The 230686-nt window shown below is 42.5% G+C and carries 211 protein-coding genes and 8 pseudogenes; 99 read left to right on the top strand and 120 right to left on the bottom strand.

Annotated features, from left to right (window positions below; translation table 11 throughout):
- Positions 1-4: 4 nt before the first annotated feature.
- The 7 genes from V6W81_RS14345 (at position 5) to V6W81_RS14375 (ending at position 8210) form a co-directional block, all read left to right on the top strand.
- The gene (locus V6W81_RS14345; RefSeq protein WP_056691527.1) at positions 5-754 is read left to right on the top strand and encodes an SDR family NAD(P)-dependent oxidoreductase; all 750 of its coding nucleotides are present in this window, start codon (positions 5-7) and stop codon (positions 752-754) included.
- A gap of 204 nt (positions 755-958) precedes the next feature.
- Positions 959-2656: a hypothetical protein gene (locus V6W81_RS14350; RefSeq protein ID WP_338543868.1), complete on the top strand. Its 1698-nt coding sequence runs from the start codon at positions 959-961 to the stop codon at positions 2654-2656.
- Between the two features lie 160 nt (positions 2657-2816).
- The gene (locus V6W81_RS14355) at positions 2817-3239 is read left to right on the top strand and encodes a cell wall hydrolase (protein ID WP_145047678.1); all 423 of its coding nucleotides are present in this window, start codon (positions 2817-2819) and stop codon (positions 3237-3239) included.
- A gap of 25 nt (positions 3240-3264) precedes the next feature.
- Complete coding sequence (gerQ, locus tag V6W81_RS14360; RefSeq protein WP_145047679.1) at positions 3265-3756, top strand: spore coat protein GerQ; 492 nt, start codon at positions 3265-3267, stop codon at positions 3754-3756.
- A 396-nt stretch (positions 3757-4152) separates the two neighbouring features.
- Entirely contained in the window at positions 4153-5724 is a 1572-nt protein-coding gene (locus tag V6W81_RS14365; protein WP_338543869.1) for a sigma-70 family RNA polymerase sigma factor, read from the top strand.
- A gap of 434 nt (positions 5725-6158) precedes the next feature.
- Positions 6159-7475, top strand: a complete 1317-nt coding sequence (locus tag V6W81_RS14370; RefSeq protein ID WP_338543870.1) for a hemolysin family protein — start codon at positions 6159-6161, stop codon at positions 7473-7475.
- A gap of 240 nt (positions 7476-7715) precedes the next feature.
- Positions 7716-8210 (top strand): hypothetical protein, encoded by a 495-nt coding sequence (locus tag V6W81_RS14375; protein WP_338543871.1) that lies wholly within the window; start codon positions 7716-7718, stop codon positions 8208-8210.
- Positions 8211-8222: 12 nt separating this feature from the next.
- On the opposite strand, the gene V6W81_RS14380 is transcribed toward V6W81_RS14375, so the two are convergent.
- From V6W81_RS14380 to V6W81_RS14395, 4 genes are all read right to left on the bottom strand, one after another.
- Entirely contained in the window at positions 8223-9197 is a 975-nt protein-coding gene (locus V6W81_RS14380) for a hypothetical protein (protein WP_338543872.1), read from the bottom strand.
- Positions 9175-9765 (bottom strand): RNA polymerase sigma factor, encoded by a 591-nt coding sequence (locus V6W81_RS14385; RefSeq protein WP_145047684.1) that lies wholly within the window; start codon positions 9763-9765, stop codon positions 9175-9177. Before V6W81_RS14385 ends, V6W81_RS14380 begins: the two co-directional genes overlap by 23 nt.
- 209 nt (positions 9766-9974) lie before the next feature.
- Positions 9975-11207 (bottom strand): aminopeptidase, encoded by a 1233-nt coding sequence (locus V6W81_RS14390; RefSeq protein ID WP_338543873.1) that lies wholly within the window; start codon positions 11205-11207, stop codon positions 9975-9977.
- Between the two features lie 136 nt (positions 11208-11343).
- The gene (locus V6W81_RS14395) at positions 11344-12576 is read right to left on the bottom strand and encodes an aminopeptidase (RefSeq protein WP_307216770.1); all 1233 of its coding nucleotides are present in this window, start codon (positions 12574-12576) and stop codon (positions 11344-11346) included.
- A gap of 217 nt (positions 12577-12793) precedes the next feature.
- On the opposite strand from V6W81_RS14395, the gene V6W81_RS14400 reads away from it, so the two are divergent.
- The 31 genes from V6W81_RS14400 (at position 12794) to V6W81_RS14550 (ending at position 52593) form a co-directional block, all read left to right on the top strand.
- Positions 12794-13060, top strand: a complete 267-nt coding sequence (locus V6W81_RS14400) for a hypothetical protein (RefSeq protein WP_186380910.1) — start codon at positions 12794-12796, stop codon at positions 13058-13060.
- 198 nt (positions 13061-13258) lie between these two features.
- Positions 13259-14068 (top strand): MBL fold metallo-hydrolase, encoded by an 810-nt coding sequence (locus tag V6W81_RS14405; protein WP_338543874.1) that lies wholly within the window; start codon positions 13259-13261, stop codon positions 14066-14068.
- A gap of 195 nt (positions 14069-14263) precedes the next feature.
- Complete coding sequence (locus tag V6W81_RS14410) at positions 14264-15274, top strand: aldose 1-epimerase (protein ID WP_338543875.1); 1011 nt, start codon at positions 14264-14266, stop codon at positions 15272-15274.
- A gap of 134 nt (positions 15275-15408) precedes the next feature.
- Positions 15409-16797, top strand: a complete 1389-nt coding sequence (gene fumC / locus V6W81_RS14415; RefSeq protein ID WP_338543876.1) for a class II fumarate hydratase — start codon at positions 15409-15411, stop codon at positions 16795-16797.
- 196 nt (positions 16798-16993) lie between these two features.
- Positions 16994-19759 (top strand): CHASE3 domain-containing protein, encoded by a 2766-nt coding sequence (locus tag V6W81_RS14420; RefSeq protein WP_338543877.1) that lies wholly within the window; start codon positions 16994-16996, stop codon positions 19757-19759.
- A gap of 266 nt (positions 19760-20025) precedes the next feature.
- Positions 20026-21633, top strand: coding sequence for a PucR family transcriptional regulator (locus tag V6W81_RS14425; protein ID WP_338543878.1), 1608 nt, complete (start codon positions 20026-20028; stop codon positions 21631-21633).
- A gap of 249 nt (positions 21634-21882) precedes the next feature.
- Positions 21883-23397, top strand: a complete 1515-nt coding sequence (gene uraD / locus V6W81_RS14430; RefSeq protein WP_338543879.1) for a 2-oxo-4-hydroxy-4-carboxy-5-ureidoimidazoline decarboxylase — start codon at positions 21883-21885, stop codon at positions 23395-23397.
- Positions 23394-23777 carry a hydroxyisourate hydrolase gene (uraH, locus tag V6W81_RS14435; protein WP_235540308.1) on the top strand — a complete coding sequence of 128 codons (384 nt, stop codon included), beginning with the start codon at positions 23394-23396 and terminating at the stop codon, positions 23775-23777. The genes uraD and uraH overlap by 4 nt, the downstream gene beginning before the upstream one ends.
- Before the next feature lie 104 nt (positions 23778-23881).
- Positions 23882-25198, top strand: a complete 1317-nt coding sequence (locus tag V6W81_RS14440) for a Zn-dependent hydrolase (protein ID WP_338543880.1) — start codon at positions 23882-23884, stop codon at positions 25196-25198.
- A gap of 90 nt (positions 25199-25288) precedes the next feature.
- Positions 25289-26884, top strand: coding sequence for a gamma-glutamyltransferase (gene ggt / locus V6W81_RS14445; protein ID WP_338543881.1), 1596 nt, complete (start codon positions 25289-25291; stop codon positions 26882-26884).
- A 105-nt stretch (positions 26885-26989) separates the two neighbouring features.
- The gene (locus V6W81_RS14450; RefSeq protein WP_338543882.1) at positions 26990-28312 is read left to right on the top strand and encodes a 5'-deoxyadenosine deaminase; all 1323 of its coding nucleotides are present in this window, start codon (positions 26990-26992) and stop codon (positions 28310-28312) included.
- Between the two features lie 80 nt (positions 28313-28392).
- Positions 28393-29544 carry an XdhC family protein gene (locus V6W81_RS14455; protein WP_338543883.1) on the top strand — a complete coding sequence of 384 codons (1152 nt, stop codon included), beginning with the start codon at positions 28393-28395 and terminating at the stop codon, positions 29542-29544.
- Positions 29510-30172 (top strand): nucleotidyltransferase family protein, encoded by a 663-nt coding sequence (locus tag V6W81_RS14460; RefSeq protein WP_338543884.1) that lies wholly within the window; start codon positions 29510-29512, stop codon positions 30170-30172. Before V6W81_RS14455 ends, V6W81_RS14460 begins: the two co-directional genes overlap by 35 nt.
- Before the next feature lie 354 nt (positions 30173-30526).
- Positions 30527-31435, top strand: a complete 909-nt coding sequence (locus V6W81_RS14465) for an FAD binding domain-containing protein (RefSeq protein WP_338543885.1) — start codon at positions 30527-30529, stop codon at positions 31433-31435.
- 34 nt (positions 31436-31469) lie between these two features.
- A complete protein-coding gene (pucD, locus tag V6W81_RS14470; protein WP_338543886.1) occupies positions 31470-33773 on the top strand; it encodes a xanthine dehydrogenase subunit D in 2304 nt (767 codons plus the stop codon).
- Positions 33770-34318 carry a (2Fe-2S)-binding protein gene (locus V6W81_RS14475; protein WP_338543887.1) on the top strand — a complete coding sequence of 183 codons (549 nt, stop codon included), beginning with the start codon at positions 33770-33772 and terminating at the stop codon, positions 34316-34318. The genes pucD and V6W81_RS14475 overlap by 4 nt, the downstream gene beginning before the upstream one ends.
- 1046 nt (positions 34319-35364) lie before the next feature.
- On the top strand, positions 35365-36456 hold the full coding sequence (gene glpX / locus V6W81_RS14480) for a class II fructose-bisphosphatase (protein WP_338543888.1): 1092 nt from the start codon (positions 35365-35367) through the stop codon (positions 36454-36456).
- Between the two features lie 249 nt (positions 36457-36705).
- Positions 36706-37755 (top strand): LacI family DNA-binding transcriptional regulator, encoded by a 1050-nt coding sequence (locus V6W81_RS14485; protein WP_145047701.1) that lies wholly within the window; start codon positions 36706-36708, stop codon positions 37753-37755.
- A gap of 39 nt (positions 37756-37794) precedes the next feature.
- Positions 37795-38967 carry a Gfo/Idh/MocA family protein gene (locus tag V6W81_RS14490; RefSeq protein WP_145047702.1) on the top strand — a complete coding sequence of 391 codons (1173 nt, stop codon included), beginning with the start codon at positions 37795-37797 and terminating at the stop codon, positions 38965-38967.
- A gap of 59 nt (positions 38968-39026) precedes the next feature.
- A complete protein-coding gene (locus V6W81_RS14495; protein ID WP_145047703.1) occupies positions 39027-39752 on the top strand; it encodes a ThuA domain-containing protein in 726 nt (241 codons plus the stop codon).
- Between the two features lie 150 nt (positions 39753-39902).
- Positions 39903-41009, top strand: coding sequence for a Gfo/Idh/MocA family protein (locus tag V6W81_RS14500; RefSeq protein WP_145047704.1), 1107 nt, complete (start codon positions 39903-39905; stop codon positions 41007-41009).
- A gap of 150 nt (positions 41010-41159) precedes the next feature.
- Positions 41160-42143 (top strand): Gfo/Idh/MocA family protein, encoded by a 984-nt coding sequence (locus V6W81_RS14505; RefSeq protein ID WP_310140392.1) that lies wholly within the window; start codon positions 41160-41162, stop codon positions 42141-42143.
- Positions 42144-42162: 19 nt separating this feature from the next.
- Complete coding sequence (locus tag V6W81_RS14510) at positions 42163-43056, top strand: NAD-dependent epimerase/dehydratase family protein (RefSeq protein WP_338543889.1); 894 nt, start codon at positions 42163-42165, stop codon at positions 43054-43056.
- Positions 43057-43146: 90 nt separating this feature from the next.
- Positions 43147-43497, top strand: a complete 351-nt coding sequence (locus V6W81_RS14515) for a hypothetical protein (protein ID WP_145047707.1) — start codon at positions 43147-43149, stop codon at positions 43495-43497.
- Positions 43498-43732: 235 nt separating this feature from the next.
- Positions 43733-44671: a sugar-binding transcriptional regulator gene (locus V6W81_RS14520; protein ID WP_056692531.1), complete on the top strand. Its 939-nt coding sequence runs from the start codon at positions 43733-43735 to the stop codon at positions 44669-44671.
- A gap of 217 nt (positions 44672-44888) precedes the next feature.
- Positions 44889-45563 (top strand): deoxyribose-phosphate aldolase, encoded by a 675-nt coding sequence (gene deoC, locus V6W81_RS14525; RefSeq protein WP_338543890.1) that lies wholly within the window; start codon positions 44889-44891, stop codon positions 45561-45563.
- Positions 45564-45842: 279 nt separating this feature from the next.
- Positions 45843-47033, top strand: coding sequence for a NupC/NupG family nucleoside CNT transporter (locus tag V6W81_RS14530; RefSeq protein WP_056691420.1), 1191 nt, complete (start codon positions 45843-45845; stop codon positions 47031-47033).
- Positions 47034-47062: 29 nt separating this feature from the next.
- Positions 47063-48241 carry a phosphopentomutase gene (deoB, locus tag V6W81_RS14535; protein WP_338543891.1) on the top strand — a complete coding sequence of 393 codons (1179 nt, stop codon included), beginning with the start codon at positions 47063-47065 and terminating at the stop codon, positions 48239-48241.
- A gap of 176 nt (positions 48242-48417) precedes the next feature.
- Complete coding sequence (deoD, locus tag V6W81_RS14540) at positions 48418-49125, top strand: purine-nucleoside phosphorylase (RefSeq protein ID WP_056691414.1); 708 nt, start codon at positions 48418-48420, stop codon at positions 49123-49125.
- Positions 49126-49802: 677 nt separating this feature from the next.
- Positions 49803-51104 (top strand): pyrimidine-nucleoside phosphorylase, encoded by a 1302-nt coding sequence (locus V6W81_RS14545; protein ID WP_338543892.1) that lies wholly within the window; start codon positions 49803-49805, stop codon positions 51102-51104.
- 280 nt (positions 51105-51384) lie between these two features.
- On the top strand, positions 51385-52593 hold the full coding sequence (locus V6W81_RS14550) for a hypothetical protein (RefSeq protein ID WP_338543893.1): 1209 nt from the start codon (positions 51385-51387) through the stop codon (positions 52591-52593).
- A 98-nt stretch (positions 52594-52691) separates the two neighbouring features.
- On the opposite strand, the gene V6W81_RS14555 is transcribed toward V6W81_RS14550, so the two are convergent.
- Both V6W81_RS14555 and V6W81_RS14560 read right to left on the bottom strand, forming a co-directional pair.
- Positions 52692-53675, bottom strand: a complete 984-nt coding sequence (locus V6W81_RS14555; RefSeq protein WP_338543894.1) for a TIGR03943 family putative permease subunit — start codon at positions 53673-53675, stop codon at positions 52692-52694.
- 47 nt (positions 53676-53722) lie between these two features.
- Entirely contained in the window at positions 53723-54763 is a 1041-nt protein-coding gene (locus V6W81_RS14560) for a permease (RefSeq protein ID WP_338543895.1), read from the bottom strand.
- A gap of 270 nt (positions 54764-55033) precedes the next feature.
- Here V6W81_RS14560 and V6W81_RS14565 point away from each other — a divergent pair, with 270 nt between their 5' ends.
- From V6W81_RS14565 to V6W81_RS14595, 7 genes are all read left to right on the top strand, one after another.
- Positions 55034-56239, top strand: coding sequence for a GTP-binding protein (locus tag V6W81_RS14565; protein WP_338543896.1), 1206 nt, complete (start codon positions 55034-55036; stop codon positions 56237-56239).
- A gap of 78 nt (positions 56240-56317) precedes the next feature.
- Positions 56318-56467 (top strand): 50S ribosomal protein L33, encoded by a 150-nt coding sequence (gene rpmG / locus V6W81_RS14570; RefSeq protein WP_036613813.1) that lies wholly within the window; start codon positions 56318-56320, stop codon positions 56465-56467.
- 49 nt (positions 56468-56516) lie between these two features.
- Positions 56517-57224 carry a metal ABC transporter ATP-binding protein gene (locus tag V6W81_RS14575; RefSeq protein WP_056691393.1) on the top strand — a complete coding sequence of 236 codons (708 nt, stop codon included), beginning with the start codon at positions 56517-56519 and terminating at the stop codon, positions 57222-57224.
- Entirely contained in the window at positions 57170-58048 is an 879-nt protein-coding gene (locus V6W81_RS14580) for a metal ABC transporter permease (protein ID WP_338543897.1), read from the top strand. The genes V6W81_RS14575 and V6W81_RS14580 overlap by 55 nt, the downstream gene beginning before the upstream one ends.
- 1 nt (position 58049) lies before the next feature.
- Complete coding sequence (locus V6W81_RS14585; RefSeq protein ID WP_338543898.1) at positions 58050-59222, top strand: metal ABC transporter substrate-binding protein; 1173 nt, start codon at positions 58050-58052, stop codon at positions 59220-59222.
- A gap of 166 nt (positions 59223-59388) precedes the next feature.
- Positions 59389-59958: a hypothetical protein gene (locus V6W81_RS14590; RefSeq protein WP_338543899.1), complete on the top strand. Its 570-nt coding sequence runs from the start codon at positions 59389-59391 to the stop codon at positions 59956-59958.
- Between the two features lie 58 nt (positions 59959-60016).
- Entirely contained in the window at positions 60017-60718 is a 702-nt protein-coding gene (locus V6W81_RS14595) for a M50 family metallopeptidase (protein ID WP_145047717.1), read from the top strand.
- Between the two features lie 66 nt (positions 60719-60784).
- Here V6W81_RS14595 and V6W81_RS14600 read toward each other — a convergent pair whose 3' ends face one another.
- The 4 genes from V6W81_RS14600 to uxuA form a co-directional block, all read right to left on the bottom strand.
- On the bottom strand, positions 60785-61156 hold the full coding sequence (locus V6W81_RS14600) for a DUF4363 family protein (RefSeq protein ID WP_338543900.1): 372 nt from the start codon (positions 61154-61156) through the stop codon (positions 60785-60787).
- Between the two features lie 81 nt (positions 61157-61237).
- Positions 61238-61966, bottom strand: a complete 729-nt coding sequence (locus tag V6W81_RS14605) for a DUF421 domain-containing protein (RefSeq protein ID WP_338543901.1) — start codon at positions 61964-61966, stop codon at positions 61238-61240.
- 261 nt (positions 61967-62227) lie between these two features.
- Entirely contained in the window at positions 62228-63091 is an 864-nt protein-coding gene (locus tag V6W81_RS14610) for an SDR family oxidoreductase (RefSeq protein ID WP_338543902.1), read from the bottom strand.
- Positions 63088-64155, bottom strand: a complete 1068-nt coding sequence (gene uxuA / locus V6W81_RS14615) for a mannonate dehydratase (protein WP_145047721.1) — start codon at positions 64153-64155, stop codon at positions 63088-63090. The genes V6W81_RS14610 and uxuA overlap by 4 nt, the downstream gene beginning before the upstream one ends.
- Positions 64156-64553: 398 nt before the next feature.
- Here uxuA and V6W81_RS14620 point away from each other — a divergent pair, with 398 nt between their 5' ends.
- Positions 64554-64856 carry an ArsR/SmtB family transcription factor gene (locus V6W81_RS14620; protein WP_338543903.1) on the top strand — a complete coding sequence of 101 codons (303 nt, stop codon included), beginning with the start codon at positions 64554-64556 and terminating at the stop codon, positions 64854-64856.
- Positions 64857-65006: 150 nt separating this feature from the next.
- The gene (locus V6W81_RS14625; protein ID WP_338543904.1) at positions 65007-66407 is read left to right on the top strand and encodes an aldehyde dehydrogenase; all 1401 of its coding nucleotides are present in this window, start codon (positions 65007-65009) and stop codon (positions 66405-66407) included.
- Here V6W81_RS14625 and V6W81_RS14630 read toward each other — a convergent pair whose 3' ends face one another.
- Positions 66408-67319, bottom strand: coding sequence for an AraC family transcriptional regulator (locus tag V6W81_RS14630; RefSeq protein WP_338543905.1), 912 nt, complete (start codon positions 67317-67319; stop codon positions 66408-66410).
- 241 nt (positions 67320-67560) lie between these two features.
- Between V6W81_RS14630 and V6W81_RS14635 the strand changes: the two genes are divergently transcribed.
- From V6W81_RS14635 to V6W81_RS14675, 9 genes are all read left to right on the top strand, one after another.
- Positions 67561-69783, top strand: coding sequence for a glycoside hydrolase family 52 protein (locus V6W81_RS14635; protein WP_338543906.1), 2223 nt, complete (start codon positions 67561-67563; stop codon positions 69781-69783).
- Complete coding sequence (locus V6W81_RS14640; protein WP_338543907.1) at positions 69780-71912, top strand: alpha-glucuronidase family glycosyl hydrolase; 2133 nt, start codon at positions 69780-69782, stop codon at positions 71910-71912. Before V6W81_RS14635 ends, V6W81_RS14640 begins: the two co-directional genes overlap by 4 nt.
- A gap of 61 nt (positions 71913-71973) precedes the next feature.
- Positions 71974-73044: an NAD(P)-dependent alcohol dehydrogenase gene (locus V6W81_RS14645; RefSeq protein ID WP_338543908.1), complete on the top strand. Its 1071-nt coding sequence runs from the start codon at positions 71974-71976 to the stop codon at positions 73042-73044.
- 308 nt (positions 73045-73352) lie between these two features.
- Positions 73353-73619: an HPr family phosphocarrier protein gene (locus V6W81_RS14650; protein WP_260985372.1), complete on the top strand. Its 267-nt coding sequence runs from the start codon at positions 73353-73355 to the stop codon at positions 73617-73619.
- 141 nt (positions 73620-73760) lie between these two features.
- The gene (locus V6W81_RS14655; protein ID WP_056691355.1) at positions 73761-74012 is read left to right on the top strand and encodes a type B 50S ribosomal protein L31; all 252 of its coding nucleotides are present in this window, start codon (positions 73761-73763) and stop codon (positions 74010-74012) included.
- Between the two features lie 201 nt (positions 74013-74213).
- Positions 74214-74519 (top strand): Dabb family protein, encoded by a 306-nt coding sequence (locus V6W81_RS14660; protein ID WP_338539516.1) that lies wholly within the window; start codon positions 74214-74216, stop codon positions 74517-74519.
- Between the two features lie 64 nt (positions 74520-74583).
- The gene (locus V6W81_RS14665; protein ID WP_338539517.1) at positions 74584-75348 is read left to right on the top strand and encodes an SDR family NAD(P)-dependent oxidoreductase; all 765 of its coding nucleotides are present in this window, start codon (positions 74584-74586) and stop codon (positions 75346-75348) included.
- A 188-nt stretch (positions 75349-75536) separates the two neighbouring features.
- Positions 75537-77264 (top strand): ubiquinone-dependent pyruvate dehydrogenase, encoded by a 1728-nt coding sequence (gene poxB, locus V6W81_RS14670; RefSeq protein ID WP_145047730.1) that lies wholly within the window; start codon positions 75537-75539, stop codon positions 77262-77264.
- 374 nt (positions 77265-77638) lie between these two features.
- Complete coding sequence (locus V6W81_RS14675) at positions 77639-78394, top strand: SDR family NAD(P)-dependent oxidoreductase (protein WP_338539518.1); 756 nt, start codon at positions 77639-77641, stop codon at positions 78392-78394.
- A gap of 148 nt (positions 78395-78542) precedes the next feature.
- On the opposite strand, the gene V6W81_RS14680 is transcribed toward V6W81_RS14675, so the two are convergent.
- Both V6W81_RS14680 and V6W81_RS14685 read right to left on the bottom strand, forming a co-directional pair.
- The gene (locus V6W81_RS14680) at positions 78543-78908 is read right to left on the bottom strand and encodes a ribosomal protein L7/L12 (RefSeq protein ID WP_338539519.1); all 366 of its coding nucleotides are present in this window, start codon (positions 78906-78908) and stop codon (positions 78543-78545) included.
- Between the two features lie 35 nt (positions 78909-78943).
- Positions 78944-80131 carry a cytochrome P450 family protein gene (locus V6W81_RS14685; protein WP_338539520.1) on the bottom strand — a complete coding sequence of 396 codons (1188 nt, stop codon included), beginning with the start codon at positions 80129-80131 and terminating at the stop codon, positions 78944-78946.
- A 168-nt stretch (positions 80132-80299) separates the two neighbouring features.
- On the opposite strand from V6W81_RS14685, the gene V6W81_RS14690 reads away from it, so the two are divergent.
- The 11 genes from V6W81_RS14690 (at position 80300) to V6W81_RS14740 (ending at position 97448) form a co-directional block, all read left to right on the top strand.
- The gene (locus V6W81_RS14690; protein ID WP_338539521.1) at positions 80300-81277 is read left to right on the top strand and encodes an aldo/keto reductase; all 978 of its coding nucleotides are present in this window, start codon (positions 80300-80302) and stop codon (positions 81275-81277) included.
- Between the two features lie 238 nt (positions 81278-81515).
- Positions 81516-82616, top strand: a complete 1101-nt coding sequence (locus tag V6W81_RS14695; protein ID WP_307216658.1) for an ATP-binding protein — start codon at positions 81516-81518, stop codon at positions 82614-82616.
- Positions 82604-85012, top strand: a complete 2409-nt coding sequence (locus V6W81_RS14700) for a DUF5682 family protein (RefSeq protein ID WP_338539522.1) — start codon at positions 82604-82606, stop codon at positions 85010-85012. Before V6W81_RS14695 ends, V6W81_RS14700 begins: the two co-directional genes overlap by 13 nt.
- Positions 84997-86202 (top strand): VWA domain-containing protein, encoded by a 1206-nt coding sequence (locus V6W81_RS14705; protein ID WP_338539523.1) that lies wholly within the window; start codon positions 84997-84999, stop codon positions 86200-86202. Before V6W81_RS14700 ends, V6W81_RS14705 begins: the two co-directional genes overlap by 16 nt.
- Before the next feature lie 81 nt (positions 86203-86283).
- Positions 86284-89835 (top strand): DUF4132 domain-containing protein, encoded by a 3552-nt coding sequence (locus tag V6W81_RS14710; protein WP_338539524.1) that lies wholly within the window; start codon positions 86284-86286, stop codon positions 89833-89835.
- A gap of 4 nt (positions 89836-89839) precedes the next feature.
- Complete coding sequence (locus V6W81_RS14715) at positions 89840-91615, top strand: hypothetical protein (RefSeq protein ID WP_338539525.1); 1776 nt, start codon at positions 89840-89842, stop codon at positions 91613-91615.
- Positions 91602-91883 carry a hypothetical protein gene (locus V6W81_RS14720; RefSeq protein ID WP_338539526.1) on the top strand — a complete coding sequence of 94 codons (282 nt, stop codon included), beginning with the start codon at positions 91602-91604 and terminating at the stop codon, positions 91881-91883. The genes V6W81_RS14715 and V6W81_RS14720 overlap by 14 nt, the downstream gene beginning before the upstream one ends.
- Positions 91884-92122: 239 nt before the next feature.
- Positions 92123-92665: a sigma-70 family RNA polymerase sigma factor gene (locus V6W81_RS14725; RefSeq protein ID WP_338539527.1), complete on the top strand. Its 543-nt coding sequence runs from the start codon at positions 92123-92125 to the stop codon at positions 92663-92665.
- A 10-nt stretch (positions 92666-92675) separates the two neighbouring features.
- Positions 92676-94094 (top strand): hypothetical protein, encoded by a 1419-nt coding sequence (locus V6W81_RS14730; RefSeq protein ID WP_338539528.1) that lies wholly within the window; start codon positions 92676-92678, stop codon positions 94092-94094.
- 177 nt (positions 94095-94271) lie between these two features.
- A complete protein-coding gene (locus tag V6W81_RS14735; protein WP_338539529.1) occupies positions 94272-96776 on the top strand; it encodes a WG repeat-containing protein in 2505 nt (834 codons plus the stop codon).
- Positions 96777-96908: 132 nt separating this feature from the next.
- Positions 96909-97448, top strand: coding sequence for a hypothetical protein (locus V6W81_RS14740; RefSeq protein WP_338539530.1), 540 nt, complete (start codon positions 96909-96911; stop codon positions 97446-97448).
- A gap of 253 nt (positions 97449-97701) precedes the next feature.
- Here the strand turns inward: V6W81_RS14740 and V6W81_RS14745 are convergent, their stop codons facing one another.
- A complete protein-coding gene (locus V6W81_RS14745; protein ID WP_338539531.1) occupies positions 97702-98157 on the bottom strand; it encodes a CBO0543 family protein in 456 nt (151 codons plus the stop codon).
- A gap of 426 nt (positions 98158-98583) precedes the next feature.
- On the opposite strand from V6W81_RS14745, the gene V6W81_RS14750 reads away from it, so the two are divergent.
- The 4 genes from V6W81_RS14750 to V6W81_RS14765 all read left to right on the top strand — a co-directional run bounded on the left by V6W81_RS14750 (position 98584) and on the right by V6W81_RS14765 (position 102229).
- Positions 98584-99996, top strand: coding sequence for a DKNYY domain-containing protein (locus V6W81_RS14750; protein WP_338539532.1), 1413 nt, complete (start codon positions 98584-98586; stop codon positions 99994-99996).
- Between the two features lie 150 nt (positions 99997-100146).
- Positions 100147-100887, top strand: a complete 741-nt coding sequence (map, locus tag V6W81_RS14755; RefSeq protein ID WP_056691294.1) for a type I methionyl aminopeptidase — start codon at positions 100147-100149, stop codon at positions 100885-100887.
- A gap of 259 nt (positions 100888-101146) precedes the next feature.
- Entirely contained in the window at positions 101147-101767 is a 621-nt protein-coding gene (locus V6W81_RS14760) for an NAD(P)-dependent oxidoreductase (protein ID WP_338539533.1), read from the top strand.
- Positions 101768-101788: 21 nt separating this feature from the next.
- Positions 101789-102229 carry an Imm26 family immunity protein gene (locus V6W81_RS14765; protein WP_338539534.1) on the top strand — a complete coding sequence of 147 codons (441 nt, stop codon included), beginning with the start codon at positions 101789-101791 and terminating at the stop codon, positions 102227-102229.
- A gap of 687 nt (positions 102230-102916) precedes the next feature.
- On the opposite strand, the gene V6W81_RS14770 is transcribed toward V6W81_RS14765, so the two are convergent.
- Genes V6W81_RS14770 through V6W81_RS14785 form a run of 4 tightly spaced genes read right to left on the bottom strand, consistent with a single transcriptional unit; the run spans position 102917 to position 108057 of the window.
- Positions 102917-104404: a hypothetical protein gene (locus tag V6W81_RS14770; RefSeq protein ID WP_338539535.1), complete on the bottom strand. Its 1488-nt coding sequence runs from the start codon at positions 104402-104404 to the stop codon at positions 102917-102919.
- A gap of 3 nt (positions 104405-104407) precedes the next feature.
- Positions 104408-105388: an ATP-binding protein gene (locus tag V6W81_RS14775; protein WP_175395075.1), complete on the bottom strand. Its 981-nt coding sequence runs from the start codon at positions 105386-105388 to the stop codon at positions 104408-104410.
- A gap of 18 nt (positions 105389-105406) precedes the next feature.
- The gene (locus V6W81_RS14780) at positions 105407-107386 is read right to left on the bottom strand and encodes a hypothetical protein (protein WP_338539536.1); all 1980 of its coding nucleotides are present in this window, start codon (positions 107384-107386) and stop codon (positions 105407-105409) included.
- Positions 107386-108057 (bottom strand): TnsA endonuclease N-terminal domain-containing protein, encoded by a 672-nt coding sequence (locus V6W81_RS14785; RefSeq protein ID WP_175395077.1) that lies wholly within the window; start codon positions 108055-108057, stop codon positions 107386-107388. The genes V6W81_RS14780 and V6W81_RS14785 overlap by 1 nt, the downstream gene beginning before the upstream one ends.
- A 132-nt stretch (positions 108058-108189) precedes the next feature.
- Here V6W81_RS14785 and V6W81_RS14790 point away from each other — a divergent pair, with 132 nt between their 5' ends.
- Both V6W81_RS14790 and V6W81_RS14795 read left to right on the top strand, forming a co-directional pair.
- Complete coding sequence (locus tag V6W81_RS14790) at positions 108190-108444, top strand: helix-turn-helix domain-containing protein (RefSeq protein WP_338539537.1); 255 nt, start codon at positions 108190-108192, stop codon at positions 108442-108444.
- A gap of 65 nt (positions 108445-108509) precedes the next feature.
- Positions 108510-109547, top strand: coding sequence for a tyrosine-type recombinase/integrase (locus tag V6W81_RS14795; RefSeq protein WP_338539538.1), 1038 nt, complete (start codon positions 108510-108512; stop codon positions 109545-109547).
- Positions 109548-109618: 71 nt separating this feature from the next.
- Here V6W81_RS14795 and V6W81_RS14800 read toward each other — a convergent pair whose 3' ends face one another.
- Positions 109619-109945, bottom strand: a complete 327-nt coding sequence (locus V6W81_RS14800; protein ID WP_175395080.1) for a hypothetical protein — start codon at positions 109943-109945, stop codon at positions 109619-109621.
- A 130-nt stretch (positions 109946-110075) separates the two neighbouring features.
- On the opposite strand from V6W81_RS14800, the gene V6W81_RS14805 reads away from it, so the two are divergent.
- Entirely contained in the window at positions 110076-110417 is a 342-nt protein-coding gene (locus V6W81_RS14805; RefSeq protein ID WP_179264778.1) for a helix-turn-helix domain-containing protein, read from the top strand.
- Positions 110418-110464: 47 nt separating this feature from the next.
- Here V6W81_RS14805 and V6W81_RS14810 read toward each other — a convergent pair whose 3' ends face one another.
- The 6 genes and pseudogenes from V6W81_RS14810 to V6W81_RS29180 form a co-directional block, all read right to left on the bottom strand.
- A complete protein-coding gene (locus V6W81_RS14810) occupies positions 110465-111304 on the bottom strand; it encodes a hypothetical protein (protein ID WP_338539539.1) in 840 nt (279 codons plus the stop codon).
- Positions 111305-111744: 440 nt separating this feature from the next.
- Positions 111745-111909, bottom strand: coding sequence for a hypothetical protein (locus tag V6W81_RS14815; RefSeq protein WP_338539540.1), 165 nt, complete (start codon positions 111907-111909; stop codon positions 111745-111747).
- 276 nt (positions 111910-112185) lie between these two features.
- Positions 112186-113265, bottom strand: coding sequence for a PIN domain-containing protein (locus V6W81_RS14820; protein WP_338539541.1), 1080 nt, complete (start codon positions 113263-113265; stop codon positions 112186-112188).
- Between the two features lie 800 nt (positions 113266-114065).
- On the bottom strand, positions 114066-116213 hold the full coding sequence (locus V6W81_RS14825; RefSeq protein WP_338544004.1) for a Spaf_1101 family AAA-like ATPase: 2148 nt from the start codon (positions 116211-116213) through the stop codon (positions 114066-114068).
- Between the two features lie 8 nt (positions 116214-116221).
- A complete protein-coding gene (locus V6W81_RS14830; protein ID WP_338539542.1) occupies positions 116222-116608 on the bottom strand; it encodes a hypothetical protein in 387 nt (128 codons plus the stop codon).
- Positions 116609-116954: 346 nt separating this feature from the next.
- Positions 116955-117104, bottom strand: a pseudogene (locus V6W81_RS29180) (hypothetical protein); the annotation flags it as partial.
- A 344-nt stretch (positions 117105-117448) separates the two neighbouring features.
- Here V6W81_RS29180 and V6W81_RS14835 point away from each other — a divergent pair.
- Positions 117449-118534 carry a hypothetical protein gene (locus V6W81_RS14835; protein ID WP_338539543.1) on the top strand — a complete coding sequence of 362 codons (1086 nt, stop codon included), beginning with the start codon at positions 117449-117451 and terminating at the stop codon, positions 118532-118534.
- Positions 118535-118982: 448 nt separating this feature from the next.
- Here V6W81_RS14835 and V6W81_RS14840 read toward each other — a convergent pair whose 3' ends face one another.
- The 26 genes and pseudogenes from V6W81_RS14840 to V6W81_RS14945 form a co-directional block, all read right to left on the bottom strand.
- Entirely contained in the window at positions 118983-119780 is a 798-nt protein-coding gene (locus V6W81_RS14840) for an ABC transporter ATP-binding protein (RefSeq protein WP_338539544.1), read from the bottom strand.
- The gene (locus V6W81_RS14845; protein ID WP_338539545.1) at positions 119773-120594 is read right to left on the bottom strand and encodes an ABC transporter ATP-binding protein; all 822 of its coding nucleotides are present in this window, start codon (positions 120592-120594) and stop codon (positions 119773-119775) included. Before V6W81_RS14845 ends, V6W81_RS14840 begins: the two co-directional genes overlap by 8 nt.
- 7 nt (positions 120595-120601) lie before the next feature.
- Positions 120602-121444 carry a nickel transporter permease gene (gene nikC, locus V6W81_RS14850; RefSeq protein ID WP_338539546.1) on the bottom strand — a complete coding sequence of 281 codons (843 nt, stop codon included), beginning with the start codon at positions 121442-121444 and terminating at the stop codon, positions 120602-120604.
- Positions 121445-121446: 2 nt separating this feature from the next.
- Positions 121447-122382 (bottom strand): nickel ABC transporter permease, encoded by a 936-nt coding sequence (gene nikB / locus V6W81_RS14855; RefSeq protein WP_338539547.1) that lies wholly within the window; start codon positions 122380-122382, stop codon positions 121447-121449.
- Between the two features lie 2 nt (positions 122383-122384).
- A complete protein-coding gene (nikA, locus tag V6W81_RS14860; protein WP_076331791.1) occupies positions 122385-123893 on the bottom strand; it encodes a nickel ABC transporter substrate-binding protein in 1509 nt (502 codons plus the stop codon).
- A gap of 221 nt (positions 123894-124114) precedes the next feature.
- Positions 124115-124819: a class I SAM-dependent methyltransferase gene (locus V6W81_RS14865; protein WP_338539548.1), complete on the bottom strand. Its 705-nt coding sequence runs from the start codon at positions 124817-124819 to the stop codon at positions 124115-124117.
- A gap of 40 nt (positions 124820-124859) precedes the next feature.
- Positions 124860-125708 (bottom strand): DMT family transporter, encoded by an 849-nt coding sequence (locus V6W81_RS14870; RefSeq protein WP_338539549.1) that lies wholly within the window; start codon positions 125706-125708, stop codon positions 124860-124862.
- Positions 125709-125744: 36 nt separating this feature from the next.
- Entirely contained in the window at positions 125745-126536 is a 792-nt protein-coding gene (locus V6W81_RS14875) for an ABC transporter ATP-binding protein (RefSeq protein ID WP_338539550.1), read from the bottom strand.
- A 6-nt stretch (positions 126537-126542) separates the two neighbouring features.
- Positions 126543-127388, bottom strand: a complete 846-nt coding sequence (locus V6W81_RS14880; protein ID WP_338539551.1) for an ABC transporter ATP-binding protein — start codon at positions 127386-127388, stop codon at positions 126543-126545.
- A 31-nt stretch (positions 127389-127419) separates the two neighbouring features.
- Positions 127420-128277, bottom strand: a complete 858-nt coding sequence (nikC, locus tag V6W81_RS14885) for a nickel transporter permease (protein ID WP_076331705.1) — start codon at positions 128275-128277, stop codon at positions 127420-127422.
- Complete coding sequence (gene nikB, locus V6W81_RS14890; RefSeq protein WP_338539552.1) at positions 128274-129218, bottom strand: nickel ABC transporter permease; 945 nt, start codon at positions 129216-129218, stop codon at positions 128274-128276. The genes nikC (V6W81_RS14885) and nikB (V6W81_RS14890) overlap by 4 nt, the downstream gene beginning before the upstream one ends.
- 1 nt (position 129219) lies before the next feature.
- A complete protein-coding gene (gene nikA, locus V6W81_RS14895; RefSeq protein WP_076331707.1) occupies positions 129220-130821 on the bottom strand; it encodes a nickel ABC transporter substrate-binding protein in 1602 nt (533 codons plus the stop codon).
- The gene (locus tag V6W81_RS14900) at positions 130818-132158 is read right to left on the bottom strand and encodes an opine metallophore biosynthesis dehydrogenase (RefSeq protein WP_338539553.1); all 1341 of its coding nucleotides are present in this window, start codon (positions 132156-132158) and stop codon (positions 130818-130820) included. Before V6W81_RS14900 ends, nikA (V6W81_RS14895) begins: the two co-directional genes overlap by 4 nt.
- 14 nt (positions 132159-132172) lie before the next feature.
- On the bottom strand, positions 132173-132979 hold the full coding sequence (locus V6W81_RS14905) for a nicotianamine synthase family protein (RefSeq protein WP_076331709.1): 807 nt from the start codon (positions 132977-132979) through the stop codon (positions 132173-132175).
- A gap of 313 nt (positions 132980-133292) precedes the next feature.
- Positions 133293-133976, bottom strand: coding sequence for an ABC transporter substrate-binding protein (locus V6W81_RS14910; RefSeq protein ID WP_083679519.1), 684 nt, complete (start codon positions 133974-133976; stop codon positions 133293-133295).
- Complete coding sequence (locus V6W81_RS14915) at positions 133942-134334, bottom strand: ABC transporter substrate-binding protein (protein WP_076331711.1); 393 nt, start codon at positions 134332-134334, stop codon at positions 133942-133944. Before V6W81_RS14915 ends, V6W81_RS14910 begins: the two co-directional genes overlap by 35 nt.
- 411 nt (positions 134335-134745) lie before the next feature.
- A pseudogene (locus V6W81_RS29185) lies at positions 134746-134860 on the bottom strand (ABC transporter ATP-binding protein); the annotation flags it as partial.
- Positions 134818-135054, bottom strand: a complete 237-nt coding sequence (locus V6W81_RS29190) for an ABC transporter ATP-binding protein (RefSeq protein ID WP_083679520.1) — start codon at positions 135052-135054, stop codon at positions 134818-134820. The pseudogene V6W81_RS29185 and the gene V6W81_RS29190, both read right to left, overlap by 43 nt.
- Positions 135055-135161: 107 nt before the next feature.
- Positions 135162-135392 carry an iron chelate uptake ABC transporter family permease subunit gene (locus V6W81_RS29195; RefSeq protein ID WP_083679521.1) on the bottom strand — a complete coding sequence of 77 codons (231 nt, stop codon included), beginning with the start codon at positions 135390-135392 and terminating at the stop codon, positions 135162-135164.
- Between the two features lie 60 nt (positions 135393-135452).
- Complete coding sequence (locus V6W81_RS14920) at positions 135453-135662, bottom strand: hypothetical protein (RefSeq protein ID WP_338539554.1); 210 nt, start codon at positions 135660-135662, stop codon at positions 135453-135455.
- A gap of 16 nt (positions 135663-135678) precedes the next feature.
- Positions 135679-135933 (bottom strand): hypothetical protein, encoded by a 255-nt coding sequence (locus V6W81_RS14925; protein ID WP_338539555.1) that lies wholly within the window; start codon positions 135931-135933, stop codon positions 135679-135681.
- A 17-nt stretch (positions 135934-135950) separates the two neighbouring features.
- Positions 135951-136142 (bottom strand): ABC transporter substrate-binding protein, encoded by a 192-nt coding sequence (locus V6W81_RS14930; RefSeq protein ID WP_083679522.1) that lies wholly within the window; start codon positions 136140-136142, stop codon positions 135951-135953.
- A gap of 1350 nt (positions 136143-137492) precedes the next feature.
- A pseudogene (locus tag V6W81_RS29200) lies at positions 137493-137804 on the bottom strand (GerAB/ArcD/ProY family transporter); the annotation flags it as partial.
- A gap of 38 nt (positions 137805-137842) precedes the next feature.
- Positions 137843-139171: an IS3 family transposase gene (locus tag V6W81_RS14935; protein WP_338539556.1), complete on the bottom strand. Its 1329-nt coding sequence runs from the start codon at positions 139169-139171 to the stop codon at positions 137843-137845.
- Positions 139168-140067 carry a GerAB/ArcD/ProY family transporter gene (locus V6W81_RS14940; protein WP_338539557.1) on the bottom strand — a complete coding sequence of 300 codons (900 nt, stop codon included), beginning with the start codon at positions 140065-140067 and terminating at the stop codon, positions 139168-139170. Before V6W81_RS14940 ends, V6W81_RS14935 begins: the two co-directional genes overlap by 4 nt.
- A gap of 271 nt (positions 140068-140338) precedes the next feature.
- Complete coding sequence (locus tag V6W81_RS14945; protein ID WP_076331716.1) at positions 140339-140662, bottom strand: winged helix-turn-helix transcriptional regulator; 324 nt, start codon at positions 140660-140662, stop codon at positions 140339-140341.
- A gap of 144 nt (positions 140663-140806) precedes the next feature.
- Between V6W81_RS14945 and V6W81_RS14950 the strand changes: the two genes are divergently transcribed.
- Positions 140807-141691, top strand: a complete 885-nt coding sequence (locus V6W81_RS14950) for an SDR family oxidoreductase (RefSeq protein WP_338539558.1) — start codon at positions 140807-140809, stop codon at positions 141689-141691.
- Positions 141692-141872: 181 nt separating this feature from the next.
- Here V6W81_RS14950 and V6W81_RS14955 read toward each other — a convergent pair whose 3' ends face one another.
- The 7 genes and pseudogenes from V6W81_RS14955 to V6W81_RS14995 all read right to left on the bottom strand — a co-directional run bounded on the left by V6W81_RS14955 (position 141873) and on the right by V6W81_RS14995 (position 150552).
- On the bottom strand, positions 141873-144401 hold the full coding sequence (locus V6W81_RS14955) for a heavy metal translocating P-type ATPase (protein WP_338539559.1): 2529 nt from the start codon (positions 144399-144401) through the stop codon (positions 141873-141875).
- Positions 144402-144454: 53 nt separating this feature from the next.
- Positions 144455-145123 (bottom strand): response regulator transcription factor, encoded by a 669-nt coding sequence (locus tag V6W81_RS14960; RefSeq protein ID WP_338539560.1) that lies wholly within the window; start codon positions 145121-145123, stop codon positions 144455-144457.
- Positions 145120-145959, bottom strand: coding sequence for a sensor histidine kinase (locus V6W81_RS14965; protein ID WP_338539561.1), 840 nt, complete (start codon positions 145957-145959; stop codon positions 145120-145122). The genes V6W81_RS14960 and V6W81_RS14965 overlap by 4 nt, the downstream gene beginning before the upstream one ends.
- A gap of 41 nt (positions 145960-146000) precedes the next feature.
- Entirely contained in the window at positions 146001-146732 is a 732-nt protein-coding gene (locus tag V6W81_RS14970) for a response regulator transcription factor (protein WP_338539562.1), read from the bottom strand.
- A 423-nt stretch (positions 146733-147155) separates the two neighbouring features.
- Positions 147156-149623: pseudogene (locus V6W81_RS14985) on the bottom strand (FAD-dependent oxidoreductase).
- Positions 149620-149913, bottom strand: a complete 294-nt coding sequence (locus tag V6W81_RS14990; protein ID WP_149847221.1) for an ArsR/SmtB family transcription factor — start codon at positions 149911-149913, stop codon at positions 149620-149622. Before V6W81_RS14990 ends, V6W81_RS14985 begins: the two are co-directional and overlap by 4 nt.
- 198 nt (positions 149914-150111) lie before the next feature.
- On the bottom strand, positions 150112-150552 hold the full coding sequence (locus tag V6W81_RS14995) for an Lrp/AsnC family transcriptional regulator (protein ID WP_338539566.1): 441 nt from the start codon (positions 150550-150552) through the stop codon (positions 150112-150114).
- A 121-nt stretch (positions 150553-150673) separates the two neighbouring features.
- Here V6W81_RS14995 and V6W81_RS15000 point away from each other — a divergent pair, with 121 nt between their 5' ends.
- Entirely contained in the window at positions 150674-151222 is a 549-nt protein-coding gene (locus V6W81_RS15000) for a cysteine hydrolase family protein (protein ID WP_149847165.1), read from the top strand.
- Positions 151223-151399: 177 nt separating this feature from the next.
- Here V6W81_RS15000 and V6W81_RS15005 read toward each other — a convergent pair whose 3' ends face one another.
- The 11 genes from V6W81_RS15005 to ytxJ form a co-directional block, all read right to left on the bottom strand.
- Positions 151400-152830 (bottom strand): 6-phospho-beta-glucosidase, encoded by a 1431-nt coding sequence (locus V6W81_RS15005; RefSeq protein ID WP_338539567.1) that lies wholly within the window; start codon positions 152828-152830, stop codon positions 151400-151402.
- Positions 152831-152872: 42 nt separating this feature from the next.
- Positions 152873-154804: a beta-glucoside-specific PTS transporter subunit IIABC gene (locus V6W81_RS15010; RefSeq protein ID WP_338539568.1), complete on the bottom strand. Its 1932-nt coding sequence runs from the start codon at positions 154802-154804 to the stop codon at positions 152873-152875.
- 106 nt (positions 154805-154910) lie between these two features.
- Positions 154911-155753, bottom strand: coding sequence for a BglG family transcription antiterminator LicT (gene licT / locus V6W81_RS15015; protein WP_338539569.1), 843 nt, complete (start codon positions 155751-155753; stop codon positions 154911-154913).
- Positions 155754-155986: 233 nt separating this feature from the next.
- Positions 155987-156385 (bottom strand): rhodanese-like domain-containing protein, encoded by a 399-nt coding sequence (locus V6W81_RS29205; protein ID WP_430700875.1) that lies wholly within the window; start codon positions 156383-156385, stop codon positions 155987-155989.
- 102 nt (positions 156386-156487) lie between these two features.
- A complete protein-coding gene (locus tag V6W81_RS15020) occupies positions 156488-157051 on the bottom strand; it encodes a TlpA family protein disulfide reductase (RefSeq protein ID WP_338539570.1) in 564 nt (187 codons plus the stop codon).
- Between the two features lie 16 nt (positions 157052-157067).
- The gene (locus V6W81_RS15025) at positions 157068-157772 is read right to left on the bottom strand and encodes a cytochrome c biogenesis CcdA family protein (RefSeq protein ID WP_338544005.1); all 705 of its coding nucleotides are present in this window, start codon (positions 157770-157772) and stop codon (positions 157068-157070) included.
- 51 nt (positions 157773-157823) lie between these two features.
- Positions 157824-158504: a hypothetical protein gene (locus V6W81_RS15030; protein WP_338539571.1), complete on the bottom strand. Its 681-nt coding sequence runs from the start codon at positions 158502-158504 to the stop codon at positions 157824-157826.
- 141 nt (positions 158505-158645) lie between these two features.
- Positions 158646-158987: a thioredoxin family protein gene (locus V6W81_RS15035; RefSeq protein WP_338539572.1), complete on the bottom strand. Its 342-nt coding sequence runs from the start codon at positions 158985-158987 to the stop codon at positions 158646-158648.
- Between the two features lie 40 nt (positions 158988-159027).
- On the bottom strand, positions 159028-159519 hold the full coding sequence (locus V6W81_RS15040; RefSeq protein WP_338539573.1) for an OsmC family protein: 492 nt from the start codon (positions 159517-159519) through the stop codon (positions 159028-159030).
- 36 nt (positions 159520-159555) lie between these two features.
- Complete coding sequence (locus V6W81_RS15045; protein ID WP_338539574.1) at positions 159556-160020, bottom strand: DinB family protein; 465 nt, start codon at positions 160018-160020, stop codon at positions 159556-159558.
- Positions 160021-160063: 43 nt separating this feature from the next.
- Positions 160064-160402, bottom strand: a complete 339-nt coding sequence (gene ytxJ, locus V6W81_RS15050) for a bacillithiol system redox-active protein YtxJ (RefSeq protein ID WP_338539575.1) — start codon at positions 160400-160402, stop codon at positions 160064-160066.
- Between the two features lie 225 nt (positions 160403-160627).
- Between ytxJ and V6W81_RS15055 the strand changes: the two genes are divergently transcribed.
- A complete protein-coding gene (locus tag V6W81_RS15055; protein ID WP_076331733.1) occupies positions 160628-161302 on the top strand; it encodes a GntR family transcriptional regulator in 675 nt (224 codons plus the stop codon).
- 160 nt (positions 161303-161462) lie between these two features.
- Here the strand turns inward: V6W81_RS15055 and V6W81_RS15060 are convergent, their stop codons facing one another.
- The gene (locus tag V6W81_RS15060) at positions 161463-162785 is read right to left on the bottom strand and encodes a 6-phospho-beta-glucosidase (protein ID WP_338539576.1); all 1323 of its coding nucleotides are present in this window, start codon (positions 162783-162785) and stop codon (positions 161463-161465) included.
- A 140-nt stretch (positions 162786-162925) separates the two neighbouring features.
- On the opposite strand from V6W81_RS15060, the gene V6W81_RS15065 reads away from it, so the two are divergent.
- Positions 162926-163891 carry a LacI family DNA-binding transcriptional regulator gene (locus V6W81_RS15065; protein WP_338539577.1) on the top strand — a complete coding sequence of 322 codons (966 nt, stop codon included), beginning with the start codon at positions 162926-162928 and terminating at the stop codon, positions 163889-163891.
- Positions 163892-164143: 252 nt separating this feature from the next.
- Here V6W81_RS15065 and V6W81_RS15070 read toward each other — a convergent pair whose 3' ends face one another.
- The 5 genes from V6W81_RS15070 to V6W81_RS15090 all read right to left on the bottom strand — a co-directional run bounded on the left by V6W81_RS15070 (position 164144) and on the right by V6W81_RS15090 (position 169935).
- On the bottom strand, positions 164144-164992 hold the full coding sequence (locus V6W81_RS15070; protein ID WP_076331736.1) for a BglG family transcription antiterminator: 849 nt from the start codon (positions 164990-164992) through the stop codon (positions 164144-164146).
- Between the two features lie 93 nt (positions 164993-165085).
- Positions 165086-166492, bottom strand: coding sequence for a glycoside hydrolase family 1 protein (locus V6W81_RS15075; RefSeq protein ID WP_237175024.1), 1407 nt, complete (start codon positions 166490-166492; stop codon positions 165086-165088).
- Positions 166493-166509: 17 nt separating this feature from the next.
- Positions 166510-168399: a beta-glucoside-specific PTS transporter subunit IIABC gene (locus V6W81_RS15080; protein ID WP_338539578.1), complete on the bottom strand. Its 1890-nt coding sequence runs from the start codon at positions 168397-168399 to the stop codon at positions 166510-166512.
- Between the two features lie 353 nt (positions 168400-168752).
- Positions 168753-169286, bottom strand: coding sequence for a chromate transporter (locus V6W81_RS15085; protein ID WP_105598987.1), 534 nt, complete (start codon positions 169284-169286; stop codon positions 168753-168755).
- Between the two features lie 13 nt (positions 169287-169299).
- Positions 169300-169935 carry a chromate transporter gene (locus V6W81_RS15090; protein ID WP_338539579.1) on the bottom strand — a complete coding sequence of 212 codons (636 nt, stop codon included), beginning with the start codon at positions 169933-169935 and terminating at the stop codon, positions 169300-169302.
- 277 nt (positions 169936-170212) lie between these two features.
- Between V6W81_RS15090 and V6W81_RS15095 the strand changes: the two genes are divergently transcribed.
- Positions 170213-171400: an ROK family protein gene (locus tag V6W81_RS15095; RefSeq protein ID WP_237175026.1), complete on the top strand. Its 1188-nt coding sequence runs from the start codon at positions 170213-170215 to the stop codon at positions 171398-171400.
- Positions 171401-171874: 474 nt separating this feature from the next.
- On the opposite strand, the gene V6W81_RS15100 is transcribed toward V6W81_RS15095, so the two are convergent.
- The 9 genes and pseudogenes from V6W81_RS15100 to trxB all read right to left on the bottom strand — a co-directional run bounded on the left by V6W81_RS15100 (position 171875) and on the right by trxB (position 178319).
- Positions 171875-172030 carry a fibronectin type III-like domain-contianing protein gene (locus V6W81_RS15100; RefSeq protein WP_105598984.1) on the bottom strand — a complete coding sequence of 52 codons (156 nt, stop codon included), beginning with the start codon at positions 172028-172030 and terminating at the stop codon, positions 171875-171877.
- A 125-nt stretch (positions 172031-172155) separates the two neighbouring features.
- On the bottom strand, positions 172156-173346 hold the full coding sequence (locus V6W81_RS15105; protein ID WP_237175027.1) for a MalY/PatB family protein: 1191 nt from the start codon (positions 173344-173346) through the stop codon (positions 172156-172158).
- 118 nt (positions 173347-173464) lie between these two features.
- Positions 173465-173980, bottom strand: a complete 516-nt coding sequence (locus tag V6W81_RS15110) for an OsmC family protein (RefSeq protein ID WP_237175028.1) — start codon at positions 173978-173980, stop codon at positions 173465-173467.
- Between the two features lie 61 nt (positions 173981-174041).
- Positions 174042-174770 carry a DsbA family oxidoreductase gene (locus V6W81_RS15115; protein ID WP_237175029.1) on the bottom strand — a complete coding sequence of 243 codons (729 nt, stop codon included), beginning with the start codon at positions 174768-174770 and terminating at the stop codon, positions 174042-174044.
- A 25-nt stretch (positions 174771-174795) separates the two neighbouring features.
- Positions 174796-175452 carry a carboxymuconolactone decarboxylase family protein gene (locus tag V6W81_RS15120; protein ID WP_076334293.1) on the bottom strand — a complete coding sequence of 219 codons (657 nt, stop codon included), beginning with the start codon at positions 175450-175452 and terminating at the stop codon, positions 174796-174798.
- A gap of 105 nt (positions 175453-175557) precedes the next feature.
- Positions 175558-176431 (bottom strand): annotated as a pseudogene (locus tag V6W81_RS15125) (12-oxophytodienoate reductase).
- Positions 176432-176513: 82 nt separating this feature from the next.
- Positions 176514-176846: a thioredoxin family protein gene (locus V6W81_RS15130; RefSeq protein ID WP_237175030.1), complete on the bottom strand. Its 333-nt coding sequence runs from the start codon at positions 176844-176846 to the stop codon at positions 176514-176516.
- A gap of 29 nt (positions 176847-176875) precedes the next feature.
- On the bottom strand, positions 176876-177364 hold the full coding sequence (locus V6W81_RS15135) for an OsmC family protein (protein WP_237175031.1): 489 nt from the start codon (positions 177362-177364) through the stop codon (positions 176876-176878).
- Between the two features lie 26 nt (positions 177365-177390).
- A pseudogene (trxB, locus tag V6W81_RS15140) lies at positions 177391-178319 on the bottom strand (thioredoxin-disulfide reductase).
- A 330-nt stretch (positions 178320-178649) separates the two neighbouring features.
- Between trxB and V6W81_RS15145 the strand changes: the two are divergent.
- Positions 178650-179318, top strand: coding sequence for an ArsR/SmtB family transcription factor (locus V6W81_RS15145; RefSeq protein ID WP_076334297.1), 669 nt, complete (start codon positions 178650-178652; stop codon positions 179316-179318).
- Positions 179319-179448: 130 nt separating this feature from the next.
- Here V6W81_RS15145 and V6W81_RS15150 read toward each other — a convergent pair whose 3' ends face one another.
- Positions 179449-180789: a 6-phospho-beta-glucosidase gene (locus tag V6W81_RS15150; protein ID WP_237175032.1), complete on the bottom strand. Its 1341-nt coding sequence runs from the start codon at positions 180787-180789 to the stop codon at positions 179449-179451.
- A 221-nt stretch (positions 180790-181010) separates the two neighbouring features.
- Between V6W81_RS15150 and V6W81_RS15155 the strand changes: the two genes are divergently transcribed.
- A complete protein-coding gene (locus V6W81_RS15155; RefSeq protein ID WP_076334303.1) occupies positions 181011-181082 on the top strand; it encodes a LacI family DNA-binding transcriptional regulator in 72 nt (23 codons plus the stop codon).
- Between the two features lie 422 nt (positions 181083-181504).
- Positions 181505-181753, top strand: a complete 249-nt coding sequence (locus V6W81_RS15160) for a hypothetical protein (protein ID WP_237175033.1) — start codon at positions 181505-181507, stop codon at positions 181751-181753.
- 124 nt (positions 181754-181877) lie between these two features.
- Here V6W81_RS15160 and V6W81_RS15165 read toward each other — a convergent pair whose 3' ends face one another.
- The 12 genes from V6W81_RS15165 to V6W81_RS29215 form a co-directional block, all read right to left on the bottom strand.
- A complete protein-coding gene (locus tag V6W81_RS15165; RefSeq protein WP_237175034.1) occupies positions 181878-182570 on the bottom strand; it encodes a zinc-binding dehydrogenase in 693 nt (230 codons plus the stop codon).
- Between the two features lie 26 nt (positions 182571-182596).
- Entirely contained in the window at positions 182597-182692 is a 96-nt protein-coding gene (locus V6W81_RS15170; protein WP_336886780.1) for a hypothetical protein, read from the bottom strand.
- A 233-nt stretch (positions 182693-182925) separates the two neighbouring features.
- Positions 182926-183255 (bottom strand): thioredoxin family protein, encoded by a 330-nt coding sequence (locus V6W81_RS15175; protein ID WP_237175036.1) that lies wholly within the window; start codon positions 183253-183255, stop codon positions 182926-182928.
- A gap of 21 nt (positions 183256-183276) precedes the next feature.
- Positions 183277-183717, bottom strand: coding sequence for a rhodanese-like domain-containing protein (locus V6W81_RS29210; RefSeq protein WP_423804579.1), 441 nt, complete (start codon positions 183715-183717; stop codon positions 183277-183279).
- The gene (locus V6W81_RS15180; protein ID WP_237175037.1) at positions 183714-184397 is read right to left on the bottom strand and encodes an ArsR/SmtB family transcription factor; all 684 of its coding nucleotides are present in this window, start codon (positions 184395-184397) and stop codon (positions 183714-183716) included. The genes V6W81_RS29210 and V6W81_RS15180 overlap by 4 nt, the downstream gene beginning before the upstream one ends.
- A gap of 131 nt (positions 184398-184528) precedes the next feature.
- A complete protein-coding gene (gene trxA, locus V6W81_RS15185; protein WP_076334302.1) occupies positions 184529-184852 on the bottom strand; it encodes a thioredoxin in 324 nt (107 codons plus the stop codon).
- A 295-nt stretch (positions 184853-185147) separates the two neighbouring features.
- Entirely contained in the window at positions 185148-185561 is a 414-nt protein-coding gene (locus V6W81_RS15190) for a GNAT family N-acetyltransferase (protein ID WP_237175038.1), read from the bottom strand.
- A 308-nt stretch (positions 185562-185869) separates the two neighbouring features.
- Complete coding sequence (locus V6W81_RS15195) at positions 185870-186295, bottom strand: MarR family winged helix-turn-helix transcriptional regulator (RefSeq protein ID WP_237175039.1); 426 nt, start codon at positions 186293-186295, stop codon at positions 185870-185872.
- A 110-nt stretch (positions 186296-186405) separates the two neighbouring features.
- Positions 186406-188088, bottom strand: coding sequence for a dihydrolipoyl dehydrogenase (gene lpdA, locus V6W81_RS15200; protein WP_237175040.1), 1683 nt, complete (start codon positions 188086-188088; stop codon positions 186406-186408).
- Positions 188089-188146: 58 nt separating this feature from the next.
- Positions 188147-188587, bottom strand: coding sequence for an OsmC family protein (locus V6W81_RS15205; RefSeq protein WP_237175041.1), 441 nt, complete (start codon positions 188585-188587; stop codon positions 188147-188149).
- A gap of 272 nt (positions 188588-188859) precedes the next feature.
- Positions 188860-188991 (bottom strand): hypothetical protein, encoded by a 132-nt coding sequence (locus tag V6W81_RS15210; protein ID WP_338539580.1) that lies wholly within the window; start codon positions 188989-188991, stop codon positions 188860-188862.
- Positions 188992-189500: 509 nt separating this feature from the next.
- Entirely contained in the window at positions 189501-189590 is a 90-nt protein-coding gene (locus V6W81_RS29215) for a DsrE/DsrF/DrsH-like family protein (protein WP_076334229.1), read from the bottom strand.
- A 128-nt stretch (positions 189591-189718) separates the two neighbouring features.
- Here V6W81_RS29215 and V6W81_RS15215 point away from each other — a divergent pair, with 128 nt between their 5' ends.
- Both V6W81_RS15215 and V6W81_RS15220 read left to right on the top strand, forming a co-directional pair.
- On the top strand, positions 189719-189994 hold the full coding sequence (locus V6W81_RS15215; RefSeq protein ID WP_237175747.1) for a substrate-binding domain-containing protein: 276 nt from the start codon (positions 189719-189721) through the stop codon (positions 189992-189994).
- Between the two features lie 105 nt (positions 189995-190099).
- Positions 190100-190360, top strand: coding sequence for a hypothetical protein (locus tag V6W81_RS15220; RefSeq protein WP_149847188.1), 261 nt, complete (start codon positions 190100-190102; stop codon positions 190358-190360).
- A 332-nt stretch (positions 190361-190692) separates the two neighbouring features.
- Here V6W81_RS15220 and V6W81_RS15225 read toward each other — a convergent pair whose 3' ends face one another.
- Positions 190693-192045 carry a sensor histidine kinase gene (locus V6W81_RS15225; RefSeq protein ID WP_237175043.1) on the bottom strand — a complete coding sequence of 451 codons (1353 nt, stop codon included), beginning with the start codon at positions 192043-192045 and terminating at the stop codon, positions 190693-190695.
- A 1-nt stretch (position 192046) separates the two neighbouring features.
- Positions 192047-192733, bottom strand: a complete 687-nt coding sequence (locus tag V6W81_RS15230; protein ID WP_076334225.1) for a response regulator transcription factor — start codon at positions 192731-192733, stop codon at positions 192047-192049.
- Between the two features lie 210 nt (positions 192734-192943).
- On the opposite strand from V6W81_RS15230, the gene V6W81_RS15235 reads away from it, so the two are divergent.
- The 4 genes from V6W81_RS15235 to V6W81_RS15250 all read left to right on the top strand — a co-directional run bounded on the left by V6W81_RS15235 (position 192944) and on the right by V6W81_RS15250 (position 195722).
- Positions 192944-193138 (top strand): hypothetical protein, encoded by a 195-nt coding sequence (locus V6W81_RS15235; RefSeq protein WP_272907480.1) that lies wholly within the window; start codon positions 192944-192946, stop codon positions 193136-193138.
- Between the two features lie 28 nt (positions 193139-193166).
- Entirely contained in the window at positions 193167-194204 is a 1038-nt protein-coding gene (locus V6W81_RS15240) for a DJ-1/PfpI family protein (RefSeq protein ID WP_237175044.1), read from the top strand.
- 112 nt (positions 194205-194316) lie between these two features.
- Positions 194317-194955: a DUF2306 domain-containing protein gene (locus V6W81_RS15245; RefSeq protein WP_237175045.1), complete on the top strand. Its 639-nt coding sequence runs from the start codon at positions 194317-194319 to the stop codon at positions 194953-194955.
- Positions 194952-195722 (top strand): DJ-1/PfpI family protein, encoded by a 771-nt coding sequence (locus V6W81_RS15250; protein WP_237175046.1) that lies wholly within the window; start codon positions 194952-194954, stop codon positions 195720-195722. Before V6W81_RS15245 ends, V6W81_RS15250 begins: the two co-directional genes overlap by 4 nt.
- An 828-nt stretch (positions 195723-196550) precedes the next feature.
- On the opposite strand, the gene V6W81_RS15255 is transcribed toward V6W81_RS15250, so the two are convergent.
- The 4 genes from V6W81_RS15255 to V6W81_RS15270 all read right to left on the bottom strand — a co-directional run bounded on the left by V6W81_RS15255 (position 196551) and on the right by V6W81_RS15270 (position 201852).
- Complete coding sequence (locus tag V6W81_RS15255; protein WP_076334221.1) at positions 196551-197333, bottom strand: MBL fold metallo-hydrolase; 783 nt, start codon at positions 197331-197333, stop codon at positions 196551-196553.
- A 202-nt stretch (positions 197334-197535) separates the two neighbouring features.
- Positions 197536-200049, bottom strand: coding sequence for an excinuclease ABC subunit UvrA (locus tag V6W81_RS15260; protein ID WP_237175047.1), 2514 nt, complete (start codon positions 200047-200049; stop codon positions 197536-197538).
- Positions 200050-200115: 66 nt separating this feature from the next.
- On the bottom strand, positions 200116-200529 hold the full coding sequence (locus V6W81_RS15265; RefSeq protein ID WP_237175048.1) for an Lrp/AsnC family transcriptional regulator: 414 nt from the start codon (positions 200527-200529) through the stop codon (positions 200116-200118).
- Positions 200530-200952: 423 nt separating this feature from the next.
- Entirely contained in the window at positions 200953-201852 is a 900-nt protein-coding gene (locus V6W81_RS15270; RefSeq protein ID WP_237175049.1) for an SDR family oxidoreductase, read from the bottom strand.
- A 137-nt stretch (positions 201853-201989) separates the two neighbouring features.
- On the opposite strand from V6W81_RS15270, the gene V6W81_RS15275 reads away from it, so the two are divergent.
- The gene (locus V6W81_RS15275) at positions 201990-202331 is read left to right on the top strand and encodes a winged helix-turn-helix transcriptional regulator (RefSeq protein WP_237175050.1); all 342 of its coding nucleotides are present in this window, start codon (positions 201990-201992) and stop codon (positions 202329-202331) included.
- Between the two features lie 17 nt (positions 202332-202348).
- On the opposite strand, the gene V6W81_RS29220 is transcribed toward V6W81_RS15275, so the two are convergent.
- The 7 genes from V6W81_RS29220 to V6W81_RS15305 form a co-directional block, all read right to left on the bottom strand.
- Entirely contained in the window at positions 202349-202744 is a 396-nt protein-coding gene (locus tag V6W81_RS29220; protein ID WP_430700876.1) for a helix-turn-helix domain-containing protein, read from the bottom strand.
- Positions 202716-203159, bottom strand: coding sequence for a response regulator (locus tag V6W81_RS15280; protein WP_338539581.1), 444 nt, complete (start codon positions 203157-203159; stop codon positions 202716-202718). The genes V6W81_RS29220 and V6W81_RS15280 overlap by 29 nt, the downstream gene beginning before the upstream one ends.
- A complete protein-coding gene (locus V6W81_RS15285) occupies positions 203134-204900 on the bottom strand; it encodes a cache domain-containing sensor histidine kinase (protein WP_338539582.1) in 1767 nt (588 codons plus the stop codon). Before V6W81_RS15285 ends, V6W81_RS15280 begins: the two co-directional genes overlap by 26 nt.
- A 116-nt stretch (positions 204901-205016) precedes the next feature.
- On the bottom strand, positions 205017-206555 hold the full coding sequence (locus tag V6W81_RS15290; RefSeq protein WP_338539583.1) for an extracellular solute-binding protein: 1539 nt from the start codon (positions 206553-206555) through the stop codon (positions 205017-205019).
- Between the two features lie 43 nt (positions 206556-206598).
- Positions 206599-207462, bottom strand: a complete 864-nt coding sequence (locus tag V6W81_RS15295; RefSeq protein WP_430700877.1) for a carbohydrate ABC transporter permease — start codon at positions 207460-207462, stop codon at positions 206599-206601.
- 56 nt (positions 207463-207518) lie between these two features.
- Positions 207519-208469 carry an ABC transporter permease gene (locus V6W81_RS15300; protein ID WP_076222886.1) on the bottom strand — a complete coding sequence of 317 codons (951 nt, stop codon included), beginning with the start codon at positions 208467-208469 and terminating at the stop codon, positions 207519-207521.
- Between the two features lie 126 nt (positions 208470-208595).
- Entirely contained in the window at positions 208596-211307 is a 2712-nt protein-coding gene (locus V6W81_RS15305; protein WP_338539585.1) for a glycosyl hydrolase family 95 catalytic domain-containing protein, read from the bottom strand.
- A gap of 153 nt (positions 211308-211460) precedes the next feature.
- Here V6W81_RS15305 and V6W81_RS15310 point away from each other — a divergent pair, with 153 nt between their 5' ends.
- The gene (locus V6W81_RS15310) at positions 211461-212345 is read left to right on the top strand and encodes an AraC family transcriptional regulator (RefSeq protein ID WP_338539586.1); all 885 of its coding nucleotides are present in this window, start codon (positions 211461-211463) and stop codon (positions 212343-212345) included.
- Positions 212346-212916: 571 nt separating this feature from the next.
- Here V6W81_RS15310 and V6W81_RS15315 read toward each other — a convergent pair.
- On the bottom strand, positions 212917-213213 hold the full coding sequence (locus V6W81_RS15315) for an ArsR/SmtB family transcription factor (protein ID WP_083679762.1): 297 nt from the start codon (positions 213211-213213) through the stop codon (positions 212917-212919).
- A 291-nt stretch (positions 213214-213504) separates the two neighbouring features.
- Here V6W81_RS15315 and V6W81_RS15320 point away from each other — a divergent pair.
- Positions 213505-214049: pseudogene (locus tag V6W81_RS15320) on the top strand (cupin domain-containing protein).
- Positions 214050-215161: 1112 nt separating this feature from the next.
- On the opposite strand, the gene V6W81_RS15325 reads toward V6W81_RS15320, so the two are convergent.
- Positions 215162-215695, bottom strand: coding sequence for a 3'-5' exonuclease (locus V6W81_RS15325; protein WP_338539587.1), 534 nt, complete (start codon positions 215693-215695; stop codon positions 215162-215164).
- A 214-nt stretch (positions 215696-215909) separates the two neighbouring features.
- On the opposite strand from V6W81_RS15325, the gene V6W81_RS15330 reads away from it, so the two are divergent.
- The gene (locus tag V6W81_RS15330; RefSeq protein ID WP_338539588.1) at positions 215910-216059 is read left to right on the top strand and encodes a hypothetical protein; all 150 of its coding nucleotides are present in this window, start codon (positions 215910-215912) and stop codon (positions 216057-216059) included.
- A 388-nt stretch (positions 216060-216447) separates the two neighbouring features.
- Here V6W81_RS15330 and V6W81_RS15335 read toward each other — a convergent pair whose 3' ends face one another.
- Entirely contained in the window at positions 216448-217338 is an 891-nt protein-coding gene (locus V6W81_RS15335) for a serine hydrolase domain-containing protein (RefSeq protein WP_338544006.1), read from the bottom strand.
- A 507-nt stretch (positions 217339-217845) separates the two neighbouring features.
- On the opposite strand from V6W81_RS15335, the gene V6W81_RS15340 reads away from it, so the two are divergent.
- Both V6W81_RS15340 and V6W81_RS15345 read left to right on the top strand, forming a co-directional pair.
- Positions 217846-218115 carry a hypothetical protein gene (locus V6W81_RS15340; RefSeq protein WP_338539589.1) on the top strand — a complete coding sequence of 90 codons (270 nt, stop codon included), beginning with the start codon at positions 217846-217848 and terminating at the stop codon, positions 218113-218115.
- A 525-nt stretch (positions 218116-218640) separates the two neighbouring features.
- A complete protein-coding gene (locus tag V6W81_RS15345) occupies positions 218641-218814 on the top strand; it encodes a tryptophan RNA-binding attenuation protein (RefSeq protein WP_338539590.1) in 174 nt (57 codons plus the stop codon).
- 410 nt (positions 218815-219224) lie between these two features.
- Here V6W81_RS15345 and V6W81_RS15350 read toward each other — a convergent pair whose 3' ends face one another.
- Both V6W81_RS15350 and V6W81_RS15355 read right to left on the bottom strand, forming a co-directional pair.
- Positions 219225-220220 (bottom strand): LacI family DNA-binding transcriptional regulator, encoded by a 996-nt coding sequence (locus V6W81_RS15350; protein ID WP_338539591.1) that lies wholly within the window; start codon positions 220218-220220, stop codon positions 219225-219227.
- A gap of 977 nt (positions 220221-221197) precedes the next feature.
- A complete protein-coding gene (locus V6W81_RS15355; protein WP_338539592.1) occupies positions 221198-221596 on the bottom strand; it encodes a winged helix-turn-helix transcriptional regulator in 399 nt (132 codons plus the stop codon).
- A gap of 134 nt (positions 221597-221730) precedes the next feature.
- On the opposite strand from V6W81_RS15355, the gene V6W81_RS15360 reads away from it, so the two are divergent.
- The 3 genes from V6W81_RS15360 (at position 221731) to V6W81_RS15370 (ending at position 226107) form a co-directional block, all read left to right on the top strand.
- Entirely contained in the window at positions 221731-222765 is a 1035-nt protein-coding gene (locus tag V6W81_RS15360; RefSeq protein ID WP_338539593.1) for a zinc-binding alcohol dehydrogenase family protein, read from the top strand.
- 323 nt (positions 222766-223088) lie between these two features.
- Positions 223089-224468, top strand: a complete 1380-nt coding sequence (locus V6W81_RS15365; protein ID WP_338539594.1) for a PepSY-associated TM helix domain-containing protein — start codon at positions 223089-223091, stop codon at positions 224466-224468.
- A 487-nt stretch (positions 224469-224955) separates the two neighbouring features.
- Entirely contained in the window at positions 224956-226107 is a 1152-nt protein-coding gene (locus tag V6W81_RS15370; RefSeq protein WP_338539595.1) for a glycosyltransferase family 2 protein, read from the top strand.
- Positions 226108-226380: 273 nt separating this feature from the next.
- On the opposite strand, the pseudogene V6W81_RS15375 reads toward V6W81_RS15370, so the two are convergent.
- From V6W81_RS15375 to V6W81_RS15395, 5 genes and pseudogenes are all read right to left on the bottom strand, one after another.
- Positions 226381-226793: pseudogene (locus V6W81_RS15375) on the bottom strand (LysR substrate-binding domain-containing protein); the annotation flags it as partial.
- A gap of 73 nt (positions 226794-226866) precedes the next feature.
- Positions 226867-227640, bottom strand: coding sequence for a hypothetical protein (locus V6W81_RS15380; protein WP_338539596.1), 774 nt, complete (start codon positions 227638-227640; stop codon positions 226867-226869).
- Positions 227641-228045: 405 nt separating this feature from the next.
- The gene (locus tag V6W81_RS15385; protein ID WP_430700878.1) at positions 228046-228141 is read right to left on the bottom strand and encodes a paeninodin family lasso peptide; all 96 of its coding nucleotides are present in this window, start codon (positions 228139-228141) and stop codon (positions 228046-228048) included.
- A gap of 234 nt (positions 228142-228375) precedes the next feature.
- Positions 228376-229092: a class I SAM-dependent methyltransferase gene (locus tag V6W81_RS15390; RefSeq protein ID WP_338539597.1), complete on the bottom strand. Its 717-nt coding sequence runs from the start codon at positions 229090-229092 to the stop codon at positions 228376-228378.
- Between the two features lie 81 nt (positions 229093-229173).
- Entirely contained in the window at positions 229174-229593 is a 420-nt protein-coding gene (locus tag V6W81_RS15395; RefSeq protein WP_338539598.1) for a MerR family transcriptional regulator, read from the bottom strand.
- 176 nt (positions 229594-229769) lie between these two features.
- Between V6W81_RS15395 and V6W81_RS15400 the strand changes: the two genes are divergently transcribed.
- Positions 229770-230651 (top strand): SDR family NAD(P)-dependent oxidoreductase, encoded by an 882-nt coding sequence (locus tag V6W81_RS15400; protein ID WP_338539599.1) that lies wholly within the window; start codon positions 229770-229772, stop codon positions 230649-230651.
- The last annotated feature ends 35 nt before the right edge of the window (positions 230652-230686 follow it).

Raw genomic sequence — 230686 nt, forward strand, 5'->3', positions numbered from 1 at the left:
AGTTATGTCATTCACAGATCAAGTCGTCGTTGTGACAGGAGCTGCTCAGGGGATTGGTCGGAGTGTGGCTGAGGCTTACGCCGTTGCAGGCGCAAAAGTGGTATTGGCGGACTACCAGGAAGCAGAGGGCGCAGCAGCGGCGGCTTCCATACGCAATGAAGGCGGCGAAGCCATCTTTGTTCAGTGTGATGTCCGGAAAGAGGAAGAAATTACGAATCTGATCAACACAACGCTTGAGGAATACGATCAAATTAATATATTGATTAATAATGCAGGCGTCGCTAGATGGAAATCTCCTTACGAACTCACGGTAGATGAATGGGACGATGTGCTTAATACCAATGTAAGAAGCACCTTTCTTGCTAGCCGTGAAGCGGCGAAGCATATGAAGAATAACGAACATGGAGGTGCCATCATCAATATGGCATCGACAAGAGCATCGATGTCTGAGCCCGAGACGGAAGCTTATGCAGCATCCAAAGGAGCTATCGTTGCTCTTACACATGCTATGGCAGTCTCACTTGGTAAAGATCATATTCGGGTCAATTGTATCAGTCCAGGGTGGATTGAAACAGGAAACGTTGATGAATTGAAAAAAGCGGATCATGAGCAGCATCCTGCTGGACGTGTGGGCATTCCTTCGGATATCTCCCGCGCATGTTTATATTTGTCGGATCCGAGCAATACCTTTGTCACAGGGACCAACCTGATTATTGACGGAGGTATGACTCGAAAAATGATATATGAGGACTAAAACCGGGATTTATTCAATCGGGTACGTCCACGTCACGATATAGCACACTTAAGCCCAAGTTAAGCACTTGGGCTTATTTGATTTTAATAACTCGGTTGCTATAATGAATGTGATTTTATAACAATCTACGAATGGAGGGAGTTTATGTTCGGGAAATCATCCCGGAGGCTACTATGGCTCTTATTGCTGATTGGAGGGATCATAATGACTGGCTTTGAATCGACTGCTGAGGCTAGCCCTGATGTTAGAGCTGCCTGGGTGTGGCAGACGAATTCGATCCGTGACGGAGGAGATGAGCTGCTTGCGAATGCAGCTAAACATAAGATTAACAGACTCTATGTAAATGTGAATATGAACCTTTCAACCGAGATATATCGTGAATTTATTGCCAAAGCGACTGAGGCGGGCATTGCTGTGGAAGCGCTCGGAGGTGACCCTTCTTGGGCAATCGAAGGTCGTGAGGATCCTATGCTTCGTTTGGCTTCATGGGTGAGTGAGTATAATCTAACGGTGGAAGCAGCAGAAAGGTTTGACGCGATTCATCTCGATGTTAAGCCTTATGTTCTACCAGCGTGGAATACGAATGCGTCAGCGTTAGTGCAATCTTGGATGAATAATATGACCTTGTTACAGAAACAGGTAGAACAGAATGGAAATATTCAGGTGAATGTGGATTTACCTTTTTGGCTCAATTCTTATACGGTAGCAGGGAAAAGAACGACCGAAGATGCGGATAACGAAACGTTATCGCACTGGTTCATTGAGCGGTTTGATCATATTACTTTGCTTGTATACCGTGATACTGCACAAGGCAATAACGGTATTATTCGCTTGATTGAAAAGGATATGAAGGAAGCAGATGTCCAAGGCGTATCTGTAACTGTTGGGGTGAACACCAAACCAATGCCTGGTGAAGAGTTCACCACATTTGCAGATAAAGGAACAGCCGAGCTTGAAGCCGTAATGAATGAAGTAGCAACTTCGTTTCGTGACCACACGTCTTATGCTGGAGCAGCAGTACATGACATTGTGTATTGGAATCAGTTATCTCCAGAAGATGAACCCGCACCGGAACCTGCTCCAGAGAATCCAGTTAGCCCACCCGACATTCGTGGAACTTACATCTGGGAGGCTTCTCAGGTAACAAACGATGGCGGGGATCATATTCTCGAATTTGCTAGAGAAAAAAATATTAACTTCTTGTATGTCCGCCTTGACCTGGAGCAGCCCTACTCTAGCTACCGATCATTTGTGAAGCGTGCTGCGGCACAAGGGATCGAGATTCATGCTATGGGCGGTCATCCGATCTGGGGGAAAGCCGAGAATCGTCCACGTATTCAACGATTAATTGATTATGTAACGAATTATAACGCTGAAGTTGAAGCTGATGAACAGTTTAAGGGGATTCATCTCGACATTGAGCCTTACACCTTGCCTGAGTGGCAATCAGATCGAGATACGCTGTTAAGTGAGTGGGCAGCCAATATTGCTTATTTCCACGAAGAAACGAAAAGACATGGCGATTTGGAAACGAGTGCAGATTTGGCTATCTGGCTTGATACATTTCCACTGCCAGGCAAGAACGTCTCGGTCAGTGAATTTATGATTGACACATTAGATCATGTGTCACTTATGGCATTCCGTAATTCAGCCGAAGGCTCCAACGGCATCGCGGCTGTTGTTAGTCAGGAGATGGAGATCGCTGATCGTTTAGGCAAGCCGTTAATGATTTCGGTCGAAATGAAGGAGAATTTCGAAGGCAAGCATATTTCCTTTTATGAGGCAGGAGCATCAGAGATGGAACGCCAATTAGCTTTATTACCTAACCTTCTGTCTGACTTCCAAGCTTATCAAGGTAATATTGTACATGCTTATGATTATTGGGTAGAAGCCAAGCCTTAAATAGGCGAGTTATATAGGAAATTCGATCTCCTGGAATCTCACACGTGTTGAGGTTCCGGGCTTTTTTTTGTGAAAATTCGATATGATCTTGTCACCGAATAGGCTCCTGCACAATACGATATACGGTGATGAAGAGCTGATGCAGAGGAGGAAGCAGAACATGGCTGTAATCAAAGCCAACTCAGAAGATGTCAAGCTGCTTGCAAGGCTGTTGAGAGCAGAGGCTGAGGGCGACGGCGAGCAAGGCATGCTGTTAGTCGGTAACGTTGGCGTAAACCGAGTTCTGGTGGATTGCTTGGATTTTCGGGATATCCGGGATATCAATCGCATGGTGTTCCAGAACCCCGGCGGATTCGAGTCTACGCAGAAGGGATACTTTTACCAGCGAGCCAGACAATCCGAGATTCGACTAGCCCAGCGCGTGATTAACGGGGAGCGCATATGGCCAGCCAGCAATTCTCTATGGTTTTTCCGTCCTGTAGGTGATTGTCCGCCAACGTGGTATAACCAGCAAAATACCGGCCGTTTCAAAGCACATTGTTTCTTTAGTCCTACTGGGGAAGACTGTCCAAGTGTCTATTAATAACAATTTTTGGGAGGAATCATCAATGATTAATCAGCCTTATCAACCAACACAGGTATTGGGTCAACAAGCGAATTCACAAGTACAAGGAACATCTTACAAAATCGGTAACGGTGCACCTTCTATGTCTCCAACACCTGGAATGGTGTCACCAAGCTCGACAACTGTTCCTCCGCTCGTGTCCAGTGGTAGCCCGATGACGCCTACAGGAACCGTTGTAACAACGACAGCGCCACAGTTTGAACAATCTTACATCGAGAATATCCTGCGTCTTAATCTGGGAAAATTCGGTACATTCTATATGACGTATGAAGGAAACAAAGAATGGAATGCACGGATCTTCCAAGGTATTATTGAAGCAGCAGGTCGTGACCATATTATCATTAGTGATCCAAAAACAGGCAGACGTATTATGTTGCTGATGGTTAACTTCGACTATGCAACATTTGATGAGCCGCTGTTGTACCAATATCCAGGTGTGATTGGTAACTATCCGCAAGCACCGAGCAGACGTTAGTCCTTAACCTATAGGACGATAAGTAACATACCTAGAACATAGTTCTCCATAGGCTGCTTCTGAGTGTAGCGTAATTCTACATTCCAGAAGCAGCCTTTAATTGACTACATGTCTGAAATCTTGCTCCTGTTCTAAGAAACGTCCTAGGAAAGACATTTCTCCACCTCGGTTGCATTGATCTATACTTAGAATCGGATAAAAGGAGTACAGCGTTACTTTCAACTCGAATGTCTCATCTATTACAGGTTTGAAAAATTTAATTCAATGAAGTAACCTTACGAGCAAGTTGTGGCACTTATAGATAAGACATGAGCATTGGAACAGAAGATGCATCATGTTTCAGACTGACAAACAGAAGATTCAATACGTTCAACATAAGGAAGGAACTGATTAGCAGTGAAATTATGGATTGAAGGGGCTGTGCGCGGTGAGCCTGATGCATACGAGCATCTGGTTAAACAATTCCGAGGGATGGCTCATACGGTAGCATTCCATATACTTAAGGACGAATTTTGGGCTGAAGATGTCGTACAGGAAGCCTTCACCGAGGCGTTCTCGAATCTGAGTCGTTTGGACAAGCCTGAGGCGTTTCCTGGTTGGTTCAAAGTGATTGTAGAGAGACAATGTTACCGCTGGTTGCGACGCAAACGGCACGCCATCATTCCTGTAGAGGAACTCTCGCATATACACAAAGAAGATCAGTCGAATGATCCCGAACAGCTATTGTTGCTGAAGGAACAAAATCGTATGTTGCATGATCTAATTGGGAGTTTACCCTCATCGATGCAACTTGTTGTAGATATGTTTTATTTCAAAGGGTACTCATTGAACGAAATTTCGGACTTTTTAAATGTATCTATCTCGGCGTTGAAAAAAAGATTGTTTGATGCTCGTAAAAAACTTAGACGACACATCCCTGTGGCAGACATAACTTCCGTATTTACCAATCTCTATGAAGGAGGAGAAGGCATGCTTCATATTACCAATGGCGACCATGCAGCAGATCGTATCAGACAGAGTGGAATTCAGGGGGACGTTCTCGTCTGGAGAGAGCTATATCCATTTGGGCCTGTCTCTAGAGACATGGCGGAGCAGAAGGAAAGAAGTAGACGTGTAGCCTACCTAGAACGTGAATTAGGCATCCCTCAGTCCGTATATTTACAGATTGCCGAGCTGGAGCGGAAGCTTCAATCTTTGCATAACGAAAAGGAGATTGTTTTGTGGTTTGAGTATGACCTGTATGATCAAACGATGTTATCGTACCTGCTACACTTTTTCCAAGGACAATCGCTTGGAGATATTACCCTGCATCTGCTATGCATTGGTTCTCATCCCGAGATTGAACATTTCAGAGGGCTTGGACAGCTCACACCCAAACAAATTGGAAGCTTATCGGGAACATGGCATGTCATAGGCGCGGAGGAAATGGAAGCTGGTCGTTTGTTCTGGGAGGCATATACCTCCCAGAACATCCAGGATCATATCGAGTTCTTAACTAAAGACACATCTGCTTATCCCTTTGCACGTACTGCATTTCAGGCTCATTTGTCCCGACTGCCTTCGATCAAGAATGGTTTGGGAATCATCGAACAGACCACCTTAGAGGCGATCAGAGAGGGGATGGATCGTCCTTATCCACTATTCAAGCATGTTGGTGACCAGCTTCATTGGCTTGGGATGGGTGATCTGGAGTATTGGGCTCATCTACGGAGAATGTCATCTGTGCCAAATGCTTTACTATCGGTAACTGGTGCATCGAGATTTCCTGATTTCCAGCAGCATAGTGATGAGTTCCGGGGTGCATTTCTCTCTCTAACTCCCCTCGGAATGCAGGTGTTAGATGAGGAAGTGGATTGGGCAAGCCTTCGAAGAGAAGAAGCTTGGTTCGGTGGGTTAAGAAACGAGGAAGGCAAAGAGCCTCGCTGGCGCTGGGATGTTACATCCAAACGTGTAATTGTATTAGAATAACTGAAGTTGAATGCGCACATCAACCCAACGCAAATACCGCTAGAATACTCAAATAAATAAAGGAGTATCCATCATGTTGACCATGATTGGGATACTTCTTTATTTTTAAGAACTGTGGTGTCCAACTCATGATTGTCTATATCGAAGGTCTGCCTGTACGTACTAATCAAATATGTAAAAGAAATGGCGTTTTCATGTTATTTGTAAAAGAAAAAGCTAGTTTACGTCATTTCAGTGTCATAGGACACGGATTGACTGTGTAGTTTAGAGTTATATAATAAAAGAAGCATATCCTTGTTATTCGACACAATAAGGGCGGAGGTGGAAGTATTGGGAAGTTGAAACTGCATATGAGCGGCAGAATGGCTAATATCCTACATTTTCGAAGGAGGTGGACCTATTTGCCGAAGAATAACGGCGAATAGGATGAACATTTGAGTGACCCCTTACCGAGTATTTTAAACTTAGTATTAATCGGTTTACTTGTATTGATGAATGGTTTCTTCGTATCGGCAGAATTCGCGATGGTCAAAGTTCGCGGTAGCCGCATCGAAGCTTTGGTGGAATCAGGCAACAAAAATGCAATTTATGCTTCCAACATTGTACGTAATCTAGATGCTTATCTATCTGCGTGTCAGTTAGGGATAACGCTAGCTTCACTGGGACTTGGGTGGCTGGGAGAACCGGCAATTGCTCACTTGCTTGAGCCAATGTTTACGGCATTTGGGTTAGGTCCTGTTTATGTGCATGGCGTTTCGATTGCCATTGCTTTTGTTATTATTACGATTTTGCATATTGTACTCGGGGAACTTGCTCCCAAAACGATAGCAATCCGTAAATCGGAGACGGTCACGTTATGGTCTGCGGCACTGCTTACGTTTTTCTACAAATTAATGTATCCCTTTATATGGGCTTTAAATGGAATGGCGAACAGCCTTTTGCGCATGTTCCGGATGGCACCGGCCTCCGAACTGGATGAAGCGCATAGCGAAGATGAAATACGCATTCTAATGAAAGAAAGCAATAAGAGCGGTTTAATTGACAATACTGAATTGGCGCTTGTTGATAATATATTTGATTTTACGGCAACGACCGCCCGTGAAATTATGATTCCGCGGACGGAAATGATCTGTCTGAACGCCAATCAGTCCATGCTGGAGAATCTGGAGATCGCCAGTGAAAGCATGAGAACCCGTTATCCGGTATATAACGGTGACAAGGATCATATCATCGGTTTTATTCACATTAAAGATCTGATGAAATCTCAATTAACCGATACGATTTCCGTCATTCGTCCAATTCTTGCCGTTCCCGAGTCAACACCAATCAGTGACTTGCTCAAACGCATGCAGCGCGGTAAGACACAGATTGCGATTCTGATTGACGAGTATGGAGGAACCTCAGGACTTGTAACGCTTGAGGATATTATGGAAGAGATCGTTGGTGAGATTCAGGACGAATTCGATCAGGAACGTCCTGCGATTGAGCAAGTGGATGAAATGGAGTACTCGATTGACGGGCTTATGCTGATTGAAGAAGTAAGTGAGCGTTTCGGATTAGAGATGGATCGATCGGATTATGATACGATTGGTGGATGGCTATACTCCAGAGTCGAAACAATTCCGCCTGAGGTGGGACAATCGGTAGAGTATGGTGGACATCTCTTCGTCATCCAGGAGACAGAGCACAAACGAATCTCCCGTGTAAATGTGATTAAGTTAGAGATGTTAGTGGAAGAAGAAGGGGCTTGATATAAGCTCTAGAAACAGTGTGCATTTATATGAAAAGTCATCTATCCACAATAATAGAAACCGTACAGTGTTGTCATTCACTGTACGGTTTTTCTTTGGTTAGTATAAGAAGGAGGACTCATACCTCACATGGAGAATTAAAATTGAGTTTTATCTCTTTGAAACGAATGTAAGCTAAACTTCGTACATCAACTATGGATATCCATAGTTATTCATATGATGAAATGGAGGATGAGACAGATGTTGAACAAGCGTTTGAACCCGATCCTTAAAGTAGCACTAGCAGTAGCTCTGACGTTACCTGTATTACTAACCATAACTAACGGAGAACTCCAAGCGGCTTCAGAGAGTACTATTGTCAAACCAGTAGCTTTGACCCCACCGCCACCAGAGATGGAAAGCATGCAGAGTTTGGCTCCATTAACACATATTTATAAAGCAAATGGCGCGGTCGTTCCAGTAGGTGGACTTTCGGTTCATGTGTATACCAATACGGCAACATATAATCAGATGAAATCATTAAAGGTAGACTACCGTCTCGAACGTTGGGACGGATCGACTTGGATCGTGTATCGTTCAGGTACTTCAACGAAAAGTAATACAAACGTGTTAAAGGCCCATTCGGATTGGACAGTGATATCTGGTTATTACTATCGTGTAGTCAGTGTGCATACCGCAATGGACGGATCAGACACCGAGAAGACAACACATATATCTGACACGGTATTGTTCTAGCCAATATGGTGATCAAGGACTGGTCGAAGGAAACCTTTGCTTCTGCAGATCATTTGCAATAGCTAGCATTTCCGCTTTATTAATCGTACCAAACATGCTCACATTAGTTGATCCCATCATCCATTGGAACGTGTTATACGGTGGACCAATTGCTATAAGTGCTTCGCTCCCATCATCCAAACGAACCATATCTGTCTCACGTAACACGGGTGCTGTATCAACTTGACCAGGTCGGATCCACATATAATCAAATTGAATGACTTCTTCTTCGATATCATTCACCCAAGTAGAATAACGTACACGCATATGGTCTGACGCATAGTCTCTGTCATCAGACGAGTTCGGCTGCTCGCTATCTTCCTCACGATCTTCAAGGAGTAGCTCGAACTTCACATGTGTGAATCGTTCAGGAATGGCGTTGGATAAGAGAAAATCGCCAAGAAAACCTGAACGAGCCTGCTCTTCAGTGACTTCAACAGGGCCAAATGTACGGTCGTATTCAACAGGCAGGTCAGCACCCTCAATGATGGTAATTGTAGGAGCATCCTCAATACCTGGTTCAGGTGGTGGAGGAGTTCTGGCCGTTGAAGGATCTTTCCCAACGATCTGTTCCGTACCATCTTTGATGACGATGGATTTCATTCCATTTCCCCAATCTTTTATCGTTTGCACAAAAGGGGATACGGCTTGTGTGCCGGCTGGGACACTAAACAACAGTGCACCTAAGGCAACGGAAGCTGCCACAACACCAGATAACCAGAAGGTTTGTTTTCGTCTTCTGCGTTTACCTATTTTATTAATCTCGGTTTGCACATTAAGCCAGGATTCCTGCATGCTCTTGGTTTGTTCCTTACTAGGGGGAGGGGAAGCTGAAGCAGCCTGTCGGAATGCTTCATCAAAAGCTAAATCGAAGGCATCATCAAAATAGTCATCTTCCAACTCTGCGTATGACTCGTGATCATGCTTATCTAATTTGCCTTTGCTCAATGCTGCCACCCCATTCCTTATGTAGTTGCTTCTTAATGCTTCCCCGAGCGCGGAATAACCGTTGCTTAACAATCTCTTCCGATGTATTCAAAATCTCAGCCATCTCTCGGTAGGAGAGTCCGTCTTTCCATCGCATCTCGATCAGAACACGATATTCAGGTTTGAGTTGGCTGAGGTAAAATTCAATAGATTCCTGCATCATTTGTGTTTCAACTGTGGTTTCGACAGAAGCTGAAGTCTGATTAATCGTCTCCATATCTATAAAAACACTATCCGTATCCAGTTGGTTACGGTTATTTTTATTTTTTCTCAAATAATTAATGGCTGTATTTCGTGTTACGACTTTAAGCCATGCCTTTAGTTTTAATTCACTCTCGAAAAGAGGTTTGTTTTTAATGATTTTGATAAAAGCTTCTTGAATGATGTCTTCAGCAGCGGCACGCTCTTTGATGATATAAACGATGAGGCCATGTACCATATTATAATATTCATAATACACTTCTTCCTGAAGTGCAGGGCTCAAATTATGGAAATCTGAGGCTAAAAGTAATTGGAGCCGATTAGCCATGATGTTCTCCTTTCTGGTGAAGAATCTACAAACATTGGTATCATTTCATTTTACAGCATTATATGGAAGTCTAACAATATCATCGTTTTACATACTGAACGAAAAATATTAAAAAAAGACCGCCTAGTCTAACCATAAATATGGTTGATTAGGCAGTCTTTTATTGTAGTTTTAGCTATAAATGTTGTTGCTAGAATACATGCGTCCTACTAGAACGCCCAGTCACCTTTCAGGAAGATCGCTTCACGTTCACCACTTGTTGTAATGCCGTAGATATCTGTCTCGGGCGAACCCATCATGAAATCTACATGTGTGATACTCGTATTCATACCACGTGCGGCGAGCTCTTCTGGGGACATCTTTTTGCCACCATCGATATTAAAGGCGTATGAACTACCGATTGCAAGATGACAGGATGCATTCTCATCATAGAGTGTTGTGTAATATAAAATGCCGCTTTCGGAGATCGGAGAGTGGTAGGGTACCAGAGCAACTTCACCCAAGTAATGAGACCCTTCGTCCATATTAATCAGACGTTCAAGCGTATCATATCCTTCCTCCGCATGAAAATCAACAATCCGTCCATTTTCGAACGTTAGCGTGAAACGATCAATAATGCTTCCGCCATAGCTTAATGGTTTCGTGCTGGATACTGTACCATTAACGCCGTGTTTTGCTGGAGCTGTGAACACTTCTTCTGTTGGGATATTAGCTACAAAAGGAGTACCTTGTTCATTCACACTTCCTGCCTGAGCCCAAATATGTCCTTCTGGAAGCTCAACGGTTAGATCGGTACCAGGTGAGATAAAGTGAAGTGCACGATACTTTTTGTTATTAAGCGCAACAGCCTTGTGTTCTAAACGCTCGATGTGCTGATCCCAAGCTTGGATAGGATCTTCTAAATCTGCCCGTACGGCAGCGAAGATGGCTTCCCATAGCTGTTCCATCTGCTTAGATGCAGGAAGGTCTGGGAATACTTTAGCAGCCCAGTCAGGGGAAGGGCAGGCTACACCTGTCCAGCTCATTTTATCTGCCTGCTGATATTGACGGTATTTAGCAAGTGCCTGACCATAGGTTCGTTGATGCGTCGAAATACGTTCCGGATCAATTCCTTTCAACAAGTCAGGGCTTGATGACAGAACAGTTAAGAACGCTGCGTTGTTTGCAGCAAGTTCTTCAAGCTCAGCAGCATGCCATTTCGGAGGATCTTGGAATGATTGTTCCGGAGCCATCTCGAATCGTAGCCGATTCACAGTTTCGTCACTGAATTTTACAATGACTTTCTTGGCACCGGCTTCATACCCCTTACGTACCAACAAGCGTACAAATTCAACTGTATCTATCATGGCACTGATCACAAAAATTTGTCCTGGTTGTACGTTTGCTCCTACTTTGACAGCGAGCTCCGCATAACGATCCAGCTTTTGTTCAAATGTTAACATCTAATTGTCTCCTTACTTTAATCGTAGTCATTATCAAGCATTTTTCTAGTCGTACCTAGCATGCCATGTTAAATTTATCGATAAAAACAAAGGAAGAGAGAGGATTATTATCCTCTCTCATGAAATTCGCAGAGATTTAGAATGCCCAGTTTCCGTTCAGGAAGATAGCTTCTTCTGTGCCTTCGGAAGTTACACCGTGAATATTCATTTCTCCAGATCCAATCATAAAGTCCACATGCGTAAGGCTAGAGTTCAAGCCAGCATCAATAAGTTCTTGCTTGGACATCGATTTTCCGCCTTCAAGACAGAATGCATAGGCATTACCGATTGCCAAGTGGTTAGACGCATTCTCATCAAACAGCGTGTTGTAGAACAAAATATTCGTATCGGAGATCGGTGATTGGTGAGGAACGAGTGCAACCTCGCCCAGATAGTGTGCGCCTTCATCCATTTCGACCAGGTTTTTGAGAGCATCATATCCTTGTTCAGCGGTATAATCTACCACTCGGCCGTTTTCAAATGTAAGGGAGAAGCCGTCGATCAGGTTACCGCCATAGCTGAGTGGTTTGGTGCTACGAACAGTACCATTAACCCCTGATTTCAGAGGTGCGGTAAATACTTCTTCCGTAGGCATATTAGCAACGAACACATGGCCTTGTTCATTGACACTGCCGCCAGATACCCACAGATGTCCTTCTGGAAGTTCGATCGTCAAATCTGTGCCTGGAGCTGTGTAGTGAAGCTTTTTATATTTCTTCTGATTAAGCAGATCCGCACGGGAATCAAGGTTGGATAGATGCGTTTTCCATTCAGCGACGGCGTCTTGCTCACCAATGCGAACCGTTTTGAAGATCACATCCCATAATTTGTCCATTTGTTGTGCTTCTGGAACATCCGGGAATACTTTGGCAGCCCATTCTGGTGATGGAACAGCAACGATCGACCAGCTAAACTTGTCGGCCATTTGCAATGCACGGTATTTTTCAAGCGCTTTGGCACGTACTTTCTGGCTAGTCACGATTCGCTCCTGAGCGACACCGTTCAAGAGATCAGGATTCTCGGCGATAACATGAAGAACTGCTGCACCTTCTTCTACAAGCTCAGTCATTTCGCCTGCGAACCACTTAGGTTCGATTGAGAAAGACTCTTCTGGAGCCAGATCATAGTGAAGACGAGTAACAACCTCATCGCTCCAATTCACTTTGACCAGTTTGGCACCTGTGTTATACGCTGCTTTTACGATGAGACGAACAAAATGTGCTGCAGAGATGGGTGCATTCACAACCAGTGTTTGTCCAGGGTGCACGTTAACCCCGACTTTTACGGCCAGTTCCGCATACTGCTGTAGATTGGTTTCAAAATTATTCATGCTATATTCTCCTCCAGTAATCATAGATTGTCGTAGCCCTCGTCGGCTGATACAGCCCTCATCATGTGTATGTAAGGATAATAAAAGCTCCTTCATTGAATAAGGTATACGTTGCTACGATATATATTGTACAATTAACCAATAATAATTACCAAACCAGGTTTACCATAAAATGTGGAGAACCGTTCTAGATGAGAGATTAAAGGAGAGAACGAGAGTGAATATTGAAGTAATTCGCGCTGAAATGCGCCGTGAAGATGAGAAATTGTATGTGGGAAATACGGTTTTTAAGGCTGAAGGAACCCAGTCACAGTATGAGATTACTTTTATGAGCAAAAACGGTAAGGATTGGGATTACAGTCTTCATTTCACCGAGCTGTCCGGGGACGAAGAGGAATTGCTTCGGATGGACGAGCTGCTAGAGAATGATGATGATCTCTACAATCAGTTGCTTGATGCTGCACTGGATGCTTATCCTGCCTAAATGCAATAACTTATGTGATTACATGTTTTGGTTCTATTATGGAATCGCACTGACTATACTAGACGGTGTATGCCTGTTTAAGGGTGTACACCGTTTTATTTTTTTTTGATAATGGAATAGATATGCCAGAAAAGGGAAGTCTACGACAGAAGAATCGAGTATAGAGGGACAATCCGCCTGAATGGGAGGTAACCGTGAATGGCATCTGACAATCTGATTACATCAGGAATGACGGGGCTTGAAGAAGTCGCACACGATATCCTCAGCATGCGAACACTCTTTGTGAATGTGATATTCATCGGTGAACCAGGAAGCAGAAAATGGGTGCTTGTGGACACGGGAATGGCGAAGTTCACTGATCATATTGTTGAAGTAGCAGCAGAGCGATTCACCGGACCGCCATCTGCCATCATTTTGACCCACGGGCATTTCGATCACGTAGGTACCGTCATTGAGCTTGAGCAGTTTTGGGGCGTACCCGTGTATGCACATCCGCTGGAAATTCCCTATTTGACGGGTCTGAAAGACTATCCGCCTGCTGATCCTACTGTTGGTGGTGGGATTATGTCTCGATTGTCCTTTGCTTACCCGAATGAAGCGATTAATCTGGATGATCGGATTTTCAGTTTGCCGGATGATCATTCTGTTCCAGGAGCTCCCGGATGGAAATGGGTGCATACGCCAGGACACACACCAGGGCACATCTCACTGTTCCGGGATCAGGATCGTATCCTTATTGCTGGAGATGCCATTGTCTCTGTGAAACAAGAATCGCTCTGGAGTGTCCTGCTTCAGGACAAACAGTTGCATGGACCACCGGCATACTTTACGACCGATTGGCAGGCAGCTCATCGATCCGTCCAACAGCTTCGACAGCTCGAACCGAACATTGTCGTTACAGGTCATGGGCATTGTCTTACCGGCGAGATGCTAAGTGAATCACTGCGTAAGCTGGATCTTGATTTTGAAGAAACGACAGTACCGGATCATGGGAAATATGTAGATTAAACTCCACAGACAACAAGGATAATAAAATTATAAACGAGTAAGACAGCGGCACTGGATGCTTGCTGTCTTTTTCTATGTTATGGTTCGTTAATTGATGGATGTGTTCTATATCATAGATTGGTATTTTGTGCCCAGTCATGATATATTCGAGCCGTATAGTATAAACCTTAGTATGCACAGGAGGTACATATAACAATGACACATCAGAATCAAGCGGTTGAAGAACAATTTGGCGGTATCCCCGCTGTCTGGCTTCGCTTTAATCAATTTGAAGCGGCAGTTATCCCAAGCGTAGGTGGGAACCTTGTAGCTTATCGGGATACAGAGCAGGGGCATCGCTATTTGCGGGAGCCAGATCTGAACAATATGGATGAATTCCGAGCAGCACCTGCGGTGTACGGTATTCCGATTCTATCTCCGCCCAATCGGTATGAGGATGGACGTTTTCCTTGGGACGGTGAAATCTATCAACTTCCGGTAAATGAACCAGCAACAGGCAATCATCTACATGGTTTTCTACATGATGTGGAATGGAACGTAGAGGGATATGGCGTTAACGAGCTAGAGAGCTATGTTCTGTTGAGTCAGGAAGTGAAAGAGGGACATCCTTTCCATAAGTATCTGCCGTTTACGTTTACGGTGACACTTCGCTACTCATTGAGTCAAGAGGGACTGCAACAACAATTAAAAGTAAGAAATAACGGAACGAAGCGGATGCCTAATTTGTTTGCTTTCCATACAGCGATTAGTGTACCTTTTGATGCAGCGAGTCAACGCTCGGATTATACAGCTAAAATTACGATTGGACAGCGACGTGAGTTGAATGAACGCTCTTTGCCTACAGGTGAATTTCAACCGCTTACACCGGATGAAGAGAAATTGAAGGCAGAAGGTGTGAATCCGTTTTTTGCTGCGATGGACAACCACTACACGGCTGTACCGCAAAATGGACGTAACTATATGGAACTGACGGATCATCGTACGGGTCATAAGCTGGTTTATGATGTAGGCACGTCCTACAAACACTGGATGATCTGGAACAACAATATGGAGGATAACTTCTTCTGCCCCGAACCACAGATGAACCTTGTGAATGCACCGAACGTGAAAGGGGCTTCTGCAGAAGAGATCGGACTCATTGGTCTTGAAACCGGAGAGATCTTCGAGCAGACAAGTCGCTTATATCCAATCCCTGCTCAAAAATAATGCCACGCCCGTTTTGCGGTACGCTTACAATTTTGTCGAAAAGGTGAAAATCTACTCGCAAATCATGTATACTATGACAAGATACACCCACTTTTGAGAAAACCCAGACCATTTTTTTGGAGGAGGAAAAGCAAGTGGAATACCGCATTGAAAGAGATACACTTGGAGAAATGAAAGTACCTGCTGACAGATTATGGGGAGCTCAAACCCAACGTAGTAAAGAGAATTTTCCGATCGGGCGCGAACATATGCCCATGGAAATCATCCGCTCTCTCGCTATTTTGAAGAAAAGCGCTGCGGCGAGTAACCATAAATTAGGTAAGTTGTCTGCTGCCAAATCCGATGCGATCGCATACGCTGCCGATGAGATCATCGCTGGACGAATTGACGATCATTTTCCGCTTGTGGTATGGCAGACGGGTAGTGGTACACAATCCAACATGAATGTGAACGAAGTTATCGCCAATCTCGGTAACCAATTGTTAGAGCAAAAGGGGAAGGAAGAACGTCTTCATCCGAATGACGATGTCAACATGTCCCAGAGCTCGAATGATACGTTCCCAACAGCACTGCATGTCGCAGGTGTACTTGCTGTTGAAGATCAGCTTTTGCCAGCGATCGCTGTACTGAAGAAAACATTGGCGGATAAATCTGAAGCGTTCAAAGATATCATTAAAATTGGACGTACTCACCTTCAGGATGCCACTCCGATTACATTGGGTCAGGAAATTAGCGGATGGGAAGCGATGCTTGCGAAGAGCGAACGCATGATCCGCGAAAGTGTGCAATACATGAAGGAACTTGCGATTGGTGGTACAGCGGTAGGAACGGGAATTAATGCGCATCCGGACTTTGGTGATTTCACTGCCAAAGAGATCGGCAAACATACAGGTAAGGATTTTGTATCCGCGCCGAACAAATTCCATGCGCTCACAAGCCATGATGAGGTCGTTTACGCACACGGTGCAGTAAAAGCGCTTGCAGCTGATCTCATGAAAATTGCCAACGATGTACGCTGGCTCGCGAGTGGTCCGCGTAGTGGGCTGGGTGAAATTAGCATTCCTGAGAACGAGCCAGGCAGCTCCATCATGCCGGGTAAGGTTAATCCTACGCAAAGCGAAGCGTTAACGATGGTGGTTACACAAGTCATGGGTAATGATGCAGCCATCGGATTCGCTGCAAGCCAAGGTAATTTTGAACTTAATGTATTCAAGCCAGTAATCATCTATAATTTCCTTCAATCGGTGCAATTGCTTGCAGACTCCATCATTGCCTTTAATGATAAGTGTGCAGTGGGCATTGAACCTAATCTGGGTCAGATTGAACATAATCTGAACAACTCGCTTATGTTGGTTACTGCACTCAACCCGCATATCGGTTACGAGAATGCAGCCAAAATTGCGAAGCTTGCGCATAAGGAAGGGCTGTCTCTGAAAGAAGCAGCACTGCAAACGGGGTTGCTTACCGAAGAGCAATTTAATCAGTATGTAGACCCAGCGAAGATGATCGCGCCAAAAGCTTAAGGAATGAATATATTTTGAATAGAACGATAAGAAGCGGCCTGTGAGAACAGGTCGTTTTTTTCTTGTGAAGAATAATAGATGATAATGCTTGTCAGCAATGTACGCATGCATATAAAATACATATGCAAGTATAATAGTACGTGTTCAAAAAGTAGCCTATAGTAATTGATTGGTTTATATCATTGGAGGTTAAGTGGTGCTAAAAAGGAGAAGATTCACAATACGCTCCAAAATATTAATAGGTTATCTTGTGGTTGTATTGTTATTTGGAGCGGTTCTGCTAGTTCTGACAGCTCTGATTAACACATTACAGAAAGAAAATGACTTTATCAGCCATCATGACCTGGATGTACACAATTTGACCAACTCTATTGAAAAGGCTGTTCTTGATATGGAGACTGGGCAGCGGGGATTCATGCTTACGGGAAACGAGACATACTTAGAACCTTACATACAAGGTCTCGCCCAATGGAATTCTCATTATGAAGCACTCTATGAATTAGTGAATGACAACCGGTCGCAACAGCTCAGTCTTGAGAATATCAAGACACATATTACCCGGTGGATTGAAGTAGCTGGTGAACCTTCTATTGAACTGAAGAGACAGGGAGATCAGGAGCAGGTACTTGCATTTTTTCAATCCGATCCTGGTAAAACCGAAATAGATCTATTAAGATCACAGCTCACGAACTTCCGAAACACAGAAATTGCTCTGACCGAAGCGAGGGTTACTGACCTGGCAGCCCGCAGCTCAACACTACTGACGGTCATGTACAGCTTGTGGGGAGTAATTGCAATACTGTCCGTTCTAGCGGCAATCGTAATCTCCGGCAATATTGTCAAAACGTTACGTGATGTCAAACAAACCATTAGTGAGATTTACAAAGGCGGAAACCTCACACAACGTATCCCTGTACGCACCAATGATGAGGTTGGTGACCTGGGCGATGAGACGAACAAACTGCTGGACACCGTACAAGAGCAGAATCGAACCAAAGATCGTATTACTGAAATTGCTACGCTGATGCAGAATCCAACAACATTAGAGGGATTATCGCGGCGGTTTCTGAATGAGCTTGCCATGCTGTTAGATATTCCGTATAGCGTCTTATACTACTGGAAAGATAATCGGCTGTTGCGTGTTGCTGCATATGCGGCTGATGGCGACAAAGAACGGTCGCTAGGTAAAGTTTCACTGGCACCTGGCGAGGGGCTTGTAGGACAAAGTGCGAATGAGCAACGAATGCTGCGCTTAAACGATTTGCCGCAAAATTACATTCGTATCTCGTCTGGGCTCGGACATGCACCTGCAACATCTCTTACGGTTATCCCTGTCATCTTCGAAGGAAAAACGATTGCTGTCATTGAACTTGCTTCGATGAAGCCACTACAGGATAGTGAGATTGCGCTACTTAATGAACTGATTGATATATTTGGTGTATCGCTTCATTCGACTGTAACGCGTATGGAACTGCAGCAGCTGTATGATGAGTCGCAGGTACTAAATGAAGAGTTACAGGCACAGTCTGAGAAGCTTCAGGTGCAAACGGAAGAAATGTTATCACAGACGGAGGAGCTTCAGATGCAGACCGAAGAGCTGCACATGCTCAATGAACGTTTAGAGGAACAAAAGGATGTGGCTGAGTCCTCAGCTAGCGAACTGGCTGAAGTCGCCGATCAATTACGCACAAGCTCAGGGTACAAATCCGAGTTTCTGGCCAATATGTCTCATGAACTACGCACTCCGCTCAACAGTATGTTAATACTGTCTGAAATTCTGGCAGAGAACAAAAATCAGCACTTAAATAAAGAAGAGCAGAAATACGCTTCAGTGATTCATGCATCTGGTAAAGACTTGCTTAATCTGATCAATGACATTCTCGATCTATCCAAAGTCGAAGCTGGCGAGATGGAAGTCGATTTCAATGACGTCTATCTGGACAGTTTGCCAGAGATGATGAATCAATATTTCTTAAAAATAGCTGAGCAAAAGGGAATTGATTTCCGTATCCAGTTGCACAGCAATCTCCCGGAAACGATTATCTCTGACGAGATGCGTTTGCATCAGATTCTTAGAAACTTACTCTCGAATGCATTCAAGTTTACGAAACAGGGTGAAGTTGCTCTTACCATTTCCAGAGTGACTTTACCTAGTGCAACGAAGAAGAGCCAAGAAGACGAGGTTATTGCATTCTCGGTTAGTGATACAGGAATCGGTATTGCAGAACATAAGCTGTTACAGATCTTTGATGCGTTCAAGCAGGCGGATGGAGATACAGCGCGGAAGTATGGCGGAACAGGTCTCGGACTTTCCATTTCCCAATCACTAGCGAGTTTGCTGGGAGGTTCCATCTCGGCAACGAGCCGGGAAGGGGAGGGCAGTGTATTTACTTTGTTCCTACCGCTGCATCACGATGAACAAGAAGATGTGTATGATTCCAGACTCTTCACGAACGAGGTGGCTTCAACGATACCTCAGCTTCCGGACACTACATCTTCAAGAGTGCCACACACCTCGTCTGACATATCACCCAATGAGATGTTGTTGACACCTCTAGAAGAGTCACTGCTTCGCGGACGTCAGGTGCTTGTTGTAGACGATGACATTCGCAATGTTTATGCGTTAGCTAACGCGCTGGAACGGTATGATATGCGTGTGATCACTGCTCAGAACGGATACGAATGCCTCGAAATGCTAGAAAGTGGTGAGGCCAAGCCGGACATCATTATGATGGATATTATGATGCCAGAATTGGACGGCTACGAAACGACACGCCAGATTCGGAACAGATTAAATCTAACCAGTCTACCGATCATCGCGTTAACGGCGAAGGCAATGAAAGAGGATCGTGATAAATGTCTTGCTGCAGGAGCATCGGATTACATCAGTAAACCGTTAAATATGAAAGAGGTCATTTCTCGAATGAAATTATGGCTAAGCCATGAGACGCTCGGAATATAGATTATCCTACAAGGTATCGTAATTCATATTAACATCTCTAAACCCATGAACATGGTGTAGCGTATGCTTGCCATCGAGTCATGGGTTTTATTTTTTTAGATGTAAGCTATTTCCAAGATAATGATGTTATAATACTTAACAATCATCGCGGTTATTTATGAAAATATGATCTATAGAAAGTAGGAAACTTCATTAAGACGTATAAAACGAGACTTTAAACTCAATTTATTTAACTTTACTTGTCATATATATGGGAGGTCATGTCCATGCAACTTACGGTGAAAGAAGCTTTGCAGGTATATCCTTTATCTGAGGCGAAATTGGTCGCAGGTGGAGAGGGAACTTCACGGATGATGAAATCTGTCAATGTCATGGACGCTCCAGATATCGCGGATTGGATTAAATCGGGAGAGCTGTTATTTACGACAGCTTTTATTATGAAAGACAATGACACGGATGCGTTGCATCTGATGCGTAGATTGAATGATCGTGGCTGTGCAGGCCTTGGTATTAAGCTTGGTCGTTTCTGGGATTGTATTCCGCAGGGCATTATTGAAGAAGCTGATCGCTTGCGTCTGCCGCTTCTTGAACTCCCATTTCAATTCACATTTTCAGATCAGATGAATGCCTTGTTCAAAGTAGAGCACGAGCGCACGCATCGCTTGCTGCATGAAGTGGTACAGAAGCAAAAGAAGCTAATGCATTTTGCTCTGCAACAGCAACAGCACCGGAACGTATTTGCAGAGCTTGCCACCGTATTAAACTACCCAATTGCTGTCATTGGGTCACGAGGACATGTATTGTACGGCAGTGATGGAATAGCAGGCGATGCCATTGCTCAAGGCTGGCCGTGGAAATCTATTATGCATCGTGTTAAGTGGAACCAAGGTAGCTGTCACCGTGTACCGATCAAGCAAAGCGATGAACAATACGGATTTTTGCTTGTATTTACGGATTCTGCCCTATCACTGCGAGCGGAGGAAGAGTTGTTCCAACAAGCTGCGGATGTACTCGCTTTTTATATGGATATGACGTATCGGGAACATATTAATCCGACAGTACAAGACGAGATGCGTACGTTGCTTACCCAGTACTTGGAACATAAATTGAGTGTTGAGGAATTAACAAAGATGAGTGAGAGCAAGGGTATTCATCTCTTTCAAGGCACATATCAGTGTGTGCTGATTACGCTAGAGCCTTCCGTTTTTGCAGAGGGAAAATTGTTGAAGCAGATTCATCGTGAGCTACAATATAACCCATTAATGCAATTTACGGCTTCACAGCACTTCCAGATTGAAGATGCCATCCTGTCCATCTATACCTGTCCAACAGGTCGGGACTATGGTGAGGAACTATCTAGTTTTCTGCTTAGTCGATTCGCCGATGTGCTTAAAGCGCAAGACGTCAAAGGGGAGTCGTCCCCACGCTTCTGGATTTCCAAAATGAAGCATGAGCCGAAGTCGCTCCGTGAAGCTTACCAGGAGTGTCTGGATACGCGTCAACTGGCGCGTCGATTCGGGATGAAGGATCGAGCCCTTCAATTTGAAATGTTGGAATTCGCCTATGTGTTTCAATATGTACCGGATAACATTATGGAGACATACTGTAACAAAGTATTAGAACCGTTATTAGCACGAGAAGGGGATCCCAATCAGGTCTTGATGAATACACTGGAATCTTTCATTGAAAATGATGGGTTAATCAATGAAGCGGCGAAGCAACTATATGTACACCGTAATACGGTTACCTACCGGATGGAGAAGGTTGGAAGTTTATTGCAGATGGACTTTAAGAAGACAAATGATCTGCTCAAATTAAAGCTGGTATTCACTTTCCGCAAGTTTATTCGGGATAAGACCACGATTAGATCTTGAAGTGAACTGGAATTAAGCTTGTGCAATGTTCCAAAAGGACATTTCTTCACATTATCCACCGTGATCTCATGAGAGATTGCGGTTTCTTTTGTGTTTTCCGACTATGAAGGGGGTGTATTCCGTGCATTATAACCAAATTACAAACTTCATGTTATGTTATATGACAAAATTGCGTCAATATCATTGCTGTGTGATAAGGCGATACGTAAAATGAAGAACAACAATTCACAGTAGACCGGAGGTTATCATATGAGCGAATTCATTAAACTCGTTAACAACTGGTCTATCACACAGTTTGTGCATACGTTTGGCGGTTTGTTTGAGGAATCACCTTGGGTGGCAGAGCTTACTTGGCCAACAAGACCATTCAATTCATTTGAACAGATGATGAAAGTCATGACGAGTATGGTTCTGGTTTCGAACGAGGACGCACAGCTAGAACTGTTGCGTAAACACCCTGATCTTGGAGCTAGAATTCATATGAGTAATCATTCGGTGAATGAACAGTCCGGTGCTGGTCTTGATCATCTAACCGAGGCACAGTACAACGAACTCCGAGAATTAAATCAAGAATATACAAGCCGATTCGGCTTTCCTTTTATATTGGCAGTGAAGGGTCATACAACAGATTCAATTCTGGAAGCGATCCGGCAACGTAATCATCGTCGTCCAGAAGAAGAGTTCCAAACCGCACTCCAAGAGGTTTTCAAAATTGCTTCCATCCGCCTGGAGCAATGGATAGATCAGATGGGAGATGAACAGGCCTTGGTAGTTCGAGCTGCAAAGACGCAGCAACGAACGATGTATTACGGAAAAGGGGACATCTGGATCTATCGTTCCTATGCGAAGCCGTTAACTGGAATACAGGTAATTCCTGAATCTCCTTTTGCCGGAAGGAGTAATATTTTGTTCGGTATGAACGTTAAAGTCGCGATACAAGGGGATCATTTATTACCTTTTTTTGCAGGATCGGATCTTTCCGATTCCCTTACGACCGAAGCTATGAATCAGTTCATTTTAAGGCATGCTTCTGAATACACCGGCGCTACAATGGAGGGGTTTCTCGCGTATGTAAGTGAGCGATTTCTTGTAATCTACCCACAGATAACTAAGATTCAGATGACAGGAGATCAGATTCTATTTGAGGAGACTCCGATTCAAACAGAAGGTGGTTATCAAGTAAGCGACCTGGTATTTCGTTATTCGCAGAATGATCGAGCCACGGCAGCGATTGAAGCACAACATGTTGGTGATCGCGTAGAGCTGAACAATCATTTTAGCGGGATTGCCGATCTTAGGCTTATCAAGGTTGAAGGTAATAGACTAGCAGATCACAGGAATGCAACATTTACAGCATCGTCAAAAGGAACGAATTGTCCGCTTGCTCTCTATCTAAGCGTGAACTGGCGTTACGCAGATCCAAGAGACGGGATACATGATGAACGGGGGCGTTACGTTCCTGCGGAGCAAGTGAGAGATATAGCTGCTACTGCATTCCATGATAGTACATCGACTTCAATTGAGCATCTGCTGTATCAGATTGGACACCGGTTGCTAAGTCGATTTGATCAATTGTGTGAGGTGTCCTTTGAATCCAATAGCCGAACGTGGGAGAACACTGTGAGCGTAATTCAGGAAAGCGAGAGCTCTCCAAGGGGGGCTGTATACACAGAGCCTAACCCTTCATATGGATTTCAGGGATTCTCCATGACACGAGACGATCTGGAGAGCCATCCAATCAACTCCAAGGAAGAAGGTGCATGATGACTACAGCGTCTACGGGACGAATTACAACACATGTGTTAGATACATCCCGAGGCATACCTGCTGATGGGGTTCCAGTTGCACTATATGTCCTAACCTGGGAAGTAGACAGGGAAATTAGAACCAAGATTGCAGAATCCATGACCAACCTTGATGGAAGATTAGACACCCCATTGATCGGAAATGGAGAACTGAGCATAGGAATTTATGAGATTCAGTTTAATGTCGAGAGTTATTATGCGCAGCGACCTTTGGGTGAAATGGCGCAGACGTTATGGGGAGTGGTGCCGATTCGATTCACGGTATCGGATGCGACAAGTCATTATCATATACCATTGTTAATTGCTCCAGGTGGCTACAGTACATACCGAGGAAGCTAAAGTTAACAAAATAGCACCCAACTACAACAAGTGAATAACTGAACCGCTTCCGGCAGTTGACTTCAGCCATAAATGGTTCTCAAACGTGTTACAGAGGAGGTTGAATGATGACAGAATCCGACGTTCAACCACAACCGGGGTCGCCTATACCCTATGTTCCTTTACCTGAACTGGAGCTTGTAGAATTACAAGCAATGCTGGATTGGCTATCCACCTACGGAGCAGATGCACAGGGCAGCGTCACTCGTTTATTGTATGACAACGCTTGGTCTGAAGCACAGCATGCTCTAGCCAAACAGATGGCAGACAAAGGTTTGGTTCCGGCGTTCGATCAGTCAGGCAACTTATATGGAACATTGAGCAGTGAAGGATCAGCATCCTTCGATGAGGATAGAGAAGCTCCCTATCCCATTGTTACTGGCTCTCATATCGATTCAGTCGTTCATGGCGGAAAATATGATGGAGCATACGGTATTGTAGCCGGCATCCTTGCGTTGGAATACTTACACAAGCACTTCGGTAGACCGAAGCGGACACTAAAGGTAGTGTCACTTTGCGAAGAAGAAGGCAGCCGATTTCCCTTTGCATATTGGGGATCAAGGAGCATAACCGGTGTGACAACATTGGAGGAAGTCCAGCACCTGCTTGATCAACAAGGAGTATGCTTCTCCCAAGCGATCTTGGGAGCTGGTTTTGGGCCAGATCGTGGCTTGGAGCCTGCTGTTCAAACCTATGGGGCATTTATTGAGCTCCATATTGAGCAGGGTCAAGTATTGGAACGACACTCCCGTTCGATTGGGATTGTATCCGATATCGTAGGACAGAGAAGATACAACCTTACCGTTATAGGTGAGGCGAACCATGCGGGTACTACACCCATGTTATGGCGTAAAGACGCACTTGCGGGTGCGGCAGACATGATTGTTGCGATTCGAAGGATTGCCCTGCAGACAGGCGAGCCGTTCGTAGCCACGGTCGGTCGCATCGTGGCAGAGCCGGGTGTGGGTAATGTCGTTGCGGCCAAAGCTACATTCTCTCTTGATATTCGACATGTCAGACAAGAGATCTTAGATCGTTGTTGGCAGGATATGTTACAGGCTTTTCGACGTATTGCTGCTGAATACCAGCTTCATTTGGAATGTGAAGAACACCTTTCGGTAACACCAACCCCTATGAATGAGAAGATCCAGCAAGATATCCAAGAGATCTGTGAACGTGAGCAAATTTCTTATCTGCATATGCCTAGTGGGGCAGGACATGATTCGCAGATTTTCCAGCCGGCTTGTCCAACAGCGATGATTTTTGTGCCAAGTCAACAGGGTATTAGTCATAACCCTCGTGAATTTACAACTGAAACGGATCTAATGAATGGTTTTCGGGTACTTGTTTGCTTGCTCTATAAATATGGCTATGAGGATTGAAGGACATATCGTTTTATCGTTTACCATTAGGTAAATCCATATAGACGGAGAGACGGAGCTACATTTTTAGAACGGGAAAGGAGGAGCTGTATGCAGAATCAAATGCCGATATCAAGAGGGAATATGGTGACTTCTCCTCATTACCTGGCAAGCGCAGTGGGAAGCACGATCCTTGGACAGGGAGGAAATGCTTATGATGCAGCAATCTCAGTAAGTGCGGCACTCGGGGTGGTGTATCCACATATGACAGGGCCAGGAGGAGATGCCTTCTTCCTTATGCACGATGGAGCTACGGGAGAGGTTACGGGTTATAACGGAAGTGGTCGCGCTGCCGCAGGGATCAATGCAGCTACTTTCAAATCCATGGGCATGACCTCAATTCCCGTGCGGGGTGTGCTGAGTGCAATTACCGTGCCTGGCATGGTCGATGCTTGGTGGGAAGTCTGGTCACGCTATGGAAGGCTGCCCTGGGCGCAGTTGCTCGAACCGGCCATTCGTTATGCAGAGAAAGGGTGTCCCGTATCACGTGATCTCCGTATATGGCTGGAACGTAACGAAGCATTGATCATGGAGCAGACATCGCTTCGAGCGTCATTCGCTCCATTAGGCACACTTTTGCAAGAAGGGGAGCTATTGGTGCAGCCTGAGTTAGCCTCTTCTTTGCGTATGATTCAAGCCGATGGCCGAGAGAGCTTTTATAGCGGAGAGCTAGCGTCTCGTCTAACATCAGCTATTCGTGAAGATGGTGGCATGCTTGCACCTATTGATTTTGCTAGTCACAAAGGCGAGTGGGTGGAGCCAGTCAGCACGGATTACCGTGGCTATGAAGTACATCAGATGCCTCCCAATTCCCAAGGCTTCTCCCTGTTAATGATGCTAAATATGCTCGAACATGTTGATCTATCTTCAGTACCGCGTACATCACCAGAGTTCTATCACCTTGTGACAGAAGTGGTGAAGAAGGTTTTTCGTGACCGGGATCGATATCTTACAGATCCGGACTTTAGAGACATTCCGCTAGACCGTCTGTTGTCCAAAGGATACGGGCATGAGCTATGGAGTGAGATTCACACGCTCCCACCTGTGGCTCAACCCTTTTTATCTAAAATGATTGGTCAGGATACTGCTTATGCTGCAGTGGTGGATCAGGAAGGGAACGCAGTTTCGTTTATACAAAGTTTATATTTCGATTTTGGCTCTGCTTATGTACCTGGAGATACAGGCATCATTATGCAGAATCGAGGATCTTTTTTCTCGCTGAATTCGCTGGATGCGAACGTACTAGAGCCTGGCAAAAGAACCTTTCATACTCTTATGCCTGGACTCGTCACACATCATGGGAAACCGTATATGCTTCTAGGCACACAAGGAGGAGAGGGGCAGCCACAGACCCAGATATCTATTATTACCGGTGTAATTGACTATGGGTTGACGATTCAAGAGGCGATTAATTTGCCTCGCTGGTTGTATGGCCGAACGTGGGGCGAGAAAAATGATCAGCTGCGCGTGGAAAACCGTTATCACAATGATGTATGCGAGACTCTTACAGCATGGGGACATAAAGTTGAAGTTAGAGCACCCTGGGATGATGTTATGGGACAGTCGCAAGGTATTGTTATTCGTGCAGATGGAATGATCAGTGGCGCTGCAGACCCAAGAGGTGATGGTATGGCTATCGGCTGGTAACACGTCATTTATAGGGCGTGCCTAATGATACGAATGACAGTCGTATGATGAATAGTAACAATGCCATAAATAGAGACGGATCGCGAAATGATGGGGGAGATTACGATGGGAACAATTCTACTAAAAGGCGCACAGTTAGTCACGATGAATGCGGCAGAGGACGTATTCACTGGGGATCTACTAATAGAAGATAACAAAATCAAAGAAATCGCCGTGAATATTAATGTTGAAGCAGATCAAGTCATCGATGTGCGTGGCAAAGTGCTCCTGCCTGGTTTTATTCAGACTCATATTCATCTGTGTCAAACCTTATTTCGCGGACGAGCGGACGATCTGGAATTAATGGATTGGCTACGTCAACGGATCTGGCCGCTTGAAGCAGCACATGATGAGGAATCCGTGTATTATTCGGCAATGCTTGGCTTAGGTGAGTTAATCTCAAGTGGAACTACAACTATTCTGGATATGGAAACGGTACACCATACAGAATCAGCGTTTCAGGCTATGGCTGAGAGTGGAATACGTGTGATCTCAGGTAAGGTCATGATGGATCATGGTGATGAAGTGCCTGAACCTTTACGTGAAAATACTGCTACTTCCTTACAGCAAAGTGTCGATCTGCTGGAAAAATGGAACGGGTTCGGCGGTGGACGGATCCAATATGCATTTTGTCCACGTTTTGTTGTGTCTTGCACTGAGGAATTGCTAATTGAAGTTCGTGACTTATCGAACCAATATCATGTGAAAGTGCATACGCATGCTTCTGAGAATCGCGGAGAAATCGAGCTGGTTGAACACGAGCGTGGTATGCGTAACATCGTGTACCTTGATCATATTGGATTAGCTACTTCTAGACTGGTACTGGCTCATTGTGTGTGGCTCAGTGAAGAAGAGAAGCAGATTATCCGCAAACGCGGTGTCAAAGTCACTCACTGTCCTGGCTCGAATATGAAGCTATCTTCCGGTATTGCGGATATTCCTGATCTCCTGAATCGACAAATTGCGGTAGGGATTGGTGCGGACGGCGCTCCATGCAACAACAATCTGGATATGTTTCAGGAAATGCGCCTAACTGCGCTAATTCAAAAGGTACCACATGGGCCAACCGTCATGGATGCACGGACTGTGCTGCGGATGGCAACGATGGGAGGTGCAGAAGTGCTTGGCATGTCCAAAGAGATTGGAAGCCTTGAGGTTGGCAAAAAAGCAGATATGGTTCTGCTGGATTTGGATGATTTCCATACCTATCCTTCATATGAGACAGACGTGTATTCACGTGTAGTTTACTCAGCGACACGTAGCTGTGTAGAGACCGTTATTATAGACGGAGCTATTGTGCTGAGCCATCGTAAAATCCAAACGATTGATCGGGGCATTGTCCTGCGTGAGTCGGATAAGAGCATTGCCAGATTGATGAAGCGGATCTAACCGAACTAACGGATTCAAAGTGTAGTGAACTATATTCATCTTGGAGCTTAAACGGGTCTACAAGAGAGGTGGAGACGAATATGGAGATGCATGATCTGAGTGCCATTGTAGCGAACTGTACTAACCGCTACGTACTTGCCACAGCGATCAAGGTAGAGGGTCATGCTTATCGTAAACAAGGTGTCTCTATGCTTTTGACCGAAGATGGCAGCATGTATGGTAGCATCAGCCCAGGATGTCTGGAAAGTGATCTACAGGCACGTGTGGAGCGCATTTTAAATACTGGACAGCTGGAGATCGTGGAATATGATATGCGTCCCGAAGATGATCTGTCTTGGGGAGAGACGGTGGGCTGTGGTGGATTGGTAGTTGTACTGCTTGAGCCGGTTCAAGGCAAGCTGTACGCCATGTTAGTGGCGATGAACGAATATTTGCACACGGGCACTCCTGTTGAATTAACGCGTATATTTCAACAGGGGTTCTCCAAGATCAATTATCGACTGAGTCTCATACGCATAGAGGGTGACAAGGGTCATATTGATGAATCGGAACAGATTGCATTAATGGAGCACATTCGAATGAACGAATCTAACCATGCTAAATCTCAGCCTATATCAGTGCTGAATGAAATGGAAGTTGTGCGCAATGAGCGCAAGCCTGAATCAGTCTCAGTGGAAGCTAATCCGTGTGACTTACCCTCTCAATTTACTTCCACTTATTATGCTAAACCCCGCTTAATCGTTATTGGCGCAGGTAATGATGTGCTCCCCGTAGTGAAGCTTGCCCAACTGGCAGGCTTTCGCATCGTGGTTGCTGACTGGAGAGAATCGCTGTGTACTGCTGAACGTTTTCCTGACGTGGCGTTGTGTCTAGGATTTCCACGCGAGATTCTGTCAGCTCTTCAATTCCAGAGAGACGATCACATTCTCTTGATGAGTCATCAATTCCCAAGGGAACGAGAAATGTTGGAGCTCCTGGTAGGCGTGAACTATGCATATCTAGGCATTATGGGCTCGAAGACAAGAACAGAGTGTCTATTAAACGGATTACCGCCATTATCCCATGTTCATTCTCCTGTCGGATTAAGTATCGGAGCAGAAGGACCTGATGAGATTGCTATAAGTATCGCCGCAGAGCTTATTGCCAGTAAACGGAGCGTGGCGGCCTCGCGTCAAAAGGCTAAGAAGGAGGTTGAACATGGGACTGACGGGTATTCTACTTGCAGCAGGTAAAAGCTCTCGCTTGGGTCGGGATAAGTTGTCAGTGGTTATGCCGGACGGGAGGTCTTTGGCTACGTGGTCTCTAGAGGCTGCACTCGGTTCCAAGTTAGAGCGAGTTATATGTGTTGTCAAACCAGAGGATATCTTATCGTGGATCCCAAGACGATGGCTATGTTCAGCATCTTATGCTTATCAACCTGAGGCGAAATTGGTGATCTCTGTCTGTGATGCTTATGCCATGGGCATGGCTCACTCGTTACATTGTGGCATACGAAATGCTGAGCAATATGAGCCAGACGGGTATATGGTGATGCTGGCAGATCAGCCACTTATTGAAACTCAGCAGATTAACGAGATCATAACGACCTTCGAAACAAATAAACAATCCGATTATGTTGCAGCCACAGATTGTGAAGATGGTAAACCACCTGTTGCTTTTCGCTCACATCTGCTTGCTCAACTCTTATCTCTTCGTGGTGATGAGGGAGCAAGGAGAATCATGCGCAACTCCCAATTCACCGGCACATACGTCTCCTTACCTGCTCCTAGCTTCTGGGATGCCGATACGGAAGATGAGTTAGAACGGATCGTGCACTATATGGAGCATCTTCATCCATCACAAGATACACAACTATTATAATTGAGGTACTAGGGAGAGGAATTGACTTCATCTTATCTGACTTTATTCTATCTATTAATAGATCTACCAGTCCAATGGGCTGGTCTATTTGTGTTTTACTATGTCACATTTGGATCGTTCTATCATGCATTGAGCACAATTCTGACTTTTGTTTTATACATTTATCCAAAAGCATGTAAACATAATTGACGTTATAACTGTACTCCAATATGATTTGAACAATTATTCGGATCGTATAGGCAATTCATATGCCTAATATGACACATAATCGGACTAATTAAACGTATCAACGACATATGGGTCATAGCCAACCTCCTGTTAATGGAAGAGAGAGAAAGGAGTGGGATGATGGTCATGCCAGCGTACGGATCAGGCGCGATGCCAACAGTATGGCAGCCCCAGGATTTACATGAACTGAGCGAGCTGAGGAATAGGCTTCAGGGTAGATATTGTTTTACTGCTGGTGGAACGTTACTTCGAACGCAGTGGGAGGGTGGTTTAGTTGCTTCTCCTGAGCACTTGATATGCCTTTCCGAGCTTCCGGGTGTAAGTGACATATATGCTGAAGAGCAGCAGCTGGTGATTGGTGCATTGACTCGTCTGAACAGTTGTGAGGCAGATACGCTGGTGGCACAATTTCCCCTTTTGCAAGAGGCTATTCGCGTGATCGCTGCCCCTTCCATCCGAAATGTGGCAACGTTAGGTGGCAATATTGTATCGGGTGTGGGTGACACGATTACTGCCTTGTTAGTTTACGATGCGCAGTTATGTTGGATGACAGATCGAGGTATGGAAATTCGCAGCTTGGCATCATGGCTAAGCGGAGGACAGGATGGACGTCGGAATCCGGAAGATGTCCTGGTCTCTATTCATCTACCGATGCAAGACAAGGATTCGCTGGAAGTTGATATGGGTCACCACAGTCCACACATGAAGGAGATAAGCTACTATCGCAAACTAGGACGGCGTGAAACCTTTAGCGCCTCTCTGGTGACAGTGTCAATCCATGGTGAAATTGGCGTGGATGGTCGTTGGAAACGGATGGCGATCGCCGCAGGCGGAGGATCGGGTATGGCGATGCGATTGCCACTGTGCGAGCAGCTGCTTCTTGATGAAGTAGCATCGGTAGGGCAAGCAGCGGTTCTTGCATCGATGGTTATGAATGAATTCGTAACATATGGCGATGCATTCGCCTCAGAACGATATCGGAAACAGACTGCTGGAAATTTGCTTGCTGCTGGTCTGTGGGAAGCAATGAATTAATTAGAATGTAACACATCGGGAAGGGGGAGAGAGGATGCTGCTGAATCGAAAGGTTAGTGGAAAACGATGGCATTTGCGCCCAGATGGAATCGGTAAAGTGACAGGACAACTCCAATATTTGACGGATATGACACACCCGGATATGGTCTATGGAAGAGTGCTTCGAAGCGTCTATCCTTATGCACGGATTATTTCAATTGATACGTCCGAAGCTGAAGCTATGGAAGGTGTTCTAGCCGTTCTTACGTCGAAGGACGTGCCTGGCCTGAATCGGTTTGGGATTGCAACTCCAGATCAACCCGTATTCTGTGAGGATGTTGTCCGTTATGTAGGCGATGCGATTGCAGCAGTGGCTGCCATCTCTTCTGAGCGGGCAGCACTTGCTCTGGATGCCATTCGTGTTGAATACGAAGAATTACCTCCATTGGACAGCACGGATGTAGCACTTGCTCCAGGTGCACCTGAACTGCATGAGCATGGACCGGGCAATGTATTACATCGCACCGAAATTAAACGAGGCAAGATAGAGGAAGCTTTTGCAGCCTGTGAGCATGTGGTGAGTGAGACGTACTATACACCTCGCCAGATGCATGCCTATATGGAAACAGAGGGTGGGCTTTTTATCCCTGATGAGTCAGGTAGACTTCATGTGTATGCAGCTACGCAGCACGGGTATAAAGACCGGATGCAGCTCGCGCGAATTATTGGTTGCCTCGAGGAAGATATCCGGGTCGTCTCCTCGCCGATTGGTGGTTCTTTTGGTGGAAAAGATGAATTGAACGTCCAGCCGTATGGCGCGCTCTTAGCTCTTCGTTGTTTGCGTCCTGTGAAGATGCATAATTCGCGGAAAGAATCTGTTCGTGCTGGTCTGAAACGGCATCCGATGAAGATTGAGATGCAAACAGGTATTAGTCGCGAAGGTATCATTCAAGCTCATCGAGTTCGAATTACGGCAGATACGGGTGCGTATGCCACGTTAGGAGCACCCGTGCTTAATTTTGCAACAGAGCATTGTCTTGGTCCTTATTCTATTCCGCATGTTGATGTGGAAGGGGTCTCTGTGTATACCAATAACGGTTTATCTGGTGAATTCCGTGGGTTTGGTGGAAATCAAGCGATCTTTGCAATGGAAGGGCAGATGGATCGTCTGGCTGAAATAATGAGAATGGATCCATGGGAATTCAGAAGACGTAATATGAGGGGGAAATCAGACCCGGGACCACTCAATCAGCGTATTCTCGTAACAGATGGCTTGTCTCAGGTGTGGGAGGCGATGGAACGCTCTGATCTATGGCAAAAATATCAGCAGCCACCGCCCAATTCGTCGCTGCCTCCATGGATCAAACGTGGAGTAGGTGCAGCTCTGGCTATGCATGGCGCGGGGTTAGGCTATGGAATTCCTGATCCCGCGGGAGGGCGCTTATCCTTGAATAAGGATGGCAAGATAGAGGTGGCTTTTAGTTACGAGGAGTTTGGTCAGGGCCTCATTGCTACATTAGAAATTATGCTCTGTGACTTGTTTCAATGCAGTACGTCGGATCTTAGCATCATCATAGGAGATACAGACCGGGTACCACACAGCGGTTCCAGCACTGCATCACGTTCAACCACGATGGCGTGGATGGCTCTGCAACGTTTGCATACACCGTTTCGTTCGAAACTGTTGTCAGTCGCTGCGGCGAGTGTAGGGATTGCAGCAGAAGAACTTGTAACCGGACCTGGAGGGATATGGCGGAAAGGTCAGCTCCAGCCAACCGGAATGCTGGTATCCTATGTGGATCTAGTGCAGCAGGGTGAAGAGGAAGAATGGATTTTCGATACACAATTCGCATATCCAACAACGCCAGATCAGGTCGTAGGTGGACACTATCTATACACGTATGCAGCGGTTGCTGCAGAGGTTGAAGTCAACACATTGACTGGTGAGGCTAAATTGTTGGATACGCACCATGTCGTTGCGGCAGGTCCTGTCATTAATCCCATGGGTTTCATAGGACAGATCGAAGGCGGCAGTGTGATGGCACTCGGGTTTACATTAACTGAGGATGCACTCATGCAGGATAGCCGTTATGTAACAACCAACCTTGATACCTACTTAATCCCAACTATTCGAGATATTCATACTGACTTGAAAGTAGAAGCGATTGAAGATCTACCTGAAGGAGATCCATTTGGACCAAGGGGAATTGGCGAAATCGGATCTGTAGCACTAGCTCCAGCAATAACTGCTGCTATTCAGCAAGCGACAGGTGTATGGGTGAACCGCTTGCCTGTATCACGTGAACAACTGATGAAGCCTGTCGATGTACCGTTACAGGAAGGAGTGCAACCCTCATGAGTAAACCGCTAGCTAACTTCTGGACAGCCGTTATTAATGGGGAAGAGCAGCAGTTACAGATCACTCCAACGACTAGGCTTGTTGATATTCTAAGGACGCATTTGAATCTAACAGGTACAAAAGTATCTTGCGAGGTAGGTCGCTGCGGGGCATGCATGGTTCTAATGGATGGTGACCCGGTAAATTCCTGCTTATTGATGGCTTATCAATGCCAAGGTCGCGAGATCACAACGATTGAAGGACTGAGCGGAAATCAAGAAGGGGATCTGCACCCGATTCAACAAGCATTTGTTGAAGAAGGGGGATTTCAATGTGGTTACTGTACGCCCGGGATGGTGATATCCACCAAAGCATTACTGGATCAACATCCGCAACCAACGCAAGAACAGATCGAAATTGGTCTCTGTGGTAACTTGTGTCGTTGTACTGGATATGGCGGTATCCTTCGTGCCGTAAAGAGCGCAGGGGAGAGCCTGTGTGCAGCGGATAAGATTACGGAAAATACGGAGATGGAACGAAATGATTATGATGTCGTGGATTCTTAGGTTCATAACGTTAAGAAGACCGGGTGCTAGAGTGGAGTTTTCCATAGGGCATCCGGTCTTTTCTGTGGAAAGCTCGTATTAATTAGCTATATAAAAACGAAGCTCCATCTCTAACGAACCCAGTTGGTCTTAATGGCGGCAGAATTTCATTATTAGCATGCTAACGAATCATTGGCACGTATTTGGGCACGAGGATTAGCTCCATTTGGCGGTATTTCTTCATAATAAGCATTCTCAGATTCGTTACCATTTCCATTCATTGTCCTCGAGCCCAATAAGGTCTCTATGATTCGTTAACACCTACGAGTTTCTATATCAGAATGCTTGAGCAATAGCTCGATTGAAAAGGTGAGAACAAGATGCGGGCGCAGCTCCAAGCTCTAAATAAGACATTCATTACATCATTATTAAGATAAATAATTGGTTTTGAAATGAAGCTATCCAAAAAATATCGCAATTGAATCGTATTTTATATACGTAACAAATATTATGTAAACTTATTATTTTCGATATCAGCCATAAGCTGTGTCTATAAGCTTTTAGAAATCCATAGGTGTTTTTAGGGGCTAATTGAGCTGTATTTTGGTCTTAACGATTGAACAAAACGTATTAAGTTATTTCCCTTAAAATTTCTAGAATTAATGATTATATTAATCAATATGACGAAGTTTATAATCGTTTTCGATATGCAACACTAAAATTCATTTTTCTCCTTGCAATTTAAAATATTTTCTTATTTGATCGTTGTTTAACGAACTAGTCACACAGGCATCAAACGATAATATTGATAGCCTGATTAATAATGTAATTATATGGATTAAAAGGAAGTTAAGACAGGCGTTCTTTAAGAAATACAACTCCAGTTCTGCTTCAAAATTGACCTTAAAAATGTAAAAACACCTTCACGATCCGCTTATGGCATGATGAAGCGAAAAGATGAGAAATGCGGCTATTACGCGGTTTTTAGATCATTCTCATATGGATTTGCGATGGATTTAGCAACGCTTTCAATGTATGCTTTTGAAAACTGGAAAGGAAGTGGGAAAATGGAACGCGAACTGGCGTTGGAAATTGTCAGAGTAACAGAATTGGCTGCTTTAGCCTCAGCACCATGGATGGGAAGAGGAGATAAGAACAGCGCAGATGAAGCGGCTACTTTGGCCATGCGCGCCATGTTCGATTCCGTGTCTATTCGCGGCACGGTAGTAATCGGTGAAGGTGAAATGGACGAAGCGCCCATGCTGTATATCGGTGAGGAAGTGGGCAACGCGGAAGGACCTGAGGTAGACGTAGCTGTAGACCCTCTGGAAGGTACAGAAATCGTAGCTAAAGGTCTAAATAATGCTTTATCGGTTATTGCGGTGGCTGGGAAAGGAAACCTGCTCCATGCACCGGATATGTATATGGAGAAGCTAGCTGTTGGCCCTGCTCTCGTTGGCAAGGTCAGCATTGAGGATCCAGTTGAAGTCACTTTGGAAAAGGCCGCGGCCGCCCTGAACAAAAACATTTCGGATTTGACTGTCATGATTCTGGATCGTATCCGTCACGAAAGTACCATCAAAACGCTGCGTAAGGTTGGGGTACGGATCAAATTCCTCAGTGATGGTGACGTTGCAGGTGCAATGGCTCCTGCTTTCCCGGAAGCGGGCATTGATCTGTATGTTGGATCGGGAGGTGCACCAGAAGGTGTGCTGGCTGCTGCTGCATTATCATGCTTAGGTGGTGAAATACAAGGTCGCTTGATGCCGGCCAATGCCGACGAGTTCCAGCGCTGCTTGCAGATGGGAATTGATAACCCCTATAAAGTATTAACGATGCAAGATATGATCGGCACAGAAGATGTTATTTTTGCAGCAACAGGTGTAACACCAGGTGAGATTCTGGGAGGTGTGCGTTATTTAGCGGATGATCGGGCTGAGACGGACTCCATTGTGATGCGGGCCAAAACGAAAACAATCCGTTTCATTCGTTCACAGCATTTCCTGCCGAACAAGGAAGTGTTGCACAAAGTAAGACAGCTACAGTCCATTCCAGAACCGTCTGATCGTATCCCGAGTCATATGAAGACAATGGAGCAGGCGGAGTTTAGCCAATCCTCTGTAGACCATAGTCTAATGACTTCAGCAGAACACGGATGAAGGAAACGCTCGACAAACTAATAGGATTATAGAATAATATGTGCTTTTATTAAATGGACTTCAGAAACTAAATAAGATGGGGATTCTGCCTTGCGCAGATCCTCATTTTTTTGTGTAAAAAGCATTGACAACGTTTACAACCCATGAGAAAATGTACGCGCGTACATAAAATGATGAAATTTTAAACTTATATGTGAATTCCGACATGATGAACGATCATGTTCTATTAATTCAGTTCAGTTAAAGGGGGTGAATGTCGTGGCATCACGTAAAGAAGTGGCTGAGCTTGCGGGTGTCTCTGAGGCTACCGTATCCCGTGTGTTAAATGGAGTTGGGCCAATCAAAGAGGAAACCAAGCGCAAAGTACTTCAAGCTTCTGAGCAACTTGGATACGTTCCGAGTGCACTCGCTCGCAGTTTTGCTAGGAGCAAAAGCGGTAACCTCGGTGTAGTGATGCCTTATGTTCCTAAAGCACATTTGTTCTCTGCCTATTTCTTCTCTGAAATGTTAAGTGGTATTGGGAACAAGGCGCGGGAAAGTGGAATGGATCTGCTCGTTATGTTTCGAACACCGGATGAGGTTATGAATTACACAGATCTGTTTCGTAGGCAGAAGATAGATGCTTGTATCATTCTTGGTGCAAGAGACGATCCGGGAGAACTGTCGGCACTGCAGCAGCTTCATCAGGAAGGGCATCCATTTTGCGTCATGAACCAGCATTTTGCAGGTCAATCCTTCGTGGAAGTGGATGCGGATCATATTGAGGGTAGCCGGCAAGCGATTCGCCATCTGACCGATCAGGGCTACCGCAAGATTGCTTTTCTCAACGGACCAGACAGCTATTCGAACAGTCAAGAACGATTGCAGGGTGTTCAGATGGGGATGCAGGAAGCCCAAATGGAGCTAGATCCCAGCCTGTTACTGGAAGGTAACTACAGTAGACGAAGTGGTCTGGAAGCTGCGGGGCGCATAGCTGATCGCCTACATGAGATTGATGCTGTATTTGCAGCAAACGATCGGATGGCCATCGGGGTAATGCATGGGTTGCGCGAGCGTGGCATACCGGTTGAGGATTTCCCTGCTTTTGTAGGGTACGATGACTCCGATGCCGCCGAAATGGCGGTTCCACCGTTGACCAGTGTGCGGGTTCCGTTTTACGAGATGGGGGAGCTTGCTACTAAGAAACTCATTGATGAGAAGGTAGGAATTCCGCCTACGAATCTTACTCGTCTATCTTCAGACTCCACCAGACATCTATTACCCACCGAGTTAGTTGTTCGTGCTTCATCGATCCGTTAATGGTAGATAATCACTTGAATTCCCAAGGAGGAAATGATCATGTCAAAACATCTTCGTGTAGGAATGGTTGGATACAAATTTATGGGGAAAGCACACAGTAACGCTTATCGAAGCCTACCCATGTTTTTCCCGTCAGCCCCTTTGCAGCCTGAAATGTCCGTCATCTGCGGACGTAACGAGCAAGGTGTTCAGGAGGCCGCTAACCAGTTTGGGTGGTCTGAGAGTGTAACGGATTGGCGTGAGCTGGTAAAGCGAGATGATATCGATCTTATAGACATTAACGCGCCAAGTGATGCACACAAAGAGATTGCAATTGAAGCTGCACGTCAGGGTAAGCATCTATTCTGCGAGAAACCCTTGGCACTATCACTCGCGGATTCCCGTGAGATGCTCCAAGCAGCCGAGGATGCGGGCATTGCTCACATGGTAGGGTTCAATTATCGTTTCTCCCCAGCAGTGCAGTTAGCCAAAGATCTGGTGCAGAGCGGACGCTTGGGTAAAATCTATCACTTCCGTGCATTTTTCCTGCAAGACTGGATTATGGATCCGTCCTTTCCGCTCGTATGGCGATTGCAAAAAGAAGTCGCTGGCTCCGGCTCGCACGGCGATCTCGGCGCACATCTGATCGACCTAGCTCGCTTCCTAGTAGGAGAGTTCAAGGAAGTTATCGGTATGAGCGAGACATTTATCAAAGAACGTCCTCTTGCTTCTGAAATGACGGGATTAAGTGCCAAAGGTAGCACAACCAGTGATGCACCGAAGGGCGAAGTCACCGTCGATGACGCAACACTATTCTTGGCAAGGTTCGCAGATGGAGCACTGGGAAGCTTCGAGGCTACACGTTTTGCAGCCGGTCACCGTAGCACGAATTCCTTTGAAATTAATGGTAGTCTCGGAAGTGTGCGGTTCGACTTTGAACGTATGAATGAATTGGAGGTTTATTTCACCAAAGACGAAGAAGATGTGCAAGGATTCCGCCGTGTACTTGCAACCGATCCAGCGCACAAGTATGCCGAAGCTTGGTGGCCTGCTGGACACACGATTGGATTTGAACATACGTTCACCCATGAGATGTTAGAGCTTGTTACTGCAATATCGGAAGGTCGTCAGCCATCACCTAGTTTCCATGACGGTGTAGCTTGTCAAGCAGTGCTTGAAGCTGTTGAGCGCTCCATTGATGAGCGACGTTGGGTATCCCTTGAAGAGATGTGAGTCTAAGTGCATGTAGGCTAAAACTATAATGATAATTTAGGAAAGCGAGTGATTAAGTGATGAGTAAAGCATTGATCGTATGGGGCGGTTGGGATGGACACGAACCGGAGCAGGTAGCAGCCATTTTTGAACGTATTTTGAAGGAAGAGCAGTTCGAGGTTGAGGTGTCAGATACACTTGAGGCATATGCAGACGCTGAGAAGCTGCTTGGTCTTGATCTGATCGTACCGCTCTGGACAATGGGACAGATTGAACAAGAACTGGTCAACAACGTGTCTGCAGCAGTTCAGAGTGGTGTAGGCTTGGCGGGTCTCCATGGTGGGATGTGTGATGCATTCCGTAATAATGTAGATTGGCAGTTTATGACGGGTGGCCAGTGGGTCGCACATCCAGGTAACGATGGGGTAGAGTACACCATCAATATGAAGCGTGGCTCAAGTCCACTGCTTGACCACATTGAAGATTTTCAAGTAAAAACAGAGCAGTATTATCTTCATGTAGACCCTGCTGTAGAAGTATTAGCAACAACACGTTTTCCTATCGTTAATGGCCCTCACGCCGCAAATGGACCTGTAGACATGCCCGTCGTCTGGACGAAGCGCTGGGGAGCAGGGCGTGTATTCTATAATTCACTTGGACATCATGCCGATATCGTTGAGATGAAGCAGGTAACCGAGATGATGAGAAGTGGCTTCAAATGGACAGCCGCAGGAAAACAGCTTGCGAAGCAAAATAAAGATACGAAGACTGAAGTGTATACAGGTATGGCTGACAACCAAACGTAATTAGATTAAGGGACAATAGTAGACCCACTAACATGCTGGGTTATAACTAACGTGTATCAACCATTTTAAGCGTTTACGTATCAGAATAATCATATAAAAACATAATTTTATGTTGCCACATTTCTGTTCGATGGCGAAAGGAGCCCAAGTATGAGCGTTATGAAAGTTGGCATTATTGGCTGTGGTAAAATCAGCGGCATTTATATGGAGAATTGTCATCGGTTTGACGTGCTTGAACTCGTGGCAGTTGCAGATCTAGATCAGAAGCGAGCTGAGGAACAAGCAGCAGCTTATCAAGTTCCCAAAGTGTATACGGTAGAAGAAATACTGGCAGATCCTGAGATTGAACTGATTATCAACCTGACTATTCCTTCCGTTCATGCGAATGTGTGTCTGCAAGCACTGGAAGCGGGCAAACATGTATATGTGGAGAAACCACTTGCGGTTACTCGTGAAGAAGGTCTTGCCGTACTAGAGACAGCCAAAAGAAAAGGATTGTTGGTGGGCTGTGCACCCGAAACTTTCTTCGGATCAGGTATTCAAACTGCCCTTAAATTAGTTGAAGACGGTGTGATTGGCAAACCTGTTTCAGCAACAGCTTTCATGATGGGCAGAGGTCACGAGCACTGGCATCCGGATCCTGAGTTCTATTATGCATCAGGTGGCGGGCCGATGTTTGATATGGGACCGTACTATCTCACAGCACTGGTGCAACTTCTGGGTCCGATCTCAACTATTGCTGGTATGACGGGTAAAGCAATGAACGAACGGACAATTACGAGTGAGAAAAAGCGAGGACAAACCATTCCTGTTGAGATTCCAACACATGTAACAGGCTTGCTGCAGTTCGAACAGGGCGCCATAGGTACACTCATTACAAGCTTCGATGTGTTTGGGGGCAGTGTGCTGCCTCCAATTGAGATCTATGGAACGCATGGTACATTACAAGTACCTGACCCTAATACCTTCGGAGGTCCGGTTCGTTATAGACTTCTTGGAGAGCAAGAATGGACTGAGGTACCTCTACTGCCAGGATACCAGGAAAACACACGCGGAATTGGTGTCGCGGATATGGCATATGCAGCGCATAGTGGCCGGGCACATCGAGCGAGCGGCGAGCTTGCGTACCATGTTTTAGAAGCCATGTGGGCATTCCATGATTCGTCGGATGACCAGACATTCTATCAAATGAAAAGCACTTGTCAGCGTCCGGCTCCACTGCCGGAGAATCTTCCTCTCTACACGCTTGATCAATAAGTTTACTTATGTTAATAATTACAGCCTGGTGTCCTTGTATAAAGGATTCCAGGCTGTTCCTGTTCGTTGCGGTTAAGCAGGGTGACTTCATTCTGAACGAAATTTAAGCTACAATGGACAATAATATAGAAATGAAAGAGGTAGGTAAGCATGGTACGTTTCGGAGTCGTAGGCACCAACTGGATTACAGAAAGACTACTTGAGGCCGCAGCACAGGTGGAGGGCTTCACACTGACTGCTGTATACTCTCGAAGTGCTGAGAAAGCAGATGCATTTGCAGATCAATATAAGGCTGCACACCGATTCACGAATCTCGAAGAGATGGCAGCGAGTGATGAGATCGATGCCGTATATATCGCAACGCCTAATACATATCATGCGGAGCAGGCTGAGTTGTTTCTGAGAAATAAGAAGCATGTATTGTGCGAGAAACCGCTAGCTGCAAATAGTGAAGAAGTTCGCCGATTAGTGGAGGCTGCTCGTGAATCCGGGGTTCTGTTAATGGAAGCGATGAAATCAACACTAGTACCGGCATTCAAAACGGTTCAGTCGAACCTTCATAAAATTGGACCTGTTCGCAAGTATATCGCAGGATACTCCCAGTACTCTTCACGCTATGACAAGTATAAGGAGGGCATTGTGCTAAATGCATTTAAGCCGGAGCTAGCTAATGGCGCACTTATGGATCTGGGCGTATATTGTCTATATCCATTGATTACGCTGTTTGGTGCCCCTAATCAAGTCCAATCCCAGGCGTATATGTTGGCATCTGGCGTGGATGGTCAAGGGAGTGTTATTCTGAATTATGATGAGATGGACGCGGTTGTAACCTATTCCAAAATCTCTAATTCACATGTGCCTACTGAGATTATGGGTGAACTCGGCAGTATTTTAATTGATAAAATTGGATCGCCCGAACATGCCGAGATTCGATACAATGATGGTACGGTGGAAAAACTAGAAGCAGAGCAAAATTATCCAACGATGTTCTACGAAGTTCAAGAGTTCGTAAACCTCGTTGAAGCGGGTAAACTAGAATCGGAAATGAACACATATGAACGTTCCTATGAAACCATGTTAGTTATGGATCAAATCCGGAAACAAATCGGACTTGTTTTCCCAAATGATAAATAGGTAGAAGGAGGGTTACCGGATGCAAAAGGTATTAATTCTTGGGGGCACACGCTTCTTCGGCAAACGTCTGGTGGATCACTTGCTGTGGGAAGGTAAATCACAGATCACAGTGGCAACTCGGGGCAAAACGCGTGTGGATTTCGGAAGTGAAGTGAACCGGATTAAGATGGATCGGGAAGATCCACAATCTTTGGCAAAGGTTGCTCAAACAGACCAGTGGGATGTGGTGTATGACAATATTTGTTTTTCACCCAATGCTGCCAAATCGGCATGTGAAGCATTCGCTGGTCGAACCAAAAGATATGTTCTAACATCTACACTCTCTGTGTACGGTGATCCTAAACCGGGATTTACAGAGGATGACTTTGATCCATACACTTACCCGCTGCAATATGGGAATCATGAACAGTTTTCTTATGGGGAAGGCAAACGTCTTGCTGAGGCTGTATTTTTCCAAGAAGCCGAGTTTCCGGTTGTTGCCATGCGAATTCCGATTGTGTTAGGGATTGATGATTATACAAGACGACTGCATTTTCATATTGAACATGTGCAAAAGGGAAAACCGATTGGCATGCCGAATCCGGAAGCCGAGATTGGATTCATTAATTCCACGGAAGCGGCTAGATTCCTCGCCTGGCTTGGACATACTTCCATTACTGGGCCGGTTAATGCTGGCTCACAAGGAGCGATTAAATTATCAGAAATGATGAAGCTAATTGAATCCGTAACGGGGATGCAGTCCCAGATTCTATCTGAGACAGGTAAGGAAGATATGTCACCTTTTGGCATAAGTGAATCGTGGACGATGAGTACAGATAAGGCTGAACAAGCAGGTTATACGTTTGAATCATTGATGGACTGGTTTCCTGGTCTCGTTCGTGAAGTGGCTCTGGCTCTACAATCTGAGAGTTAATTACATCCTTCTTTTTTCACCGCCTATTGCATATCCTGAAATACCGAGTATAATACTTGGTAAACAGAAGAAAAGGGGATGCAATAAACGATGAAAACACATGCTGAATTGAACTCGCTTCTTGTTGACGATTATCTGGATCTCCTGAATATGGCTAAGCAATTAGGGGATATGGAATGGGAACAATCCATTCTAGCTGCATTGAAAGAAGAAGTCGAAGCTAATCGCCATCTGGATTCTATGGAAGTAAGACATGATCTATGGATGCAGTTTGAAGATATAAATGAGCAGATGCACGCGTTGTTAATCCAGTTAAAGCATGCAGAGGATGCTGAGGATAAAGAACAGATTATCGAGTCGATCTGGGGACTGAAAGTGGATCGTACTGCGATTACGCGCAAGCTTGAGACGATGAGCAGGTCTAAATCCGGTCAATCATAATCACTTCATTTTCATAATAAAATAAAAATAATATACGTGAGCCCACTTGCTTCCTTCTATGGAGATATGCAAGTGGGCTTTTATATTGATTGAAGTTGTGTAGAAGCATGAAATGGATTACTGAACGGTTATTAGTTGTTCGCTTAGGGTTATTTTGATAATGTATGTATAAGATATACAAGATACGTATGGTTTCTAACGATAACGAAGATGAGTGGGTTGAGCACACATGGGAATAGATCTGGAGAAACAGCGACTAAGTATAGAAGCAGCCAAATTGTATTATCAGTCTGATTATAGCCAACAGGATATTGCGGTCAGGCTCGGTGTATCACGTCCGACCGTATCTCGACTATTGCAGTATGCCAAAGACCGGGGTTATGTCCGGATTGAGATTATGGATCCTTTAGAGGATATCGATATTATTGCTGGGGAATTAAAAGCTAAATATGATCTCGAAACAGCGCTAGTATGTTTCGCACCTCTGAAGAGCGATGATGAAATCCAGAAGCAGATCAGCAAGAGAGCTGCTGATTATCTTCAGGACACTGTTCAAGATGCGGATATTATTGGTGTAACGTGGGGAACAACGATGCATGCTGTCGCTCGCCAGCTTCGTCCTAAACAGGTGAAGGGCGTAGAGGTTGTTCAGTTAAAGGGAGGCGTCAGTCACTCGCATGTGAATACCTATGCAGCTGATATCGTACATCTATTTGCGGAAGCTTTCCATACTGTGCCTCGATATCTGCCCCTACCTGTGATCTTTGATTCTATCGAAGTGAAGAACATGGTGGAAGCTGATCGACATATCGGTAGAATTGTAGAGCTTGGCCGGCAAGCGAATATCGCCATTTTTACGGTGGGCACAGTGAAGGAAGATGCACTTTTGTTCAAACTCGGTTACTTCAGTGAAGAGGAGCAGCAACTGTTGATACATACAGGAGCGGGTGATATTTGCTCTCGTTTCTTTGATAGTGAAGGCCAATTAATCAGTGAAGAGATCAATAGCAGAACAGTAGGTATCGACCTGTCTGAGCTCAAAAATAAGGAGAAATCCATTCTTGTCGCAGGTGGCCAACGCAAAATTGAAGCAATTCATGCCGCACTCCAAGGCCAGTATGCAAACATTCTAGTTACGGATCAGTACACAGCCCAAGCTTTGCTGCGTCTCTAATTGGAAGAGTGACAACATCTGCCATGTTCTCATGGCGGATGTTTTGCTGTGTAGAGCGAAAGCTAAGATGTGCAGTAATTGGGTAAGTACAAGAATTAGTTATAACTCAGTAGTGCTTCATTCGCACATCGTGAACAAAAGTTCAGTTTGATTATTACATATGTTCATGTTAGTGTAGGATATAGAATACATCGTTTATATAAAGGGAGAGATATGAATGACTACACCACAATTAGCTAAAATGATCGACCACACTTTGCTTCGTGCAGACGCTACACAGAGCGAGATGGTTAAACTGACAGAAGAAGCAAAACAATATCAATTTGCATCCGTATGTGTGAATCCAGGTTGGGTTGCTTATGCTGCTGAACAATTAAAAGGTACAGGCGTTGATATCTGTACTGTTATTGGTTTCCCTTTGGGAGCTTCTACTTCTGAAACAAAAGCATTCGAAACGACAGATGCCATTGCTAAAGGTGCAACAGAAGTGGATATGGTCATTAACATTAGCGCATTGAAAGACGATAAAGACGATTACGTTGAGCAAGATATTCGTGCAGTGGTTGAAGCGGCCGCAGGTAAAGCTTTGGTCAAAGTTATTATCGAAACTTGCCTGTTGACTGATGATGAAAAAGTCCGTGCATGTGAAGCAGCTGTAAGAGCTGGAGCTGACTTCGTCAAAACATCAACTGGATTCTCTACTGGTGGAGCAACGCCTGAGGATATCGCTTTGATGCGTCGTACGGTAGGTCCAGATGTAGGCGTGAAGGCGTCGGGTGGTGTTCGTAGCCTCGAAGACATGCAAAAAATGATCGAAGCAGGCGCAACACGAATTGGCGCAAGCTCTGGCGTTAAAATCATGCAAGGTGGACAATCTACTGCTTCGTATTAATCAAAACGGAATCTCATTTCGTTGTATGTTATCTGTATTACAGTTTAACGAAGTGATGTAAACGAATTGAGCTTGTCTTGAATGCCCGCATATCATTGTTTTTACAAGCTTATGCGGGTTAGATGGACAGGACACATAAAATACAGCAATTCATAGTGATGTATTGAAAGCGCTTTATTCTTTTTTCGGAAAATTTATTTCATTTTCATTACAATCCATGAACAGAAACCTTTGAGCTGATTGCACAACTGGCTTAACTACCTTCAAAGGAGAGATTACATGAAATTTCTAATCGCCATACTCGGCTTACTTGTTGTTTTTGGGCTGGCTTATATCGCCAGCAACGGGAAGAAACAGATTCGATACCGACCGCTTGCGGTAATGATTGTTTTACAGATTATACTGGCATACTTCTTGCTAAATACAGCGGCGGGTACGTTTCTCGTCGGTAAATTCTCTACTGCTTTTAAGGCATTGTTGGATTATGCGAATGAGGGAATCGCGTTTGTATTCGGTGACTTAGTAACCATTGGAGCAGATGGTGGAAGTGGTCCGTTCTTTTTGACCGTGCTCATGCCGATTGTGGTCATCTCTGCCTTGATTGGGATATTACAGTATATCCGAATCTTGCCTTTTGTTATAAAATATATTGGTCTGGTATTAAGCAAAATCAACGGAATGGGCAAACTGGAATCATATAACGCGGTTGCTTCGGCTATTCTAGGGCAATCTGAAGTGTTCATATCCGTAAAAAAACAAATTGGGTTACTGCCGAAACATCGGCTGTATACTTTATGTGCCTCAGCGATGTCCACGGTATCGATGTCCATTGTCGGTGCCTATATGACGATGATTGATCCGAAATATGTAGTGACGGCATTAGTGCTCAACTTATTTGGCGGTTTTATCATTGCTTCTATTGTGAACCCTTATCAGGTTACACCGGAAGAAGATATATTGGAGGTTCAGGAAGAGGAGAAGCAATCGTTCTTCGAAATGCTAGGTGAGTACATTCTAGATGGATTCAAGGTAGCCATAGTGGTTGCTGCGATGCTCATCGGTTTTGTCGCGTTAATCGCCTTAATTAATGGTATTTTCAGTGCGGTGCTCGGTATTTCATTCCAGGAACTGCTCGGTTATGTGTTTGCACCCTTTGCCTTTGTTATGGGGATCCCTTGGAAAGAGGCGATTCAAGCGGGAAGTATTATGGCAACGAAAATGGTATCCAATGAATTCGTCGCAATGCTTAGCCTTAGTAGTCAGACAGCATTGTCCGAGAGAACTACCGGAATCGTGTCTGTCTTCCTCGTATCGTTCGCCAATTTCTCTTCCATCGGTATTATTGCCGGTGCGGTTAAAGGACTTCATGAGAAACAAGGTAATGTGGTGGCCCGCTTCGGTCTGAAGCTGCTTTATGGTGCATCGCTTGTCAGCGTGCTGTCTGCGATCATCACTGGACTGTACTTGTAAGCTGGATTATTGGAAGGAGTGCTTCATTCATGTCAACATTCAAAAGAGTACATCTAATCGTTATGGATTCTGTAGGAATCGGCGAAGCGCCGGATGCAGCAGATTTTGATGATTTTGATGTAGATACGTTCGGTCACATTGCACGTGAACGCGGAGGTCTGAAGATGCCACATATGGCGAGTCTTGGACTATCTAACATCAAAGAAATCGAGGGTATTCCTGTAGCGGCTGCGCCTAAAGCGTATTACACCAAAATGCAGGAAGCATCCAAAGGTAAGGATACCATGACAGGTCACTGGGAGATCATGGGCTTGTATATTGATACACCTTTCCGTGTGTTTGAAAATGGGTTCCCGGATGAGCTGATTCAGCGCATTGAAGAAAAAACAGGTCGTAAAGTGATTGGCAACAAACCTGCGAGCGGCACGGAAATTCTGGATGAATTAGGTGCTGAGCATGTTGAAACGGGCGCACTGATCGTATACACGTCGGCAGACTCGGTACTGCAAATTGCAGCGCACGAAGATGTCGTTCCTTTGAAGGAACTGTATGAGATCTGTGAGTTCTGCCGTGAAATCACGCTGGAAGATCCGTACATGCTGGGTCGTATTATTGCACGTCCTTTCGTAGGTGAAGAAGGTGACTGGAAACGGACAGCGAACCGTCATGACTATGCGCTCAAACCATTTGGTCGTACCGTAATGAATGAGTTGAAAGATGGCGGGTTTGATGTTATCGCTCTTGGTAAAATCGCAGATATCTATGATGGTGAGGGTGTAACCAAATCTGTTCGTACCGTCTCTAATATGGATGGAATGGACAAGTTGTCCGAAACGATGGACGAGGAGTTCACGGGTCTGAGCTTCTTGAATCTGGTAGATTTCGATGCGCTATATGGTCACCGTCGTGATCCACAAGGGTATGCACAGGCCCTTGAAGATTATGATGCACGTCTTCCAGAGATCTTTGCAAAAATGACAAACGACGATCTGCTGCTGATTACAGCCGACCATGGTAACGATCCAACATACCGTGGTACAGACCACACGCGTGAATATGTACCATTGCTGGCATACTCCCCACGTTTCAGTGAGGGGAAACAGCTTGACCTACGCAGTACCTTTGCAGACCTTGGTGCAAGCGTAGCGGAGAACTTTGGTGTGAAAATGCCTGAGTATGGTACAAGCTTCTTGAAAGATCTGAAGTAAGTACGTAGAGGTTGCACTAACGGATCTATGAAATGATTCTAACTTGGTCGAGAATTCGACAAACGCATGACTTTGAAGTGCAAACCATGGTCAGGGATCGGGGTAAGGGACAGTTACTCCGGTTCCTCGTCCATTATATAGACGGACGTATATAACACATTGGAGGAGATTATTCTATGAGTACACATATTGGAGCAAAACCTGGAGATATTGCTGAAACGATTCTTTTGCCAGGAGATCCATTGCGCGCAAAATACATTGCTGACACATATCTAGAAGACGTTGTGTGTTACAACGAGGTTCGCGGTATGCTCGGCTTCACAGGTACATATCAAGGGCACCGCATTTCGGTGCAAGGCTCAGGGATGGGGATTCCGTCCTTCGCCATCTATGCGAATGAATTGATTAGCGAATATGGTGTGAAAAACTTGATTCGTGTAGGAACTTGCGGCGGAATGCAGGAACATGTGCGTGTACGTGACGTTATCCTTGCACAAGCAGCATGCACAGATTCCAGTATGAATAAACACGTATTCGGTGGATATGATTTCTCACCAATCGCAACGTTCTCATTGCTCAAAGAAGCATATGACCGTGCTACAGCTAAAGGGATGAAGATTCATGTCGGTAACGTCTTCAGTTCCGATTCTTTCTATCGCGATGATCGTTCCGTAACGGAAAAATTGATGAAACATGGCGTGCTTGGCGTAGAAATGGAAACAACAGCATTGTACACGATTGCTGCCAAGTTTGGTGTTAACGCACTAACGATCCTAACTGTAAGCGACCACTTGCTCACAGGCGAAGAAACCTCAGCAGAAGAGCGCCAAAAAACGTTCAATGACATGATGGTTGTTGCTCTCGACACAGCAATTACTTTGTAAAAGAAATCCATTGCCAGTACGCATACTGCACAACATGTTTACTGTACCAAAAATAATAATTTGATTTTATCAAAACTTTGGTTCGAAGCTCGGAGTGGAGGCAATGGAATCGATTCTGTAGAAGCGAGCGTTCGCCTTTGTCTTCACATTTCAACCTCATAAGAGGTGATTCAAGAAATATGAAGACAACACTGATCGAAAAAACGTTGAACGTTCTATGGTCAGAACGAACTTTGCTCTAAGGTTTACTGTACAAAAAATAATTTGATTTTATCGAAACTTTTGTTTGGAGCACGGAGTGGAGGCAATGGAATCGATTCTGTAGAAGCGAAGCGCTCGCCTTTGTCTTCACATTTCAACCTCATAAGAGGTGATTCAGAGAAATGTGAAGACAACAGCGATCGAAAGAACGATCCATTGCCGGAACGAACTCCGATAAAGGTTTACTGCACTAAAAATAAATTGATTTTATTGAAACTTTTGTTTGGAGCACGGAGTGGAGGCAATGGAATCGATTCTGTAGAAGCGAAGCGTTCGCCTTTGTCTTCACATTTCAACCTCATTAGAGGTGATTCAGAGAAATGTGAAGACAACAGCGATCGAAAGAACGATCCATTGCCGGAACGAACCCCGCACAAAGTGTTCTGTAAAATCAATATACACAAGGAGAGAACATCATGAGAATGGTAGACATTATTGCCAAGAAACGTGACGGAAAAGAATTAACTACAGAAGAGATCGACTTCGTCGTTCAAGGATATACACAAGGAGAGATTCCTGACTATCAAGTTAGTGCATGGGCAATGGCTGTATTTTTTAACGACATGACGGACAAAGAACGTGCTGATCTGACGATGTCGATGGTGAATTCGGGTGAAACGATTGACCTGTCAGCCATTGAAGGCATCAAAGTAGACAAGCACTCCACAGGTGGCGTCGGCGATACAACTACGCTTGTACTGGCGCCGCTCGTAGCAGCGCTTGATGTGCCCGTTGCCAAAATGTCCGGTCGTGGACTTGGTCACACAGGTGGAACGACAGATAAACTTGAATCCGTTGCTGGTTTTCACGTGGAGCTTGACAAAGAAGAGTTCATTCGACTCGTTAACGAGCACAAGGTAGCGGTAATCGGACAAAGTGGTAACCTTACGCCTGCGGATAAGAAGCTATATGCTTTGCGTGACGTAACAGCTACCGTTAACTCCATTCCACTGATCGCAAGCTCCATTATGAGTAAGAAAATCGCTGCAGGTGCGGATGCCATCGTATTGGATGTGAAAACGGGTGCTGGTGCATTCATGAAAACAGCAGAAGATGCCAAAGAACTCGCACATGCGATGGTGAGCATTGGTAACAATGTTGGACGTAAAACGATGGCCGTGATCTCCGACATGTCCCAACCGCTGGGTCTGGCTATTGGTAATGCACTTGAAGTAAAAGAAGCCATTCTTACTTTGCAAGGCAAAGGGCCTAAAGATCTGGAAGAGCTATGTTTGGCACTTGGACGCCAAATGGTATTCCTCGCTGGCAAAGCAGACTCCCTTGAGCAAGCTGAAGAGAAGTTGAAAGAAGTAATCCAGAACGGTAAAGCACTGGAGAAATTCAAACATTTCTTGGCCAATCAAGGCGGAGATGCTTCTGTCGTGGATCATCCAGATCGATTGCCACAAGCTCAATACCTTATTGAAGTACCTGCAGATCAAGACGGTTTCGTATCTGGAATTGTTGCGGATGAGATTGGTACAGCTGCGATGCTGCTTGGTGCGGGTCGTGCAACCAAAGAGTCAGAGATCGATCTTGCTGTTGGTCTGATGCTGAACAAAAAAGTGGGTGACCCTGTCAAAGCAGGCGAATCACTCGTAACGATCCACGCTAATCGTAAAGATGTGGCAGATGTAATCGCGAAGATTAAAGAAAATATTACGATTGCAGATAAAGCGGATGCCCCTGTATTGGTGCATGATATCGTAACCGAATAGTTTAAAACTCATTCAGCCGAGTATGCGTTTGAACCTGTAACCCCCGAATCTATGTATGACATAGGTGCGGGGGTTGTTTCTTTTACAGAATAAGAATTCCTTCATCTGACTTCCGCTATGTAATTTTTATTTACGTAAACATCAGGATTTGAGATAATATTAGAGTTATATTTTACCTTTTAAGGAGGGAAGAAGTAGGCTAGATAACAAGATCCAAATGTTCCTGAGGTTTTAAATGTGTAGAGTTTCATGAAGTACATACGAGTAGGAGGAGTTTACGTTGTTTAGCAAATCTCAGCAAAAGTTTGTTAAAAGATCAAGTATTGTATTAAGTATCATGATTCTATTATTCGCATCAACAGTGCAATTCAAGGCTGAAGCAGCAAGTTCTAATTTTGCCCCAGGGGAACTGGAAGCGGGCGCAATCATGCAATGGGGTGGAACCGTGCTTCTGGCAGCTGCGGAGAATGCAACGAATATAGATCCTAGTATTATGGAGCAGGTGCATCACTTCGGACAACAAGCATGGCAAGATGCCGATGCAACGACGAAATCTGAGATTACGTCTTCCATTGAGGGTTACAATGATTTATGGGGAACGAATAGAAAGTACAGTCTACAATGGTCATCGGATGCCCAAATGTATCTGGTGAACAAATGGAATGAATACTTTGGTGCAGGTGCGCGGATTAATGATGCAAGCCATACAGTAGAAAAGGTAGCTACAATTAATTCAGTTATTGTCCCTTCTTCCGTAAAAACGACCAATCGGCCAGGAGAAACTAAATATGATCTTGGTACGTTTATGAGTGGCGTGACCCACTATGTATATAGTGTACATGCAGACATGTACGGGAAGATACAGTTAAGCACATATCCTCATCGGACGATTTGGCCAAGCGCTCTTACAACACAGGAATTTCCCAATGCATTTGCAGCTTATAGATCAGCAGTCAAAGAATTAGATATAACATCGACTTACCAGACAGTCATGCCTATTTTCGTAGATAACAGCACCGGGCAGAGCATTCAGTATAATCCTTTAGCTGTGCCTAGCAACTTCCCAACCAGAATTACGATTCCTGCTCTGAAAGGAATTGTGAATGGTCAAGGTATAATTACAACACTCGAGAAACCAAACATTGGTCGAGTGGGCAATAGTCTCACAGGAGAGATCGCCATTAGTTACCCTACATACATTGGAGATACAGGTACGTTCACTGATGCGGATACTGTAACTCGTGTACCTTCTGAAGCACCAGTTGATAATGGTGGAAACGGCAGTGGTGATGGAAGCTCTAATGATACGATCACATACTCTCCTCTAGATCTGATTGTATACAAAGCCATGCTGCAATTTATCCAAGAATATCGGGATAATCAATCCAATAGTTTGGATCAGCTTTTGGAGTATATGAAGTTAAACGATTCTGGAAAGCCTGCCAACACGCAAGCCTGGAATGGTTGGTTAAAGAGCTTCTCTCAATAAAGATGTACAGAACAAAACACACTATTAACGTATAGTGTGTTTTTTGCATTTCGTATTTACCGTTCATGTTAACGTTCAAACCTGAAGTGACCGTTCCGTTAATTTCCATTCCGTTTCTCATACGCCAATACAGAATCTGCACTTGTGTAAATGTATGGAGTGGATGGCTCAGACACGGGAGTAACCTGTGTAGCCCGTATCTCAATGGTGTCTTTGCCATCGACTTGGGCAGAACCAATTGTACCGTTAATTTGTACCCAACTATCCGTTGGGAAGGTATTTGCGTTTTCAATGTGAATCATCACGCCAAATGGCGCAGCATCCGCTGGACAGCACATCACAAGGAATCGGCCTAATGCAAAATGAGATTCATGCTCCATACTTTCGTCACGATATACGAATCCCGTTAACGAGATTTCTCTGCCTGCGAATTGACGCTGAAACATGTCGATCGTCCCAAGCGTTTCGGAGAAAACCTCAGGATAGACCTGGATGACCGGCTCTACATATAATTTTTCGGCTAAATCGGCAAATTCTCTACTATACTCATCTGGAGGAATAAATTGAACGTCAGCTGTGGATGCCGTCGTAACCGTTGGCTGTTGTTGGCTCAGATCTTGCACGTTCAGTTTTGCTGCGGCATCAGGCAAAGGCTCCTTTCGCCGAATCTCCGGAGGCGCATAGGTGAGCGACATTCCCTTCTGACTTGCCATAGAGCTACCCAAAGCCTGATCTGGCAGCAAGAAGCCGAATATTAATGGAAGGGCAATTAAGCCGTATACGACCGAACTACGGACATATCCCGCAGGGGGTGGGTGTTCACAATCGCAATGTACCTCACTTCTACTGAAAAGACCATGCCACGCCATAATGATGGCAATAAATAAAAAGGGAATCGGACAGCATAACAGTAGTTTCTGCATCGTGGGTGCCAAGTAATAATGAAGAGAATCCGTTGAATTCAGGTGAAAAATATAGAAAGCAATGCCACCCATCCAACTGGCACGAATTAGACTATGCCATTGGACGTTACTTGACTTCGGGAACATATTTCTCGTCATCATATGACCCGGATTATTCATCTTGTCGTCACCTCTTTTATTGATTGATCCTTCACATACAATCAGGTTCATGCCAGCATATTAATTAACCATGATCCGGCGAAGACAAGTGTAATGATGGCTAGGCTAAGTCCAATAACAAAGCGAGTACGGAAGGTAGAGAGCAGCATTAAAGTACTTTTGAAATCAAGCATTGGGCCGAGTACAAGGAAGGAAACTAACGGACCCAGTGCGAACGTATGTGAGAACGCCGAGGCCACAAAGGCATCGGATGTGGAGCACAAGGATAATACATAGGCAAAGCCCATCATGAAGACATAGGAAGCAACAGGCCCGTTACCAAGGGAGATCAGATCACTTCGGCTAATAAAGGTCTGGATACAGGCAGTAATCAAGGCACCAATCACTAAGTATTTGCTCATATCCACGAACTCGTCCCCAGCATGAATGAAGAAGCTACGCCAATTTTTAACATGATTATGATGATGGGCACTGCCGTGTGCGTGTGAGTGTGGTTGTGCCATCTTAAAACCGGGATGTGTCTTCACATCGGTAATGGCTGCTTTTGGCGTACGGAGCGGGTTCCGATGAACGAACACATATACTAGACCACCCACGGAAGCTGCTACAGCGAATGCAAGCCCCATACGTGCAATTGTAATCTCGGGATGCGAGGGAAAAGCAAGTAACGTAGCTGTAAATACAATGGGGTTGACCACTGGCCCACTCAGAATAAAGGTAACCGCGATATAAGCCGGCATGCCTTTATGCATCAGTCGCCGCACGACAGGGATCATACCGCACTCACAGATGGGAAAGATAATGCCCAATAGACCAGCAACGAGCACTCCGCCAATCGGGTTTTTGGGTGTAAGTTTACGCACCATTTCTTCAGAGACAAACCATTGCATCAGTGAGGATAGTAGTACCCCCATTAGCAGAAAAGGGGCTGCCTCTAAGAAAATACTGACGAAAATGGTTTTCATATTTTGCAAAGCTTCGCTATTCCAAGCAGCTCTCAGATCAGGAGCCAGTGTAATAAGTACAGGAACAAGAAAGGCACATGGGATAAGGAACGTTAAGAGCTTCACATTGGCTGCCATCTTCATTACAAACAGACCTCCACAACTGAGACTTTGCTAGAATATATGCTTGTACGTTCAGGTACATACATCATTTGTTAACTCTAATCAACATTTTTACGATTAATGAAGACGAGATCTCCATAGAGTTGACAAGCTATACACAAATACGTTATATTTCTGTAAGTCCTTAATCGTAATTATTACGATTAACAAAAGGTTCATCAAGGTACACTTCATGGATTAGAAGGATTACGTGTGCAATGTAACGAACCCATTTGATTGGAGGAAGTTGAGATGTCGGATCAAAAAATAAAAGAAAAGGTGCCCGTAACCGTCTTAAGCGGATATTTGGGCGCAGGTAAGACAACGTTGCTCAATCACATACTGCATAATCGCGAAGGCATGCGTGTAGCGGTCATCGTAAATGACCTTAGTGAGGTTAACATCGATGCTGGCTTAATTCGGGATGGCGGTGGATTATCCCGTATAGATGAGAAGCTAGTCGAGATGTCTAATGGCTGCATCTGCTGCACATTGAGGGAGGATCTGCTGAAAGAGGTAGAACGACTTGCACTGGATGGTTCCTTTGACTACATATTGATCGAATCTACGGGCATAGGTGAGCCTGTACCTGTTGCCCAGACGTTTACGTATATTGATGAGGAGCTTGGAATTGATCTCACTCAATTTACTCGTCTGGATACGATGGTAACGGTGGTGGACGCAGCTCAGTTCTGGCGTGACTTTTACTCTAAGGAGACGCTAAAGGATCGTGGACAAGAAGCAGGCGAGGACGACGTGCGTGGAATCGTACATCTCCTAACAGATCAGGTAGAATTCTGTGATGTGCTCATCCTCAACAAATGTGATCTGGCTACGGAGGAAGAGCTGTCTAAGCTTGAAAAAGCACTACATGCGATGCAACCGGAAGCCAAATTGATTCGGACGACACATGGTCAGATCGATCCGCGAGAGATAATGAACACAGGGCGATTTGATTTTGAAAAAGCAAGTCAGTCTGCCGGTTGGATTCGTGAACTGATGAAAGAAGAACATACGCCAGAGACAGAGGAGTATGGCATTCATTCTTTTGTATATCATCGTAAACGCCCATTTCACCCAGAACGCTTACTTCGCTGGATTGCCAAGTGGCCTGAATCGATTGTGCGTTCCAAAGGCTTGATGTGGATGGCTACACGTAACCATATGGCGATCTCTTTCAGTCATGCAGGCACATCGAAGCAGCTCTCGCCAGCAGGAATATGGGTAGGAGCGATGAGCGAAGAAGAGCGGCAATTGCATTTTGGCGACACACTACCAGCAATTCCAGACTGGGATGATGAGTGGGGAGACCGTGTAATCAAACTTGTATTTATCGGCATTGATATGAATCGGGCAGAGATTGAGCGTACGCTCGATGAGACACTTCTAACTGAAGAAGAGATGCATATGAATTGGAGAGAGCTGAAGGATCCTTTTCCACAGTGGAATAGAAGCTAAAGAGTTGACAAAAGAAAAAGCATAGGCTAGTATCATTAAATAGTAAATATTACGATTAGATAAGAGGAGGCAACAACCATGAGAGTCATTGTTACATTAGCCTGCACCGAGTGCGGAGATCGCAACTATACAACCACGAAGAATAAACGTAACCATCCCGAGCGCCTTGAGATGAAGAAGTATTCACCACGTTTGAAGAAGATGACGATTCACCGGGAAACACGATAATTTTTTTTGTCGTTTTTAAATCGTAATAATTACGAAAAGAGGAAGAGACATGATACTATCCTCCATGCGTGATGTCGTATTTGGATATGGTAAAGAGCCTGTCATTGATCAACTGTCATTAGATATTCATGTGGGAGAATTCGTAGGCATCACTGGCCCCAATGGTTCTGCGAAGACAACCATGCTGAAATTGCTGCTAGGGCTGCTTAAGCCCTGGAGCGGTTCGGTACATATGAACATACAGAATATCCGCGGTAAAAAGTTAGAGATTGGTTATGTGCCTCAGCAGGTGGCTTCATTCAATAGCGGTTTCCCCAGCACCGTGATTGAATTGGTCCGATCAGGATGTTATCGCAAGCTTGGATTATTTCGTAGGTTTACCACCGAACAGGAAGCCATTGTGGAGCGTAGTCTTCGCGAAGTAGGCATGTGGGAATACAGGAATACGCGAGTAGGCGAACTGTCCGGAGGACAGAAGCAGCGTATCTGTATTGCAAGAGCTCTGGCAGGACAGCCGCAAGTACTTGTGTTAGATGAGCCGACAACGGGGATGGATCGACGCAGTCGGGAAGGCTTCTATGACTTGATGCGCCACTACGCAGATGTTCACGGTCTGACGATCATTATGGTTACACATGGTCTAGAAGAGATGGGCAACCGATTAGATCGAACGATCACGTTGGAGCGTCAAGAAAGTGAGGAATGGCAGTGTTTGAGTACGAATTCATGCAGCGTGCCTTTTGGGCAGGTGGATTAATTGGCGTCATTGCTCCCATCCTGGGGGTCTACCTCATGCTTCGAAGACAGGTGTTAATGGCTGATACATTATCCCACGTGTCGCTAGCAGGCGTGGCGCTTGGTTCGGTTATGAATCTGAATCCAGTCATCAGTGGCTTCGCCGTTGCGGTCATTGGTGCATTACTGGTTGAACAATTGCGAAGAAGTTATCGAACCTATAGTGAAGTTCCTGTCGCTATTATTATGACATCAGGACTTGCACTTGCCGTTGTTCTTATGAGTTTGAAAACCAATCTGTCCAAAACCTTCAGTTCCTATCTGTTCGGTTCAATTGTTGCCGTCAGTAATATTCAGCTACTGATGATGGTCGTGGTATGTGTTATCGGTTTAGCCTTTTTCATTGTTCTTCGAAGACCACTATACAATTTAACGTTTGATGAAGAGACATCCTCGATCGGTGGCGTTCAGGTTAAAGGGTTATCGTTCGCATTTGCCGTTCTGACAGGAATGACAGTTGCAGCAGCCATGCCTATTGTTGGTGTGTTGCTCGTATCGGCTCTCATTGTGCTGCCAGCAGCACTCGCACTAAGAGTATCACGCAGTTTTGCTACAGCGATTGTTATTGCTGTGGTCACAGGACTTATCGGAATTTTTAGCGGTTTGACAACTTCTTATCATTTGAACACACCACCGGGAGGTACGATTGCACTAATCCTGTTGGTATTTCTGTTGACTGGAATATCAGCGCAAAAGCTGGTTTCACTATATAACCGTAAACGTCACCGCGTAGCAAAAACACAACAAAGAGCCATACTATCTATCCATTCAAAGGAGAATATATAATATGAAATTCAGCAAAACAGCAGCATTTGGACTTTTCTTCAGCCTCGCACTTGTTGTCGCAGGTTGTGGGCAGACGAAATCCGTTTCGGAGCCAGACCCGTCTACAGCTAGTACTCCAGCAGCGACGGAACGTAAATTAAATGTGCAAGTCAGCTTCTATCCTATGTATGAATTCACCAAAAATGTCGCGGGTGACCTGGCAGATGTACATACACTTGTTCCAGCTGGTATGGAGCCTCATGATTGGGAGCCAACACCGCAAGATATGGCTAGCATTGAGAAAGCAGATGTGCTTGTATACAACGGAGCTGGTATGGAGTCTTGGATTGATCAAGTGAAGGACAGTTTGAGCAATGACAAACTGATACAAGTCGAAGCAAGTAAGGGCATCAACCTGCTTGAAGGCGGAGAGCATGACCATGGTGACGCAGAAGCGGAAGACCACGACCACGACCATGATCATGCCAGCGAAGGAACAGCAGAAGAGCATGACCATGGCCACGATCACGACCATGCTGAATCAGCGACGACAGAAGACCATGCTCATGATCATGGAGACGAAGCAGCTACGGAGGATCATGATCACGACCATGCAGACGAAGCAACAGAAGAGCATTCCCATAGCCATAGCCATAGTCATGATCACGGTGGACTTGATCCACACGTATGGTTGTCACCAGCATTAGCGATACAAGAAGTTCGTAACATTGAAGCTGGCTTAACAGAAGCTGCGCCAGAGTATGCTGAACAATTCAAACAAAATGCGGATGCGTACGTCGCTAAACTAGAAACATTGGATACCGATTTCAAGGCAGCTGTCACAGATAGCAAGCGAAAAGACTTTATTACGCAGCATGCTGCTTTTGGCTATCTTGCACAGGAGTATGGATTGCAACAAGTACCTATCGCAGGATTGTCTCCTGAACAGGAACCATCCGCAGCACAGATGGCATCCGTAATCGATTTTGCGAAGGAACATCAGGTAAAAACGATTTTCTTCGAAACGCTCGTTTCTTCTAAAGTATCCGAGACAATTGCAAATGAAGTAGGTGCGAAGACGGCTGTGTTGAATCCAATTGAAGGGTTAACCGAGGATGAACTTGCAGCAGGAATGGACTACATTAGCGTAATGAGACAGAACTTAGAAGCATTGAAGCTCGCGCTCAACGAATAAACATCGGATTTGATGCATTTTAATGAAAGAGGTACAATAATACAATAAGCTGAGGAAGGCACGTGATGTCATTCCTTTGCCGACTGGCGAAGCAGAGAGCACAGGGATGTGCTCTCTTCGTTGTCTAAGGCAACCGGATATGAAGCGGGAGTAGGGGGAACCTTTTATGAGTATGGATCCAGAACTAGATGTAACAGAAGCAACTCTACACCACAATTTAAACGGATCTGATTCCACAGTGACCAGCATGGACACCACAACTCTGGCGAGTGCAGATCAAGAAGAGCTTCTGAGTGACCAGCCTGCTCACCTATGGCGAAGACGTAAGTTAGAATTAATGTCTTGGACAGAGCGTGATAAACACACTGTAATTCCGAAAAGGACGACCCTGTGGAATGGTGTAGAGGTCGATGTCGAGCTTGCTGAGGCACTCACTCTACTTCAGCATGCAGGAATTGCTACGGAATTTTCTTGTGCAGGTGTAAGTCCCTTGGATGAACCTATTGATCACTCACTCTATGCGTATGTTACACTGGTGAAAAGTGAAGCAGCAGATCGGTTCGTCCAATACGCGATACAGAATATGCGTCATAGACTTCTGGTTACATTGGAGACAGGCAGTGGGCGTTATGATCTCTCTTCCTTTTTCATAGGACACAATCGTAGCTTCTGCTGGTGGATGCAGCAATGTGCTGCTCATTTTAATAAGGAAACGAATCACTCTTCTACAACGTAATATAGGGATAAGTCTAATTATGCATCATTTTTCTGTGGTAAGGGAGGTGGGAAGGTACTTGAATAAATGGCTCAAAACAATCCTATTTCTAGTCGTCTCTGTATTTCTCACACGATTTATTCCATTCTCATCTTTATTTCGAAACCTAGATACGATGATTCACGAATTCGGTCATGCGCTGGCAACGTTGTTGTTATCGGGCAAAGTATTACGGATTGAACTGTACGCGGATCATAGTGGAGTCACCTATTCCACGATGCTCACACCAGGGCGATCCATTCTTGTCTCCTTAGCAGGTTATATTTCTGCATCATTGTTCGCTTGGTTGTTGTTCTATCTATATCGGAAAGGACGACACATGTGGGGTCTGGGCATTGTTACAGCTATAGCCCTTGTGTCTCTACTGCTCTATGTAAGAGGAGAGTTTGGGATGCTGTGGCTTACCGGTTTTATTGCCTTAAATGTAGTCATTATGATCTTTGGTGCAAAGATCGTGAAGTTCTATTATCTATTCCTCGCATTCTTAACCTTAGAAGAGTCTGTCTTGAGTGCAATGTATGTCGGATTACTGTCCTGGACACAGCCTTCTAGAGCAGGGGATGCAGCTAATCTCGCACAGCAAACGTTCATGCCTGCGATGTTCTGGGGAACATTATTCGCCTTGTTTGCACTCTGGTGTGCCAAAGGCGCATTAGCGTTATTTTTCCGGAAAGAAAGTAGTAGTGGCCGAACATCGCGTGCTCGTAGTTTAAGTAAGTAAATGACTGAACAAAAATGAAAGGGGCTCCCGTCTTCTGGGAAGTCCTTTTCTGCGTTACATACATATTTAGTCCCCTATATTATCCCACAAGGCATAAAAGTAATAAATCTCCTCCAGGAGTGCCTGATCATCTTGCGCAGCAACGCCACCCTTGATTCGAGCAAGCGTGCCTAAAATATCATAGATGGTTTCACGCTCTACGCTGAACTGGATACGGTTGACGATGTGATCCCACGCGTTCATGGCATACTCTGCTTCGGACTTGGCTTCAGACCATTGCTTGTTCTGTACTTGCTTCTCTAGTGATTGTATCGACGCCAATAAACGATCCTCCGTACCGAAAGGTCTTTTAAGAAAGGATCCAGATGCGAGAATAGCACAGAACAAAATAATTAAGGTAATTGGAACGACATACAGCAACCAGAATCGTGTTTTCATTTAAGTCCTCCTGCGTCGGTATGGACGGAAAGTTCTCTTCGAAAATTTTGAAATGTCTGAAATCAAGAGAGAGACGTTGAATTAGAAAGGGCCTTCGTAATCTCCCATATCTGTTTTCTCGGAGAAATGATCTTGAAAGAGATCGATGTAGAGCTTGTCGTTTGGCAAAATGGCGGCAAAAGCAATATCCTGAATCGTTATTTTTTTCTTTTTTAATTGCTCGGTCAACCAGTTCATATCTTTGTGACGTTCCTTCAGGTTTTGTTTAATAAGAACGCCGTCAATGATTAATTCGGTCATCAACCGGCTTTTGTGTGGGTGCAGATTCATATCTTTCGCTGTTAGTGGTTGATGTTCAGGTTTGAGTACAACTGAGATACTCCCATCTGGTTCAAGGATCGCGTAACTAAGAGTGGTAATATCGAATACATCCTTCTGCCGAAGCATCATGGTCAATTCATCGAACTTAACCCTCATTTTGTTCAGGTTTTGTTCAAGGATTTTGCCATCCTGTATGACCAAAGTGGGATCAGAGTCCAGCAATTTCGTAATGGTACGATTCTTCAGCGTTATATATTGAAAGATAATGGTAACAATCGTAAATATGGTTAGTGCCACAAAATGAATCCATGCCTTCGACGATAAATCTGTCGCAAACGTTCCTGCAATGGAACCTATCGTAATACCGTTAATGTAATCAAAGTAGGTTAAATTGCCCATCTGCTGCTTACCCAGTACTCTGGTATAGATCATCAGCGTCAGAAATGCGATTATGGAACGTACTGCAACGACCCATGTTTCTTCCATCATGTCGTGTTCACCAGCCTTCACTTTATCCAACAATCAGCGGATTGGAATGACCAACAGGTTCGTAGAGAAGTGTCATACCTTTAACACTTTTCTGTGAACTATAACAAGTTTTTCCTGCGTTATTGGATATTATTCGAAATGAAGAAGTGCAGGAACGAAGCATGAAAAATCCGAAGCGGGATGAGCACCCAACTTCGGATTATATGAAGAAAGAATTATTAAATGGGACGGTTTACCGCAAACGAGATGAGTAGAAGAGACCTACACGCCAGCATAAGCCATAAATCCGCCGTCCACTGGAATAACGGTGCCCGTGACGAAGCCAGACTGACGATCATCCGCAAGCCACATCAATGTGCCGAGTAGATCCTCCGGTTTACCGAAACGACGCATTGGTGTATGTGCAATAATTTTGCTAGAACGTTCGGTAGGTGAGCCATCGGGCTGCAATAACAGATTACGGTTCTGTTCTGTGAGGAAGAATCCTGGTGCGATCGCATTTACGCGTATACCAGATTCAGCTAGGTGCACAGCGAGCCATTGTGTGAAGTTGTTAATCGCTGCCTTAGCTGCACTATACGCTGGAACTTTGGTCATAGGCGAAGGGGCACTCATCGACGAAATGTTAATGACGGTTGCCTGCACATCCCGTTCGACCATCTGTCTTGCAAAGATCTGTGTAGGAATAAGTGAGCCGACAAAATTGAGATCCATGACCTGACGGAAACCCTCTACACTAACGTCAAAAAAAGTCGTAACATCCGCTTGATCTAGATCTTCAAGCTTGAAAATCTCGTTCGTCGTATTGGCACTGGCGTTATTGCCACCAGCACCGTTAATCAGAATGTCACAGGGACCCAGCTGTTCAAGCACTGCTGCGGCAGCGGCCTGCACACTATCTGCTTGAGTAACATCACAAGCCACTGCAATCGCAGTACCTCCAGCAGCTTCGATCGAAGCGACGACGGCTTCTCCCTTAGATACCGTACGATTAAGTATAGCTACTTTGGCACCATGACGAGCAAGCTCTTCAGCCATCGAACGACACAACACACCTGCGCCTCCTGTTATGACAGCGACTTTTCCCTCCAATCGAGAGGTGCGTTCAGCGATGAATTCACTCATACTTTTACCCTCCTCTGTAGAGAATCCCACACGCCCCAAAGATACATAATGCCCATCGCACGGTCATAGAGTCCGTATCCGGGTCTGCATTGTTCACCCCATAAATGACGTCCATGATCTGGTCTGGCGTACCCTTCATACCCAATATCATGATAGGCTTCGACGATACCCGCGATATCAACATTGCCGTCTTGACTACGGTGAGAGGTTTCGATGAAGTCCCCGTTGTCATAGACCCTAACATTACGAATATGAGCAAAAGGAATACGATTCTTGAATTCATGGATCATTCCGATGATGTCATTATCTAAATTAGCTCCAAGCGAACCACTGCATAAAGTTACACAGTTGCTTGGGCTATCGTATAGTTCAAGATATCTTCTTACATTATCCTGATTAATTATAATCTTAGGTAGACCAAAGATTGGCCAAGGTGGATCATCCGGGTGAATCGCCATTTTTATGCCTAATTGTTCAGCAGTTGGGATAATCTCCTGCAAGAAATAACGAGCATTTTCCCACATATCATCTTCTGTTACATCTTTATAGGCTTCGAAAAGTCCTGTTAAATACTGCAAGCGTTCAGGTTCCCAGCCTGGCATTGTTAATGAAGAATTTTCCGTAATGTTACGAACGAGCTCCAACGGCTCGATATCAGCAATCCTGCTATTCTCGTAGAAGAGGGCAGTAGAGCCGTCCTCCAATTCCTTATGAAGATCGGTGCGCAGCCAGTCGAAGATGGGCATAAAATTATAACAAATCACCTTAACACCGACCTGGGCTAGCTTTTCCATCGTTTTTTTGTAATTGGTAATGTATTGATCACGGCTTGGTAGTCCTAATTTGATATCTTCATGCACGTTAACACTTTCGACCACGTCCAAATGTAATCCAGCTTGATCTGCAGCAGCTTTGACTGCCAAGATTTTGTCCATCGGCCACTCATCACCTGCCGGCACATCATGCAATGCCCACACAATGCCTTCAACACCCGGAATTTGCCGGATGTGATCCAGCGATACCGTATCATTGCCTTCGCCAAACCAGCGAAAAACCATTTTCATCACGTTCACCTCATCAAGTTTAGTAGAGAAGCATGGTTGCATCATTACGCCAATGTTGTGCGAGCGATAGGGTTAGAGTGATACAACATGCTGTAAAGCAGGTAAGGCGGTGTAACCTTAAATATGTACCTATTTTGAAGCCTGACATGAAGCTGTAGTGGTGCGTTACCCGAAAATCAAATGTTTACTGATCTTCAAGTTTGTTCTACTAACATACTACCATACAAGTATAATATTGTGGAAGCGCTTTATATTGATTTAGTATGATATTACATCGATTTTATTGTGATTTGCTTGAATTTCATTGCAGTTTGTCGAAAGAAGTAGTAATATTCATATATTAAGTTTAAATGTTTAAACCAACGGACTAATGATGAATGAATTATAGAGGTGAAATCATGGGACAACAAGCACTACATATCTTTCAGAATTGCATTCCTTTATTTCAGGTACTCAGTGATAACCACCGACAATCGATCCTGCTCATGCTTAGTGAACGAGGCAAGATGACAGTGAATGAAATCACGGAACAATCCAGCTTGTCACGACCTGCCATTTCTCACCATTTGAAGTTACTGCTTGAAAAAGGGCTGATCTCGGTAGAGCAGAAGGGCACACAACGTTATTACTCTGCATCGCTGCAATCCTCGGTTGCACTGTTGAAAGAACTCGTTACGGCTTTGGAAGAAGAGTGCATATAAGGTTGATTAGAAGAGTACGTTGAATAGGCTAGCTAATACATTCGATTTAGATAAACACAACCTTAAGTAAAGTCCAGTTGGGCTTTATGTGATTAATACGTTCGTCAGTTTAAACGCTTCGTCATTCTAACTTTAAAGGAGCATGATAACATGAGTACCCTACAAGAAATCAGCAGTCATGAAGTTGAAGAGATTTTACAGCACCAGCATGAATTTTTTCGCTCAGGAGCAACACGCTCTGTGGATTATCGAATCGAACAACTAAGCCGCCTTAAACAAGCGATCCAACAATATGAAAGCCAGCTTATTGAAGCACTCTACAAGGATCTAGGTAAGAGCGAGTTCGAATCTTATACCACCGAAGTTGGATTCATGTTGGACAGCATCACACACACGATAAAAAAAGTGAAGAAATGGGTCAAACCGGTCAAAGTAAAAACACAAATGGCCTTGATTGGCTCCAAAAGCTATATTGTCCCTGAACCTTACGGCTCAGTACTGATTATTGGTCCGTTCAATTATCCATTTCAGCTATTGATCGAACCGTTAGTAGGTGCAATTGCAGCAGGCAACACAGCTGTGCTCAAAGCATCGGAGAACACACCAGCGGTATCTTCTGTAGTACGTGAATTGATTGCTTCGATATTTGAGCCTTCATATGTAAAAGTTGTAGAAGGAGCGAAGGACACCACCACAGCTCTTATTAATGCACCATTTGACTATATCTTTTTTACAGGCAGTGTACCTGTAGGTAAGATTGTCATGGAGGCTGCGGCCAAAAACTTAGTTCCTGTTACGTTAGAGCTTGGAGGCAAAAGCCCTGTTATTGTAGATGAACATGCGGATCTGAAAGTGGCGGCACAGCGCATTATGTGGGGAAAATTACTCAATACAGGTCAGACTTGTATAGCGCCGGATTACCTCTTGGTACATGAACGTGTCAAGGATCAATTGATCACAGAAATGAAGCAAGCTATAGAGTCCTTCTACGGTTCTGATATCCAACATAATCGCGATTATGGACGAATCGTAAATAACACGCATTTTAAGCGGTTAACAACCATTATTGAGCGCGATCAGGCTCAGGTTATATATGGTGGACAGTCGGATGAAGATGATCGTTATATCGAGCCAACCCTGATTGATGTAAGTTCATGGGATGCAGCTAGCATGGAAGACGAGATTTTTGGTCCTATTTTGCCGATTATCACGTACAGACACATTGACGAAGCCATTGCGGATATTCTCAAGCGCCCAAAACCACTGGCTCTGTACCTATTCACGACAGACACACAGTTGCAAGACAAGGTCATGTCGGAAGTGTCCTTCGGTGGTGGATGTATTAACGATACCATTACACATGTGGCTAATCCTCAACTGCCATTTGGTGGGGTAGGGAACTCTGGCGTTGGCTCTTATCATGGAAAATTCAGCATTGAGACATTCTCACATTTCAAAAGTGTACTTAAAAAGAGTACAAAGTTGAATCTGCCTATTCTGTATCCACCCTATGCGGGCAAACTCAAAACCATTAAGCGTTTGTTAAAATAATTACTTCTCGTTCGCTCGTTCCAATCTGTATTGAGACGGTGATACACCAGACCAGCGTTTAAATTGACGACTGAAATGAGCAATATCCTTGTAACCAAGCATGGATGAAATTTGCTGGATCGATCGAGTTGAATTTACCAGTAGCAGCTTCGCTTCATGCAGTACCATTTCGGACAAAACAACGCGCGGAGATTGCCCAAACACCTGCTTGAATACCCGATTGCAATGAGAAGAGCTGATCCCCAGTTCTGATGCAATATCATCGATGCCATAGTGAGTATCCGTTTCCCGACCTTGCTTGAACTGTTGGCTAACCAAGCCCTGTAGTCGGTTTCGAATTTGATGAGCGAGCTCAATCTTCTCATAGCTGTCTGTGAATGACTGAGCTACTTCTTGTGAGACAGCCTCCCACAAGTGACCGAATAGTTCAAATACAGCGGATTGAAGCTGCATACGTTGCACCATTGCACTGGGAGTAGGATGAGGGGCAGTGTTCATTAATTTACGAAGTACAGGCTCGATTTTCTGTGTCACTGGGCTATCTGAACTGAACAAAACTTGTTTGATTCGTGCAAGCAGGGAAAGAAACAATTGGTCATCAATATCAAAGTGCATGCAGAAATATGTAAAACCTTGATCATTACGACTTTGGCTGGAATGAATGCTACCTGGAGGAATCAGGAGTAATTCGCCAGCCTTTTGTTGGTAAACGTGACCGTTAACCGTCATCAATTGCTCGCCCTCTGTTACATAATTCAATTCGTATTGAGGATGCTCATGTGCCGGATAATCCCAATCTGCAGCAACACTGCGCAAATGGATCGCAAATAGATTGACCGTCGTCTGTACATCCGGGTAAAAGACTTCATGTACACTTTCTCCTAGAAGTGGAGGCAGATAGGTAGAAGACATATTAACTCTCCTTCAAAAGTTAGAATAGTTGATTCAGAGGTTACTGTCCTAATTGAGCATTTACGCTCTAAGATGGAGAATGAGACTTTAAAGATCATTGTAAGCGCTTTATTGTATTGTACTACATTAGCTCGATTTGGGTAAATATCCGATTGATTTGACCATGGTATCTAATTCCACGCCCATGATAGGATGGGGCTAATGAAAACGTATGCATACCATTTGAGAGGGGTCATGTTTCATGAGCGCATCCAAATCTATTTTTTATAATGCCCATCACTCACCCATTGGAGCTTTTGCTAGTTTCACTTTAGGTTATAAGGGAGCGAAGGGTGGACTCGGACTGGAGCTGGGCAAGCCAGCAGATCAGAATATTTATATTGGTGTTCAGTCTAGGGATGGCGAGACCTATCAAGCCCTTCCTTTTTATGAAGCGACAGAAGACGAGAGTGTCCGATATGACGTGGAGAAGCTGGAAAGTTCAGATGCAGAGCAGGCAGCAGGACAACAGGAAGTTGCGGAATCTACAGCACATTCTGTGCGAGCACAGCAGCCGTTCATTTCGGCTTTTCGAGATGAAGAGATCACACGTAAGTTCACCTCCGGAACAGATACATGGTCCGCAGGAGATCTTACATTCCGCATATACTCACCGGTACGTCCTGTGCCAGAGCCGCTGAAGGGTGAGCGTGAAGCATTAATGGATGCGCTTGTGCCTGCAGTACTGGTTGAAATGACGATTGATAATACGCAGGGACAACAGGCACGCAAAGCGTATTTTGGATATCAAGGCAATGATCCTTATTCAGCAATGAGAATGATTGGTGGCCCAGAAGGCGGCTCTTTGACAGGTGTGGGTCAAGGACGCTTAACCGCGATTATGTCTAAGGATGATGGACTGTGGCCCGCTCTAGGCTTTACATTAGAGAAAATTCTTCAAGAGAAACATGTTGAAAATCTTGCGTTTGGCTTGGGCGGTACGGCTGCATTGTTAATGGAGGTTCCGGCAGGCGAGACACGTACATACCGTTTTGCAGTCTGCTTCTATCGCGGAGGCATTGCTACTTCTGGAATCGATACGACTTATTGGTATACTCGATACTTTGCAAATATTCAGGAAGTAGGGCAGTATGCACTCAATCGGTACGATGAATTGGCATCGTCCTGCGAGGAGGCTGATCATCGTCTGGGAACGGCTTCTCTCTCCGAAGATCAGGCTTTCATGCTTGCTCATTCCATCCATAGTTATTATGCAAGCACACAGCTGCTTGACGCTGACGGTGAACCGTTCTGGATCGTTAACGAAGGGGAATATCGCATGATGAATACACTGGATCTAACGGCAGATCAGTTGTATTTCGAATTGGCTCTTAATCCGTGGACTGTGCGGAACGAGCTGGAATGGTTTGTGAAGCGTTATAGTTACACTGATCATGTTCGTTTTCCAGGTGAAGAGAAAGAATACCCAGGTGGCATTACGTTTACACATGATATTGGAGTAGCGAATGTATTTTCAAGACCCGGACATTCAGCCTACGAGCTTGTGGGCATTGACGACTGTTTCTCGCAGATGAGCCATGAGGAATTAGTGAACTGGCTCTGCTGTGCGACGGTATACATTGAGCAGACGCAGGATCACAGTTTTGTCCAAGACATGTTACCTGTTATTCAAGATTGCTTCCAAAGCATGCTTAACCGAGATCACCCGGAAGAACAGCAACGTAATGGTCTCATGGGGCTGGATAGCACTCGCACCAAAGGCGGAGCAGAGATTACAACCTATGATAGTCTGGACGTATCGCTAGGGCAGTCCCGCAACAATATCTATTTGGCAGGAAAATGCTGGGCTGTTTATGTCGCTCTGGAGAAGCTGTTTGCAACAGAGAAACTTGCTGATCTGTCCCTTCAGGCCGGACGCCAAGCTGATCTTTGTGCAGCCAGTGTGGCAGCACAGTTAACAGAGGCCGGTTACATTCCGGCGGTAATCGCGGAGAACAATGATTCTCGAATTATTCCAGCTATTGAAGGCTTAGTATTCCCGTACTTCACAGGATGTGAAGGTGCGCTTGATGTTAATGGCCGCTTCAGCTCATATCTGCAAGCACTGAGAACGCATTTGAACACGGTTCTAGTACCAGGTACCTGTCTATTTGACGATGGTGGATGGAAGCTTTCATCTACAAGCAACAACTCATGGCTTAGCAAAATCTATTTATCTCAATTCATTACACGAGAGCTTCTAGGAGTTGAGTGGGATGAATCCGGCAAACAAGCCGATGCAGCTCATGTGAACTGGTTATTGCATCCAGAAGAATCCTACTGGTGCTGGAGTGACCAGATTCTATCTGGCGTTGCAGTCGGAAGTAAATATTATCCGCGCGGAGTAACATCTATTTTGTGGCTTCTTGAAGGTAAGGGGCATCAATTAGGACGTATCTACGCAAGTAAGGAGGCTGTACAATGAGTCGATCCATCGTTCAGACGGAATTATCCGGCCCTCAGTATGATGCATGGCTGTCTTACCGTTCAGGTTCATCTACAAGAGGGGGAGTAGCGAAACATGCTCCTTCCTGGATCCGGCACATTATTGTAAATGAAAAGCATGAGGTCTTGTCTACGGCCGTTGCTGAACTTATGCAGGGATTAGAGAATATATACGGTGTAAAACCAGCTGTAAATCAAGCTCAATCCGCTCAAGCGAACTCAGATGCAGCACCAGGGATATGGCTGGGCACTTGGTCTGGTTCATCCTGTGTAGCTGGACAATTCAGTGAAAGTGAACGCACCTCCGTTCAGGGAGAAGGCTACATTATTCGTTTTAATGAGAAGCAAGGTCAATTGGCCATTGGAGCTGAATCCGCTCAAGGCGTCCTTTATGGTACGTTTCATGTTCTGAGAGAGCTTACTCTAACCCCAGAAAGCTCGATTGATGCCGAACCTCTGGAGTCTAGATTACGTTACATTGCAGAACAACCACGTAATTCTCTACGGATGATTAATCAGTGGGATAATGTGGATGGCAGTATTGAGCGAGGTTATGCCGGCGATTCTATCTTCTATGAGAAGGGGGAATTCACTCGTGATCTTGGACGGATACGAGATTATGCACGACTTCTTGCCTCAACCGGGATCAACGCGATCTCCATCAATAATGTGAACGTACATCAACGTGAGTCATTGTTTCTGACTGAACATTTCTTAGGGGATGTGGCTCGCATTGCAGCTGAATTCAGAGCGTATGGCATTCAACTTTTCCTAAGTGTCAATTATGCAAGTCCAATCGAGATCGGTGGGTTGAATACAGCAGATCCTCTTGATGAGCAAGTTCGTGAATGGTGGAATGTGCATACCGCTAAAGTGTATGCTGCCATACCTGACTTTGGGGGTTATTTAGTAAAAGCAGATTCTGAAAATCGACCTGGACCTTTCACCTACAATCGTGATCATGCGGATGGTGCCAATATGCTTGCAGAAGCCCTACGTCCATTCAATGGAGTTGTTATCTGGCGCTGCTTCGTCTATAACTGCAAGCAGGATTGGCGTGATCGTTCAACGGATCGCGCACGTGCAGCTTATGATCATTTCACTCCGCTCGATGGCCGCTTTGCGGATAATGTCATTTTGCAAATCAAAAATGGCCCAATGGACTTCCAGGTTCGTGAAGCAGTATCTCCACTGTTTGGTGCCATGGAGCAGACGAATCAAGTGATTGAGTTTCAGATTACACAGGAATATACGGGTCAGCAGCGTCATCTGTGTTATCTGGTACCACAATGGAAGGACGTCTTGGATTTTGATACGTATGCCAAAGGCGAAGGGTCTGAGATTAAAAACATTGTCGATGGATCGATGTTCAACAGACTTTATAGTGGCTTTGCAGCCGTTTCAAACATCGGTTCAGATGCTTGCTGGACAGGACACCCACTTGCTCAGGCTAACTTATATGGATATGGAAGGCTAGCTTGGAATCCAGAGTTGTCAGCTGAAGAGATCGCTGAGGAATGGATTCGCCTAACGTTTGGACATGACGAAAAGGTGATTCATACCATCTCAGCCATGTTGCTGAGCTCACTGGACATTTATGAGAACTATACGGCACCTCTAGGGGTAGGCTGGATGGTTAACCCTAATCATCATTATGGCCCTAACGTGGATGGATATGAGTATTCCAAATGGGGGACTTATCACTTTGCCGATTGCGAAGGCATCGGTGTGGATCGTACGGTGCGTAGTGGCACGGGGTATACTTCCCAGTATCACCAGCAGAACACGGACAAGTATGAATCCCTTGAACAGTGTCCGGATGAGTTAATATTATTTTTCCATCATGTACCGTATACGCATGTGCTTCACTCCGGCAAAACGGTCATTCAACACATTTATGATACTCACTTTGAAGGAGCAACGCAGGCGGAAGAGCTGGCTAATCAATGGAGAAGCCTTGAAGGCAAGATTGATGCAAGCATATACGACAAGGTTGCTTTATTGCAGGAGGAACAGGCTGAACATGCGAAAGAATGGCGAGACATGATTAATACTTACTTTTATCGTAAGAGTGGCATTGATGATGAACAGGGCAGAACGATTTATTAACGTTAGATAGAACCTATACCTTAGAGATCATTCGTGTATGGACAGAAGAAGGAGGCGCAGCATGAGACAACATTCCATTCCAGAGACAATGAAGGCAGCTGTTATGAAGGAACCAGGTCACATCCACATTGAACAGCAAGCAGTTCCCGTACCTAAGGCAGATGAAGTACTCATTCAAGTCATGGCTGTAGGTGTATGTGGGTCTGACGTACACTATTTCGAGCATGGTCGGATTGGCCGATTCGTTGTGGAAAAGCCGATCATACTAGGTCATGAATGTGCAGGAATCGTGGCAGCCGTGGGTTCTAGCGTGACTAGGCTTAAACATGGAGACCGCGTAGCCGTCGAGCCTGGGGTGACTTGTGGCCGGTGTTCGGCTTGTAAGGAGGGGCGCTATAATTTGTGTCCGGATGTGCAATTCTTGGCGACGCCTCCTGTTGATGGAGCATTTGTTCAGTACATGACGATACGTGAAGATATGGCATTTCCGATCCCAGATCATCTTTCGTTTGAAGAAGCAGCCTTGAACGAACCATTCTCGGTGGGTATTCATGCCGCGCGTCGGAGTAAGCTTGCTCCGGGAACAACGTTAGCCATCATGGGGATGGGGCCTGTAGGTTTAATGGCTGTAGCCGCGGCGAAGTCGTTCGGAGTGGAACGAATTATTGTGACAGACTTAGAAGAAGTTCGACTTGAGGCTGCACGCCGACTCGGAGCTACGCATACGATCAATGTTCGAAATGAAGATGCACTTCCTATCATTCGTGAACTCACGAATGGTCAAGGTGTTGATACAGCGTGGGAAACTGCGGGTAATCCCAAAGCACTACAGACAGCGCTATATTCACTACGGCGCGGAGGGAAGCTTGCCATTGTGGGTTTACCTGCACAAGACGAAATTGCACTGAATGTTCCTTTTATTGCGGATAATGAGGTGGATATATACGGGATATTCCGTTATGCGAATACGTATAGTGCAGGAATTGAATTCCTGAGCTCTGGTCAGCATGACGTGATGACGCTGATTACCGATCGTTATAGCCTGGAGGACACGCAGCAGGCGATGGAACGAGCTTTGCATAACAAAAGCGGAAGTCTTAAAGTGATGGTTTACCCTAATGGAATGCAGTAAAATAACCAATTCTTGATAGGTCATACGAACGAACAGCGATTCTTAGACATTCGCTGCTGTTAAGCCCCATCCTGTGGGGCTTATTTTTTATTTTGCAGTCATAATAAGCTATACAAGCCCATATAAAGTGGTATAATTCTTGGAAGATTTTAATAATTACACGAGAGAATAGAGGACAGAAATCGCATGAAGATGCAACGCGTTCGATTGGAAGCTTTCGATACGAAAGCTACATCGGAATTTTATTTTGTCACCGGAGTAGCACGTGTAATGTTGTTCGAGTTATAGAGCGAAAGGATATGAAGGTTGTGAGAACACATGAATTTACGATTCACACGGATTTTCACCGGGATGATCTGATGTCTGTATCTTCTCAAGCATCACGCTTTGCCTCCGATATTTCAATGTCGTTTCTGGATGCTGATTATGAACGTCGAGTTGATGTCAAAAGCTTGCTCGGGATGGCTCTTCTTCCTATCAGGCAAGGGAGCATTGTCAGATTGCAAACCAGAGGTTGGGATGAACTTGAGGCTCTAGAGTACATGTTAGATGTGCTGGAGAAAAGAAGGAAGTAGCTTTAGAAGAGGTGGAAATGACGCCGAATTGTAATTATTTTTATGTTTGTTCAATTCCTGCTGGTGCTTCTTGCAAAAAAAGAGTATAATAAAATTTAGTTTGATTCTAGGAAGTACCATTTTAAAGGAGTGTAAATAGATATGCCAAAAGCTGATATCCATCCAAAGACACAAATCGTAATTTTCTACGATGCAAGCGCTGATTACAAATTCCTGAGTTCTTCGACTAAATTCTCGAACGAAACAATGGAATGGGAAGATGGTAACACTTACCCAGTAATCCGTGTGGACACTAGCTCCGCATCCCACCCGTTCTTCACTGGTAAACAAAGAAACGTGGACATCGGTGGTCGTGTTGACAAGTTCAACCGTAAATACAACCTCAAAAACTAGTCTGTCCATAGATTGCATGAAAACCTTGAGAATTCGTTCTCAAGGTTTTTTTGTTTCTATTAAGAACTACATGTAGATGTTAGTCATATGTGCGGTCAGACGAACTTTAGACATGATTCTGCATATTTAGGATTGCGCTTACATCACATTCAAGGGTACACTAAGAAACAGAGCAAGATCATATTGAAGGAGGACATTGACATGAGTAGCATTACACATATGGTAACTTTTACACTTTACGTGGGCAAGGATACGCCAGAGGCAGAGAGCTTTTTACAAGAAAGCCAAACGGCATTAGCAGCCATCCCAGGTGTGGAGCAGTTTCAAGTGTTTCGCCAAGTAAGCGAGAAAAATGAATTCGATTACAGCTTTTCGATGGTTTTTGCGAATCAAGCGGCATATGATGCTTACAACAACCATCCGGTTCATGTTCAATATGTAGCTGAACGCTGGGAAAAAGAAGTAAGTCGTTTCCAAGAAATTGATCTAGTCCAACATACAACATAAATCAAAATCATAGTTGTTCAAACGGGATTTTCGAAATCGTTTTCCATAAAGGTAGGTGTTCATATTGAAACAGTTGGATCTCACAGGAAAAACGGCGTTGGTTACTGGAGCAACGGGTCAATTAGGAAGGGTTATTGCACGTACTCTCGCTGATTGTGGTGCGAATATTGCCCTGCATTACATAAATAATGAGGCCAAGGCTCAGGAGCTTCAACGTGAGATTGAGAGCATGGGTAAACAAGCGATTATTGTTCAGGGTGACATCACCAGACCAGAGACGGCTCCCCGGTTGCAAGAACAAATTCAATCTAGCTTAGGTGGAGTAGATATCGTTGTAGCGAATGCTGTCATTCAATATGCATGGACAACGGTATTAGAGCAGGCACCTGAGGATTACCTCGGACAATTCGAGTCTTGTGTGATGCAGAGCGTTTACTTAGCTAAAGCCTTTATTCCTTATATGAAAGAGGTTAAAGGTGGGCGTTTCATAGGCATCAACACCGAATGCGCCATGCAAAACTTCGAGACACAGTCCGCCTATACTGCGGGTAAACGTGGAATGGATGGCTTGTATCGTGTACTGGCAAAAGAGGTCGGTGAATATCAGATCACCGTTAATCAGGTGGCTCCTGGCTGGACGATTAGTGAACGTGATCGTTCTAGTGAACCTGGACATGATGAAGGCTATACGCGTACTGTGCCATTGAAGCGAAGAGGGGAAGACCAAGAAATAGCTAATGCAGTTGCTTTTCTTGCATCTGATCTATCCTCGTTTATTACGGGAGCTTACATACCGGTTAATGGCGGCAATGTGATGCCTGCGATCTAATTAAATAGAGCATTTCGACCTGAAATCTGTTTGTCCTATGACAGACGGATTTTTCTTATTGTATTCAAGTAGATTATATCTATACATACATATAAATTTGATTCGGTATTCAAAACATTGGGGTATAAGAATAGGTATATTCATAACGTGGAAGCCTAACTCAAAATAAGCAATTAAAGGAGATCATCATGAAGAAAACAATCGCAGACGTTCTTGTCGAAGCTCTATTAAATGCCGGCATCAAGCGGATCTATGGCATTGTTGGTGACTCTCTTAATGCTGTACTGGATTCAATTCGTCGTTCGGGTAAAATTGAATGGATTCATGTTCGGCATGAAGAAGTTGCCGCTTTTGCAGCCGGTGCAGATGCCGAGGTTAGCGGTAGTATTGCTGTGTGTGCAGGTAGTAGTGGCCCGGGAAACACACATCTAATCAATGGTTTATATGATTGTCATCGAAACCGCGTACCTGTACTGGCTATCGCTGCCCATATTCCGAGCGACGAGATCGGGAGTGAATACTTTCAGGCTACTCATCCAGAATATCTTTTCCAAGAGTGTAGTCACTATTGTGAAGTCATTACAACAGCCAAACAGATGCCTCGTTCCTTAACGATGGCCATACAGACGGCAGTGGCTCGTTCGGGTGTTTCGGTCGTGGTGTTACCTGGGGATGTTGCGGCTCTTGAAGCGGCAGATCTTCCTGTCCCTGAACATGTATACCATCCAACTAATCCTGTTGTTCATCCTTCTGAGCCTGAACTTATCAAGCTTGCGGAATACCTGAATCAAGACAAAAAAATCACATTGCTGTGCGGAGCCGGTTGTGCCGGTGCTCGTGAACCTCTAATGGAGTTATGCGAACGTCTCCAATCACCCATGGTCATTGCGCTGCGAGGCAAGGAATACCTTGAATATGATAATCCGTACTCTGTAGGATTAACGGGTCTAATCGGATATTCGTCCGGCTACCATGCGATGATGGATTGTGATGTGTTGTTGATGCTGGGGACAGATTTCCCTTATCGTCAATTTTACCCTGAGGATGCAACGGTATTACAGGTCGACATTCAGTCCTCGCATCTTGGACGGCGTACGAAGCTCGACTTCGGTGTCTGTGGTGATGTGAAATCAACGATTGAAGCCTTGCTGCCATATTTAACAAAAGAACATGCTGACAAACACTTGAGGAAAAGTGTTGATCGTTATGTCAAAGTACGTAAAGAACTGGACGAGCTAGCCATCGGCAAACCAGGTAAAACGCCAATCCATCCCCAATACTTAACGAAAATCATTAGTGATGCTGCTGCTGAGAACGCAATATTCACCTGTGATGTAGGCACACCTACGGTGTGGGCTGCTCGATATATTGAAATGAGCCGTAATCGCAGGCTGCTGGGTTCATTTAACCACGGCACAATGGCTAATGCGCTGCCTCAAGCGATTGGTGCTCAAGTTGCAAATCCAGGTAGACAGGTCATCTCACTATCTGGAGATGGTGGTATTGCAATGCTCATGGGCGATCTATTAACGCTGAAGCAGCATAACCTGCCAATTAATGTGGTTGTATTCAACAACGGCGCACTAAGTTTTGTTGAACTGGAGATGAAGGCTGCTGGTTTTCTAGAATCGGGGACAGAACTTGTGAATCCTAACTTTGCTATGGTCGCTCAGGCTATGGGGTTAGAGGGCATCCGAGTGGAAGACCCAGCGGAGCTTGAGGGAGCAGTCGAGCGTGCACTTCAGCATGATGGACCTGTCCTGATTGACGTTGTCGTTAATCGTCAGGAGCTCTCGTTGCCTCCGAAGATTAATATTAAACAGGCTGAAGGATTCACGTTGTGGATGATGAAAGCTGTACTCAATGGTCGAGGCGATGAGCTGATTGAACTAGCTAAGACTAATTTGATACGGTAAGTAAGATAACACGTTCGGAGTTGAGATAATAGCCCTAGCTGAGAGCTAAACAACTGTATTTCTAGAAGCATATTCTTTGATCCACTTACCGCTGTTTGAAGTAATACAGGATAGATTCGTGTGTAAACAAGGGGGTCAGCCATGCCTCGTATGAGGACTGCACTCCTTGTTCAATCACGTTGTATACATCTATATTATCGTGCATCATATTATTTAAAATTGTTTTTATTTTCTAAGTCCTATAAAATAAATGTTGTCAGATAGGATTATGTATCATTTAACCTACATATGTTGCATTTTTTTGTAACTAACTGCTTCATATTGATCTAATGGATCCGACGACGAGAGAATACACACACATGGAGGAGATCAGAATGAGTCATACAGGAAAAGTAGCCATTATCACTGGAGCAGGAAGTGGATTGGGACAGGCAGCCGCATTGAAGCTCGCTGAGAAGGGCGCATCTATTGTGGTAGTTGATCTAGTTGAAGCAACAGGCCAAGGAACAGTTAAACAGATTGAGGCGTTAGGTGGCAAAGCTATTTTTGTTCAAGCCGATGTTAGTAAGGCAGTAGATGTAGAAAACTACGTGAAGAAGACGGTCGAAGAGTTCGGACGTATTGATATGTTCTTTAACAATGCGGGTATTTCTGGACCAGGTGTCAAATTAATCGAACATACCATTGAGCAATTTGATCAAATTATCGATATTAACTTGAGAAGTGTATTTTACGGGTTGAAATACGTGATTACCGAAATGCTCAAAACAGGCGGAGGTGCAATTCTCAACACTGCCTCTACAGCAGGAATTGTAGGCGTTCAAGCCGTTGCTCCTTATGCAGCAACGAAGCATGGTGTTGTAGGATTAACGCGTACAGCTGCAATCGAATATGGCAAAGATAACATTCGTGTTAATGCTATTGCCCCAGGTACGATTGAAACTCCTATGGTTGTTCAGTTTGGTAAGGATAATCCGGAAGTGTTCAAAGCAACCGTTGATAGCATTCCATCCGGACGTTTAGGTAAACCGGAAGAGATTGCGAACTTGGTTGCGTTCCTGCTTGGTGACGAAGCCCCGTATATTAATGGTGCTGTATATCCAATTGATGGTGCCGTAACTGCACAGTAATATCGAATAGTAACCTTATGCGCACTAGGCTAGGCAAACATAATAAAGAAGTATACAAAAAGGCATCTGTCTGAAGACAGTGCCTCTTTGTGTTATCCCCTAGCCGATGTGAAACTTACGTAACTGCTGAGAGATATGCGATTAAATATTAACGATCCAAGGATTCAACATAATCTTTGGCTTCTTTAAGAGATAACCCTCTAGCTTCACGAAGTCGCTTGATGGCTTTAATTTTCTGATCCTTCTGAAGCAGGGAGAGCAGCTCCTGATCTAATTCAGATGGCGGTGTGTCTATTGTCGAAGACGAAGCGGTAACAGACATTGACGAAGCATACTGCTGGGATGAGGATGAGGTTAAAGGAACCGAAGCATTAGACGGCATACGGGCGCCATTCTCCAAACGATCGACATCTCTTTTTAATTCATTCAGCTGTCGCTGTAAGCTTGCCATCCGGACTAGCGAAATTAACATAAATAGCAAAAATACGATAAATATCATTGTGTTCATTTCCATGATGTTGGGCCTCACTTTCAGTTCAAACAATTTGATTAGAGTTGTAACGGAATCTCCTTCACACCGCGGACAATCATCCCAGGTCTCCATTCAAGCTGATCCACGTCAGCTTGAAGTTGAATATTAGGGAATCGACGTAGGAGTGTCATCACAGCGATCTCCCCCTCTAGACGGGCTAGTGGAGCTCCCAGACAGAGATGAATTCCTTTTCCAAAAGCTAAATGTGGACTTTTCTCACGAGTGATGTCGAATACGTCTGCATCTGGAAATTGTTGCTCATCCCGATTAGCAGAGTCCAAAGCAACGATAACCAATTCGCCCTGGCTAATAAGCTGATCTCTGAATTGAATATCTTCCAGCGCCCAGCGCGAAGTGCTAAATTCAACAGGTCCGTTGTAACGGAGCATCTCTTCAATGGCTTGATGAATTAACTCGGGTTGTTCAATGAGAAGATCTCGCTGGCTCGGGTGTTCTAATAAAGCTAAGATACCATTGCCAATCAGATTAACCGTTGTCTCGTGACCAGCAATAATTAGCAGCGCAACAACGCCTAACAGCTCGTTCTCCGTTAATTTTTCGCCAGCTTCCTCCGCAACAACAAGCTGACTGATCAGGTCATTTCCTGGTTCTTTCCGAACCTTGTCAAACCAAGCATTTAGATACTCAATAAACTCTTGGGCATGTTGTTCAAACATTTCGGCGTGCTCAGAACTCGTTGCATCAATGATCGTGTTAGACCACATCCGGAATTTATCCTGATCTTCTAGGGGTACACCGAGAATTTCACTAATCACGATGATAGGTAGCGGAAAAGCATAATCATCAATCAGGTTCATTTGATCCTTGGACTCTATTTGATCCAGTAGATTGTCTGCAATAGTTTGAATATGATCTCTCATTCCTGCAATCCATTTAGGGGTGAACGCTTTCTGCACAAGTCCACGTAAACGGCGATGATCTGGTGGATCGGAGAATAACATATTATTGACAAAAATGCTCTGATTCTCAGATCCATATCGTTTGGCTACGTCCTTACTCAACCGTGAATCTTTCAGTATCTCAACGGCATCCTCATATTGCGTAATGATCCAGCCGAATTCACCACTCGGGAACATTACTTTATAGATCGGATTGTTCTTTCTAAGATTTTCATATACGGGGTAAGGGTTCTGTGTAAATTCTCTGGTGAAAAACTCTGGCTGGGAAGATTCGTTCATATTCAATGGGTAAATCTCCTTTCATCTAAGAGCTTGAAATATGATATTCTTGTTTAAGGAATTACAGGGAACTTTTTGCGGGTTCATACATAAAGTTTGGTTCATGTATATATTCCATATCGAAATGCTGAAACCTGTCTTCAACTATAAATTGTAACGGAGGCGAAGTGTAATATGTCTAATCCTCAATTACCACTGCATCATCATCATATCCCTGCAAGTGCCCTTGTCCTTGGCTGTATGCGGTTTGGAGGCGAGTGGGATGGACTCCCGATTACCGATGATTTAGTCTGCGAGGGACACCGGGCTGTGGAAGCTGCTCTTGAGATTGGCATTAATCATTATGATCTGGCAGATATTTATACACGAGGCAAGGCGGAGCATGTGTTTGGACGTATATTAGCGGAATCAGCAGGCTTAAGGGAACAGATCATCATTCAATCCAAATGCGGCATACGTCTCGTTGGAGATGATGATGGCCCACAACGTTATGATTCATCCGGTTCTCATATCCTCGCCAGTGTGGATGGTATCCTTCAACGTTTGGGTGTCGATTATTTGGATATTTTACTATTACACCGCCCAGACCCGCTTGCACACCCGCAAGAGATTGCGGAAGCCTTAGCTAAGCTTCATCATTCCGGGAAGGTAAGGCACTTCGGTGTTTCCAACATGGGCTCTGAGCAAATTCGTTTACTGCAGTCCTATAGCAACGTTCCTTTTATCGTGAATCAGCTTGAGATGAGTCTAGATAAAATTGGATTTGTCGAGGCTGGCGTCACCGTGAATCGTCCTCAAGCACTACATAATGTGTTCCCTTACGGAACAATGGAGTTCTGCCAATCGGAGCATATACAGCTCCAAGCTTGGGGTGCCCTTGCTCAAGGACGTTTCACAGGAAGAGTCGTTGATGGTCAACGACCCGAGATCGAAGCTACAGCTCAAGTCGTTGAACGTATGGCGAAGGAACGTGGCGTTACATCTGAGGCTATTGTACTTGCCTGGTTAATGAAACACCCTGCGGGTATTCAGCCTATTATCGGCTCGATCCGCCCAGATCGTATCAGAGCCTGCAAGAATGCGGTCCAGACCGAACTAACGCGCTATGAGTGGTATGAGTTATATTCGGCTTCATGTGGACGGCGAATGTAGAACGTAGAAAGAAAGATAGAGAGATTCGTGAGAGCACAGGTTGTTGCCTGTGCTTTTTGGGTTGGATTTAAGTTCATATTTACACTCTTACCTATGTCCATGGACTTATATATCAAGTCTGATATGAAGGACGTTCCAACCATTTTTGCCGTTTTGTACGGTGGTTCAGCGCATGCTGTGATAAAATGCCTAGTATAAGAACATACGATCTGTTTATTCGAGAGGAGATATCTTGACGATGGAGATGCTTAAACCACCCGCCGAGACATTATATGAAACTGAATTACGTGCATTACGAGAAGAAGATACAGGCAAACGTCCCCCGCATTGGTTATTATCTCCTGTGTACGTCAGAGATTTTATTATTGGTAGGGATAAGCCCGCCATATTGAATGGTGAAGAGGTAGCCATCACACGTAAATTTTACGGTAATGACGTACTAATCGAACGAGCAGTCGTCACACTTGCGGGCAACCGAGGATTGATGTTAGTGGGTGAGCCCGGTACAGCGAAGACCATGCTCAGTGAGTTGCTGTCCGCAGCGATTTCAGGAACGAGCTTGAACACCATTCAGGGCACAGCAGGCACTACAGAAGATATGATTAAGTATTCGTGGAATTATGCCATGCTGCTCGATAAAGGTCCTTCAGAAGCTGCTCTTGTACCGTCCCCTCTATATAATGGGATGAAAAAAGGCATTATTACACGTTTTGAAGAGATTACCCGTTGTCCAGCAGAGGCACAAGATAGCTTAATCAGTATTCTCAGTGACAAGGTGATGAGTATCCCCGAGCTGGATGGCGGCGTTTTGTTTGCGCAATCAGGATTCAACGTTATTGCTACCGCCAACATACGGGACAAAGGTGTTAATGAGATGAGCGGTGCATTGAAGCGTCGTTTCAATTTTGAAACGATCAAACCAATCAGCAATGTCAAAATGGAAGCCAAAATAATTGAGTCACAGGCTCGAAGCCTATTATTACATAGTGGTATCGATATTGATATCAATACAGATGTGGTTGAACTGTTAGCCACAACCTTTATGGAGCTTCGTACAGGATTAACGCGGGAAGGATTCAAGCTCGATACACCACAAGCGACAATGAGTACGGCTGAGGCTGTATCGGTCTATGTTCAGAGTGCGATGACATCCTATTATTACGAAGACAAAGATATCGCATTAGATCGGCTTGTTCAAAACATGCTTGGAACGATTGCTAAAGAAAATGAAAAAGATCTTTCGATTCTCAAATCCTATTTCTCTAAAATTGTGAAGGAACGAGCTAGGGAAGAAGGAATCTGGAAGGATTATTATGAGGAGAAAAAATGGATCGGTTAGAAGAAGCTCGGCAAGCAGAGCTTGAACATGTCGAGACGTTATTTGATTCTCAGGTGTACAACCTGAACAATGACACAATCTATTTCCCTATCCGCCATCATAGTCCAGCGTGTTCTTATCATTTGCTACGGTTAATAGAGGAGTACAAGCCAGATACCATCCTCATTGAAGGACCGGAGAGTGGTAATCCTTATCTGGATGTATTAAGTGATGAAGCTACCATTCCACCCATCAGCTTGTATTACACCTATGAGACGGATCAAACGAGAGAAGCCTGTTATTATCCCATGCTGCGATATTCACCCGAATATGTAGCTCTGAAAGAGGCCTCACGGCTTGGCATACCAGCTCAATTCATTGATCTGGATTATCATCATTTCTCGAAGCCGAAAGAGCAAGAGCAACAACACGTATCCGTTCAGGATGAGAGATTGCTCGCAGGATCTGACTTTATTCAACGGTTGTGCCACAAAACGAATTGCCGCAGCTTCGATGAGTTGTGGGAAAAAGTATTCGAGATTGCAGGACTTGAGAAGACCACGCAAGCATTTGTGCAGGAGGTATTTACCTATTGCACTTTATCTCGTATGTGTTATACAGACGAGCAACTGCATCGTACAGGGGATCTCGCAAGAGAGACCCATATGAGACAACGTATACAAGAAGCTAAGCAGGCATTTGACCGCGTACTGGTGATTACAGGAGGATTCCATACCTATGGGCTTGTTATGCCAGATTCGAGTTCAACAAGCTCCGAAAACACTAATTTATCGCATCCTTCTCAAGAGCCGGAGCTAGAACCCGTGCGGAAGCAAATGTATCCGATGGTGTACACATTCGCTGAAGCAGATCGATTAAATGGATATGCAAGCGGGATGCCTTATGTCAATTATTACGAACAGATCTGGAATCACATCCAACGTCATAACCAGTCACCCTATCATGCAACCGCTGTGGAGGTTCTATCTAAACTTACACGCAAGCTACGTGAGAGTCATGAGTATGTTTCTACAAGCGATGCGATTGAAGCTTATAGCATGATTCAGGGACTCGCCTCACTGCGTGGCAAGAGAGAAGGCGGAGTTTACGAGTTAATGGATGGTGCGTTATCCGCCTTTGTAAAGGGTGAGCTTACACTAGCTACAGATAAACCAATACAAGAGCTTCAGCATGTATTGACCGGGGATGTTATCGGTACAGTCGCACCAAACCGTTATAGTATTCCAATTGTTGAAGACTTCAAGAAGCGCTGCGATGGGGCCAAGCTTCAGCTGCGAACGACAGGCCAACACAAGAAAGTGTTAGACCTGTATGCGAAGCCTGAACATCGCAAGCTCAGTCAACTATTTGAATGTACGACGTATCTTGTTCCGGACTTTGCCAAACGTCAGGCAGGGCCGGATTGGATTGCACAGCGTGATATGAATTTAGTTCGGGAGACGTGGGTGTATGCATATTCCTCCAGAGTTGAAGCACGCTTGATCGAAAACTCGCTATATGGTGGAACGATTCAGGAAGCAGCAACACGGAAGATGGAAGAAGCGATGAACAGCATCCCAGATCATCATAGTGGAGAGCTTGCCAAGGCGATGCTGCAAGCCATGCTGATGGGACTACAAGGCACCTCGAAACAATTGGTTGAGAGGGTTCGAAGTGCGCTGAGAACGGATGGTAACTTCCTATCCTTGTGTGCCAGTCTTCGAATACTACACCGCATTCATCAGCATCGCAGACTTCTTGGTCTATTTGAAGATGAGCAATTGCCCGATATGGTGCTCGAAGCATATAACAACGCTGTGGACAAGCTGCTGCATCTCTCTAGAACGAACGCTGATGAGCATGAAGCAATCATTCAAGGATTGAAGCTGCTCGCTATGCTAGCAGAATCCTCGGAGGAACGCTATCTAGATGACACATTCAGAATACATCTGAATGAACTATTAACGGATCATCAGCTTCCTGCTCAATTGGAAGGCGTATGTATTGCCATTTCTTCAGGACTTGGTGATCGCCCAAGACAGGAGATCGCAGAACGAGCGCGTGGATACATCCATGGGGCTCCAGAGCAGATGCGCCAGACTGCACTATATTTGAAAGGTGTATTTGCCGTAGCTCGTGATGCTTTTTTATATGAAGACGAACTGCTGTATGAACTTAATCTTCTTATTGAGCAGCTCCCATTAGATGAATTTATGAGTATGGTACCTGAACTGAGGCTGGCGTTCACCTATTTCACGCCCATGGAGACGGGTCTCATCGCTGACAGAGTCGCAAGTCTGCACCAGGTTCAATCCGAGGAATTAGGACGAGCTCCTGTAGATGAACAGCTACTCCAAGCAGCTAGATCATGGGATGAAGCAATGCGAAAGGAGTTTGACGCATGGAAGCTGACCTGAATAACGAGGTACCGACAAGTGATCAACTAGATAGCGTCAACGACGAATCTAAGGAGATACGGAACACAGCCGAGACCATCAATCGTTGGCGACTCATTCTCGGTGATTCAGCAGAGGTCGGATTGTCTAACAACGCAGCATTTGATTCCGAGAATTTTCAATATCAAGAAGTTGATGAGATTCTAGGTTATTTATATAACCGTGAGTACGGCGAGGAACAGGGCTACCGCAAAACAGGTGGACAAGGCGCTTCGGATCTGACGGTGCCTAAATGGCTTCATAAAGTTCGAGAGCTCTTTCCTAAAACAACGGTGGAGATTTTGGAAAAGCAGGCGCTTGACCGTTATGGCTTAACAGAGCTATTAACCGACAAGAAGCTGTTAGAATCCCTTGAACCAAATATGAATCTGCTCAAGAACATTATGCAGTTTAAAGGTCGTATGAAGGGCGATGTACTCCGTAGTGCCAAAGAGATCGTGCGCACCGTGGTTGAGGAGCTTCGCAGTAAGTTAGAGTCTCAGACCCGAGCCAGTATCCTCGGAAAACGCAGTCGTTACACATCTAGCTCGGTACGCTCTTTGCGTAATCTGAACTTCAAACGAACCATCACCCGAAATTTGAGAAATTATGATAAGAATAAACGAAGATTTGTGATAGATCGTCTCTACTTTGACGGTTCGATACAGAACCATAACAAGTGGGACATTATCATTGGTGTCGATGAGAGTGGAAGTATGATGGACTCCGTGATCTATAGCTCGGTTATGGCTAGTATTTTCTATCGTCTGAATGCACTTCGTACGAAATTATTTATATTTGATACCCAGGTCGTTGATCTGAGTAACCGGCTGGAAGACCCCGTGGACGTTCTCATGAATGTACAGCTCGGTGGGGGAACACATATCGCCAAAGCGTTAAGGTACGGTGAGACGTTAATCGATAACCCTGGCAAAACGATCTATATTCTCGTCAGCGACCTGGAAGAAGGATTCCACATCAATCACATGTATCAAGCGTGTAAAGATATTATTGATGCGGGCTGCAAATTACTCGTGCTCACCGCCCTCGATTTCAATGGAGATTCGGTCTACAACAAACATGCTGCGCAGACACTCACGAATATGGGTGCGCATGTTGCAGCCATCACCCCGAATGAACTTGCAGATTGGATTGGTGAGATTATCACGTAAGGCTGTCTGGATGTTTGAAGGATAACATAGAACCACATAACGTTTGTTGAATGTAAACTCAACCTTAAGGAGGACTAAAATATGATAACAGTTGATCGCGGAGTTGAAGGTTTAGTCGAAAAGTTTGCAGTGATGTGCTCTCAAGATTATTCACTTAGAACAGACCGTAGTGATGAAATTATTGAATATGTCATGGGACGTACGGATAAGTTTCCTGAGATGATGGGGAAATCAAGCCATTATGTCTATTATACGATTGATATGTTAACTAAGCTTGGCAAAAAGGATGACGGAGATGTGTTTTTCCGTGCAGGAGCTATTGTGATGCATTTGGAATCAAGCTACGCTAAGCGAAATTCGTGGCAAACGAGTGCGTTTGAAATATGTATTAGCGCTGCGTTCTCACCGTATGGCTTAGCTGGAAGAAGCTCAAACCCTGATCGCATGGCTCATCTAGTGCAACGACTGAACAAAATCAAGCAATTCGCTGGTGAAGAGGAAATCCATGAAGAATTGAAGGGCAGATTGAAACGTGCACAGTGGCTTCTAAACAACAAGGAGAATCAGGGCAACTATCGGGATATCCTTCAAGCACTGATGTTATTACATCTGTACTCCAAGCTAAGCGACGCTCCCTCGCATGTTGAACAGGTTCAAGAATATAAGCAATCTCTGCCGCCATTATTGCAATATGTGATGGAAGATGATTCGGAGAAGCTGCGGGATGAACTACATACATTAATTGAGCCTGCAATTGTGCGTAATATGCAAGGAAAGCATAACAGCTCTGCCAAAGTGCTGAAGGATGAGCCTATACAGCAAAAGCGCAGTCAGCTTATAGCTGAGTATTATCCGAATACTGAACTTTCTTCCAAAGAACAAGGCTCACATAGTGAGTTTCATCAAACGATGGTGCTGCTCAGCAGTGCTGTGCTGTGCCTGATTAATATTCATGGAGGCAAACAGCGCTTCCTTGATGCGAAGACGGAGACAGGGGCTGTTTTGCTAGATACCATCCAACGTTTACATGAGGTGTACCCCCTCGAAGTTCGCCAGTATTTGCTTGGCTTGGACTCCAGGCCGAAGAATGCTAATGCTCTGCTTGAAGGACTGATTTCCCTGGAGGAGCCTTACCAGTTGATTGAATTGTTACGTGATGAACTCAATGCTTACATGATATCTTGGAACACGCTGCACGCTGCTATTGCGAGTCAACCAGAGCAAGCGGCACGCGCATATGAGATTCTGAAGACTCCTTTTCTCAAGGCCGTTATTCAAAAGATAATGGAAGATAATGGATTAACATTACCTAATCCGGAAGCGACTATGGAGGAAGCTGTGTTCAACGCTCTTCGTCAGCCTTTGGATGGCGGAAGACAGGGACTTGCGATTGCACGGTATTTAAATGGCGAAACGTCACTAGAAGAATATTGGGAAGATCCAAACAGTCGCGGACTGTTCAATCATCTGAATCGGGATCGAAAACGAATTAACAATCTAATTAGCGTTAGCTTTCTGCCACTTGATTCGGAAGCGATGCGCCGGTTCGCCATTTTGACGACTCATCCGGATTGGACGCTGGATATTATCTCGGATATGTATAGCTCTTATGCTTTCAGTGGCGAGAAACTACTGCAACGTTATGGACAAGATCCTGAGGTGAAGCGTGAGCAATTACTTACCAGTCTATTTTCGCTTAATGGAATGACGGACTACAGCTACAAATCGATGCCACAGGATGAATATCGTCGCATCATTCAGCAGAATCTGGATTATGCTATTGCACAATATAAGAAACTGCCTACAGACACTCGGATTTTGATACTGGACATTGCTTTTGAACAACGTGAAGAGCTTCCAAAGCCAAAGCTAGCTGAGGCGATTCGCGCGGGACTACAGGATTCTTCCAAGAAAGCGACGAGTACCGCTTTAGCTGAATTCAACCGCATACCGGATCAGGAATTATATATGTTGATATACCGCTCAGAGAAAAAAGCAGCAATCAAAGAGATGGCTTTATCTGCAATCCGAACACTAGAGAATAGCAAGACATTATACGAGGAGCTGCTAAAGAGCGAGAAATCAGCAGATTGGAAAAACCTGATTCAGATCCTGCAAGAAACTGCAGATCAGAGTCCGGAGTTTGCACATGCTGCGCTTGCTGATCAAGCAGATACCAAAAAACTATCTCGACTCGGTTGGTTGTCGGTGAAAGATTTACCTGCTCTCATTCGCTCTGAGGATAATCAACCGTTAGATGATCGCATCAAGCAGTATGCCCTGGTGCAATCGCTGGAGCATACAACTGCTCCGAATGAACGACTTAATGAACTTCGCGAATATATTAGCGAGGAATCGTTGGCACGATTTGTGAATGAGTTACTGCATGTGTGGATTCAAGATGGCGCTCCTGCCAAAGAGAAGTGGGTGATGTACCTTGCAGCACTCTTTGGTGATATTCAGATTGTGAATATATTGGCTTCTCAGATCAAGGAGTGGACAGAGAATAGCCGTGGTGCCATTGCAGCAGATGCTGTAAAAGTGCTTGCATACCTTAAAGAGCCCTCTGCTCTTATGGCCATCGACAAAATTAAACGTAGTGTGAAGAATCGTCAGGTTAAAGGTGCAGCAGAAGAAGCGTTGCAGCTCGCAGCAGACAATCTTGGGCTCACTTCGGAGCAGCTGGAAGATCGATTGGTGACAACTCTCGGATTCGATGAAAAAGGTACGTTACGGCTAAGTTATGGGGAGCGCTCATTCCTCATCAAGGTGAGCAGTGATCTGCAGGTCGTCGTGCTGAATGAAGAAACAGGTAAATCCGTGAAGAGTCTTCCTGCTCCCGCGCAAAAAGACGATGCTGAGCTCGCCGCTAAATCCAAGGCACGTTTCACACAACTGAAGAAAGAACTCAAATCCATGGTTACTATTCAAGCACAACGACTTGAAGAATCGTTATCCAAGCAACGTTTATGGACTGCAGAGGACTGGAAAGACCTATTCGTTCGCAATGTCATTATGCGTAAATTCGCTGTTGGTCTGATCTGGGGAACGTATGAAAATGGGGAGCTGGTAGACACCTTCCGTTACATGGAAGATGGTACGTTTAATACCGTGGACGAGGATGAATACGAGCTTGCTTCGTCTGCGCGAGTTGGACTTGTACATCCACTTGAGCTTGAGGCTTCCTCATTAGAAGCTTGGAAGACACAACTAGAGGATTATGAGATCAAGCAACCGTTTGAACAGCTTGAACGTGAGGCACATGTCGTTGAAGATGATGATAAAAATAAAGTTGAATATGAGCACTTGCCAGAGGCCGAATTCTCGCCAACTGCTCTGCCAAAAGCATTGGAGAAATACGGATGGATCAAAGGCCCAGCACAGGACGGTGGCTGGTATCATGAATTTTACAAGGAATATGGAGACCTCGTTGCAGAACTACAGTTCAGTGGTACGAGCATCACGTATTATGATGGATTAGAAGAGATTACACTTGAAGGGCTACACTTCTTCAAACCGGAGAATAACAGATCTTATTATTATGGTAACAACAAAGCTATTCCGCTCGGACAAGTATCTGAACGCATATTTAGTGAAACCATCTATGATATTTTGAGAGCAACGGGGCGTTGATCAGGTGAGTTTATTTGAACAGAAGTTCCGGATATTCTCCAATCTATGTACTGAAGATTATTTGATTCGATATGCGAATAAGGGATTATACAAGCGGTCTTTAAAAGAGTTGGACAACGGTGTAACGGTAGATTACACATGGAACGAGACATCCGTCAGTTGTGTGCTAAGTGAAGGCTCCACGTGTACGTTGCAAGATACGCTAGATCAGTGGCAATGTTCATGCCCGTCTGAACAGATCTGCAAGCATGTGTTAATTTCAATCCTCTATTATCAGCGGGAGCATGCATCGACAGATATTAAAAATACGGATGAGCAAGGTGAAGCAGATGTCGTAACCGGTGTAAATGACGCAAATCAACTTGATGAAGTTTATGTAGATCAGGCTTCATCGTCTATGGTCACAGCGTCCCGATTCCGCTGGATGGTTGAATCCAATCTTACAACATTGATTAAATCACTGAGTTCATCAGTCATTGAAGAAGTGCTGTTCCGATTGAGATATCCTGAAGCCATAAAAGTGTTGGAAGACACGCTTCTTACGGTATATCTTGTGAATCAGGACATCGAAGTTTCGTTCACCGAAGAGCCCAGTCTTGCTAAAGCTCTGTGCAAGGTGAAGCAAACGTCTGGAAATATCGCTAAGCTCGAAGCGCTGCTTCGTTACCGGATGCAACAAGGGATAGATGATACCGAATCTCTAAATACCAAGGCATTCGACCTGAAATTCTCATTACAGACGGTTAGGGAATGTCGTGTTATCCTAGCAGAAATGCTCAAGACAGGCTTAGCTCGCCTTCCTGAGTCCTATGTGGCAGCGTTGGAAACGCTAGCGATTACAGCCCATAGTGGTAATTTACCTGATATCGAGCGTAGTTTACGCGGAATTCAGGGGGAGCTACAGTTGTTCTTTAACCGACATGTACGCTTCTCTATGCCCACATTGCTAAGCCGAGTAAGCAAGCTGTATCTTGCACTTCACGTTCTTGAACAGGAAAATGCATCAGCGATTCAACAAAGCCAGCTAATTGGTCGATTCCGCAGTAAATATTATACGGTGCCCGAGCTGCATTTGTATGGAATCGGAGCAGACGCATGGGAGACACGCTCGGGCTTCCGGGGCATCACGTATTATTTCTATGGGTTAGATGATCAGCAGATCTATACGTATAGCGATGTCAGAGCCACTTATTATGATGATCAAGAATTCTCTTATACAGAACATTATGGATCTTACATTCCATGGCTGCCCCAGGTGACGTTTCGTCAGTTTGCAGGAGAAGAAGTGCAATTTCGCGCTGTCAAAGTAAATGAAGAACGTAGGCTATCTTCTGGCGAGGGAGCTAAGCTTACGATACTCCCTCGGACAGAAGTAGAAAATGTGAATGTAGCGTCGCTGGTACAGGAAGCTTCATTGATTCTGAGTCATGATTCACAGGAAGTTAGCTTGTTCTCTGCGCCTAAAGAGCGACTCGCGATGATTCAGGTTTCTCGTATATTGGAGCATCACTTTGAACCAAGCACGCAGGATCTTATGCTTACGATGTTGACAGAAGCAAATGAAGAGCTCGTGCTAACATTACCTTATGCCTCGGATTGGGAAACGACGATTAAACGGCTGGAATCCGGCTATGGCGCAGCAGCTCTAGAGCATTTCTATGCTTTTGTCCGAGTGGAGCAGCAGCAGATTGTCCCAATCAGTTTTCTGAAAGGAAGCACCGTATTCAGTCTTAAGCTGGATCTGGGTTATGGAAGGATGAAGAGACTTGGAAGACTATAGTTACCTCATGCAGAGATTCGAGAGTTGGTCGGAAGAGTTGTTATTGCGAGGTTTATCCCAGTTTAGCACGAGAGATCTGGACGTACTGCAACCACTGGCGGAGGAATCATTGCAGTTGCAGATGACGTTTCTATACGAATTAGTTGGCCATGTGATCCAGGAGGGTCGCCGAGTCGCTCTTGGAGAAGGCGATGAAGATGTATTGTTATTTCATTTTTGTCGTCTGACCCAATATGTACAGCTTAGTAGTAAACAAGACACCCCGTAGAAGGGTAGTGAAGCTTACTTCAGCGATTTAGAGTTTGGTTCATCCGAGCATATATTTATAATCTAAACAAAGAACCTCATACGTTATTAAATGTAGAAGATTTGCAGTCGGCTCTTACCCCTGCAAATCTTTTTTTCATCTGTGTAAGTAAAAGTCGTATTCACATCGAATATAGTAAGGTCAATACATAAGAATATGATGCCATCTCAACAGGACGGGAGAGGAGGGAGTTGGTAGTCGTGAACGAAGAACAGATTAGACATGCAATAGCAAGTGGTGATGCTGATACGATGGAATGGGTGATGAACCATTACGCTGGTTTGTTATGGAAAGTCGCTCATTCCATACTCTATCAGGCATCGACTGAGGAAATTGAAGAATGCGTAGCAGATACTTTTTTTACGTTTTGGCAAAATCCAGATGCATTTCAATCCGGTCGAAGTAGTCTCAAGAATTATCTGGCAACGATCGCCAAACATAAAGCTATAGATCGCTATCGAAAGCTAAACCGTAGATCTGAGCTTACATATGAAGATGAGATTCATGCGCAGCATACAGAAGACTTGCTTGTTCAGCTCATTAGTAAGGAAAACGATATGGAGCTTAAACAATTAATAGAGTCTTTTCCAGAGCCGGAACGAGAGATCATCAAGCGCCGCTTTTACGATGGACAACGACCCCAAGAGATATCGGAAGCATTATCTCTGCACGTCAGGCAAATTCACAATAAGTTATATCGTTCCAGACAGCGATTGAAAGCATGGTGGATCACTAGGAAGTAAAGGAGGCGACATGATGAAAGAATCCAATCAACGGTTGACGGAGCAGAATCTCGCTAACATTAAGCGATTGTTCTATGAAAAAGTAGCGATGAATGAAGCTAAAATGGTTAAACCATCCGCTGTTTCTCAAGATTCCCCTATACCTCTAACACGAGCCAAACCTCGGAGGAGAAGGATGCGTAGAGCAATATCCATCCCTGTTACTGCTGCGCTCTCTTTATGTGTGGTGACGGGTGCTGCTGCTTCTGTCGGAATCATCGATCTATCTTCAGTTCTTCATTTTCTAGGTGGGGAGCGGTTGAGTATTCTAGAGCCGGTGCATCAGGTCAGTGAGGATCAGGGCATCCGAATGGAAGTGATAGGTGCAGCTAGGGACGGAGACACAACGGAAATCTATGTTGCACTCACTGACCTGACAGGGCATCGCATTGACGATACATTGGATATTTATGATTTCAGAGTTTCTGGAGGAAGGGCAAATAACGCACAGGTTGTACATTACGATGAATCGAAGCAAACGGCCATTGTGCGCTTTCTCATTCAAGGAAAAGTTAGCTCACAACGAATTACGGTTCGCATTAATACGATGATGTCAGGGGCAGCCCGTAATGATGAATATCGTGTGCACATGGATTGGGACAAATTGCTGCATGAGAAGAACAGCCTTAGCTATGATGTCCTGGATAGGGAAACTGATTCTATCAGTGGATTCGGCGGTGAAGCTGGTAATGAGTTATGGGAGATCGGCAAGATTCCTGTACTGCATCCAGATGTAACTCAGATTCCTATAACGGGAATGGAGTGGATGCATATTTCGAATATTGGTTTTATTGATGATCAGTTACACATTCAGATTAATCCAGACAATGAGATCGGGGAGTACAATTATGGTCACTTCTACTTTACGAATGAGCAAGGAGAAAAGCTCGATATACCTGAATATTCCATTAGCTATGGACATTATATGAAAGATGGCGTGGGATACGGAGGAGACTATATTGAGTATGTGTATGATCTATCTGCTCAATCCTCAGCCGGTCAATTGAATCAGTTAAACCTTAAAGGAAGCTTCACTAACATCACCGAAGTCTTGAAGGGAAACTGGACAACCACGTTTGACCTCAAAAAGAATGCTTTACTCAAAGTGGGAGCCACCCAGCTTACGGATCCAGACGGTTCACAAGTTCCGATCTCAATTCAAGTCTCCAGCATCGGCGTTACTCTTACAGGAGACAAACTAGAAAAGGTTCCGCTAGATGATCTGCGTATGGAGATTTATCTAAAGGATGGTTCTCGTCTTGCTGCCGACTCCGGTTTTATTAGCCTGGATCAGGATCTCCTTAAGTGGATATCAACTTCAACGATTCCAGTGCAAGATGTAAGTCACCTGCTTATCAATGGACAGAAGGTAGTTTTGCAAGATGAATAAAGAATCTAAATGAGGAAGATTGAATAGAGAAGCATGCGCGGACATATCGCAAGATGATCAAAATTGTATCCATTTTCTATGTAAACGTGGAAGTAAGTTATGGAAGTGAATTTCATGTCATATCCCTATAGATGACGCATACCATTAGGCGAATGCGGTCATAAGGGAGGAACCGAAATGTCTATAAGCGAGCCGCTACTTGTTCAGATTGTCCATCAACATATCCCGGCTGGTGCAACAGTCGTCACAATTGATAAACCGGTGAAGCATCCCGCCATTTATGCTGCTGATCTGACTGGAGATGGCATCCCGGAAATTGCTACAGTCTATCAGTTGAACGGTGAGTTATACTTATTAATTCTGAAATTTTACAACGGGCAATGGATCAAGATGTCGCTAACCAAAGGACTGGGGTATCGGGTTACGTTGCTCACGGCTGCGCCAGTTACATCTACCTCTAGAAATAATCTTATTGTGGGCTGGCAGCTAGGTGCCATCTGGTCGAAACTGGCTGTATACGATTGGACGGATTCTGGACTTAAGGATTTAACCCCGGACGATGTCGTATTTAGCCATGCAGAGATTATTGATATGCCTGGACAGCATGGACGAGATGGCAAAGTAGAAATCGCATTATGGATTCATGATACAGGCGAAGCCTACCGGGTAGATATCATTCGCTGGCAAAATGGCAAGTGGGTATCTGCGCCGGATGTCTATCCCTACTATTTCCCCAAAGTCGTGCAATATTATGAGAAGCTCACGCAGCATTATCCGGACTATATATTCTACTGGAGCTACCTCGCAGACGCACAATATAAAGCAGGCATGTTCCCTGCTGCATTAGCTTCTGTTCAGAAGGCATTAAGCTTCTCAGACCCATATCCGTCCAAAGAAGTACTACTTGCGCTTGAGAAAAGCATTAAACAAGCTATGGAGAGTGGCAGCCATGCGCGGGAGGTCACGTGGTTATATCCCGTTTCCGTTAGAACCGTGCAAGGGACTCGGTGGGGGTATATGGATGAACAAGGGCATGTTCGACTGGAGCCCGTACTAGACGATGCGCGTGATTTCCAGTCAAACGGTCTTGCCGTTGTCGTGCAGAATGGGAAGGCCGGCGTCATTAATTTGAATGGACAATTTGTCGTTCAGCCGCTATACGATAGCATCAATTCGTATGTGGAAGATCGAGCCATCGTTATTGACTCCCAAGGATTCAAAATGATTGATGAGCAAGGTCATGTCTTGACCCGACGTGCTTATCCATTTATTGCAGATTTATCTGAGGGAAGAGCTTTATTTTACGATACGGACAGCAGTTCAGGTGGTGGAACCAGCAAATATGGTTATCTAGATCAATCAGGTCAAGAGGTTATTAAGGCACAGTTCCAGTCAGCCTATGATTTTCAGCAAGGGAAGGCCGTAGTGCAGATTAAGGAGCATGAGTATGCGTTAATTGATCTCAACGGAAATAGACTCGCGACCTATCCTTATCCGTATGTAGGCCCACTAGGAGACGGACTGCTTGCATTTCAGAAGGAGACAGCAGGTAAATATGGTTACATCGATGAACGCGGCAACATTATTATTCAGCCTCAGTTCAGCACAGCACTTCCATTTCATGATGGTCTTGCGATCGTTAACACCTCAGCGGACTACAAATCAAGTTATGGTGTGATTAATCGGCAAGGGCAGTTCGTCATTCAGCCGACCTATAACGATATCCGAGACCTGGGAGAGCAGCGGTTTGCGCTTGGTCAAGCGATTGACTCCGAACAACCTTACATCGGTTCCATGTATGCTATTGCAGATGAAGGTGGAAAGTTACTTTCGCCATTCACATATCGGGAAGTGGGACAGTTTAAACAAGGATTACTTTCTGCGTCAGATGGCAAACGTACCTATTTACTCGATCGCAGCGGTCAGCCTGCTCCAGGATATCCTTACGTAGAAGGCTCAGGAACATTAGAGGTCGTAGCACCGAATCTGATCAAAGCGTATGTCGACCAACGTCTATCTTATGTGAAGCGAAGCGGACAGGTGGTATGGAAACAAAATACGATCGTCCCGCTCCATCCACCGTACCGTGTGCGTGAGGAAAAGTATAAGCCTAACGTAGACTACCTGGTATATTATCCGCAAGTTGAAGGGATGGCAGATCAAGCCGCGCAGCTGGGGGTTAATGCCAAACTAAAAGCTTTATCGCAGGTTAAGCCTATTCCTGCAGATCAGAAGTTAGATTATTCCTATACGGGTGACTTTGAGATTAGCTTCTATAAGCAGCAGTTGCTTCAATTACAGCTTACAGGGTACAACTATCCGTTTGGTGCAGCACATGGCATGCCTACGATGATTTATGCCATTATTAATCTAACGAATGGGCATATGTATGAGCTCAAAGACTTATTTAAGCCAAACAGTGATTATGTCAAAGTTCTAAGTCGAATTGTGGCTGATCAGATTAAGAATGATCCACAATATTCGTATGTGTTTCCGGATACGTATGAGGGGATTAGCCCAGATCAGCCGTTCTTTGTGACAGCAGATGCGCTGCATCTGTATTTTGCTCCATATGAGATTGCACCTTATGCCGCTGGATTCCCAACCTTCACCATTCCGTTTATCCAGATCAAGGATATCATCAATACAGAGGGCGAGTTCTGGAAAGCTTTTCATATGTAAATGCATCGATTTATAGGATACACAAATGAGAATATGTAGAGTAGGAACAAACACCGATGTCCCATTCGCACAGGCAAGTCGTCCACCCAACGCGTAAACTGAAGTAAGTTCAGTGGAGCGAGGTGAAAATGCATGGCTAAACCAAATACAATACGCTTAAAGGCAGAGCGATATAAAGATCGTCCTGTATGTGTGACTCTCCATAATGGTGAAACGTATATCGGCTACATTAAGGATGTGAAACATGAAGGCGTGGTGATTGCCGGGGGAGGCAAGATATCGACTACGGAAGCTTCCATTGGGAAGCCCCAATCCTCTAAGCGCAGCAAAGCTAATCGGAGTCATAGTACGGGGGTTCGTTCTCACAGCGGCCGTAAACGGGTTAACAGCACTCGTAAAACTTCCAACTATACGCGTACTGGTTCGCACGCGCAGGTCTCATCCTTCATGCCAATGATGGGTTCACTATTAGGCGGGTTAGGAGGAGCGACTTCGGCTGGGGGGATGCTGGGCGGAGGTATGCGGCTGTTCGGTATGATTCAACGTTTCGTGCCTGTCGTGAAAATGGGCTACGGCATGATCAAGTCTATTCAGCCATTTATGGGTGCAGTGCAAGGTCTAATGGCGCCACAGCAGCCTAATGCACCTGAAGCTGAGACGGAAGAAGAATAACCCAATATTTAAGCCCCAAGGAAGGAAAACGTAGCCTGAGGGGCTCTCTTCTTTTTAGATACGAATCAACTGGTTCAAGAGGTGCCTGACCTTCCTGAACGATATCTTGACCCGTCAGATCTTTATACATTTCTCTGAACATCTGATTATGTCCACGTTCGTCATTTCGGATGCCTGTAATAATCATAGCCTGGTTCGCATTAGGAGCAGGTTTGATAAGAGCGTCATTAAATAGTTCATCACATTCGTATGGCTAAGTTCTTTCAGGATAAAACAGATGTGCAAACATCCTACAATAGCCATATGCGAGTACAAACGGTAGAACATATGAGCAGAACGTCCAGAAGATATTCCATCCATTAAAATAAACAACGTGTCCCATGGTCTTCGCGATCCATTCAATTAGAGTTAGAGTAGATGCTGCAACAAGGATCGACGGCCAAGGCTTTTTCTTATGCACAACAATAGCATATATCATCAGACAACCTGCCATCGGATAGATGCCTAAGTCCATCGGAAGTGCAGCATAGGATTGGTTCCTCGTGTTGGGTAGAATGTTCCAGAAAAAATTAAACCCCACGCTGTTAATGCATGCTGAAGTTGCGATCCCTAGCGGATAATAAATGAGCAATATTTTTAACTGTCGCCTTAATATCCATCCACCTATAATGACAGGAATAACAAACCCTACGATAAAGTTCCCTAGCATGCCTATCCCCCTATAATCTATGAATCTTTTTAATGATTCCATCTGAAGTGATGAGCTCTTAATTTCGCTTAATTTCCTCTAATAAACGATCTACCTTATCCGTAAGGAGCTTTAATTTTTTGTCGTAATGTTTATACGTGTAGTAACCAATGATGGCTTTAACTACAAAGAAGAGTACTGCGGCGATTACAATTAAAACATAGTTGTGTGCTAGCTGTTTGAGCCAATGATTGATCGCATTGATGGGGTTCGCCTCCCTTGAGAACATCGATGATTTGGTTAAGATGTCCAAAGTTAATTTAAGTCATACATTTCCAAGACATATGGCTCCGGTTCGTTTACTTATCTAACCTATACTGTTTGCCGTACAGTGACTTACAGGTATAAAATGAGAGTATTAACCAGTTTCTTCATGGGAGGTTGAAAATGACGAGCTTGTTTGTAATCGAAGCGAACCGTGTCTTGTTGAACCAAGCAGAGGGGGAGCCTAAGCTGATTAAAGGCGGGATCACCGGTGACAGCTTCTCTGTTATACATAGCTTTTATCGCGGATGGATTCCATTTGGCTATCTACGAGATGTCCAGGGCGTGTGGTGGTTTGATGGCCGCAAGACCAAAGTGACTTTAGTAAGTCGGAGTGCGGAACAATTCCAGGTACTCGACGATGATTACGGGTTGGACGCAATGCATGTTTATCTGGAGGATAAGCTAATCCCCAACTCGGATGCGGCTAGCTTCGAATTACTGCCAGGCTCGCCTTATTTCGCTAAGGACAAGCATCGACTGTATGTGAAGAACGGAGATCGGTTTCATACGTGGGATGATATTGATGTCGAGACCGCTGTGGCTCGGATGGATTACTGTACCGATAAGGATCATGTGCTGCATCTATATCAATCGTTATCCTACGCTAATGGTAGTAAAGATGAGTTGCTTGGTTGGTTACAGGAAGCTCATCCTCATGTTCGAGGGTGGTGGCAACCTGACTATAACGAATCAGAACATGGAGCAGAGCGGATACAAGGCTATTGGTACAAGACAGATCGAGCGGTCTATTATTGTGAGGAAATTGGTGGTTCCGGGAGGAAGGGGACGCGGCTAGTATATAATCTGGTAAGAGGTGCTGATCCTGCATCGTTTGAAGTGTTCGATGATCAATATGCTCGAGATGCAGAAGGGGTCTATTGCACTTGGCGAAAAGCTACGAGAGCTGATCTGCAGACTTTCGAAGCGCTAGGTGGTTTGTTCGGGAGAGATGCGCAGAATATTTTCTATAATGGATATGCTGTTGTAGGAGCCGATCGTGAAACATTTCAATGTTTGTTAACCTCAGGGTCATTGGGGCTTTCGAAAGACAACAATCACGTCTACCATGCACAGTTTGTGCGAACAAGCAGACCGTTTGGTCATCCTGATTATGTGCTCGAACAATTACCTGGCGCTGACGCGAAGAGCTTCACGATCTTGTCAGACAATGGAAGCTGGGCAGTTGATCAAGATCATGTGTATCAGTGGGGAGCCTTAGCTAAGAAGCTTGATCGTGCTAGCTTTACTTTTTTGTTCGATCAAGGGGTAGAGAGCTGGGCTTACGACAAGCATAGGCTATACAATGCTAATGGCCGGCGTACAGTGAAGGGGATCGATGGTCAGACTTTTCAAGCGTTCAATCGTTATTGGGGAAAGGATGAGCACAACGTATTTTGCTTCATCACAGGTGGCATACAGCGGGCGGCGGATGCATCGACGTTCCGAGTGACGGACGAGATCGGGGGAGCGGAGGATGCTTATTTTACCTATGTAATCACAGACGAAGGAACCATTAAAAAGTCAAAAAAATAGCCTCTAATAACACATAACCTTTATAAAAAAGTTGCGAACCATTGCCCCATTCGATATGATTGTTTAATGCGGTATTTGGGTGACATTACCTGAGTTAAGCCAATAACATATAATGATGAAATGATGATAAAAGATAGTGAGGTCTGAATAATGATTGCAAAAACAGAAGAAGATTTTAATGGCTTGAAGGAAATTGGTAAGATCGTAGCGATGATTCGTGATGAATTAGTCCAAAAAACGGTTCCTGGCATTACAACGAAAGAGCTTGATGATCTTGCTGGTGAGCTATTTGAGAAAGAAGGCGCAGTTTCTGCTCCAAAAAGTGAATATGATTTCCCTGGATTTACGTGTATCAGCGTTAATGAAGAAGTAGCTCATGGCATTCCAGGAGAACGTGTAATTCAAGAAGGAGATCTCGTGAACATTGATGTATCTGGCTCGAAAAATGGTTATTTTGCAGATACAGGGATTTCTTTTGTCGTAGGTGAAGGTGATGAAGTACGGACTAAGGTCTGTGAAGTGGCTAAACTGGCATTCGAAGCTGGTCTTAAAAAAGCAAAACCGGGTTCCAAAAAAAGTGGAATCGGCAAAGCTGTATTCCAAACGGCAAGACAACATGACCTAACGGTGATCAAAAACCTTACAGGACACGGTATTGGACGTACAATTCATGAAGCTCCAGACCATATTTATAACTATAACGATACTTCGGATGATGAGCTGCTAAAAGAAGGCATGGTTATTGCATTTGAACCATTTGTCTCTACCTTGGAAGAAGAAGTATTCCAAAAGCAAGATGGTTGGACATTTGCAACAGAGAAAAGTCATGTGGCTCAGATGGAGCATACCATTATCCTCACAAAGCAAGGTCCGATTATTATCACACTGTAATATCTTCAGTAGCTTATGTGCAATGATGTACAGAGTCGATTCCAGTTCAGGAATCGGCTTTTTGCTGTTTGGTTAGTGATAGGGATCGCGCTTTGTATTGTACGTACGTGAATATCCCAGTGTATCTTAGGTAAACTCATAGCATTAGGGCTTACGCTTCATTCTTTACTTTTAGAGTTGATTATTTATAAGTTGCCCAATAGAATCGATAATAGTTGTTTTGTATTAACATCTAGTCAGAATTCAGGAGGTTTAAGTTATGCGCATTTTAATTCTAGGAGCTACTGGACGAGTAGGAAGCCATATCGTTGAACTAGCGCTCAAGGATAGACACCATGTCACTGCATTGGTTCGTAATCTAGATAAGTTGCAAGTTGAGGATCGTAATCTTACTGTCGTTGTAGGTAATGCATTGAATCAAGAAAATCTAGCGCATGCTATAAAAGGAGCAGATGTTGTAATTAGTGCCTTAAATACAGATGGAACTACAACGTTGTCGGAGAGTATGCCATTGCTCATTGAGAGCATGTACAACGAAGGTATACAACGAATCATTACGATTGGAACTGCCGGCATTCTGCAAAGTAGGATCTCTCCAGAGCTTCTCCGTTATCAATCTAGCGAGTCTAAACGGAAGTCAACACGTGCAGCGGAAGAGCATCATCGTGTATATACATTGCTTCAACAATCTACGCTGGATTGGACGATCGTTTGTCCTACATATTTGCCAGACGGAGAACGTATTGGAAAATATCGGGTAGAGCGCGATGTATTGCCTGAAGGCGGCGTTGAAATATCGGTTATGGATACAGCAGAATTCGCTTACAAGCAGATCAAAGATCAATCTTATATTAGGTCTCGTGTGGGTATTTCTTATTGATGCTTTAGAAAGGGGGAAAGAATGATGAAAAGTATAAAACGCAGGAGAATAAAACTTGGAGATGTATATGCCATTGATCTGCCTAACGGCAAAGTTGCTTTTGGCAGAAGGTTCAAGGATGGATGTATAGCTATTTATAGTTACATTGGGAGTTCCTATGAAAATACTCCTCAGGAAGAGAATTATCAATTTGTAGTAGGTGTATACGATGATGTGTTAAAGTCAGGACTGTGGCCTGTCGTTGACCACCGTCCATTTATGAACGAAGAAGAAGCCTGGCCACCGCCAATGTGTGTAATTGACCGATTGTCCGGTGAATATTCGTTGTATCATAAGGGAGAAATGCGACATTCGAGTCAGCAGGAGTGTGAAGCTTTAGAGATCGCTGCTGTGTGGGAAGCGTATCACATTGTGGATAGAATAACAGGCAATGATATGTGGCATAAAAATCCTTTAAGTTAAGATAGTTACGTAGAAGGGAGGTTGCAAATTACTATATAAGAAAGTTGAATAAATACGTATAACATAAGGTGAAATAGAAGAAAGTATATGTATGGAATATAGAATGCCGTTAGCATATTTAACCATACAAAATGAAAAGAATCACGAGGGTTATATATACCGATAGTCACATTTATCCATATATTACGACCAAGATTTCAGATTCAATGGATGCCAATCGATGTTATGAAAAACGATTATGGATTGAAAAAGTAATAATATGGATAAGATCGTTCAAGTTAATTGCAATAAAATACATGAAAGTATTGATCGGTCTAAAAATGGATTAGTAAACTATAGCAAGTTAAAGTGATATGGATGAGTGCGTAAAATGTAAATTGAGATGAACTTATGAAATGACAATTTTAATGTATGGGGAATTGAATTGATGATGATAAGGAATGAATGTATGAATTAATAATCAAGAAGGCACACAGTCACACAGTCTAAGAAATACAAAGATTATAATAATAAATACTTGCTCATTTTCATTTTATTCAATACTGTTTCACAAAACTCGTATTTTGTACATATGTTCCGATCACTTATATCATCATTCCAGGAAACCTTTGTCTTCTCGATCCCGTCTTGTATTTATATGTCGGAGGACAAGAACAAAAACCGTCAATCTTTTCAGATTAACGGTTATCAGAAATTCAATTTTTTTACATATGTTTCGACTGTTTTTTGTAGCATCTTATTCTCATCACTTGGATTGTTCATGATAAGCATTGCAACTTTTTGTGGCATGTACGATATCATCGACTGAATATCGGCTTTAGCACTTTCATGCTGATAAGGACATTCGAATTTATTAAGTATCGATTCATTTTTACTTAGATGATAATACTCAATGCTGCTGGAAGAACTGCTCTCATCAAAATTGTATTTAAAAGCAACACTGGGAAAAGACTGATCTCTCATTTTTTCAATTTCCTGCCAAGATGGTACGCTAATTTCTTTACTCCTCTTCCCTGCAATCTCTAACCAAGTACAGAAGAAATTTTCACTGAACTGCAGAACTAGTTTTTCAAGAATCCAAAAAAGTATCCTTGCATCAAGCCTTTGGAGAATCTTCATTTGATAACTGAAGACCTGATCAGAAAAATACTCCAGAAGATCCCTGATTATTAGTGGTTCAGCATCAGAAATCAAGGTTGTTCTTAAAGAATTATAGCCATAGAAATGTTCCTCTTTTAAAATAGATTTCCTCCAAAAAACATAAGCATAGGCAAAGGGACAAATTTCAGGAAACTCAATTGCTTCATTCGATTTTCTTAGCTCCATTAATTGAGTGATGCAATGTTGATGGTTTTGGAGTGAATCCTGAAATAGTCGCTCTACAACTCGTTGAACAGTACCAGAAATAACTCGCAGTAATTCTTTTTGGAAACGATTAGAGAAATAATCCCCCCTATGTAAGGAGTCGTCTGAATGAAATACTTTTATTTCTTCAGGCGACTCCTTAACTAATCGCTTCAGATTGCAATGTTCTGCATGAATGATCCATTTAGACTGCATATTTGACGTCATCATGCTTGCCTGGTTTGCTTGGAGCCAACGAAGGACATCGGGATTCATTTGATCAGGCGATCTCCATTCGTTCCAACTGGACACATGAAAATTAGAAAAAGCATGTCCACATTTACATTGAAATGCATGTTTTAACTGTCTATTCGACAACAAGAAAGGTATTGCTGACCTACAGCCTGGACAAACATGTTTCAATTTAAGATCATGAAATACACACTCATCGAAAAGCCTGAACTGATGCAACCAAGAATGAAACCCTCCCTCCATACACTGCGAACACCAGTGTAAATCTGGATGAAACCAATGCTCCCAGGAACTATATAATTCAGAAAATGGAGTTATCAACGAATGAATAATTTTATTATTGTGCTCTTGTAAGTTGAAATCCAAGGTTTGATGAAGTCTTTCGACGTTAAAACCATTTAACTGTAATAGTTCTCTTTGGTTATCTCCAATGTGATGTTTAATGTTCTTTACATGAGTACTGCCAAGGACTTTTAGAATCTCGTTCCGATCCGTAAGGTTTACCAAAGCCAATTTTTCAAATACAGACCAGGGCGATTCATATTCATTGATCCATTCTTTCCTCCAAACAACATTCATTTATTAATCACCACTACCTGCTAAAGACATATAAATTTCTGACTCAATGTAGCCACTAAGTTTGATGGATTCTAACCAATCTTGAGATGAAATCCATTCAAGTTGTTCCCCATGAGCTCCGTATATCTTCAGAGCGTTTTCAACAGCATACGTAAAGTACTCCATAGGGATCTCAAGTTTTGAATGAACCCCATGTTCGCTACGAATATTTTGAAATTGTTGATAAATTAAAGCAGCATCTTCCTCCAAGCGATGACCTTTCGCATATCCTTCAGGAAAAAAATATCTAGTGAAGCTCCAATCACTGTTTTCGGGATATGCGGAGATTTCCGATGAATCGTAGCATCGAAGAACAGCTCTGATATCGTCCAAGGAAGTGATACCGAAAAAACGATGCTCATGTGTCATAAAGCGTCCAATGATTTGAGACTTACGTTGTCCTAGAAAGAATGTTCTTCTCGTGAGTAACTCTTCTTGACCTACGCAAATCACAGTCATACTAATTTTCGCACGATCCAGTTGATTGTGGATGTCCATTAACCAAATAAAATGTGATTCTGTTAGGCGATGTGCCTCATCCATAATCAAGATAACCCTTCTTAAGCGAGACAATTCCGCTCTTTCTTTTAGCAAATTGACAATTTGATTCCGCATTTCATCGGCTTGTCTTCTAGCTATAAACGGAAAATCAAAGTCATGGAGAAGATCTGCATAAAATTTCCCTTCGTTGGGAAACTTGTATGAGTTGCTGTTGGCTATAAAGATTGGTATGGGTGCATTCATAAAATGCGGCAGATTCTCCAAAGCAAATTTTAATGCAGTAGTTTTTCCGAGACGTGGCCGACCATAGACAATCATTCCTGGTAAGCGGTTCAGTACAATCTTTTTGAGATTATCCATTAAACGGAGTACCTCTTTGGTTGGGAGTAAATAATGGCCTACTTCAATAGGGTGTGTTCCAACAGGTATCAAGTGATTATCCAATGTTATCTTCTCCTTTTTTTAGTACATTTTTGTCTTGAATTGTTTTAATAAACGCTCATAATTATCCATCTCATTGAGCTTTTCCCTATTCAATTGTTCTTCTCGAACTTTGTCTAATAAATCATTTTGTGCTTTTGCTTCTTCTAATGCTTTTGTTTGTTCTTCTGCTTCAGCTGTTGGCTTTTGTTTACTTACCTCTTTTACTTGAGTAATTTTATTTATTGTTGATTTCTTGGAATTTTCTTTACTCAATAAATAGTCAGTGTACACGAAGATAGGGTCATCCCAAGTCGTGTAATGAATTAGCCTCCGCTGAACTAATGAATTGATTGCACGTCTCGTTTGCAAGGAATGTGGAGTAAGTGACCACCTTCCACTGGCTGTTAAATAACCGAATTCACTGCCGTCGGGTAGAAATGCTTTTATGGTACGCAGATCGTCAACATTTACATGTATAATTAACTCTTGCTTTATTAGATGGGCAGAGTTCGCAAGTTTTTCACTCCGGTACTCTACACCTTCATATTGAATGTAAGGCTTTCTTCCAGTCACTAGAGAGCCTCTTACGGTTCGATTTATTTGGGTTTGCATAAATAACATCTCCGATCGTTTCTCTTCTTCCAGGCGCCTTGGTAATAAACCTCTTAGTTGTATCCTTTTTTCAAGAAGTTCAAGTGGCGTTTGATGATAAATCCCTCCATGAGGTGTGCCATTGTAATTAGAAATCATTACATCCACGAGTTGCAATAAATGTTCGTATGTGATGTTAAGACGAAGAGCGGTCTCTTCAGGATTATTTCTTCTAGGGTCATCCGGACCAGTCCCCGTTGTATTTGGTAACCGATGAAATAAGCTTCCTGCTAAGTTTTTAAAATATCTTTCAATCACTCCTCTTCTCATTGGAAGTGCTACGGGACCAAAGTTCGGTGTACATCCAATTAAATTTGTGAGTCGATCTTGTACCATTTTAGCGTAGTGAGATTTTGCATTATCTAGACACATCACATCCCACACTGCCCACTCTAACTCAGGAAACTTTTCTGATGGAAAACCACCAGGGGGATGGTAATTCAGGCCTGGGATTGTCAATTCTAGCCGTTTATGTGGCATGACAGCATTACGAGCACAGTGCATCACGTCACTTCCCCCATACTCTCTACTTAGTGAAATAGAATATCCTAAAATGTTCCGAGTACTTACATCAATGATGGTAAGAATCCAGAACCGTTCAAGCGTTAAGGTCATAGGATCTCCGTCTGGTGTAACAATATCTACTGTAAAAAAACCATCAATTCGATGAGCATCAAACTGAACTTTCTGATAGGGGAATAGATTTGATAGTGAGTTTTGATCCGCCTCCCCTACTCGGTTTGCTTTTTGAAACGCATCATTACCATGGCGAGATGCAGCCTTTCTAAAGTTTCTCTCAGCTATTTGTTTAATGTAACGTTGTAAAGCCTTATACCCCATCCATTTTGTATTTAAAGGGTAATCAGAGAGAGTTATTCCCTTTTCCCTGCACTGATCAATAAATCGTTTGTGTATGTGCTTTAACTTCATGACAGGTTCCAATGAACGCTTTTTTCTTCCTAAAAAAAGGTCTTCTACCAGGTCTTTAATATCTGGATGCATGTCCATAAAACGATTGAATTCTCCGGTTTTTTGATCTTTATTTCTTTTTTGACCTAATAAATCTAACTCATATTTCTTTATATTTTTTTGTGGAATCAATCCTCGAAAGCCAAAAACAACTCCGTCTTGATCGTACTGAATACATCTTTGAATTAATCTTCTCAGATTTCGAGGTGAAACTCCGGTTGTGTGTTGAATATTATTTAAATCATCCCTCCGGAAATACATTATTACTGCGTTTTTACGCTGCACATACACTGTATGTGCAGATTCAGTGAGAACATTCTCATCTACAGAGGGCCAAAGTTCAGGATTTGCTTGGTCAGGTTCTAATCCATCCTGCTCATATATTCGCGATCTGCTCACTATCTCCGAACCTCCATTTCAAATCCGATAAGTTGATCTTCCATGTTCGCTTTGATATCCCCCTCATAAAGGAGCCATTTTAGGCTTAAAAGTATATCTTCAACAGGAAGATTAGATAGTTCTAACACAACTTCTTTAATTTTTATCCCTTCACGTGAAATAACACCGAGCACTTCGTTTAAATAAACAGGCTTCTTACTATTGACTACTGACATACATAAGGAGGTTCTGTTCTCAACTGAATGTCGGCCCTTTCTTATATCGTCTTCTGTACGAACTACATAATTTTTGTTGTTGATACGACACCATTCTTTTTGTGCTTCGATTTGTCGTAGTGTTCTCGCGTGTTTTGGATGTTTAGATGTCAGTTCCTTGTTGTATTTGACTTCCACAAAAATTTCCGATCCATCTTTTTTTAAAATCCACATATCAAAGATAGAGGTACGGAGTTGGCCGTTTAATACATAGGAGATCTCTAATGGTTGCTCACAATAAGTTATGACTTCAGGATCCGAATCAACCACAACCCAGTGATCGTATTCCAGATCACTATATAGCTCGACAATTCGCTTATCGACTTTATTTCCACGCGGGGTCCAATAATTGTTTCCATATTTTTTGCCTCGTAGAATCTTGATGGGCTGGTACTTCAAGAGTTCCTTTCTATTCATAGCAAGTTACCCCTTTAGATTTGTTTACCTGTATAAACAAAAATTCAAGTTTTTATACACATGCATGTATAAAACTTGCCTTTCTATGAACATACTAAGAAGTAATAGAATGATAGAGGGAGAGAATTCTATATGTCAGAAGAAGAATTTTATAAATGGTTAGGTGAGCGGCTTCGGGATCTTCGCAAATTAAAAAAGCAAACGCAAGAAGAGTTATGTCAGAACTATCATCTTGCTCGTTCTTCCCTTGCCAATATTGAGCGAGGAAGGCATGTGATCAGTGCATACAACTTGTATCTGCTGTTACAAGTTTTGGATGCCCCTCTCGAATCATTGCTGAAAAATCATCTTCAAAACAGTAATTTAACCGACGAAATTTCATCATGAACGTATCAAACCAAGGTGTTTTGGGCACACAACTTGAAAAGAGATCAAGGAAGGTGTCCATGTTTATGAAAGTACAAGAAACCAGAGATTTATCCTCGCTATCCGAGCTGATTGACGAGTTACCTTTGGCCGTAAAATGTTTTATTGAACATAAGCTAGATCATGATCGGTCTCCTTCTTCTTTGTTAGAATATACCCGAGATTTCCGTATTTTTTTTGGTTGGATCGCACCAAATCTGTGGCCGTTCGTTGCTACCGTTAAAGAACTTACCTTAGACATGTTCAATGATATAACGCGTGAACATGTACAAGAATTCGCAGATTACTTGACAACGTCTAGAAATTTGCAATATAAGTCCCTGGTTCGTAAGATTCATTCGTTGCGCTCATTGTTTACCTATCTTCATTTGAGATTTGAGTATAACGAAACTCCTATTTTGAAACGTAATGTTTTCGCTACTTTCATCATGGAAAGACCTAGCAATAATATTGAGGTCGCACGTAAGTTACAGAACAAGGTCCTACGTTTCAATGAAATTCCTGCATTTGTTAAGTTTGTGCAAGAAGGTGTTATAGAACAAAATAATGTACAAGCCCAGTGGTTCCATAACCTGAATCGAGCTCGTGATGTCAGTATTGTTACCTTGCTCTTAGAGTCTGGAGTCATGGTAAGTGATATTGTCAATTTGGATCTGGATGATATTAGCCTTCAGGAAGGCTACATTATCGTGACAAGGCAGCAAGCTAGCGTACGAACGAAACACCGAATTATGTTTGGTTATAATGCAAAAACCTATCTGTACGATTACTTGAAAGTCAGAACTGACACGTATGCTCCTCAATCAGGTGAGCGAGCGTTATTCTTGGCAAAACCTAACGGTGAAACACAAGGCAAACGAATTTCAAAGCGTGCGATTCAAGCTATGGTTAAGAAGTATGCTTCAAAATTTGGTGCCTCAGAAGTTACTGTACGCCAGCTCACCCATTCATTTGGAGTTCAATACGCAGCTACGAATACTGTCCGCAATATGAAACAACAATTGGCCCAACGTAATATTGATTCACTAGAGAAGTACCTTATACTGTCGAGTCTCATTGATTGAAATTTGATTGAATTCCACCTTCCTACGTCTTGTTCTCTTTGAACAAGGCTTTTTTTTATTGTTTACCGTGTTCAGTTAATCTGTTTTGTAATGTTCTTCTTTAGCAGCTTTAGTTGGTTCAATCGATCGTGATAATCATCCACATCCTTTGCGTTTCTCTTTTCTAAGCTCACCCAGGTAGCGACACTTACTTCTTGATATTTTAACGAAATGATCAGAATTGCTTCACGATAGTCTTTGATATGAACGATAGGAATCTTCCACTCTCCTTGTTCTCTAGCCAAATCAAACCATTTCTTTTTTATCACTGCACGATTCGTGTATATTCTGTCGTTAAATAAAATTCCTTGAGCTGTTATGGTAGCAACTCCAACATCTGCTTTTATGTGATTTGTCATCCTCTCAACCTCCTTTATCATTTATGTCCAGATAAATTGATATATATACTTATCATTTTATTAAAATAATCTATATACATTAATGTATCGAAGGTTTCCCATTGTTTAGACTGAATTTAGAGGTGTGGCAATGAACGAACCTGTTTTAAGATTAGTAGGACAACGTGTTCGCGAATTACGGAAAAAACAAGGATATTCGCAGGAAGAATTAGGCGAAATGGCTGGTTTTCACTTCTCCTACATTGGGGGCGTTGAACGTGCCGAGAAAAATATCACCTTGTTAAATCTTCAAAAAATTGCGGATGCTCTTCAAGTCAATGTCCATGAACTCTTTTTTTACAGCAAGTATGTTAAGACTGGCAAAAATGATAAAGAGAAATTGCTAAACGAAATCAATGAGAAGCTTTGGCCTATGAAATCTTCCGATTTAAAAAAGGTTAACCTGCTCTTATCTGAATTTTTCGATAGTTAACACAAAAAAACCGATGTATATCTGACATCGGTTTTTTTGTGTTTCATTTATTCCTTCCAGGCTGCTTCACTTTGTATGTTAATCCAAGAGTATCTATTATTCTGCTGTACTAGTCCCTCCATCATATTACGCTCACCTGTTAATGTTAAAAGCAAATATTTCGTTTGGATGTTCTGAACATGTAGAAGCTCATACACTTGTGATAATGAAAAATATCTTCTAGCTGCATATAATTTTACTTGCTCCATATCAATCTTTCCACTCCGTTGTATCAGATTCTTCCCTCCTAGCCTATATGCAGAATCAGCATCAATGTATGGATTTGGAATTACTAAACTTAGCCTCCCTATAGGTAAGGTTACTTTGTGCTGGTCCATTCGTAGCATCTCCATAGATACGAGATTACGTAAGGATTCCCACTGTTCAACAAAGCTTGAGTAAATCCTTTTATAATGTTTCCATTGATCTAAAAGCCAGTATATGTTGTTTTTTGTGATGTTCTTTCTATACGCACAGAGTTCCTCTTCTCTATGGCCACTATTAGCTCTAATCGGAGAAAATCTTAAGTATTGGTTGCTAGCTGTATAGAATTCTTGAAGTGATAATTTCTCTGACTCATTTAGGTTGTTTAATTTAATTCGGACCACCTTAGATAGAACACCATGATTATCAAATAAGTCAAACAATTGCTGGTTTTTCAAATCGTACTCTTTAGTTGCAATAAATTTGCCAACAACATTTTGTTCTGTCCACTCAAGTCTCTGAAGTCCAAGGGATGATTGATATTCACCAATCGCTTGTCTCAGCAATTGTACTTTTGCACCTGAACTGTGCATTTGCTCATAGTTTGATGATTGAACAAATTGAACGATTTTTTCTATGCTCACTAATCTATTCTCCTTTGCCTCAGCAGATTAGTGAGTGGTATTGACTATTTCTGTATATTTTATTCAAAGTAAAGAGTAGTGAGTATCGGAAGTTGGTCTCAATATATGGATAAATGTGTCTATCTGTATCTATGTTCTTCGTAATTCTTATCATTTCATATGGTTTAATATGCTAACTGTATGAAGATATTTCTGCTATGGAGTACTGCCAGATAACACCCATTAATGAGCAAAACATCCAATCCAAGCTTTTAATCGGACAAAAACAATCATTTTAACTTGTAGAATTCAATTCAACCATGTAATTGTTGTTGCCTTTCACCAAGCTAAATGAGTCCTGAAATTGGGGTGGTCCACACCTGCTTGAACGTTATAATTTCTTTTATCACATATAAAGAATAAAGCCAACATATAAGCGCTGGCTTTTCATTAGAAATCGTTTATTTATCTTTGAGGAATGACGGCGTACCATAGTTTGCCTTTCGCTGGTAAACAACGGTCACTTCGCGATCAGGACCACCATCTGGCGAAGGAGCCATGAGTTTCACTTTTGGGAGGTCGCCAACTCGCTGTTGTTTATTAAACTCTTCATTCGTTTTACTCATTTTAATCCCCCCATAGAGATAATTTAATGTGGTAATCAGTTCTTCTTCTAAAGTAGCAAACTCTTCAATCGAAACCTCTTGCTGACCTCGGATATGAAGATTGACAATTTACCCAAAGGATAACATAATTCATATGCAAATGACACTCTGCCATAATAATCGAATGCCAAATTAAAGAAAAAATACCGACCCCTCAACTTCAAAGGTCGGTTTACCCATTTGGGAGAAGAAAACAATGGTTCTAAATGTATTATATCCACCCAATGTGGTTAGTTACTAGTCAATATAAAATGCTTCATCAGTCTCATAAGTTGAAAAACAATGAGGGCATTGATGCCACCAGACTTGCTGCCAATTTGAATATGTACTACGAGCAACAAACTGGTTTCCATTAATGTTGTATGTCGTATTACATAAGGTGCATTTGAACGCTAGCATTGGAAGTGGTTGAACTTTGAGTATCTCCCCATCAATCTGATTAATGTATTTTGCAAGACTAATATCGAAATTTAAATCGATCTTTTCATTACTAATGAGTTCTTTTAGATTGGAATGAAGTGTATTAGTGCCAGCACCACAAAAATCTGTTGAGTTTGCACTTATAAAAAACGCAGAATGATATTGTTTACCCTTGAGAAACTCTAAATAACTCAGGAAAATAATTGCATCTCTCATACTATTTTTTACGGAAGGATCAGCTTTCTTTTCTTTTTTTTCTGGAGCATCAATTGATCCGAAGAAAGGTGACTCTTTGTTTAAAGCCATTTCAGCTGCTTCAATTTTCACCTTATCTGTTGTTGCGATTGCAAAAGATTGAAATTCCTCAAATACCCTTAGAATTAGCTCTAGGCGTAAACCATATGAATCTGAAATGTATGTATCTTTCGCAGATTCGACCTTCTTAAACCACTGTTCCGCGTGATATGCCGACATATCTAATTTAGAAACTACATCTTTAAATTGGGTAATTTTTGTATCATAGGATTGCATTACTTTGTTAAAGACATTATCATAATTCCTTTTAAACTCTTCTTCTACTTGATCTGAATGAACAAGCTGTACTTTCTTATTTACACATAGTTTAAATAAAGCATTGAGTAGTTTTCCATTATCATTATAATAATTGTTGAGTAAGTAGAGCCAAACATTCGTATCTAAAAGCAGATAGTTAATTTCAGTTATTCTTTCTATTTTGAAATAAACCATTTTATATTCTGGGTTTTCATAACCATGTGGCTTATAAGGAGTACTGAATTCCTCAAAATCCTTTTCCGTATCTGAAAAAAAGCCACTTTTTTGTAGATACTCATCCTTTCCTTGATTCTCCTTCAGTAGTGCATAAAAGTAAGTTTTCATCCTTATGATCAGCTCCCCGTTGTTACTCGAATAAACGCTCTGTTTATGGTTATGATTACCAATATTATAACATAAGAGTTGTATTAGAGTCCTGGTTTAGAGATTCTTCTCCATTTTCTAATACTAACAATAACAAAGAGGGTAATTGGTTTTTAGAATTACAGTGCTAGATTATGGGGAACGAAAAGAGGAAAAGCTGCTGTCCAGATAAAAATAAAGTGAGTAGATTAAAATCATGCACGACATCTCTTGTTGCATTAGGTATTTTGTCTATTGTCTATACCGAAGCAGTCAGTGCGTTTGTTCTCTCCACTTCCCAGATCATCCTCACCCTACTTACTTCTTTCTGATCAGTAGTTCTTAATGTAATTTATTTATAAACTTCATTAAGTTTTATTGCCGCTATCAACCTAATTTAACCATGTAAATGCCTTGGATAACAGTAATATGTTTTTTGGGAGATGGAATGCTCCTACCCTTGCATATGCAGCCTTGAAAACTTCCCCACCATTGTAGTGTTGGACACCAGAAGACGTGAACGTAGTCTTGAACAAAAGCTCTAATCAGTATACGATGACTGTTACTTCTAGAGTTACCCTAATTCAATTGTAAGCCCAACTACTCTACTTGGAGACAACAGCCTCTTTCATTATTTCTTCACTATCCAAATGTTTTGTCTTTTTTACTGATACACGCAAAAAAATCTCCTCCGCTCAACGAGAATAAGTCCATCATACCTGATGTCTTTTTTCTCTTGTCTACTAAGAGGAGATAATACTCACTAGGCTATTTTACGGACATCATTTCTGCAGAACCTTTTCATACATTCCAATTTTATGTTTAAAGGACTCTTCTCCCCCTTCTAGATAATTGATAATGTGCTTAGTGACAACATCATTGTCAGGGTATCCCTTTTTCTCAATCCATCCATTTTTACTATCAGAGTCTAATATGACAACTTGTTCAGCATCTGCATTAGTTACAATTGTAGAACTATGTGTCACAATTATAATTTGGCGATTATTTTTAATTTGTTTAAGACTATTCACTAAATTTTTATAAATATATTGATTATCTAAATTATCCTCGGGCTGATCAATAATCAAAGGTGTATTATCGTTAAAATGTTTTCCATATTCAAAAATGAAAGTTAGGATAGCTACAACCTTCTGACCTAAAGATATCTCATTAATATCCTTCATTATTGGGGCAATCGTTGTTACGATTTCTTTTGAACTGGTATTGAACATAATTGAAAAATCATCAATAACTTCAAAGTAGAGTTGAAAACACTTTATTAGTCTTTCTCTGTCAGATAACAACTTATTACGTATTGTTCGATATATATCTGTTATATCCTTAAGCTCTACATGTTTTCGATTTTGATCAACATCAGAAAAAGTAAGATTTCTATCAACTTGGTAAGAAAGTACTGAAACCTGTCTTTCAATTTCTTTAAACTTATTTTGGAAGAGCAGTGTTAAAAATTTCATGAAGTCCATTTTATTACATACATCCACTATGAAGCGTTCTATTCCACCCCATGTTATTCTATATCCCGAGAGAAACTGACGATTATTGAAATCACCGACTAATATGTCTATATATTTTAATGAATTATCGAGTTTTGGAGAGTAAATAATACTAAAATGGTTTTTATGAATGGAGTTAAATTCCTTTAAGCTGGCTTCAATAGTACCTTTCCGTGCATCCATACTCTTATCGATCAAAGGCAGCTCTGCTTCTAAAAATGTTCTCATTCTTGGTTTGGATAACTTTTCGAATGTTTTTAGAAAGGTATCTCTCTCTTTAAACGGAAGGCCATTGAACACAACTTCTTTAATAAATTCACCAATCTTCCCTTTGTTAATTTGCTCAATAATATTATTGATCGAATAGCTTTTTCTATAAACACCATTTAAAATTTCTTTTTTTTCTTCAACATCATCAATAATTTTGAAATTGACTGCTTCGCCTATCTTATTTACTCGGTATAACTCAATCCAATGATGGCTTAAAACAATTCTTTCACTGTTTACTTCTTCAATGATAGCTTCTTCTTCGAATGGTCTATAATCACTATAAATATGATCCTTTTTTAACTGTGGTATAAACTTCAGAAGGTACTCTTTCTCTAAATATACAAAATGAATGATAATAAGATTATTTCTACTTATAAATTTTAAAACTGATTTCGAATTAGCCTCAAGTGTGAAGACTACCTCAAGAACATTGAGGATCGTACTTTTCCCAGTTCCTCTTCCCCCTATAATACAATTGAGATCGCTAGAAAAATTAATAACAAAAGGTTCGTCTCCGTTTTTTTTCTTTAAGTATCCATGTTTACCTGGATCAATTAACAAACCCTTTATAAATTTATTGGTGCTCGTTGGTTTATCTATGAAAACAGAGAGTTTATGATTTATAAAAGCTTTCTTTAATGATCCAAAACTGGCTATGCTCATTTTTATCCACGTATTTTTCTTACCAATTTCGTTTATCTGATGAGAATCCCCTTCATATATAAAACAAAATTTATCTAATTGTTTCGCAACCCCATATGAGTTTATTATCCTTAATTGATTTTCTTTGTCACTTGAAGTTAGTCCTATAACGTTTAGAGCAATATGATTAAACAAAGTTTTTTTATATAAACTTGTTGTATTCCTTAAGTTACTAGAGTTAATATGCGCTATGTAACTTATGCCTCCGATTTTCTCAATCTTATCAATCATCGAAAGACTTGTTTCATATGTTCCTGATTCTTTGGAAGGGATGTGCTCATCAATTAATTTTTCTACCTTTTTAAACATACATTCCTCAAAAATTCCAACTAAATGAATTTGCTCTGAACATGATATTTCTATTCCTAACAAAAGTTTAATTGGGCTTTTGCCTTCATTAGAGTACTTTATTTCTCTCCTGAAATATTCATTTAATGCAAACAGTAATTTTTTTAACCTTCAATAGTATTATGATCTGTAATTACAGCTACTTCAATATCATTCTCATAAAGTGTATATGCAATTAATTGATACGAAAGATATTCTTTGAAACTACTAAATGGAGTTTTCCGTATACTGTGGTGATATTCAGCACCTTCATATTTACCTAACGCTATTTCAGTCATCATAAAATCCCTAAGCTCCTGAGAAAACATACCATGCTCATATGCAATTTCAACAATTTCTTTCTCAGATAGATGTTTATATGATCTATTAGCTACTAGCCTGTAGTCGTGTGAAGCAGGCGTGTGAATGTGAAATTCACATTTCTTTAAATCACCGTATTTTTGTCGAGACTCTGTCAGCATATGATAAGCTTTTTGTAATGCAATTGTCATAATACACCACCCAGTTGATCAAATAGTTTTATTAACAGAAAATAAGTATAGGATATTCTAGTATTGCTAGAAACCAAAGATTTTCAGTAGTGAGAACTACATAACTTTCAAGTAAAAAGTTTCGAATTTGATATTATCCTAATTGCAGCAGCCTAATGGCGCTTTTTTTATAGATATATTCAGCTAAAGATCGCACCCTCTTGAGATACCTACGGAGGTAAGTACAATTTGGACCTTGTTAAGCGAGATTTTCTAGGTGTTTACTCCATCGTAACCCAAAAAATTGTAACAAGCCCAATAAAGTTAGCATATGATTAGTAACCACGATAATATCTGCATCATAACGTTAAAAAACACCATTCACTTTTCTTAGGTGAATTGCAGTATTTCGTTTATAGGAACCTGATAGAAATGTATCTAAGTGATAATCTTTGAATGTACTGTGTTCGCAAAGATGCTTTCTAACTTTTGTATGCGCATCAATAGCATTAGTTTTGGTGGTGGAACTGGTTCAATTTCGCTTAATAAATCAACAAATTGCTTCTGAGTAATCATATTCTCATCGTCTCCTCTACAGCTTCATTATCTCTTCGGAAAAGCAATGGGTTGTTTACGAAATTAATACTATGTGCGACCTTTTACAACCTTATTGTTCCAACAATAACTATATCATACGTTACTACGTTACGATGCACTATAAGTAATTCCTTTGATATAATAAACTTACTAATTAAAAGGACCTAGAACCTGAGAGAAATATACTTCTATTTTCCTGAGTATATTGTCGAAGTTATTAAAATCTGTGTTCTTCCTATTATATACATAAAGAGAGGGTGCTTCATGAACCAGTGTATCTACTACAAGTACTATAATGAGAAACTTGAGTACTCAAATCAAGAACATGTCATTCCAGCAGGTTTGGGAGGAATTAAGAAATTACCATGTGGGTTTGTTTCAAATGAAGCCAATAATTACTTTTCCTCATTGGAATTACGTGCACTCAGAAATTCTTTGCTTTCAATAAATAGAAATAATTTCGGACCCGGAAAACGAGGGTCATTAAATGTATTGAAAGTGAGAAATCCGGTTGTACATATTTTTACCGCTATCTCTCCTGAGAAAGAACTAGATACTCTTTTAGTTCCATATAGATTAGGATTTATGTTTACTGGAGTTGTTCGGATTTTACCACAAATTTTTATAAAATTTGATGAAACATGGAACATGAAGCGTCCTTTGTATGTTTCTGATAACCTCTCAAAACAACCTGAAGGTACATTAAAAAAGTTCCATTCTTCTTTAAACACTTTTATAAGAAGCACAGATCGAAAGTATATTTTTATAAATCCTCCATCTTCAACTTCATGTAATTTTGTAAGTATTGCTTATCACGAAAATAGATTTTATGTATGCTCCTCAATAAAGAATTTTAATATGGATAACTTTTGTAAGCTAATAACTCTGAGAGCTTTACCAGATATAAATCCATTTCTCCTTAGTTCAGCTTCAAAATATCAATACAACTATATGATTGATGACGTCAAAGACATATCTTTTCCCTTGATTTATATAAAATCAGCGTTCAATGCCCTTAGCCTTTTTAAAGGCCAAGCTTTCATACTTGAAGACATTTTTGATCCGATTCGAAGCAGTATTTGCAACGCGGGAGATTTAGCTTCATATTGGATTAATTGCAAAATGCCATCATGGCTTGTGAATTGGGTGAAAAGTAATGTTCCACCTAAAGCACATTTCATAGTCATTGACGGTTATGATGGAGTAATTGATGCATATGTCAGCTTCTTTAGAGAACCACTTAACTCAACTATTCGTATAACATCAAATTACTCAGGTGAGGCCTTTAGAATCGGACTAATATGTGATTGGGAGTCTAGAAAAGAAGAAATTATTATAAACATTGATTGAAAATACTACTCAAATTACTTAGCCTATGCTGCGTTTATCTTGAGTTATGCGTAGTATAATTGATTCAATATCGTCAGTTTCCGTATATTTAAAAAGTAATTTTTCCGCCATTGTCTTTCTGTACATGAAGTTTTTTTTACTAATTTTATTCTCCTCTTAGATTCAACTTTTCGTCTAATACTAATATATGATGATTGAATAACTCTAGAAACGTGTTTTATTTTAGAAGTACGTGTTACTTAACTTTATAGTAAACATCGCTCCTGCATTCAGAGTAATATGTCGGTAGAGTCTTGAAGTAATTCATAACTGTTGTAGGGTTGCCGTACGGTTAGCAAAAAAAGGCATGATCTTGAATGGAGAAAAAAGCTAACAAATTGTTGAAGTGGTAAATGTATTTCCTTACCTGATATGGTCAAAAATAAATCCGGCTATCATTAGCCGGATTTTATAATTTTCTCCCTCGCTTCGAATATTTGTGAACCAATTGCTGTGTATATGCATGCCTCTCGGATGAAAATAAATCCTCCTTGGCAAAATGGTCTATCATTCGTCCCTCCTGTATCACCATAATTCGATCGGATATACGCTGGATTGTAGCCAGATCATGTGAAATAAATAAACAGGCAAATCCGATGTTTTTTTGCAGTATCATAAGCATCTCGATGATCTGAGCTTGTGTAATCATATCCAGACTGGATGTGGGTTCATCCATGATGATCAGGGATGGGTCACTGCTTATCGCTCTGGCAATAGCGACGCGCTGCTTCTGTCCTCCACTGAGCTCATGGGGATACTGATGCAAGAGATGCGCTGGTAGCTCCACCAGATCCAGCAGCCGTTCGGCACACTTCAGCCTGTCCTGTCTGCAATCCTGGACGATTACAGGTGTTCGTTGCTTGAGGGTGTCCAGCGGTTCCATCACGGAATCAATGATCTGTAGTCTGGGATTGAGACTCGATGCAGGATTTTGAAACACCGCCTGAACTTGACCCTCAAGGGCTTGATAGGCGGAAGCAGTCCGTGGTTGTAACATCTCTCGTCCCTGAAACCACATTTGCCCGGAATCGAACTTCTCCATCAATAAAATGCAGCGTGCCAGTGTACTCTTGCCGCTCCCGCTTTCTCCGATCAGCCCCACACATTCTCCCAGGTCGAGACTGAAAGAAATTCCGTCGATCGCCCTTGTCTGTCCAGCATAGGTCTTGATTAGGTTTTGAACGGTAAACACAGCTTTTTCACTCATGATAGTCTAGTCCACCTCGTTCTGGAACGACGCCAGGTTCAGCATAAGACAGTATGGATTCGGCTGCCAAAAGCTTTTGGGTGTACGGATGTGTGGTTTGTGTCAGCACATCCTCAGCCTTGCCTGATTCCAAGATTCGACCTTCTCGCATAATGACAATCTGATCCGCGCAGCGTCTAGCCAGCTTCAGGTCATGTGTGATGAACAAAATGGAGCAGCCTGTCTTCTCTTGAAGTAGAAGGAGCAGATCAATTATTTCTACCCCTGTAACCCAGTCCAGCGCAGACGTGGGTTCATCTGCAATCAGCAGTTTTGGTTCAAGCAGCATCGCCACTGCAATGGATACCCGCTGCAATTGTCCGCCACTTAGCTGGTACGGATAGCTGACAACAACCCGTTTGGCAGGTAAGGAAACGTCATTCAGAGCTTGCTCGATCCGTTCTTTTCGTTCCTTGGGCCCCCATGTATAATGAACCCTAAGCGTCTCATCCAATTGTTTTCCTATCTGAAGAAACGGGCTAAATACACCTGTATAGTCTTGAAATACATACGCGATTTCTTTGCCACGCAGCCCATTCATCTGTTTCTCGGATAACTCCGATAAAGACTGGTCGTTAAATGTGATTTGTCCAGCCGCATGGCGCACCCCGTTTGGAAGTAAACGACCGATAGACAAACCTGTAAGTGTTTTTCCGCTGCCACTTTCCCCAATGACAGTCAGCCAGTCGCCAGCCTTTACAGACAAATGCATATCGTGAATAAGAATCTTCTCTCCGGCGATAAGTCGGAGTCCTTTTAATTCGAGTAAACTCATCAGCTTCTCACTCCCTGCTTCGTTTGATATCCAGCCTATCGCGCACCCGGTCTCCCAGCATGTTGGACCAGAGCACGACGAGCATAATCGCGAGTCCAGGGACAATCATAAGGTAAGGTGAGCTATGAAAATATGCCCGTCCCTCGTTCAGCATGGCCCCCCATTCTGGTGCAGGAGGCTGTGCCCCCAATCCGATATAGGAGAGCGAGGCAATCATGAGAATGACTTTACCCATATCCAGCGAAGCGATCACAATCACATGAGACAACGCATGGGGTAGTAAATGCTTCCACAAAATCTGATGAGGACGTAATCCACTCAGGCGGGCGATGGTAATATACTCCTGATGTTTCTCCGCGATCACGCTATTTCGAACGATGCGGGAATACGTAATCCATTTGACCGAAACGATGGCAATCATCAGATTGAAGATACCTGGTCCCATCAGCCCACTAAGCACAATGGCAATAATAAAATCCGGAAATGCAAGAAAAGCATCCGATATTCGTTTATAGATTCGATCCAGCCACCCGCCTGCATACCCGGCCATTAATCCTGCGGGAATACCGATGGCGAGTGAACCGAAGAGAACACTTAAACTGGTTCCTACCGTATTCCTTCCCCCGAGCAGCATACGGGATAATAGATCTCGACCAAGATCATCGGTCCCCAGCAGATGATCTATACCTGGGGGCAGAAGTCGTATCGCCAAGTTGACCGCATAGGGATCATGTGGAACCACATAAGGAGCACAGATCAAGGTCAAAACAACGAGTACCAAAATGATGATGTGAACGCTCATTTTTGGTTTTTGCACCGGAGGGGTAAGTCTAAACTTGGTTTTAAGCATGATTATCGTTCCCCCTTCAACCGGATCTCGGGGTTCAGAACGTCATTCAGAAGGTCGACGAGCATGTGGATGATTGTAACGATCAGGCCCATCAGTACCATATAGCCCTGAATAACCGGATAATCACGACTCTGAATGGCATCAACAATGAATTTGCCCATACCGGGATAGGCGAACAGCACTTCAATCACGACCGTTCCCCCAAGCAAGCTTCCGATGCTTACACCAAACATGGTGACAACGGGAGTGAGTGCATGCCTGAAGGCATGTCTAAGGAGCACACTCGAGCCACCTATTCCTCTGGATCGTGCACCCCGAACAAAATCCTGACCCAGACTTTCCAGCAAACTTGAACGAATGAGACGCACGTATACAGCGGCCATGGTTAATCCCAATGTAAGGGATGGAAGCACCAGATGCGCAATGCTCCCCGTCCCCATAGAGGGAAACAGATGTGTTCTCACTGAGAAGCCTTCTATTAAAAGAAGCCCCAGCCAGAAGCTAGGGACTGAGGTGCCCAGTACAGCCAGAAGACGACTGAACCGGTCGATGACGCGATTGGGATATAAGGCGGACAATGTGCCGAGCGGAATGGCTATGACGATCAGCACAAGCAGTGAAGTGCACGTCAACAGCAAGGTTGCCGGCAATTTGTCCAGTAATTCCTCCGTTACCGGACGATTGGTCATATATGAAGTTCCCAAATCGAGTCGGACAAGACGTCCGAGCCACTGCCCGTATTGCACGAGCACAGGATCATTTAACCCCAAAGCCTCACGCTGTTTCTCCATTTGGGAAGAGGACACGGCCACATCATCCGAGCGCAGTATTTCCCTTACCGCATCACCGGGAGCTAATTTTACGAACACAAAGCTAATGAAGGACAGAAGCAAAATAAAGAGAATGAACTCTATACTTCGTTTCAGGAGCTTGTTCATGTCTATTCCACATCCAGTTGATTGGTCAGCATGTAATACTCACTTTTGCTGGTTACCCAATTTTTCACCCGATCTTTATACACAACGAGCGTATTGGGATGAACCAGGTAGGAGTAATAAGTTTCTTCATCAATATGCATCAGGATTTTTTCAATTAATTCATTTCGTTTATCGGTATCCACCATCTGATCCAACTGGTCAATCCATTTGTTCAGCTGCAAATCATTAATTTTGCCGAAATTCAGCGTCCCGTCGGGTTTGAAAGCTACATTGAGGAAGTAACTGGCATCTCCGCGTGGTGCAATTAATGGACTGTATGTGCCCAGGTCCCAGTCATCTTTGGTGAGCAGATAGTCTTCATAATTATCCACAAACTCAATTGTAATCTGGATACCGATTTCCTTCGCTTGTGCTTGCAGTACCTGAGCAAACAGCGGGAATTCCGCCCGTGATGTATACGTTACAAGCTTCAGGCTAAGCGGCTTGCCGTTCTTGCTTACTTTACCCTGTTCCACCTGATAACCAGCCTTTTCAAACCATGCCAGTGCTGCTTCGGTACCTGTCGTTTTGACTTCATAGGAAGGAATAAAGGAGAAACCAGGCATGAATGGTCCTGTTGCGAGCGTAGCCTGTCCACCCATAATCACGTCCTTCAATTCTTCACGATTGACAAGAGCATCAAAGGCTTTTCTCATATATTTGTCCTTGAATTCGGGTTGGTTTGTATTAAAAATAAGCTCGTGTGTGCGCAAGCTTGTGACCGATTCCAAATGAAGAGTGGAGTCACTTTTCATCGTTTCCAGACTTTCAGTTGGCGGGCGATATACAATATCCGCATCTCCCGACATCAGAGCCGAAAGGCGCGCACTCGCATCCTCATTAAAGTTGAATGAGGCACGACTCAGCTTGGCAGCTCCGCCCCAATACTCATCGTAGCGCTCCACCTTGAGTGAGCTTCCCGCTGTGAAGGACGTAACTTTGAAAGGTCCAGTTCCAACAGGTGTTTTGTCCGGGTCAGCCGCATTGACATCCAGAATGGATGCGTTCGGGTGAACAAGCTCGGATGGAAACTGCGGGAAGGGTTGCTCAGTCGTAATATTCAGTGTTTGACCGGATGCACTCATTTCCTTAATGTTCAAAACCTGTTCTACACCCGGATTCACCTTGATCGCCCGTTCAAGAGATTGTTTTACAGCTTCGGCATCCAGGGCCCGTCCATCCTGGAAGGTTACATTCTTCTTAATCTCAAATGTCCAGTGCTGTCCGTCTGTCGTGTCCCACTTCTCAGCCAGCCAGGGCTCGATCTGCAGATCCTCACCCAACTTAACCAAGGTTTCAGTCACTCCAGCTCTCAAAGGGGTATAATCTTGATGTGGATCAATCGTCTGGCTTGCAAAGTTGAACAAAAACGTAACTTCCTTGTCTTTCGTCGCTGCAGGTTGCGTTGTTGCATCCTTCGGCGTACTGGAACAGGCCGAAACGAAAAGCACTGTGCATAAAACCAAAATCATCGTTATTTTTCTCTGTGTCTGCAACGTTGTCTAACCTCCATCGATAAAAGCATCTGATTGAAAAAACAATACGTATTATATCGTACTTGATGGGTATGAATATTCGTAATAGCCCCAATGAGCTATTAAAGCTAAAATTTGTGACAAAAAAAGCTCAAGCCATTGAAATCAATCACTTGAGCCAGGATGATACAACAATATACCCTTTCTATAATCTACCCCTAGAGACCATTTATGCTAGCCTTTGGAGCAACAAACCGGAATATATAGGATTGTTCATAGGCAAACTGCAATTGATCTGCCACTCGTTTATACCACTTCTTACCATGAGACAGATCGACCAATCCAGTTGGCAGCATGCGACGCACGCTCACCTGAAATCCTGCCAGCATGAACGCTTCGGATATGGTATCCAGTGTGTGATCCTGCATAGGAATGGCTGCATTGCCGTTAATGCGATCCCTGATCTCGGGCAAACTGGGGTTGCTACCGTAGTCGGCAAAGGTAGCATAATAAATGCCACCTGGCTTGAGACAGGTTCTGATCTGCAACGCATGTTTATTCAGATCGGGAATCAAATACAACACGGCCAGACTAAAAGCTAAATCAAACCGATGCACAAACTGCTCAGGCTGCCCAGTAGCATAGAACTCCAGCGGCAGATCTCCCCTGCGCTGATTGGCAATTTCAATGGATTGACGTGCCAGATCTGTTCCAACACCTTCCTTGAAAGGCCGGTGAGAGTGTAGAAGCCTCAGGAATCCTCCCTGGTTGCAGCCGAAATCAAGAACACTGCATTGCTCCAGACGCTCTTCCGGTATAAAACCAAGTATTCTCTCCCAGTGTGGGATATGATCATCTTCCATCCCCTGATCTCCTTCTCCAGGGTGGTGCCACCATACATCATACAGCGTTTGTTTGTTCAAGATCATAACCTCCTTCATTTGAAATACGTAGGCCAAACATCTATCGTGTCTTGTTCGCCCCTCTTCGACTTGATAGGGCGATACACCCCGTAACAATGATCACACCTCCAAGCACGGTAAGCATATCCGGAATTTCCTGCCAGAATATAAAGCCGAACATTCCGTTCAATACCAGACCGAAATAGCTGACGACCTGAACCACGATAGCACTTTCATGTGTGAATGCCTGGGTCAGGAACACTTGTCCAAGCAGTGAAACCACACCAATGGCTAGAAGGTACACCGATTGCCTCGGGTCTGGTACGACAAATTGCTGTGACATAAAGGGCAATGCGACCAGCGCTGAGGTAGCCACAAAATAAAATACAATTTCATAGGATGGATGAGTCTTGCTCAAGTAGCGAATGGAGATCCCGGCTGCTGCCGAAAAGACAGCGCTTAATATCCCGACCAGAGCATAGGCAGAATAACTGGCATACTCATGGGGCTTGATCAGAAGTATTGCACCCAGGAAAATCAAGGGCAGTATCGCTATAGTTCTGCGGGAAAGTCGCTCTTTCAGGAAAATAACTGAGAGCACAATGACAAAGACGGGTGACATCTGTGCAAGTATGCTCGCGTCAGTTAATGGAATCTTGGACAAGGTAAAAAAATAGGCAAGCATGTACAACCCGCCGAGTACACCTCTTAATGCCAGCATTGGAATTCCTGTTCGTGAAAAAGAAATCTGTCCGTAACGCATCAATACGAGGATCAGAATAGTTCCAATCAGTCCGCGAAAGAAAGCAATCTCTGCGGGTGGAATCGTCGCACTGATCTCTTTCACAAGAACGTTCATCACACTGAATACCAATGAAGAGAACAACGCTAACCATACACCGTTTTTCATTAGAACCTCTTCCATCATAACTTGTGTAAAGAAAAACTATTGCTCCAGGTCATATACCGCTGAAAGCAGACATTTTGTATAATCATGTCTCTCTGGCTCGCTGATTTGCTCGCTTGCAAACTCATCAACGATTGCCCCATCCTTCATGACGAGGATTCGATTGCTCATCTGTTGAACGGCTGCAATATCATGGGAGATGAACAAGAATGACATCTCCAGATTGGTCTGTAATTGTTTTAACAGCTTGAGAATATTCGCTTGCACGGTAACATCCAGGCTGGAAGTGGGCTCATCACAGATGAGCAACTCTGGCTTGAGGCTGATGCCTCTTGCAATGGCTACCCGCTGGCGTTGTCCTCCGCTCAGTTCATGGGGGTAACGGTCCAGATGTTCCGGTCCCAGTTCCACCATCTCCAGCAGCCTTGCCGATGTTGCACGTCTGTTCTCCCTGACATCCATCAGAAAGGGAGGTTTAACCTCTGGAAAATTGTCCAAAGGCTCCAGTACAGAACGCCAGACAGGCAACCGATCATTCAGGGAGGCATTACTATCCTGAAATACAACCTGAATGTGTTGCCTCATCTTTCGGAGCGTATTCTTTTTCGCCTCTACAAGTGAGGCTCCCAGCAGTCGTATTTCTCCATGATCAGGTTTTTCCAAGGCTAGCAGCAGTCGCGCCAGCGAGCTTTTGCCACTGCCGCTCTCGCCAACTAGCCCCAGACACTCCCCTTTTTGTATGGTGAACGAAACCTGATGAACTGCTCGGACCGCATCCCTACCTCGTCCATAGGTTCTAAGCAGATTTTTAACCAGCAGTAAAGGCTCCATCTTCTGTTACCCCCAAACTTGTGTTTCTTGTGGACTCGTATGCTGCTTGCGAGAGATTATCGGACAAGCCTTGAGCAGCGCTTGCGTATAGGGATGGTGTGGGGCATGCTTAATCTGTTCCCGGCTTCCTATTTCCACAATATGGCCTCTTTGCATGACCGCGATTCGGTGTGAACGCTTAACGACCTGTCTCAAATCATGGGAGATCAGCAAAATTGCGCAACCGACTTCATGCTGAAGCTCCTGCATCAAGTCCATAATGGCTTGTCCAGTGACGACATCAAGCGCTGTAATCGGTTCATCTGCAACCAACAGAGCTGGCTTCAGCATCAAAGCGGCTGCAAGTGCAATCCGCTGCAATTGTCCTCCGCTCAACTGAAACGGATAGCTCCGAAAGGATCGTTCGGCAGGAAGCTTTACACGGTGTAGCCAGTCTAGCGCCATTTCTTTCGCTTCCGCTCGTGTAGCCCGGGTATGTGTACGGATGACTTCCATCAACTGATGGCCGACTTTCATGAACGGTGTGAAGCTGCCGCGATAGTCCTGAAACACGTAACCAATTTCTTTACCTCGCAGCGATTTCACGTACCCTGCCCGTGACTCTAACAAGTTTATCCCTTGGAAAACAATCTGCCCATGGGTAATGGCGAGTGGTTTGGTCAGAAGGCCGGCGATCGCACTGCCTGTAACACTTTTTCCACTTCCACTTTCTCCGACAATCGCCAGTGTTTCCCCGATATGAATATTAAATGAAATATCTTCCGTAATTCTGTGGTTGTGTCCCTGATGGACGGCACTGATCGACAAATGATTTACATCCAGGATGGGTTGCCCTTCCGTTAATTTCCTCAATGCTTTTCCCTCCCATCCACATTAAAACACTTTAACGATTACGTATGTCCAGATGGTCCCGAATGTCGTCGCTGATCAGATTAGAGCTGAATACAACCATCAGAATGCATAACCCAGGGTAAATCATCAGTTGTGGGGCCGCCTGGAAGTACGAGCGTCCTTCATTCAGCATCGCCCCCCACTCCGGAGCAGGAGCCTGCACACCCAGACCGAGAAATGAAAGCATCGATATCAGCAGAATGAAACGGCCTACATCGAGTGCAGCCATGACCGCGAGCGGCGACGCAACCTGTCTTGCCAGATGACGATAAAGAATGATCCACATCCCGCTACCAGCCACAACAGCAGCTTTGACATAATCTTTTTCCTTTTCCAGCAGCACAATACTCCGCACCAATCTTGCATACGTAATCCATTTCACACACGCCACAGCCAGCATGACATGAAGCAGACCTGGACCAAGAAAACCGGCAACAGCAACAGCCAGTAGAAATTCAGGAACTGCACCAATGCCATCGACGGTTCTCATAAGTAACGTATCCAGCTTACCACCCCAAAATCCGGATAACATGCCTATGGGAACACCTATAAGGATGACTGTAGTCAACACTAGAAAGGATGTGCTCATCGTTGTTCGGGTCCCATCTATAATGCGGGACAAAATGCATCTGCCCAGATGGTCAGTACCTAGCGGAAATTCGGCACTGGGTGGAAGTAAACGATCGGACATACGAACCAGCAGAGGATCGTTAGGCAATATCCAGGGTCCAATGAGAGCGATAAGGAGGAAAAACAGAATGATGCCCGCACCGAGCCACAGTAGCGGACTCAATCGAAGACTTTGGCCTCTATGAAATTCCACAAGATTCTCAAGTGATGTCCATTTCACACGTTTCTCCCCCTTCCCGAGCGAATTCGGGGATCGAGCAGACTATAACTAAGATCCACAAGCACATTGGCTGTCACAATGAATACGCCTGTCAGCAGAACATATCCCTGAATAACCGGATAGTTCCGTTGAGTGATCGCTTCCATGACCATACTTCCCAGACCCGGCCAGGCAAAAAGAGTTTCAGTCACGACTGAACCTGCCAGCAGTGCACCCAGACTCATTCCGAAAATCGTAATGACTGGCAGAAGAGCGGCACGAAGTGCATGTCTGGCGATGACCCTCCACTCCGCTATGCCTCTTGCACGAGCGGCGCGCACATATTCCTGCGATAACGCATCCAGCAGTCCCGACCGAAGCAAGCGGATGTACTCGGGGGCCATGACAAACCCCAGTGTAATCGATGGAAGAATGAGATGCCTGACGTTGCCACTGCCCATCGTAGGTAGCCAGTTTAGCTTGAAGGCAAAGGCGTAGATTAACAATAAGCCTAGCCAGAAGCTGGGGATGGAAGCTCCGATCAGTGCGAATAGTCGACTGAGATGATCCGGCCATTTCCCTTTATATTTTGCACCCAATATAGCCAGCGGGACGGATATAAGCAATAACACGACAATCGCACCTGAAGTCAACGATACTGTGGCGGGAAGTCGATCCATCATCAGGTCCCACACAGCCCGGTTATTAACAAATGACTTTCCCAGATCGAGCTGAATCACGCCCTGAAGCCAGAGACCATACTGCTGCACAAGTGGTAAATTCAATCCAAGCTGTTCTCGCACCTGTTCCTGATCCGATTGGGAGACAGCTCCCTCGTTGGCCTTCAATATCGTAAGTACGGGATCACCTGGAGCCAGCTTCATCAGCAGGAAGGTTGCCAGGCTCAGCATTAAAAGTACAAGGATCAGCTGAATGATTCGTGAAAAGGATTGCCGAACCATGTCACTTCACATCCAGTGTATGCGTTACGATATAGAACTCCTCTGCTCCAGGTTTCCAATCGGTTACCCGCTGATTGATCCCCACCAGAATGTTGGGATTGATAATATAGGAATGAGGCAAAGCCTTGTTGATCACTGTCACTGCCTGCTGAGTAATCTCGTTTCGTTTCTCTGTATCACCTGTCTCATTCAGTTCCTTCAGAATGGGCTCCAATCCATCGACTTGAATATTGGCAGGGTTGTAAGAGCCACCCGGAACATATGCGGAATTCAGAAATGAGCCTCCGTCTCCTCTTGGGGAAGTCAAATAACTCGATGTAGACATATCCCAATCGGTATGATCTGCGATGTATACTTCAGGATATTCTACAGAAACAATTTCAATCGTAATACCCGCTTTGGCTGCTTCTGACTGAACTACCTGCGGTATCAGCGGCAGCTCGGGATTCACGCCGGTAAAAGCAATAAGTTTTAATGTCAACGGTTTTCCATCTTTTTGAAATTTCCCATCTGAGCCTTTGGTGTACCCTGCGCTTTCCAATAGCCGGAGTGCACCTGCTTCGTCCAGTTTCTGATACCCTTCTCTATTGCCAAAAGGAAGTGAAGCATTAAATGGACCATTGGCTGGTGAAGCATGACCAAGCATAATATCCTGTACAATCGAATCCCGGTCAATCAGTTTGTCCAGGGCTTCTCGAACACGGTGATCGCTGACGCTTGAACTTGCAGGATTGTAGGTAAAATAATGTGTTCTCAAGCTCGTAACCGAGCTAACGCTGAGCTCGTTGTCAGCTTCGATAGATGTCAGCATCTCTGGAGACAAATGAAATACAATGTCCGCTTGTTTGGACTGAAAAGCGAGCGTTCTGACATTGGCATCAGCATTAAATTTGAATGTAACCTCATTTAACTTGGCCTTGCCATCCCAGTAATCGTCGTTACGCACCAGATGAATTTCGCTGCCCGGTGTGAAGCTGGTAACCTTGAACGGACCGGTTCCTACCGGGGCATTGTTGAATGCCTCTTTGCCCATTTGATTCTCGGCAGCTACACTGATAATACTGGTGGTCGGATGCACCAGTTCTGTAGGAAATGCCGGGTAAGGCTCGATTGTCGTAATTTGAAGTTGCTGTCCGTTCGCCTCCATTGAAGCGATTTTAAGAGCGGCGGCAAGTGCTTTACTGTCGGCAATGCCACGCTCAAACGATGCTTTTACCGCTTGAGCATCCAGTGGTGTTCCATCCTGAAATTGTATGCCTTCCCGAATCGAGAAGACCCATGTGCGATCATCCTTGGTTTCCCAGTCACTTGCGAGCCACGGAGAAATCTTCATATTTTCATCCAGTCGCAACAATGTTTCCGTTACACCAGCACGCAACGTAATCCACGTATTGTGCGGATCCAGCGTATCATTGGGAAGACTATGTATGATTGTAATGTCTTTAGAGACGGATGTAGCAGACGTATTTTCCTCGCTAGATGAACCGGAGGAACGACTAGCCCCGTTGTTCTGACTACATCCGGACAGAAATATGGCCGCGCATAATATCAAGATAAAACCAAAAAAGACTTTACTATGCTGTGATCGAATCCCTGAACTCATGATTTGAATACATCCTCTCTACTCTTTAAGTTTTGCGTTTGCAATTTACGGATAATAATTTTTGCTTCCTCCAAGGTGTCATCCTGGACGAGCTCAGAACGGAATGCATCTGCTCCTTGTTGTTTCATAAATGCTCTTAATTGATGCTCAAAGTTCTGCATGAGCGTTTTGGCTTGAGGCATTGGAATTTGCAAATCTTGTCCAATATGGTATAACAGTTTTAATTTTCTGTAATCTTCATAAGGAACACGAGGAATAACCCATTTCCCTTCCTGATCCAAGCTTACCTGCTGGTAAGGCACAGCTGCGAATGAACGATATTGACCCTGTTCGCCCGGGCTGGAGAATGGATCAATGAGGAGCGAGGCGTACCTGATATACAGCAAGTACTCCTGATGAAGTTCATCAAACTGAACGAATCCCTCGATATCTGATCTGGAGAGTGACTGCTCCTGGACAGGATAGTTGTCATCATTCATAAATTTCAGCAGGTTCATCGGTTCCGCTTCAAACTTCTCAAGCACGCCGGAAATTTCCTTCCACAGCCGGACCATACTGTGGATGGTGGCAGGTGTAATGGGTCCTTCCGGATATAGCTTATACATAGATTTGGTGGAACGAGTTTGTCTGAAGATTTCATTTAACGAAAATGAATCCATAAAAAACGGTGGATGCACATAGGTCGTAATGCTTCTGCTTTCGGCTCCAATTGGATGCGGGGTCTGTTCAGCTTCAATGCCTAAACTGGCGAAAAAGTCTTGAAGGTGGAACAGCGTACGACTATTTGCATGACTGGAACCCATGTAAATTTTACTCTTCAAGCCTTTGACGATAGATTTCAGGAGAGTAGCAGCAGCCGGGTCAAATTTAGTAGCTGCATAGTATGTCGAGAAGCTGATCACTTCTATGCGATCTCTAGCTGCATCGAGATTTTCTTGAACAAGCATGTTCGAGCCTATGCCCGGAGAGATGAGAATGATTCGTTTTACCTCAAGCCTGTAAACCAGCTTTAATTCACGGATGGCATCAACGTAGCTGTGACAGGGAACACACAAAACAATGGTTTGCCAATCATCTTCTATCGTGTCGAATCCTGCATAAAACCTGTCCAGGCGGGCAGTTGCCGAAAGATGTCTGGCACGTTCGACCAGAACCTCTGTGGATACGTGGAATTCGTGCTCTTCAAGCTCCGTTTGAAGTCGCTCTGCGTGTATTCCCTTCCGGTTCGCCACACCGATCCGATGAGACCAACCTTTGGACAGATCCACGGCAACATGAATACCCGCCGGGCCTCCACCAACAATCAATACATTGCCTAGAGCCGATGTTTCTTGCATCTTGTCCAATCTCCTCACCTTCCCTGTATGACACTGTGCTTCGGTTCAATAATCATTGTTTCATAGAAGCCTTTCCCTGCAGAAATCGAAGTTTTTTGCCAATCGTCAGACAATTCCTCTTCAACCGGGTAATTAAAAAGTGATTTCAGTCCATTACCATAGCGCATCAAGATTCGGGTGTCGGGTTGAATTCTTCCTTTGAGATCATTCAAGATATCCAGTTTGTTGCGAACTAGAGAGGCAATGACGATATGAGTTGCTTCACTCACAAAAGACAACTCCTCGATCGCTTTTCCAGAGAAAACAATTCTGTCGGCAAGTCCCCAGGTATCGGCTACTTTTCTCCCCTTTTCAACAGCCTCAGGATCGATATCCAGACATACAATTTCTGCACCCGTTTCATGAGCAATGGTCAATGCGGAGAGAGGAAATGCACCTGAACCAATAAAAAGAACTTTGGAGCGTTGATCAAGTTGGAAATCCCGAAGCTCGCTGCGGACGGATGTGGAGAGTATTTCGATATACTCACTCACATTCAAACGATTCTCAATCGCAAGAGCAGATTGATACTTTTCCATTTCACATAACGCTTGCACAGATGTTTCGCGAAGTTGCGTGCCATATAACTGAATTTCCTCCTGACTTCCCCACGCAAGCCACTGTCTGTCGTTCTCCTCCAACGTCATAAATTGACAAAGCGAATCCAGCTTCAGTTGTAAAAGATCGAAACACTCTTCATGTTCCTTGGCATAGGCATTTAATTGCTTAATCTCGTATTCAAGTGATCTCAAGGAAAGTAAGAAGGCATATTTACTTTTCAATGTATTTCCTCCGTTCTGGATTAGAAACATCATCAATCCCTATTCATTGGAGTATAAACAGAGCTGTAAATAAAACGCTATCATTATGCTGTTTATAGTGTAAATAAAAAGATATTTTTTCCATATAGCTCAATCTAGCTATAGTGATAGTCGTTTTGTGTCTAATTTGTGAGATCAAGGCAGATCGTAATGTTTTCTGACGGATCAACCCATAAATGTCCAGCATGCTGCTCTGTGTCAATACATCCACTCAAATAGAGACACATTTATGATTTTACACAAGTTAAAAAGTCTGCAGCCGCTAATATAACGGTTACGGACTTTCATCAGTACATATTTCTATTTTTTCGCTGAATTTGGCGAATAGACCAGCTGCTTCATATACTCTACTGATTCTGATACTTTCAAGCCGGGATTTGTAACAGACATGAAAGACGGCAAAACATGAAGGCGGTCCGATTTCACCGCTTGCAACGAACTCCAGGCTGGATTGCTCTCCAATTGGGATTCGATCATGCGGTTGCCTATCCTCATCCGTCCCATGAACCACGATGAAGAGGTACTCTGGGTTCAGTTCAACCAGCTTTTCCATACTGAAGGGTACCGAACTTGGCATTTTTCCAGAAGGAAGATTTTCAGCAATGTTCTTCATGTGTAGCGTCTCCGCAATATCCAGCGCGATACTGGACGATTTTTGCATAGATGCAGTGTTCATCATCAGGGTTATGATTGCATAAGAGGGCTTGTTCGCTGATAAATCTGTTGTTAGGGCATCCAGTTTGGCATCCATGTCTGTAATCGCAATTTCAGCCTCCTGTTCTTTGCCGATGATCTGTCCAAACAACTTGGCATTACTGCAAATGTCCTCAAAGGACTTCACCGTCAAAATGGCGAATGGGATGCCAGCATCAGCGAAAGTATCGGACAGATCATTGTGAAAGAGCGTTTGACTGATGACCAGATCAGGTTTTAATTGAAGGACTTCCTCCAGATTGATGCTGTTTAATCAGGCTAACTTGCTTCACATCTGCTGCTTCAGCAGGAATATCCACACCAGCTGATGTTGCTATGCCAAAGGCTTCGCCGCCAACCTGATAGAACAATTCAGTTAATTCGTTGTTCAGAATAACGATGCGTTCAGGTTTTTTCTCCAAGGTGACTGTGGCACCATTCAGATCGTGAAAAGTGAGATAGGGACTGGCAGCTTGATCAGAATCCCCTGTATTTGTCTCATTCTGCTGCTTGTCCCCCGCAGCCGGGCTGGAAGAAACCTGCTCCTGCTGCGCGTCTGTGCCGCAACCAGCGTTCAAGGTAAGTAAGGCCGCAATCCAGATGATAACAATCCATTTTTTCAATGTAAATCTCCCTCTTTTTGTACTCCAGATATGAGGCATAAATCCTATCTTATCGTATATAAAACATATTCCTGAGCAAAGGCTCATTCGAACTATATAGCTGCCCAAAACGTAAACATCCTGTGATCGTTGCCGTTGCTCCATACGTATATGCCCCTTAAAACCTATCGCGAACTAAAAAACAATGATAAACACAAAACCATCTCTGATTTTTATTCAGAGATGGTTTTGTGTTTAGTTATTCGTTGAATAGTTGAAAGTTATAGACAGAGATCGATTCATTTTTAGAAGAAATATCTATTTCAGCATCAACTTTAAAAACATCACGTAACATTTTTGGTGTAATAACATTTTGAGGAGCACCATAGTCATAAAGTTCTCCAGCTTGAAACACTATGATTTGATCTGAGATCATGGCTACCTGATTAATATCATGTAGTACCAAGATGATTGTGATGCCCTGTTCGATATTTAAACGTTTAATTAGTTCAATAATCTCAAGCTGGTGAAGAATGTCCAGGGCTGTCTAACAGTAACCTCGGGATTACTCTCATGTACTTGCATTAAAAAAGCTAATTCTCTGGCAAAAGTTTTTCTGCTCCATGTATTGATATCACTATTCTTAAATAAAACTTCTCCAGCTGTAGTCTGAATCTGCTTTCCAAGCGCTTTTAACAGTGTGCTTTTACCACAGCCATTGGGTCCAAGAATACTGTGGATCTTTCCTGCTTCAAACTGAAGATTTAGAGCCGAATGACCTCATTTTCATGATATCCAAGAGGAAACACCAATAATAAGGGATCAGCCATAGGGTTACGCATAACCCCTTACAATAATGCACCGGAAAGAGCTAAATTTATGCCCACAAACACGGCTACAAGTGTACGTGGCAGTCTAATATTCCATATAATTGTATAGTAGTCAGAATCTGAGTTGCCAAGTAAAACACTTAAAATTGCCCGTACATCTACAGAAACAGCTCCAAAAGCTAAACTGATTATGACGCTAAATATAGCGAAGATCATAAAAAGTCCAATAATGAAGAGTTTCCAGCTCATCCTGTTTTTTTAACTGATTATTCTCAATCATAAATATCTAATTAGATTGACTTGGAGTGATCAAGTCTGCCATATATTTATAGGGTTCGGCAACATCAACACCAGGAGCCATAAAACAAATTTATCTTTTGGAAGAAAATACATTTGGTCATTTGAAATGGCTGAAAGGGAGCTCCAAGCTGGATTTGATTTGAAATTGTTTTCGATCATTTCTTTAGCTTCATCATTCGTTGTGTGGGAAAGAATAAAGAGAAAATCCGGATTGATCATCACCATCTCTTCCATACTAAACGGGATATATCCGTGCAAAAGCTTCGCTGTCTATGGATACTGTAGCATTACGCAGTTTCAACTGATCTGCAATATCTATTGCTATTGTTGAACTTTGTTCAACAATAGCAGTGTCTCCCATAACGGTTAGTATGGCATAAGTAGGCATTTCTTGTTCATCTGGAGTCTGCTCGATAACTTGATTGATCTCTGAGTTCATCTTATTTACAACCTCTTCCGCTTTTGGTTCATTACCTGTAATTTTCCCCATCAAAATCGTATTCTGTTTTATGTTTCAATAGATTGGGTGTTAAGATTTGCTAAAGGGATATTAGCTTCTTTGAAAGTTTCTCTCAATTTACCATGGTCAAAGCGCTGGCCAATCACCAAATCAGGCTTTAACTCTAATACCTTTTCCATATTAACCTCGTGCATAAAACCTACTTTCGGTACTTCTATCGCTTCTTTAGGCGGTTCAATGTTAAAGGGAGTCGGAACACCGACTGCTCTCCTCCAACTTGATAGAAGGAGTGAAGAACTTGCTCATTCAAGATCACAATATTTTGAGGTCATCCTGGAGTGTAACGGTTTCCCCGTCAAAGTTTTTTAAAGTTAGATAAGGTTCAACTGATTCATTCGTTGCAACACTTTCTACTTTTTCTTCTTGTTGTGAAGTACTTTGACAACCACTTACAATTAGGATCATAGTCAAAAAACTGACTTATAAATTCGAATCGGTGCTTCATCATTGATTGTTATCCCCTTTTTAGTAGCTTTTTTTTGAGTTCGCCCACCAAACACTACTTCTGATAAATTAATCCAGATCAGAAATGTTCAAAGTACGCAACAGATTGGTTAAACCCAGTATTTCGAGTGCAACATCTGGTGTAGCTACTCTTCAAATGGTTATTATCTGAATATGAGGACCTCCTCGTTCATAATGAAATACAGACATCCTTATGACCCCCTTTTTTAGGCGTCTCTAGAAATGTAGCATATCGTCCTACACAGTAGTTCTGAATGCCTGATTCATACACTGCAAAGCTTTCTTTCTAAAGTGTTTTTCAAGATGTACACAAATTAAGACACGTTCCCCTCGTGTTGCACAACAAAATTCTATATATAGATAATCATAGCCTCAGCTTTGTAACAGCTGAATGGCTCTGCTGAGCTATTCGAAGAAGACAATAGTTTAAATGTATACAATTCGTGAACCTGGTTCGCTTTAAGCACTACGTTTACTACTTATTCAATTCGCTCGTTTCGTTTTCCAATGCCTGTACTTACACTACTCTAAAAACCCAACATGGTCTTTTTTTAAGGTTATGGGAGAACTATTCTTGCTACGAAATCAAATCTGTAAAACCCTCAACTCCGCCCTGCTCTCCCTCGTTGAATGAGCACAAAAAAATACACCCAGTAAATGTAACTTCTGGGTAGCCTGATACTACAAAAAAAACCTATTTAGTCATAGCCTTGTTAAGTAGACAGCACAAAATTGAATTGATGTTCACGCCACTCAATATGTTGACGGATTTTATCCATTGTTTTATGAACCAAGGCAAGGTCGTTTTGTACAGGTAGATACCAAGCTACAAACAATCTCGTTTTGCATAAATCTTAAATGACACAACAGGTACGCAAATTGTTGTACAGAACGAATATAGGTGATATCTGTAACTAATTTAGTTCGTTATTCTATCCGTCTGAAACTGCTGCTGAAGTCGATTCGGATTCATTACAGAAGCTTGAATTCATTTTCAATATACCTTTTTGGTCGACTCTAAGGTCTTTCTCCAGCGTTATTGAGTAGTTTGTTATAAACAAACTTCACCTTATTCTTGCTCCTTTCCTAATTATATCAATGAGTAAAAGCAGTAATGGTATCACAGCGAACAAAACAGCAGATACATTACCCAATATGTCGCCTAGAACCAAAGCTTGAAATAGACTTTTGGGTAACGTAGATACTAAGTAAATTAAGGGGAGTAACAAGTAATATATAGGTTGGACTTTTCTTAAACGGAATAAGTTCTGGATTCCGATTGATGTGAAATAATACTTAATAGTAAAAGTTGCAAAGATCTGAACGATCCAGAAAATTAAAAGAAGTAACTCAAAACGTTCAAATAATCTGGCCCCCGTGTCAAGGACACTAAAAAAAGAGTGGCATTAAAGATTTACGAGGCGAATAATAGATGATTCCTGTATTGAACAGGGGTCATCTTTTTTAATCCCCATTGATATCTGTGGTTGTTGTAATAGCGAATGTAACGATCGATTTCTTGCTTTAACTCTTGAAGGGAACGGCAACTACGATGATCGACATGGTCCTTCATGTGGCCGAAGAACGATTCTTGGGGAGCATTGTCCCAACAGTTCCCGCGTCTGGACATCGACTGGCCTAACCCATTCTTCTTTAACAACTCCTGATAGATGGGACTGGTATAATGGCTGCCCTGATCTGAGTGGATGAAAGCATCCTTTTGGAGCTTTAGACGTTTCTGTTTCTTGAGAGCGTCAACAGTATCCGTGGCAATGTCTAATGTCAGCCGATGGGATATATTGTGAGAGAGGACCTCACTTGTTGAGGCATCCAGTATGGTCGACAAATAGGCCATCCCGGATCGGCCGTATGGAAGGTACGTGATATCCGTAAGCAAGGCCAGACCCGGTATGCCCTTCTTGAAGTCCCTCTGCAGAGTATTGGGTAAGGTTCGGTGTTCCAGCGTAGCTTTGGCCATGCGTTTATAAGGGTTGATTTTTCTGTGCGGACATACGATGTTAAATTTCTTCATCAATCTACGGATTTTCTTTAGGTTATAGATGACACCAAACTCGTGCTCAAGAATCATCTTGATGGAGCGTGAGCCCTTCTTGTAACCCCTTCGTTCGAAAGCCTTCTTAATCAGCTTCCCTGCCTCAGCATCCGAACGGACCCGCTCTAAACGTAAATCTGCAGCTTGTAAGTAGCTGTAATACCCCGAACGAGATACGTTAAGCAATGAGCAGAGGTATCCCGTCATACGTTCCAAGCCTTGATCCACGGCTTCCTTTATGAGCTCGAACAACTTAATCTTGCTTAGGTTCATTCCCTTTGCTACCAGCAACCTTTCTTTCGTATCTAGCTTTTTTAGCAGTTCTACTTGAGATTCGAGTAGATGAATCCGTGCTTCTTGTTTTGCAATGATTTCTTCCTGCGATAACTCTCTATGTAAAGGGCGACCCGAGGCTTCTTTTCGGGAGTCAGACAACCCAATAATCCCTCCAAGGTCATAGGCTTTTTTCCAACGTCCGGCAGATTGTTCTACTCGTTTCATTCCAATTACGGTAACATCAAACCCATGAGTTTCAAAGATCTCTCTAGGTGTCTTTCCCATCATATATTCGTCAATGAATAACTGCTTAAATTCATCTGCATAGGTTATCGCTTTGTCGCTAACATTCCTTACATATCTGTTCTTTGATATCTGTTCACGTTCTTCTTCTGTGAATCGCTTCTTGCTCACGATGTAATCCCCTCCATTGCTTCTTCAGTATACAAAAAGGTACCCACAGTCCGCACACCTTTTTTCAAAGTGTCCAGTCTATGGGTACCAGTGTAAAAAAACACCCCCTCCATTTCAAAACTTCTTAGAAGATCAAGTGTAGGAAATGTTCTTGTTGTAATCCCGCTTAAAGATAAACATCCAACTACCATTACCATGGTAAACGAACAAATCAATGTAACAATCGAAATACTCCAAATTACCGTTTTGGTGCTTTCTTTCGGGTGGGTCATATAAGCAGTCAGTATTAACATCATTTCGTATCCTGAATAAGATAACACAGCGGGCTGTACTCCCTTCAATACAGGGATAATTCCATCACCAAACATAGGCACAAGATTGTTAAATTCAAACAACTTGCTGCTCAACAGAATCCCAACTATAAAAATAATTAATGTGAACGGAAGAGTAATTGTAATTAGCCTTATCATGACAGAGAGACCACCTGTTACTGCATAGAGTCCACTCCAAAGAAAAACTATGACTGTGGCCCAATAAGGCGTGCTTTGTAATAAATACATATCAGTAGCTTCTGCCATTACCCTGATTTCCATAGAACTAAGAACAAGAAAATATATTATTATCATTAATCCATAAATATCAGAACCCCGTATTCCTGTGATACTTCGAGTAAACTCAAATACAGTTTTACCCGGGTATCTCATACTCAAATTTACAACTATAATGCCAATACCAATGACAAAGAATCCGGCTAAAAGCATGGATATCCAGATATCCGGCGTCTGGGCTGATTTACTCAAAGTACGAGGGAGTATTAATATGCCTGCATTAAACATACAGTTTAAGACAATAATAGCAGCCTGCATTGTACTTATTTTACCATTGGAAGCTGACATGTTTTTCATTCCCAACTCAAAAAGTGTGATACTTCAGTATGTCCTGAACTGTAAATTATACACTTTACACTCCTATTTATTTTCAAGTGTCATCACATTTAAGAACTATAATCTGTGACATAATAATTAAAGTAATCATGTCTTCTCTCATTTATGTCCAATTTCCCTCTACTTTATAAAAACAAAAATAGCTACATTTATAACATTATTTCTATAATAGAAAAAGCCGCTATTACAGCGACTTTAATGACATTTCTTGTATCCGAGAAAATTACATATGCTGTAGACCCCAGTTTTGCAATTGTAACAAAATCGGTGTGAGACTATGTCCTTTATCTGTTAGGGAGTATTCGACACGAGGAGGCATTTCAGCATAAGCAACGCGGGTCACTAGCCCACCTTCTTCAAGCTCACGCAATTGACGCGTAAGTGTGCGATGTGTCACTGTGGAGAGCGATTTTTGTAGTTCGTTAAACCGTATAATATCTTTATTCAATAAATGGTACAAAATCAGAATTTTCCACTTGCCGCCGATTGCATTGACTGCAAATTCAACCGGACAAATACTGCAATTTTCCAGTGGTTCGATCTCCATAAGTTTACCTCCAAAAGTATCACAAGAGATACCTAATATCCCGAATGTGCGTACTTACATAAAGTTTGTGAGTTAGTTATTATAAATATAACATTTAGTTCGATACTGAACAAATAAATGTAACTATAAGGAGCTGTTGTATATATGGAAACGATATTAGTCTATGGAGCGTCAGGGGTACAAGGTGGAGCCGTAGCAAGATTGTTAACCTCCAAAGGGGTAGCTGTTCGCACCATTACACGTCATGACAAAAACGTAACGGCATTACAAGAGCAAGGTATAGAGGCATTTGTAGGTGATCTGTCTGCACCAGAAACGTTGAAAGATGTTAACAGCGGTGTTAGTAAAGTCTTCTTGAATATGCCTATTGAGTATGATACAGCATTAATGAAGCAGCAAATTACAAATGCCGTTGAAGCTGCGCGACAAGCGAACGTGAAATTGATCGTTGTGAATTCGAACGGCTTTTTACCAGAACAGCCAACCGATACCCAAACGTTGGATGTTAAACGCGAAATGATCGAGTACGTACAACAAAGTGGTATTCCAACTATTTTGGTAAAACCCACACTCTATATGGAAAACTTCTTGATTCCGGGTCTGATCAATAATGGAATGCTCTTCTACCCTGTACCAGCAGATAGACCGATCCCATGGATCAGCTCCGAAGACGCAGCGCAATATCATTATTATGCGCTAACCCATCCTGAACTGGCAGGACAAGTGCTGTTAGCTCCAGGTCCGGAAGCACTTACTGGTGCAGAACTCGGCGAGCGCTTTACACGAGCGTTGGGACAAGATATAACCTTCAATTCCCTGAACTATGATGATTTTGAAACAGCTCTCTCTCCAGTAATGGGGGCGGAGCAAGCAGCTGGTATTGGAGGCTTCTATCGTTGGATTGGAGCTAATATTGATTCCCTGAACTATTATGACGTGAAAGATCGCGTGGTTGTCCCTGATCTCCAACTGACCTCGCTGAAGGATTGGTTGCAACAACCGCATGTAAAAACAATTTTTGGTTCTTAAGAATAGATCCAGTAACATCGCTCTAGAATTCGTTGCAATAATACTTTAATCTCTCAGGGAATGTGCTATAGTACATTCCCTGAGAGATTATTTTATCAGCCACCCTACACTTTATGTTGTCTCTCTCTGAATCAGTCTTTGGAGCTACAAAACGGAATGACTCACCAGGTTATTAACGTAATTAAAGTTTCATTTTTTGAAGACGTAATGAATTAAGTACAACTGACACACTACTGAATGCCATCGCTGCACCAGCCAACCAAGGAGCCAGAAGACCAATGGCAGCAATAGGAATACCTACTACGTTGTATGCGAGCGCCCAAAAAAGATTCTGTTTAATATTTCGCATCGTTCTTTTACTTAATTCAATAGCATCTGCAACACTGTTGAGATCTCCGCGCATGAGTGTAACATCCGCAGCCTCTACGGCAACGTCAGTGCCTGTTCCGATGGCCATGCCGATATTAGACACCGCTAAAGCGGGCGCATCGTTAATCCCATCACCTACCATGGCTACAATCTGCCCCATGTGCTGTAATCTCTCTACTTCAGCAGCTTTTTCCTCCGGTTGAATGCCTGCAATGACTGTGGTGATCCCAACTTGGCTTGCAACAGCACGAGCTGTGTGTACGTTGTCACCAGTCATTAACACCACTTCGATTCCCATCGCTTGAAGCCGGCTAACCGCTTGTGCAGATGTTTCCTTTACGGTATCCGCAACAGCAACCATTCCAGCCCATTCATTGTCTACTGCCACAAGCATTACTGTTTTTCCCTGACCCTCCAGTTCAGACATATAGGCCAATGCTTCTGTAGGAATCTGCACCATAGCATCGGCTAGTAGTCGGCGTGTTCCAACGAGAATATCCTGGTTGTAACCACGTGCACGTACGCCAGATCCCGGAATATTCTCAAACTGTTCTGGCGTGAACATGATTTTTATATCTTTGTCTCTGATCCCCTCTATAATCGCTTGGGCGAGAGGATGTTCAGAGCTAGACTCAGCAATCCCAACCCGTTTCAACAGTTCGTTGGTTGACCAAGCCGGTGCAGACATTACATCGGTCATAACTGGTTTTCCGTGAGTAACAGTGCCCGTTTTATCGAGAATAACCGTCTGAATGTGTTGCGCAGTCTCCAAATGCTCCCCACCTTTGAACAAAATACCATATTCGGCAGCACGCCCCGAACCAGCCATTATGGATGTTGGTGTAGCTAAGCCCAATGCGCATGGGCAGGCAATCACCAAAACTGCAATTGCTCTCTCTAGAGCAGCGCTGAATCCTTCTGAGTTTTCGAAGATCAATGACAATATAAAGGTTACCACAGCTATGCCTACGACCACAGGTACGAAAATCCCTGAAATTGAATCAGCTACGCGTTGGATCGGAGCTTTCGATCCTTGTGCTTGTTCCACGATATGGATGATCCGGGATAACGCACTATCAGCACCTACCTGAGTTGCGCGAACAACAAGACGTCCGTTTTTGTTCAAGGTTGCACCGGTTACACGATCGCCAAACTTCTTGTCGACAGGCAGACTTTCTCCCGTTAACATCGACTCGTCTACGGAGGAAGCCCCCTCCTCAACAATTCCATCCACAGGAATCTTCTCTCCAGGCTTCACGATGACCAGATCATTAGCGAGTACATATTCGGGAAGAAGTTCTGTCTCCTCACCGTTTCGGAGAACCCGAGCACTTCTCGGAGCCAGTTGCATCAAGCTTTTAATAGATTGCGCAGATCTTCCTTTAGCCAGAGCCTCCAGCCACTTACCGAGCAATATCAATGTAATCAACACGGCGCTGGTTTCGAAATACAAATTAACAGGTCCCTGAGTGGCCGTGTTTACAACCTCTGTCATCGGGACGCTTCCTCCATGGTTATGACCAGATGTACCACCGGTACTAGTTAGCGATGTTAGATATAAACTATACAAGTAAGCCGAACTTGTCCCAAGTGCGACGAGCACATCCATATTGGCGCTTCGATTTTTCAAAGCTTTATATGCACCTTTATAAAATTGAGATCCTAAATAGAACTGTACGGGCGTTGCAAGCAGCCATTGGAACAGTGGATTCATAAATACATCAGGTACCCATATCCAAGATGTGAACGAGAAATGTGACACCATGGCCCATAATAAGGGGAAAGAAAGAACGGCTGACAAGATCCACTTCCATTTTTTACGTTGAATCTCCTGTTCCCTCATGTATAGAGCTTCTGTCTCTGTAGCTTTTATACGTGCTTCAAAACCCAGTTGCCTGATTTTATAAATGAGGTCGGAACCTTTCAGTGTTCCAGCTACAAATTCTACATGCCCTGACTCCAGCGCCAAGTTTACATTCACACGCGTCACCCCCGGGAGACGACTGAGACCTTTCTCGATGCGTGCTGAGCATGCTGCACAGGTCATACCTGAAATATTCAGGTCAACGGAAGTCGAAGCTGTTCCGAAGCCTAAGGTATTTATTTTATTGCGAAGGGACTGAATATCTACTAAAGCGGGGTCATACGCTACCGTTGCTTCCTCTGTAGTTAAATTTACATTCGCCTGTCTCACACCGTTCAAGCGGGTTAGTGCTTTCTCGATCCTGGTTGAGCATGCTGCACAGGTCATACCCGTAATCTGAAGCGTCGTTTGGCGATTCCCTGCATTGTTTACATTTTCTGGTTGTAGTGAGTTGGGGGTTCTATCAATACTGTCCATAAATTTTGGCTCTCCTTATTTGAACGTTAGCCTTACATGAAATTCTTATCGTTTTATTCTGGATGTCTTTTGGACTCCGATACAAGACCCTGTTCCAGTGCGTAACGTGTAAGTTGAACCCGATTTTGTAACTGCAACTTTTGTAATATGTTTTTCAGATGATTCTTAACCGTGTATTCCGAGATATCACATTTACCTGCAATCTCTTTATTCGTCCATCCAGCTGCCACTCCGTATAAAATCTCCAGCTCCCTGGTTGTCAGTTTAACAATGGGCTCCTTGTGTTCGATCACGTTGACTTCCTTCAGAATTTGATAAGCCACGTCCCTTGACAAGGGAGCTTCCTCGTTAATAATTGAATGTAAGTACTTTAGCCATGTCGAGGGCTCCAGATTTTTAAGCAAATAACCTTGGGCTCCGCGTTTTAGAGCCTCCAGCAAATGAAGCATATCGTCCGACACGGTTATCATGACAATTTTCACATAAGGAAACGTAAGCTTGATTCTGCGAGTTGCCTCCAGTCCATCCAAAACGGGCATTTGAATATCCATTAAAATAAGGTCTGGAAGCCACTTTTCCATGAAGTCGATTGCTTCTTGACCGTTAGAGACGATACCGATAACGTTAAAGTGATCATCCATTTCCATAATCTCACGGATAGCTTCCCTTGCATGTGCGTGATCATCAACAACCAAGACTCTTGTTGTGGTGGTTAATGTCATGTTAGAGCCCCCTTGTGAATCTCAACGATCGTCTCTCTGTCCTCTCGATACATGTTCATGATCCATCCCATCTCTTTGCAGCGTTCTTTCATAATACGTAGACCGAATTTTCCTTTTTTGGCAAACGGATCGCCATCGAACCCTTTTCCGTTATCCTTAACAGTAACCTTCCAGCTATGGCTCATTCCTATCGCTGTAATTGATCCTGCTGTAGCAGAAGCATACTTGTTCATGTTGATGAGCGCTTCTCGAATACAGGCTAGCAGTTCAACCTTTTCTTTTTCATCTAGCTGGTGGTCTTTTAATTCCCAATGAATATTGATTTGCGTACGTACGTCCTTGGCCATGACATGAACTTGTTCCACAAGTGTTGATGATATTGGCGTGGAGGATTGACTTACATCCCGATCGAGACGAAGATTGGTGATCGCTTGTCTTACATAACGATTCACTTCATGAATCGTTTTGCGTATGGACAGAATGTTCTGTTCATGCTGCTTCTCATTACGTACCTTTTCTAATTTTTCGGCTTTGACTGACAGCAGGAAAAGGGATTGGGCAATCCCGTCGTGAAGCTCACGTGCCAGCTGTTCTCGTGCTTCGAGCGCAGCTTTTTCGGAGCGTTCAATTTCCAGTTCTTTCTGTATTTTTTCTAAGATACGAAATAGTTGGGTTAATAGTGTGATACTGACGACATACACTAGAACCGGCGTTAGCCAATTGCCCAGATCCATCGAGATGTAAGGAAGAAGAAATTGATGTCTGACATATTCCCAGATGGCTACAGTGAAAGTTGGAATGAAAAGAATCATCCATTTGATTTGTTTATAGTACATAGGTAACTCCTCACAATCTGTAATTCAATTTAAGATGGCGATCACTCCGGACTGCGAAACCTATAGCCGTATCCCCATAAAGTCTGAATGAACTCATTTCCTTTTGAATATTGGGCAAAAAGCTTTTCGCGCAATCGTTTGATGTGAGTATCAATAGTACGTTGATCATAAATTTCTTTGTGAGATGACTTCCATACTTGGATAAGCAATTCTTTTCGGGAAAATGCTCTTTCCTGATGTGTAGCGAGAAAATAGAATAAATCGTATTCTTTTGGCGTCAGATGTACTTCATTATCTTGTACCAAAACACGCCGAGCGGAAGGTTGGATCAGAATCTCATCAATAAGGACCTCGTTGCTTGATGTGCTCTTAAAGTCATGCATGCTGATTCCTTGTGTGCGAGCCACAATGCTTTGGATACGCAGGACAACTTCCCTAGGGCTGAACGGTTTGGAAACATAATCGTCGGCTCCTGCCTTGAAACCTTCGATTCGATCCTTTTCTTCGGAATACTCAGACAACATGATGATCGGAATCTCATGATAGTTGTGCTTCATATATTTGCAGATCTCAATCCCATTCATATCGGCCAACGATAAATCAAGCAACATCAGATCGTAATTTCCATTGTTTAAATAACATTTCTGAATAGCTTGGCCTCCACTGGAGGCTTCGTCTACAATGAAACCCTCTTTTTCCAAATACCTTCTCATCAGCACTCGAATTCTAGTTTCATGGTCTATCAGTAAAATTTTTTTGTGAATATTTGTCACGTGCTTCCCCTCCATTGCATGAACCACAGAACTTGATGTCACAGGTTTACAGAAAATCATAACTGCAGCTGTTCATTAACTGAATGGCTCTGTAGGGCTATCCGAAACATGTAATATCGTTCAAATGTAACCAAATCATGAACATAGCTGATAACCAGCTCACAACAAGTCCTAGATATCTAAATGAAAGAATAATGTAGGATCTGCTACAAAACTGTACGCATCTATCGTTGTTCTCGTGTATTGATTGTTCTTATTGATCAAAAAAGGCCGAAAAGCAGCTTTCTGTGGATAACAGAAACTGCTTTTCAGCCTTTTTCAAGTAATACAGGTAATGCCATTAAGGAGAGTATATCTTTACGGTTACCCTCTAACTTCTCTAGTACAGTGTCACTTGGTGTTCTTTGAAAGTAGGAATTGACTTTAAATAAATAGGTTATGATTCGCTTGGGATGCTTCTCCCAGATAGTAACCTACACCACCAATTGTAACTTGGTCTATTAATTCTTCACGTTGAATGCCCATTAAATCCATGGACATTTGGCAGGCTACCAACTCGGCCCCTTGTGCAACGACGGACTCTATCAATTCTTCCAAAGACGGAACATTATTATTTTTCATCAGGCCACGAATAATCTTTGGACCAACACCATACATATTCATTTTGGACATGCCAAGCTTCTTGCTGCCACGCGGCAGCATCATATCAAGCATTCGGCCAATCATGGTTTTGGATACAGGCTGCATCTGATGCTTCCGAATAACGTTCAATCCCCAAAAAGTAAAAAACATGGTTACCTTGCGTCCGCTGGCTGCTGCTCCATTCGCAATGATAAGAGAGGCAATCGCTTTATCCAGATCTCCGCTGAAGACAACCATCGTGCTAGCGGGATCATGGCTAGGTGAATCAGAAACGGGTTGCACTGAATTCTTGGCAATTACAGCCTAAATAATTCCGCCTGTGATTCGTTCCAGGTGTAAGAGTGTGGACCCAGACATGGTTGCCCATGCTTTCACATCTTCATAGAATCCTGGATCGGAAGCTTTAACCCGCAAGGTCTCTCCATTCGATAGTTGATCCATTTTCTGCTTCACTTGTATCAGTGGACCCAGACAACTTAAACCGCATACGTTCAACTCATTATCGATACGCTGTGGCTCAGTCGAAGCAGTGGGAATTGGCCCTGATTCCTTCACGCTAGCCCAGGCTCATGATGATCTGGTTTTGCAGGAGAAAATGGAGCCGGCTTAAACTGGGCTTGGCGATATGTTTTATAGCCTCCACTCAAGTTTTTCACGCTAAATCCATGCTGACGCAGGATTTGCGAAGCCGTATATCCACGTAAACCAACCTGGCAGTATACCCAGATATCTTTGGATGAGTCTAGTTCATCTAACCGCTGACGAAGCTCATCCACTGAAATATTTATTGAACCCGGAATATTCCCATTACGATGCTCCAGAGTACTGCGAACATCCAGTAGTATAGACTGGTCTGGCTGGCGCTCAGACAGCTGATCATAGGTGAACGTTTGAACACGTCCAGCTGTAATATTCTCTGCTGCGTAGCCAGCCATATTCACTGGATCTTTTGCAGAAGAATAAGGTGGGGCGTAACTCAGTTCAAGCTCGGTTAAATCTCGGATATGACCGCCAAAATGTATGGCTACAGCAATATCATCAATCCGTTTATCCACTCCGTCATAACCGACTGCTTGTGCACCTAGAATCTTACCTTCCGGTGTGAAAAGCAACTTAAGAGTAATCGCGCTGGAACCTGGATAATACGATGCATGAGAGGCAGGATGCACGATTACGGTTCTATAATCAACACCAAGACGCTTTAGTTTTTTTTCATTACTGCCTGTCGTAGCACCTGTCATACCAAATACTTTAATAATGGATGTTCCTTGTGTTCCTTTATAGGTAGAACTTAGTCCGGCAATTCGATCAGCAACAATTCTTCCTTGTTTGTTGGCAGGTCCCGCAAGTGGAATAGCTGTCTTAGTACCATGAATGGTTTCAGTTACTTCGATGGCATCCCCAATTGCATAGATATGTGGCACGCTGCTTTCCAGAGCTTCATTTACAATGATATGTCCACGTGTGCCCAGAGAAACGCCACTACTTTTCAGAAAAGATGTATCCGGGGTTACTCCTATCGCAAGAATTACCAGGTCAGCTGTCAGAACATGACCATCAGCAAGCTCTACTCCAATGCCCTGCTCAAGGGAATGAAATCCCTGAACACGCTGGGAGAATAGCAGGTTTACACCATTTAGCTCCATTTCCTGGGCCAAAGCTGCTGCTAATTCAGGATCAAATGGGGTGAGTAGCTGTCCATTACCCTCGATTAACGTTACTTCCAATCCAGCTTCCTTTAAGTTTTCTGCCATTTCAACACCAATAAATCCACCACCTATAACGATTGATGATAGGTTGTTAGATGAATTTATTTGTTCTTTGATACGATCAATATCAGGAATGCTACGTACGGTGTAAATCAGTGGATTGTCCTTACCCGGTATATCGGGAACCATTGGTTTTGCACCTGGTGACAAAATTAACTCGTCATAGCTTTCTTCATAATGGCCACGCTCTTGGCTCTGCACTCGAACCGTACGTTTTTGCGGATCAATAGCCATGACCTCGCTTTTTGTACGCACATCAATACGAAAGCGATCTGCCATCCCTTTTGGTGTTTGTACCAGCAGACGCTCTCGCTCATCAATCGAGCCACCAATATAATAAGGTAAACCACAATTGGCAAACGATATATAGGGGCCTTTCTCAAAGATAATAATTTCGGCATGTTCATCCAGACGGCGCAGCCGTGCAGCCGCAGATGCTCCCCCAGCTACACCGCCAACAATCAGTATTTTTTTGCTCATGATTCACAGTCTTCCTTTCCAAATAAAATCGTTATAATCTGTTCAACCCGTTGATCTGCAAGCACATAATTCACTTCAAGACCATTCCGCTCAGTAGCGACAATGCCGGCACTGCGAAGCTTCTGCAAGTGCTGTGATACAGTTGATTGCGGAAGATCCAGACATTCCTGCATGTATGAAACATTACATTTCTTTTTTTGCATCAGTCCACGCACAATACATAAACGAATCGGGTGAGATAAAGCTTTCAGCAGATTAGCGGGCTCGTCGAACTGTTTTAAAGTATTCATATCAAAAGCAGGTGTGGTCAAAAGTATCCCTCCTAAATCACTATAACGTAATATTACGATATAACGGTTTTGATGTCAATGTTCTCTCTTAAATTCAATTCATCACGCAATTCTTTATTCTGAGAAAAGGTATAAAACACGTTGGAAGAAGAATTATACCTTTTATGTTGTTACTTATAGAAAATTAAATACGTTTAGTCATGTAGTAGTTAAAGAATTCCGGTTTTTTATTTCTTGTATAGATAGATGTAAAGTATAATTTCCATACTCAAGAATATCGTCCAGAAAACGATTCAATTGCTCTTGAGAGCTAGTTTTAATTTTTAAATGGTAACAGCCTTCTCCCGATACGCGGTGAACCTCTAATACCTCCCTTCGATCGTCCATTAATCTTATAAACGAATGATGGTTAGCTGTTTTCATATAGAAAATGATAAAAGCTGTAAAAGTGAGTCCGATTTTCGTTTCATCAACTATTACAGAATAAGCTTTAATAACACCACACTCCTCAAGTTTTTTAATACGATTTCCTACAGCTTGTCCAGTCATATGAATCTGTTCACCTAATTCTTTCCATTGGATACGTGCATTTTCAGATAGTATCCCAAGGATCTGAAAATCAATATTATCAAGTTCCATAATAAATTCCTTTCACCATGAATTTTTTTGGGACAAAAGTGTTTCGTTAACTTATCGAATAAAATTACAATTCGATTTATGATTGTAGTGTAACAAAATATTTTATACGAGGTGGAGAATAATGAGCACAGCTCTAATTATTGTAGATATTCAAAATGACTATTTCCCGAATGGGAAGATGGAATTAAGCAATCCTGAAAAAGCAGCTTCTAATGCTGCAAAAGTGCTTGATTGGTTCAGAAAAAACCACAAGGATAATATTTTCCATGTTCAGCATATCGCAAGTGACCCAGCGATTGGTTTCTTTCTTCCAGATTCGGAAGGTGTAAAAATACATGAGGCTGTTCTACCATTAGAAAATGAAAGTATTATTAATAAACATTTTCCTAACAGCTTTTTGAATACCGAATTACAAAGCAAACTTAAAGAGAAAGAAATAACCAAAGTAGTGGTTGTAGGGATGATGACACATATGTGTATTGATGCAACCGTTAGAGCTGCAGTGGATCTCGGCTATGAAACAACACTTATTGAAGATGCATGTGCAACGAGAGAGCTATCCTATCAAAATAAGGTCGTATCAGCTGAACAGGTCCATTATGCCTTTGTCGGCGCACTTAATGGCATGTATTGCGATGTGAAATCGACTGAAGATTTCACATCGCAATAAGAAATAAACACGGTATTACAGAACACAATAGTTCAGATTAAAGTTGAAGGTGAAAAACTTCGCAACCAGTTGCAAAATTATTTTATTGTAAAATAATAAAATTAGAAAACATAAGGTCACTTCCACTCTGTCAAGCAAAGTGGGAGTGACCTTTGTTAATATCGGCCTTATTATGAATTAGGCATCCAGATTCTGACCATTTGACTCAATAACCTTCTTGTACCATTCGAATGATTTTTTCTTGGAGCGTTTTAATGTTCCTTGACCATCATCGTCCCGGTCAACATATATGAAACCATATCTTTTTTTCATTTCTCCCGTACTTGCACTTACAATGTCAATCGGTCCCCATACAGTATACCCAAGCAAATCGACGCCATCATACTCTACAGCATCTCTCATCGCTTTTATGTGCTCGCTTAGATAAGCAATTCGATAGTCATCTTCAACATATCCGCTCTCATCCGCTATATCGGCAGCACCGAGACCATTTTCTACAATGAATAAAGGTTTTTGATATCGATCATAAATGTTGTTCATCGTAATCCGCAAACCGAGTGGATCAATTTGCCAGCCCCAGTCACTAGCTTTCAAGTAGGGGTTAGGTAAGCTGGGGAACAAATTGCCTCCAATCGTATCCGTTTGTGTAGGATCAGCGCTAACCACACTGGAAGAATAGTACGAGAATCCGATAAAATCAACGGTGTGCTGTTTTAGTAACTCCTGATCCCCTTTTTCGAATGGGAGAACTATATTTTTGCGCTCAAGATCTTTGAGGGTATACGCAGGATACTCACCTCTCACCTGAACGTCAATGAAGAAGTAGCTTTGGTTCTCAACCTGCTTCGCTTTCCATATATCCTGTGGGTGGCATGTTCTAGGATACGGAGCATTGGCAGCAAGCATACAACCTACCATATTTTCCGGATCCACTTCATGGGCAATTTTGGTGGCCAACGCACTGGCTACCAGTTCATGGTGACTGGCTGTGAACTTTACAGCTTCCGCGTCTTCGTGTTCTTCAATGAACAGCCCAGCTGCTAAAAATGGCGCTTCTAAGACCATGTTAATTTCATTAAAAGTAATCCAATATTTAACCAAGCCTTTGTAACGATTAAATATCACCGTACACAGTCTTTCATAGAAATGAACCATTTTTCTGTTCCGCCATGAACCATACTCCTTGACCAAATGCATTGGAACATCAAAGTGAGTAATGGTGACGAGGGGTTCAATATTATACTTTTGGCACTCTTTGAACAAGTCTTCGTAGAATTGAAGCCCAGCCTCATTAGGCTCTGTCTCATCCCCCTTGGGAAAAATACGACTCCACGCAATCGACAAGCGATATACCTTGAAACCCATTTCGGCAAACAAGGCAATATCTTCTTTAAAATGGTGATACATATCGATTGCTTCTTTGGCAGGATAGTAATAATTTTCGTCAAAGTCAAACATTTTAGTTTTTCCCATAAGAACACTTTCTCGCACGTCGCCAGTCGGGCTCAAATCAACGTTTGCTAGCCCTCTTCCGTCCACATTGTAAGCTCCCTCTGATTGGTTAGCTGAGGTTGCTCCTCCCCATAAGAACCCTTCTTTAAATCCCAAATTTATCGTCTCCTTCTATTTATAAATTATATAGTTATTCTCTTACAACAAGCCTGTCAGCAGCACATCGCCTGTGTTCACTTTATTTTCTTTGGTCTCGACGATTTCCAGATAATTCTCCGTGTTTGTAACAATCATTGGCGTCACTAAGGAATATCCTTCTTTCTCGATCTCGGCAATGTTAAATTCGACAAGTTTCTGCCCTTGATGCACAATGTCCCCTTCTTGCACGAAACTTTCAAAATGCTTTCCTTTCAATCGAACGGTGTTAAAACCGATGTGAATCAATACTTCCATTCCTTCATCCGAAATTATTCCAACGGCATGTTTAGTCGGGAAGAGCGTAACGATTTTTCCGGCAAAGGGGGCAACCAGTTCGCCTGTAGAAGGACGAATTCCAATCCCTCGACCTAATAGTTCTTGGGAGAAAGCCTCATCCTGAACGTCTTTAATCGGAATGATCTCCCCGTTCATCGGACTGAGCATCGTATGTTTTTTTCCAATCTTAGACACTGATTTAGGTGGATCTACAGACAATGTAGCAGAATCAGCTTCCGTCTTATCATCCTTGAACATGACGAGTGTTAATGCAAACGAGACAACCATGGTAAACACTACACCAATGATGGCAATCATAATATTAGACGTGCCTGGTGCTTTAGGGTCGAACATCGTCAAAAACTCAAATACACCAAATCCACCGAAAGTAAACTCTCTAAGGTTGTACATTCCATAAAATCCGCCGGCAACGCCCGAAACGATACAACTCATAATAAACAGCTTCTTGCGTGGCAGGATAATACCGTAAACGACCGGTTCAGTGATGCCAAACAATGCAGAAATGGCCGAAGGGAAGCCTAGAGCCTTAAGCTTTTTATCCTTGGTTTTCACGATAATTGCAAGCACAATGGCCAACTGCGCAAATGAAGTTGCAAAGACGGAGGCCATGATAGTGTCATATCCCATGCTCGTAATGTTGTTAATATATAAAGGGATGAGTCCCCAATGTAGTCCGAACACGACAAGTACTTGCCATGAGAGCCCCAAAAGGAATCCTGCAAATAATGGACTTGCGTCTCGTACCACCAGTATGCCTTGAGCAATTAATTCAGACGCATAACTCGCAACAGGTCCGATCAATAGGAAGCCCAAGGATAAGGAAATCAGCACCGTGACCATCGGGATCATGAAAAATTTAATCGCACTCGGAACAATCTTATCCAGCGTACGTTGAACTTTAGATGCAAAGTAAACAACGATGATGATTGGCAGAACAGTGGATGTGTAGTTCATGCTGATCAATGGAACGCCGAACACATCCAGATAAACTGGAGAACTGAAGGCAGATCCGCTGAATAGCGTGTAAAGTGGCTCTCTGGATCCTGCCAAGGCATCCAACTGAATAGCGGGATAACACATAGCTAATCCAATGAGTATACCGATAAAGGGTTGTACTTTAAACTTGTTAGCAGATGTATATCCCAAAAATACAGGGAGGAACATAAACAAAGCGTCCCCCATGGCATTAATGATCATATATGCCCCGCTATCCGTTGTATAAAGATGTAGTGTGCTGAACAATGTATTGAAGCCTTTCAGCATCCCCGCAGCTAACAGAATGCCGAGAATAGGTTGAAACAGGCTTGATATTACATCAATGAAAGCGTCCAGTGGCTTTTTCTTTTTAACACCTTTTTCGGTTGAAAAACTCGTATTGTCTGGATTCAGTTTAATTATTGAGCTGACCTCCGAATAAACTTCAGAAACATGATTTCCAATAACGACTTGATATTGCCCACCTGAACGTAAGACTGTTACTATCCCGTCCAGCTTTTTCATAACTTCATCATCGGGTATGGAATCGTCCTTCAGATGAAATCTTAACCTTGTAACGCAATGAGTGAGGTCACCAATGTTATCTAATCCCCCTACTTGACTCACAATCTCTTTCGCTAACTGTTGATATTTTCCCATTATGTTCTCCTCCATATTCTAGCTGAAACAGCATAGTGAAGGGTTTGGCCAACTTAATGTCACCATCCTGCTTGCTCTTAAACCCTCACCTCCTTTCATGGTTACGTTATGCTCTTGTCTTATACACCACGCGTTGAATGTGGACCGTCAAATACAGCTTTTCTTCACTCGTAAGGCTGTAATTGTAGTTGTTTTTGATGTAGGTTTCGATTTTCCCCACACAACGATACGCATTCTGATGTTTTCCTTTTATCACATCCAGAAGATCCTGATCGCTTTCATTCTCATGTAAATTTCCACTGATTAATCTTTGAGCGAAAAATTTCAGGTGCGTAATAAATCGATAGAATGCTACGGATTGCTCATCGAATTCAATTTGAAAATAATACCTGACAATGTCGCTAATTTCCTGAATGATTTTAGTCACTCTGTAGATATCCTGACTTTCTTGGCGATCCTCCGCATTGACGATGTGCAAAGCCAAGAAACCAGCCTCATCTTCCGGAAACTGAATATCAAAAGACTCCTTGATGAATTGAAGCGCCTTCAAACCAACTTTATACTCATCCGCGTAAAACCGTTTAATATCCCAAAGTAAAGCATTTTTGAGGGAGATCCCGTCTTTGAAACGGCTTACGGTTGAGAAAATATGGTCGCTGAGCGATATATATACACTATCATTCAGTTTTTTGCCTAGCGTCATTTTTGCGAAATTTATGATTCTATCCGCAACATCGAAGTAATCTAAAGGGATTTCCGTCAGAAGTTCCTGGAATTTGATAAATGCCTCCTTGGTGGAAAGGGAGTAAATTTTATCAATGCTTTGCTCGTCAAGAGCATCGCCTATTCTCTTTTGGTAAGCAATTCCCCTGCCCATCACAATGACTTCCTGTCCCAATTTATCTTGTGTAACCGCCACATTATTGTTAAGGATCTTAAGAATAATCATCTCATTTCCCCCTTAATACAAATAAAAAGACCCACCCGCACATCTCGAAATAAACGCTAAATATAGCGCAAATTCACGATGTGCAAGCAGGTCTAGCTTGTAATTAAACAATCACTATCCTTAACTCGCATTCTCATTATAGCCGCGGCCGAAAGATTTAGCAATAACCATTTTAATTTGTTCAACTGCTTGTTTTTGCCTTAAATCTGTTGCACAGCCATTAATGAAACGCTTCATTGCATACATGGACACGGAGATGCCACGTTTCCCTTATTAGTTGAAAGAAAACCACCTCTAACAGCATACAACTGCCGAAAGCCCCGACGTGCCAGAATTCTGGCAGCTTTTTTTCGCTGAATCCAACTGCGGGAAAAGATGAATACTTCATCATGCGGCTCAATATGTTTGCTCCACAATACAGGCAGTCTGCCAACCGAGATATTTATTGTGCCCGGAATATGACCAGTCCAATACTCGCTCGCGTCTCTGACATCCAGGATTTTCACCTTTCCCCAACGTTCTTGAGTGAGGTCCAAGTCCTCGATATTAATATAAGTAAGGGAACGCAGAGGCCATAGTTGAGTCAGTCCCCATATACCCGCCAGCCCCAATAAGATATAAATCAATGTCATCGTACTATCCCTTCCTCCACAAAATTGCAAGACCTGAAACTTGCTTGAACTTTTTCCCCAAGCTACGTGACAATGCCAGACATCCTTCTTACCAAAAGCGTTTCAATTCATGGAATCCATCGCTGTTTTCATCGTATCGTACGTAATTGCACCTTGAAATTTTTGGCGAATAACCCCACTGGAATCAATCATATAGGTGGTCGGGTACGAGTGGATCGCAAATAAATCAGCTACCCGTGCCTTCTCATCTTTCAAAATAGGGAAGGTTACATTATATTTTCGAAGGAATGTTGACACATCCTCTATCGAATCTTCCGTATAACTCAAATTGATCCCTATAACGACAACGTTTTGATCTTTATGCTCTTCATGAAATTTCTCGATATGTGGCATTTCGGCACGACACGGTGGGCACCAAGTGGCCCAGAAATTCAGCAAAACCCTTTTACCCTTCAATTCAGTCAGCGACATTTCTTCGTTATCCATGGATGACAGCTTAAAATTTGGTGCAATTTCACCCTCCTGAATGCCTATTTTCATGCCGCTGATAACATCCTCATTTTCTTGTAACTTCAATCCATTTTGTTCGCGCAGATGATCGTAGACTCCCCATACAACCAAGCCTGCCAGAAAAAAGCCAACGAGCATATTACGAATATTTTTCACGAGCAGTAGTCCTCCATTAGAAACTGAAAAATGAGTACTTGGCAAGCATTGCACTTAATCGTTGGAAACTCCCGGTATACAGCATAACGCCCAAAGCCACCATGATGGCTCCGTTGAATACGCTCAGCACAGGAAGGGCCCGATTAATGAGCTTAACGATCGATAGCGAAAATGTAACTAACAGCGAAATAAGCAAAAAAGGAATACCCAAACCTAATGAATAGACCGCTAAGAGACCGATCCCTTGATATAGGGATTCGGAAGAACCAGCCAAGATTAATATGGAGGATAATGCGAGTCCTACACAGGGCGTCCAACCTGCACCAAAGGCCAGTCCGAGAAAGAAGGAACCGAACCAGCCACCATATTTCTTTTTGTTTTGCAATGGTTTGGAATTCATCAAGAACTTGAGTTTCAGCAAACCCATCATCTGCAATCCGAATACGATAATTAAAATCCCGCCGAACTTCTCGATTAATTCCCTGCGCATAGAAATGAAATTCCCGATGGCGCTGGCGGAAGCTCCCATCAATATAAAAATAATTCCAAATCCGAGGATAAAACCAATCGATCGGAGGAATAACTGTTTCCGATTCGCCGCAATCCTTCCTGCTTCAACCATTGTGTTCGATATATGCGAAACATAAGCAGGTACAAGCGGGAAGACACAAGGGGAAAAAAATGAAAGCGCACCTGCTGTAAATGCTACTAAGAGCGTCACTTGTTCCAAATCGTCACTCCTTCACGGATCAGATTCCCCCATGGATAAAAATCAATCGTGTCCGGTTCGCCTCTCTAGTATGATTTTAGTCAAAAAAGAGATGCATGCCGCACTAAGAAAAAACAGCTGTTCAGCGGCAATCCCGTAGACAACAATTTCATTGTTTCGGTCCACGAAGGCGATCACTGTCCTGCCAACGCTGTACCATAAGACGGTTACTATTAATCCTAGAAAAGAAACCATTCGTATGTTGTTGAATTTGAATTGAACGATGACCATAACTAAACCTAGTAAGCCTAACGCTATAGATCGAACTCCTCCTTCGAGAAGAATAAAATGTAACAGCCCATACAGGGCAGATGAAGCTAGGTAGAACGTCAGCATGAGGTCAGGGAACAGAAAGAAAGCAAGTTTCTTTCTCCACGTATGAATCATCAACACGATGCAACCAAACAAGGTAGCAATCCAGAGACCATTTGTTCCTCCATTAAGATAGATCAGGGACATTGGATCGTGAATGACTAGCTGAAAGTCCAAAATCAGGGGGCTAAATTTCCAAATAAAGAGACCTGCAATGAAAATATTTGTCATGAGATGATCAATCGAAGTTCCTTCAACGTTTCGCATTACATATAGACGCCATTTTAAGACAAAATAACCTGCAAGTACGGAAGTACTACCGATCAACATTTCCAGGCTAATATTGAAAGGACCAATTGTAATAGACTCCAAGGCGTATCTCCTATTCGAGTGCACAGTCGGCACAAGTAATCAAAGGAAAATGAATCAAGCTGGCTCCAAATCTTATGGGTGCCAGCTCAAGTGAGTGTGCTTTTGCCCGGTGTTGTTCCCAAGAGTTTTGATTCATTGGGTTTACATGGACTGGGTGTACAATTCGTATATCTGATCCAATTTATTCTTTAGTTCGTTAAAGCGAACAAATCGATCTGCTCTAACATATTCCTTCTGTTCTATGATCAGCAACATGACCGGAGCTGTGAAAATCATATATTTCTCTGCTATGCTCTCTACATCGTGAATGTCGATATGCCCCAATTGAATCATAGGATATTCTTCTAATAGCATTCTGATCTTAGGGAGCAATGCATGACAAACACTGCAATTCGTTTGAGATACATATATAAAACTTAATTCATGTTCATCAACAAACCGTTCCATCCTATCCAGCGAAGTTAATTCCATCATTTCTTTCATGTCTGTATCCTCACTGACGAACCTGCATTATGAATGAACGTCAATCCCAGTTTAGTTGGTTTTCCTCAATGTATTGACTTACTACATCTGTATCAGATTCAATCTCTACTTTGCCTTCGACTTCAATCTGAACACCTGCTTTTTTGAGCAGATTTCCTACTTCACACACTTGCTCTGCGCTAATCATGATTTTGCGCACAGACTGAATCTGCTCTTCAGTGGAATTCGCGGACAAAATAACTTGAGGAAGATGGACAATTCGAAATCCTTCTTCTTTGGAATTTACAGCCTCTGTGTTCATCACTATTCCAGTAACTGACAGTTGCTTCTGTTCCAACATATACACGAGTGTCATGATGTAACAAGTAGTGGCAGAGGAAACCAATAATTCTTTAGGATTGGCTCCTTCCCCACTCCCTCCCGAAGACTCGGGAATCGCGATATTCGTTTTAAGATAATCTGCCTTCAGCCTACCGCTACCTTTAGTGTCTTTATACCATGCAGTGTTCAAATTAGATTTCATATCGGCCATGTCGATCCGCTCCTTTTATTATCCAGTCAGTTTCCCTTAGACGATGCGCTTTAAGGCATGGGTGAATCCCGTATGCATCGCTTCGTGATACAGGGCTAAGTTACACACTTCCCCCATGCTATTCAATTGGAGAACAGGTCCCAATTTCAATGGTTCTGGCAGGGTTTCATCAGAATAAATCTCTACGTGTTGTTTGATGCGTACAACCTGATCCTGCAACTGCGCAAGTAATGTTGACAACGGAATGAGCTCACCTGTCCAGTCAGAGGGTTTGGTACCGGGAGCGAACAAGCTGGTATATTCCTTAGGTAGGCCAGAAGTTTGGAGATTGTTGAAAATAAACATTTCAGCTACTGTAAGAATGTGCCCAACATTCCAACGTATAGTGTTACTGAATCCAACGGATTGTTTGTCGGCGCTAGTTTCGGATACCGATTCCAATACTTTGTATAAATTTCCGCGAGTGATATCTAATTGTTTGGCAAAGTGTGAATAATTCATTGTATACCATCCTTCATTTGTTAGGTTTATAAAGTAGTAGTTATTAGTTCAAAACAGCGGCTATGTGTTCTTTTGTAATCGACCAATGAGAGGTAGTCCAAAATTTCTCTTTGTTATTAACATAGATAATTTGAGGAGATTCATGTTTAACATCAAGATCGTGAGTAATTTGATTAGACACATGACGCGATTCAAAGACCTTAACAAGATAAAAATCAATGTCTTCAGTGTGGCTCTCTTTGATGTACTGTTCGTATTCCGCTAGTGCATTCGCACTCACTGGGCATGTAGTGCTATGCTTAAGTATTATCTTTCCGCGTTGATCCGACTGTTCCAATACTTCTTTCCATTGGTCCAGTGTCGATATCTCTTTCCAGTTCAACAAAATCACTCCTTAGTAGAATAATCATTTCTTGATGTCTAGTTACATAGTTAATTGGTTAACTAGGATAATGTTATTCGAATGATTTATATTTGTCAAGATGATCTGTTCTCATATAAAACCATTATTCCTATTGTTTATTCCCTTCATTGATTTTTGTGAACGATTGTTTTAATATTGAGCTTATCTAGAACACTAGTTAACCCAGAAAGTTGGATGGTTATTATGGAACATTCTCGTTTGCCCTTCAAAACAGATCCCCAATCTCCACTGCCTATTAATGTGCAAATTAAAGAACAAATTAAATGGCTGATCAGTAAAGACTTTCTGAGAGCGGATGATGCTTTGCCTTCAACGAATGAATTAGCGGAGCAGCTCTCTGTTAATAGAAACACGATACAGTGGATATATTCACAGCTCAAAGAAGAAGGACTGCTGATCATGCAAAAAGGACGAGGAACTCAAATAGCTAATGAAGACCGCATAAAGGAATTCAAGCAGCAAAATCCTTATTTTTCATTCGTGGAGAAGACCGTAAAAGACGCATTTGAACAAGGTTTCAATATAGAAAATGTCATGTTGTCAGGATTTGCATATACACAATTATTTGGAGCCAAACACGAGAAGAAGAAGCATTACCTTTTCATTGAATGCAAAACAATGGCCTGCCTGTTTTATCTGGAGGAAATCCAGCGTCGTTCATCGGCAGACATTCAATCGATTGATATTTCATCACCAGACGAGGAGCTTTTTCAAGCTATACAAAAAGCGGATGTGGTAGTTACCGTGAACGAAATGACGGAAGTTGTAAAAAAGAAAGCTGGATCTTCAGAAACAAAAATAATATCTGTAAGCTCGTCCCAAGATGTGACTCTGTTATTCGACATGCTATTGCAATAAGAGCAAACGTATACGATTGGATTTACTTTTTATGTAAGCAATTACTCAGAATATCCTTGAACTCGGTACGAATTAATCCAACCGTTGAATTCAGGGATATTCTGTGTAATCAGGTGACTAATGCTGATGAATATTCGTGATCTTGTTAAACATTCTTACTTTATTGATGAAACTGTGGTAAATAAGCTCGGTGGGCTTCAAGCAACTCATCCAGCAAGGCCTTTGCTGTGTCGCCACTTTGAACAAGCGGATTCATGGTAAATGCTTGTAATGCCGTAGCATAATCGCCTGTCACAGCGGCTTCTATAGTGAGTTCTTCCATTGCTTTCATTACTTGTAACAATCCTCGTTGTGCGGAAGGGAATGAGCCAAAATGTAAAGGTTCTGCACCGTGAGAAGTAATCATGCTTGTAATTTCAATCGCACTCTCAGGCGGCAGATCACTGATTGCCCCGTTGTTCCGAGTGCTTACAACCATTCGAGTCCCTTTATCGTTATAAATGGAATTGATGATCTCACATGCAGCATCACTATAATGCGCACCACCTCTTTTTTCCAGCTCTTTCGGTTTGTAATCCAGCGTCGGATTCCTGTAAAGTTCAAAAAGGCTTTCTTCCAACTGTTTAACGACTTGACCGCGACTACCTACTGTGTTTACTTCTTCCAGCTCTTCCTGGATCATGGCATCCGTCATGTAGTAGTAACGGTGGTATGGACAAGGAAGCATTTCCAGTTGGAGAACCTGTTCGTGCAAAAATCGCATATTTTTGATATTCTCAACCATTTTATCCGCTTTGGCTTCCGGTCCGTACATTTTATCGATTGCTTCAAGGGTAAGATCTTCTCCTGACTTATCGTAAATCTTGTGCCAGTGCAGATGGTTAATGCCCGCAAATTTGAAGAACAATTCTTCCTCCTGTTTTTCCAATACGGCTGATTCAATTTTGGTGGACATAATAGGAACATTGCATAGTCCGATCACTTTGTCCCACTTTCCGTAACGGAGAACCGCTTCCGTCACCATGCCTGCAGGATTGGTGAAGTTAATGAGCCATGCATCCGGACAGAGTTCTTTCATTTCATTGACAATATCTAAAATGACCGGAATGGTTCGAAAAGCTTTTAACATGCCTCCTGCCCCATTTGTTTCTTGTCCAATCATTCCATATTTATTGGGAATAGTTTCGTCCTTGATCCGGGCATCCATCTGCCCTACTCTAAGCTGTGTAGTTACAAAGTCAGCATCCTTTAATGCTTCCCGGCGATCTAGCGATAAATGAACTTCACAGTCGATTCCTGCGGCTTTTACCATACGCTTAGCCATGGCACCAACGACCTCGAGTTTTTCCTTCCCCGTCTCGATGTCCACAAGCCATAATTCTTTGACAGGAAGTTCATGATGGCGTTTGATAAAACCTTCCATGAGTTCCGGTGTATAGCTGGAACCACCGCCGATGGTTACAATCTTTAATACTTTTTTCATATCTTTTCCTCCTGATGTAAGTGTTTTCTGAATCATAGTTTTACTGTAAATTGTGTAATGCATTACATATCAAGCATCAATACCACGATTTATTTATAAGCTCATTGAGATGGCGAGATTACAACAAAGAGGTGGATTACATGGCAAATATCAGCGAGATTGCCCGTTTGGCGGGTGTATCCACTGCAACCATTTCACGTGTTATTAATAGGCATCCGTACGTAAGCGAATCAACCAGAAAGAAAGTAATTGAAATCATGGAACAACTGGATTATGTACCTAACGGCAATGCAATATCTCTAAAAAAGGGCGCTACCTGTTTGATTGGAATTGTTGCAGTCGCTTTCAATCCGCTACTTATCAGATTCATGCAGGCCTTCACCCAGTCTGCCGAGAAACACGGATTCAACATCACTCTGTTCATTACGAATGGTCAGGTAGAGAAAGAACTGGTGGCACTCGAAATGCTGAAACGGAAACAACTGGACGCTATAGTATGCGTGCTCCGAAGCAATGAGTGGAAGGTTATCGAATCCTATACCAAATATGGCCCGATCGTCACATGGCAGCGGCTTGAAAACAGTTATATCCCCTCTGTGTTTATGGATCAATACGAAGCATATAGGATTGGACTCGAACACTTATACCTCAAAGGATACAGAGAGATCCTTAGTGTATATCCCATATCTAACGGACTTAACACAAAAGAGCGCATGAGAGCATACGCTGACTTTATTACCAAATATAAATTGACGGTGGACTTCCCGAATTTTCAGGATATGATTTATGTGCGAGACGGAGAAGAACTTGCAAAATGGTGGATTGCACAAACAAACAGACCTGATGCTATTTTTTGTGCTAATGATGAGGTTGCAGCCGGATTTATTGCTGAACTACGGAGGTCTAAATTTTCGGTTCCAGGTGACGTTGGGATCATCGGATTTGATAATACCGAGGTGGCTCATTTATTCGATTTGACGACAATTCATTATCCAGTTGATCAGCAAGCAGAGAATGCTTTCACGATTATTCAAAACATGCTTGATACCACTACCAAAGAGTTAATCCCTCTGAAATATACTTTAGTTGAACGACAATCAACATGACTATCACAATATTATCACCCCACATTTTTTATGAAATGATCTGGAGTTTAATTGGACTTTTTCTCTCACTTGGTCGTTTCTATCTAGAAGGTGTGAGTACAGGTAGCCTTGCTTTTGCCGGTTCGCACTGGCTTGCCACAATTCTGAAAGCCATATGGAATCCGATGGAGTTTTTGGGTTCTCCCAGAAAAACATACGAAAAACCACTAAATCGGCAGTACGATTTAGTGGTTACTCATTTTGAAAATTCAGTCACCCGAGCTGATTGTAGTTAATTAACCTATGCAGATGTACTGCGAGGTATGCCAACTCTTCGTTTGGCACAGCTTTTCCGTAAACTTGCTCAATATATTCTCGGATCTTAAATGCCCCTGACATGGCCTCAGGATGCAAGCTAGCGATATGCTCGAATAGAACGTGGCTCTCATCATTCAACATCTGACCTGAATAAAATCGTTCCACAAAAAATTTGATATGGGTGATAAACCGACTGTAATGAACATTATCATCGTCCATCTCAATATTAAACGTATACTTAGCCAGGTTAACGATGCTTCCGATCATCTTGGCAAATTTCATTCCGTCGGAAGAGTCACTGTGCTCCCCTTGAGCATTAATTAAATGAAAAGCAATATTAGCTGCTTCCTCAACAGGTAGATCCGTTTGTAGAGTTTGATTCATCAGCTGAAGAGCAAACACGCCCACTTTATATTCTTTGGGATAATAAGTTTTGATTTCCCAATATACCCGATTTGTTATATTGATGTTTTTCTTGTGCCTTTCCACCGCAAAACTCAAATGGTCCATCAGCATAAAATAAACACTCGCGTTAAGGGTAACCGAAAGCTCTTTCTCCGCATACGTTACGATCTTTTGTGTTAGTTCCACAAACACTGGAGAAATGGTGTCCAGAAGACCAAGAAATTCTTTAACTTTAATGTTTTCGACGGGAATGAAAATTTGATCGGCTTGATGCTCTTCAATCGCAGTTCCCATTTTCCTTCCGTATCCAATGCCTTTGCCTAGAAGGATAAATTCATTTTTTTGCTGATCCTCTGCTAAAACCACATTTGAATTCAATACTTTTTTTATCTTCTTCATTTGATCACCTCTTCCATTTCACTAATCTAAAGGGAATTTAAACGATTTAGATAGCAATCTACACAAAGAACAAGGCGATTACGAACAACATCATTAATCGAGATCGCTACCATTCGACTGAATTACTTGCTGATACCAAAAGAACGAGTCTTTCCTTATTCGTTGAAATGTCCCATTTCCATAATCATCCACGTCTACGTAGATTAGGCCGTATCTTTTCTTCATTTCACCCGTGCTCGCCGAGATAATATCGATCGGTGACCACATGGTATACCCCATTACAGGAATACCGTCGATCTCAATGGCCTTTCTCATCTGCTCTATGTGTTGGCGCAAATAATCGATTCGATACGAATCATGGATACTCCGGTCTTTCTCGACCTTATCGACCGCGCCCATCCCGTTCTCCACGATCATCAGCGGAATTTGATAGCGGTCATATAGTAGATTTAACGAATATCGAAGTCCCATCGGATTGATGCTCCATCCCCATTCTGTTGTTGGCAGATAAGGGTTTTTGTATCCTGTTTTCACGCCATTTAATCCTTTAAATTCTGTGCTGGTTTCCTTCCCGACAACATGTGTTAAGTAATAACTATACGACAGAAAATCAACTTTCCCTTTCAATAATTGTTCCAAATCATCTTCCCGAATAGGTAAAACAATCCCCTGACGTTCAAATTCCTTTAACTTGTATGCCGGATAATAACCTCGACATTGTACGTCGCAATAAAACAACATTTTCTGCATGAAATCAGCATTAGCTTGCATATCTTCGGGATCGCAACTGTTGGGATACGAAAAGTGTCCGGCATACATCATTCCGACTTTATTTTCCGGATCAATTGCATGCGCAAGCTGAACAGCCTTAGCGCTAGCTAGAAACTGATGATAGGCTGCAATCATTCTTGTCTGCTCATTATCCGAATTAATCCCCCCAGCCATCCAGGCCTTAGTTGACATAACATTAATCTCATTAAATGTAATCCAGTACTTTACCTTGCCTTTATAGCGATTAAAAATAACTTGACAGTAGTTTAAATAAAAGTCAACTACCTTGCGGTTTTCCCATGAACCATATTCCAACAATCCAAGGGGGGTTTCAAAATGGGATATTGTAACCAATGGCTCAATCCCGTATTCTCTGCATGTGTCGAATATTTGATCATAATATTCTAATCCTGCCTCAATTGGAATTTCTTCGTCTCCATTAGGAAAAATACGTGTCCAATTAATGGACAGGCGATAACACTTAAATCCCATCTCGGCAAACAAAGAAAGATCTTCCTTAAAACGATTGTAGTGATCAATACCTACATGACTCGGATAGTATTCGTCTTCCTTAATACTTTCAGTTATTTTTCTGGGAGAATCCACATCCCCTGAAGTCATTACATCAGCCGTACTTAACCCTTTACCGTCTTTTAAAAATGCTCCTTCACACTGGTTGGCGGCTGTTGCGCCGCCCCATAAGAAATCATTCGGAAATCCTTGTTTCATTATTACTTCCCCTCCATTTATATAGTAGTTATAAACATTAAAGGATCATTATCTTTACGGTTGCCCTCTGCACATTGGACATCGTAGCCCTCTCTGCTTGTAACGACAGTTATCAATACGGGATCATACCCCGCTTCAATGATTCCTTCGATGTCAAACTTGACGAGTATATCTCCTGCTTTTACCTGGTCTCCGATTTTGACCTGGGACTCAAAAAACTTTCCTTTTAATTTCACCGTGTCAATGCCAATGTGGAAGAGCAACTCGCTTCCATTGGCTGTTTCCATCGCGACAGCATGTTGAGTACGGAATACCATTTTAATGATCCCGTCCGTTGGGGCATAGAGTTCGCCTTTCGAAGGAATGACGGCTATCCCTTCTCCCATCGATTTGGTTGAAAACACATCATCATTTACTTCTGTAAGAGGAATAATTTTCCCCTGAACAGGCTGTTTGATGGCAACTACTTCTTTGCTTCTAACCACCGTATTCATGCTCTTCGTTGATTCTTTGTTATCCACGGCATTCGATTCACCTGGTCGCTGAGCATCGTCTTTCCACAAAAATAACGTAAGCACAAAAGAGAGAACATAAGAAATAACCAAACCCAAGATCGCGTATACAAAATTCATTTTGTTGCTTGGATCAATAAACATCGAGATGCTAGCCAAGCTTGGACTCACTACCGTACTACCCGCTACTCCAAGCAATCCAAGACTCAATCCGCCAATCAAACTGGAGATAACAATACTTGTGAGTACACGCTTTCGTTGTAGCGTAACTCCGTATAGGGCTGGCTCCGCAATACCAAACATAGCGGAAATAGCAGATGACACAGCGACTCCTCTTAGTCTCGTATCCTTTGTGCGAATCGCCACGGCAAAACTTGCCGCGCTTTCAGCCATATTATGTGCGAATAAAGCAGGCAACAGGAGAAGTTCCTTGCCAGAGGCAGCTATGGCGGAAATAACGTATGGCGTCAGTGCTTTATGCATACCAGTAGCAATCATAAACGGAAGGAGTGCTGCCAAAATGCCGACGGCAACCCAACCGAAATTAGAAAATAAAAAGAGTATAGCGGCTGTTAAATACGTTCCCAAATGAAAACCAAGTGGGCCTAAAACACCCAGAGTCACAGGAACCGTTAGAAGCAAGGACATCATCGGCACGAAAAAGACACGAATCGGCTTAGGTGATACTTTAAAGAAAAATCTTTCCATAAAGGCATAGAATATAACGCCTAAGATCGATGGAAAAACTTGCGAGGCATAATTTACATTAGTTAAAGGAATAGAAAGGAAACTAGCCCCACTCCCTAAATTCGCAATCATGTCGGGGAACAGCAGAACACTCATAGCAGCAGCTGCAACCACATGATTAACTTTTAGTTTTGCAGCCGCAGTAAGCGCCACCAAAATAGGCAAGAAATAAAAAACTGCACCGCTAATGGAAGTTAGGACGATATACGTTGAACCTTTTGAATCGATCAACCCAATGACGGATAACAATAACAGCATCGATTTTAGAATCCCTGCTCCGGCCATGGCTGGAATCAAAGGTTGGAATACACTAACAAAAAAATCAAGAATCATTGATCCGATTTTCTTTTTCTCCCGTTTGGAATCATTTGACTTGGCATCAGCCTCGTCTCCTGTCCCACCCTCAAAATTGCCTGCTTTCACCAGTTCATCATAAACTTCAACGACAGTATTACCTACGACAACTTGAAATTGACCTTTGTTAACGACATCAAGTACGCCTGGCACTTTCTTGATCGCTTCAACATCCGCTTGACGATCATCCTTCAGAGTAAATCGTAATCGTGTTGCACAATGCCCTAAATGAGCTACATTCTGTTTCCCACCTACATAATTCAGAATATCTTTTGCCGTTTTTTCATAATTCATTCTCGTTCCCCCTCGGTGGATATGTGCGTTTATTGTTCGGCCATACAATAAACAAAAACAAAAAAGACAGGTATCCTCTAAAAATTAGATAGCACTTCAAAGTGTTATCTAATCTTTATGGATCCTGCCTGCTTTACCAGTGACATGTCCGGTTATTCTTTTGTTTATTGTATTATAACCGGGCGATAATCAAAATACAAGCGGTTTCATTGAGCATACGTTAAGCGTATATTTCTAGTCGATCTTTGACCCAATATACGGTTCTTAATACTCCTTATCTTTATCATCGTAGAAAGGGTCCGTTTGTTCTTCATGAGTGCTTTATTACATATCTGTTCAGCCCGGAATATCTATCAATATATAACAATACCGCCTACTGCTGATAACAAGATTACTGCGAATGGATGGATCTTGTATTTAGTTACCGCGATGAGACTACTGACACAAATGACAAGCATCCCGAAGGTTGACCAGCTAAACAATGGTTCCTTATGCCCTCCAATTCCAAAGTGGATCGCAGCATAAATGATAAGTCCTGTAATGATTGGACGCAGTCCATAAAACGAAGATCGGACCCAATGATTGCTTTGTACGCGGAGAAAAAAAGCTGCAAAAAGGATGACTATAACGAGAGAGGGCAAAATTATCCCAATAGTAGATATGATCCCACCTAAGATGCCCATTTGAGAGTAACCGATTAGAGTTGCAGTATTCGTAGCAATGGAACCTGGGGCCATCCCAGCTAATGCAACAATATCTTGAAACTGTTCTGGCTTAATCCATCCTTTTTCAGTCACTTCGCGTTGAATGAGAGTTATTACTGCATACCCACCACCAAATGAAAGAGATCCAATTTTCAAAAATAAGATAAACAATTCCCACAACATGCGATCAACACCTTCAGATGTAATATTCAGGATAATTTAGTTCTGACGGATGACTTTCTGCTTCCTTCTCTGTTGGGGCCGAAAGACCAAGAGCACGTTTAATTGAAATAATAGTCACGCCCACAATTGGACCTCCAAGAATCAGATATAAAGAGTGAAGCGATGTGAAAAGCAGTAGAAGGGTGCTTAGACCTGCAATAAACAATGTGGATGAATCCATTATGGATGTCTTACCCACTTTGAATGCGGCCACAATGATTAATGCAACAATTGCAGCATGAACTCCTTTTAGATCTGCATTCACCTTGGAAACATCTTGAAACATCATGCCCAAGATACTGAGACTTAGCACAATTAAAAAGGTCGGTAGTGTTATAGCAATGACGGAGATAATCGCACCCATTATTCCTGCGAGCCTGTATCCGACGAAAGCAGCTGAGTTTACAACTACACCCCCAGGTGCGGATGCAGAAACGGATATCATATCCCCCACCTCATTAGGTTTTAGCCATGCTTTCTTATCCACAATTTCCCGCTCAATTGCTGTAATCATTGCATATCCTCCCCCGAAAGTTGAGGGGCCCAACTTAAAAAAAACAACAAACAGTTGTGTAAGCATTTTAATGTATTCCTTTTGTTTTACACTCATATGGTACCTCCGTTTCATAAAACTCTTACATATTTGATATCTAATATTATAACACGTTAATTCCATTTTGGAATAAAGTAAATACTTAGAATGCGTAAATTGTGATTTTTTCAACAATTCATATTATATTATTCAAAAAATTCCGATTAAAATAACTTAGTTAAATTCAATATAGGATAAACTTCATTATTCCTATAACATTAGCTGGAAAACCAGTCTTCCATCAGCTATACTAAATATATCCCGACTCATTCACTTGGAAATGGAGCAGAATATAATGTTGAATCATTCCCATTTTTCAATTAAGAAGCAAATTTATGATCGAATCGCTTTTCTTGAAACAGTCTCCAAAGCAGATTTGCTAGAATATTTCTCAATCACGAGTAGTAGCATGACTCGTATGCTCGAAGACATGCTAGCTCAAAAACTTATACTTGTCTCCGGACTTGGTACATCAACTGGAGGGCGTAAACCCATACTCTTTCAAACAAACCCACATTATCGCTATCTTATGGGTTTGGAAATCTCACGCATCAGTTCCTCACTGGGCCTATTTGATCTCCATCTCAACCGATTATCTGCTGTTCGTTGGGAGATGGACCATAGCCTCACGCCAGAGCGTTTAGTGGAACTGGTGGTGAACGAATCAAATAAAATGCTACATCATCACCATATAGCTCATGAACAAATTCTGGGGATGGGGATCGGTGCAGTAGGCCCTTTGGATCCTAAAAAGGGTATTATATTAGAGCCAGAATATTTCCCTTCCGATTCTTGGAGTAATGTTCCTATATGCAAGTTGCTGGAAAAGGAACTTAATATCCCTACACAACTCGATAACGGTGCAAACACTGCCTTGCTTGCAGAGCATTGGGCGCTCCGAAATGAAGCTTGTGAGCATATGCTGTATGTCCATGCCGGAGTGAACATACGATCATCGATTATGTCTGGAGGTCAGATTTTGCGTGGTGCTGCTGACACTGAAGGAGCGATCGGCCAAATGATCATTCAAACAGGAGGACCTAGACTCAGTGACAAGGGGAATTACGGATCTCTAGAGGCATATGTATCTGTTCCTTCACTTGAAGAGCGTGTACAGTCTCAACTTAAAATAGGACGCGAAAGCTCGCTTTCGATCATCCCACCTGAATGTGTTAATTTTCCTTCTCTTGTTAATGCGTTGAAACAGGAAGACGCTCTGGTAAGAGAGCTGTTCATTGAAACAGCTTCCTATCTGGGAGTTGGGCTTGCCAATTTGATCAATACTGTTCATCCCGAATATGTCATTATGGGTGGAGCACTTATTAATGCTGACCCGATAGTATATCATACGGCAATACAGGTTGCCCGAAAAAATATATACCATTATCCTAAATACAATCCGATTTTCACTCCGGGTATTCTTAAAGAGGAAGCCGTGGTGACTGGAGCCGCACTCCAGATTATGCAAAGTTGGGAGAAGTAAACAAACGTTAAATAAATGCAAAACTCTGTTCCCACCGCTCAGGGATTAATACAGAGTTTTTTTGATTTTTATACATGCTAATGAGCCGACTTTCCTAATAATCATGAGCTTTTATTTACTTTCTAATTGAGAAATGAGTATACCGCGCAGGTCGAGTGGCTTAACGCCAATCAATCCTATATGTGAATTTGCAGATGTCACCCGCTGGGGCATTATCGAGCGGAACAGAATAGTGCTATCCCCCCCCCATTAATATCTCACAGCACCCTGAGTGATCAATACCTCTAACGAGCAATAATACCTCTTATCGGATGTTGTTTCACAGCTCCTTACATTAAAAAGAAGCCATATTGAACATATGGACTCATTGTTGTGTATGTCTGGTGAAGTATTTACATTCTCAACAGGCAGAATTCCTCTAAAAAAAATCGTACAATTTTAACCATCATCGCCATTTTATCAATAATGGTTCAGCTAATTCCGTCCTCTCCAGCGACGGGTGCGAAAAATCCATTCTGCAAAGCTTCGTTTATCTAAAGTGAAGGTATCTGTCTTCTCCTCATTTGGCTCAAGTGAAACCTCGGCAAAACCTTTAAGTTCTTTTTCAGAACGCTGACGGTTGTCTGACAATCATGATAAAGGGTAGCTCAATGGTAATATCCCCTTATAGTAGATAAGATAAAAATCTTTTAAGATGGACTTAATCTTTCCAACTAAAAGGAGTATTACTACCATGTGTATGTTTTGGCTTTCTGCTAATACAAAACTTCACATATTCTCTTTAGCCCTTCCTCTAAAGTCGCTCTCGGGCATGCCAGATTAAGCCGAATATAACCATCAGCATTGGCTACGAACATACTTCCGCCTTCCAGTAGCACTCCTGCATTGTTCGCAAAATATAAAGACATGTTTTCTTCATTAGGAAGATATGCACGGATATCCACCCATGCAAGATAAGTAGCCTCTGGGACACGGAATACAGCCTGAGGTAGATGATTTTCTAAATATTGCTGCGTAAAAAGAAAATTATCATCTAAGTAAGTTTTTAATTGTCTCAGCCACTCATCACCATGTTGATAAGCTGCCTGTGTTGCAGCTATGCTTAGTGGATTTTCCATACTGTAGTGTCGTGCCTTCCACAACGCTCTGAGTTCATCATTGGGAATGATGATATTGGATAGCATCATCCCTGCCATATTAAAAGTCTTGCTTGGAGCCATACAGGAGATGATCTTGTCTGTATTTGGAAAGACCTTTGCCAAAGGTGTATGAACCATGTCATTTCTAAGCAAATCACAATGAATTTCATCTGAAATAATCATAACGTCATTTTCGAGACAAATTTCACCAAACTTTCTCAGTTCTTCTGGTGTCCAAACACGTCCTGCGGGATTATGAGGATTGCAAAATATGCATAAACTTACCTTCTCATCACGCACTTTCAATTCGATGTCTGCATAATCCATCGTATAGTATCCTTGTTGATTCACTAAATCAGAGGTTACCAGTTCCACATGATTGAAGTCTACAGCATGCTTGAAATATGCGTATGATGGTGTAACAATTAAAACCTTTTCGTCTGGTTTACAAATATACTCAACCAACTCATATAACGCGGGAATTATACCAGGTGAAGTGACCAAATGTTCTTTTTGAAAGCTCCAATCATAGTGATCTTGTGTCCATTGAACAACCGAAAGATAGTAGTCAGGATCAAATACTTTGGTATAGCCCAAAGTTCGTTTATCTAAACGATCTTTAACAGATTGAATGATTTCAGGTGGAGTCGCAAATTCCATATCAGCAACCCACATGCGAATAAATTCATCATCTTTAAAAGGGAACGTCATATCATTAGAGGCCTTAAAAATGTATTCTTTAAAACCGTCTGTACTCATCGCATTAGTATTTTTTCGATCAATGATTTCATCAAAATCGTATTTCATCTGTTTTATCCACTCCTACTGCAAGACTTTTATCCTAGCATTTAAAAAAGTAGACATTATGCTATGTGTTTCTCGCATAATGTCCACGCTTCTTGTAAGAAAATCAAGTATCCAAGGTTTAACTATTAAGTGTGTACGTCGAAGTCACTTTAACGTTTCTTTCAATGGTGTTTTTCACAGGTGATCTTTCAATGGCTTTTGCTATCAACATTTGAACCTGTGCTTCATCTGCGTCACTGTCTACATTGAAACGAACATTTATTTCATCAAAGCCAGGATTTCCTTCTTTTAATCTGAAGAAAACATATGGATCTATTTCTCCCGTAACATCAACTTCCAGAGATTGTACTTTAATCCCCACACCACTAGCTGTTGCAATGAATCCAACACCTACACAACCGCCAAGCGCACTTAACAGAAGCTCAACTGGATTTGGCCCTTTTCCCGTTCCTGAGAGCCATTCTGGTTCATCCATAGGTACCGGCTTATAGTCCCCAACCTCGGCTTCAGAGTAAAAGCCATCTTTCCATTTTACTGTAGAAGCAAAACTTGTAATCGCCTCTTCTGGATGTTTCTTATAATTTTCCACCAAGCTTCCAAGCATACTCACATTTACACCATTTAATTTACTCATGTTTAAGGTCCTCTATTATATATTTTACTTATTCGAATTTAATTAAATTTTTGCTTGTTCTTTATGACTTCTTAGGCGGGATCGCACACCCTTCATCCGTACATAATCCTTCACTAGTGGTTTCATCAGAAAGCATTTCAAACTTAGCTGCCGGATGCTCTTCTTCCCACACTTTCTCCAACACTTGAGAAAACGATTCTGTCGGCTGTGCCCCTGAAACTGCGTATTTTTGATTGAATATAAAGAACGGCACCCCGGTAATCCCAACTCGACGAGCCTCATCCTGATCTTTTCGTACTTGATCTGCATAGAGATCCTTCGTATTCAAGATTCCAAGGGCTTCTTCTCTCTCTAATCCAACGGCTTCTGCAATATCGGCCAAGGTATTATAATCTCCTACATCTCTTGATTCAGTGAAATGTGCGACAAGTAATTTTTCATTTAGCATTGTTTCCTTGCCTTTTGTTTTTGCCCATTTTAATAAACGATGGGCATCCAGTGTATTGGTAGGTTTAAGACTATCTAATTGAAAAGATAATCCTACATTACTGGCTTGTTGAGTTAAGTGACTCATGAATTCTTTCGCTTGTTCTTTACCGCCAAACTTAGGCGCTAATTTTTCTGCAAAACTTGTTCCATCATACGCGGAAGCGGATGGATCAAGTTCAAAGCTCTTGTATTCAATATTAATTTTATCTTTATAAGGCAATCCTTCTAGAGCTTTCTCCAGATTTTGTTTACCTATATAGCAAAATGGACATGCGATGTCTGACCAGATTTCAATATTCATGTGTATCCTCCCGTTTCAGTTAAAGTTATTCGTCAAATGCTACTAGAGCATTTACGCCATGTGCAAGAGCAGAACCTGCTTTTAATGCTGTAGCTACCATGATTGATTCGGCCAACTCTTCTTTAGTCGCGCCAGCTTTTTTAGCGGCTTTAGTATGAATATCAATGCAATATGGACACCCCGTCGTATGGGCTACCGCAACTGCAATCAATTCTTTCTCCTTGGTACTGAGTGTGCCGGCTTTTAACGCTTGCTGATCAAAAGAACCAAAGGCTTTAAAGGAATCACTTAGTTGGGTGAACTCTCTCAGCCGGTTAATATATGATGCACGATACAACTCATCGTCATCATTTCCATCATACGCGTTCAAAGCATTAACACCATGAGCCATAGCCGAACCGGCTTTAAGTGCTGTTGCAACCATGATTGATTCAGCCATTTCCTCTTTTGAAACACCATTTTTCTTAGCTTGTTTCACATGAGCTTCAATACAGTAAGGACATCCTGTGGTATGAGCTATAGCAATTGCAATGATTTCTTTGAATTTTGCAGTTAACTTTCCTTCAGCTAATGCTAATTTTTCAAAAGAGATAAATGCCTTGAAGATTTCTGGAGAAACTGAGTTGAATTCTCCGATCCGCTTGAAATTTGATTTTTTGAATAAACTGTCTTGATGACTCATAGAAAATCCCTCTATTCATTAATAAAATATTCAATTGATTAATTGAATTTTAAGACATGTTGATACGTAAGTCAAGTACAAGCTTGAGTAATCTGTAGTTCCCTTTTAATATAAAGTGCTCAGTGCCTCACGCGTAAACGGAAGTAAATCTTCTGTTCTTCCTTCGCGGATTTTATTTACCCAGTCAGGCTCGGCTAACAATGCGCGACCAACTGCGATCAACTCAAATTCTTCGCGCTCTAATCTCTCAACTAAAGCACCAATTTGGGTTGCTTTACCATTTGCATTTTCTCCGTTATCAAAGAAATCCAAGAAGTCAGCGTCTAGTCCAACCGATCCAACTGTAATGGTTGGTTTGCCCGTCAATTTTTTGATCCATCCTGAGAGATTCAAGTCAGATTCTTTAAAGGCTGGTTCCCAGAAGGCGAATAGAGGATGAAAGATGTCTACGCCTGCATCGACTAGCGGTGCTAAGAATTGTGCTAATTCTTCTGGAGTGTCGTCTAGTTTTGCTGTATAGTCATCATATTTCCACTGGGAGATCCGTAGCGTAATGGGGAAGTCTGGCCCAACACTCCTTCGACAAGCTGCGATAACCTCACTAGCAAATCGGGTACGATTGAGTATATCGCCACCATATTCATCGCTACGTGAGTTGGTTTTTTTCCAGAAAAATTGATCGATTAAAAATCCATGTGATGCCATAATCTCGATGCCATCAAAACCAACTTTTTTTAGCATTGACTGCCGCCTGTTTGAAGGCTTCAACCAATTCGGAAATCTCTTGTTTAGTGTAATCATTATAAGTCCAACACCATTTTCAGCTCTACGACGATAATACGCGGCGATATCCTCCCCCGGTACACCATTCGGAGAAAATTTTCAAGTCATTGGTGCCATAATAATACGGTTAGATAGTTTGAGATTTCCCATTTCGAATGGTTTAAAAAAGAGCTTCAACAGATTGTGAATTGTTCATAAACCTCCAGGTTTACTTACTTAATATATTTATTAATAAATGTTTATTTGAAATCGAATCCCTGATAGGTCGTTCTTTTTCATTATCTCGTACCTTCAACAGCACTTTGCAAAAAATGTTCTATCTCTTCGCGTGACTTACGAAGCTTATTGACATATCGAGTAAGCTCTTTACCGTCGGCGTAGGCTACAAAACTTGGAATACCCATAATATTTTGTTCTTCACTTACAGTACCTACTTGATCTACATCAACTTCGATAAGATCCAGATCATTCGCAAATTTTTCTTCAACATCAGGCATAAATGGATCAATAAATTTGCAGTCCGGGCACCAATCTGCTTTAAAGACAGCAACAGTGATTTTTGGGGAACGGATAGCTGTATCAAATTCTAACTTAGAGGTAATTTTTTTCATTTGTATAGTCTCCTTTTATAATGAATGGTTTACCATTCCATTTGATGTTGTTCAATATAGCTACTTGTCAGATCATCTCCAGCATCGATGGATACTTTACCCTCGGTACCTACCGGTACACCTGCTTTAACAAGCAGCTGACCAATGTGGCATTTTTCTTCTGCTTGTAGGAATAGTGATTCGACTACAGCAATATCTTCCTTGGAGGCATCTGAGGATAAAACAACATGCGGACGATGTGTAATGCTCAGTTGGTTTCCTTGTGCTGTGTTCCCTTCTGTATCCATAAAGAATCCAGCAACGGGTACTTTCTTGCGATCTAACATATAAGCTAGAGTCTGAGCGTAACAAGCAATGGCTGAGGACATCAGAAGTTGTTGTGGATTAGCACCTTCACCGCTTCCTCCTTTAGGAATAGGGATAGCAACTTGGGTTAGCAAATTGTCGCTTTTAATGCGACCAAATCCTTTTGCGTCTTTGAACCAAACCGTATTCATAACCATTTTTTGATCCGGCATTTTAATATGCTCCTTTCCCCACGTCTTTAATTATTTTCTAAAGAGTCGATAAACTTTTCACTATCCATGGCTGCCATAGCTCCAGATCCTGCTGCAGTAATAGCTTGACGATAACGAGTATCCTGTACATCTCCACAAGCAAACACACCTGGAATATTTGTCATAGATGTACCGGGAACTGTGACAATGTAGCCATTCTCAACCGTCTCAATTTGACCATTTAAAAATTCTGTATTCGGATGATGACCAATAGCTACAAATACACCGTGTGCGTCTAGAATTTCTTCTTCGCCTGAGACATTGTTCTGGACTTTCAATCCGGTCACTCCACGTTCACCAGCCACTACTTCAAGTGGGGTTTTACTTAAAGCCCACGCAATTTTAGGGTTTGAACGAGCGCGATCTTGCATAATTTTGGAGGCTCGTAATTCTTCGCGACGATGCACCACAGTCACTTTGGAAGCGAATCGTGTTAGAAAGTTTGCCTCTTCCAAGGCCGTATCGCCCCCACCGACTACAATGAGTTCCTTATTTCTAAAGAAGAACCCATCGCAAGTGGCACAAGTGCTCACTCCACGACCTACATTTTCTGTTTCACCTGGTATTCCTAAATATTTCGCACTGGCACCGGTTGAAATGATAAGCGTTTCAGTAATAATTTCACCTTTGCCATCCACGTCCAGTTTAAACGGTCGGTTATTCAAATCTACTGCTTTTACCCAACCGTTAACAAACGTAGCCCCGAACCGCTCAGCTTGTTTACGCATATTATCCATTAACTCAGGTCCCATGATTCCTTCAGGAAACCCAGGATAATTCTCAATTTCGGTTGTGGTTGTAAGCTGCCCTCCTGGTTCAAGCCCTTCAATAACGAGTGGGTTCATATTCGCACGAGCCAAGTAAATTGCTGCGGTTAACCCGCTGGCCCTGTTCCGACAATTACAGATTTGTACATATGTTATCCCTCCAAATTTGAGTGTGTATGACAATTACATATACGAATAACCTTTAATATTCAATTGATTAATTGAATTATAGCATTGTAGAATCTCTTCGTCAAATGTTCCTCATCAATTGACTGCAGGCGGGATATCCATAGATTGAAATGAATGTTTGGAGTTTGAGTTCTTACTTAGATACATTTTAGCCTGATAACTTGACTTCACTCAGGTTGTTCATGTTAAAATTTTAATATTCAATTGAATCTATAAAGGGTTGAGAATATCGTTCGAATTGAAGTGGGGAAGTCCCGTTGAACATAAAATAAGAATAGAGGTTGACGATTATGGAAGAATTATTGAATTCAGCGAAGCTTTTTAAAGAAGATCTATATAAACAATTGGCCAGAATAGGAAAATGTCTATCCAGTGATAAGCGTTTGGAGATTTTAAACCTGTTGTCCAATGGCTCAAGAACAGTGGAAAAAATAGCTGCTTCTACAGATATGAACGTTGCGAATGTATCCAGGCACCTTCAAGTTCTACTCGATGCTAAGCTTGTTAAATTCACGAAAAAAGGAACTTTTGTGATCTATTCTTTAGCTGACCCGGAGATCATCAATTTTCTGTCCTCTTTATGGCGAATTAGTGAGAAACAGATTCCTGACATCAGTAGAATGAAAGATGACTTTATTAACAATCTTGATGACATTCAAACACTTACCATGGACGAGGTTAGGGAGAGAATAAAAAATGATTCAATTATTCTTGTGGATTTACGCCCTAAAGAAGAATATGAAATGGATCATATCGCGGGAGCAATCTCGATGCCGATGGAAGAGTTAGAAGTATTCATAAGAGACATTCCAAAAAATACAGAGATTATTGCATATTGTAGAGGCCCACTGTGTGTCTACTCTGCATTAGCCGCACAGAAATTACAATCTGAAGGCTTTACAGCTTATCGTATGGAAGAGGGCTTGAATGAATGGCAGGAACATTTTCATTTACATTAGGCTGACTTCTGGAGCACAAGAAGTACAATATTTTTCAAATCTAAAAAAGACTTCAAGGCCCATTTACTAGGCTTTGAAGTCTTTTTTAATTTAAAAGAAAATCTAATTATTCAATATACTATTGAACCGCTTATACATGAAGGGACGCTTCCCGGTAAAACTGCGGCAAGTATTCTTTATGAGCCTCGAGTAATTCATCCAACAAAGCCTTAGCGGAATCACCACTTTGGACAAGTGGATTGGACGTAAATGCTTGGAGTGCCGTTGCATAGCTTCCTGTAACCGCAGCTTCAATCGTTAATTCCTCCATGGACTTCATTAGCTGTAATAATCCTCGTTGTGCGGGAGGAAAAGAGCCGAAATGAATAGGCTCAGCACCATGGGAAGTAATCACACTGGTGATTTCAATGGCACTTTCCACTGGCAGGTCATTAATCGCTCCATTATTGCGTGTACTTACAACCATCTGGGTGCCTTTGTTGTTATAAATGGAGTTAATAATCTCACAGGCAGCATCACTATAATAAGCTCCACCTCGTTTTCCAAGTTCTTCTGGCTTATGATCCAATCCTGGGTCTTTGTAAAGTTCAAACAGACTTTCTTCTAAGCGTTTCACTACTTGTCCGCGAGTTCCTTCTCCCTTCGCTTCTTCAAGTTCTTCTTGAATCATCGCATCAGTCATGTAATAGTAACGATGATAAGGACATGGGAGCATTTCTAATTGTACAAGTTGTTCATGAAGGAATCTCATGTTTTTAATGTTTTCAACGATTTTCTCTGATTTTGCTTCAGGACCATACAGTTTATCGATCGCTTGACGGGTAAAATCTTGCCCATTGTGTCCATAAATCTTGTGCCAGTGTAAATGATTAATCCCCGCAAATTTGAAAAATAATTCTTCTTCATTCTTTTCAAGTACTGCGGATTCATTTTTCACAGCCACAATGGGTACATTACACAATCCAATAACCTTTTCCCACATTCCGTAACGAAGAACTGCTTCAGTAACCATGCCTGCTGGATTCGTAAAGTTAATCAGCCATGCATTGGGACAAAGCACTTTCATATCCTCAACGATATCTAGAATAACTGGAATGGTTCGAAATGCTTTTAGCATTCCCCCTGCCCCATTCGTTTCTTGACCAATTAGTCCGTATTTAATGGGTATCGTCTCATCTTTGATCCGTGCATCCATATGTCCTACTCGCAGTTGAGTGGTCACAAAATCTGCATCTCTCAAAGCTTCCTGTCGATCAAGTGTCAAATGGACTTCACAATCAATACCCGCAGCTTTTACCATCCGTTGAGCCATGGCACCAACAATCTCAAGTTTTTCTCTGCCTGCTTCAATGTCGACCAACCATAGCTCAGTTATCGGAAGTTCATGATATCGTTTGATAAATCCTTCCACCAATTCCGGTGTATAACTTGAACCTCCACCGATAGTTACAATCTTCAACCTTTTTTTCATATAGAGTTCCTCCTCATGACTAAATTATTACTGTATTTGTACTGTATTTGTACTGTAATTTATGTAATGCATTACATGTCAAGCATAAAAAATAGGCTTCAACTGTCGTCCTTTTCTACTTTGTGGTAGCTTAGAAAACGTGATATGCTTTCTCAGAAGAGATGGTTAGAGGTGCCTAATATTCAAGATGTTGCTATTTAGCTGGAGTATCTACAGCAACTGTGTCGAGAGTAATTAACAACCGTGGCTATGTAAGTGACTTAAATAAACGAAAAGTTTTAGGAATTATTTAGGAGCTTGATTATGTCCCCAATGTTAATGCTATTTCTCTAAAAAAAAGTTGAAACTCATTAGATTGGAATAATAACCGCCTCTTTTACTCCCATTATTATTAATTTTGTTCGTGCATTCACTTTAATTGCCGAGAAGAACGGTTTCAACATCGCTCTATTTATCACGAATGGAGATGCCAAAAAGGAAGCAATTAGATGCTATTGTATGTATGATACGATCCAATGAATGGGATGTTATTGAATCCTATACCAGGTATGGTCCCATTGTGACTTGGCAGCGTCTTCAGAATGATCTCCATCTGTCTTTATGGATCAATTCCATGCCTACTGGACAGGTCTTGAGCATCTTCATTCCAAAGGTTATCAAAAAATACTTAGTGTATATTCCATGTCCAAAGGATTAAATACAGAGGTACGCATTCGTGCCCATTCGAAATTATAAAAAAGCACAAACTCAAGACGTATCCCTTTCTCATTTCGAAGATAAAACTGTTGTTAGAGATGGTGAGGAGATAGCTGAGTGGTGGGTATTACAGGAAAATACACCTGATGCTATTTTTTGTGCTAATGATGAAGTGGCAGCTGGTCTTATGACAGCTTTGCGCAGTTGGGTTTTTCCATTTTGGGAGAGAACGTCACTCGACATAACGTGTATCTGTATTAAAGCTTAGGATCTATTTTAACTTATAAGAAAAACCACTTGTTCAACTTGAACAAGTGGATTTACTCAAACATTGCGATTTTTCTGCTAATCGTGCGATCTCTACTGGAGATTACACGTTTATTCAAAAATATTCAGTACAGCACGGAAATGAGGGATGGTGACTTCATTTTATCATAAGCTTCGCTAGCACGATCTAATGGATATGACTCAATCATAGGACGAGTATCCGTCAATACACTGAAATTAATCGTCGCTTGAATTTCTTCCGCTCCCCCTGTTAACGTACCTTTGACTGTGCCAGGTCCCTTCATAAAGTCCATTGCTGATAATTCTAATGAATAAGAAGAAGTTGTCACAATGATAAGCTCGCCGTCTTGACCCAACCCGTTGATCAAAGAGGAAACAGCCTTTGCGTTAGGTGCAGTTGCTAGGAAAACTTTGTTACCGTCTAATCCTTGCAATGCCTCAGATGGATCTTCTTCGGCCGAATCAATGTAGTGATGAGCTCCTAGTTCCCGTGCAAGAGCTTCTTTATTATTTCCTCGTGAAATAGCCAAGGTGAGGAATCCTGCTTTGCTTTCAAACTGAACGGCCAGATGTCCTAGCCCACCAATTCCCTGAATTGCTACCAGATCACCAGGACGAGCTTTACAATTTTTGATGGCACTAAAGGTTGTTTTACCAGCACACATTAGTGAAGCAGTTTCCATCACCGAAATTTCATTTGGGATACTAGACAAACTGTCTACATATGCAACCATGTACTCCGCATATCCACCGTCCATCGTTAATCCGGTAAACTGGCTATGTCCCGCATGTGCCATCCAATGCCAACATGTTCACCAATTTTCTATTTTGATGCGCTTGCTCCAAGCTTATCAACAATTCCTATCACTTCATGTCCTAGGATACGAGGATAGGCTGACGCCGCACCACCCATCGTCATCAAGTCTCCATTGCATACGCCGCAAGCATCAATCGGAGTACACTTGCCCTTCTGCAGGTTGCGGAACTGGTACTTCAACTAACTAATTTTTTTCTTCTGCAGCTGGAGTATGCATGGCTTTCATCTTCTCCATAAATATACCCCCAAAGTTTTAGAATGATGGGACTTTTAATAGTATAGTACAAAAAGAATAATTAATTGAATAATATACATCCTTTGTTTTTTTTCTTATTTTATATAGCGTTATAAACCTCATCTAATCTTGCTTTTAATTGCTCAAATTGGACAAACCGACCGTCACGAAGATACTCCCTTTGGTCATAGAACAAGATAATCGTGGGGACAGTAAAAGTTAACAATTTGCCAGCCACTGCTGCTACTTGACTAGCATCGATATGAGCAAGCTTTATTTCTGGATAATGGTTAAGCAATTCTTTCAGTTTGGGATAAATTGCATGACATACGCTACAATTATCTTGAGACACATATAGCATACTTAGTCGATTATTCTGAATAAACGTATCTATTTCATTCACTGAAGTTATTTCTTGGACATGTGTCATAAAATCACGCCTTACTGTATGTTATTCGGAACATATATGGGTACTGCTCCAATCATATTCATTACAAAATTGTTCTGAATTTCTCTGCTGACTTTGACTCCATTCAATGAATTGAGTTATCGTGCCTACCAATAAATACAAATCATAAAATCCCTGTTTTCGTAAAATACGTATAGCTTTTATTCCTTTAAAATAGTTATTGGTCAGAATAATTACGCTATCTTCGGGGGTCAAATTTTCTTTTCTCCAAACATAAGGCAATCGTCCTATAGAGATATTAATGGAATTTGGAATGTGCTCTTTTTCAAAATCAGAACTATCTCTTATGTCGAGGCATTTAGTATGATCAGGCACCAAGATTAGGTTTGATTTTAAAGATAAAACCGTTACGTTACGTATGAAGCGGATATATTTATATATCCAGTACATCAGTATAAGAACGATTATAAGGACATATATCATATGGTTGCCTTGGCTGAAACCGGACTTCCGTAAGCATTCCACTCGTGAACGCCTTCTTCTATTCGGTATGCTCTAAAACCCTGTTCTTGGATATAATTCACAGCTTGAGATGCAATAGAACAAAAAGGCCCTCGGCAATAGGCAGCAAGTTCTACATCTTTATTTAATGTTTGTAGAAATACTTCTAACTGTTCTAAGGGTACAGAAATAGCACCTGGAATGTGAGATGTTTCATACTCCTCAACGGGACGAAGATCTATGAGAACGAGGTTATCTTGCTTCATTCGAAGCATTAGGTCGTTTTTACTAATATTACGAACTCCTTCATATTGCTCTTCCAGTTCATCTTTAATCAGCTTGATGTCAGCGAGTCTGTCCTCGCATATATTCCACAATGAGGACAAAAATTGTGTTACAGATGAGTCACTGATGTTATATATAACAAACGTACCCTTTTTGTGAAATTTAACGAGCTTAGCTTCCAGCAAAATCTGTAAGTGACGGGATACATTCGATACGCTCATACCTGTTTGAGTAGCTAAACTATCAACAGATTTCGGTCCGTTTGACAAGATATCCATAATCTCAAGTCTTTTGTCACTCGATAAACATTTCCCAATTCGAGCAAATTGTTGATATAAACGTTCTTTAATATCTGATTTAGCACATGTAACTTCCATTTTATATACTCCTTTCTACGGTTTTGACTTTATCATTCTGTCAATTCTTATGTTGAAAAGAACGACGGTTCAGATGAATCCTGATCCGTCGTTCTCTTCACATAGGTTCAAGAACAAGATTAACAATTTACTTATTTTGAATTAAGCAATCCTTGAATTTTTTCTTTAAGAGCTTGTTTTTGATTCACACCAATCATGGTCTCAGCTAATTTGCCATCTTTAAATAAGAGAAGCGTTGGAATACTTCTAACTCCGAATTGCTGTGCCAATTCGAGTTCCTCATCTACATTGACTTTGGCAATGGTTGCTTGCCCAGCCAAATCATCAGCTAGATCATTTACGATTGGAAGTTGCACTTGACAAGGTGGACACCATGGTGCCCAGAAATCGACTAAAGTCACTCCCGTGTTAACGTTCGATTCAAAATTTTGTTTTGTTAATGATACTGCTCCCATAATATAATCCCCTCACTTAATTTATCAATTATTCAATCGATTAATTGAATTATACGTTTGAAGTTGAATTGTGTCAACTCTCTCGAAGTGGTATAAATGGAATCTCTCAACTCTGGACAAGGACAATCGTTAACCTAAATGCAAAAAAAGCCGCTACATTAGCGACTTTAGATTAGAAATTTTCTTCAATTATTGGTTACATTGATCGAACCAACACGTATTAGGGCTTTCAGTTTAGTTTTTTGACCATTCGATACAAAGATAAAGTAGGTTTTACTACTTCGGATGTAATTTCTTAGCCCAGTTTGACGTATAGTTTGGCAGCGAGATGATTCTCTTTTTTGACTGTAAGGGAACTTAGGTTATACCCCTGTCTAATCGCCTGCTCTTCTGCATGTTGAATGAGTTGGGAGCCTATACCCATGCCTCTGCTTTCGGGCATAGCTGCAAGAGTTGCAATATGGTACTCTCCTTCGAATCCTTCCTTCAGTCCTAGTTTTCGGTATGAAAACAGTTGTTTCGCTGTAGATGAGCCCAATTGATCCAGAGTGGTATATGGTAAACACGTAATCATTCCGAGCGATTTGTCACCGATTTTTGCCTCATAGGTAAATTCATGACTAAATCGATTGTTCTTAGACTTCCATAGCATTCTGAATGTCGCATCAGTAATGCTTTGATTACTTGACCCCACAATTGAATGTGCCATATCTCCATTTGTAAATATCTTTAGATTACAATTTTTAAACGATCATCTTCCAATGATTGAGATACATCATTATAGCTTAAATGTGAATTATATATTGATCAAATGATATTATTATCTATCAATAAATGGTATAAAAATTCATAAATATGTATTTAGTTAAGTTACATTTACAATATATAGAATTAACTTATCATTATTGGTGACTTAGGAGTGGACTTTTTCTATTTTTCAATAATCTAAGAATATTTAAATAAAAATGGACCCTGTCGCTTCCAATAAAAAAAGCAAAAGGGTCCATTTTTATTTGGCTATTTCAAAGTATTCTCTACCATACTATTCAACACATGCTTGAATGTCTCAAGATCGTCCTTGGATATTCCAGCAATTGTATCATTTTTAAACTTTTCGGCAATTGGCATTAAATCAAGGCAGATTTTCACGCCCTTATCAGAAAGTTCCAACTGCTTTACACGTTTATCAGCAGTTGCAGTGGAGCGGTATAACATTCCATCCAACTCCAGTTTTTGGAGCAAACGAACTACGCTCGGTTCTTTAATTGACATTTTTTCCGCTAGTTCGCGCTGGGTAATGGACTCATGAATATAGATATAATACATAGCGATCCACTGACTCCTGGTGATATGGTAGGCTCGATACTCTTTTTCCAATGCTTCCGCGAAGAATTTCCCACTACGGTTTGTAACAAATGCAAGGCAATCCTCTAAATTAAACAATAGACACACCAACCAATCCCAACAGTTTTATCGCCGTGTATTTTTCCACTATTCATTATATGATAGCAAACATTTCACCATATAGGAAATGAATACTTACATTCGTTTCCTCATGCTTGATGGAGCGCACCGATACTAAGGCCGAATGCAGCTTCATGAATTACTTCTCCCGTTGTTGGGTGAGCAAAGACCGTATGTTTAATTTGTTGTTCTGTCAGCTCGTTTGTTATGGCGAGCGTTAAGCTACTGATTAAAGAAGATGCATCGGGACCAATAATTGCCCCTCCAACAATTTTTTGTGAGTGATTATTCTTAATCAATTTAATAAAACCTTCCGGTTCATTCATTGTTAAGGCCTTACCATTGCTGGTAAAGGAGACCTTACTCACACTGTAATCCATTCCTTGCTGTTTACATTCATCCTCCAATAATCCTACACTGGCTATTTCAGGTGATGTGAAAATAACGTTCGGGATTGCACCATAGCGCATTCCTTCCGATTCGCCTACAATTGAATCGATGGCAGTAATACCTTGATGCGAGGCAACATGGGCAAGTTGCATAATATTCGTAACATCACCTATCGCATAAATATGCTCAACGTTAGTACACATATGTTCGTTCACGGCAATACCTCGCCCATTATTGTTAAGCTGGATTCCGGCTCGTTCAACCTCCAAACCATCCAAATTAGGTTCTCTTCCAACAGCTACCAATACTTTTTCACTAACCAACAAGTGATCCCCTAGGGAATCCTCATAACTTACGATCGCTTGTCCATCATCAGAACGCTGGATTTTGGATACCTTCGATTTCGTGTGAATATGAATCCCCGCTTGCTCTGCTGAATGCTTGATCTCTTCGGATATATCACTGTCAATCATGGTCAATAGTCGGTCCATAAATTCTACTACATGCACTTCAACGCCCAAGTAACGATAGATGAAGGCAAACTCCATGCCGATGACACCCCCGCCGATAATCGTAATGCTTTTCGGTAGTTCGGTGCATGCAAGCGCATCAGTACTGGTCATTACAAAGGGAAGATCGATGCCAGGGATATTAACCTTGGAAATTTTGGAGCCTGTCGCTACGATGATATTGTTGGCTGAAATTTGGTAGTTAGTCTGCCCGTTTATCCTCACTTCATGTTTAGTCAAAAATGAAGCTTGCCCTCGGATGATTTCTATTTCATTCTTTTCCATCAAGTAATCAATTCCGGATATTAATTTTGCCTTAATCTCATCTTTACGACGAATAATCTGATGCATATCAACTTGAAGTTCCGTACCTGTGTTAATACCAAATAAAGATGATTGCTTGACATGATGACATATTTCAGCAGATTTAACCAATGATTTCGTCGGGATGCAACCTACATTTAAACAAGTGCCGCCCAATTCTTCTTTTTCAATTAATGTAACTTGTATTCCCTTTTTAGCTGCATAAATTGCGGATACATACCCACCTGGTCCTGCACCAATAATCAATAGCTCCACTTTCTTAGTCATGACTGGATGTTCGAGTTCATTATCCTGCGGCTTAGATAATACCTCGTCTTCCAAAGCGGTTTCTAACGTGAACAACACTTGATTGGAGGAAATTTCTCCACCTTCTTCAAACAAAATATGGCTGATGGTACCCTCCGCAGTCGCTGTAACTTCTCGATTGCCTTTGCCTGTTTCAATTTCAACGAGTAAGTCTCCGAATGAAACCTTGTCCCCTTGTTGGAAATTGATGGTACCGGCTTTTCCTTTTTTTCCTCCAGGAATCATTGACATTTTTATCTCCATGAAAATCAAGCTCCTTCACTACCAAAGAGGGGTGGATAATCCCTTCTTAGCGCATATGTTAGTGTCTAACTACCCCGGATTGCACCAATTTAACTCCGTTAGCCAAGCAGTCTCCAACCGGACAAGTCTTCTCAATGAATGTTGCAAAAGCTTCTGCTTTTTCTTGACTTTCTGTTGTTTTAAAGTGCATTATAAAACGAATTTCCTGAAATCCGCTTCTTACATCTGCGAGCCCCATGAATCCATCCGGATCCAAGTCTCCTTCAAGCTCAACATACAATTCTTCATATGAAAAGTTGTACGCATCCGCAAAGGCAGCAGCAACGATGGACTGACATGCTCCAAGTGCACATAATAGCGCTTCGACCGGATTCATCCCTTTATCCGTTCCTCCTAAATCTTGGGGCTCATCCATCAAAATTTTAAAACCTCTGGATTGAGCCTCGACCTGTAAACCTTTAGGCAATTTTGTAGCGGTAGCTTTGAATGTAGTTAACATAACTATTCCTCCTCTTACTTTGTGAAAAGTATTACATTCTTTTCTTGTGAAAATAATAACAATCTTTTAATTCAAAGTCAATACTTAGCTAAGTAATCTTTTATGGTCATAATCCCTCTTATTATTTCTCCCGGGTTCCCTGAAAAAGTTTATAAAATAGGACCGCTCCCAATTATGGTATTGGGAAGCGATCACGGCCTAAACATATCTTTATGTTCAGTCTACTTGAAGAGTTATAAACATCTGCAAATCTTTTAAAACCTATTTAATCGTTACGTTTTCTTTCTCAATGCCTCCACACTACTCGTTTGGGTTAATCGATACATCGGCCAAGCTGTAGCAACGACCGTTGTTTCTACGGCACCAGCACAAGCGAGAACAATGCTGCCCCATGAATCATCCAACCTACATCGAAAGCGCCTTTGAAGAGATGGTGCATCCCATAACTCAGTACTGTTCCGAGTATACTACCGTATACTGCAGCGTACAGGGCGTATAAAACACGTTCCAATAAGATCATTATAAAAAAATCACTCTTTGCGATTGAAACGCTTTACATGATCAGCACAAGATGGATTAATTTATAGCTCAATGTATATTAGCGTTACCGTCTTGTTCTGTGGATCCTATGGCTGCTTGACAGTAATAGTAATCGTTCCTCCGGACGTCTCACCAGCCGCTTCGACCAGTACGGCGCTATGCTCCTATACGCCCGGCGCTGCGTCGTTGACAATATCTTTACTCTTACTTTCTAACTTCTCTAGTAAAGTTTGGTTTTCTTTGTCTGTTAATAACGTTTTTATTCATTAACTCAAAGTAGGAATTGACTTTAAATAAATAGGTAATGATTCGCTTGGGATGCTTGTCCAAGGCAGTAACCGACACCACCAATTGTAACTTGGTCTATTAATCTTCACGCTGAATGCCCCATTAAATCCATGGACATTTGGCAAGCTACCAACTCGGCTCCTTGTGCAATGACGGACTCTATCAATTCTTCCAAATACGGAACATTATTATTAGTTCATAAGGCCACGAATAATTTTTGGACCAACACCAAGCATATTCATTTTGGACATGCCAAGCGTCTTGCTGCCACGCGGCAGCATCATTTCAAATATTCGGCCAATCATGGTTTTGGATACAGGCTGGATCAGATGCTTTAATGAGGTTGCAGCCGGATTTATTACTGAACTAAGGAGGTCTAAATTTTCGGTTCCAGGGGACGTTGGGATCATAGGATTTGATAATACAGAGGTGGCAAACTTAATGGATCTGACAACTATTCACTATCCTGTGGATCAGCAGTCAGAGAATGCATTTTTAATTCTGCAGAACATGCTTCATTCAACTGACAAAACATTGATTCCTCTGGAATATACTTTGATTGAAAGACTTACAACTTAGTGATTTCAAAAATATCAAAGAAAATTTATATATAAGTGCACTCACCTAACTACATTAATTAACCTGGCTACTTACATCGCAAAACTAAAAGCAGAACTTCCTTACTTGCTTAGACCACTTTCCTATTTTGCAGCAGCCATGGGCCTAGCTTTGATCTCTATTAGTTTTGCAGGAGTTGGTTTTCAATTTTTCGCTGCTCCACCAGGAAAACCGATTTCAGGTTGGTTTGCTGATTATCCGATGTTTGAAGCTACTTTCATGTCTTTACTGATCGCCATCACAGGTGTCGGAGCCTGTATCTTCCCATTCTTCTTAAAGGAGAACCCTAATCCTAAACTGGTGAATACCCTAAAGTATTTGTGGTAATTGTTGGTGTTGTTTTCGTTGGCTTTGGCGTTTTAAATTACTTCACTCACATCGGTCTTATTGTCCTTACGATAAAATAATTTGATTCACAATTTTATAATAATTGCTTTAACAAAAAAAATCGCTGAACTTAGTTCCTTAACGGACAAGTTTATTAAGTATACTTACAGTGCTGAACATATCGTTCCTGATCTAAATACGTCTCCCCTCCCCGTTGATCCAGTAGACCAAACAAACTCACCCTGCTCACGATATTTGCTCATTGGTTAAACCCAGGGGTCTATTTGTAAGAGATACACTTCAGCGGCTTTTTCAACAAGCAATAAAAACGACTATATATCATCCGAATCCACCTGCTCTATGGTTGCTGCAGGTAACCATCCTTCAAGCAATGCTCCTCCTTCCGGATGATTGCTTGCGGCAAGTTCTCCCCCGTGCTGCCTAACAATTCTTTGTGAAATGGTTAAGCCTAATCCGCTGCCACCGGTTGAACGACTTCTGGATGTTTCCCCGCGATATAAGGGTTCAAATACACGCTCAAGTTCTTCCGTAGAGAAGCCCGGCCCGGTATCGCGTATCGTAAACTTAACCTTATCACCAACTTTGTTACATTGGACTTCGATTTCACTACCCGCAGATGTGTGTCTTACGGCATTATCCAGAAGGTTGTTCATGGCTCGCTCTAATAAATGCATATCTCCATGGATGATGCACCAATCCGTTACATGGAACGAGATGGAAACTCCTTTCTGCCGAGCCAGAGGACCCAGACTATCTATCGAATTCCGGACGACCTGGTTAAAATCAACCGTTTCATCATGCAGTTGCGACTCTACATACTCCATTTTTGTAAAAGTGAAAAGGTCCTCTACCAAACGATCCAATTGAGCTGATTTATCCTTGCAAACCGCCACATATTGAGCCATTTTCTCCGGAGATTGAGCGATCCCTTGCTCCAGACCATCCAAATAGCCTCGCAAAGCGAACAACGGTGTCCGTAAATCATGCGCAACAGCCGCAATGACGAATCGGCGTTCCTCTTCCAGTTCAGCCTGTTTTCGATAGGACTGCTCAAGTCCCTTGACCATAACATCGAATCCATCGCGCACTTCAGCGATTTCAGTGACCCTGGACATGGGTAACCGAACATCCCAATCCCCTGTTGCAATTTGTCTTGCTGCATTTCCCATTTTCTCGAGTGGTTTGAGAACGAATCGCCTCATTTCCATTCCGACAACAAAGATCGCAAGCAGCAGCCCGACAAAAGCCGACATCACTTGAAATTGATTGGATTTAGGTAAGTACAGAATAACCCTTCCCAGCAACTTGCCGTCCTCGATGACGGAGAACCGCTCAGTTGATAAATTAGTGCCTCGTCGGTCAGGATTGGAACGATAAATTTCCTGATCTTCTGCAGATTGAATGAGCACATCCATCTTCGCTATACGAAGCGCGGAATACAATTGGTTTTGCCAGTCTGGATCTGACCATTGGTCTGTGTCCGATTCAATTCGCTCCGTCATTTCCGATATATTTCGTTGCAGGGTCTCGTTTTGCAGACGACCTTGTTCGAAGCTGAGTGTCTTGGTTTCCATAAAGTGCGCAGTAACAAAAAAGATCCACGGCAATAGGAGGATAAAGAAGAAGCAAAGCATAGTAAACGTACGAATGCGGAGTGACCTCATATTACCCTCCCTCAAAGCGATACCCTACTCCCCATACGTTGACCAGGAATAGCGGTTTATTCGGATCAGCTTCGATTTTCTCACGAAGCCGACTAAGATGGACCCGAATTGTATGCCTGTCGCCCACCCCATCCCAAAACTTCGCTAGTAATTGTTCATAGGAGAAAACATGTCTCGGATGTTCGGCAAATAATCGCAGCAGCTCATATTCCCTGGGTGTGAGCACGATGTTATTTCCATCCACTAGTACTTCTCTTGTGGACAGGTTTAATTTAATGCGGCCGTAATCCAAGACCCTGTTATCCAATTGTTGTGGAGAAGCGGAACGCCGCATTACGGCTTTTACTCTGGCAACGATCTCACCCGGCGAAGCGGTTTTGACGATGTAATCATCGCCTCCGAGAGTAAGGCCCCGAATCTTATCCACATCATCGCTGCGAGCACTTAAGAACAGGATGGGTACATTGCTCTCCCCGCGAATCCGGCGGCAAAACTCAAATCCATTTTGTCCCGGCATCATAATGTCAAGAACAATGCAATCAACAGAGTTTTCCTTAAATATGTCCCACGCTTGGGCGGTGTCGCAAGCGGTTTTCACTTGAAAGTGGTCATTCTCTAGAAAATCCCTTAATAGCTCAACAATATCTAGGTCATCGTCTACAACCAGAATCGTCTTTGATACGCTCATGTTTATCCCACCTTTGCTTTCCTAGTTTATCATTTTTTTAACAAGAACTAATGCTAGCTTACGTATTGTGATGATTTGTTTATACTTTTGTGATCTTTCTGCATCTTTGTTTGAGATATTCGTTTGGTATGCTTCTATTTGCGCACACGACCAGCCCCAACTTCGGGTGATCTTCCCGCACACCATGATAAAGGAGGTATACATATAGGATTGGAAAATAACGCCTTCTCGTTCTTTCCTTTCGGGCCTTTGTTTTGTCTAACGCTGTTTTCTTTCCTGGCAGTTCGAGTATATCCGATTCGTTATCGTTACAAAAATGGTCATCAAAAGAATGACATCGCTATGATTCTGATGGCCAATGGGGAAATTGATGAGAAGGAATATCGTAAGCTGAAAGATCTTTAGACTAAATAGAGACAAGGAGGATTTACGGATGCTTAACGTTCAAATTGTATTGTTTGACGGCTTCGACCTTCTGGATGCGATAGCGCCTTACGAGGTCTTCTGTGCTGCAGCCATGAATGCTGAAAATGCGTTAAACGTAAAATTGGTCACCGCCGAGGGACCAAGATCTGTGCCCAGCGGCATCAACGGATTGAGGATTGAAGCGAGTGGCGGACTGGACCCGGAACGAGCGGGCATCATTTTCGTACCTGGCGCGTCCGGCGACGTCGAGGGAGATGGGCCCGATTCGGTTCCGGCTATTCTGAGCCGGGCCATGGAGACCGAATTGACCGGCATGATCGAGCAGGCTCTCCAGCACAAAGACAGGATAGTCGCTACAGTCTGCGGCAGTTCACTGGTGCTTGCCATGGGAGGCCTCTTGGAAGGCAGACCTGCGGTAAAGAACCATCTGGGCATGGACTTACTTGGTGCAACTGGAGCAGTTCCCATCTCGGCTCGCGTTGTGGACGACGGCAATCTGGTTACCGGCGGCGGCGTAACCTCAGGACTCGATGTAGCGCTTTATCTGGTGGAACGTGAACTTGGGCCTCGTATCGCTCACGCGGTAGAGCAGTTATTCGAATACGAACGAAGAGGCACGGTTTGGAAGAATATCGGGATAACGCCAAGCGTTAATAAACCATTGACGAGCGAAGAGCCAAACACCGTGGTGAACCAAACAGCGACCCCCACGCCCCGTACCCTGCACTGCAACACCGTACAAGCACCGGTCTTCGACGGAGATTGGGATACCTCCCTCGCTACGCCCGTTGGAAAGCTGGAGATCATGCTCTCGATATCGACAAGACACGGTATGATTCACGGCACGGCGATGCAAGGAGATGAAACCATTGAGTTTATGAACCCCTTGCTTGAAGATAACAAGCTGGTCTGGTCACTTCGAATCACGAAACCCATGCGCTTGAATCTCAAATTTGAAGTTGTCGTCGATGGTGATCACATGGTTGGTTTCGCTAAAGCCGGCCTCCTGCCTGCATCCAAATTAACAGGAAATCGGGTTACCTAATCGTAAGAAGGAAAATCCGCGGCATACACGTGCTCTGGCTTCCAGATATGTATGTCGATCGTGTTTTACCGTATTCAGAAATGAAAAATGGAGCTTCGGGAGTTGCAAACGGATGAAGAAACGAAAATCGTTATATCTATTGCTAGCCTGTGTCAGCATTCTATTTATACTACACACTTTGGTGAAAAACTATTGGATCGATCCAGGTGCTTCAGGATTTTTAAGCCATAAGACCGGGCTGAAACGCGAACTTAATCTCCCGGTTTGGCTTAATGTCATGTACATTCATGTTGCATTCGCATGTGTGGCCATGGCATCAGGACTGATTAACTTTTCGAATCGAATATTTGAAAGAAGCCGCAGGCTGCATCGCATAAACGGCTATGTATATATCCTATCCGTACTGCTGGTTGTACTAACTTCCGGATATATGGCCCCCTACGCGACAGGCGGCAAAATAAGCAGTATGGGATTCAATCTGCTGAATATGATCTGGCTGGTTATCACCATTACGGCGCTCGTTCAAATCAAAAGAAAAAGGATCATTCGACATCGCAACTGGATGATTCGTAGTTACGCCTTTTGCTTCACTAACATGTTGATCCATCTCATTACTTCCCTGTTTCATCAGGGATTCGGGTACGTTTACCCTACTAGCTACACCATCGGCGTTTACGGCTCGATTGCGCTGCTGCTAGTTATTCCTGAAATAATCATCAGAACAAATCGAAAGGAATGGGTATCAGGATGAAAAAAACACTTAGCTTACTCACGTCGTTAACGCTCGTTCTATGTCTATTATCCCCCGCAGCAAGCGCAGAAACAAACAAGAATCCAGATCCATCCAAGGATAAAAGCGTGCATGTACAAATCGTATTATTCGATGGGTTTGATCTGCTGGACGCATTAGCGCCATATGAAGTATTTGCTGCTGCCGGAATGTACACTGGTGGAAAAGTTACTGTAGAATTAGTATCTGCAGAAGGTAAGCGTTCGGTGCCGAGCGGGCTGAATGGACCTGCCCTCGATGCGCAAGATGTGTTAGACCCTGATCATTCCGGTATTATTGTTGTTCCTGGCGCTTCGGGGAAGCCAGCGGGGAATACCTCAGATGCTATTCCCAACATATTAAGGCAGGCCAAGGATACGGGATTAACAACGATGATGAAACAAGCTATGAATAATAAGGAAGTTACGGTGGCTACCGTGTGTGGAGGTTCATTGCTGCTGGCTATGGATGGATTGTTGAAAGACAGATATGCTGTCACAAATCAGATAGGCATGGGTGCGTTAGGGGCTCTCGGTGCAATTCCGGTCGATGCAAGAATCGTGGAAGATGGCCCTCGTTTGGTAACTGGCGGAGGTGTTACTTCTGGACTTGATGTGGCCTTGTATTTGGTTGAGCGTGAAGTCGGACCACAGATTGCGAATGCCATAGAGAAGTTATTCGAGTACGAGCGCAGAGGTACGGTGTGGCAAGCAAACGGCATAACACCAATTAACTTTGAGACGAGCTAGGAAACGTCTTAAAAAGAGCAAACGTCTGCACCGGAGAAAAAAGTCGAGAAGTGAGGAATCGAGCATAATGCTCTACTTTCGAATTTCTTATAGTAAAGTATTCTGATTTCATATCCCTAAAGAATTATTCCTTTACTGAATTATCATAACAGTTTCCTTGGTAGGTTCGCGTTCTTGCTTCCAACCCGCAAACTGCTGTGAATGTGTGCAAATTTCGGAAATGAATTAATGGGCGAATAACCAATTATATATATGCCTAATAATCGGCAATAGGAACCTGCTCTTGTCCAATACGGTAATCGGTACAGGTTCTTGTCCTCAACAGCTAGTTTCAGTCCGATATTTCGCTTTAATACCTAGCCACCCGTGTTTAACCTCTCATCGTGTCTGTTGTTCCATAACAATGTGAACACTTTCATGTATTATGGTACTTAATGAGATTTTAAGTGCATGTGCTCATCGTACGATATACATGTAATCGGCAAACGGACTATGTTCTTGTCCATCCCGGCAATCGGTACAAGTTCTTGTCTTTAGCACTTGGAAGAACTTGTACCAATAAAATAAGAAAGCCGCTAAAAATAGCGACTTCAATAGGAATATGTTCTTGACCCTCGATAATCATAAAGTTAATAAATTTTTTTCTATTAACTCAGATTCTTACCTTAAGTACATACCTCTGTACGTTTGCTTAAACAGCATTAATTGTTCCTTAATCACATACGCTCACTAAGATGCACGTCTATCAATTAGAAAAGAAGCTCCACCTACATAAATAGGTAAAGCACAACTAATCTATTGTTCAACTGATATTCTTTATTTATAGGATTAGTACTCTAATTTTTCCCCATCTTCTGGAACTGATAACTTTGCGCCAAATCCGTGCTCTTTTGCAAAGTCTTTTAACTCTTTACGTGTTAGATAAGCATGATTAACTGCCTCCATATGGGTTGCAAACAATTCAGCTTCTGGAAGAGTTTGATGTACTTTTAGTACACCTTCTGCCCCCATAATTAACGGCCCACCAATTTCAAATTGATTGTTACCTGCGTTAATAATTACAACATCCGGCTGATATTTTTGTAGATTGTTCTCCACTTCGTCATACCAAACGGTATCACCTAATAAATATACAGTCTTCTCACTTTCATGCTTAAAGACAACACCGCAAGCAGGACCTGATATTGCTAGCATCTCGTCAACACTTGCGTGTTTTCCATTGGTATGAGTTAAAGAAATTCCCTCAAAATGTGTCTTATCACCTATTACATAAACATTCTTAAACCCTTGCTCACGAAGTGTAGTTGCATCATCCTCATTTTGCGAAAATAAAGGAATTTGTTTATCTATTTGTTCACTTGCCGCAGGATCCCAGTGATCTGGATGCAAATGCGTTACAATCAATGCATCCACGCCTTCTAGAATTTCATTAACTGACATTGGCAATTCAGTTATAGGATTACTCTCCAAATTTCCAGACATAGGCATCGGTGCATGTGGTGGTGCAAATGGAGGAATTTCACCTTTTTTAGAGAGCATAGGATCTACTAAAAAGATTTTTTTACCATACTTTATTTTTAACGTTGCATTCCTGATTTGCGTAATATACATCGAAAATCCTCCTTTAAATTTATCAAGTTATTTGAGCTCTGTAATTTACCGATTTGAATCAAAGTACCACTTGCTCACTCATAATAATCTAATCGGTTTATATTATCATTTTACCGTGTAATAAAAAATCATTACATTATTAAAAAAGGAAAACAGCCAAATTACTTTATTTTCTAAAGAAAGTAGGAACGATATAATTGATTCATGTAAGATAATTCTTTATATATTTTCCAGTAACACTGGATTTTGTTCTGCAAATTTGTTCTACAGAACCATTTCCCATTAATTGACCTCCATAGCGTCCCCCATTTGGCCCCATATCAACAATATAGTCAGCATTAGCGATCACATCTAAGTCATGCTCAATTACAATTACTGTTGCTTTACTTTGCACCAATTTATCTAATACACCCACTAATGTAGCAACATCTCGAGGATGCAATCCAATACTTGGTTCATCAAAGATAAATAAGTAGTTTGCTTGTTTTTTCTCTAAATAGTAAGTCAGCTTTAATCGTTGTGCTTCTCCACCAGAAAGTGCTGGCGTGCTTTCGCCTAGATGTAGATAACCAAGACCTAGTTCATTTAAAACTTTCAATGTTTTAGAGATGCTGGATTGGTTTTTAAAGAAAGATTGTGCTTCTGCAACCGTCAATTCCAGTACTTCCGCAATATTCTTTCCTTGCAAAGTAACATCTAATATCTCATCTCTATATCGCTTGCCCTGACATTGTGGACAGACTTCAACAATATCTGGTAAGTACTGAATATCTAGATTTACACTCCCTGTACCCTCACAATAAGTGCAAGCTCCTGAATTGTTATTATAGGAAAAATCAGTTGCCTTGAATGCATGTGTCTGATCCGCTTCTGTTTCAAAAAGTTTGCGCAGCTTGTCCATAATTTTAGAGTAAGTGGCTACTGTAGAACGAATATTTTTCCCAATCGGATTTGAGTCAATTTCTACGACTTGCTTGATCTTTCCTTCGCCTGTTAATGCAACATGGTCGGGAAGTTTCTCCTTTGCCAATCTGGCTTTCATAGCGGGGACGAGACTATCTAATACTAATGTGGTCTTCCCTGATCCTGAAATCCCTGTCACAACATTGAGACCATTTAACACAAACTCCGCACGAACTTCATGGATGTTGTTTTTACCTTGAACTGTAACTATTATCTTATCCAGCTGATTAGCATCTTGAATGTTACGAACAACAACCTCTGCTGATTTATTTAAATAAGCAGCAATAACCGACTGATCATTAGTAGATAGTTCACCTGGAGTTCCTGCACCGATAACTTCTCCACCATCTTCACCAGATAAAGGCCCTATTTCAATCAAATAGTCCGCTGCTTCTAAAATGGCCACATCATGATCAACGACGAGAACTGAATTACCTTGTTTAATAATCTGCCGAATAATCTGTATTAAAGCTTTCACATTTTCTGCATGGAGACCAACACTTGGTTCGTCCAAAACATATAAAATCCCTGTCATTTGATTGCGAATCGTACGAGCTAGTTGAATTCTCTGCAATTCTCCTGTTGAGAGGCCATTCCCTGCTCTATCTAAAGTTAAATAATCCAGACCTAGCGCGACAATTGGATCTATTAGTTCTTTCAACTCTTTTGAAAGTTGTCCAGCCATATTTTTCATCTCAGCAGGTACCCAGCTAACTAATTTATCTGAAAACTCTTCTAGCTGTAATAAATCATATTGGCTGACTTCTGCAATGTTTTTGCCCATAATAAGCGTCGAAAATAGTTCGGGATTATAGCGAGTTCCATGACATCTGGAACAACACCCTACATCATAAAACCGATTTAATCGCTCGATGGTATTATCATTTTTGGCAGTATTAAAGCTGTTTTCTACTGCTACAAAAGCATTTTCGTACTTGGCATTAAGTTCAAAAGATTTCCCAGTTGAAGTTGGAACCACAATGACTCGCTTTACTTCTGGTCCATGAAGTACAATTTCTTTTTCTTTATCCGTTAGTTCTTTAAAGGGAAGATCTAAGCGAACACCTTGCTGTTCCGCTAGTAAATGCATATGCGTTCTGCCCGGTAATCGCCAGGATGCCACGGCACCTTCTTTAATAGTTAAATCAGGATTTGGAATAATCTTCTTCAACTGAATTTCTCTTGCTTCTCCCGTTCCTTGACAAGTTGAACAAGCTCCATCTGAATTGAATGCAAAGCTTTCTGCACCATAGACCATGAAAGGGACTTGGCACGTAGGACAGTTAATAATCCCCATTCTTTCGTCTGTACCCATGAAATCCATGACTTCTGCTACTCGAAGTGTCGGCTCTAGACGATGCCCATTTGGACAAACATGAGAACCTAAACGTGAAAAAATCAACCGTAAAATGTTCAAGGTTTCGGTTAGAGTTCCCACTGTTGAGCGAATCCCGGGTGTGTCTGGTCGTTGGCGTAAGGCAATCGTTGAAGGGAGATTCTTAATTGCTTTCACATCTGCACGTCCCACCTGCTTAATACGGCGCCGTGTGTACGTGGCCAAGGCATTTAAGTATCGTCTTGTTCCTTCAGCATAGATCGTGTCCATCGCTAAAGACGATTTGCCTGAACCTGATACTCCAGTAATTGCAACTAAACGATTCAAAGGAATATCAATATTAATATTTTTCAAGTTATTCGCATTGGCTCCCTGTACATTGATATGCGTTGGAATATAGTTCATTTCATCCTGCATTGTTATAACCTCCTATCAGCTCTTTTTTTGTAAATTATATTCCATTAAATTCGTTGTTTAATTGGTTTAAATTAGCTCAGAGATAATGTGTAGGACTTTGTAATTTGCATATTCATTTAACAGTTCTAAAAAGTTATTCAACTCATCATTAGAAGGAAATCCACCTTGGATCATATAATTCATTTGTCCAGAAATTCTATAATGGTGGAGAATAAATTGTTGTTTGGAATGAATAAACTCTAAATATATTTTATGACTAAGATGCGTCATTTCAGTCTCGATAAACACCTGATGAGTATACCCAAGCTTAGACGGATCAACTTCAATTGTATATTTTTTTATAACGTTTTTATCCTCCAGTTGTTTAATTCTTGCAGAAACCGATGGGGGTGTCATATGAACCAATTGGGCTAACTTATTTTCGCGAATTCTGGAATTTTTTTTTAGCTGTTTTAATATCTCAATATCCGTATTATCCATTAAGTTATACACTCCTTATTATTTAAAAGAAAAGATGGGATATACCTAATTTTTTTTATTACTATATACAAATTTACGAGTGACGACAAATTAGAACCTTCATTGATGATGCCCAAAAAAACAGTCATTTCCGTCGGCGCTACCAATGCCGTCTCATCACTGTTTAGCATGATAAGACAGCCGTGACTAGATCTGAATTAATTGACAGCAAGTAGGGGAATCCGAGGCTAGTATTAGAACAATTCGACGTGCTCATGCAGTTCAACCGCTCTAATTTCAGCCAAAGCACAAATAACCACTACTCTCGTAGTGGTCATTGTTAAGTTATAGCTCACTTGATGATCTCGGCAATCGTCTGTCTGCCTCCCGGTATAAACTGAACTTGCTTTTCTCTGCGAATGGATCGCCCCGAATCCTATGTTGTTATAGTGCGAAAAATCCATTCTGTACAGCTTGTTTCACCCACTCTTGGAGTGGAGTGCCCGGTGTAGCAGAACGCAACTCGTCGCTGACCTGGTCTGGCTTGGGAAGTAATTGAAAATGAGAATTTAATCCAAGCCATTTGTAGGAGTCGGCGAGGCCTTTGGCTGTTTCCTTGCCTAGCATTGGAGATAATGCTTCTTCGAACGCTTCCACGGGGAGAGAATAAAACTGTATTTTTCGATTTAATGTGGCGCTAAATTGCTCTGCCAGCTGATTTCCAGTTAGCGCCTCAGGTCCTACGATAGGCAATGTCTTCCCTGCCAGTTCTGGGTGGTTAAGTGCATATACGCTGTAAGCGGCTGCATCTTCCATACTAATCCATGCGACTGCAGAATCAGCAGGTACAGGGTAAGCCAGTGTTTGGTTGTCTACAACGCCGGGAATAAGGAAGTTTTCCATATAAAATGTAGGTTGTAGGATAATAGTCGGAATGCCACTTTGCTTCACATAAGCGATTAATTCTCTCTTAATATCATAAGCAGCAACACCTGTAACATCATCTGTAAAGAAACCGCTAGTATTAAAAACAAGGAGTTTAACATTGGCTTTTTTGGCAGCATCAACGGTATTACGGATGAATTGTCGATTACGCTCCAAGTCGTAGTCCACCGGCAACACCAGGAATACTTTGTTGACACCGTGATGAGCAGGAGTTAGGCTGCTAGCATCTGTTAGATCGCCAACAAAGGCAGTAATGCCCTGCTCTTGAAGCTGAGCGGCCTTGTCCGAATTTCTTACGATTGTATGAACGGCGTGTCCTTCTTTCAGAAGTTTGCTGGCGACTGCCCCTCCTTGTACGCCGCCTGCTCCATATACTAATATCTTATCCTTAGTTGTCATTTATTCATCATCCTTCCGTTTACTAAAAGTAATTTAATGACTATAGTTAAATAATATAGGTTTAAATTCAATAATGTAAGTACGCACATGAAGGATATTTAGTATCCTTAAGGATACCTAAAAAGGAGAGAATCAGAGTGGATAATCAAGACTCACATTGCTCGCAATGCCCGGTTGAATTTACAGTCAATATGATTGGGGGCAAGTATAAGCTGCTTATTCTGCACAACCTTTCGCTTCTCGGCGTAAGACGGTTTAATGAATTAAGAAAAGAATTTCCCAATATTACGCAGCGTACACTCACTCGCCAGCTGCGTGAGCTCGAAACCGATGGGCTGATTAACCGACAAGTGTATTCTGAAATTCCACCCAAGGTAGAGTATTCTTTGTCAGAGACCGGGAAGAGCCTTCATTCTATACTTTATCAGATAGAGGAATGGGGCTTGAATTATATCGCAAATAATCCAAAAAATTCATAGGCCATGGCAAGTATGTCTCAGTTCACATCATACCCATGGTCTGTATTTCCTTTAAAAAATAGAGAATTCGAGTCTGATTGCACTTTCCGGTCTCTGAACTGTCCCGGAGTTTCATTATTAAATTTGCGAAACACTTTATAAAAAGTCCGCTGGTTCTCATACCCTACCATTCTGGCTATCGTATCCAGAGACAAATTCTTCATGCTAGCCATCATTTCCTTAGCCTTACCTATCCTTACCTGGTTTATATATTGAACGAAAGTATTTCCGGTTTCCCGCTTAAAGATCTGTCCAAGGTACACTGGATGCAAATTCAGGTATGCCGCCGCATCAGATAAAGAAATATCCTTCATGTAACTTTGCTCTATATAGGCTTTTAACAGTTTAATATGTTCGTTCTGCGAGGTACCCATTTCTTCGGGGGGGATTGCCAGACATTTCCAAAATTTCACGTTCTTGAATCAGTTCACATGCTGTTCTTTTAAGAACCTCAGCTAACTCCACCTGGTTAATTGGCTTAAGTAAATACTCTATCACCTGCAATTTAACAGCTTTGCGTGCATAGTCGAATACATCGTGCCCTGTTAGGATAATGAAGCGCTTTATATCCTTTTGCTGCGCTCGCCGAATCAGCTCCAGACCGTCGATTTCTGGCATATGGATATCCGTAATGATTAAATCCGGACGGGCAAGTTCTATTCGTTCCAGCGCTTCGATGCTATCACGAGCCGTTATGATTTTCCTGAACGCTGTCTTTTCTTCCTCAATCATGTCTCGCAAACCTTCCAAAATTATTGGCTCATCATCCACAATCAGTAGTTTGAGCATTGGAGTATTCCTCCTTCAGCAGCAGTTTAAGGCAACAAACCGTCTCTTTTCCGGGAGTACTTATTATTCCAAGCGATGATTCTTTACCGTAATACGCTTTGACCCGTTCAGCCACATTACTAAGCCCGATGCCTGTCGTCTTATGCTGCGATTCATGCTTGGTGATACTGCCCTCCAGCAGCCGCTGAAGAAACTTTATCTGCTGCTCCGATATCCCGGAACCGTTGTCGGCTACCTCAATCCACACATATCCATGTTTTCTTTCTATCCGCAACGTAATCCGCTTGCTGCCCCTGTTCCTGGACAAACCATGGATCATACTGTTCTCCACCAGCGGCTGTAGGATAAATCTGGGACAAGGCAACGATAATAGCGTTTCCTCTACCTGGAGCTCCACCTCAAGGTCACTCATACGGATTTGATGTATTGCGATATAGGTGCCTACATGATCTAGCTCATCTCGAAGCGTCGTATGTTCCGACTTTGACAGACTGTAGCGGAACAAATTACCGAGAGAAAGAGCCATCTCTGCTACTTTATAATCCTTATTTGATCTGGCAAGCATTCGCATCGTTTCTAGGGTATTATATAGAAAATGGGGTTGAATTTGTGCCTGCAGCATTTTGAAATCTGCTTCTTTCTTAAGCATCTCCACTTTTTGAACATGGTTTACTAATTCATCCATGCGACTGATCATTTCATTATAGTTCGTGATTAGGAAGCCGATTTCGTCTTTCCCAGCTTTCCCCTTAACGGGGTTGTTCAGGAACTCTGGCTCCACTCTGCGCATATGACGCGAGAGCCGGACGATTCGTTTGGTTAGCGAAGAGATGATCCAAAAGTAGAGAGCGGACAGCAAGGCGAGCAGCGCCAAACCGCAAGCTACCCATAACTGCTTTACCCTCAGGAATTGGAATAAAACTGCCCGTTTATTCACCTCGATAATCGTTAGCCCCAGCTTTGGAATATGAACAGAATTAATCAACAGTCGATCATGGTCGGCAAGAGATCCTCCCAAGGATTCATTACCAAACAGTTGGATAATGGAGCGTATTTGCTCATCTGACAGCTTCGTATTCGTGACATAGCTAACCATCTTTCCTTGACGATCAAGCACCATTATTGCATTATCCGGATGTACTTGAGTCAAGGCCGACACGAATTGATCTAACATTGCAGGGTCAACACTTATCTGAATAATACCTAGATCAGTATTATAGGAATTACTGTACAGCTTCTGGAAATAACTCAGTGCCGGAGCGGCAGGATCGAAAGATTGCTTCCATAGTCCCTGGGCTGGACGCAACTCTCCAATTTCATCAGGAGTTAGGAATCTCCCTATATCACGATAGTTCTGAAAACCGGGAGCCTCCAATAGCCGTTTCTGATACTTGGGATAAACTGTAAAATTTTGCACTAAAGGATCTGCCAGATAAGCAAACGAAAATGCTGGATTAATTTCTTTTAAATACGAGTAGATTAAATCACGGTCATCCACAAACCCTCCTTGCAAAAAGTCAATTAAAGCTGCATTGTTTTGATAAATCGAAGTAAGTGATTCCAGCTTAGCCAGGCTTGAATCCAGATTGGATGCAGTCTGCTCCAAATTTTGCTGGTTTGCAAGTTGATATTGGGTGAGCATTCTTTCATACAGCTGAACATAGGAGAACAGAGCAAAGAACAGAAATGGAAGCACAATGAGGAGAATGTAACCCAAGTACATTTTTGTACGTATACGCATATCAGATATCTCCCCGCTGTCTAATATGGTGTTTTAACGTTGGTGAGCTCACACAGGATGCAGGCTCCTTGAGTCTGCATCCTGTGTGAGCGGTATAGTGCCTGTATGTTGGCTTGTTACTTCGTTAACTGATCATACTTTTGCTTAAGAGGACCGTACTGCTCGGTTGCCCATTCTTCGAGCTTGCTCATTCCGATTTTTTCGGCTTTTTTAATCAGCTCGTCGAAGGCAGCCTGTGCTTCAGCTTCTGTAGCAGCCAGATAGATCTTAGTGACCTCCGTTTTCACCATATTATCGATGTTCGTGCGGATAATCTGTTCGGGTGAATCCGTGTCAGGATTAATCATACCTATCGCCGGATTAAACTTAATTATTGGTGAGTACTTCTCTCCCTGCCGTGTCGTTTCCGATCCTTCTTTATAAGATGTTAATGCCATTCCTACACCTGTCTCAGTAGGCACTCCCCACCAGTACACCCCTTTTTCCTTCAGTAGCTCGAGATCGTTAATATCATAAGTGAATTCCGGGTACCCGGCTGCATTCCAGCTCCAATCCTTGCCCTCTACACCCCACTCTGCCGTTCTCCAGCCTTCCTCTGAGAATAGATATTTCAAAAATTTAACGGTCGCTTCCACATTTTTATTACTCTTGGTGACATACATCCCCAGCCCGCCGGTTCCTGAGCTTAGAATGGAAGCCTCTGGTCCAAGCGGTTCGGCCAATTGAACAAAGCTGATACCGTTGTCTTTGTTATCCGCATTGAGGCGTTCTGCCCCGGAATAGGTCCAGGTATAGGCGAAGCCCTTCCCGGCCGCCATCATTTGCTCTGTCTCCGTCTCATTCTTATAGGCAAAGTTCTCTGATGTTATATATCCATTCCGATATAGGCTATTCATATACAACATCGACTTGCGTACAGCGTCTTGTCTCAGATAGTAAACAATCTTCCCATTCTCGTCCACAAAACCTCCATAAGCACCGAATTGTGCATCGAAATATGGCCTTTGCCAGTTAGGATTAAGAATTAAAGGCGTCATCTCCGGATATTTCTCTTTGACAGTTGCGAACACATTATCAAGGTCATCCAGTGACTTAATGGACGGATTACCTATTTCCTCCAGAATATCCTTGCGCATGGCTAACCCGGGAACCATCATATGGGCATAAGGATTAGCCTTCCACTCCGATTCAGGAGAAAAGTCATTACGAATGGCGTAATAATTCTCGTCACTTACAGTATTCACTAGTTCCTTTACTGGATCGAACTTCACATCAGGAGCATATTTAGGAAATATTTCGTTATACGGCAAGCTTAGATTGCCATCTGACATTAGCTTGAAGTTAAAAGAAACAATGATATCCGGGAGATCCCCTGAAGCTACCATCAGCGCCAATTGCTTATCGTCCGTGGCAACCGTAATTTTCGGCTTCACCCCAGTAGCTTTAGTGATCATTTCCGGAATTTCCCCGGACCAGTCCTGAAAAGGATACCATGTTGCATCAACGAACATAGTCAGCTCCACTGGCTTATTTCCATTGTCGGTCGATGATGCAACACCACTCTGTTCCCCATTTTGGCTGCATGCTGAAAGTACGCCGACTACCAAAAGTACCGCCAGTATCAGCTTAGATAGCATACGTGAGCTTTTCCCCATCTTTCTTTCCCCCATTCATGTGGTTTTGGAAATTACCAGATGTTTAACCTTTTACCGCACCGAGCATCATCCCCGAAACAAAGTACTTTTGCAGAAACGGATAAACCCCGAGAATAGGAACAATAGACACTACCATTGCCGTTGCCTGAATAGAGAAGGGCGTAACCTTAGCTCTGGACATCGAAGCCGCTGCGGCATCCCCCGTGGGTACCATTGACTGATTGATCACTTGCATCATCCGATAAGTAAGCGTTCTCAAGTTCTCGTTCTGAACGAAATATGCAGAGTCGAGCCAGGAATTCCACTGTCCGGAGCCAATGAATAGGCTCATCGTCGCCATCAGCGGCATGGAGACAGGTACAACGATGCTGAAAAATATCCTCAGTTCACTTGCCCCGTCCATCCGAGCAGATTCTCCTAGTTCATCTGGAATTTCACGAAAGAAAGAGATGGCTATCAGCAGGAAGAACAAATTCAACATGCTGGGAATCACGTAAACACCGAATGTGTTAATCAGCCCGAGGCTTTTGAGCACAATATAGAAAGCAATCAATCCACCCGAGAAATTCATCGCTACTATCACGATAAAAAAATATGTTTTTCTAAACATCAAATCTCGCTTCGCAAGCCCATATGCGACCATACTGGTGAAAAACACTGCGAGCACCGTTCCCACTATCGTCCGTAGGATCGAAACCAGAAAAGCATTTACCCATTTGGGATCTTCAATAAAGTAGATGTAATTCCCCAGCGTGAACTCCCTCGGCCATAAATACATTCCTCCTAGGTTAGAATCAGATCCTGAATTGAATGTAATGATAAGAATGTAATAGAAGGGGTACAGCGTAATAAACACAATGATTAATAAAATTACCGTAATCAGAATGTCCAGTATCCAATCTTCCATCGTTCTTTTCCTGCGCATGGCTTCACTGCCTTTTCTGTTTGAGTAATGACCCTAGGCTAGAACAATCCGGTTCCCGAGAACCGCTTGGCGATAAAATTACTGGTGAAGATCAGGAAAACCGAGATTACCGACTGCATAAGGTCAATTGCTGTGGCAAAAGAGAACCGTCCCTGGGCTAGACCAACCGAAAATGCATATGTCTGGATAATCTGCGACTTCTCGTTGTTGAGTGGATTCCCCAGCAGCATCGACTGTTCGAAATTTGACCCTACCAAACCGCCTCCCAGAATACTGCCGATGGTCAGAATGAGCACTACTATGCTGGCACTTTTGAGCCCCGGTAAGGTAATGTACAGAATTCGTTTAAGTCTGCCAGCCCCGTCAATCTCCGCTGCCTCATACAATGCTGGATCAATACCAGCCAAAGCTGCCAGAAAAATAATTGTCCACCAGCCTGCCTCCTTCCAGATCGCAGTCATAACCGCCAAGCCATAGAACGAATCGGGATCGGTCAGGATTTGTACAGGTTCCTTGATAATATGCAGCGATAGCATCAACTCATTAAAAATTCCAAAACCGGATGAAAAGAAAGCGTATGCAATACCAGTCACTACAACCCAGGAAATGAAATGTGGCAGGTAGCTTACAGTCTGTACAAACCTTTTAAAAAATACATGTTTGACCTCGCTAAGCATAATCGCAAACAGAATAGGAATCGGATACGAAAAAATCACTTTCAGTACACTGAGTATTAACGTATTGCGCACCAGGCTTGGAAAGTTGTAGTCGTTAATCAACTCTCTAAAATGCGACAATCCTGCCCAGGAACTGGTGAAGATACCTTCAATACCAGTAGAAATTTTGTAATTCTTGAAGGCGATGATAATGCCGAACATCGGAATGTAACTGAAGACCAGCAGGAACAGAATCCCAAGTCCTACAAACAAATGAAAGGGTAGCTGCTTGTGTAAACGTTTTAGAAATAGTTCTTCTTGAATGATGTCCACCTCCTTGACGGCTAATAGATTAACTCGCTTTCTAGGTTAAATTATAGGTTCCTCAAACCGTCATGAACACAGTTCATTTCCAATAATGAGATGTCCATTTTCAAGGTGGTCACAGTTGGACTGGTCCTACAATTGAAACGCAACTGTAACCTCGGTACCTTCGCTAAGTGTTAATTGAATATATTTCCCGCGTAAGTCCTGTTGTACATCCGCTTTACCTCCGTTGATCTTGGCTTGAGTCCAAGAAAGTCCCGCTCTTATTCGGATGGCATTTTCATTCTTGCTGGAACTCAGTACTACATGCACCGTTTTGGCGGAAAGATTCCAGGATAATGCCTTGACTTCGACCCAGGTTCTTGCCATAAGCCCATGTATAGAACCCTTTGTCCAATCAGAAGGCAAAGCCGGAAGAATCTCTATTTCACCCGTATCCGAGAATAACAGCGCTTCATTAATGGCTCCTACAGTACCGAAAGAGGTATCCGTGCAATAACAATTGCATCTTCTGTTTGAATCATGATCTGTCATTAAGGAGCTGTAATAACCCGCATCCCTCATCATGGGAAGAAGTGCTGAGAGCACTCCGTCACCATTTTTCAGCCTAGCTTGAACTAGCGCCTTATGCATCCAACCATGCCCAGCGGTATCGTCGACAGTATTAAATCGATCTCTATTGTCAATCGCAATCTTTGCAGCCTGCTTTAACTCCGGATCGGTTTGTGTTTCATAGGCTGGCCATGCCACATAAAGATGGCTCAAATGTCGATGATTGTTATTTTCCGTATAATCACTCATAGCCCATTCGCGCAAAGCACCATCATAGTCATATTTATAATTTGGCAGCAACTCAAGCAATGCTGTCCACTTAGCTATGGCTTTTTCATAACCATCGCGCTTGACTGCCTTTTCCATGGAGATAACCATAGATAGACCATCCCGTGCAGCAGAAATGTCCATGGTGGCATTCGCCGTGATTGTGCTGTTATATCCGATGGGGTGATTCTCTGGAGAATATGTGGGAATAATTAGGTGTTTCTCTCCTGAATTCAAAGTCTTTTTGTCAAACTGGTAGCATGCCTTGCCGTTGATGTCCGTGTAATATTCCGGTGTGCAGATCTGCTGCCAAAAGTTTGCCTGCTTGGTAAGCAAGGGAAGCAGAATATCTTCTGCAAGATCCAGATAGCCTTTGTCTAACAGCTGTGTGAACTCCTCATCGCTCATGCCTCCATCTTGTACACTCAGAATGGTCTGCAGTTCATGAATCCGCATATTATCATGAAGCGGTATCTTTTGGTTGCCGTAACACTGCCAGTATTCATAAATGGGCAGAAGGCACCAGCTTGCCCCCGCGTTCCAGTATTCGAACGGATAATCATTGTCATATTCCACATGCATCCCGCGATCGCCGTCAGAGTTAACGGAAACCTGCAGTGCATCGTGCATCCCGTACGCCATCCGCGCATTGTATTCAAAGTCGGGAGTATTTCTCAAGAAAAATATAATATATCCGAGCTGTGCTTGCGTTAAATGGCCTGTATTCATGGAAGCAACCTGCAGATTCACATTAGCATCAAGCGTATAAATACCCCGCCAGCCAGGATTCCACTCCCCGGTCCACATTCCATATAAGCGCGGTGCACTGGTACCGCTGCAGCAGATCATGGCATACCGTCCCTGGTTATACACCTGCTCCATAAAAGCATGATTGACTCTGTCCGGAGTTGATTTTTGCGTTGTGATCAAGGTCTGGTTGTCTGAATTTTTGTAGTGGTCGTCGCCATCAATACTGAAGCTCACTGCATTAAACTCTACTGAATGCTTCCTTGTATGGGCAGCGAGAGCTGCATCATAATTTAATTGACCGTCTGAAGCCAAATATTTTTGCACAACCGCGTTTATATCTTGATAGAGTTGGTCTACGATCTTATATTGTGTCATTTCAGCAAATTCTTCGATTCTTCCCATAGAGTGAGTTCTGCTTGAGCGCGTAATTAAATATACGGCATCAGCGTCCTTAATCTGAATTACCGGATTTGGTTCTCGCCCAACATTGATCAGTTCATGACTGCCAGCCATCAGCATTCTCTTCTTGGTTCCGTTTACAACAACAATCTGAGTCAATCCGGCATACCCGCCGTAAGCTAGTTCACTTCCCTGATACACCGGATAATGAGCAACCTGGGCGAGATAATTCGCACCGGAGTCCACCAGCTTCTTATATTGCAGCTCCCTCAGCTCGATGTGACCTTCGTTCGCTCCGCTTATTGTGGAGATGTCATCAATGGAGAGGGTTATATTAATTTTTGTGCCTGTAGAAGATGCTGTGATCTTGGTAAAAGTTACATTATCCTCACGGGACGTAAAGGATGTGCGGACCCATTCCCCATTCTCATCGCTGTAGCGTACCCCAGTCTCTGCTGTTTCATAATTCGTCCATCTCTCATAACCACTCAGACTTCCTTGGGAGGGTATACTGAATCGGAGTTGGTGTCCAGGATGGTAGCTATAATAGAAGGTTCTGATCCTTGTGGAACCGGTTTTATTCGTAACCTTCCATTTATCGTTCTGCTTAAAAACATTTTGTCTGGCATCAGTCAGTTGCTCCGTCAATTCTTCCGGAATCACTCTTGGATCCTTGGAAGGATAGTTAAAGAACATATTCTGAAAAATAAAACTGTCCGTATACGGCGAACCTGAAGTAATATATCCGTTCTCCCCGTTTCCGCTAACCATACCCTCCCGCCATGCATTTCCGGGATTAACAGAGGAAACTTCCGTGTAGGCGTTTGCATAATTTCCTTTCTTATACAAGCGTATTGTTTCCGGTAAACTGGTCATTAGGTCTCCTCCTGATCTGTTTGGGCTGCAATTATTAACATTACGTCGGATTTCAGTAATAATTATATCAATGGAGACTGGAATTCGTTATCCTTGGAGATGACAAGGAAGAGGGAAGCATGTCGTAATTTTACAAGGGGAGGGTTAGATCGCATGGAATTACCTAATATTAACATCGGAAATCTAGATATCAAACTGACTCTTGGCGCAGTAGTATTGAACGTATTGTATGTTAAGTTCGGGTATTTCCACAGTCCTATGCCTGAACACAGCCATAGCCAAGGAAGCTACGAACTGCATTTTATTCCAACCGGCCAAGGTATTCTGAATGCACAAGGAAACCGTTACGCAATCACGCCCGGCACGTTATTTGTAACCGGTCCAGATGTCGTTCACGAGCAGATTCCGGATCCAGAAGACCCGATGGCGGAATACTGCATTTTCTTTGAGATTTTGCCCGGAAATTCCATATATCCGAATGTCAAACGTTCCTTCGTAAGAGAGCAGTCTCTCCCCGAATTACTGGTATCCACCCCCTTCTGGATTGGGAAAGAGGATGGGAAAATGCTCGAATTGTTCAAAATGCTTGCTGAAGAGCTTTCCCTTCAACAAATCGGCGTCCATCATATGGCAACCAACATTCTTGAGATGATTGTAATTTGTTTGTTAAGACATTACAGCGAGAATCACACGACCATACCGTCCCTTCCCCTGAAGACTCTTGATGATAGCAGACTGCTTATGATTGAGAACAGCTTTTTATACCAATACAGCTCCATTAGCCTGCAACAGCTTGCTAACGAATTGGGGCTAAGCACAAGACAGACGGAACGAATGGTTCATAAGCAATACGGTATGTCCTTCAAAGATAAGAAGCTGCAAGCACGAATGGCTGCAGCTTCAAGGCTTCTACTCACAACGGAAACTTCCATCGGCCTAATCGCAGCACAAGTGGGTTTCGCAACACCGGAACAATTCAGTAATGTATTCAAAAAATATTTTGGGATGACAGCCACTAGATACAAAAGGAAGCGTTGAAACGAAGCTAACACCATTTAGAATAAAGCCTACTTTGTTTACACTGGAGAATTCCGGATTGAGCAACGAAGGCACTATGTGCTTCACGTTTACTTTTTATTGGATACTAACCCATCAAAAATAGCCATACTCAGCGTTAGCGTTGTGTTCGCATGTGAAATTACAACAGTCCCAAAATAGGCAGTACCTGCTGCCGAAATCGATGATGTACCTGTCTGGGTTCACATAGAACCGTTTACTGAAATGAAGGTTGTAACCACCACATTGCCTGTACGGGTTGCTCTGACCCAGTAGGGTGTGTGGCCGTAAAGGATGCAGGGGAATAGCTCATCCTATACTTCGAATGATTTACCATATGCTCAAGGACAGTAACCCTTGCTTTTAGATGATGAATTAATACCTATTAGATGTGCATCTTCGTTTTTTGAATCTCCCTCTTTTTCTGTTTGATTCTTCACCTCTTCAGCTTTTGTTGAAGTTGTATTATCTTTTACCTTTTCCGCTACTGAATTAGTACCATCATTACCGCTTACACCACGGTTTCCAAAACCAGATTGAGCTAAATCATCTTTTACTTGTGGTGAATCAGGAACACGGCATCTCTGTGTTTAGATCTCCAGGCTTCCCGCCATTTAAATTCAGGGAAGACAACGGAGTTCTCTTCTACAGTGACTTCAGAATCTTCTCGAATGCCATTCAAATGATTCCTTTTACGCAAATGCTGACTAATTCCAGGTTGTGACATGTCTAAAATCTCTACAAATTCACACACGCACCATTCACGTTCTTTGAGGAGTGTAAGTATAGTAAGACGTGTTTTATCGCCCAGCAATTTAATCTTATCCGCTGCTTCTTGAATAGAATCCATATCACTTCCTCCTTTCGTTCAACATAAGTGCATGCTTATATTATAATAAAAAAATTGAAGTCAACGTTTAATTCGAAATTAACCTAAAAAAGCGTTGGTTCAAATTAGAACCAACGCTTGGGTGTTCGTAAACTCTCTTTCATTTTCAATTGATACAAGAAGTACTGCAATCACTCTTTTCCACCAATGTAATTATGTAGGCTCCTGCCCATTATTGCAAATGTTGTATCCCTTTATATAGGCGGCTGCATAGGTTCTGAGTAGACATTTCACCAAAGAAGGAGAATGACTATGTACCCTAAATTATTTCATCAAAATCAATGGCATAATCCAATGCCTAACAACCAGAATAACAACGGACAAGGGCTCTCCCCTCCGTACTGCCATGGAAATGTGAACCTTAGTCATCCTAGTGGAAATATAGAAATTAGAGATTACGGACAACCACCACTTGTAATCAATATTGAACAAGCCGCAAAATATAATCAGAATTATCGTACCGCTCTGTGGACAGGAAAGCATTTTCAAGTGACTTTGATGAGTATCCGTGTTGGCGAAGATATCGGTCTGGAAGTGCATCCGACAACCGATCAATTCATTCGTATTGAAGAAGGTAAGGTCAGGGACTTGTGCAAATGGGAGACGAGAAAGACAAATTGAATTTTCAAACGATGGCCTGTGAGGACTATGCCGTTATGGTGCCTGCTGGAAAATGGCACAATATCACCAACACAGGCAGTATACCTCTTAAAGTGTACGTGATCTATGCGCCGCCCGAGCACCCTTATGGGACAGTTCATGAAACGAAAGCCATTGCCATGTCTTCTGAAAGTTAGTTGATCATATTCTAATGCAATACAAATTTACAAAAGCCTGATTCCTCTTTATTCGTCGTGGAGAAAAATCAGGCTTATACTATGTGAAATTAAATCATTGCAGATCAATACACTCAGTAACGTTATGACTCCGTTGCATTCGTAACGGTCTTCACGAATCTTAGCAAGGCTATTGTACTGAGAACGTGTACTAGGACCTTGAGATAATTCATGAAATACAGACAACATAAGTTGGTCGGCTGTTTTTTTATATTATTAAAATATCGGTTCCCGTTAGTTTAATGATTTAATAACGATTAGATAAACGCTTAATCGGCAATGAGAACATGTTCTTGTCTAATTCGGTAATCGGTACAAGTTCTTGTCCTCAACCAATAGTCCCATTACCGATATTTCATACTTATAATACCTAAACACTTGTGTTTACCTTTTAAGCGTATCAGTTGTCCCATAACAATTTGAATATTTTCATGTATTAAGGTGCTAAATGAGGTTAAAGTACCTATGGTCATTGTTTAGAAATATATCTAATCGGAAATAGGAACATGTTCTTGTCCCTCTCGGCAATCGGTAGAAGTTCTTGTCCTCAACTGCCAGTACCAGTCTGATATTTCGCTTGTTTAATTTATGGCCGATCGTGTTTAACCTCTCAGCGTGTCAGTTTTCCTTAACAATTTGAACATTGTTATGTATCATGGTACTTAATGAAGTTTGAAGTGCATGTGGTTAATGTTTAGATATATACCTAATCGGCAATCGGACTATGTTCTTGTCCATTCCGGTAATCGGTACAAGTTCTTGTCCTTTGCTCGGGACAAGAACTTGTACCGATAAAATAAAAAAGCCGCTAAATTAGCGACTTCAATGGGAATATGTTCTTGTCCCTCGACATTATATGTATTGGTTTCTCACTTAACTAAATAAGTTATTTCATCATGAAAAATGGGAACCCGTTTTTTTTATTGGGTTCCCATTTTTTATAATCTAATGTTATTTAATAATGAAATGGGCTATAGCCTGTTCATCGGTCAAAAGAGACTCATTCAAAAGAGACTCATTACCCACTTTTTATTAATGGATCCATAATGTTTTTATGCCATGTATTGCATTAATCAAAACTTCAATTGGTCAAAAATCTTAACGAATATTTTCGCAATATTCTTGGCATCATCGATACCTCTATGGTGAGTACCTTCAAGTGGCAGTTTAAGCATAGTCAAGGCTCTCTCCATGCCTACCCCCCGCTCCCTGCCAATCATCCATCCGTGCTGATGCTTGAGACTGATATGGTTATCCGTCCATTCACTTGCGATTTGATGCAGTGCACAATCCTTCTGCAACTGGTTTTTATCATAAAACCCCCAGGAGCAGAGGACATGAGGTTCATTGCCTATCCACTCTTGGAATTGACGGATTGCCTGCGGAAAATACATTGCAGCATCCACATCCGCCTGAGAGATGGAGGTAAGCTGCTTACAAAAATCAGAAAGCTGTGGGCTTAAAGCAGGCTTAACGAAAATTTGGAAATCGCTCACAATCTTCAGCCTTTCATTGAGTTTTACAGCTCCGATCTCAATAATTTCGTTTTGCCTTTTTCGGTCATTCTCCCAACAGGTAGCTTCTAGATCAAAAATTATGTAGTTCATACATGCTCCTTTTCTCTATAGATATTTAGTTTATCGAAACCTGCTGACATTTTAATGGAAAATCATATAATCCTAAAACTACTTAACGCAAATTTTATCTGCTCTATTAGTTGTAGACTAGTCCATCAATAAAAGCAACTGCAGTCTAATAGTTAGGATGACTAAGAATAAAATTATTGATATAGTTAGTGAAAAATTCCAAGGGGGCACACTGATGAATGCAATCGTAGAAAGATTAAATTATTGGATTATAGAAGTACCATCTAAGTTCCAGCCTCTTTCTGAGCTCAATGATTCGGTTCAACCGCAACCTAATAAATGGTCTAAAAAGGAAATCTTAGGGCATTTATGCGACTCTTACTAATCTTCAGCGTTTTGTCCATGCTCAATACGAACCGCTGCCTTATACGGTTTCCTTCTACTTTTCGTATGTTTACTTCTGGATTCATTGAAGCTTAATTTTTTGCTACTTGAACCACTCTATATATTCCACTAAGATTATAAAGTTCTCGTTTTCATTGATATGATACATATTAATAACTCCCTGAGGATAACCGTGTCAAATTAAATACTTATAAAACTTATAAAACTTACAATGGAGTTCATATTACACCTCAATTTAGTAATTAACTAATTCTTATACATTCGCCAACTGACCTATAATATAATTCCCCATATTTGCGGCAGCAGAATTCAACTTGTTCTGATCAATCGTTTCACATCGGCTTAATAACAGATTTCTCCTATAAGAATCATGTTTTAATTGACATAGCAACCTGCATCGCCATTCGTACTGGCATTGCAGGACTCGCCAACTGATTTACATCTCCTACTAAGTACAGATCCTTATCTGGATAATAAAAAGCAAATGAACCTGTTGAGCCCGTATGTCCAATTAGTTCTCCTTTACCCATAAAAAATGATGATATACCATTTAACGGTATTCGCATGTAGCCACCCCCATATTGAATTGGATACATGGAAACTTGTAACTTGTTGTATTTTTTCAGTTGATGAAAGACATCTGTTTTATACAACTTTCCTCCAAAGAAAGCTTTGATAAATATCATCAATTCACGAGCTGTGCTAATACCTCCACCACTAGCGGGACAACTTTTTATGTACTTCGGCCGGGTAATGGCAGTTTCTTTATAATAAATACTGGGAATATAGTCGTGTTCGCTTCTAGATATATATGTGCTCACAAGCCCCAAAGGCTCGAAGATCAAAGTCTTAAATACATTATTTAATGAGGAATTAGTAATGGTTTCGATTATCCTCCCCAGGATTTCAAAGTTGACATCGGCATAATAAGCTCTTTTCATTGTGTCAGGCTCAAAATGCGATTTCAATTGTTTGGTTAGTACTATCATTTCATCGAAAGTGATGTCCAAATCTTCACGGAGGACACGTTTTCTAATGTTAATTTTACTTTCTTCAAAGATATCCGGTAGTCCGCTTGTTTGAAACAACAAACTAGAGATCGTCAATTTAGAGGCATATTCCTGTCCCTTGTATATATGAAGTCTGCTGAGTGTGCGATTATCCATGTATTTTTTTATCTTATCATCTAGTGACAGTTTACCTTGCTCTCGCAATATCAAAATACAAGTAGTCGTAAACAATTTTGTGATGCTTGCCATAAGTAACGGTGCGTCTATATCCTTGCCCCCATACTCATTTTTGTATGAAAAATCTCCATTGGTGTTTTCAACAAATAGAACACACTCATGTATGTGTTTTGACTTTACAGCTCGACTAAATATTATCTCTCTTTGTTTGGTCTCTATTATTTTCACCCCATATTATTGTGTGCTTAAACTTTAATTACGACTTATAAAAGCAGAATTTTCTAATTCTTATAGAACTATCTGCACGTTAGTTGAATAAAGACGGATCAGCTGCTTTTTTTAGCCCTATTACGCTACTCCAAATCCGTATTCGTTGGTTATGCGCAGCACTCATATCTTAGCTACTGCTCTTTAGATTCCAGAATATCGTACATTACAACAGTTTGTTTTCTGGTATCTGAAAATGCCAAGGCAGTTTCTTAAGTATTAATTACTGATTTGGGTATATTACCCATTATGTGATAAAGTAATATTAATGAACTTACTTCATTCGTTAAACTATCATAAGGAGGATGTTGTATGCTAGGTGTCAAAGTACAACAAGTAAAGAATCAATTGGTCATTCGCTGGCAGCTTTCTAAAATTGAAATTCCCATTGCAGATATTAGAACAGTTACTCTCGACGAGACCTACGGTGGCAGCAACTCTTCAGCCATTCGAATAGGCGCTGCGTATGGCGCAACCGAAACAATTCTAATTCACACAACCAATCAATCCTATGTCCTGTTCACCTCCAATCAGACATTATTTACGAAAATCAGCTCTCTGCTATCCAACGCAGAGGGCTGAATTATTCATTCCGACTCCATCTTCAACTAAAAGTTCTATAAAAAAGCGTTAAGCATCCGCATAATCTCTTGGGAATTAGATATATGCAATTGGCAATAGATATATGTTTTTGTCTATTTCGGTAATCGGTACAAGTTCTTGTCCCTCTAAAGTATCCTTCCTTTAATGTATTTTCAATATCATGTGGTTTATGCTATAGCAACTAATACATCATTTACACTCTTTCCTTCAAAGAAAGGTTCTTCAAGAGGTTTAGTAAACACTTCCTCCCCTGCACCCCATGTAACAGACAGTATATATTGACGTCCTTTTAGTAACCCTCCTGTACCATACGTATCCGCACTCCGAGAAAACACAGCCTATTCATATACAAAGTCCATATACTTCTTGAATGCAGCAGGAAAACTATACCAATATACAGGATGCGGATCTCTATTCAATTACCTTAGTTGAATAAGTGATACACTTTTGATATGGTAAATCAAGGCACACATGTGCTCCTATTAACATGAAAGAAGGATATTTATGTCGGTAATAATTGCTACAGACGATCTTGAACTAACTTGTCCTCACTGTAACGGAGAAAAATTTGTAGTCACTAATGAAAAAAAAGAGACTTGTTCAAAGTGTGAGGGAAAAGGAGTTATTTTAACTACACTCGGACAAACATTGCTCTATTTCTTCAAAAAACACATTTAGCTGATAGTAACAAAAAAAAGGACTAGCTCTATAGCCAGTCCTTTTTGTTCTTATGGGTAAATGCAATTTTAAGTCCATGGAGTGTAAATACTGAACCTTTAATATAGATAAACTTTTTAGAAAATTTAGTTTTTTTTGAAGCAAGTTACCCAACTTGCCACCAAAAATACTTATCAACACAAAGTGCACTAAAGTTTGGAGCAAGAATACAACACCAAGAACCAAATGACACGCTCAACGATTAGAAAAAACAGTGCACATCCTCCGGCTTGATCAGCAGAACGTCTCATTTTACAAGATCATAGACCTCGTTGTTCACTCCTATTCTCGCGCTCTCCATTCAATTTCGGATGGATTAGGAAAATAAATTTCACACATAAAAAGCAGCTCTATACGGCGGCTAAAAAAGATTACGCAATCGTCACTGCACGAACGGACTGACGTTCCACACATTGAATATCCAAGGTAAATACAGACTTAACCTGCTCCCCGTTCAACATTTGAATGAGCAAATGTCCAGCAAGCAATCCAGCATCTGTCTTAGGTTGTCGAAACGTCGTTAGCGGAGGAGAAACATATTGTGATACATGGATATTGTCAAATCCAACGACAGATATTTGCTCCGGCACTGAAATGTGATGCTCGTGAAATGCTTCCAGACCTCCGATTGCCATGTCATCATTTGCAAAAAACACAGCCGAGGGGAGACCCTTCTCTATCAGCATCTTGGCAGCATGATAACCGCTCTCTTTGCAAAATTGTCCACCCAGTCTCCATTTGCTTTTTTCTTCGATGTTGGCTTCACTCAGCGCTCGCAAAAATCCTTGATAACGAAGAAGATTACAATCCGAACTGCGCGGTCCGTTAATATAAGCGAGTGTACGATGACCTTGATCAATCAGATATTTTGTTGCCAAATATCCCCCTTGCTCGTCATCCATTAGAACATTTACGATATGTTCATTCACAAGTTCCCGATCCATCACCACGATTGGAAAATCCCTAGCTGCAACTTCCGTGAGCAATTGATCCGGAATATCCTGCGCAATCACAATGGCGCCGTCGATTCGCTTTTCCCGAATATATCGGGTCGCAGTGGATTTCTCACCGCCCATTGAACTGCATACAATCAGATCGTAACCATGACTCTTAATCGCTGATTCGATGCCGGGTACCAAATCCGAGAAATAAGGACTGGACATGTCGTGAACCATCACGCCGATGGTTTGGGTACTCTTACGTTTTAATTCCGACGCTGGTCCATGTTTAACGTAATTGAGTTCGCTGGCTGCACCGAGCACCTTCTGTCTGGTCAGTTCACTTACATTGTCTTTCCCATTAAGTGCACAGGATACGGTAGAACTAGCTACACCAGCCCTTTTTGCTACATCTTTAATGGTTATCATTTTAATGCTCCTCAAAAGATCAATCTCTTTTGTTTTTAGAAACTATATCTATACATCATTCACTGCATTTTATCATGCTATCTCTTGCATGTCTCCTCGGTATTCCCCTGTTTATAGAAACAGATAGAGCGCAAAAATAGAACTACATTCACTATTTAACAGCTAGTTTCATCGAATACTTCCCTTCTTTATAAATAGTCGTACGTGTTTAACCCCTCATGTGTGTGGTTCTCAATGGTGTTTTCACTTCATTTACTCTCTATTATTATATCTAAACTTCAATCGGACTATGTTCTTGTCTCCTGACAAAAAAAGGAGCAACTAGCCATTGCAAGTTGCTCCATGATGTATGAATTTCACAAACAATTCAAGTAACTTTATGAAGTCTTCTCAAAAGAAGCTAATTCTTACACATAAAGTGATTCCAAATCCCTTCTCTATTCCAAAGACAGAACGTTACCCATAGATAATAATATGTCTATTATGAACCATACTACAAAACCGATATAAATCAAGGAAATAAAAGTAATTATCTTGTTAAAACCCTTATTAATAATTATTACAAATATGTAGAATAAAATAGAAACTAGCAGTGGATTTTTCCAGTACCCCATACCAAAGGAATATTTGTATAGAGAGTAAACAGTGGATATTAGCCAAAGTATTAATGTAATATTAAAAATGATTTTTTTAGTTTTCATTGAATAATTCCTTCCAATTTTTATTCTATAGACGATATTAACATATTTCATGTTAATCATTGTAAGTTAAATTATGGTAATAAGATGAAAGGCCTTTTCGTGATATTCTGCCCATTAGATGAACAAAAGCAGCTGGTCACATTGATCAGCTGCTTTCTTTGCATGATTGAGTTATCGTTTCCCATTAGGTCAATGAACTAGGGTGAAGATTGTAGTTAACTAATGAAATACTTTAATAGTGTTATTATACGGTTTTAATCAAATTGACATAGAAAATCACATCGAATCTACCATGGAATCGACCACGTTTTCTGGCTGTCTAGAAGTAGTACTTGATAAATTTTTGTGTTTTTCTCCCCAGATTTTCATCTCCATAATGATCGGCACTAAGGTGCGTCCGAATTTCGATAGCGAGTATTCAACTTTCGGAGGAACTTGCGGATATACCTCACGGTGTACGATCCCGTCTTCTTCAAGCTCTCGAAGCTGTAGTGTCAGCATTCTCTGCGTAATGGTGGGACATATTCTGCGAAACTCGTTAAATCGTACAGGGCCTTTAATCATATGATACAAAAGTAAACCCTTCCACTTGCCGCCAATGACATCCAACGTATACTCGACAGGACAACCTTCTTCATTCGGACATTGACCATATCCGGATTTGCGGTCACGCATGCATTATCCTCCTCTTTTACAGTATACAAATTGATACTACATCACACTATTGTGCGTACTATTCATGATAGCTAATATACGTTATATTACAACCAGAAAGCAATAAGTGATGTACAATTAAGGAGGAAACGACAATGTCAAACCGACAAATGAAAGCCATCGGCTTGCTGAAGTATTTACCCATTAATCAACCTGAGAGCTTGCTGGACGTTATGATGGATGTACCTGAACCTACAGGGAGAGACTTGCTGATCCGAGTCAAAGCCATTTCTGTTAATCCCGTCGATGTTAAAGTGCGCGCTCCCAAAAATCGAACCGAAAACACGCCAAAGGTTCTCGGTTGGGATGTTGCAGGTGTCGTGGAACAAGCCGGACCAGAATCTTCACTGTTCAAACCCGGTGATGAAGTGTATTACGCCGGTAGTATTGCCCGTCCTGGTGGGAATAGCGAGTTTCACCTCGTTGATGAGAGAATTGTCGGTTTAAAACCAGCAACACTGGAATTTTCACATGCAGCCGCTCTGCCGTTAACTGCTATCACCGCTTGGGAAGGATTATTCGATCGATTGGGTGTGTCTAATACTACCGAGCGCAATGAAGGTAAATCCATTTTAATCATCGGGGCTGCGGGTGGTGTTGGTTCTATTGCGACACAACTGGCCAAACACGCTGGTTTGACTGTCATCGGTACAGCTTCCCGCCCGGAATCTGCTGAGTGGGCCAAAAACATGGGAGCTGACCACATCATCAATCATTATGAACCATTTCTCCCTCAGCTCAAAGCACTAGGATTAGAATATGTTGACTATATTTTCTGCCTAAACAGTACGGAGAAGCATTGGGTTAATATGGCTGAAGCCATTGCTCCTCAAGGGAACATTTGCTCCATTGTGGAGACGGATGAGCTGCTCGATCTGACTTTACTGAAAAACAAAAGCGTCATTTTTGCCTGGGAGCTGATGTTCACCAGACCGTTGTTCCAAACTTCGGATATGATTGAACAGCACAACTTGTTAAACGAAGTTTCCCGTATGATTGATAAAGGACACTTACGAACTACGGTTGCCCAGATCCTCTCTCCCATCAATGCAGCCAATTTGCGTAAGGCTCATGCCATATTGGAAGAAGGACGTATGACAGGTAAAATCGTGATTGAGAACTTTGAGTAACAATAACATTTGTTATTCATATTACTATGATATTCTCTCCGTTAATTAAATATAAGCAGCTGATCACTTGGATCAGCTGCTTCCTTTGTTATATTGAGCTATCGCTTCCAGTTAGAATCATTGTATTGATTTTGCTAAAGCGATCATTTCCTTCTAAGTTAATTATCTCTGTCAACTGCAATAAAGTATTATTGTTTACCCATCGTAAAACGACCACCAACCATAAATAGCCCGCTTGAGCCATTTCCCCCTATACCACTATCTATTAGTATATATCTGTTAGGTCTACAGCCATTAAAAATAAGATATAAAAGGAGTAGTATATGGGCAACTCGAACATCTTCAATCCGTTTCGGAGACTTCATTTTTACGCGGCTTGGCTGATTACCCCCTTGTTAATCACCCTTAGTTTGTCGGGAATTGGTTTCTTATTTTATACCAATGTGGAGAATCGTATCTATGACGAGGCTTTCTTTGGAGAGAGCGAGATAACGACCAGACAAAGTTTAGACGAAGCTGTTCAACAAATTAGCAATAGCTATTCTGGATTCAACATCGGAAAGATCAGTATTATGTCAGAACCTTACAACAACAGAGTGACAATAAGTCATGCAGATGGCGACACGAGATACATTTTTCTAGACCATAACAACCAAATTGTTGCAGAGCAAAATGCAAAAAACACATACTCCAACCTAATGAGAAACTTCCATAGTACTTTATTAACTGGCAGTACTTTCATTCGTTACCTTGTAGAATTGACCGCTTGCTGGGCTATATTTTTGATCGTGTCTGGTGTATATATGACTTTCAAAAAAAGACTGCTGAACAAGAAAAATAGTCAGTCCAAACACCCCTTTCGATTTCAGAAAATTCATGCTATTTTAGGACTAATAACGGCAATCCCTTTATTTGTAATTGTAATGACCGGTATCCCCTGGTCTGTTTTTACAGGAAGTTATATTAGCTCGTATGCTCAGGATCATCCTGAACTAGGAAGAACCGAATTAAAGTACAATCCTCCCCAGTCAGACGTCAATGAAATCCCTTGGGCGACCCGTAGTCTAGATCAGCCCACCTCAGAACATACAGAACAGAAAGGACACGTTGGTCATGGAGATCATCAAGCAGCCGCTCCCGCTCTAACGGATAATCCTAATCAGCAAAGTGTCACAACAATTATTCAAAATGCTCAAAGGGAACAGATTAGTCGCCCCCTCTCTATCGTATATCCTTCGAATGAACAAGGTGTCTTTAAGGTGACTAAGGGAAGTAATACTGGTGTTACTGGTCTTGATGTTAGCCCCTATGAGGAAACGACTGCTTATTTCGATCAATATACCGGAAGTTTAATTGCAAAAATTGATTTCGATGACTATGGAATCATTGGTAAATGGTTCACTTGGGGAATCCCCCTACATGAAGGTCATTTATTCGGTTTAGCTAACCAAATCCTGAATTTAATCGTATGTTTAGCTTTCCTAGCTGCGATTGTCATGGGATTTATCTCATGGATGAGAAGAGCGAAGCCGGGTGAATTCAAGGGTCCTCAGCGAATCAATAAACCTTGGTCTATTGGAGCCGTACTCACACTATTAACCTTGGGGATCTTAATGCCCTTATTCGGATTGTCCGTCGTTGTCATCTTTATTATTGAAACGATTATTTATTTCTGTACACGCAATCGAATTCAAACTACTTAAACGAAACATCACGGATGAATATCTTCATAATATAGAAGAGAAGATTTCATAACAGGTATGTAATAGAAATATACCGTCTCGCGGTTCTTTAACGACCTTATGACATAGCGGCACCAGCCAGCCAAGGTGCTAAGAAACCTAGTGCTGCAATTGGAATACCAATAACACATATGCAAGTGCCCAAAAAGTTTTTGTTTGATATTAATGGGATCATTATAGAGCTCTTAAGAACTCACCAAAATATCGATCATTTTTAGAGAAATCAGGCTATTGTTCTAGCTTTGCCGGCTTTCAATCCGATTTGATCCTGTATTCGTTTAGGTCTCTTCACGTAGATTAATACTGCGATGGATCAAGCCTGTTTCCGAAATTGTAGGGTGTTTAACCAGTCCCTATTAGAATCTTGGAATACACTACACTAATATCACTTCTTACTTGGTCATTTCCATTTTTCTACGGAGTCTAGAACCCTAAGGGAGGAAAGATTATGGCGATTCGCTACAGTATTATCATTGCCACCTATAACCGTGCTCATCAAATATCACTCACACTGGCGGCTTTTGAGGCGCAGACCTATCCCAAGCATTTATTCGAGGTCATCGTTGCTGATGATGGTTCCACAGATGGAACAAAAGAGCAGGTTGAAGGCTTTCAAGCTTCATATCCACTGACCTATGTATCGCAGACAGAGCAACGCGGCAGATCTGCTATTCGGAATTTGGGGCTGCAGTATGCCAAAGGATCATACGTCATCTTTTGTGATGTTGATTTTCTGGCATTACCTGAATTTATCCGAACCGTGCGACAGTACCATCGTAGAAGCCCCCGAGCTGTGGTTTCTGGCTTTCCACATTCCTTCGGCGGCTCTTATACCCACTACTATCCAGATTTTTCTCCTGAAGAGAAAGAACACTGTCGTGAGATTCTCACTGCATCAAATTCATGGCGTCCTGAACTAGATGCTGCAAGTGAAATCACTCCGTTGGTTACACCAGCAGATATTATGCATCATACAGATACTTTGTCCCGTGTCGTTTTCCCATCCAAAATGCCGCCTGGTGTCATCAAACAATTTGCCAGCACAGATGTCGCTCCTTGGATGATATTTGTTACTCGGTGTGTATCCGTTCGGCGTAGTCTACTGAATCGGGTTGGAGGGTTCAACGAAAGGTTCATACTTTATGGGCTGGAGGACTGGGATTTAGGTTATAGATTGCACCGATTGAAAGTACCCTTTTATTGCATGAAAGAAGTCGTGGGCTATCATCAGGAGCATCCAACCCATTTCCGGGGAGATGTACTAAACACAGAAAACCTTCGAATTATGTTGGAGACCTACGGCCTTCATGATTCTGCACTGAACTTATTTACCGTAGTACCTCCATCAGATGATTTGGAAACCTACAAAAATACACTGCGGGTTTTGCGTAACGGGCTTCGGTACAGAGCAACACGTTCTTCTGCAAGGTTGCTAAAGAGAACATTACGAATTGCAGCCAAGCAATTCTTACTCCAAAACGATACAGAGGCATACAAAAAATCTTTAGCTAAAATACAGCGAAGAGCAAGAGGCCGGAAAAGCCGAGTGGCTCGTGTTTTGCGAGATATCGTACAGAGAGCTGAACAAGCAAAGAATTAGAGAAAAGCAACCGACCTAAATCTTTTGCCATGGGATGGGAATACGGAAGGCATCTAATTTTGACATAAGCTTGCCAACAGAGCAGTAGGCTTGTGCATTGTAACATCACGGACCAAAACGCGCCTTAGTTCTTATAGAGTTTAAGGCGCGTTAAGGAGCGTATGTTTAGAACGATAAGTACATATAAATCATGACTTCAATGTAACTTCAGTGCTCCCCTGGTTTTTATAAATTAACTTTTCCCGATTTGAGGCCGTATTAGTTATCGGGTAATTAAATTGTCTCTTTGGATATCGTCCCGAAATATTCTTCAACTACCTCACGGAATTCGAGAGCAGCAGGTATAAATCCCTTCGATTTGCATATAGAATCCACCGGATCACGAGTACCGTAGCCTCTTTTTACACCAACAAAACATTCATCTCTTAGCTCAGTCAAAGATATGCTGTTTCGGTCAGCAAGCCGATGCCCTTTTGGAACATCTACAAGAATCGGATCGATGAACATGATCTGACATTCATTGTCTTTCCCCCTTATAGGAGGTGAGGACAAGCAAAAATCAACCTCTCCTCTATGAAGAAGCGTAACCATTTCCTGCGTGGTGAGCATTTGCACATGAAATTGGATATCGGGTGCTTGTTCCGAAACTCTCGAAGAATCTGAGGCAATGTGCTTGCGGTGTTCACATGTTCTTTAACATCATTCCTTAAAAATCAAGCAAGATGTTATGTTTCCTAAGACAAAAGATAGCTGAACCTTTTATGGTTTAGCTATCTTTTTTTCATTTATTAGAGAAAATTCAATTTTACCCGCAGTAAACATTTTGGTAGCACTGTCATATTTATAATACACCGTTAAGGAACAAACATATTCACCTATGCCAACACTTCCATCTACTTTAGCAACAATTTTGTTACTGACCACGTTATAGTCAACAACACCACCGAAATTCAATTCGTTCTTGTACTCAAAATCGGGGTCGCCTTCGTGCACTAACTCATGTTGCTTGTCACCAATCTTAACTGTCACAGTTAATGCCCCTTTGTTATTCTGAACAATAGTTTCAACAGCTTCTGCTATGATCTCTAAAGGGTCTTCAATATTAATTTCAGACAGATCATCTGACTTTACAACATGGATCTCTTCCAGGTAAACTCCTGGACTTCTATTTTTGAAAACTGTTATAACTGCTTCCTCTGTTCCATCATCTGTAACATCATCAAAGTAGACTTGAGGTTTATATCCTTCTACAGCTGGAAACGTCCAATCAAAGTCCTTCGTTTTACCATTGAGTTCTAATGTAGTGCCTTGAACTTCATTATCTTTTTCATTAATTGCAAACAATCTAACTTTATCATCATCCGAACTCTGAATTAGTTTTTCATTTAAGTCTGATCCTTGTTCCGGCTGAGTTGTTACTTGTATAAACGAAGACTCTCCAGAACCTTGCGTATATGTTTCAGGCTTATCTGACCCACATCCTGAAAGCAGAACAACACTCAACAGCATTACCACTCCAAGCTCTTTTTTCAACACTATATTCCCCTCTCATCTAGCACCTAGGAGAAATTATATCAGCGCGACTGAGTTTATGAATGACATAAAATTAACAATTTTTACTCATTAAGTTAAAATTAGCAGTGTGAATTGCTCTTGTACCCGTAATCGTGAACAGTAAATTAATTCTTTTTGATGTAGTTTGCCGTCAATTTCGCTAACAAATTTTTTGTGGAATCTGCTATCTTTGGATGAACTATTTTTGCCCGTTAGTTGAATGGCACTATGCGCCCTCGTCTATTTCCTTTAAAAACAATTGTCTGAGCATCAAAAAAAGCCGCCCACAGGCGACCTTTTGAGCAAGAATACGATTTTCAACTTGAAGTATGATCTAGATCTAGTAAGTACATTGGAGGCTGTTATAACTCTTAAGTATCATGATCAGGACGCTGGATCATATAGTTCTGCATCATGTTCGGTGACCCAATCAATTTGCCTGAATCCAAGGCCAGCATTCGTTTGCTGCACATCTAGCACCTCTAATTCAGGTGCTTGCCAAGGCGCTTTTTTCGTTTCAATCGGTCGTTCCCTCCTTTCTACACAAACTGAAACCGAGACGCGAGCACTTTTTAAGATACGTAATGTATCTCAATGAAAATTATATGACACAATACGTATCTAAGCAAACAACCTATTTCATCCTTTTCTCTGGGTTATATGCTTTCTCCTTATCATTATTTAAAGAGTAATATAATATTGATTTCAATGACTCTATTTTACACAATGAAAAATAAAAGATCGATTTTTAGAATTAGCATGTTTAAATTCCCAATCGCCATATGTTTTAATTTCCGAAAACCCTGTTCGTTTCAGCGATTCATCTAATTCTCCTTGATTTCGGAATCTTATCTGCATTTTCTCATGAACGAGGACTTCGTCTGTTTTTGCATTTTTCACAGTTTCATAAAATGTATAGATGTCTCCCTCAAACCCTTCATATTCTGTATAGATCTCAAGAGGGTCTCCACTTAACATATCTTTGGCTAAGTCAGGAGTCTTGTCCTTCTCCCACTCTTCCCACACTTTTACCAAAGGGTTTCTAATATCAAAAATAAAGTGACCGCCAACTTTTAGGGATCGGAATACGTCTGAGATTACTTTCTTCCAACTATCATCGGTAAGAAATACCTGTGCAACATTGGCAGTCATGACAACCGCGTCATAGGTATTGATTTGTAAATTTGAGCTATCTCCTACAATCCAATTCACATTGCCTGAATTATCTTTAATTCTTGCCACTTCAATCGCTTCTTCATGGGGATCAATAGCTGTAATTGTATAACCGTACTGAATAAGATGAGTAGTCCATCTTCCTGTTCCGCAGCCTAAATCAACTATAGACTCTATTTTTAATCTCTTTAACAATGCTAGGAAAAATTCGTCGTCTCTTCCCCAATGGTTAATCTGGTCATATACGATAGGAATCATAAATTTATTTCCCGCTTTCTATAGCATTTGTACTAGTTCACTTATTTTGTTAATTAGTTGCTTTCATGGGGCATAGTTTAGCTACTTTAATATGTTTTCAGAGATGTTGTCTTTCACTTCAGTCGTCCAATCTCGTCGATATCTTCCCTTCTCTAACTTCATGTCAATAAGATCAACGACCTGTTGCAGAGAGATGATTTGCTCCATAATATTTTCCCGGTGCCTCTTGAAGAGTTCCACTAACTCAGGATATTCTGCGGGATCAGCATCGGAGGAGACTCCTAGAAATGGACGTATTTCATCCAGTGACATTCCCGTTTTTTTCAGACAAGATAACAGCCTAATCATATCAATATCCTCCTGTCCGTAAACACGATGCCCATTGCCCTTCCGTTCAGCCCGAGGGAGTAGCGAAATCTTTTCATAGTATCGAATCGTATCTTCAGATATGCCTGTATGCGTGGCAATTTGTTTTATCGTAAAAGTCTGAGCTTCCTTCATTCTATCCCCTCCCGTGAGGATTGAGTTTATTTCGCATTATACATCTTGATACTGGCTCCAAGTCAACTCTCTGATTCTTTGGGAAATTTTTAATTTTTCCATCTTGACTTGGAGTCGACTCCAAGTTATATAGTATGCCTCGTTAGCAATTGCTCTAAATGAGGAGGAAACACGCAATGAATAAGAGCCACAGTGAAAATATCGCCGCCATATCGGGGGCAAGTGCAGGGATCGGACTAGCCTTAACCCGTAAATTTCTATTGGAAGACTGGCAAGTGATTGCGATCATTCGCTCAGACTTCCCAGCGGACGACACACTAATCCAAGAAGCAGTCCATACGGGTAGGCTACGCATTTATAAAACGAAGGATCTATCTGACTACGCCAGCTTAATGCGACTGATTGAAGAAATAAAAAGCAATGAGCAGCGGATTGATATTTTGTTTAATAACGCCGGAGGCTCTTTTCCCACACTGAGCTATTCCAAACAAGGACGTGAAATTCATTACGAGCTAATGACAGTCGTTCCGTACATTATTCTGATGGAATTGAAGGAACTTATAAAAAAGGGACACTTAAAAACGGTGATCAACACCTCATCGGAAGCGATTAAATTTACAAGAAAATTCACTATTCAAACCCTTGAGCACCCTAAAGTCTTTCGCAAGCTAATCGGTCCCTATGCCACGTCTAAGTTAGCACTTTCACTGTGGACCCAAGCCATCGCACCACAACTCGCCCAGGAGAATATCAAGATCCGTAGCGTTGACCCTGGCAGTACCAATACACTAAGGAAAGAAACCAGATCTGGATTACCTTTATTGGTTCTTCCATTAATGAAGTTATTTTTTTCTCCCCCGGCTCACGGTGCCAGCAGGCTTTATGAAGCTGCTTTGGGACAACACCAGAATGAAACCGGCGTGTTTTTGATAAAAGGTAAGATTACGGAATTAAAATTCAAAGAGCAAGCGAAGAATGTCCTGAAAAGGATCAATGAGATTTACGAACATGAGTACGGTTACTATCCTGAAGCCACACATGTCTTAGATCAAAAGTAAGTTGTTTATCATTTCATTAGTCAACCACATGGACT

Origin of the sequence: Paenibacillus tundrae (assembly GCF_036884255.1) — a bacterium.
Lineage (GTDB): Bacteria > Bacillota > Bacilli > Paenibacillales > Paenibacillaceae > Paenibacillus.

Bases quoted from the DNA above. Each gene is read 5' to 3' on its own strand.
- V6W81_RS14345 (WP_056691527.1), top strand. From the start codon at position 5: ATGTCATTCACAGATCAAGTCGTCGTTGTGACAGGAGCTGCTCAGGGG.
- V6W81_RS14350 (WP_338543868.1), top strand. From the start codon at position 959: ATGACTGGCTTTGAATCGACTGCTGAGGCTAGCCCTGATGTTAGAGCT.
- V6W81_RS14355 (WP_145047678.1), top strand. From the start codon at position 2,817: ATGGCTGTAATCAAAGCCAACTCAGAAGATGTCAAGCTGCTTGCAAGG.
- gerQ (WP_145047679.1), top strand. From the start codon at position 3,265: ATGATTAATCAGCCTTATCAACCAACACAGGTATTGGGTCAACAAGCG.
- V6W81_RS14375 (WP_338543871.1), top strand. From the start codon at position 7,716: ATGTTGAACAAGCGTTTGAACCCGATCCTTAAAGTAGCACTAGCAGTA.
- V6W81_RS14385 (WP_145047684.1), bottom strand. From the start codon at position 9,765: ATGGCTAATCGGCTCCAATTACTTTTAGCCTCAGATTTCCATAATTTG.
- V6W81_RS14390 (WP_338543873.1), bottom strand. From the start codon at position 11,207: ATGTTAACATTTGAACAAAAGCTGGATCGTTATGCGGAGCTCGCTGTC.
- V6W81_RS14395 (WP_307216770.1), bottom strand. From the start codon at position 12,576: ATGAATAATTTTGAAACCAATCTACAGCAGTATGCGGAACTGGCCGTA.
- V6W81_RS14405 (WP_338543874.1), top strand. From the start codon at position 13,259: ATGGCATCTGACAATCTGATTACATCAGGAATGACGGGGCTTGAAGAA.
- V6W81_RS14410 (WP_338543875.1), top strand. From the start codon at position 14,264: ATGACACATCAGAATCAAGCGGTTGAAGAACAATTTGGCGGTATCCCC.
- V6W81_RS14425 (WP_338543878.1), top strand. From the start codon at position 20,026: ATGCAACTTACGGTGAAAGAAGCTTTGCAGGTATATCCTTTATCTGAG.
- uraD (WP_338543879.1), top strand. From the start codon at position 21,883: ATGAGCGAATTCATTAAACTCGTTAACAACTGGTCTATCACACAGTTT.
- uraH (WP_235540308.1), top strand. From the start codon at position 23,394: ATGATGACTACAGCGTCTACGGGACGAATTACAACACATGTGTTAGAT.
- V6W81_RS14440 (WP_338543880.1), top strand. From the start codon at position 23,882: ATGATGACAGAATCCGACGTTCAACCACAACCGGGGTCGCCTATACCC.
- ggt (WP_338543881.1), top strand. From the start codon at position 25,289: ATGCAGAATCAAATGCCGATATCAAGAGGGAATATGGTGACTTCTCCT.
- V6W81_RS14450 (WP_338543882.1), top strand. From the start codon at position 26,990: ATGGGAACAATTCTACTAAAAGGCGCACAGTTAGTCACGATGAATGCG.
- V6W81_RS14455 (WP_338543883.1), top strand. From the start codon at position 28,393: ATGGAGATGCATGATCTGAGTGCCATTGTAGCGAACTGTACTAACCGC.
- V6W81_RS14460 (WP_338543884.1), top strand. From the start codon at position 29,510: ATGGGACTGACGGGTATTCTACTTGCAGCAGGTAAAAGCTCTCGCTTG.
- V6W81_RS14465 (WP_338543885.1), top strand. From the start codon at position 30,527: ATGCCAGCGTACGGATCAGGCGCGATGCCAACAGTATGGCAGCCCCAG.
- pucD (WP_338543886.1), top strand. From the start codon at position 31,470: ATGCTGCTGAATCGAAAGGTTAGTGGAAAACGATGGCATTTGCGCCCA.
- V6W81_RS14475 (WP_338543887.1), top strand. From the start codon at position 33,770: ATGAGTAAACCGCTAGCTAACTTCTGGACAGCCGTTATTAATGGGGAA.
- glpX (WP_338543888.1), top strand. From the start codon at position 35,365: ATGGAACGCGAACTGGCGTTGGAAATTGTCAGAGTAACAGAATTGGCT.
- V6W81_RS14490 (WP_145047702.1), top strand. From the start codon at position 37,795: ATGTCAAAACATCTTCGTGTAGGAATGGTTGGATACAAATTTATGGGG.
- V6W81_RS14495 (WP_145047703.1), top strand. From the start codon at position 39,027: ATGAGTAAAGCATTGATCGTATGGGGCGGTTGGGATGGACACGAACCG.
- V6W81_RS14500 (WP_145047704.1), top strand. From the start codon at position 39,903: ATGAGCGTTATGAAAGTTGGCATTATTGGCTGTGGTAAAATCAGCGGC.
- V6W81_RS14505 (WP_310140392.1), top strand. From the start codon at position 41,160: ATGGTACGTTTCGGAGTCGTAGGCACCAACTGGATTACAGAAAGACTA.
- V6W81_RS14510 (WP_338543889.1), top strand. From the start codon at position 42,163: ATGCAAAAGGTATTAATTCTTGGGGGCACACGCTTCTTCGGCAAACGT.
- V6W81_RS14515 (WP_145047707.1), top strand. From the start codon at position 43,147: ATGAAAACACATGCTGAATTGAACTCGCTTCTTGTTGACGATTATCTG.
- deoC (WP_338543890.1), top strand. From the start codon at position 44,889: ATGACTACACCACAATTAGCTAAAATGATCGACCACACTTTGCTTCGT.
- V6W81_RS14530 (WP_056691420.1), top strand. From the start codon at position 45,843: ATGAAATTTCTAATCGCCATACTCGGCTTACTTGTTGTTTTTGGGCTG.
- deoB (WP_338543891.1), top strand. From the start codon at position 47,063: ATGTCAACATTCAAAAGAGTACATCTAATCGTTATGGATTCTGTAGGA.
- deoD (WP_056691414.1), top strand. From the start codon at position 48,418: ATGAGTACACATATTGGAGCAAAACCTGGAGATATTGCTGAAACGATT.
- V6W81_RS14545 (WP_338543892.1), top strand. From the start codon at position 49,803: ATGAGAATGGTAGACATTATTGCCAAGAAACGTGACGGAAAAGAATTA.
- V6W81_RS14555 (WP_338543894.1), bottom strand. From the start codon at position 53,675: ATGAATAATCCGGGTCATATGATGACGAGAAATATGTTCCCGAAGTCA.
- V6W81_RS14560 (WP_338543895.1), bottom strand. From the start codon at position 54,763: ATGAAGATGGCAGCCAATGTGAAGCTCTTAACGTTCCTTATCCCATGT.
- V6W81_RS14565 (WP_338543896.1), top strand. From the start codon at position 55,034: ATGTCGGATCAAAAAATAAAAGAAAAGGTGCCCGTAACCGTCTTAAGC.
- rpmG (WP_036613813.1), top strand. From the start codon at position 56,318: ATGAGAGTCATTGTTACATTAGCCTGCACCGAGTGCGGAGATCGCAAC.
- V6W81_RS14575 (WP_056691393.1), top strand. From the start codon at position 56,517: ATGATACTATCCTCCATGCGTGATGTCGTATTTGGATATGGTAAAGAG.
- V6W81_RS14580 (WP_338543897.1), top strand. From the start codon at position 57,170: ATGGCAGTGTTTGAGTACGAATTCATGCAGCGTGCCTTTTGGGCAGGT.
- V6W81_RS14585 (WP_338543898.1), top strand. From the start codon at position 58,050: ATGAAATTCAGCAAAACAGCAGCATTTGGACTTTTCTTCAGCCTCGCA.
- V6W81_RS14590 (WP_338543899.1), top strand. From the start codon at position 59,389: ATGAGTATGGATCCAGAACTAGATGTAACAGAAGCAACTCTACACCAC.
- V6W81_RS14600 (WP_338543900.1), bottom strand. From the start codon at position 61,156: ATGAAAACACGATTCTGGTTGCTGTATGTCGTTCCAATTACCTTAATT.
- V6W81_RS14605 (WP_338543901.1), bottom strand. From the start codon at position 61,966: ATGATGGAAGAAACATGGGTCGTTGCAGTACGTTCCATAATCGCATTT.
- V6W81_RS14610 (WP_338543902.1), bottom strand. From the start codon at position 63,091: ATGAGTGAATTCATCGCTGAACGCACCTCTCGATTGGAGGGAAAAGTC.
- uxuA (WP_145047721.1), bottom strand. From the start codon at position 64,155: ATGAAAATGGTTTTTCGCTGGTTTGGCGAAGGCAATGATACGGTATCG.
- V6W81_RS14620 (WP_338543903.1), top strand. From the start codon at position 64,554: ATGGGACAACAAGCACTACATATCTTTCAGAATTGCATTCCTTTATTT.
- V6W81_RS14625 (WP_338543904.1), top strand. From the start codon at position 65,007: ATGAGTACCCTACAAGAAATCAGCAGTCATGAAGTTGAAGAGATTTTA.
- V6W81_RS14630 (WP_338543905.1), bottom strand. From the start codon at position 67,319: ATGTCTTCTACCTATCTGCCTCCACTTCTAGGAGAAAGTGTACATGAA.
- V6W81_RS14635 (WP_338543906.1), top strand. From the start codon at position 67,561: ATGAGCGCATCCAAATCTATTTTTTATAATGCCCATCACTCACCCATT.
- V6W81_RS14640 (WP_338543907.1), top strand. From the start codon at position 69,780: ATGAGTCGATCCATCGTTCAGACGGAATTATCCGGCCCTCAGTATGAT.
- V6W81_RS14645 (WP_338543908.1), top strand. From the start codon at position 71,974: ATGAGACAACATTCCATTCCAGAGACAATGAAGGCAGCTGTTATGAAG.
- V6W81_RS14655 (WP_056691355.1), top strand. From the start codon at position 73,761: ATGCCAAAAGCTGATATCCATCCAAAGACACAAATCGTAATTTTCTAC.
- V6W81_RS14660 (WP_338539516.1), top strand. From the start codon at position 74,214: ATGAGTAGCATTACACATATGGTAACTTTTACACTTTACGTGGGCAAG.
- poxB (WP_145047730.1), top strand. From the start codon at position 75,537: ATGAAGAAAACAATCGCAGACGTTCTTGTCGAAGCTCTATTAAATGCC.
- V6W81_RS14675 (WP_338539518.1), top strand. From the start codon at position 77,639: ATGAGTCATACAGGAAAAGTAGCCATTATCACTGGAGCAGGAAGTGGA.
- V6W81_RS14680 (WP_338539519.1), bottom strand. From the start codon at position 78,908: ATGGAAATGAACACAATGATATTTATCGTATTTTTGCTATTTATGTTA.
- V6W81_RS14690 (WP_338539521.1), top strand. From the start codon at position 80,300: ATGTCTAATCCTCAATTACCACTGCATCATCATCATATCCCTGCAAGT.
- V6W81_RS14695 (WP_307216658.1), top strand. From the start codon at position 81,516: ATGGAGATGCTTAAACCACCCGCCGAGACATTATATGAAACTGAATTA.
- V6W81_RS14700 (WP_338539522.1), top strand. From the start codon at position 82,604: ATGGATCGGTTAGAAGAAGCTCGGCAAGCAGAGCTTGAACATGTCGAG.
- V6W81_RS14705 (WP_338539523.1), top strand. From the start codon at position 84,997: ATGGAAGCTGACCTGAATAACGAGGTACCGACAAGTGATCAACTAGAT.
- V6W81_RS14710 (WP_338539524.1), top strand. From the start codon at position 86,284: ATGATAACAGTTGATCGCGGAGTTGAAGGTTTAGTCGAAAAGTTTGCA.
- V6W81_RS14730 (WP_338539528.1), top strand. From the start codon at position 92,676: ATGATGAAAGAATCCAATCAACGGTTGACGGAGCAGAATCTCGCTAAC.
- V6W81_RS14735 (WP_338539529.1), top strand. From the start codon at position 94,272: ATGTCTATAAGCGAGCCGCTACTTGTTCAGATTGTCCATCAACATATC.
- V6W81_RS14740 (WP_338539530.1), top strand. From the start codon at position 96,909: ATGGCTAAACCAAATACAATACGCTTAAAGGCAGAGCGATATAAAGAT.
- V6W81_RS14745 (WP_338539531.1), bottom strand. From the start codon at position 98,157: ATGCTAGGGAACTTTATCGTAGGGTTTGTTATTCCTGTCATTATAGGT.
- V6W81_RS14750 (WP_338539532.1), top strand. From the start codon at position 98,584: ATGACGAGCTTGTTTGTAATCGAAGCGAACCGTGTCTTGTTGAACCAA.
- map (WP_056691294.1), top strand. From the start codon at position 100,147: ATGATTGCAAAAACAGAAGAAGATTTTAATGGCTTGAAGGAAATTGGT.
- V6W81_RS14760 (WP_338539533.1), top strand. From the start codon at position 101,147: ATGCGCATTTTAATTCTAGGAGCTACTGGACGAGTAGGAAGCCATATC.
- V6W81_RS14765 (WP_338539534.1), top strand. From the start codon at position 101,789: ATGATGAAAAGTATAAAACGCAGGAGAATAAAACTTGGAGATGTATAT.
- V6W81_RS14770 (WP_338539535.1), bottom strand. From the start codon at position 104,404: ATGAATGTTGTTTGGAGGAAAGAATGGATCAATGAATATGAATCGCCC.
- V6W81_RS14785 (WP_175395077.1), bottom strand. From the start codon at position 108,057: ATGAATAGAAAGGAACTCTTGAAGTACCAGCCCATCAAGATTCTACGA.
- V6W81_RS14790 (WP_338539537.1), top strand. From the start codon at position 108,190: ATGTCAGAAGAAGAATTTTATAAATGGTTAGGTGAGCGGCTTCGGGAT.
- V6W81_RS14795 (WP_338539538.1), top strand. From the start codon at position 108,510: ATGAAAGTACAAGAAACCAGAGATTTATCCTCGCTATCCGAGCTGATT.
- V6W81_RS14800 (WP_175395080.1), bottom strand. From the start codon at position 109,945: ATGACAAATCACATAAAAGCAGATGTTGGAGTTGCTACCATAACAGCT.
- V6W81_RS14805 (WP_179264778.1), top strand. From the start codon at position 110,076: ATGAACGAACCTGTTTTAAGATTAGTAGGACAACGTGTTCGCGAATTA.
- V6W81_RS14815 (WP_338539540.1), bottom strand. From the start codon at position 111,909: ATGAGTAAAACGAATGAAGAGTTTAATAAACAACAGCGAGTTGGCGAC.
- V6W81_RS14820 (WP_338539541.1), bottom strand. From the start codon at position 113,265: ATGAAAACTTACTTTTATGCACTACTGAAGGAGAATCAAGGAAAGGAT.
- V6W81_RS14830 (WP_338539542.1), bottom strand. From the start codon at position 116,608: ATGACAATTGCATTACAAAAAGCTTATCATATGCTGACAGAGTCTCGA.
- V6W81_RS14835 (WP_338539543.1), top strand. From the start codon at position 117,449: ATGAACCAGTGTATCTACTACAAGTACTATAATGAGAAACTTGAGTAC.
- V6W81_RS14840 (WP_338539544.1), bottom strand. From the start codon at position 119,780: ATGAGTGAAAAAGCTGTGTTTACCGTTCAAAACCTAATCAAGACCTAT.
- V6W81_RS14845 (WP_338539545.1), bottom strand. From the start codon at position 120,594: ATGAGTTTACTCGAATTAAAAGGACTCCGACTTATCGCCGGAGAGAAG.
- nikC (WP_338539546.1), bottom strand. From the start codon at position 121,444: ATGCTTAAAACCAAGTTTAGACTTACCCCTCCGGTGCAAAAACCAAAA.
- nikB (WP_338539547.1), bottom strand. From the start codon at position 122,382: ATGAACAAGCTCCTGAAACGAAGTATAGAGTTCATTCTCTTTATTTTG.
- nikA (WP_076331791.1), bottom strand. From the start codon at position 123,893: ATGATTTTGGTTTTATGCACAGTGCTTTTCGTTTCGGCCTGTTCCAGT.
- V6W81_RS14870 (WP_338539549.1), bottom strand. From the start codon at position 125,708: ATGAAAAACGGTGTATGGTTAGCGTTGTTCTCTTCATTGGTATTCAGT.
- V6W81_RS14875 (WP_338539550.1), bottom strand. From the start codon at position 126,536: ATGGAGCCTTTACTGCTGGTTAAAAATCTGCTTAGAACCTATGGACGA.
- nikB (WP_338539552.1), bottom strand. From the start codon at position 129,218: ATGGTTCGGCAATCCTTTTCACGAATCATTCAGCTGATCCTTGTACTT.
- nikA (WP_076331707.1), bottom strand. From the start codon at position 130,821: ATGAGTTCAGGGATTCGATCACAGCATAGTAAAGTCTTTTTTGGTTTT.
- V6W81_RS14900 (WP_338539553.1), bottom strand. From the start codon at position 132,158: ATGCAAGAAACATCGGCTCTAGGCAATGTATTGATTGTTGGTGGAGGC.
- V6W81_RS29195 (WP_083679521.1), bottom strand. From the start codon at position 135,392: ATGAGCTGGAAACTCTTCATTATTGGACTTTTTATGATCTTCGCTATA.
- V6W81_RS14920 (WP_338539554.1), bottom strand. From the start codon at position 135,662: ATGATCAATCCGGATTTTCTCTTTATTCTTTCCCACACAACGAATGAT.
- V6W81_RS14925 (WP_338539555.1), bottom strand. From the start codon at position 135,933: ATGGGGAAAATTACAGGTAATGAACCAAAAGCGGAAGAGGTTGTAAAT.
- V6W81_RS14940 (WP_338539557.1), bottom strand. From the start codon at position 140,067: ATGTCAGCTTCCAATGGTAAAATAAGTACAATGCAGGCTGCTATTATT.
- V6W81_RS14945 (WP_076331716.1), bottom strand. From the start codon at position 140,662: ATGGAGATCGAACCACTGGAAAATTGCAGTATTTGTCCGGTTGAATTT.
- V6W81_RS14950 (WP_338539558.1), top strand. From the start codon at position 140,807: ATGGAAACGATATTAGTCTATGGAGCGTCAGGGGTACAAGGTGGAGCC.
- V6W81_RS14955 (WP_338539559.1), bottom strand. From the start codon at position 144,401: ATGGACAGTATTGATAGAACCCCCAACTCACTACAACCAGAAAATGTA.
- V6W81_RS14960 (WP_338539560.1), bottom strand. From the start codon at position 145,123: ATGACATTAACCACCACAACAAGAGTCTTGGTTGTTGATGATCACGCA.
- V6W81_RS14965 (WP_338539561.1), bottom strand. From the start codon at position 145,959: ATGTACTATAAACAAATCAAATGGATGATTCTTTTCATTCCAACTTTC.
- V6W81_RS14990 (WP_149847221.1), bottom strand. From the start codon at position 149,913: ATGAATACTTTAAAACAGTTCGACGAGCCCGCTAATCTGCTGAAAGCT.
- V6W81_RS14995 (WP_338539566.1), bottom strand. From the start codon at position 150,552: ATGGAACTTGATAATATTGATTTTCAGATCCTTGGGATACTATCTGAA.
- V6W81_RS15000 (WP_149847165.1), top strand. From the start codon at position 150,674: ATGAGCACAGCTCTAATTATTGTAGATATTCAAAATGACTATTTCCCG.
- V6W81_RS15010 (WP_338539568.1), bottom strand. From the start codon at position 154,804: ATGGGAAAATATCAACAGTTAGCGAAAGAGATTGTGAGTCAAGTAGGG.
- licT (WP_338539569.1), bottom strand. From the start codon at position 155,753: ATGATTATTCTTAAGATCCTTAACAATAATGTGGCGGTTACACAAGAT.
- V6W81_RS29205 (WP_430700875.1), bottom strand. From the start codon at position 156,385: ATGACATTGATTTATATCTTATTGGGGCTGGCGGGTATATGGGGACTG.
- V6W81_RS15035 (WP_338539572.1), bottom strand. From the start codon at position 158,987: ATGAAAGAAATGATGGAATTAACTTCGCTGGATAGGATGGAACGGTTT.
- V6W81_RS15040 (WP_338539573.1), bottom strand. From the start codon at position 159,519: ATGGCCGATATGAAATCTAATTTGAACACTGCATGGTATAAAGACACT.
- V6W81_RS15045 (WP_338539574.1), bottom strand. From the start codon at position 160,020: ATGAATTATTCACACTTTGCCAAACAATTAGATATCACTCGCGGAAAT.
- V6W81_RS15055 (WP_076331733.1), top strand. From the start codon at position 160,628: ATGGAACATTCTCGTTTGCCCTTCAAAACAGATCCCCAATCTCCACTG.
- V6W81_RS15060 (WP_338539576.1), bottom strand. From the start codon at position 162,785: ATGAAAAAAGTATTAAAGATTGTAACCATCGGCGGTGGTTCCAGCTAT.
- V6W81_RS15065 (WP_338539577.1), top strand. From the start codon at position 162,926: ATGGCAAATATCAGCGAGATTGCCCGTTTGGCGGGTGTATCCACTGCA.
- V6W81_RS15070 (WP_076331736.1), bottom strand. From the start codon at position 164,992: ATGAAGAAGATAAAAAAAGTATTGAATTCAAATGTGGTTTTAGCAGAG.
- V6W81_RS15075 (WP_237175024.1), bottom strand. From the start codon at position 166,492: ATGAAACAAGGATTTCCGAATGATTTCTTATGGGGCGGCGCAACAGCC.
- V6W81_RS15080 (WP_338539578.1), bottom strand. From the start codon at position 168,399: ATGAATTATGAAAAAACGGCAAAAGATATTCTGAATTATGTAGGTGGG.
- V6W81_RS15085 (WP_105598987.1), bottom strand. From the start codon at position 169,286: ATGTTGTGGGAATTGTTTATCTTATTTTTGAAAATTGGATCTCTTTCA.
- V6W81_RS15090 (WP_338539579.1), bottom strand. From the start codon at position 169,935: ATGAGTGTAAAACAAAAGGAATACATTAAAATGCTTACACAACTGTTT.
- V6W81_RS15095 (WP_237175026.1), top strand. From the start codon at position 170,213: ATGTTGAATCATTCCCATTTTTCAATTAAGAAGCAAATTTATGATCGA.
- V6W81_RS15105 (WP_237175027.1), bottom strand. From the start codon at position 173,346: ATGAAATACGATTTTGATGAAATCATTGATCGAAAAAATACTAATGCG.
- V6W81_RS15110 (WP_237175028.1), bottom strand. From the start codon at position 173,980: ATGAGTAAATTAAATGGTGTAAATGTGAGTATGCTTGGAAGCTTGGTG.
- V6W81_RS15115 (WP_237175029.1), bottom strand. From the start codon at position 174,770: ATGAATATTGAAATCTGGTCAGACATCGCATGTCCATTTTGCTATATA.
- V6W81_RS15120 (WP_076334293.1), bottom strand. From the start codon at position 175,452: ATGAGTCATCAAGACAGTTTATTCAAAAAATCAAATTTCAAGCGGATC.
- V6W81_RS15130 (WP_237175030.1), bottom strand. From the start codon at position 176,846: ATGAAAAAAATTACCTCTAAGTTAGAATTTGATACAGCTATCCGTTCC.
- V6W81_RS15135 (WP_237175031.1), bottom strand. From the start codon at position 177,364: ATGCCGGATCAAAAAATGGTTATGAATACGGTTTGGTTCAAAGACGCA.
- V6W81_RS15145 (WP_076334297.1), top strand. From the start codon at position 178,650: ATGGAAGAATTATTGAATTCAGCGAAGCTTTTTAAAGAAGATCTATAT.
- V6W81_RS15150 (WP_237175032.1), bottom strand. From the start codon at position 180,789: ATGAAAAAAAGGTTGAAGATTGTAACTATCGGTGGAGGTTCAAGTTAT.
- V6W81_RS15165 (WP_237175034.1), bottom strand. From the start codon at position 182,570: ATGGCACATGCGGGACATAGCCAGTTTACCGGATTAACGATGGACGGT.
- V6W81_RS15170 (WP_336886780.1), bottom strand. From the start codon at position 182,692: ATGACGATGGGTGGTGCGGCGTCAGCCTATCCTCGTATCCTAGGACAT.
- V6W81_RS15175 (WP_237175036.1), bottom strand. From the start codon at position 183,255: ATGACACATGTCCAAGAAATAACTTCAGTGAATGAAATAGATACGTTT.
- V6W81_RS29210 (WP_423804579.1), bottom strand. From the start codon at position 183,717: ATGATATATGTCCTTATAATCGTTCTTATACTGATGTACTGGATATAT.
- V6W81_RS15180 (WP_237175037.1), bottom strand. From the start codon at position 184,397: ATGGAAGTTACATGTGCTAAATCAGATATTAAAGAACGTTTATATCAA.
- trxA (WP_076334302.1), bottom strand. From the start codon at position 184,852: ATGGGAGCAGTATCATTAACAAAACAAAATTTTGAATCGAACGTTAAC.
- V6W81_RS15190 (WP_237175038.1), bottom strand. From the start codon at position 185,561: ATGGCACATTCAATTGTGGGGTCAAGTAATCAAAGCATTACTGATGCG.
- lpdA (WP_237175040.1), bottom strand. From the start codon at position 188,088: ATGGAGATAAAAATGTCAATGATTCCTGGAGGAAAAAAAGGAAAAGCC.
- V6W81_RS15205 (WP_237175041.1), bottom strand. From the start codon at position 188,587: ATGTTAACTACATTCAAAGCTACCGCTACAAAATTGCCTAAAGGTTTA.
- V6W81_RS15215 (WP_237175747.1), top strand. From the start codon at position 189,719: ATGGTTTTGGATACAGGCTGGATCAGATGCTTTAATGAGGTTGCAGCC.
- V6W81_RS15225 (WP_237175043.1), bottom strand. From the start codon at position 192,045: ATGAGGTCACTCCGCATTCGTACGTTTACTATGCTTTGCTTCTTCTTT.
- V6W81_RS15230 (WP_076334225.1), bottom strand. From the start codon at position 192,733: ATGAGCGTATCAAAGACGATTCTGGTTGTAGACGATGACCTAGATATT.
- V6W81_RS15240 (WP_237175044.1), top strand. From the start codon at position 193,167: ATGCTTAACGTTCAAATTGTATTGTTTGACGGCTTCGACCTTCTGGAT.
- V6W81_RS15245 (WP_237175045.1), top strand. From the start codon at position 194,317: ATGAAGAAACGAAAATCGTTATATCTATTGCTAGCCTGTGTCAGCATT.
- V6W81_RS15250 (WP_237175046.1), top strand. From the start codon at position 194,952: ATGAAAAAAACACTTAGCTTACTCACGTCGTTAACGCTCGTTCTATGT.
- V6W81_RS15255 (WP_076334221.1), bottom strand. From the start codon at position 197,333: ATGTATATTACGCAAATCAGGAATGCAACGTTAAAAATAAAGTATGGT.
- V6W81_RS15260 (WP_237175047.1), bottom strand. From the start codon at position 200,049: ATGCAGGATGAAATGAACTATATTCCAACGCATATCAATGTACAGGGA.
- V6W81_RS15265 (WP_237175048.1), bottom strand. From the start codon at position 200,529: ATGGATAATACGGATATTGAGATATTAAAACAGCTAAAAAAAAATTCC.
- V6W81_RS15270 (WP_237175049.1), bottom strand. From the start codon at position 201,852: ATGACAACTAAGGATAAGATATTAGTATATGGAGCAGGCGGCGTACAA.
- V6W81_RS29220 (WP_430700876.1), bottom strand. From the start codon at position 202,744: ATGGGTACCTCGCAGAACGAACATATTAAACTGTTAAAAGCCTATATA.
- V6W81_RS15280 (WP_338539581.1), bottom strand. From the start codon at position 203,159: ATGCTCAAACTACTGATTGTGGATGATGAGCCAATAATTTTGGAAGGT.
- V6W81_RS15285 (WP_338539582.1), bottom strand. From the start codon at position 204,900: ATGCGTATACGTACAAAAATGTACTTGGGTTACATTCTCCTCATTGTG.
- V6W81_RS15290 (WP_338539583.1), bottom strand. From the start codon at position 206,555: ATGGGGAAAAGCTCACGTATGCTATCTAAGCTGATACTGGCGGTACTT.
- V6W81_RS15295 (WP_430700877.1), bottom strand. From the start codon at position 207,462: ATGGAAGATTGGATACTGGACATTCTGATTACGGTAATTTTATTAATC.
- V6W81_RS15305 (WP_338539585.1), bottom strand. From the start codon at position 211,307: ATGACCAGTTTACCGGAAACAATACGCTTGTATAAGAAAGGAAATTAT.
- V6W81_RS15310 (WP_338539586.1), top strand. From the start codon at position 211,461: ATGGAATTACCTAATATTAACATCGGAAATCTAGATATCAAACTGACT.
- V6W81_RS15315 (WP_083679762.1), bottom strand. From the start codon at position 213,213: ATGGATTCTATTCAAGAAGCAGCGGATAAGATTAAATTGCTGGGCGAT.
- V6W81_RS15325 (WP_338539587.1), bottom strand. From the start codon at position 215,695: ATGAACTACATAATTTTTGATCTAGAAGCTACCTGTTGGGAGAATGAC.
- V6W81_RS15330 (WP_338539588.1), top strand. From the start codon at position 215,910: ATGAATGCAATCGTAGAAAGATTAAATTATTGGATTATAGAAGTACCA.
- V6W81_RS15335 (WP_338544006.1), bottom strand. From the start codon at position 217,338: ATGGCAAGCATCACAAAATTGTTTACGACTACTTGTATTTTGATATTG.
- V6W81_RS15340 (WP_338539589.1), top strand. From the start codon at position 217,846: ATGCTAGGTGTCAAAGTACAACAAGTAAAGAATCAATTGGTCATTCGC.
- V6W81_RS15345 (WP_338539590.1), top strand. From the start codon at position 218,641: ATGTCGGTAATAATTGCTACAGACGATCTTGAACTAACTTGTCCTCAC.
- V6W81_RS15350 (WP_338539591.1), bottom strand. From the start codon at position 220,220: ATGATAACCATTAAAGATGTAGCAAAAAGGGCTGGTGTAGCTAGTTCT.
- V6W81_RS15355 (WP_338539592.1), bottom strand. From the start codon at position 221,596: ATGCGTGACCGCAAATCCGGATATGGTCAATGTCCGAATGAAGAAGGT.
- V6W81_RS15360 (WP_338539593.1), top strand. From the start codon at position 221,731: ATGTCAAACCGACAAATGAAAGCCATCGGCTTGCTGAAGTATTTACCC.
- V6W81_RS15365 (WP_338539594.1), top strand. From the start codon at position 223,089: ATGGGCAACTCGAACATCTTCAATCCGTTTCGGAGACTTCATTTTTAC.
- V6W81_RS15370 (WP_338539595.1), top strand. From the start codon at position 224,956: ATGGCGATTCGCTACAGTATTATCATTGCCACCTATAACCGTGCTCAT.
- V6W81_RS15390 (WP_338539597.1), bottom strand. From the start codon at position 229,092: ATGATTCCTATCGTATATGACCAGATTAACCATTGGGGAAGAGACGAC.
- V6W81_RS15395 (WP_338539598.1), bottom strand. From the start codon at position 229,593: ATGAAGGAAGCTCAGACTTTTACGATAAAACAAATTGCCACGCATACA.
- V6W81_RS15400 (WP_338539599.1), top strand. From the start codon at position 229,770: ATGAATAAGAGCCACAGTGAAAATATCGCCGCCATATCGGGGGCAAGT.